This is a genomic window from Blastococcus sp. SYSU DS1021 (genome assembly GCF_054050995.1).
In genome coordinates, this window is record NZ_JBJHAL010000001.1 from 1 (window position 1) to 220,857 (window position 220,857).

Here is a 220,857-nt window from a genome sequence, read left to right on the forward strand (position 1 = left end):
TGAGGGGCCCGGCCGGGCCCCTCAGCCGCTCGGGTCGTCAGCCGGCCGCGGTCGGGTTCCCGGGGGTGAACAGCCACTGGTGGAACAGCTCGTCCAGCTGCTGCCCGGACACCTTCTCCGCGAGCGCGACGAACTCCTCGGTGGTGACCGTGCCGCCGGCCTGGGACGCCACCCACTCCCGGACGATCGCGAAGAACGCCTCGTCGCCCACCTCGGTGCGCAGCGCCTGGAGGGTCATCGCGCCGCGGTAGTAGACGGCGATGTCGAAGAGGTTCTCCGTGGCCGGCCCCGGGTCGCCGATGGTGAGCTCCCAGAACTCCGGCGGGGCGCCCGCGGCGATGGCGTCGAACTCCTGCTGCGGGCTGGACAGCCCTTCGCGCTCGAGCCAGAGCCACTCGGCGTACGTGGCGAACCCCTCGTTGAGCCAGATGTGCCGCCACTCGTCGATGCGCAGGAGGTCGCCGGTCCACTGGTGGGCCAGCTCGTGCACCACCACGAGGTCGCCGCTCACGGCGTCGGAGAAGAACGCCGACGCGTAGATCGGACGGGTCTGCGTCTCCAGCGCGAACTGGAACTCCGGGTGGTCGTCGACGATGCCGCCGGAAGCACGGAACGGGTACGGCCCGAAGACGCCGGAGAGGAAGTCGGTGATCTCCGGCTGCCGGGCCAGCGACCCCTCGGCCACCTCACCGACGGAGGCGCCCCCGGACCCCGGGTCGAGCTCCATGGTGAACAGGTCGGGGTCCAGCGCGTCCCAGTACCGGATGCCGTCGGCCCGGTACTCGCGCAGGTCGAACTCGCCGATCGCCAGCGTGACCAGGTAGGTGGCCATCGGCTCCTGCGCGCGCCAGTCCCAGGTGGTCCACCCGTGCGCGGTGCGGGTGCCGCGGAGGACGCCGTTGGAGACGGCCTCCAGGCCCTCCGGGACCGTGGCGCGGACGGTGACCGAGGCGGCGTCCCGGGGGTGGTCGTTCGCCGGGAACCAGGTGGCCGCGACGTCGGGCTGGCCGGCCACGATCGCGCCGTCGTCGGTGTGCATGAAGCCGGAGGTGCCGAACGCGTCGGTGATGGTCTGCGGAACGCCGTCGTAGGTCACCGTGGTGGCGAACCTCTGCCCCGCGCGGGGCGCCTTGGCGGGGGTGACGGTGAGCTCGCCGCCCTCGCGCGCCCAGGCCGCGTCGCTGGAGCCCACCCGCACGGACCGGACCTCCATGCCCTCGAGGTCGAGGTTGAAGCTGGAGAGGTCCTGCAGCGCCCGGGCGGTGATCGTCGCGACCCCGTGGAGCACGTCGGTCGCCGGGTCGTACCGGACGTCCAGGTCGTAGTGGACGACGTCGTACCCGCCGTTCCCGTCGAGCGGGAAGTAGGGATCCCCGAGGCCGGGGGCGCCGGGGAACCCCGTGCGGGGCGGGTCGTCGCCGGCGGACGCGGTCCCGGCACCGAGGCCGAGCGCCACCACCGTCGTCATGGTCAGGATCGAGAGTTTCCGGGACATGCCTGCTCCTCCGAGCCGTCGCGGGTCTCCTGTGCGCGGAGACGGCGACGGTAACGGCTCGGTGCGGGCGCGATTCTCCGCGCCGACCCGCCGTGGCACCCCCGCCGCGTGGGACCACCGGGCGGTCACACGCGGTCGCTCGCTGCTACCGGCGGCCCGGCTCAGCGGTCGTCGGTGCCCGGCCGGCCGGGTAGAAGTGGGGGATGACGACGACCGCACCGCACGCGACCCTGGACCCGGACTCGGGCGTCGGTCGGCGGCACGGCCGGGAGGGCATCCTCAAGTACACCGAGAGCCAGACCGTCGCCGTCCAGCGCGGGCTGCCGGTGGGGCCGGTGCCGGGGCTGCCGCTGGAGCGCTGCGCGACGGTGGTGACCGCCGGGCTCCGGGCGCTCAAGCGGCTGCCGTTCCGCAGGTGAGCCCCTCGCCGCCCGGTGTCAGATCCAGCCGTGCCGGCGGGCCTCGGCGACGGCGGCGTGCCGGTTCGGCGCCCGCAGCTTCGCGGCGGCGGCGGAGAGGTGGTTGCGAACCGTGCCGGGGGAGAGGTGGGCGCGCGCGGCGATCTCCTCCACCGGCGCGCCGCCGGCGGCGAGCTCCAGGATGTCGGCCTCGCGCGGGGTCAGCGGGCTGTCCCCGGCGCTGATCGCCTCGGCGGCGAGCTCGGGGTCGACGTACCGGCCGCCGGAGTGCACCGTGCGGACGACGGTGGTCAGCACCCCGGCGTTCACCGTCTTCGGGAGGAACCCGCGCACCCCCGCCTCGAGCGCGCGCTTGAGGTGGCCCGGTCGGCCGTGCCCGGTGACGATCACCAGGCCGCAGCCGGGAAGGAACGCGGCCAGGTCGGCGGCGAGCGAGATGCCGTCGCGGTCGGGGAGCTGCAGGTCGAGGACGGCGACGTCGGGGGAGTGCGCCCGCGCCATGGCCAGCGCCTCGGCCGCGGAGGCCGCCTCCGCGACGACGTCGAGGTCGTCCTCCAGGGCCAGTAACGCGGCCAGCGCCGAGCGGATCAGGTTCTCGTCGTCGGCGAGCAGCACGCGGATCACCGGCGCACCGCCACCGGCACCGTGGCCTCCAGCGCGAAGCCGCCGTCCGCCGGCCGCGCCCGGAGTCGGCCGCCGAGGGCGGTCAGCCGTTCGGCGAGCCCGGTGAGGCCGTTGCCCCACTCCGTCCCGGGCGCGTCCGCACCGTCGTTGACCACGGTCAGTCCTGCCTCCTGCTCGGTGACGGTCACGGTGATCGTGCACCGCGACGCACGGCTGTGCCGCAGCACGTTGGTCACCGCCTCGCGCACCACCCAGGCGAGCGCGCTCTGCAGGTGCTCGGGCAGCGCCGTCCCCGCGTCCTCGCCCGAGACGCTGCAGGCGACACCGGCCGCGCGGAGCACCGAGCGGGCGCCCGCCAGCTCGCCGCCGAGGTCCGCCGAGCGGTAGCCGCGGACGACCTCCCGCACCTCCCGCAGCGACCCCTCGGCGATGCGGCTGATGTCGTCGAGCTCCTCGGCGGCCCCGGGCTGACCGCGCCGGACGAGCGCGCCGGCCAGCTGGCTCTTCACCGCGATGGTCGAGAGGTCCCGGCCCATGACGTCGTGCAGGTCGCGGGCGAACCGCAGCCGCTCCTCGGCCACCGCCAGCTGCAGCTGGACCTCCCGGCTGCGGGCCATCTCCTGCACGACGTCGAGCACCCAGACGGAGAACCGGAAGGCGAGCACCACCCCGATGACCGCCAGGGTGAGCGCGGTCCCCTGCGCCACCGCCGCGGGGGCCGGCGTCCCGTCGAGGTAGGCGGCGAAGCCGCTGAGCACCCCGATGGTGAGCGTGTGCGGCAGCAGCTGCCGGGTGGTCCAGACCGTCGCGCACGCGGTCAGCACCGTGCCCAGGGGCAGCGCCACCGACCACGGCACGGCGGGCGACGGCTCCCCGGTGCCGAACGCCCAGGCTCCCGCCGCCGCCATCAGCCCCGCGGCGGCGAAGGCGCCGAGGACCGTGCGCCGGGGCAGCGGCTCGCCGCGGCCGTGCGCGGCCAGACCGCGGCGGGTCACCACCACCCCGCCGACCGCCGTGGCGACGGACCCGGCGAAGAACAGGCCGACGGCGAGATCCGGGACCGGCTCGGCGGCCGCGCCGAGCACCGCGACGGCGAAGAGCGGGATCGCGCCGAGGAACGTGTAGAACGACCACCGCGTGTAGAGCTCGATGCGCTCGGGGTCGGAGCGGCTGCCCCACCAGCGGGTCACGGTCGGCACGGCGCCCATGCTGCCCGACCGGCGCGCCGTCGCCGGGCTCACCGCCGTGGCGCCCAGCGGAACCCCCGCCGGGCGAGCACGCCGGCGACGACGAGCCAGCCCGCGAGCACCGCCAGCGGCAGCGTCGCCGCGCTCCACGCGCCGGCCCAGTCCACCGCCTCGCCGCTCCAGGTCTGCCCCGCCAGACCGAGCTGGCTCAGCTCGACGGCCGGGGTGAGCGGCAGGAACCGGGCCGCGGTGGCGAGCGGGTCGGGCAGCACGGACAGCGGGAAGAACAGCCCGGACAGCGTGGTGGAGACCAGCAGCAGCGGGAGCGCGGTGATCTGCGCGCTCTCGGGCGTGCGGGTGAACGCGGTGCTCGCGGCCGCCAGCAGCAGCATCAGCGCGCCGCCGCCGATCAGTGCCACCAGCGGCAGGACGACGTCCACCGGCATCGCCCACTCGCCGAGGACGGCGATCCCGGCGCCGACGAGGACCACCTGGCCCACCGTGATCAGCAGGGTCGGTGTGGCGGTCCCGAGGATCACCTCCGCGCCGGTGAGCTCGCCGGTGCGCATCCGCTGCAGGACCAGGTCCTCCCGGCGGGCGACGAACGTGGTGAGCAGGTTGGTGTAGGTCAGGAAGACCAGCATCACGCCGATCGCGCTGACCAGCAGCCGGGGGCCGACCGGGACCGCGCCGTCACCGAAGCCGAGCAGCGGGACGGCAGCGACCAGCAGCAGCGGCAGCACCGCCGAGTTCACCACGGCGGTGCGGTTGCGCAGGTAGAGCCGGGTCTCGGCGCCGGCGAGGGCGAGGGTGCGCCGGAGCCGGCTCGGCCCGGCGGGCGACGTCGTGGACGGGGCGGTGGACGTGGGGGCGGGCATCAGGCGCTCCTGCTCTCGGGGGCGGATCGGTCGGTGATCGGGGAGGCGCCGTCGGCGACGGCCAGGAAGGCCTGCTCCAGGGAGGCCGACCGCGCCTGCAGGCCCGCCAGCTGGACGTCGTGGTCGGCGGCCCAGGCCAGCAGCGTGGTCAGCGCCGCCTGGAGGTCGCGGGTGTGCAGCTCGACCCGGGGAGCGGGGGCGACGAGCCGGGTACCGGGCAGCGGCGGCAGCGGGGGAACGTCCCGGTCGAGGGTGAAGCGGACGGTGGCCGGCTGGGCCGCGGTGATCTCGACCGGGGTGCCTTCCAGCTCGATCCGGCCGGCGCGCAGGATGGCGATCCGGTCGGCCAGCTCCTCGGCCTCCTCGAGGTGGTGGGTGGTGAGCACGACCGCCGTCCCGCCCCGCACCATCTCCTGCACCAGCGACCACACCGTCCGCCGGCTCTCCGGGTCCAGGCCGGTGGTGGGCTCGTCGAGCACCAGGACGCGCGGCCGGCCCAGGAGGGCGAGGGCGAGGTCCAGGCGGCGGCGCTCGCCGCCGGAGAGGCTGCGCACGCGGACGTCCGTCCGGCCGGTCATGCCGACCTGCGCGAGCGCCTCGTCCACCGGGCGCGGGGACGTCAGGGTCCGCGCCCAGGTGGACACCGTCTCGCCGACGGTGAGGTCGCCGGGCAGGCCGCTGCTCTGCAGCAGCACCCCCAGGTGCGGGCGGACGGCGGCGGGCTCGCGGTGGGGATCGGCGCCCAGGATCCGCACGGTGCCCCCGTCGGGCCGGGCCAGCCCCTCCAGCACCTCCAGCGCGGACGTCTTGCCGGCGCCGTTGACGCCGAGCAGCGCGAACACCTCGCCGGGGTGCACCTCGAAGGAGATGCCCCGGACGGCTTCGAAGTCGCCGTAGCGCCGGCACAGGTCCACGACCTCGACCGCCGGTGGCGCGTCCGGCCGCGGTCCTGGCCGGGCGCGGGGGGAGTGGTCGACGGTGGTCATGCAGAACCTCCTCGGCGCGCCCCGCCGGCCGCCGTCGGGCCGGTTCTCCGGGTCGCACCCCCCACGTTGCCGCCCGGTCGGGCGCTGCACAGGTGCCGTCGTTCACGACCTGCGCCGCCGTCCGCACGCCCGACCCGTGACGCGTGTCATGGTCTGGCACGACGGCGGGCCGTCGTGCACGGTGACGGTCGGGGTGCCGGGCGGCGGTCGCAGCCGCCGTGACCGGCGAGGGCCGAGGAGGCGATGTGGAGGATCTGGCCGCCAGGGCCCTGGCGGGGCTCATGATCGGGTCGGGTGCCGGCCGCACCGTCGTCCCCGGGTACTTCCGGGGGCTCGTGCCGCCGTGGGTGCCGGCGCCGAGTGCGGCGGTCGCGGTCAGCGGCGCCGCCGACGTGCTCGCGGGGGTGCTGCTCACCCGTCCCGCCACCCGCCGGGCGGGAGCCTGGCTGGCCGCCGCCCTCGTCACCGCGTACCTGCCGGCCCACCTCGACCCGTTGCGCCGCGCGTCGACGGCGACCCGGCTGTTCGACCGGCGGCCGGGCATCGCCGCGCGGCTGCTGGTGAACGTCAGCTACATCGGCTGGGCGGTGGCTGTCGCCCGCGGTGCGGAAGGCCGCAGTCGAGGCCGCGGCGCGCCTCGGTCAGCACCGCGGGGCTGAGCACCGGCGCCCAGGCTTCGGCGAGGCGGTGGAAGTACGCGCCGTGCTGCTCGACGAACCCGGGGGCGTGCTCGGCGACGTCGAGCTCGTTGACCAGGCTGAGGTCGGCGAAGGCGCGCAGCTGCGCGCCGTCCAGCCGCTCGACGTCGCGGGTCCGGCGATCGTGCAGGAGACCGGTCGACGCCAGGTCCTCCCACGTCCGGTCGCGGTCGCAGCTGCCGTACCGATGGACCAATGCCTCCGCGGCCGCACCGATGATCGCCGCCAGCAGCGGCCGCTCGTCGTCGGCGAGCAGCCGGACGTCGAACCCGTCGGTGCCGTACACCGCGTGCGCCCGGCCGGCGAGCTGCACGTCGGGGGTGGCGCCCAGCCGGGCGAGCGTTCGCTGCACCCGCTCCAGGTGCGCGGCCAGCGTGCCGCCGGGATGGCCGATCTCCTCCGCGCCGCGTGCGCGGAGCAGCGCAGCCAGGCGCTCGTCGGGAATGGTCATCACCGGACCGTAGCCACGCCGCCGATGACCGGCGATGAGCACGATCACGTGTGGGGGCGGGACCGCTCCGGGTAGGGCCGCGCCAACGCGCCGCCCGGTCCCCGGTCCCGGTGTCGACGATCGGAGGAGCACCGTGGAGGACCAGGAGCAGGACCGGAAGCGCGCGGAGCTGGGCGAGACCGACGTCCCCGCCGAGGACGAGGTCGCCGAGGCGTTCGAGAAGATCGTCAGCGAGGGTGCGCAGCGCCTGCACCGCCGGTGGCGGGAGGTGCTGGCAACGGGGCTGGCCGGCGGGCTGGAGATCGCCGTCGGCGTGCTCGCCCTGCTGGCGGTCCTGGAGGCCACGGGCAGCGAGCTGCTCGCCGGCCTGGCGTTCAGCATCGGCCTGATCGCGCTGATGCTCGGGCGCAGCGAGCTGTTCACCGAGGGCTTCCTGGTCCCGGTCACCGCGGTGTTCGCCGGGCGGGCGAGCACCGCCCAGCTGGCGAAGCTGTGGGCCGGGACGCTGGTCGCCAACCTCGTCGGCGGCTGGCTGGTCATGTGGGTGGTCGTCCTCGCCTTCCCCGAGCTGGCGGACACCGCCGTCGAGTCGGCGGCGCACTTCGTCGAGGCGCCGCTGGACGTCCAGGCGGTCTCCCTGGCCTTCCTGGCCGGCAGCGTGATCACGCTGATGACGCGCATGCAGCACGGCGCGCACTCCGAGACGGGGAAGATCGTCGCCTCGGTGATCGGCGGCTTCCTGCTCGCCGGGCTGGTGCTGTTCCACTCGATCCTGGACTCGCTGCTGATCTTCGGCGCGCTGCACGCCGGCGCCCCGTTCGGCTACATCGACTGGCTGGGCTGGTTCTGGTACACCGTGCTGCTCAACATGGCGGGGGGGCTGTTCGTGGTCACCCTGATTCGCCTGGTGCGGAGCAAGGAGCTGATCGAGCGGGAGCGCGCGGCCGTCGCCTCCGGCCACTGAGCAGCGCGCCTCCGGCCGGTCGCGGCGGGCTCCCGCCATCCTGGCGGCGTGATCGAGCTCGACGGTCTGACCAAGCGCTACCGCGCCCGGGTCGCCGTCGACCGGCTGACGGTCACGGTGCAGCCCGGCCGGGTCACCGGCTTCCTCGGGCCCAACGGCTCGGGCAAGACGACGACGATGCGCTGCGTGCTGGACCTGGCCCGGCCCACGGCAGGGACGGCGACGGTGCTGGGCCGGCCGTACCGCGAGCTGGCTCACCCGGTGCGGGAGGTCGGTGCGCTGATCGACCCGCGCGCCCGCCACCCGGGGCGCACCGCCCACGCCCACCTGCTCGCGCTGGCGCGGAGCAACGCGCTGCCGCGGCGCCGGGTGGACGACGTGATCGGGCTGGTCGGGCTGGAGCCGGTCGCCCACGAGCGGGTGCGGGGCTTCTCCCTTGGCATGGCGCAACGACTCGGCATCGCCGCCGCCCTGCTCGGTGACCCGCAGGTCCTGCTGCTCGACGAGCCGGTCAACGGGCTCGATCCGGAGGGGATCCGGTGGGTGCGCGAGCTGCTGCGCGATCTCGCCCACGAAGGGCGGACCGTGCTGGTCTCGAGCCACCTGATGAGCGAGATGCAGGACACCGCCGACCACCTCGTCGTCCTCGGCCGTGGCCGGCTGCTCGCCGACGTCCCGATGGGCGAGCTGCTCGGCGCGCACGTCGCCGTCCGGGTGCGCAGCCCGCAGGCCCCGCTCCTGGCGTCGGCGGTGCAGCGCGCCGGCGGCTCGGTCGAGCTGGAGATCGACGGGTCCCTGCGGGTCGACGGGCTGGCGGCCGCCGAGGTCGGGGACCTCGCGCACGACCTCGGCGTGCGGCTGCACGAGCTCAGCCCGGTCGCCACCTCCCTCGAGGAGGCGTACCTGGAGCTGACCGGCGACGACGTCGAGTACCGGGCGGTCACCCCGTGAGCCGCGGCGTGCCGTTCTCCGCGGTCGTGGGCAGCGAGTGGACCAAGCTGCGGTCGACGCGCTCCACCTGGTGGTGCTCGGCGCTGTTCGTGCTGCTGGCCGGCGGCGCGGGCTGGCTCGCCGCGGCCACCACGCAGGCGGCTCCGCGCGCGGACCTCGCGGTGAGCTCGGCGCTCACCGGGTTCGGCTTCGGCCCCGTGCCGCTGGTGGTCCTCGGCGTGCTGGTGGTCAGCAGCGAGTTCCGCACCGGGCTGGCGCTGGCCACCTTCACCGCGGTGCCGCGCCGAGGTCGGCTGCTGCTCGCAAAGACCGTCGTCGTCGTCGCCTGGAGCGTGCTCCTCACCGCGGTCGTGGCCGCCTTCTGCCTGCTGGCCGCCACCCGGCTCACCGCCGTCCCCGGCGGCATCCCGCCCACCGATGCCGATGTGCTGCGCCAGCTGTGGCTGCAGGTCGCCGGGGCGGCGCTCACCGGGGTGCTCGCCGTCGGCCTGGGGGCGGTCCTGCGCTCGAGCGCCGGCGCCCTCGGCGCCGCGCTCGCCCTGGTGCTGGTGCTCCCGCCGGTGCTCGCGATCGCCGGCACGGAGCTCAGCGTGCGGGTCTCGCGCTGGCTGCCGGCGTTCCGGGTGGGGGAGGACGCCTTCCTCGCGGCGGCGACCTCGTGGCAGACCGGCCTGCTCGTGGCCGGCGCCTGGGCGGCGGCGGCCTGGCTGCTGGGTGCGGCGCTGCTGGTGCGCCGCGACGTCTAGCTCCGCACGGCCCGGCGGATCGCCGACACGTACCGGGCGGTGGCCACCCGCTGGAGCGCCAGGCTCAGCGGACCCGCCAGCCGGGCGGCGGGCGAGGCCAGGCGGAAGAAGACCCGGATCGTGTAGACGACGTCCCCGTCGTCGGTGAGCCGGACGGTGAACCGCTCCTCGCCGCTCTCCGGGTGGCCGGGCAGCGTGCCGTAGGCGAAGCCCCGCTCGTTCCCCTCGGTGGCGGCCCACACGACGCGGCAGGGGATGTCGTACCCCAGCCGCGGCAGCCCCGCGGTCAGTACCACGACGGTGCCCGGTACGCCGGCCGGCCCCGAGGCGCGGATCCGCAGGCCGGCACCGCGCTGCGCCCGCCAGCCGAGCACCGCGGCGGCCGCCCGCTCGAAGGCCGCCGGCCCGGTGCCCACGACCGCGGAGTGCTCCGCGTGGTGGTAGCCGGCCGGCAGCGCCTCGCCCCCCGTGGCGCCCACCTCGGCGTAGGTGAACGGCGCCTCGGCGAGCAGTGCCGGATCGGTCGCGCGCAGGAGGCCCACGTCCCCAGTGTCCCGTCCACCCGCTCCCGCTGCCGGGTGCGGTCAAGGGGCCCGCGGTGCCGCGAGCGCCGCTGCGGCTCGGCGACGCGGACGGGTACCTCCGCGTCGGGCACGACGCGGGCAGCCGCACCGGGCGTAGGTTGACCCCACTGTGCTGCCTGCTGTCACCGCCACCCGCTACGTCACCCCGCTGCGCGAGGGTGGGTCGCTGCCCGGGCTCATGGAGGCCGACGACCTGGGCACCTACGTGGTGAAGTGGCGCGCGGCGGGGCAGGGCGTGAAGGTGCTGGTCGCCGAGGTCGTCTGCGCCGAGCTCGCCCGGGCGCTGGGGCTGCCGGTGCCGGCGCTGGTCACCGTCGACGTCGTCCCCGAGCTGGCCGTGGGCGAGCCCGACCACGAGGTGCAGGAGCTGCTGCAGCGGTCGGCCGGTCGCAACCTCGGGCTGGACTACCTCCCCGGCGCGCTGGACTTCGAGGCCGGCGCCGACGGGGTCGACCCGGAGCTCGCCGGCCGGGTGCTGTGGTTCGACGCGCTGATCGGCAACGTCGACCGCTCCTGGCGGAACCCGAACATGCTGTTCTGGCACGGTCGGCTGCAGCTGATCGACCACGGAGCCGCGCTCACCTTCCACCACCACTGGCCGGGGGCGGCAGCGGCAGTGGCCCGGCCCTACGACGCGTCCGCGCACGCCCTGGTCGAGTGCGCCCCCGACGTGCCCGCGGCCGACACGGCGCTGGCCCGCCGGGTCACCCGGGAGCTGCTGGACCGCGTGCTGGCGCAGGTGCCCGACGAGTGGCTCGACGACCCGCAGGCCGGTGCCGCGCCCGACGCCGTACGGTCCCGGTACGTCGAGCAGCTGCTCGCCCGGCTGGACGCCCGCGCGGCCTGGCTGCCCGGGGTGGTCGCCGCGGCCGCCGCCGGGGGAGCGGGCCGCCGGCGGGCGCCGCGCGGGGAGAACCGGCCCGCGTGGCTGGGGCCGCCGCCGCCGGAGGGGATCAGCCAGCGATGAAGGACACCTTCGAGTACGCGGTGCTGCGGGTGGTCCCGCGCGTCGAGCGGGGGGAGTTCCTCAACGCCGGCGTTCTCGTCTACTGCCGGCAGCGCGACTACCTGGGCTCGCGGCTGCACCTCGACGTCGACCGGTTGCGCGCGCTGGACCCCACCGCCGACCCGGTGGCCATCGGCCGGGCGCTCCAGGCGGCCGCGGACGTCTGCTCGGCCGATCCGGGCGTCGGTGCGGCCGGTCGGGAGGCGCTCGGGGCCCGGTTCCGCTGGCTCACCGCGCCCCGCAGCACCGTCGTCCAGCCGGGACCGGTGCACACCGGCTTGACGGCCGACCCCGACGCCGAGGCCGAGCGGTTGCTGCGCCTGCTGGTGCTCCCGGTCGAGGGCTGACCTCCGACCTCAGCGGCCGTCGGGCCGTCGCAGCACGACGAGCACCGGCACGGTGAGCCAGGTCAGGGCGCCGAGCAGCTTCGCCCCGTCCTCGAGCAGGTGCCGGCCCTCCGCGAACTGGTCCAGGGCGACCGAGGCGCCCAGCAGCGCCGCGCCGAGGACGAAGACGGCGCAGACGAGGTCGCGTGGTGGCCGCAGGAAGGCGATGAGCAGCACGGCGGTCAGCGCGGCGTAGCCGGCGAGGATCAGCTCCTGGGGCACCCCGAGCAACGGGCCGATCGTCTCGTGCAGCAGCAGGGCGTCGTCGGCGGCCAGCACCAGGACCAGGGTGCCCAGCCCCACCAGCCGGCCGCGCTGCGCGGGCGCGAGCCAGGCCGCGAGGAACGACAGCCCGGCGGTCGTCGCCCACACCATGCCGTTGAGGATGCTGACGGCGCCGACGTACCAGGCGGCGTCGGCGGTGACCTGCCAGTCGCGGGTGAAGGTGGAGATCGGCTGGTCGACCACGTCGGCCAGCACCGTGGTGAGGGCAAGCACCGCCGCACCCGCGGCCAGCGCGGCCACCGGCAGCCACCGGCCGGGATGGCGGCGCGGCTCCCCGGCCGCGGCGGTGGGAGCGGCGGCGTCCCGTGTCTCCATGACGACGACCCTAGGCGGTTCCGGTTCCACCGTCGCGGCCCTGCCGGCGAGCCGGGCGACGGGGCCGTGAGCGGCCATCCACCGCGCGCGACGAGAACGGTGGCCAGGAGGTCAGCGCTCGTTCACTGCTCGGTCACGTCGTGGTGGCCGGAGCCGGTTTGGCTTCGCGCGCCCGACTTCCTCTCGACCCAGAGGGTTCTGATGACCGACATCCTCGAGCCGCGCAAGCGCGCGCTGCTGCCCCTGTTCTCCGGCATCCGGCACGGCAGCCGCAGCCACACGACCTGCTTCTACAAGTGCGGCAACGCCTGCGACAGCGCCATCCCCAACCCGACGGACAACCCGACCTTCGCGGCTGTGGTCCAGCAGTCGTTCAGCCGGCGCAACCTGCTGAAGGCGGCCGGCGTCAGCGCCCTGGTCGTCGCGGCCGGACCGGCTCTCCCGGCCGCGGCCCAGACCTCGTCGTCCCGCCGCGGTGGTGCCGCCGACGGGGCCCTGACGTTCCAGCCGGTCCAGCAGAACTTCCTCGACGAGCTGGTCGTCCCCACCGGGTACGCCTCCAGCGTGGTCATGCGCTGGGGTGACCCGGTGCTGCCCGGGGCGCCGCCGTTCCGCATCGACCGGCAGACGCCCGAGGCCCAGGCCAAGCAGTTCGGCTACAACTGCGACTTCATCGGGTGGCTGCCCCTGGACGACCGCAACGCGCTGCTGGTGGTGAACCACGAGTACACCGACGAGCAGCTGATGTTCGCCGGTGTCGCCGACGAGGAGGGCGCGGGCGACATCCCCGACGAGTACAAGCGCGTCGCGATGATGGCGCACGGGATCTCGGTGGTGAAGGTCCGCCGGGAGGGTCCGGCCGGTCAGTGGCGGGCCACGCGGGAGCGCGACCGCAACCGCCGGATCACGACGGACACCCCCTTCCAGCTGACCGGGCCGGCCGCGGGGTCCGAGTACCTGCGGACCAGCGCCGACCCCGAGGGGCGCACCGTCCTGGGCACCCTGAACAACTGCGCGGGGGGCGTGACCCCGTGGGGCACGACGCTGCACGGCGAGGAGAACTTCAACCAGTACTTCGGGACGACGGCGCCGATCAGCGAGGCCACCCAGATGGCGGCGCTGCGCCGGTACGGCGTCAGCGCCGAGGACGTCCCGACCCGCAAGTGGCACACCGTCGACCCGCGGTTCGACCTCAGCCAGGAGCCCAACGAGGTCAACCGCTTCGGCTGGGTGGTCGAGCTCGACCCGTACGACCCCACCTCGACGCCCAAGAAGCACACCGCCCTGGGGCGCTTCAAGCACGAGGGTGCCGATGTGCGGATCGCCGAGGACGGCCGGGTGGTCGCGTACTCGGGCGACGACGAGCGCTTCGACTACATCTACAAGTTCGTGTCGAAGAAGAAGTACCGGGAGGGCACCGACCGGGCGACGCGGCAGCACAACATGACCCTGCTGGAGGAGGGCGACCTCTACGTCGCCCGCTTCACCGGCGACTCGCCGGCCGCCGAGATCGACGGCAGCGGGCAGCTGCCCGCCGACGGGGAGTTCGACGGGGTCGGGCACTGGATCCCGCTGGTCAAGGACGGCCGGTCGATGATCCCGGGCAAGGACGTCGCGTGGGTCCTGGTCTTCACCCGCCAGGCCGCCGACCGGCTGGGCAAGCTGCTCGACGAGAACGGTGACTTCCCGGACCCGGACAACGTCCAGGTCATCGATCCCTCGAAGGTGCCGACCAAGATGGACCGGCCCGAGGACATCCAGACCAACCCGGTCAACGGCCGGGTGTACGCGGCGCTGACCAACAACTCGAACCGGACCGGTCAGAACGGCCGGCCGGGGGCGGACGAGGCGAATCCGCTCACCCGCTCCTGGGCGTTCGTGCCCGCCGACGACGAGGCCGGCACGCCGGCGAGGTTCGAGGAGCGGCCGGGCAACCGCAACGGGCACGTCATCGAGTGGGAAGAGGTCGGGTCGGCCACCGGGGAGACCTTCAACTGGCGGATCTTCCTCCTCTGCGGCGACCCGGAGTACCCCGGCACGTACTTCGCCGGGTACGACAAGTCGCAGGTCAGCGCCATCTCGTGCCCGGACAACCTGGAGTTCGACCCGGCCGGCAACCTGTGGATCTCCACCGACGGGAACGTGCTCTCCACGCGGAACCAGGAGGCGGGCACCATCGGGGGCACGAACGACGGGCTCTTCGCCGTTCCCACCCAGGGCCCGGAGCGCGGCCACCTCAAGGCGTTCCTCACCGTGCCCATCGGCGCCGAGTGCAGCGGGCCGATGATCCCGTCGGACGGCCGGTCGGTGTTCGTCTCCGTGCAGCACCCCGGTGAGACGACCGGCTCCACGGTGGAGAACCCGTCGAGCCGGTGGCCCGACATGCAGGCGTACCGGCCGTTCCCGCGGCCGAGCGTCGCCGTCGTCTACCGCCCGGACGGTGGCCGCATCGGCAGCTGAGAGGAGCGCGAGCCCCGCACCGGTCCGGTGCGGGGCTCGCGTCGTCTCAGGGCAGGAGGGCGTCGATGCGGCGGGCCAGCTCCAGGTCCAGCTCGCTCACCCCGCCGGCGGAGTGGCTGACCAGCGTCAGGTGCAGGCGCCGGAACCGCAGGTCGACGTCCGGGTGGTGGTCCAGCTCCTCCGCGACGTCCGCGATCGCGACGATCGCGGCGACGGCGGCGCGGAAGCTCGGCAGCTCGACGGTGCGGCGGATGCCGTCGACGTCCCCCGACCACAGCGGGAGGGCGCGGAGCGCGGCGGCGAGCTCGTCAGGGGAGAGGCGGGGTGGGCGCGGCATCCGCCCATGGTGACGTGAGGGAACGGCGGCGACGTACTGGAACGGCCTCGTCCCCGGGGCCCGCGGCGCGGGGAGGGACGAGGCCCTTCCAGGGGTGGTTCCTCAGAGGTGCAGGCCGCACTCGGTCTTGGTGGAGCCGGCCCAGCGCCCGGCCCGCGGGTCCTCGCCCGGCGCGACCGGCCGGGTGCAGGGCGCGCAGCCGATCGAGCCGTAGCCGATCTCGAACAGCGGGTTCACCGGGACCTGGTGCTCGGTCGTGTAGGCGTCGACGACGTCCTGGGTCCAGGCCGCCATCGGGTTGACCTTCACCATGCCGCGCTTGGCGTCCCAGTCGACGAGCCGGGTGCCGGCGCGCGTCGGCGACTCGTCGCGCCGCACGCCCGAGCCCCAGGCCGTGAACCCGGCCAGCGCCTGCGCCAGCGGCTTCACCTTGCGCAGCTCGCAGCAGAGGTCCGGATCCCGGTCGTGCAGCTTCGGCCCGAAGGCGAGGTCCTGCTCCGCCACTGTCTGCGGCGGGGTGACGTTGTGCAGCGTGATCGGCAGCACGCTGCTGACCCAGTCGCGGGTCCCGATCGTCTCGGCGAAGTGGTAGCCGGTGTCGAGGAAGACCACGTTGACGCCGGGGATCACCCGGGAGGCCAGGTGCGACAGCAGCCCGTCGGCCATGGACGACGTGATCGCGAACTGGTCGCCGAAGGTCTCCCCGGCCCAGCGCAGCACGGCCAGCGCCTGCTCCACCGGGTCGGCGATGCCCTCGAAGCGGGCATCGGCGTCGGCGGCGAGTTCCGGTGTCGGTGCGATCGCAGTGGTCATTCCGGCACCCCCGTGGCGAGCAGTCGGACGGTGAACGCACGGAGGCAGGCGCCGCAGCGCCAGCCACCGGCCGACTCCCCGTCGTAGGGGGTCAGCTCCTCGTCCCCGCAGTACGGGCAGTGGAACACCGGCAGCTGCCGGGTCCTTCCCGGCTCCGGCTCCTCGGTCACAGCAGCCAGGCCTCCTCGGCGCGGGAGACGTAGTGGGCGAAGGACTCGCCCGGCGTCCGGCGGTCGAGGAAGCCGCGCAGCACGCGCTCGCAATAGTCGGCGGTCTCCGCCTTCGTCACCTTGTGCCCGCGGAACTTGCGACCGAAGGTGGCCTCCACCCCGAGGTGGCCGCCGAGGTGGACCTGGAAGCCCTCGACCATCTCGCCGGTGTCGTCGCGCACCATCGAGCCCTTGAAGCCGATGTCGGCGGTCTGGAAGCGGGCGCAGCTGTTCGGGCACCCGTTGACGTTGATGCCGATCGGCACGTCGAAGTCCGGCAGCCGCCGCTCCAGCTCGGCGTAGAGCTCCTGCGCGTGCTGCTTGGTCTCCACGATCGCCAGCTTGCAGAACTCCAGGCCGGTGCAGGCCATCGTGCCGCGGCGGAACGCGCTCGGGCGCACCTGCAGGTCGTGCTCGGCCAGGGCCTCGACCAGCGCCTCCACCCGCTCGTCGGGGACGTCGAGGATGACGAGCTTCTGCTGCGTCGTCGTCCGGATGCGCCCCTGCCCGTACTCGTCGGCGAGGTTCGCGATCGTGGTGAGCAGCGAGCCGGTGATCCGGCCGGTGCGCAGCGCGAAGCCGACGGCGTTGTTGCCGTCCTTCTGCTTGGCGACGCCGACGTGGTCGCGCTGGTCGTGCTTCGCGGGGGCGGGCGCCGGGCCGTCGGGCAGCGCCTCCTCCAGGTACTCGTCCTGCAGCACCTGGCGGAACTTCTCCGGGCCCCAGTCGGCCATGAGGAACTTGATCCGGGCCCGGTTGCGCTGCCGGCGGTAGCCGTAGTCGCGGAAGACCGACGTGCAGGCGGCCCAGACGTCGGTGACCTGGTCGGGCCGGACGAAGACGCCGATCCGCTGGGCGAACATCGGGTTGGTGGACAGCCCGCCACCGACCCACAGGTCGTAGCCGGCCTCGCCCGCCTCGTTCACGACGCCGACGAACGAGACGTCGTCGATCTCGGGCTCGGTGCAGTGGTCGACGCAGCCGGACATCGACGTCTTCCACTTGCGGGGCAGGTTGCTGAACTCGGGGCTGCCCACGTACTTGGCGACGGTCTCGGCGATGACGTCGGTGGCGTCGATGACCTCGTCCTCGAGGATCCCGGCCAGCGGGCAGCCGAGCATCACCCGCGGCACGTCGCCGCAGGCCTCCATCGTGGAGAGGCCCACCGACTCCAGCCGCCGCCAGATCTCGGGCACGTCCTCGATGCGGATCCAGTGGTACTGCACGTTCTGCCGGTCGGTGACGTCGGCGACGTCGCGGCCGAACTCGGTGCTGATGCCGCCGAGGACGCGCAGCGCGTCGCTGGTCAGCTGCCCGCCGTCGATGCGCGCGCGCATCATGAAGTAGGAGTCCTCGAGCTCCTCGGGCTCCAGCACGGCGGTCTTGCCGCCGGGGATGCCCTGGGCGCGCTGGGTGTAGAGGCCCATCCAGCGCATGCGACCCCGCAGGTCCCCGGGGTCGATGCCGTCGAAGCCGGTCTTCGAGTAGATGTCGAGGATCCGCTGGCGCACCTCGAGGCCGTCGGAGTCCTTCTTCATCCGCTCGTTGGGGTTGAGCGGTTCGCGGTAGCCCAGCGCCCACTGGCCCTGACCGCGTTGCGGCCGGTTGCTGCTCCGGGTGGGGGTGCTCACGTGGCGTACTTCTTCCTGCGCTCGCCGACCGCCCGGCAGCCGGCCGGGGTGGGAGGCGCTGCTGGTTCGGGACGCAGCGGGACAGCTGCGCGAGGGACCTGGGTCAGCGCGCGGCGCGACAGGCGGCGCTGGAGACGAGCGCCAGGTCGATGTGCAGACGCGCGACGAGGAGACTGCCGCGGTCGGTCATGTCGCGATCCTCCCACATTCCGGGCGGCCCGGTGCAGGGCTCACCCGACGGGGCGGGGAGGCCGCGCCCCGTCGGCCGGTGCGTCGTGGCCGCCCTCGGTCGGCACGGGCTCGCTGAAGGACCGCCACGCGGCGTCGAGCGCGACCAGCTCGGCTGCGTGCGGGGGGAGCTGCCCGGCGACGACGTCGGCCACGGTCACCCCCTCGAGCACCCGGCGGTAGGCCTCGCGGGCGGCGACCCACACCTCGGCCAGGCCGGTGGCGGCGCCGGGGTAGCTGACGTCCTCCGGCCGCTGGCCGTGCACCTCGGCGAGGAAACCCTGCTCCACCCGCATCACGCGGGCGATCGAGATCTCCGACGCGGGCAGGGCCAGCCGGTACCCGCCGTCCCGGCCGCGCTGGCTGGTGACCAGGCGGGCGTGCTGCAGGTCGGCGAGGATGGCCTGCAGGAAGCGGTTGGGGATGTCCTGGGCGGTCGCGATCCGATCGCAGGTCAGCGCCTCGGGGGCCGCCGCGGCGAGCTCCACGACGGCTCGGACGGCGTAGTCGACCCGGGCGTTGATGCGCACGCTGCCCATACTGCCGTGATCTGGGAGAGTGCCCGGGTGTTCCAGCTGCGTTTCACCACCTCGGTGGAGGCGCCGCTGACCGTGGCGTTCGACGTCGCCCGTGTCCTGGGCCGGCCCTGGCCGTTCCCGCTGGCGGAGGTCGTCGCGGTGCGGCCGGAGCGGGACGTGTTCACCGCTGCGGTCGGGTCGGGCGGCTGGGTCACCCACTCGCGCTGCTTCTCCGCCACCGGCGCCGGCACGCTGGTCGAGGAGCAGGTCGCCTGGGAGACCGGGCTGCCCGGCGCGGTGGGAGCCGTCGTCGACCGGGTCGTGCTGCGGCGCCGGGTCGCCCGTGCCATGCGGGCGCACCTGGACGCGTACGCCGCGGCGGCCGCGCTGCGGGCGCGCGAGGTCGTGCAGGTCGTCGGTGCCGCGCTGGTCGAGGGGGACCGGGTGCTGGTGGCGCAGCGCTCGGGCGGGCCCTTCGACGGCTGCTGGGAGTTCCCCGGCGGCAAGGTCGACCCGGGGGAGAGCGACCTCGGGGCGCTGGTCCGCGAGTGCGCCGAGGAGCTCGGGGTGGCGGTCGTGCCCGAGTCCTTCCTGGGGGAGGTGCTCCTGGACGGTGTGGTCGGCGGCGGTGCGCCCGGGGCCTCGACGATGCGGGTGTGGGAGGCGCGGATCGCCTCCGGCCGGCCGGAGGCGCGGGAGCACACCGAACTGCGCTGGGTCGGCGCCGCCGACCTCGACGCGCTCGACTGGATCCCCGCCGACCGCCCCCTGCTCCCCGCCGTCCGGGCACTGCTCGCCCGCCGCTGAGCGCCGGCGGGGCCGTGGAGCCGTCTCGCCACCGTCGGAACGGGAACGGGCGCCGCTCCCGGTGGGAGCGGCGCCCGTCGTCGCCGTAGCCCCTGTGCGAGGGGTGCGGAGGCCTTACTTGAAGGCGTCCTTCACCTTCTCGCCGGCCTGCTTGAGGCTGCCCTTGGACTCTTCCTTCTTGCCCTCGGCCTGGAGGTCGCGGTCGTCGGTGGCGTTCCCGAGCGCCTGCTTCCCCTTGCCGGACAGCTCCTCGATCTTGCTCGTCGTCTTGTCCGTGCCGCTCATCGCAGTACCTCCGGTCGTCGGTTGCTCGGAGCGGTCGTACCCGCCCCGACGTTGCCCGACACGCGCACCGGAAAGCCTCCGGTCCACCTGCGCCCGTGGCGGGAGGACCGCCCGCCGGATGCCCGACGAGGCGTGGAAGTTACGGTCAGCGCGCGGATCGTGAGCCCAGGTCACAACTCGATGACGTCCGTGGACACCCTCTCCGGGGCGTGCCTAGGGTCCACCCGTCGCAGTCCCGGTCCTCCCCGGTCCGGCTGCGTCCGGCTCGAGACCATCCAGTCGCCCGCGGGTCGTGGGTCGACCTGTCCGTTCCCCCCGCTCGCGCGGGTCGAGGGAGGCATTGCACGTGAAGTTGAGCAAGCGCAGAGGTGGGCTCGTCGCGGCCGGCGTCGCCGCCGCGATGATGCTGTCCGCCTGTGGTGGCAGCGACGACAACGGCGGCGGCGGCGGCACCTCCGCCGACGGCGGCGGCACCTACAGCATCTACGTCGGCGAGCCGGAGAACGCCCTCATCCCGGGTAACACCACCGAGAGCGAGGGCCACCAGATCATCTCCGGTCTGTGGACCGGCCTGGTGGAGTACGCCACGGACGGCGAGGTGCAGTACACCGGCGTCGCGGAGTCGATCGAGTCCGAGGACAACACCACCTGGACCGTCGAGCTCAAGGAGGGCTGGACCTTCCACGACGGCACCCCGGTGACCGCGCAGTCGTTCGTCGACGCGTGGAACTACACGGCCTACAGCCCGAACGCGCAGGGTGCCTCGTACTTCTTCTCGAACATCCTGGGCTACGACGACCTGCAGGCCCCCACCGACGACGAGGGCAACGTCACCGGTGACCCGGCCGCCGAGGAGATGAGCGGCCTCGAGGTCATCGACGAGAACACCTTCGAGGTGACCCTCGCGACCCCGTTCGCCCAGTTCCCGGTGACCGTCGGCTACAACGCCTTCTGGCCCATGCCCGAGGCGTTCTTCGAGGACCCGGAGGGCTTCGGCAGCCAGCCGATCGGCAACGGCCCGTTCGAGGCGACCGAGGAGTTCGTCCCCGGCCAGGGCTTCACCGTGACCCGGTACGAGGACTACGCCGGCGAGGAGGAGGCCCAGGCCGAGCAGGTGGAGTTCCGGGTCTACGCCGACCTGAACACCGGCTACAACGACCTGCAGGCCGGCAACCTCGACGTCCTGCCGGACCTGCCGCCGGACGCCATCGCCTCGGCGGAGGACGTGCTCGGCGACCGGTACCTGGAGGCCCCGTCCTCCGGGTTCACCTACCTCGGCTACCCGACCTACGACGAGCGCTTCTCCGACCCGCAGGTGCGGCAGGCGCTGTCGATGGCCGTCGACCGGCAGGCGATCTCCGACGCCATCTTCGCCGGCAGCCGCGAGCCCGCCGACGCCTACGTCGCGCCCGTCGTCGACGGCTACCGCGAGGGTGCCTGCGAGTACTGCGAGCTGGACGTCGACCAGGCCAACGCGCTGCTCGACGAGGCCGGCTTCGACCGCAGCCAGCCGATCGAGCTGTGGTTCAACGCGGGCGCCGGCCACGACGCGTGGGTGCAGGCCGTGGGCAACCAGCTGCGCGAGAACGTCGGTGTCGACTACGTCCTGCGGGGCGAGCTCGACTTCGCCGAGTACCTCCCGCTGCTGGACGAGCAGGGTGTGACCGGTCCCTTCCGCCTCGGCTGGAGCATGGACTACCCGAGCCCGCAGAACTACCTGGAGCCGCTGTACTCCACCGCGGCCCTGCCGCCGGCGGGTTCCAACGCCACGTTCTACTCGAACCCGGAGTTCGACGCGCTGATCCAGCAGGGCAACAGCGCCGAGAGCAACGAGGAGGCCATCGAGTACTACAACCAGGCCGAGGACATCCTGCTCCAGGACATGCCGATCATCCCGATGTTCTTCGACGTGGAGCAGGCCGCCCACTCGGAGAACGTCAGCGACGTGGTCATCGACGTGTTCGGCGACATCGACCTCACGCGGGTCACGCCGCAGGGCTGAGCTAGCCGCACCGCACGGCCGCCGCCGGGGACCCCCGCCCAGACCGGGTCGGGCTCCCCGGCGGTCGGCCGCTCGGGCTCGTCCCGCATCATGGACGACGCCTCCGCGCCCGCGACATGGGCGTGGCGCGTCTTGACCGAGGAGCGACATGGGCCGCTATATCGCGCGCCGCTTTCTACTCACGATCCCCGTCCTGGTCGGGGCCTCGTTCCTGATCTTCGCGTTGGTCTACGCACTGCCGGGCGACCCGATCCGGGCCCTGGGCGGCGATCGCCCGCTCGCCCCCGCCGTGGTCGCCCAGTTGACCGCGGAGTTCAACCTCAACGACCCGCTGTGGCTGCAGTACGTCAAGTACGTCGGCGACCTGCTGCAGGGCGACTTCGGCACCGACTTCCGCGGCCGCGAGGTGCTGGACACGATCTCCCAGCGGATGCCGGTCACGGTGAAGCTGGCGCTGGTCGCCATCGCCTTCGAGATCGTCATCGGCATCGTCGCCGGCGTGCTGGCCGGCATCCGCAAGAACGGCTTCTTCGACAACGTGGTCCTGGTGAGCACCACGCTGATCGTCTCGATCCCGATCCTGGTGCTCGCGTTCGTCGCGCAGTTCACCTTCGGGCTCCAGCTGGGCCTGTTCCCGATCGCCGGCATCAACGAGGGCTGGTACAGCTACCTGCTGCCCGGCCTCGTCCTCGCCGCCGGGTCGCTGGCCTACGTCGCCCGCCTCACGCGGACCAGCATCGCCGAGAACATGCGCGCCGACTACGTGCGCACCGCGCGCGCCAAGGGCCTGCCGCGCCGCGACGTCATCGTCCGGCACACGCTGCGCAACAGCCTGATCCCCGTCGTCACCTTCATCGGCGCCGACATCGGCACCCTCATGGGCGGTGCGATCGTCACCGAGACGGTGTTCAACCTGCCGGGCATCGGCCGAGCCGTCTTCGACGCCGTGCGGGCCCAGGAGGGCGCCGTCGTGGTCGGCATCGTGACGCTCCTGGTCTTCGTCTTCATCTTCTTCAACCTGGTCGTCGACGTGCTCTACGCCGTCCTCGACCCGAGGATCCGCTATGAGTGACCCGAAGTTGACGGCCGTCGGTCACGACGAGGCCGGGGCCGGTGCCGTGACCGGCGCGCACGACGAGGAGGCGCAGGCCCGGCAGAACAGCCTCTGGAGCGACGCCTGGCGGCAGCTGAGGCGCAACTTCCTCTTCTGGATCGGCGCCGTGCTCGGCCTGCTGTTCGTCGGCATGGCGCTGCTGCCGACGGTCTTCGCCCGTGGGGTCGACCCGCGGTCGTGCAACCTGTCCAACTCCAACGCCGAGCCGTCGGCGGAGCACTGGTTCGGCTTCGACCAGCAGGGCTGCGACTACCTGGCCAACGTCGTCTACGGCGCCCGGAACTCGCTGATCATCGGCCTGCTGGCGGTCGTGGTGATCCTGGTGCTCGGGGTCCTGGTCGGCGCCATCTCCGGCTTCTACGGCGGCGTCACCGACAGCATCCTGAGCCGGATCGCCGACATCTTCTACGCGCTGCCGCTGATCCTGGGCGCGCTGGTGGTCCTGCGCAGCGGCATCCTCGGCCGGGGCGTGATCGCGGTGGCGATCGCGCTGGCGCTCTTCGGCTGGATGACCGCGATGCGGCTGGTCCGCTCGCAGGTGATCGCGATCAAGAGCTCGGACTACGTCGCCGCCGCCCGGGCGATGGGGGCCTCGGACATCCGGATCCTGATGCGGCACATCCTGCCCAACGCCGTCGCCCCGGTGCTCGTCTACGCCACCATCACGATCGGCATCCTCATCGCCGCGGAGGCGACGCTGACCTTCCTCGGGGTCGGGCTCCAGCCGCCGGCGATCTCGTGGGGTCTGCAGATCAACACCGGGCAGAGCCTGCTGCGCACCGCGCCGCACGCCGTCCTCTTCCCGAGCCTCATCCTCACCCTGACGGTGATGGCCTTCGTCCTCATGGGTGACGCCCTGCGCGACGCCCTCGACCCGAAGCAGCGTTCATGAGCACCGCGTCCACGTCCGTTTCCCCCGGCCCCGCCCGCGGCGCCGGGACACCCGTCCTCGAGGTCGACGACCTGCGGGTCGAGTTCCGCACCGAGTCCGGGGTGGTCAACGCCGTCAACGGCGTGAGCTACACCGTCTCGGAGGGCGAGACCCTCGCCATCCTGGGTGAGTCCGGCTCCGGCAAGTCCGTCTCCGCGCAGGCGATCATGGGGATCCTCGACTCCCCGCCGGCGGAGGTCACCAGCGGCCGGATCGTCTTCCAGGGGCGTGACCTGCTCACGCTGCCGGAGGAGGAGCAGCGCAAGGTCCGCGGGCCGGGGATCTCGATGATCTTCCAGGACGCGCTCTCCTCGCTGAACCCCGTGTACAGCGTCGGCTTCCAGATCGGCGAGATGTTCCGGGCGCACCGGGGCACCTCGCGCAAGGAGGCCAAGGAGCACGCGGTCGAGCTGATGGAGCGCGTCCGGATCCCGGCCGCCAGGCAGCGGGTGAACGACTACCCCCACCAGTTCTCCGGCGGTATGCGGCAGCGCGTCATGATCGCCATGGCGCTCGCGCTGGACCCGCGCATCCTCATCGCCGACGAGCCGACCACCGCGCTCGACGTCACGGTGCAGGCACAGGTGATGGACCTGCTCAAGGACCTGCAGCGGGACACCGGGATGGGGCTGATCCTCATCACCCACGACCTCGGCGTGGTCAACGAGGTCGCCGACAACGTGGCCGTGATGTACGCCGGCCGCATCGTCGAGCGGGGCACCGTCGACGAGGTGTTCGGCAACCCGGCCCACCCGTACACCGACGGGCTGATGCGCTCCATCCCGCAGGTGGAGGTCAAGGGCGGCCGGCTCCAGCCCATCGGCGGGCAGCCGCCCAACCTGGCCGCCATCCCGTCGGGCTGCCCGTTCCACCCGCGCTGCCCGAAGCGCCGCACCGGTGCGGAGGCCGCCGCGGGTCGCGACTGCGTCGCCGACGCCCCGCCGCTGCGGCTGGTCGTCCCGGGCCGTGAGGCCGCCTGCCACTACAGCGAGGAGGTCCTCGGTGTCTGACGCCAGCTCCGGGAGCAGCGCAGCGGACCTGTCCGCGGAGGCCGACCGGCAGAGGCTGTCCGACGCGGCCGACGCGGCGGCGACCCGCCCGGCGCACCGGCCCGGTGAGGTGCTTCTCGAGGTCAAGGACCTCAAGAAGCACTTCCCGCTCACCCAGGGCATCGTCCTCAGGCGCACGGTCGGCCACGTCCGCGCCGTCGACGGGGTCAACCTGCAACTGCGCCGCGGGGAGACGGTCGGCCTGGTGGGCGAGTCCGGCTGCGGCAAGTCGACGGTCACCAAGATGCTCGTGTCCCTCGAGAAGCCGACCGACGGGCAGATCCTCTACAAGGGTGACGACGTCACGAAGATGAGCGGCCGCGCGCTCAAGCAGTACCGGCGCGAGGTCCAGATCATCTTCCAGGACCCCTACGCCTCGCTGAACCCGCGGATGACCGTCGGGGACATCGTGGCCGAGGGCTGGTCGGTGCACGCCGACGTCGCGCCGAAGAAGGGGCGGCTGCAGCGCACCCAGGAGCTGATGGAGCGGGTCGGGCTCAACCCCGACTTCGTCAACCGCTACCCGCACCAGTTCTCCGGTGGGCAGCGGCAGCGCATCGGCATCGCCCGGGCCCTCGCCCTGCAGCCCGAGGTCATCGTCTGCGACGAGCCGGTGAGCGCCCTGGACGTCTCGGTCCAGGCGCAGGTCGTCAACCTGCTGGAGGACCTGCAGAACGACTTCGGGCTCTCCTACCTGTTCATCGCCCACGACCTCTCCGTGGTGCGGCACATCTCCGACCGGGTCGCGGTGATGTACCTGGGCAGCATCGTGGAGGAGGGCACCGACGCCCAGGTCTACGGCTCGCCCGCCCACCCGTACACGCAGGCGCTGCTCTCCTCCGTCCCGGTGCACGAGCCGCACCTGCGCGGGCTCAAGGAGCGGATCCTGCTGCAGGGCGACGTGCCGAGCCCGGCCAACCCCCCGTCGGGCTGCCGGTTCCGGACCCGCTGCTGGAAGGCCCAGGACATCTGCGCCACCGAGCCGCCGGCCCTGGTCGACCGGGGGCAGGGCCACCCGTCGGCGTGCCACTTCGCCGAGGCGCGCGCGGTCGTCCCCACGGAGGGCTGAGCACCTCGCGCTGGGATCAGGTGACCTGATCCCAGCGCGTCCCCCCTCGCGGTGCACGGTGGGGGAGGACGCCGCACGGTGGGGGAGGACGGCGCTGCGGCCCCCGGCCCCCTCGATGCGGCGACGGCCTCAGGGAGAATGGCCGACCGTGACCGCTGACCGACGACTGCTCCTCGTGCATGCGCATCCCGACGACGAGACGATCAACAACGGCGCCACGATGGCCCGCTACGTCGCCGAGGGCGCCGGCGTCACCCTGCTCACCTGCACGCTGGGGGAGGAGGGGGAGGTCCTCGTGCCGGAGCTGGCCCAACTCGCCGCGGACCAGGCCGACCAGCTCGGCGGGTACCGCATCTGGGAGCTGCGCGGGGCGATGGCGGCGCTCGGGGTCGTGGACGTCCGCTTCCTTGGCGGACCGGGGCGGTACCGCGACTCGGGGATGATGGGCACGCCGGCCAACGACCACCCGCGCGCGTTCTGGAACGCAGACCTCGACGAGGCGGTGGCGCACGCCGTCGCCGTCGTCCGCGAGGTCCGGCCGCAGGTCCTGGTCACCTACGACGAGTTCGGTGGCTACGGCCACCCGGACCACATCCAGGCCCATCGGGTGGCGATGCGGGCGGTCGAGGCCGCGGCCGACCCCGGCTACCGCCCCGATCTCGGCCCGGTCTGGGACGTGGCGAAGGTGTACTGGTCGGCCATGCCGCGCTCGGTGGTGCGGGAGGGCATCGAGGCCCTCGCCGCGCTCGGTGAGGCCTCGCCCTTCGAGGGGCTGGGGGACGTCGACGACGTGCCCTTCGTGGTCCCCGACGAGGTGGTCGACTGCGCCGTCGACGCCCGTGCGTACGCCGACCGCAAGGACGCCGCCATGCGCGCCCACCCGACCCAGATCACCGTCGACGGGCCGTTCTTCGCCCTGTCGAACAACCTCGGCCAGGAGGTGCTCGGCGTCGAGTACTACCGGCTGGTCAAGGGCGAGCGCGGGCCCGGCGCCGGGCCGGACGGCCGGGAGGACGACCTCTTCGCCGGTCTGCCCGGGTGAGCCGACGAGGGCCGGTCGCGCGCGCCGGTCTGGGGGTCGCGGCGGTCGTGGTCGCGGCGTGGCTGGCGATCGTGGAGGTGTTCTGGCTGCCGCTGCGGGTCGGTGGCGTGCTGGTGCCCGTGTCGGTGGTCGCGGCGGTGGTGGGCAACCTGCTGCTGGTCCGCGCGGCGCTGTGGCTGAGCGGGTCGAAGGTCGTCGCCGCGCTCCCCGCGGTCACCTGGCTGGTCGTCGCGCTGGCGGCGATGCAGCGCCGCCCGGAGGGCGACCTGCTGCTGGTCTCCGGGGGTGCGCTGGGCGCGGCGAGCAGCGCGTTCCTGCTGCTGGGTGTGCTGGCCGCGGCCCTCGCCGTCGGCCTGGCCCTCGGCACGCCGGTCCGGCGGACCACGCCCGCGGGACCCGGTCGACGGGTCACGTCCGCGGAGCCCACCGGTGGTGCTCGGTGAATCCCGGCCGCGTGTAGCGGGCCGGCGCCGGGCGCAGCGCCTCAGTCCCGCCGAGGAGGCGTCACCGCACCGTGCGCGGCCGGCAGCGGGCGGGCGTTCAGCCAGCCCAGCACCCGCTCGGCCGGCATGGGCCGGGAGATGTGGTAGCCCTGGGCGACGTCGCAGCCCCACTCGCGCAGGGCGGCGAGCGCATCGGCGTCCTCGACGCCCTCGACCACCATGCTCATCCCGAGGTCGCGGCTCAGCTGCAGCGTGCTGCGCACGATCGCCGCCGCCCGCGGGTCGGAGGTCAGGTGCGTGACGAAGCTGCGGTCGAGCTTGAGCTCGTCCACCGGCAGCGCCCGCAGGTAGGACAGCGACGAGTACCCGGTGCCGTAGTCGTCCACCGAGAGCCGCACGCCGAGCCGCCGCAGCCCCGCCATGACCTGCTGGCTGCGGGCGGCGTCGGCCATGAGCACGTCCTCGGTGATCTCCAGGACCAGGGCGCCGGCGGGCACCGAGCAGGCGTCCAGCAGCATCGCCACCTGCTCGGGCAGGGCGACGTCCTGCAGGTTGGACACCGACAGGTTCACCGCGACCGACAGGTCGTGGCCGTGGGTCCGCCAGGTGTGCAGGTCCCGCAGCGAGCGCTCCAGCACGCGCAGCGCCAGCCGGCGCATCAGACCGGCCTGCTCGGCCAGCGGCAGGAAGACGTCGGGGTAGAGCAGGCCGCGCTCCGGGTGGTTCCAGCGGACCAGCGCCTCCACCCCGACGACGCTGCCGGTCCGCAGGTCCAGCTGGGGCTGGTAGTGGTTGTCCAGCTGCTCGCCGTCGAGGGCGGACCGCAGCTGCTCCAGGGTCTCCAGCCGGTCGCGGGAGGCCGGGGTGCCGTCGGGTGCCCACACCTCGTAGCCGTGGCGCCCGCGCTTGGCCGCGTACATGGCGGTGTCGGCCCGGGCCAGGAGCAGCGAACGGTTTCGGCCGTGGTCCGGGCACAGGGCGATGCCGATGCTGGCGTCCACGTGCAGGGACGTCCCGTCGAGGACGAAGGCGTCGCGCAGCGCGGCGCCCAGGTCCTCGGCCACCTCGCGGGCCCGTGCGGCATCGGCGTCGGGCAGCAGGACGGCGAACTCGTCACCGCCCATGCGGGCCAGCAGGTCCGCGGGGCCCAGGGTCCGCTCCAGGCGGGGACCCACCAGGCACAGCAGGTCGTCGCCGACGCTGTGCCCGAAGCTGTCGTTGATCTCCTTGAACCGGTCGAGATCGATCATGAGCAGGGCGCAGCGCCGGTCGCGGTCGCCGTAGACGGTGGTCTCGACCGTCTCGATGAACTTGCGGCGGTTGGCCAGCCCGGTGAGCGGGTCGTGGTGCGCCTCGGTGGCCAGCTGCGCCAGGCGTTCCTGCTCGGCGGCGCGCAGCTCGGCGTTCTCCACCACCAGCGCCCCCTCGAGGGTGACCTGCCGGACGGCGTCGCGTACCGACGAGCTCCAGGTGCGGGTGGCACCGACCGATCCGGTGACCACCAGGCCCAGGAGCCGGTCGCCGGACATCAGCGGCACGCTGATGTAGGAGTTGACCTCCAGCGCCCGCACGAGCTCCGGATCGAGCAGGTCGGTGGCGGCGGCGTCCTCGACGAAGACGGCCGACTTCTCCTCGCTCGTGAGCCGCCACAGGGGGACGCCGCTCGCCGGGCGGCCGACCAGGCGGGTCTGCACCACGTGCTTGTGCTCCTCCGGCCAGTCGACGTGCCGGACCTCGCTGATCCGCCCGTCGCCGTCGACCAGGTAGGCCGCGCTCCGGTCGGTGCCGGCCAGCCGCTGGACGGCGCGGGCCAGCACCTCGGCGGCCGCGGCAGCCCCGGTCACCGCCGAGCCGTCCACCAGGAGCTGCCGGACGACGCGGGCGGTCGTGAGCGACGCCGCACGGGCCTGGCTGGTGCGGGCCTGCTCGATGACGCCGCCGAGGTGCGCACCGGCGGCGGCGGCCAGCCGGCGGACGTCCTCGGAGAAGGGGCGGACCTGCGTGCTGTCCAGCGTGAGGACGCCGGCCAGGTCGGGGCCCCGGCCGAGCGGGACCGCCAGCGCGGAGGCGATGTGGAACGAGTCGGCCCACCACCCCGAGATCGACCCCGACTCGCGGTCGGCGGTCATGGGTGTGCCGGTGCGCAGCACGGTCTCGGCCAGCTCGGGGGCGACGGGCGCGTTGCGGAACTGCCGCCAGGTGGCGAGGTCCTGCCGGCCGTCGGCGTAGGCGGCCATGCGGGGGACGAGCCGGCCGTCCTCCAGCAGGAAGACGCAGGCGCGCTCGACCTCGCCGAGCTCGGCGAGCTGGCGGCAGGCCGAGCCGAGCAGGTGGTCCATCGACTGGGCCTGCGCGGCCGACTCGATCAGCTCCAGGAGTACGGCGGCCTGGGCCAGCCGGCGCTGCTGGGTGCGCCGTCTCCACGCCTCGGCCAGCGCCGCGGCGATCCGCGGGGCCACCTGGCGCAGCAGGTGGGGGGCTGCGGCCGCGGCGGGCTCCACGGTCAGGACGCCGACGACCTCGCCGTCGAGCACCAGCGGCTCGCCGTGCGCCGATCGGATGCCGACCTCGGCCAGGTGGCGGTCCTCGACGCGCCGCCCGTCGGCGTGGGCGACGATGCCCCGGCGACCGGTGACGACGGCGGAGAGGAAGGGGGAGTCGGCCAGCACGGCGGGGGTGCGCAGAGCCGGGTGCAGGGGGAGCGCGTCCCGGGTGGCGCAGCCGGACTGCCGGTACGGGACGACGAGGCCGGTCGAGGCCTCGTGCACCCACACCGACACCCGTGTCGCGCCGGAGGAGGCGCGCAGCCGGGAGAGCAGGTGCACCAGGGCGGCGTGCGCGTCGAAGGGGGACGCCGACGGCTCGGGCCGCGACGTCCCCTCCTCCTGCGTCGTCCGGGACACGTGATCGAGATCGGCGCCCCGGCCGGCTGCTTGAGCGGGGGCCGGTGACCCACCCCGATGGGGGGAGACCGCCCGGAGCTGCCTCTCCCGTGCCCCGGCCGGGGGACGCGGCGGGTGGCCCGTGGCACGTCGACCGGCGCGGGAGGTGATACTAGGGGTGCATCTGACGCGACCGGCCCCGGCCGGCGCGCCGCCCGAGAGTCCCCGGGAGGGAACCCCGTGACCTACGTCATCACCCAGGCCTGCGTCGACGTTCTCGACAAGGCGTGCATCGACGAGTGTCCGGTGGACTGCATCTACGAGGGCGACCGGATGCTGTACATCCACCCCGACGAGTGCGTCGACTGCGGGGCGTGCGAGCCGGTCTGCCCGGTGGAGGCCATCTACTACGAGGACGACGTCCCGGACAAGTGGAAGGACTTCTACAACGCCAACGTGGAGTTCTTCTCCGACCTGGGCAGCCCCGGTGGCGCCGCCAAGACCGGGAAGATCGGCAAGGACCACCCGCTGGTGGCCGCGCTCCCGCCCCAGGGCGAAGGCCACTGACCGCTCCGGTCCCCGGCGCGCCCCGGGCGCTTCCGGACTTCCCCTGGGACTCCCTGGCGGGTGCACGGGCGCGGGCCGCCCAGCATCCGGGCGGTGTGGTCGACCTGTCGATCGGCACGCCCGTCGACAGCACACCCGCGGTGCTGCGCGAGGCGCTCGCCGGGGCGGCCGACGCTCCCGGCTACCCGACCGCGCTGGGCACCGCGCAGCTGCGCACGGCCGCCGCGGACTGGCTCCGCCGGCGGCTGGGTGTGCACGTGGGCGACCCGCTGGGCGCCGAGCCCTCGCTCATCCCGACGGTCGGCTCCAAGGAGCTCGTCGCGCTGCTCCCCACCCTGCTGGGGCTGTCCGGCGCCGCCGGCACCGTGGTCGTCCCGGAGGTCGCCTACCCGACCTACGAGGTCGGCGCCGTGCTCGCCGGCCTGGCCGTGCACCGGAGCGACACCCCGCCGGCCGACGCGGTGACGCCCGCCCACCCACCCGTCTCGCTGGTCTGGCTCAACTCGCCGGGCAACCCCCACGGGCGGGTGCTGACCGACGACGAGCTGCGGCGATGGGTCGCCTGGGGGCGAGCGCACGGGGTGCCCGTCGTTGCCGACGAGTGCTACATCACGCTGGGCTGGGACGTGGCGCCCCGGTCGATCCTGCACCCGGAGATCGCCGGCGCGGACCACACCGGCCTGCTGGCCGTGCACTCGCTGTCCAAGCAGTCGACGGCCGCCGGTTACCGGGGCGGCCTGCTCTCGGGTGACCCGGCGCTGGTGCGCCGTGCCTGGGAGGTGCGCCGCCACCTCGGCCTGCTGGTGCCGGGGCCGGTGCAGGCCGCCATGGCCGCCGCCCTGGACGACGACGCGCACGTCGACGCGCAGCGCGAGCGGTACCGCCGGCGGCGGGACCGGCTGGCCGCGGCGGTGCGCGCGGCCGGGATGCGGATCGACCACTCCGAGGCGGGCCTCTACCTCTGGGCCACCCGGGACGAGGACTGCTGGCTCACCATCGACCGGCTGGCCAGCCTCGGGATCGTCGCCGCCCCGGGCAGCTTCTACGGCCCGGCCGGGGCGCGGCACGTCCGGCTGGCGCTGACCGCGACCGACGAGCGGATCGACGCCGCGGCGGAGCGCCTGGCCGCCTGACGAGGTCAGCCGGCCGTGGCCAAATGCGGGGCCGGGACGGGGTCCGTCTCCGGAACCGTGGACGACCGCGCATGTGAAGCGGCGTCGCGGCAATGGACCGTCTCGTCCGGCGTCGCCCGTACTCGGGTCATGACATCGGAGGCCATCCTCGTGACCGGTGGTACCCGGACCACCGGGAGTTCCGTGGTGGGCGGCCGCCGCTCCCGGGTGGAGCCCGCCGGGGAGCACGTGGCGGCGCACGTGCGACCGGCAGTGCTCCGGTGACCGGGGTGCTGGTGCACGCCGGCGCGCTGGGTGCCGGCCTCGTCTCCGGGGCCTTCAGCGTCTTCAGCCTGGTGGTGATGCCCGCCCTGGTGGCCGTCCCCTCCCCGGTGGGGGTGGCGGCGATGCAGTCGGTGAACCGGACGGCGATCCGCCCGGTCTTCCTCACCCTGCTGTTCGGCACGGCGGTGCTGTGCCTGGCCGCCGGGGGCGCGGAGCTGGCCGGCGCCCGCCGTCCGGGCGTCCTCGCCGCGGGACCGCTCTACCTGGTCGGCGTCGTGGGCGTCACGGTCGCGGCCAACGTCCCGCTCAACGACGCGCTCGCCCGGTGGCGGCCGGACGCCGCGGCTCCGGGGGACTGGACCCGCTGGGTCCGCCGGTGGACCTGGTGGAACGGCGTCCGGGCGCTGGCCGCCGCCCTCGCCGCCGTCCTCCTCGTCGGCCCGGCGTGACCCCCCGGGCCGGTCAGACGGGCTCGCGGTACTGGATCACGGTGCCGGGGCCGACACGCCGCGCGGCGGTGAGGCTCAGCGTGGCGCGGCGGAAGATCTCGCCGGCCCGGCTGGCGGCGTCCACCGGCGCGATGCCCGCCGCCGCGGACACCCCCGGGATGCCCAGCGCGAGCACCGCCGAGACCAGCCGGGTGGCGGCGGTCTGCGCGGCCGGCACCGGACCGGCGAGCACGATGCCGAAGTCCGCGGGCCCGCAGGAGGCCACCCAGTCGTCCCCGCGGATGGAGCGGGCCAGGAGCGTGGTGACCTGCGCCAGCGTGTCCGGCGGGGTGGGCCACCCGTCGTCACGGCGCAGCAGGCCGAGCGCGATGAGGCTGGTGGGCTGCTGGCCGGCTGCCGGCAGCTCGTCGGCCAGTCGCTGGAGCAGCGCCTCCCGGGAGGGCAGGAGGGCGGTCACGTCGGTGGGTGCGGAGGGGACCGCGCGGGGGAGGTCGTCGGACGCGATCGTCATGGCGAGGACGTCGGTGCCGCCGAGGTGTTCGTTGAGCGTCGCGCCCGCCACGTCCCCCTGCCGGGGGACCCCCGAGCGCCGGGACCGGGCGCCCGGCCGTCGTCAGGCGCAGTCGAGCGTCTCCGCGGCCAGGGCGGCCGTGAGCTGCTGCGCCATGCCCTCCCACTGCTGGTACAGCTCCGGGTACCCCGAGCGCTGCACGGCCTGGGCCATCTCGGTCAGCCGGCCCGCCTCCCACCCGGGGATGGTCACCAGCCCGTCGTAGAACTTGCCGGCGGCGTACACCGGGTCGCGCACCTGCTCGGGCGTGCCCCACCCCTGGGAGGGCCGCTGCTGGAACAGCCCCAGGGAGTCGCGGTCGCCGTAGTCGAGGTTGCGCAGCCGCGACTCCTGCTGGGCGGTGGCCAGCGCGATGACGACGGCCCGGTCGGGCAGCCCGCGTTCCCGGCCGACCCGGGCGATGGTGGCCGCGTTGGCGGCCTGCTCGGCGGTGACCGTGACCGAGCCGTCGGGCACGGTGCAGGTGCCGGTCGCGGGGGGCTGCCAGTGCCGCTCGGCACCCCAGCCCGCGCCGGCGAGGAGGGCGGCGGTCACCAGCAGCGCCGGCCACCACCGGACCAGCCCGGTGGCGCCCCCGGACCGGCCGGACCGCTGGGCCGCCGGGCGGCGGGCCGGAGGGCGCCGGCGGGGGCGGCGCGCGGTGCCGCGGCGTGCGCCGCCGTGCCCGGCGGCACGGCGGCGGGCGGCCGGCCGGGCACGGGTGGTGCTGCGCGCCCGGGCTGCGGCGTGGTGCGTCGCGGTGCGGGGGCTGGTCATCGTCCACCGACTGTAAGCGCCGTTCCCGGCCGTTCCTCGGACGCGGCCACGGTGCAGGGGCGCGAGGCGCGCCGGAGGTGGGACGCGCGGGCGAGCCCTCCGGGAGGGGCTGTTCCCAGCCGGACGGCGCCGATAGCGTGTGCCCGCCGTCGAGGAGGAGCCATGGTTGACGTCCTGCTGCCCGGGATCACCGCCACGCGGGTGCCCACCCCGCGACTGACCCAGAACGTCGTGCACCCGGCCGCCGTGGAGCCGGCGGAGCTCGGCGCCGCCGGCGGCGAGGTCGTGCTCTTCGTGCACGGCAACGTCAGCTCCGCGCTCTTCTGGCAGCAACCGCTGCTGGCCCTGGCCGAGGTGACGCGCGTGCGGCCGGTCGCGGTCGACCTGCGCGGCTACGGCGACACCGATCCGCTCCCGGTGGACGCGCGCCGGGGCGTGCGCGACTGGGCCGACGACGTCGCGGCGCTGGTGGAGACCCTCGGCGTCGAGCGGGTGCACCTGGTCGGCTGGAGCATGGGCGCGGGCGTCGTCCTGCAGTACCTGCTCGACGCGCCCGCGCGGGTCGCCTCGGTGACGCTGGTGGCCCCGGTATCGCCGTACGGCTTCGGCGGCACGGCTGGGCCGGAGGGGCGCCGCCTCGCCGAGGACGGCGCGGGCTCCGGAGGCGGTGCGGCCAACCCCGAGTTCGTCGCCGCGCTCGCTGCCGGCGACACGAGCGCCGACAGCCCGACCAGTCCGCGGTCGATCCTGCGGGCGTTCTACGTGGCTCCGGGGTCCCTGCCGCTGGACCCCGCGATGGAGGACGTCTTCGTCGCCTCGATGCTGTCCACCCGCACCGGTGCCGACCACTACCCGGGCGACTCCGTGCCCAGCCCGACGTGGCCGGGAGCGGCCCCCGGGGAGCGCGGCGTGCTGAACACGATGGCGCCGACGGTCATGGACGTGTCGGGTGTCGCCGAGCTGGCCGGCAAGCCCCCGGTGCTGTGGATCCGGGGGGATGCCGACGCGATCGTGTCGGACACCTCGATGTTCGACCTGGCCCACCTGGGACAGCTGGGTGCGGTGCCGGGCTGGCCGGGTGAAGCGGTCTGCCCGCCGCAGCCGATGGTCGCCCAGACCCGCGCCGTGCTGGAGCGGTACGCCGCGGCCGGGGGCACCTACCGCGAGGTGGTCCTGCCCGGGGTCGGGCACTCCCCGCACGTCGAGCGGCCCCAGGAGTTCGTGGTGGACCTGCTGGAGCACCTCGACGTCCCCGCGGAAACGTCGGCCTGAGCCCCGCCGACATGGGCTCGTCGCACCGAGTGGCACCCGGAGGGTTCCGCGCAGGCACGACCCGATGGCCCCCTGCAGGGTCCCGCCGCGAGCGTGCGAGCGGTGGGGGGCAGGGCGTCCTTCTCCTATGTGTTCGCGTGCAGGTCGGCGTTGAGCGCGCCCCAGTTGCCGTCGCGCGGGAGCGCCTCGAGCGCGCCGCTGACGCTGTTGCGCCGGAAGAGCAGGCCGCTGCGCCCGGAGAGCTCCTTGGCCTTCACCTGGGAGCCGTCGGGCAGCGTGACCCGTGACCCGGCGGTGACGTAGCACCCGGCCTCGACGACGCAGCCGTCCCCGAGCGAGATGCCGATCCCCGCGTTGGCGCCGAGCAGGCAGCCGCTGCCGATCGAGATGACCTGGGTGCCGCCGCCCGACAGGGTGCCCATGATCGAGGCGCCGCCGCCGATGTCGCTGTCGGCGCCGACGACCACACCGGCGCTGATCCGGCCCTCCACCATCGAGGGGCCCAGCGTGCCGGCGTTGAAGTTGACGAAGCCCTCGTGCATGACCGTGGTGCCCTCGGCCAGGTGGGCGCCGAGGCGGACCCGGTCGGCGTCGGCGATGCGCACGCCGGACGGGATGACGTAGTCGACCATCCGCGGGAACTTGTCGACGCCGAAGACGGTCACGTGGCCGAGGGCCGCACGCAGCCGGTGGGCGTTGAACGTCGCCGCCTCCACCGGCCCGGCGCTGGTCCAGGCCACGTTCGTGAGGAGGCCGAACACGCCGGTCATGTTCGCCTGGTGCGGCGTGATCAGCCGGGTGGACAGCAGGTGCAGCCGGAGCCACACGTCGTGGGTGTCCACCGGCGGCTGGGAGAGGTCGGCGATCACCGTGCGGACGGCGATGACCTCCACCCCGCGCGCCTCGTCGCGGCGCACCAGGCCGCCGTAGTCGGGCCCCAGCTCACCGGAGAGCTCGAGCGCGCCCAGGCGGGTGGTCCCCGTGGCCGCGCCCGCGGGGGCCTCGAGCCGCGGCTCGGGGTACCAGGTGTCCAGCACGGTGCCCGACGGCGTGACCGTGGCCAGGCCGGCGGCGGATGCGGAGACGGGGGCGGACGCTGCGTCAGTCACGACGACGACGCTACCCAGCGCCTCCCCGTGCCGCCGCGGCCGGTGGTGAGGGGCAGGAGCGGCCTGGCTGCAGGGACCCGGGGCGAGCGTCAGCGAGTCCTGGGGGGCAGTCAGGTCCTTTCACTAGGCTTCCTCGTCGTGAGCACACCGCCGCCGCTCGACCTGTCCGCCGACGTCCTCGCGCTCACCCGCGCCCTGGTCGACGCCCCGTCGGTGTCGGGCAGCGAGGCGGCCCTGGCCGACGCGGTCGAGGCGGCGCTGCGGGCGCTGGGCGGGCTGGAGGTCGAGCGCATCGGCGACGCCGTGCTCGCCCGCACCAACCTCGGGCGGCCGACCCGGGTGGTCCTGGCCGGGCACCTGGACACGGTGCCGATCGCCGACAACGTGCCCAGCCGGCTGGACGAGGCCACCGGCCGCCTCTACGGCTGCGGCACCAGCGACATGAAGGCCGGTGACGCGGTGATGCTGCGGCTGGCCGCCGTCTTCGGCGTCCCCGGGGCGGAGCCGGCCCACGACCTCACGTTCGTCTTCTACGACAACGAGGAGGTCGAGGCGGTGAAGAACGGCCTGGGTCGGGTGGCGCGCGAGCGGCGCGGCTGGCTCTACGGCGACCTGGCGATCCTGCTGGAGCCGACCGACGGCGAGATCGAGGCCGGCTGCCAGGGCACCCTGCGGGCCGTGCTGGCGACCAAGGGCCGCCGGGCGCACACCGCGCGCAGCTGGCTGGGGGAGAACGCCATCCACGGGTTGGCCGGCGCGCTCGCCGTGCTGGCCGCCTACCGGCCGCGCGAGGTGGAGATCGACGGCTGCACCTACCGCGAGGGGCTCAACGCGGTGGGCATCGCCGGTGGGGTCGCCGGCAACGTGGTCCCCGACGCGGCGTCCCTCACCGTGAACTTCCGCTACGCCCCCGACCGCGACGAGGACGCCGCCGAGGCGCACGTGCGCGAGGTCTTCGCCGACGCGATCGCCGCGGGCGCGACGCTGACCGTCGTCGACAACGCCGGTGGGGCGCTGCCCGGCCTCGCGGAGCCGGCCGCCGCCGCGTTCGTGGCCGCCGTGGGCCGCCCGGCGCGCGCCAAGCTGGGCTGGACCGACGTCGCCCGGTTCGCCGCCTTCGGCATCCCCGCGATCAACTACGGGCCGGGCGACCCCCAGCTCGCCCACACGCGCGAGGAGCACGTCCTGGTCGACCGGCTGCAGCCGACCGTCGACGCCCTCACCGCCTACCTCTCCGGGAGCACCGCATGACCGCCACACCGCCGTCCGACGGCCGACGGCCGCGGCCCACCCGCCACCGCGGCCCGATCATGCTGCGCGGCGGCGAGCCCGACCCGCAGCGGCAGGGGTCGACCACCGACCAGCGGTTGCTCGACAAGCGGGGCCCCAGCGACTGGGTGCACACGGACCCGTGGCGGGTGCTGCGGATCCAGAGCGAGTTCGTCGAGGGCTTCGGGCTGCTGGCCGAGTTGCCGCGCGCGGTCAGCGTGTTCGGCAGCGCCCGGACGCCGCGGGACCACCCGCACTACGCCACCGGCGTCGAGCTCGGGGCCGCGCTGTCCCGGGCCGGGTACGCCGTCATCACCGGGGGCGGCCCCGGGGCCATGGAGGCGGCCAACAAGGGCGCCTCCGAGGCCGGGGGCATGTCGGTCGGGCTGGGCATCGAGCTGCCGTTCGAGCAGGAGCTCAACGAGTGGGTCGACGTCGGCATCTCGTTCCGCTACTTCTTCGTCCGCAAGACGATGTTCGTGAAGTACGCGCAGGCCTTCGTGATCCTGCCCGGGGGCTTCGGCACGCTCGACGAGCTGTTCGAGGCGCTCACCCTGGTGCAGACCCGCAAGGTCACCCGCTTCCCGGTCGTGCTCATGGGCAGCGAGTACTGGTCAGGCCTGATCGACTGGATCCGCGACACGATGATCGCCGAGGGCACGATCAGCCCCGGCGATCTCGACCTGGTCACCGTGACCGACGACGTCGCCGAGGCGGTGGCGGTCATCCAGGCGGCCGAGGCGGCGCGCCAGGCAGGGGACAGCGGCGGGGGGATGCGGGCGCCCGTCGACACCCGCCCGTCCGACGCCTGACGTGCTCTCCTTCGTCCTCTTCGTGCTCGCCGTCCTGCTGGTCGGTGGCGCACTCTTCCTCGTGGCCTCGCTGCTCATGGGGCGGGGCGAGAGCCAGCCGCCGGCGGACCCGGGACGGTCGCCGGTCGAGCTGCCCGACGACCGGCGCGTGGTGGCCGACGACGTCCGGGCGCTGCGGATCGCGGTCACCGCCCGCGGCTACCGGATGGTCGAGGTCGACTGGCTGCTCGACCAGCTGGCGCAGACCCTGGACGAGCGGGACGCGGAGATCGCGGCGCTCCGCGCCGAGCTGGCCGCACACGGCCGGCAGGAGGCGCCGACCGATCCCGGCGTCGAGCGGACCGACCGGGAGGGGACGCGGGATGCCTGAGCTGGTGGAGCGGGTGGCGGTCGAGGCGCCTGCGGAACGGGTGTGGGCCGCGCTGACCGACTGGTCGCGGCAGGGCGAGTGGATGCTCGCGACCGACGTGCGGACCGTCGACGGGCCCGCGCAGGGCGTCGGCGGCCGGCTGGCCGCGCGTACCGGGCTGCCGGCGCCCGGCGGGTTCCGGTTCGGGTTCCTCGACACCATGGTGATCACGGCGTGGGACCCGCCGCGCCGGGTCGAGGTGCAGCACACCGGCCGGCTGGTGCGAGGGCCGGGCATCTTCGAGATCGAGCCGCGGGGCGAGCAGAGCACCTTCGTCTGGACCGAGCGGCTCGACCTGCCCTACGGGGTGCTCGGCCGGGTCGGCTGGGTGCTGGTCAGGCCGTTCGCCCTCCTGGGGATCCGCTGGTCGCTGCGGCGCTTCGCCGCCTTCGCCCGCACGTACTGACCTGCCGCGGGGTGGGACCGGCGATCGGTGAGGATGTGCCGGTGCGCGACGGGACGACGGAGGCGGGTTCGTGAGCCGGCGGGGCTGGGCCCTGTTCCTCACCATGTCGGTGATCTGGGGCGTGCCCTACCTGTTGATCAAGGTGGCCGTCGAGGAGGTGTCGCCGGTCGTGGTGGTCTTCGCCCGCTGCGCGATCGGAGCGGCCCTGCTGCTGCCCTGGACGGTCGCCCGCGGCCAGCTGCGCCCGGCGCTGCGGCACTGGAAGCCCCTGCTGCTGTTCACGGTGCTGGAGATGACCGGGCCGTGGCTGCTGCTCGCCTACGCCGAGCAGACCCTGTCCAGCTCGCTCACCGGTCTGCTGGTGGCCGCGGTGCCGTTCGTGGCGGCCCTGGCCGCCCGGCTCGCCGGGGAGGAGGAGCGGCTCACCCCGGTGCGGGTGCTGGGCATGGGCATCGGCGTGGTCGGGATCGCGGTCCTGCTCGGCCTGGACATCGACGGCGCGCAACTGCTGCCCCTCGTCGCCGTCGGGCTGGTGGTCGTGGGGTACGCCACGGCGCCGCTGGTGGTCAGCCGGGCCCTGCCCGAGGTGCCCGGCGTGGCCGCGAGCTCCCTCGCGCTGCTCGTGACCGCGGTGGTCTACGCGCCGTTCGCCGTCCCGCGGCTCGGCCAGGTGGCCGACGCGTCCGGGGAGGCGCAGCTGTCGCTGCTCGCCCTCGGCCTGCTCTGCACCGCGGTGGCCCTGGCCCTGTTCTTCGCGCTGATCCGCGAGGTGGGGCCGCAGCGGGCGCTGGTCATCACGTTCGTCAACCCGGCCGTGGCGGTGCTGTTCGGGGTGCTGCTGCTCGGCGAGCCGTTCACCCTCGGTCTCGCCATGGGGCTGCCGCTGGTGCTGGTCGGCTGCGTCCTGGCGACCCGACGCGGGAAGCAGGGCCCCGAGCCGAGCGTCGAGGCGGTGGACGCCGCGGCCCGCTGAGCGGTGCGGAGCCCGCTGCCCGGCGGAGGGTCGTCGGTGGGCGGCGCTAGCGTCCGGGACGTGCAGCGCTGCGCCTGGGCCACGAGCGCCCCCGAGTACATCGCCTACCACGACGAGGAGTGGGGGGTCCCGCTCCACGGTGACGACGCGCTGTTCGAGCGGTTGTGCCTGGAGGCGTTCCAGTCGGGGCTCTCCTGGATCACCATCCTGCGCAAGCGGCCCGCGTTCCGCGCTGCGTTCGCCGGCTTCGCGATCGACGCGGTGGCCGCCTTCACCGACGAGGACCGGGCGCGGCTGATGGCCGACGCGGGCATCGTCCGGAACCGCGCCAAGATCGCGGCGGCCGTCACGAACGCCCGGGCGGCGCAGCAGCTGCCCGAAGGGCTGTCCGAGCTGCTGTGGTCGTTCGCCCCCGACGGGCCGCGTCCTCGCCCCGCCACCCTCGCCGACGTGCCGGCGACGAGCCCGGGGTCGGTGGCCATGGCCAAGGAGCTCAAGCGACGCGGCTTCGTCTTCGTCGGCCCGACCACGGCCTACGCGCTCATGCAGGCGACCGGGATGGTCGACGACCACGTCGCCGACTGCTTCCGGGCACACCCGGCCGAGGGTGCGGGGGCGGGCTGAGGTCACTCTGACGGACCTCCTGTTGGACGGAGCGCCCCCATACGGGATCATTGTCCCGGAGCTCACAGCATCGGACGCCTCGCTCCTGCCAGCAGGCAGGCGCGTGGCCGGCGAAGGAGGCACGCATGGCGGCCATGAAGCCGCGCACGGGTGAAGGTCCCCTCGAGGTCACCAAGGAAGGGCGCGGCCTGGTCATGCGGGTACCGCTGGAAGGCGGTGGGCGCCTGGTCGTCGAGCTGTCGCCCGACGAGGCGGCCGCTCTCTCGGAGGCCCTGAAGGGCGCGACCAGCTGATCTCTGCGCGGCTCCACCCCCGGGTGGCGGTGCGCAGGACACGACCCGGCCCGGGCCGGGGCCGGCGCAGGGGTGCTGCTGAGCTGGCCGCGTGCCAGGAGCCGGGAGAAGCTGGACGGGTGGAGGAAGGCGCATGAGCGAGGACCAGGGGGTCGTGTTCCCGGCCGGGTCCGACGGACGCCGGAGCACGGCGGCGCTGGGCCGGGCCGTCGTCGCGGATGCACTGCGCCCCGCCGACGCCGCCGGCGCGCTGGCCGCCGAGCGGGAGACCAACTGGCGGGCGGGCTACCTGACGCACTTCCGCCGGCTGGTGGAGGCCGGGCTGCCCTCGCCGGAGGCGGCGCAGGCCATCGCCGCTGCCGGGCTGGCGTCCCTGCACTCGCGGATGCGGGTGGCCGGGCCCGAGGGGGAGGCCGACCTCGCCGGGCTGACCACCGCGCCCGCCGGCCGGGTGCTGCACACGGTCGAGGTGACCGGCACCGCCGAGCCGGAGCGGGAGCTGTCGCTGCCGTTCCGCGGCGGGCGGCTGCGGGGTGACGCCCTGCTGCGCCGGCTCGACGACTGGGTGGCCGCGGGGGTCGTGGAGCCGTCGTGCGCGGAGGCGGTGCGCACCGTGGCGGCGCACCCCGAGTGGCTGTCGCTGCCGGACACCACCGTGGTGGTGCTCGGGGCGGGCGCCGAGATGGGACCGCTCACCGCACTGCTGCGCTGGGGCGCCCGCGTGGCCGGGGTGGACCTGCCCCGCGCGCCGCTGTGGGAGCGGGTGCTCGACATCGCCCGGTCCGGCGCCGGCACCCTCCTGGTGCCCGTGGCGGAGCCCGGGTCGGAGCCCGACCCGGCGCGCGCGGGAGCCGATCTGATCGCCGAGGTCCCCGCGGTGGCCGACTGGGTCGCGGGGCTGTCGGGGTCCCCGGTCCTGGGCAACTACGTCTACGCCGACGGTGCCACGAACGTGCGCGTCTCGGCGGCCGTCGACGCGCTCACCGTGCGGCTCGCGGGTGCGCGGCCGGAGCTCGCGCTGGCGTTCCTGGCCACCCCGACCGACGTCTTCGCCGTCCCCGCCGAGGCGGTGGCGCAGTCGGTGGAGGCGTACGCGCGCCGCAGCCGCACGGCGAAGCTGCTCGGCCGCCCGCTGCGGACGGTGTCGGGCGGCCGGCTCCTGCAGCGCGCCTACGTGCCCGGCACCGACCCGGGCATCGCCGACAGCCTGGTGGCGCAGCAGGGCCCCAACTACGCGCTGGCCAAGCGGCTGCAGCGGTGGCGGGCGACCGCCGCACGCGCGGCGGGCAGCACGGTGTCGATGAACGTCGCCCCGCCGACGCGGACCCGCTCGGTGGTGAAGAACCGGGCCCTGGCCGCGGCCTACGCCGGCGCCCACCGGTTCGGCGTGGAGATCTTCGAGCCGTCGACGTCGAACGTGCTCATGGCCGCGCTGCTCGTGCACGACCTGCACACCGGCGGCGGACCGGCGCACGAGCACCCGTGGCAGGACGAGGCGCACGAGGCCGCGCACGGCGGGTTGTGGCGCGCGGCGTACCAGCCACGCAGCGCGCTCGGGCTGGCCGCGCTGCTGGGCTACGGCGCGGCCCGCGGCTGACCGGACCGCGTCGCCGGTACTGGTGCGACGGGTCCGGGCGGACCACAGTGGGCTCCCCGAACGGTGGGAGCGCCAGATGGCCGGGTTGTTCAGCGCACGCACCCTGCTCACCGTCCTGCGGACCGGGAACGCCCGGGCCCGGTTGCGGGCCACCCGTGACGGGCAGGCCGCGGTCCGGCTGAACCTGGGCGCCGCGGCGCTGCACACCGGCGTCCTGGACGCGCTCGGCGACCGTGCGGTGGCGACCCCGGAGCTCGCCCGCCGGCTGGCGGTGGCCCGCGACGACCTGCTCGCAGCCTTCCTGCGGGTGCTCGCGCCGCCGGCCTCGTCCGGGAGGACGCCGCCGGCTGGTCCCTGACCAGCGCCGGGCGCGCCCTGCGGGACGACGACCTGGTGCGGGCCTCCTACGAGGCGTTCGCCGGGTTCCACACCGGGCTCTACCGCCACCTCGGTGACCTGCTGGCCGGTGGCCCACCGCGGCGGGACGTCGCCGAGCAGGGGGCGGTCATCGCCCGGGTGTCGGCCGCCTTCGAGCCGTTCGTCGACGACGTCCTCCGGGAGACGGTGGCGGACGTGTCCCCGCGGCGGGTGGTCGACGTCGGGTGCGGCGCGGGGCTGCAGCTGGCCGCGGTGCTGGCGGCGGCTCCGCAGGCCGAGGGCGTCGGGGTGGACGCCGACGCCGACGCCGCCGCCCTCGCCGAGCGCACCCTCGAACGGCGCGGGCTGGCGGGACGGGCGCGCATCGTGCGGGCCGACGTCCGGGAGCTGCCCGACGAGGGCGGGTTCGACCTCGCGCTGCTGGCCAACGTCGTCTACTACGTCCCGGTGGCGGAGCGCGTCGCCCTGTTCGCCGACGTGGCGGGGCTGCTCGCGCCGGGGGGCACCCTCCTGGTCGTCACCACCGTGGCGACGCCGCAGCTGTTCAGCCGGCACTTCGACCTGCTGCTGCGGGCGCAGGAGGGCGGCATGTCGCTGCCGGGGGCCGCGGACCTGGTCGCGGGGCTGCGCGCGGCCGGGCTGCGACCGGGAGAGACCCGGCGGATCGCCCCGGGCGCCCCGCTCGTGGCCGTCGCGGCCGTCCGGCCGCGGTGACCGGACCGGTCAGGCCGGGCCGACGAGCCCCGCCACGATCTCCGCCGAGAGGCCCACCAGCGGCAGCCCCCCGCCGGGGTGCGCCGAGCCGCCGACCAGGAACAGCCCGGGGATGCGCGAGGCGTTGCCCGGGCGCAGGAACGCCGCCCGGGAGCCGTTGCTGGAGCTGCCGTAGATCGACCCGCCGACGCTGCCGGTGCCCCGCGCCAGGTCGGCCGGCGTCCGGATCTCCCGCCAGCGGAGGCGGTCCCGGACGTCGAGCCCGCGGCGGGCCATGACCGCCAGCACCCGGTCGGCGTACCGCTCGGCGAGCCCCGGGGCGTCCCAGTCCACCCCGTGCACCGGATCGTGCCGCGGCGCGTTCACCAGGACGAACCACGACTCGCTGTCGCCGTCGGGCACCAGCGCCGGGTCGTCGGGCGCGCTGACGTAGACGGTGGGATCGGGCACCGGGCACGGTCGGCCCGCGTACCGGCCGGTGCCGAAGACGGCGTCGAACTCCGCGTCGTAGTCGTCGGGGAAGAGCACCGTGTGGTGCTCCAGCCCCGGGGTCCGGCCGCGCAGCGCCAGCAGCAGCACGAACCCCGACAGCGACGGTGTGGCACGGGCCAGGTCCCGCCGGACGCCGCGGGTGCGCCGGTCGGTGGGCAGCAGGTCGGCGTGCAGCGCGGCGGCGTCGACGCCGGAGACGACGACGTCGGCGCGCAGCCGCTCGCCGTCGGCGAGCTCCACGCCCGCAGCCCGGCCGCCCGCCACCAGCACCCTGCGCACCGCGCAGCCGGTGCGGACCGCGGTGCCGCCCGCGACGGCCCGGTCCCGCACCGCCGTCCCGAGCCGGTGCAACCCACCCCGCACGTACCAGGAGCCGAAGGCCTGCTCGGCGTAGGGGACGGTGGCCAGCACCGCCGGCGCCCGGCGCGGGTCCGAGCCGGAGTAGGTGGCGTAGCGGTCCAGCACGGTGCGCAGGTGCGGGTGGCGCAGGCGGCGGTGACCGAGGCCGCGCAGCGACCGCCACGGCGCGATCGCGGCGACGTCGGCCGGGCGCCGGGCCAGCCGCGCCAGCGTCGTCGCCCCGGCCAGGGGGGTGCGCAGGAACGGCTCCTCGCTGATCCGCCACATCGCCGCGGCCCGCTCCATCAGGGCGGCCCACTGGGCTCCGGCGCCGGCCCCCAGCGCGTCGTCGAGCGCGGCGGGGACGGCCTCTGCGCGGCCGGGCACGGTCAGCCGGGTGCCGTCGGCGAACCGGTAGCCGACCGCCGGGTCCAGCCGGACCAGGTCGAGGGTGTCCTCGAGCCGGCTGCCGGTCGCGGCGAACAGGTCGCGGTACACCTGCGGCAGGGTGACCAGGCTCGGCCCGGTGTCGAAGGCGTGCCCGTCGCGGGTGAACCAGCCGAGCTTCCCGCCGACGTCGGGCGCCTGTTCCACGACGGTCACCGCGTGTCCGAGGGCCGCCAGCCGCGCGGCGGCCGCCAGCCCGCCGAGCCCGGCGCCCACGACCACCACCCGCGCCACCGACCCACCGTAGCCAGCCGGCCCGGAGCGCGTCGGCGGGACGGGGCCCTCAGCGCGGGACGGCGAGCGCCAGCACGGCGAGGTCGTCGGGCTCGTAGCGGGAGCCGGCCAGCTGGGCCTCGACCGCGGCCGAGATCGCGCCGACGGCCGCTTCCGGATCGGCGACCGGCGCGCCGGCGACGACCCGCAGCAGCGCGTCCTCGCCGAACTGCCGCCCGGCGTCGTCCCGCGCCTCCGTGACGCCGTCGGTGTAGAGCACCAGGGTCGACCCGGGAGGCAGGTCCAGCGTGGTCTCGGTGAGCTCGACGTCGGCATCGATCCCGAGGGGCGGGCCGGCGGTCCCGACCGGACGGGCGTCGGAGTCCGCATCGGAGACGACGGGGAGCGGGTGCCCGGCGACGGCGAGACGGACCCGGTGGCCCGGCCCCGCCGGTTCCAGCACCAGGCAGCAGGCGGTGACGAACCGCAGCGGCCCCGTCCCCTGTTCGTGCAGCAGCGCGGTGTTGACCGCCCGCAGGATCTCCGCCGGGCTCCCCGTGGCCGCGGCGCGGGCGGTGTGCCGGGTGACCGCCGTGACCGCCGCCGCCTCGGCTCCGGTGCCGCAGACGTCGGCGATCAGCACCATCCAGCGGCCGTCGGGCAGGGGGGTGACGTCGTAGGTGTCGCCGCCCACGAGGGCGGAGTCCCCGCCCGCGCGGTAGCGGGCCGCCAGCTCCACCCCGGGGATCGTGGGCAGGTGGGAGGGGAGCAGGCTGCGCTGCAGGGTGTCGGCCAGGTCGCGGATCACCGACTCCGCGCGCAGCCGGGCGAGGAACTGGCCGATCTGCCGGCCGGCGTGCCCGAGCACCTCCAGCAGCTCGGGGGGCACGGGCCGGGACTGCGTCGAGAACAGCTCGCAGACGGCGAGCAGCGTGTCGCCGCTCAGGACCGGGAACGCGACGCCGGTGCCGAGCCCGTCGGCCCGGACGACGTCGCGGCGGACCACCCGGGGGTCGGCGGCGAGGTCCTCGGCCACGACCGGGACCCGGTGCAGCCAGGCGCCCCCCGGCAGGCCCTCACCACGGCGGAAGACCCGGCGGGGGGCGTCGGCGGCCAGCGCCGGCACGTCCGCGCCGGGAGCGGCCCAGGTGCCCGCGTGCACGAGCCGGCCGTGCTCGGTGTCGGCCTGCCACAGCAGGGCGGCGTCCCAGTCCAGCTCCGTGCACAGCGTCGGGAGCAGCTGCTGGAAGGCGACGTCGGCGTCGCGCGCCTCGGTCAGCGCCGCCGTCACCCGCAGCGTGGCGGCCAGGTAGCGGCTGACGGCGAACTGCCGTTCGAGGAGGATCGTGGTGCTGGCGTCGCGGAGCACGGCGACCACGAGCGCCTCGTCCGGCGACGCGCCGTCCGCCGGGGTCAGGCGCGACAGGGTGAGGTCGACCGGCACCTCGTGACCGGCTGCGTGGAGCGCCGGCAGCTGCGTGGTCGCGCCGACGAGCTTCCCCTCGCCGGTGGCCCGGTACCGGGAGAAGCCCTCGTTGTGGCCGTGCCGGAGCCGCTCGGGCATGAGCAGCTGCAGCGGCCGGCCGATCAGCGCCGCCGGGTCGTGACCCAGCAACGTCTCGACGGCCGGGCTCACGTACGCGATGCGCCCGTCGCCGTCGGCCACGATCACGGTGTCGGGCAGCGCGGCCAGCAGCGTCGCCGCCGGTACGCCAGAGGTGGACCCGGGCACTCTTCCCCCTGCGTGACGTTCCCCGACGGAACGTAACGGCTCCGTCACGATGAGCCTCTCACAGGTCGGGTGGGGGTGCCGACGCGAGATGTCGACATGTGGTCATGCCGACATTTCGCCATGTCGGCCCCGGGCGGCAGCGGCTCAGAACGCGTAGCGGATGCGCAGCCAGGGGGCGTGCCGGGTGACCAGCTCGCGCAGTCGCGCGACCGCCGCCCGCTTGATCCCGGCGCGGTAGCGCACGTTGTCCTGCCCGTTGGAGCTGCGCTTGGGCTCCTGCAGGTCGGGGCGCCAGAGCAGCTGCTCGGCCGTCGGGTGCCACCCGAGGTTCACCTCGTGCAGGGCCTCGTTGTGGGTCAGCATGATCACCTCGGCGGCGGCCTGCGCCTTGGCCGCCGCGCCGAGCTCGTCGTCCAGCCGCGCCAGGAGCCGTCCCCAGGCCTCCTCCCAGCCGGCGTGCAGGACCACGGGCGAGAGGTTCAGGTGCACCTCGTAGCCCGCGGCCACGAAGTCGTCGACGGCGGCGATGCGGTCGGCCACCCGGCTGGTGCGCACGTCGAGGACCCGTGCGTCGTCCTCGGGCATCACCGAGAAGCGCACCCGGGTGCGACCGGCCGGGTCGAGGTCGAGCAGCTGCCGGTTCACGTACTTGGTCGCGAAGGACGCCTTCGCCGTCGGCAGGCCGCGGAAGGTGCGCACCAGGTCGGCGACGTTGTCGCTGACCAGCGCGTCCACCGAGCAGTCGCTGTTCTCGCCGATGTCGTAGACCCAGCTCTCCGGGTCGCACTGGTCGGGCTCGGTCTTCGGTCCCTGCCGGGCGACGTGCCGCCGCAGGTGCCCGGCGATCTGGTCGATGTTGGTGAAGACGGTGATCGGGTTGGCGAAGCCCTTGCGCCGGGGCACGTAGCAGTAGGCGCAGGCCATGGCGCAGCCGTTGGCCGTGCCGGGGGCGATGAAGTTCGCGGAGCGGCCGTTGGGCCGGGTGACCAGCCCCTTGCGGACGCCGAGCACCAGCGTCTCGGTCTTCACCCGCACCCAGCGGTCGACGTTCCCGGCGTTGCCGTGCAGCTCGGGGATCTGCCAGTGCGAGGGCACCTCGACCACCTCGGCGTCGGGGAACCGGCCGAGCACCTGGCGGCCACGCGGGGACTCCGTCGCCGCCGGTTCGGCGTAGATGCGGCGGACCTGCAGGAGGTGGTTGGGCGGCATCGGCGCCGGCGGCGGCCCGACCTCGAAGAGCGTGAGCGGCTCGGCGGCTCCCATACCGGGTGCAGCACCCGCGGGGCGGCCGCCATTCCGGTGCGAGACTGCGCGGGTGAGCGCACCGGGCGGCCCCCGCATCGATCTCAACGCCGACCTGGGGGAGGGCTTCGGCGTGTGGCGGCTGGGCGACGACGACGCGTTGCTGGAGGTCGTCAGCAGCGCCAACGTGGCCTGCGGGTTCCACGCCGGGGACCCGGTCACGATGCGTCGCGTGTGCGGTGCCGCCGTGGCCGGGGGCGTGGCCATCGGCGCCCAGGTCTCCTACCGCGACCTGGCCGGGTTCGGCCGGCGCTTCGTCGACGTCGCCGCGGACGAGCTCGCCGCCGACGTCCTCTACCAGCTCGCCGCGCTGGACGGCGTGGCCCGGACGGCCGGGGGACGGGTCTCCTACGTCAAGCCGCACGGGGCCCTCTACAACGCCGTCGTGCACCACGCGGCGCAGGCCCGCGCCGTCGTCGAGGCGGTCGCCGCCTACGACGCCGGGCTGACCGTGCTGGGGCTGCCGGGCTCGGCGCTGCTGCGCACCGCCGCGGCGGCCGGGCTGCCCACCGTGGCGGAGGGGTTCGCCGACCGCGGCTACGCCCCCGACGGCAGCCTCGTGCCCCGCGGGTCGGTGGGAGCGCTGGTGCACGAGCCGGAGGTGGTCGCCGAGCGCGCGGTCCGCATGGCCGCCGAGGGCAGCGTGGTCGCGGTGGACGGCAGCGTGGTCCCGGTCGAGGTGGGGTCGGTGTGCGTGCACGGGGACACGCCGGGCGCGGTGGAGCTCGCGCGGTCGGTGCGGGCAGCGCTGGAGGCGGCCGGGCTCGCGGTCGCCCCGTTCACCGGGTGAGCGGTCAGTCGCCGGGGCGCAGGTCCTCCATCGAGCGGCGCCCGGAGAGCAGGGCGGCGGCGACCTCGTCCACGGACCGCCCCGACGTGTAGGCCTCGGTCCGGAGCAGGGCCAGCGCCTCCTCCGGATCGATGTCTCGGGCGACGCCCAGCTTGCCCACCGCCTCCCACACCGCCGCCCGCTGCCGCGGTGCCGCGCCGCGCAGCCAGTCCGGTCCCTCCGCCGGTGTCCAGGTCGACCAGACCGCGGCGTCGCTGAGCGCGGAGCTGACCAGCTCGCCCACCGCGCCCGCCGCGAAGACGTCGAGCTCCACGACGGCGGCCGACCGCCTGAAGTACAGGTCGAGGGCCCCTTCCCCGGCGGGGCCCGTGTGCAGGGGGAGGGCGACGACCGCGCGGAAGGGGGTGCCGCGCAGCAGCAGGTCGGCGAAGACCGGCCACCGGCGTCGCAGGTCGTCCTCGACGGCGAACACCGGCTGGCCGGTGGCCTGGGCCGTCGCGCACGGCCCCTCGCCGACGGTGAACTGCATCCGTTCGGCGCTCGCGGCCGCCGGGTCGCTGGCGCCCAGCGGGAGCCGCCGGGCGGTGCCGTCCACCAGGACCAGGCCGGCACCGTCGACCCGGAGCAGTTCGGCGCACACGCGGCTGAGCCGCAGCGGCAGGGCCTCGGGCCCGGCGAGCGCGGGATCGGACTGCCGCGCCAGAGCGGCGTCGAAGCGCCCCCCGATGGTCATGCCCGATTGTCCGTCGGTGTGGCGGTGCGCACATCCTGGCCGGTGTGCGGCCCCGCCCGGATCGGCCGATCCCGGCGGCGTCACAGGGCGATCTGGTCCTCGCGGCCGGTCCGCCACTCGACGAGCACGATGGTGGCGTCGTCCTGCAGCCGGCCCGCCTGGTGGTCCAGCACGCTGCGCATCAGCCGGCGGAGCGTCTCCGGCGGGGGGTCGCCGGCCGTCTCCGCGCGGACGACGAAGTCCGCGAGGCGCTCCTCGCCGAAGAAGTCGCCCGCCGGCGATCGCGCCTCGGTGACGCCATCGGTGTGCAGCAGCACCCGGTCGCCCGGGCGCAGCTGCACCTCGCACGTCCGGGCGGGCCCCCGCTGGAGCCCGAGCGGCAGGTCCGGGCGGCAGCTGTGGGCGGGCAGGAGGACGCCGTCGCGCACGATCAGCGGGGAGCCGTGCCCCGCGTTGACCCAGGTGAGCCGGCCGGACTCCAGGTCGAGCCGGGCCAGCAGCGCGGTGGCGAACCGGCTGCCGGGGAACTGCCCGGCGATCGCGGCGTCCATCGCCGCCGACGTCGCGGGAAGGGAGAGCTCGTGCCGGCGGGCCGAGCGATAGGCGCCGACGGCGACCGTGGTCAGCAGCGCGGCGGGCAGACCGTGGCCCACCGCGTCGAGAACCATGAGGTCGGCGACGGGGCCGTTCACGGCGTAGTCGAAGGTGTCCCCGCCGATCTCGTACGTGGGCTCCAGCGCCGCGGAGATGACGATCCGCTCGGTGCCGAAGGTCAGCGGTGGGACCAGGTCCCACTGGATCTCCGCGGCCAGGCTCAGCGGCCGGGTGCGCCGCAGCCGGGCGAACACGTCGCTGTAGGCGTCCCGGGTGACGCAGAGCTCGGCCACCAGTGCGGCGAAGGCGCGGCGTTCCTCGTCCTGCTCCGCCGGAGGCACGGTGTCGAACAGCAGCTCCAGGACGCCGACCCGCTCGGCGCCGTCGAGCAGGGGGAGCCAGAGGCGCACGGCGGCGTCGTCGCCGGGGCTCGGGGAACGGGTCTCCTCGACCCGGCGGAAGGCGAGGCCGCCGATCGAGCCGTCGACGGACAGCCCGGTGCGCGGCGGAACGTCCTCGCCGTCCACGGGGACCAGGGAGGACTGCTCGTAGTCGGCCAGGTAGACGACGGCCGCTCGGGCGCCGAGGAGCCTCGCGTGCCGGGAGACGACCGAGCCGAGCTCGTCGGCCGTCAGGTGGTGCGACGACCGGAGCAGCGACCGCAGCGGGTCCTGCCCGGAGGCCGTCGTCGAGGTCACGGCGGTCCAGCATTCCACCGGCGTGCGGACCGGGCGAACCGAGCTGCGCGGCGGAGGGGCAGTCACGGGCCCGGGGGGATGCCCGATCATGGGCGGGTGGGCGACGGTGGGGGAGCGGTGCGTGCACTGCCCTACGGCGATCGCGCAGTACTGCTCGAGGTGGCGGACGTCGCCGCGATCCCTGGGCTGCGGGCCGCGCTGCTCGACGCCCCGCTGGCCGGGCAGGTGGACCTGGTGCCGGCCGCCCGCACCCTGCTCGTCCTGCTCGATCGGCCGGTCACCGACCTCGACGTGACCACCCTGTGCCGGCTGGCCCCCGCCGCGCCCGCGGCCGGACCGGCGCGCGCGGCCGTGGTGCTGCCGGTGGTCTTCGACGGACCGGACCTCGCCGAGGTCGCCCGGCTCACCGGGCGGACGGCGGACGCCGTCGTCGCCGCGCTGACCGGCACCGCGCTCACCGTCGCCTTCGGCGGCTTCGCCCCGGGCTTCGGGTACCTGACCGGGCTGCCGGAGGAGCTGCACGTGCCGCGCCGGGCCACCCCGCGCACCCGGGTACCGGCCGGCTCGGTGGCGCTGGCCGGCCCGTACGCGGGCGTCTACCCGCGTGCCTCGCCAGGGGGCTGGCAGCTGGTCGGGCGCACCGACGCGGTCCTCTTCGACGTCGGGCGCGACCCGCCGGCGCTGCTCGCCCCGGGCACGACGGTCCGCTTCCGGGCGGTGGCCTGAGTGCTCACCGTGCTGACCCCGGGGCCGTTCGCGACCGTGCAGGACGCCGGGCGGGCCGGCTGGGCGTCCGTCGGGGTGCCCCGGTCCGGCGCCGCGGACCGGCCGGCGGCGGCGCTGGCCAACCGGCTGGTGGGCAACGCGCCGGCGGCCGCGGTCGTCGAGGCGACGGGCGGGGGGCTGCGGGTCCGCGCCGAGCGCACCCTCCTGGTGGCGGTGACGGGTGCCCCGGTGCCGGTCGTCGTGGACGGGCGCCCGGCGCCGTTCGCCGCGCCCACCACGCTGCGCCCCGGCGCCGTGCTGGGGCTGGGCCCCCCGCGCGCCGGCCTGCGCAGCTACCTGGCGGTGCGGGGCGGCGTCGACGTCCCGCCGGTGCTGGGGTCGCGCAGCACCGACACCCTGTCCGGCCTCGGGCCGGCCGTCCTGACCGCGGGCACGCGGCTGCCGGTCGGCGGGCTGGCGGGGGAGGAGCCGGTCGTCGACATCGCGCCGGTGGGCGCGCCGTCGGACCGGCCGGTGCTGCGGGTGCTGCCCGGGCCGCGGCGGGACTGGCTCGACGACGCCGCGTGGCCGGCCCTGCTGCGGGCCGGCTGGGCGGTCGGTGCCGACAGCGACCGGGTGGGGTTGCGGCTGGCCGGTCCCCGGCTCGGTCGCGGCCGCGACGGGGAGCTGCCCAGCGAGGGGCTGGTGACCGGGGCGCTGCAGGTGCCGCCCGACGGCGCCCCGGTGCTGTTCCTCGCCGATCACCCGGTCACCGGTGGCTATCCGGTGCTCGCCGTCGTCGTCACCGCGGACCTGCCCGCCGCCGCCCAGCTGCGGCCCGGGGACGTGGTCCGCTTCCGCGCGGCGCGCTGACCGGCATCAGCTCCCGCGCACCGGCAGCACCGCGGGCCCGTGCGGGCCCGGCACGATGCGGGCGCGGGCGCCGTAGTGCTCCGCCAGCACGGCGGCGGTGAGCACCTCCGCCGGGCTGCCCTCGGCGGCCACCCGCCCCGCGGCGAGGAGGGTAAGCCGGTCGGCGTACTGCCCGGCGAGGGTGAGGTCGTGCAGCGTGCTCACGACGGTGAGCCCGTCCTGCCGCCGCAGCCGGTCGAGCAGGTCGAGCACCTGCTGCGCGTGGCCGAGGTCCAGGGCGGCGGTGGGCTCGTCGAGCAGCAGCACCCGCGGTCGCTGGGCCAGCGCCCGCGCGAGGACGGCGCGCTGCTGCTCCCCACCGGAGAGGGCGACGACCGCCCGGTCGGCCAGCTCGTCGAGCTCCAGCCGGTCCATCACCTCGGCGACGACCTCGCGATCGACCCGCCGGGGTGCGGCCAGCAGCGGACGGTGCGGGGTGCGGCCGAGCAGGACGTAGTCCCGCGTGCTGACCCCCTCGGGCAGCACCGGCAGCTGCGGCGCGTAGGCCAGCAGGCGGGCCCGGTCGCGGCGCGGCATCCCGGTGAGCGGGACGCCGTCGATGCGCACCTGGCCCTCGTGCGGGTGCAGCCCCAGCACCGAGCGCAGCAGCGTGGACTTGCCCGACCCGTTGGGGCCGATGATGCCCAGCCAGCCGCCGGCCGCCACGGAGAACCGGACGGCGGCGAGCACCGGGCGCCGTCCGTAGCCGGCGTCGAGACCCACGACCTCCACGCGCGCGCCGCCGGCACCGCGCGGGCCGGGTGGTCCTCCGCTCACCGTCGCCGCGCCCCCGCCCACAGCAGACCCGCGAAGAACGGCGCGCCGACGAAGGCGGTGACCACGCCCAGCGGCAGCTCCGCGGGGGCGAGCACGGTGCGGGCGAGCAGGTCGGCGAGCACCAGGAACGCGCCACCGGCCAGCAGGGACACCGGGAGCACCCGGGCGTTGGCGCCGCCGACCAGCCGGCGGACGATGTGCGGCACGACCAGCCCGACGAAGCCGATCAGCCCGCTGACCGCCACGGCCGACGCGGTGGCCAGCGACGCGGCGACCACGACCAGCAGCCGCAGCCGGCCGGGGTGCACGCCGAGCGAGCGGGCCTCGTCGTCGCCGACCGCCAGCACGTCCAGGGGGCGGGCGCACAGCAGCAGGGCGACCACCGCCACCCCCAGGTAGGGGAGGACCAGGCCCACGTCGGACCACTGCGCGCCGCCCAGGTGCCCGAGCAGCCAGCCGTAGATCTCCCGCAGGTCGTCCGTGTTCTGCTGCTGCACCAGCGTCTGCGCCGCCGCGAGAAAGGCGGCGACCGCGATGCCCGCCAGCAGCAGCGGCGCGCTCTGCGAGCCGCCGGCCGCGTGACCGACGGCCAGCGCGCACCCCACACCGACGAGCGCGCCGACGAAGGCGGCCAGCGGGACCACCCCGACCGGGCCGACCTGCTGGCCGGGTGCGTAGGCGAGGACCAGGGTGGCGCCCAGCCCGGCCCCGGCCGCCGCGCCCAGGAGGTAGGGATCGGCGAGCGGGTTGCGGAACACCCCCTGGTACGCGGCGCCGGAGACGGCCAGCCCGGCGCCGACCAGCACCGCGAGCACGACGCGGGGCAGGCGGAGCTCCAGCAGCACCGCTGCGCGGGTCCCCTCCAGGGTGCCGGGGACGTCGAGGCCCACGGGCGCCAGCGCGCGGTCGAGCAGCGTGGCGACGACCGCGCCGGGCGGCAGCGGCACCGCGCCCACCCAGACCCCGGCGAGCGCCGCGGCCACGAGGGCGGCGGTGACGCCGGCTCCGGAGAGGAGTGCGGAGCGCGGTGACCGCACGGCACCCGGCCCCGCCGCGGTGCGGCCGGGCCGGGTGCCGTGGGTGGTGCTCATGCCGCCGGGCTCACTCCTGCAGCGCCCCGGCGACCGCCTCGGCGAAGTCGGCCACGCGCGGACCCCACCGGGAGGCGATGTCGTCGTCGACGGCGAGGACCCGCCCCTCGGTCACCGCGGGCACCGAGCCGAACGCCGGCCGCTGGGCCACCGTCTCGGCGCTCTCGCCGCAGCACTCGGTGTCGGCCAGCACGATCAGCTCGGGCGCCTGGTCGACGACGTACTCGGCCGACAGCTGGGGGTAGCCCCCGGCCTCGGGGGCACCGTCGGCGATGTTCTCCAGGCCGAAGAGGGAGTAGATCCCGCCGATGAACGTCTCGCTCGTCGCGGAGTAGAACGACGGGTCGAGCTCGTGGTAGACGCGCATCCCGGCGACGGCGTCGGGCACGGACGCGACGGCGGCGTCGATCCGGTCCTGCACGTCGGCGACCACCTCGGCCGCCTCGTCGTCGTGCCCGGTCGCCGTCCCGAGGGTCTCCAACTGCGCGTAGGTGTCGTCGAGGTCCTCGGCGGCCTCGAGCAGCAGGACCGGGACGTCGAGCGTCTCGAGCGCGTCGACGATGCCGTTGATGTCGTTGCTGAGCACCACCAGGTCGGGGTCGTACCCGGCGACGGCCTCGGCGTTGGGCGTGAACGCCGACAGCTCCGTGGTCGGCGCCTCGGCCGGGTGGTCGGAGTTGTCGTCGACGGCCTCCACCTGCTCCCCGGCGCCGATGGCGAAGAGCATCTCGGTGGCCGTCGGCGACAGGGAGACGATGGCCTCCGGCCGCTCGTCGAGGGTCAGCTCGCCGTTGTCGCCGGTGACCGTCACGGGGAAGTCGCCGGCGGCCGTGGTGGGGGCCGCGTCGTCACCGCCGGCCGAGGCCCCACCGCAGGCGGGCAGCGCCAGGACGGGGGCCGCCAGGAGGGCGAGGACGGCGCGCACGGGTCGCCGCGGGGCGCGCGAGGTGCGCGCCGCCCGGGAGGAGGTGCCGAGCAAGGAAGAGCCTCCAGAGGAGGCGGCGGGCGTCGCCCCCGAGCTGACCCGACGCCCGATGCGCGACCCCTGCCGCGGGGGTCGGTTGCACGGCGCAGGGCAGGCGATCTGGCTCGGGCCCGCACGGGGCCATCACAGTTGCGGGACAGCGCCGGGTTCGCACCGGGCTTCGCTGCGGCTGCACCGCCGGCAGACGCCGGCGGGCTGAAAGGTACCAGCGGGCGGGACGCGGACGGCCGGAACCGCGGCGGTCGGCTCACCCGCGGGCGGCGAGCACCTCCGCGTAGACGTCCACGGTCTGCCGGGCGATCGCGGCCCAGCCGAACTCGGCGACGACCCGCTCGCGGCCGGCGGCGCCCATCGCGGCGGCGCGCTGCGGATCGGCGAGCAGCTCGCCGGTGCGCGCGGCCAGGCCGGCGGCGAACCCGGTCGGGTCCGCCTCGTCGTAGGGCACCAGGAGACCGGTGCGGCCGTCGTCGACGACCTCCGGGATGCCGCCCACGGCGCTGGCGACGACGGCGGTGCCGCACGCCGCCGCCTCCAGGTTGACGATGCCCAGCGGCTCGTACACCGACGGGCACACGAAGACCGTGGCACCGGTGATCAGCGGCACCAGCTGCTCGCGCGGCAGCATCGCCTCGATCCACACCACGCCGTCGCGGCGGGACTGCAGCTCGGCGACGGCGTCGGCGACCTGCTGCCGCTCGGCCGGGGTGTCGGCGGCCCCGGCGCACAGCACGAGACCGGCGTCGGCCGGCAGCTGGTCGGCCGCGGCCAGCAGGTGGGCCAGCCCCTTCTGCCGGGTGATCCGGCCGACGAACAGCGCGTACGGCCGGTCGGGGTCCACCCCGAGCCCGCGGACCACCTCCGGGGCGTGCACCGGGCGGTAGGCCTCCGCGTCGACGCCGTTGTGGACGACGTGCACCCGGGCCGGGTCCAGCTCGGGGTAGACGGCGAGCACGTCCTCCCGCATGCCCGCGCTCACCGCGACCACCGCGTCGGCGGCCAGGTAGGCGGTGCGCTCGGCCCAGGAGGACAGCCGGTAGCCGCCGCCCAGCTGCTCGGCCTTCCACGGCCGGCGCGGTTCCAGCGAGTGGGCGGTGACGACGTGCGGCACGCCGTGCACCAGCGCGGCGAGCAGCCCGGCCGTGTTGGCGTACCAGGTGTGGCTGTGCACGAGGTCGGCTCCGGCGAGCGCGGCGGCGATCTCGACGTCGACCCCCAGCGCCTGCAGGGCCCCGTTGGCGTCGGACAACCCGGCGGGCACGGCGTGGGCGGTCGCGTCCGCCCGTGCGCCGCCGAAGCAGTGGACGTCGAGCTGCGGCCCGTCGGGCAGGGCACGCAGCGCCGACACCAGGTGCTCGACGTGCACCCCCGCGCCGCCGTAGACGTCCGGCGGCCACTCTCGCGTGACGATCCCGATGCGCACGCCGTCACCCTAGAAGGACCACCTTTCCCCCCGCGCCTCGCAGGCTCGGCGCGGGCCCCTGAAAGGTGGCCGTTCCAGCGCGTCACCGGGCTCGGCGCGGGCCCCTGAAAGGTGGCCGTTCCAGCGCGTCACCGGGCTCGGCGCGGGACCCAGACGGGTGGCCTCCGTGCGGTTCGTGCTGTGCCCGCGTCGGCCAACGGATACGTTTCTGGCATGCGCGGCGGTCCACGGGTGCTCGGCATCGTCCTGGCGGGCGGTGAGGGGAAGCGGCTGTCTCCGCTGACCCAGGACCGCGCGAAGCCGGCCGTCCCCTTCGGGGGCAACTACCGGCTCATCGACTTCGTCCTCTCCAACCTGGTCAACGGCGACATCCGGCACATCGCCGTCCTCACCCAGTACAAGAGCCACAGCCTGGACCGCCACATCACCCAGACCTGGCGGATGTCCAGCCTGCTCGGCAACTACGTGACACCGGTGCCGGCGCAGCAGCGCCTCGGCCCCCGCTGGTACACCGGCAGCGCCGACGCGATCTTCCAGAGCCTGAACCTCATCTACGACGAGCGCCCGGAGATCGTCGTCGTCTTCGGCGCCGACCACGTCTACCGCATGGACCCGGCGCAGATGATCGACCAGCACCTGCAGACCGGTGCAGGCGTCACCATCGCCGGGCTGCGGGTGCCGCGGCGGGAGGCGACCGAGTTCGGCGTCATCGACTCCGACGCGGCGGGCAAGGTGCGGGGGTTCCTGGAGAAGCCCGCAGAGCCGCCCGGCCTGCCGGACTCGCCCGAGGAGAGCTTCGCCTCCATGGGCAACTACGTCTTCACCACCGACGCCCTGCTCGAGGCGCTGCGCACCGACGCGGAGGACCAGGACTCGGTGCACGACATGGGCGGCTCGATCATGCCCATGCTGGCCGACGCAGGAGAGGCGTGGGTCTACGACTTCTCCACCAACGTGGTGCCCGGCGCGACCGAGCGGGACCAGGGGTACTGGCGCGACGTCGGGACGATCGACTCCTACTACGACGCGCACATGGACCTGGTGTCGGTCTCGCCGGTGTTCAACCTCTACAACGAGCGGTGGCCGATCTACACGCTGCCGCCGCAGCGCCCGCCGGCGAAGTTCGTGCTGGGTGGCCGCGCCGAGGAGTCCATGGTCAGCGCCGGCGCGATCATCGGCGGCGGCTCGGTGCACAACTCCGTGATCTCGCCGGGGGTGCGCGTCGAGCGGGGCGCCCGGGTCGAGGACAGCGTCGTCATGGACGGCGCCTACATCGGGGAGGGCGCGCAGGTCCGGCGGGCGATCCTGGACAAGAACGCCGTCGTGCCCGCGGGTGCGCGGATCGGTTTCGACCACGACCTGGACCTGGAGCGCTACCACGTCAGCGCGGGTGGGATCACCGTGCTCGGCAAGGGCGCCCGCGCCTACCTGTAGGCCCCGTCCGGAGGCTCGCCGCGAGCTCGCGAGTGGTCGGGAGACCTCGGTGCAGGGTCCCGCCGCGAGCCTGCGAGTGGTGGGGGGAACCGAGGTCCTTCTGGGGGTCCTTCCTCGCGTTACCCGCGCTTGGTGGCGACGAGCAGGCCGGTGCCGATCGGCAGGACGGCGGGCAGCAGGGTCTCGTCGTCCCGGATCGTGCGGGCGATCTCCCGCCAGGCCACCGACTGGGGGTCGCGGGCGGTGCGGTCGGCGACCCGGCCGCCCTCGAGCAGCCCGTGGCAGGTCAGCGTGCCGCCGACCCGGACCAGGGCGAGCAGTGCGGCGAGGTGCTCGGCGTACTCCCGGGGCGGGCCGGCGCAGCACACCATGTCGTAGCCGCCGGGCGAGAGCCGGGGGAGGACCTCCCCGGGGGTGCCGAAGATCAGCCGTGCCCGGCTGGCCGGCACGCGGGCCTCGGCGAGGGCGGCACGTGCCGCGCGCAGCTGCTCGGGATCGCCGTCCAGCGCGGTCAGCACCCCGTCGGACCGCATCCCGCGCAGTAGCCACAGCGCGGCCAGCCCCCCGCCGCTGCCGATCGAGACCACCGAGCGGGCAGCGCTCGTGGCGGCGAGGACGGCCAGGGTGGCGCCCACCGGGGGCTCCACCGGGCCCGTCCCGGGTAGGAACTGCGCGCGGCGCCGGGCGGCCACCATCTCGGGGGACTCGGCGGCGAAGCGGTCGGCGTAGGCGGCGCCCGGGTCGGTGCCGCCTCCGGGCGGCGGCTGATCGGCGCTCATCACCGGCCGAGGGTAGTTGCCCGCACCGCCGCCGCCGCGTGCGCGGGCGCACCTGTGCGTCTGCTGGGAGTCCCGGTGCGCGGGAACACGGGTGTGCCGATCGACCGTTGACCAGGACGTGCGATTCACGCGTGCCGCGTCCGGTCCCGCCGACGCCGGGGAGGTCGCGGGCGGCCCCGTCTGCGATCCTGGTGGCGTGCCCGAGGCCACCGCCCCGCAGTCCGCCGCTCCCGCGGAGCAGCCGGGCTGGGTGGCGCCGTCCTGGGAGCAGGTCGTCCGCGACCACTCCGCCCGGGTGTACCGGCTGGCCTACCGCCTGTCGGGCAACCCCCAGGACGCCGAGGACCTGACGCAGGAGACCTTCGTCCGGGTGTTCCGCTCGCTGGCCGACTACTCGCCGGGCACCTTCGAGGGCTGGCTGCACCGGATCACCACGAACCTGTTCCTCGACATGGTCCGGCGTCGGCAGCGGATCCGCTTCGACGCGCTGCCCGACGACACCGAGCGCCTGCCCGGCCGCGCGCCGAGCCCGGAGCAGGTGTACGCCGACACCCACCTCGACCCCCAGGTGCAGGCGGCGCTCGACGCCCTGTCCCCGGAGTTCCGGGTGGCCGTCGTGCTGTGCGACATCGAGGGGCTGACCTACGAGGAGATCGCCGCCACGCTGGGCATCAAGCTCGGCACCGTGCGCAGCCGCATCCACCGGGGGCGGGTGCAGCTGCGCGAGGCGCTGGCGCACCTGGCCCCGCGCCGGGCGGGCGTCCCGGGGGAGGTGGGGGCATGAGCATCCCGGAGAGCCACCTGGCGCAGGAGGCGATCGCCGCACTGGTCGACGGCGAGCTCTCCGCCGGGCCCGCCGGTCGGGCGGCCCGCCACCTCACCGCCTGCGCCTCCTGCCGGATGGCCGTGGCCGCGCAGCGCGAGGCCAAGGAGGCCCTCCACGGCTCCGCCGACGTGGCCATGCCCGGTGATCTGCTGTCCCGGCTCCGCGCCATCCCCTTCACCGCCGAGGTACCGGGGGCCGGTGCCGGCACCGGGGGGCTGAGCGCCTCGGCCGGGGAGCTGACGGTCACGGGCAGCACCGGCGCCTTCTCCGTCGACCTCACCGAAGGGGCGCACCGGCGCACGTCGTCCGACCACCGCTGGTTCCGCCGCGGCGTCGCCGGGACGATCGTCGGCCTGGGCGCCGGGGTGACGGCGCTGGCGCTCACCCTGCCGCCCGACGGCGGCCGCGCGCCCGCGGCCGATCCGGTGCGGCCCGAGCAGCACACCGAGGTCGCGCCGCCGGTGCTGCGGACGGTGACCATCGGCACCGTCGGCGGCCTCGGCTCCCCGGGCGGGACCCCCTGAGCAGCACGCGGCGCGACGCCCCGGAGGACGGCGACGCCGCCGCCTACGCGCGGCCCGAGGGCCAGGCCGGCGCCTTCGACGAGACGACGGCCCCCCGGGTGGCGCCCGGCCCGGTCCGCGCCCCCCAGCCCAGCCCCGCGCAGGCCACGGCCTTCGGACGCCCGGAGCGGGTGACGGGCAGCTTCGCCGGCGACCGCCCGACCCTCCCGCCGCGCCCGGTGCCGCCCCCACCGCCCGAGGCGCTGCTGCGCGCCTTCGGCCCACCCGCTCCGGGGCGGGGCGGCCTGCAGGAGCCGCCGGATGGCCGCCCCGGACGGCGGCGCACCGCCACCGGCCCGTGGTGGAAGGCCGACGCGCTTGAGGACCCCTGGCGCGACCCGTCGTCCCCCGCCGCGCTGGGCGCTCCCGCCGTGTACGACGAGGACCGCCAGCCCGGCCCCGTCGTCGTGGACGCCCGCGGCCGCCGCAAGGTGCGGCTGCGGGACCTCTCGATCCGCCTGACCACGCTCGCCGTGCTCGGCCTGCTGGTCGTCGGCCTCGTCGGCGGCGGCGTCGGCTGGTACCTCACCCGCACCGCGGACGAGACGCCCCTCCACACCCCGGGCACCACCCTCACCCAGGTCGATCCGGGCGGGCCCCGCGAGCAGGGGTCGGTGTCGGGCATCGCCGAGGCGGTGATCCCGGCGGTCGTCTCGATCGAGGTGCGCGTCGGCCAGGCCGGTGCCACCGGTTCCGGGGTCGTGATCGACGGCGAGAACGGCTACATCGTCACGAACAACCACGTCATCTCCGGCGCCGACGACGTCGAGGGCGCCGAGATCCGGGCGGTCTTCTCCGACGGCAGCGGATCCGCCGCGCGCATCGTGGGCCGCGACCCGGCCAGCGACCTCGCCGTCGTCAAGGTGGAGAAGCCCGGTCTGGTGACGGCCGCGCTGGGCCGGTCCGGCGACGTCGTGGTCGGCGACCCGGTGGTGGCGATCGGCTCGCCGCTGGGGCTGGCGGGCACCGTCACCAGCGGGATCGTCAGCGCGCTGGACCGCCCGGTCCGGCTCTCCGGCGAGGGCACCGACACCAATGCGGTGATCAGCGCGGTGCAGACCGACGCCCCGATCAACCCGGGCAACTCCGGTGGGGCGCTGGTCGACGGGAGCGGGGCGCTCGTCGGCATCAACACCGCGATCGCCTCGACCGGCGCCGGTGGGTCGATCGGCCTCGGTTTCGCGATCCCGGTGGACACGGTGAAGCGGATCACCGAGCAGCTCATCGCCACCGGCTCGGCCGTGCACGCCACGCTCGGCGTCAACGCCCGGTCGGTCACCGACGGCACGCGCGACGGCGCCCTGGTCGTCAACGTCGAGCCGGGCAGCCCCGCGGCCGAGGCCGGCATCCGCGAGCAGGACGTCATCATCGCCGTCGGGGACACGCCGGTCGGCAGCTCCGAGGAGCTGGCCGTCGCCGTCGACGCCCGGCAGCCGGGGGACGTCGTGACCGTCGAGCTCGTGCGCGGCGGGAGCTCGCGCACGGTCGAGGTGACGCTCGCCGCCGCATAGGCCCGGCGGCGGCTACGCTGACCCCCGGTAGCGCTGGCGGCCGGAGGAACAGGGAGCACGGTGTTCGACTCGATCGGCTGGGGCGAGATCTTCGTGCTGGCGCTCGCCGCCCTGTTCATCTTCGGGCCCGAGCGGCTGCCCGACCTGGCGCGCGAGGCCGCCGCCGGGCTCAAGCGGTTGCGCAGTGCGGTCACCGGCATGCGCACCCAGGTCAACGACTCCCTCGGCGACGACTTCGCGGAGCTGCGCGACCTCGACCTGCGCAAGTACCACCCGCGGACGTTCATCCGCGAGCAGCTGCTGGGTGACGATGACGACGCCCGGGTACCCGCCGCCACGGCGAACGGGGCGACCGCCGCCACGGTGGTCGCCGCGCAGCTGCGCGACCGCAGCGTCCCGCCGCCGTTCGACATCGACGCGACCTGACCCCCTGAGCCGGGCGGCGCAGGACGACCCCTGCCACGACTCTGGGGGTGCTCCTCCCGCTGGTGGAGTCCTGAAGGACGCCGACAGCGGGAGGAACACCCCCAGAGCGGGTAGGTCAGCTCAGTGCTTGACGGGGGTGAGCCCGAGGCTCATCCCGGAGAGCCCGCGCTGGCGGACGGCGAGCCCGTCGGCGATCTTCTCCAGCGCCTTGGCGGCCGGGGTCTCGGGGTCGGCGAGGACGATCGGCGCACCGGCGTCGCCGGCCTCCCGGAGCCGGGTGTCCAGCGGGATCTGACCCAGCAGCGGGACGCGCGCACCGAGGGTGCGGGTGAGCGCGTCGCTGACCGTCTGCCCTCCGCCGGAGCCGAAGACCTCGACGCGCGAGCCGTCGGGGAGCTCCATCCAGCTCATGTTCTCGATGACGCCGACGACCTGCTGGTGGGTCTGCGTGGCGATCGCACCGGCGCGCTCGGCCACCTCGGCCGCGGCCAGCTGCGGGGTGGTGACGACGAGGATCTCGGCGTTGGGCAGGAGCTGCGCGATGGAGATCGCGACGTCACCGGTGCCCGGGGGGAGGTCCAGCAGCAGGACGTCGAGGTCGCCCCACCACACGTCGGCGAGGAACTGCTGCAGCGCGCGGTGCAGCATCGGCCCGCGCCACACGACCGGGGTGTTGCCCGGGGTGAACATGCCGATCGAGATGACCTTCACGCCCATCGACTGCGGCGGCATGATCATGTTGTCGACCTGGGTGGGCTTGTCGTCGACCCCGAGCATGCGCGGCACGGAGTGGCCGTAGATGTCGGCGTCCACGACGCCGACCGACAGCCCGCGCTTGGCCAGGGCCGCGGCGAGGTTCACGGTGACGCTGGACTTGCCGACGCCGCCCTTGCCCGAGGCGACGGCGTAGACGCGGGTGAGCGAGCCGGGCTGGGCGAAGGGGATCACCGGGTCCGCGGCGTCGGTGCCGCGCACGGTCTTGCGCAGCTCGGCGCGCTGCTCGTCGCTCATCACGTCGAGGGCGACCTGCACCGAGGTCACGCCGGGGACGGCGCCGACGGCGGCGGTGACCCGGTTGGTGATCGTCTCCCGCATCGGGCAGCCGGCGACGGTCAGGTACACCTCGACGTCGACCGAGCCGTCGGGCCCGATCCGCACGTCCTTGACCATGCCGAGCTCGGTGAGCGGGCGGTTGATCTCCGGGTCCTGGACGGTGGCCAGAGCGGCGTTGACGGCGTCGAGCGCCGGGGTGCCGGTCAGCTGGTCGGACATGGTGTTCGTCTGTCTCCTTCGACGGGGGACCGGCGTCCGGCGGTCTGCGGCCAGAAGCGGCGACCTGCGCGATCGGTCGCCTGCCACTGTACGGCGGGTGGCGGCCCGGCCTGCCCGGCGGAGGGTGATCTACCGCGCAGCCGGCCGCGTCCTAGGGTCGGGGTCGTGCCGGCCGACCGCTCCCAGACCCTGCGCGACGCCGTGGGGCTGGGCCTGGCGGTCGGGCTGTACGGCATCGCCTTCGGAGCCGCCGCCGACGCGGCCGGGCTGGACGTCTGGCAGGCGATGACCCTCTCGGCGCTGATGTTCACCGGCGCGTCGCAGTTCGCGCTCGTCGGCGTCCTAGGGGCCGGCGGGAGTGCGGCGGCGGCCGCGGGCAGCGCGCTGCTGCTCGGCACGCGCAACACCGTCTACGGCGTCCGCATGGCCCCGCTGCTGGCGCCCCGGGGACCGGCCCGGCGGGCCGGTGCGGCGCACTGGGTGATCGACGAGACGACGGCGATGGCCGTGGCCGCGCCCGACCGCGAGCTGGGCCGGCTGGCGTTCTGGGCCACCGGCGCCACCATCTACCTCGGCTGGAACGTCACGACGCTGATCGGCGTGCTCGGCGCCTCCGAGCTCGGCGGGGCGGCGGAGGCGGCGCTGGACGCCGTCGTCCCCGCGGCCTTCCTCGCGCTGCTGTGGCCCCGGCTGCGCGCGGGCTTCCCGGAGGCGCAGGTCCAGCGCCGCGTCGCCCTCGGGGGAGCGGTGGTGGCGCTGGCCCTGACGCCGTTCGTGCCCGCCGGCGTGCAGGTCGTCGCCGCGGTGGTGGCGGTCGCGCTCGCCGGCCGGCCGCGGTCGGAGGTCCGCCCGGCATGAGCGCTACCGCGGTGTGGACGGCGGTCCTGGTGGCCTCGGCCGGCTGCTACCTGCTGAAGCTGGCCGGCCTGTCGGTGCCGGCGGCGTGGGTGGAGCAGCCGTGGGTCGCGCGGGTCGTCGACTTCGTGCCCGCCGCCCTCCTGGCCGCCCTCGTGGTGGTGCAGGCCCTCACCAGCGGCGACCGGCTCGTGCTCGACGGGCGGCTGGCCGGGCTGGCCGTCGCTGCCCTGGCCCTGGCGCTGCGGGCGCCGTTCATCGTGGTGCTGGTGCTCGCGGGGGCGGCCGGGGCGCTCGTGCACGTCGTCACCGGCTGACCGGTACCGCGGCGCGCCGGAACCGCAGCTCACCCGCCCCTCGGCCAGGATCGCGGGGTGACAGAGCTGACCGAGGCTGCGACGCCGGGGCGGGCGGCCGCCCGGCGGGAGGCGTTCCTGCGGCTCGCCGGTCTCGCCGTCCTGGGCGGGGTCGCCGGCGTGGCGGCCAAGCTCGGCGACGAGTCGGGGTGGCGGTGGGCCGCCGATCTCGGCACCTACCCGGCGGCCTGGGTGCTCGTGGTGGCGCTGATCGGGCGGTTCGCGCCCGGCGTCGCGTCGGCCGCGGTCCGTGCGGCCGTCTTCTTCGCCGCGATGACCGCCGCCTACTACGGCTGGGCGGTCCTCGTGCTCGGCTTCGGCTACGACCCCGGGCTGATCGCCGCCTGGCTGCTGCTCGCGGCCACCGCGGTGGCGGTGTTCGCGGCGGTCTGCTGGTGGGCCTCCCGCCGGCCGGGTCCGCTGGCCGGGGCGCTGCTCGCGCTGGCCGCGGGGACGGCCCTGGCGAACGGCGCGCTCCGCGGCTTCTGGCTGGATCGGACGGGCAGCGACGTGGTGCTGCACCCGGTGCAGGCGGTCGTGGAGGTCGTCGTCGTCCTGGTCGTCGTCCTGCTGCTGCCCCGCCGGCGCAGCACCCGGCTGTGGGCGCTGGGACTGCTGCTCCCCATGGCCTGGCTGGCGCAGGAGCTGCTCGACCGCCTGTACGGGACCGGCCTCGTCCGCTGACCGGCGGCACGGGGTCGCCCGGGGATTGGGGGGCCGATCGGGGGGCACGGCAGCGGGTGCCCGACCCCGACGATCGGAGGGACCCCGTGCAGTACCGCGAGATCACCACCCCGGGAACGAGTGCGGAACGCGAGCGCACCTACGTCGTGATCCTCGACGAGGGGGACGAGGCGGTGGCGGCGCTGACCTCGTTCGCCCGGGAGGAGCAGCTCTCCGCCGCCCAGGTCACCGCCGTCGGCGCGTTCCGGCGCGCGGTGGTCGGCTGGTTCGACCGGCAGACCAGCGACTACCGGCGGGTCACCGTCGGCCAGCAGTGCGAGGTGCTCTCGCTGATCGGCGACGTCGCCCTGGGCACCGACGGGAACCCGGCGCTGCACCTGCACGCCGTCCTCGGCCTGCCCGACGCCACCACGCGCGGCGGCCACCTGCTCGAGGGCGAGGTGTGGCCCACGCTGGAGGTGGTGGTCCGGGAGAGCCCGGCGCAGCTGCGCAAGACCATGCGCCCGGAGATCGGGCTGGCGCTGATCGACCTGGACCGCGCCGAGCACTGAGCGGGCTCAGGCGACCGGGTCGCGCTTCCGCTTGCCCTTCTTGTCGCGCCGCTCCCGGTCCTCGCCCTCGTCCGGCACCAGCCGGTTGAGCTCGCCGCGGATGAAGTCCCGGGTGGCCAGCTCGCCGACGGCCACGCGGAGCGCGGCCAGCTCGCGGGCCAGGTACTCGGTGTCGGCGCGGTTCTGCGCCGCCCGGGCGCGGTCCTCCTCGGCCTGCACGCGATCGCGGTCGGCCTGCCGGTTCTGCGCCAGCAGGATGAGCGGGGCGGCGTACGCGGCCTGGGTCGAGAACGCCAGGTTGAGCAGGATGAACGGGTACGGGTCCCAGCGCAGCTGGACGGCGAAGACGTTCAGCGAGATCCAGACGACGACGAGGATCGTCTGGACGGCCAGGAACCGCCCCGTCCCCAGGAAGCGCGCGATGCCCTCGGCGAACTGCCCGACCGCGTCGGGGTTGAGCCGCAGGAAGCTGCCGAACCGGCGGGCGCCGCCGCGCGGGACGTCCAGCCGGGGCGTGTCAGCCACGGCGCGCCCGCTCCCGCCAGTCATCGGGAAGCAGGTGGTCGAGGACGTCGTCGACGCTCACCGCGCCGACCAGCCGGCCCTGCGCGTCGACCACCGGCGCGGCGACCAGGTTGTAGGTGGCGAAGTAGCGGGTGACCTCGGCGAGCGGCGCCTCCGGCCTGAGCGGCTCCAGGTCGTCGAGCACGCCGCTCACCAGGGTCGAGGGTGGCTCGCGCAGCAGCCGCTGGATGTGCGCGAGCCCCAGGTACCGCCCGGTCGGCGTGGCCGACGGCGGGCGGCAGACGTACACCTGGCTGGCCAGCGAGGGGGTGATCTCCTCCTGCCGCACCCGGGCCAGCGCCTCGGCGACGGTGGCGTCGGGGGAGAGGATGACCGGCTCGCTGGTCATGATGCCGCCGGCGGTGTCCTCCGAGTACTTGAGCAGCTGGCGCACCGACTCGGCCTCGTCGGGCTCCATCAGCTCGAGCAGCCGGTCGCGGTCGACGTGGTGCAGCTCGGAGAGCAGGTCCGCGGCGTCGTCGGGGTCCATCTCCTCCAGGACGTCGGCCGCGCGGCCCTCCTCCAGCGTGCCGAGGATGGTGATCTGCTCGGCCTCGGGGAGCTCGCCCAGGACGTCGGCCAGCCGCACGTCGTCCATGGCCTCGGCGACCTCGTGCCGGCGTTTGATCGGGAGCTCCTGGAGCGCGTGCGCCATGTCCGCTGCGTTCAGCTCCCGGTAGGTGGCGATCAGCGTCTCGGCGCCCTGCCCGGCCGGCGAGAGCGCCAGCCCGGTGACCTCGCCCCACTCGAGCTGGTGCAGTTGCCCGCGCCGGCCGATGCGACCGGGCTCCTGGACGGCGACCCGGGACAGCAGCCAGTCGCCGGTGCGGGTCTGCTCCATGCCGGCGTCGACGACCGTGGCCGGGCGGCCGGACTCGTTGATCGTCACCTGCCGGTCGAGCAGCTCGCCGAGCACGAGGGTCTCGCCGCCCCGCTGCTCGAACCGCTTGAGGTTGAGGGTGCCCGACGCGAGCATCACCGCTCCCGGGTCCAGCGCCGTCACCCGGCCCATCGGCACGAAGATCCGCCGCCGGGCGACCACCTCGACCACGAGGCCGAGGACGCGGGGGCAGGCGGTGCCCACCCGGAGCCCGACGACGACGTCGCGGACCTTCCCGACCCGGTCGCCGTTGGGGTCGAAGACGGTCAGCCCGGCAAGCCGGGAGACGTACGCCCTGGTCGCCGTCGTCACGGATCGGAAGGCTACCGTCGGCGCCGTGACTGCCCCGGTTGCGCTGGAGTACGAGGTCGTCGACGTGTTCGCCCCGCGGGCGTTCGCCGGGAACCCGCTGGCGGTGGTCTTCGCCGCCGACGAGCTCACGACGCAGCAGTGCCAGGCCCTGGCGAACGAGTTCCAGCTCTCGGAGACGTCGTTCCTGTGCGCCCCCACGGAGCCCGGCGCCGACTACCGGGTGCGGATCTTCACGCCCTACGCCGAGCTGCCCTTCGCCGGCCATCCGAGCGTCGGCGCGGCGCACACCCTGGTCCGCACCGGGCGGCTGCCGGCGGGGACGCTGCGCCAGGAGTGCGGTGCCGGGGTGCTCGACGTGGTGGTCGACGACGGCGGCGCAACCCTCTCCGGTGGCCGGCCGACGCTCCAGGACGGACCCGCGCCGGCTGTGCTGGCCGCTGCGCTCGGGCTCGACGAGGCCGACGTCACCGGGGTTCCCTCGGACGTCGCCGGCTGCGGCCTGCCCTTCGGCTACCTGTCCGTGTGCCCCGACGCCGTCGACCGGGCCGACCCCGACCGGGCCGCGCTCGCCGGGCTCGACGTCGGTGAGGGCGTGTCGGTGCTCTCCTGGGACGGTGCGACCGCGACCGCCCGCGCGCGCGTCTTCGCCCGCGACCTGAACTGGGGCGAGGACCCGGCCACCGGCTCCGCCGCGCTGGGCGCGGGGGTGTGGCTGGTCGAGAGCGGTCTGGTGGCCGGGGAGGGGACGACGTCGTTCACCGTGCGGCAGGGCGAGCGGATGGGGCGCCCCTCGGTCCTCGGGTGCACCGTCACCGCGGCCGGCGGGCGGGCGGTCGCGACCACCGTGCGCGGTGCCGTCGTCCCGGTGGCGAGCGGTCGGATCCGGGTGCCGTCCTGGTGAAGGGCACTCCTGCCCCCCGCCACTCGCCCGCTCGCGGCGGGGCCCTGCAGGAGGGCCACGCGTCCTCCGCCTGGGCGCTGCACCGACCCGGGAGCCGGGACGTGGGCCTGCTCTCCCTCGCGGTCGTGGGGGTCTCGCTGTCGGCGCCGCTGACCGCGATGGTCACCGCGCCGATGCTGGCGCTGGCGTTCTGGCGCAACGCAGCGGGCGCGGCCGCGCTCGTGCCCGTGCTGCTCACCCGCGAGCGGGCCACGCTGGCCGGCCTGCGGGCGCGGGACCTGCGCAGCTCGGTGGTCGCGGGGCTCTTCCTCGCGGCGCACTTCGCCGCGTGGCTGCCGAGCCTGTCGATGACGACGGTGGCCGCCTCGGTCGCGCTGGTCACCACCACGCCGATCTGGACGGCGCTCGCGGCCCGGATCTCGGGGGTGCGGCTGCCGGCCGCGGTCTGGTGGGGCCTGCTCCTCGCGTTCGCCGGCGTCGTGCTGATCGTGGGCGTGGACGTCACGGTGAGCGCCGAGGCGCTCGCGGGCGATGCGCTGGCCCTGCTCGGGGCGATCTGCGCCGGCGGGTACGTCCTGGCCGGGGCGCGCGCCCGGCGGCGGCTGGCGACCTCGGCCTACGCCGTCGTCTGCTACTCCGTGTGCGCCGTGGTGATCGCGGTGGCGGCGCTGCTCGTCGACGCGCCGCTGGGCGGGTTCGAGGCCCGGGACTGGTGGCTGATCGCGGGCATCACCGTCTCCGCGCAGCTGTTCGGGCACACGCTGCTCAACCTGGTGCTCTCGTCGGTGGGCCCGACCGTGGTGAGCCTCGCCGTCCTGCTCGAGGTGCCCGGCGCGCTGCTGTTCGCGCTCGTCCTCCTCGGCCAGGTGCCGCCGCTGCTGGCGCTGCCCGGGGTCGTACTGGTGGTGGCCGGGGTGGCGCTGGTGGTGCGGGCCGGACGTCCGGCGACCCTGGTCGAGCCCGCCACCTGAGCAAGGACCCCCAGAAGGACCTCGGTCCCCCTGCCACTCGCAGGCTCGCGGCTGGACCCGGCACCGAGGCCTCCCGACCACTCGCAGGCTCGTGGCGGGCCCCTGCGACGGGGCCGACGGCCGATGATCAACGCGGCAGCGCGGGCGTGCGACGCCGTCGCTACCCTCCGGTAGCCGAACTTTCCGACCCACACGCGGAGGCACCGTGGCCGAGCTCCGATCCCGTCGTTCCAACCTGGCCGTCCCGGGCAGCAACCCCCGGTTCCTGGAGAAGGCCAAGGGCCTCCCCGCCGACCAGGTGTTCCTCGACCTGGAGGACGCGTGCGCGCCGCTGGCCAAGCCCGGCGCCCGCAAGAACATCGTCGCGGCGCTGAACGAGGGCGGCTGGGGCGACAAGATCCGCACCGTCCGGGTCAACGACTGGACGACGGAGTGGACCTACCGCGACGTCATCGAGGTCGTCGAGGGCGCCGGCGCCAACCTCGACTGCATCATGCTGCCGAAGGTCGTCGACGCCGCCCAGGTGCGCGCGCTGGACATCCTGCTCACCCAGATCGAGAAGACCAACGGGCTGCCCGTCGGGCGCATCGGCATCGAGGCGCAGATCGAGACGGCGCAGGGCCTGATCAACGTCAACGACATCGCGTTCGCCAGCGAGCGCATCGAGACGATCATCTTCGGCCCGGCCGACTTCATGGCCAGCATCAACATGAAGTCGCTGGTGGTCGGCGCCCTGCACCCGGACTACCCGGGTGACCCCTTCCACTACATCCTCATGCAGATCCTCATGGCCGCCCGCGCCCGTGGCGTGCAGGCCATCGACGGCCCGTTCCTGCAGGTGCGCGACGTGCCGGCGTTCGAGGAGGTCGCGAAGCGGTCGGCCGTCCTCGGCTTCGACGGCAAGTGGGTGCTGCACCCCGGCCAGATCGACGCCGCCAACGAGATCTACGCGCCGTCGCAGGAGGACTACGACCACGCCGAGCTGATCCTCGACGCCTACGACTGGTACACGTCGGAGGCCGGCGGCAAGAAGGGCTCGGCGATGCTCGGCGACGAGATGATCGACGAGGCCAGCCGCAAGATGGCGCTGGTCATCGCCGGCAAGGGCCGCGCCGCGGGCATGTCCCGGACGTCGTCCTTCACGCCCCCCGAGGACTGAGACGCCACGACGCGGCGGCTCCGGAGCGGTCCGGGGCCGCCGTTCGTCGTTCCCGCTACCTCCGCCAGAACAGGTGGTGGGTCACGCCGCTCGGGCTCGGCACGACGTCGCGGTGGAAGCGGTCGAGCAGCTCGTCCGGCGACTCCCACAGCCGGACGCCGGAGCCGAGCTGCACCGGCGAGACGGCCACGTGCAGGGTGTCGACGAGGTCGGCGGCGAGGAACTCCCGGATGACGGTGGCGCCGCCACCGAGCCGCACGTCCTTGCCCTGGGCGGCCGCACGCGCCTGCGCGAGCACCGTCCCGGGGTCGGCGTCCACGAAGTGGAACGTGGTGTCCGAGAGCGTGAACGAGGGACGGACGTGGTGGGTCATCACGAACACGGGCGTGTGGAACGGCGGTTCGGCGCCCCACCAGCCCTGCCAGTCGAGGTCGCGCCACGGCCCGCGGTGCGGGCTGAACTTGTTGCGGCCCATGATCTCCGCGCCGATGCCGTGGGCGAAGTCGCGGGTGAAGTAGTCGTCGAGCCCGCGGCTGCCCCCGGGTTCGGAGCGGTTCGGGAAGCTCGCCGTGGCGAGGGCCCAGGCCATCAGCTCGCCGGGGTCGGCGTGGCCGAACGGCCGCTCGAGGCTCTGTCCCTCGCCGGCGCCGAAGCCGTCGCTGGAGACCGTGAAGTTCTGCACCCTGAGCAGTTGAGCCACCGTTGCCCCTCTCGTCGTCGGTGGAGGGGGGACCGCTGGAGCGCCCGGAACTCATCGCCGCCAACGGCGAGCGGCGATCAGGGGCCGAAGCCGGTGCTGGTCAGCGCCGCGAACGCGACGATCCAGAGCACGATCATGAGCACGAAGAAGCCGGTGACCAGGCCGCCGACGATGATCCCGGCCAGCGCCAGGCCGGCCCCCTCCTCGCCGGTCTCGCGGATCTGCCGGCGGGCGATGATGCCGAGCACCAGCCCGACGGGCGCGAAGACGAACGCCATGACCAGGGCGAGGATCGCCAGGGTGTTCGTCGGCCGGCCCCACTGCGGCGGGCCGTACCCGGGCGGGGGGCCGTAGCCGGGCGGACCGTAGGGCTGCCCGTAGCCGGGGGGCGGGCCGTATCCCGGCGGTGGGCCGTAGCCGTCCTGCGGCGGGTCGTCACGGTAGGTCACCGCCGCACGCTAGCCCGCCTCGGTCTCCTCCGGCTCGACCACCGCGCCCTCGCCCGGCACCCCCCGCTCCCGGCTCCGCGGTGCTCCGCCGCGCGGCCACTCCCGGAAGCGGGTGAACGCGACCGGGAGCCCGCGGGCGACGGTCAGGTCGGCGCTGTCCATGGCCTGCAGGTGCAGGTGCGGCTGGGTCGAGTTGCCGGAGTTGCCGCACCCGGCCAGGTGCTGTCCGGGGTGGACCGCATCACCCACCGAGACGCGGAGCGAACCGGATCGCAGGTGGGCCAGCGCGACGAACCGGCCGGACGCCGGCAGCTCGATGACGACGTGGTTGCCCGCCACGGCGGGAACCCCCTGGCGCAGTCGCCCGGCCTGGCCCAGCGCGTAGCCGAGCAGGGCGAGCTGGGAGCGGCGCGCCCCGTGGTCGGGCTCGCCGTCGTGCACGTGGACGACGACGCCACCGGCCGGGGCGAGGACCGGCCGGTCGAAACCCACGAAGCGCTCCGGCGGTTCGACGGCCAGGAGCGTGCGCCAGTCGCGGGTAGCGGCCGTCCGGTGCCGGTCGTCGACGGGGACGAAGTCGACGGCGTACCGCTCGCCGAGCACGTCCACGCCGTGGGACGGCACCCGCCGCGCCGGGCTGTTCTGCGTCAGCCAGCGGCCGCGGAACGGCAGGGCGAGCTCCACCTCGGGCGGTCCGCCCACCGGCGCCGATGCCTCGCGCATGCCGCCGAGCCTAGGGGCCGGGGCGGGTCGCGCGCGCCGGTCCGCCGCGCGCGGGAGTGACCGAGCGCACGCAGAGCCCGGGGACCGGGTGCCCCATACTCACCGGTAACCCGGACACCGGAGTCCCCGAGGAGCGAACCTGTGACCCGCTTGGCCCAGACCGCTGATCTGACCGACATCCAGCGCGAGATCCTGTCGACGGTCAGGAGCTTCGTCGACCGCGAGATCATCCCGAACGCGCAGGAGCTCGAGCACGGCGACGTCTACCCGCAGGAGATCGTCGACGGGCTCAAGGAGCTGGGCATCTTCGGGCTGATGATCCCCGAGGAGTACGGCGGCCTCGGCGAGTCGCTGCTCACCTACGCGCTGGTGGTCGAGGAGATCGCCCGCGGCTGGATGAGCGTCTCCGGCGTCATCAACACCCACTTCATCGTGGCGTACATGCTCAAGCAGCACGGCACGCAGGAGCAGAAGGAGTACTACCTGCCCCGCATGGCCACCGGCGAGGTGCGCGGCGCCTTCTCGATGTCCGAGCCGGGGCTGGGCTCCGACGTCGCCGGCATCCGCACCAAGGCCGTGAAGCAGGCCGACGGCGGCTACGTCATCGACGGCCAGAAGATGTGGCTGACCAACGGCGGCAGCTCCACCCTGGTCGCGGCGCTGGTGCGCACCGACGAGGGCGCCGAGAAGGCCCACCAGAACCTGACGACGTTCCTGGTCGAGAAGCCGGCCGGGTTCGGCGAGGTCAAGCCCGGGCTCACCATCCCCGGCAAGATCGACAAGATGGGCTACAAGGGTGTCGACACCACCGAGCTGGTGTTCGACGGCTACCGGGCGGAGGCCACCGACATCCTCGGCGGCGAGCCGGGCCGTGGCTTCGCCCAGATGATGGACGGCGTCGAGGTCGGCCGGGTCAACGTCGCCGCCCGCGCCTGCGGCATCTCGATCCGGGCCTTCGAGCTCGCCGTCGCCTACGCCCAGCAGCGGGAGACCTTCGGCAAGCCGATCGCGCAGCACCAGGCGATCGCCTTCCAGCTGGCCGAGATGGCCACCAAGGTCGAGGCCGCGCACCTGATGATGGTCAACGCCGCCCGCCTCAAGGACGCCGGCAAGCGCAACGACGTCGAGGCCGGCATGGCCAAGCTGATCGCCAGCGAGTACTGCGCCGAGGTCACCACGCAGTCCTTCCGCATCCACGGCGGCTACGGCTACTCCAAGGAGTACGAGATCGAGCGCCTCATGCGGGAGGCGCCGTTCCTGCTCATCGGCGAGGGCACCAGCGAGATCCAGAAGACGATCATCAGCCGCGGTCTGCTCAAGGAGTACAAGCTCAAGGGCTGAGAACCCGTTGAACGCCTGAGGCCCAGAACCACTTCGGTTCTGGGCCTCTCGCGTTCACTCCTGCGTGCGCGTGTATGCAGGAGCCATGCGTGCAGCGGGAGTGACCGAGTTCGGCGGGCCGGAGGTCCTGCACATCGTCGAGGTGGAGCCGGAGCCCCTGGGTCCGGGCCAGGTGCGGCTGCGGGTCGAGGCGGCCGCGGTGAGCCCGACCGACACCCACGCCCGCAGCGGCGCCTACGCCGGGCGCGACCCGGTGAAGAACCCGCCGTGGGTGCCGGGGATGGACGTCGCCGGCGTCGTCACCGAACTCGGCGAGGGCGTCGACCACCTGTCCGTGGGTGACCTGGCGATGGGGATCGTCGTGCCCTTCGGGCCCTACGGCGCCTACCGCGAGGACAAGGTGCTGCCGGGCGGCTCCGTCGTCCGCGCGCCGGCCGGGGCGACCGCCGTGGAGGCGTCGACCCTGCCCATGAACGGGCTCACCGCCCGGCTCGCCCTGGACCTCATGGCGCTGCAGCCGGGTCAGGTGCTCGCGGTGACCGGCGCGGCGGGCGCCTTCGGCGGCTACGTGGTGCAGCTGGCGAAGGCCGACGGGCTGACCGTGGTGGCCGACGCCTCCGAGGCCGACGAGGAGCTGGTACGGGGGCTGGGCGCCGACGTCGTCGTCCGGCGCGGGGACGACGTCGCCGACCGGATCCGCGAACACTTCCCCGAGGGCGTCGACGGGCTGGCCGACGGATCGGTGCAGGACGAGCAGGTGTTGCCCGCCGTCCGCGACGGGGGGGCGGTGGCCACGGTGCGCGGCTACCGCGGCAACGGCGAGCGCGGCCTGCGCTTCTTCCCGACCATGGTGCGGAAGGTCGCCGAGGACCGGGCGGCGCTGGACCGGCTCCGCCAGCAGGTCGAGGAGGGTGCGGTGACCCTTCGGGTGGCCCGCACGTTCCCCGCCGAGCAGGCGGCCGAGGCGCACCGGGTGCTGGAGGCGGGGGGCGTGCGCGGACGGCTCGTGCTCACCTTCTGAGGCGGCGGGCCCGGTTGAGCGCCGGCCGGGGCGGGCACCTGCGGCGGGACGACCGACGACGGACGGAGATCCCCGCATGACCTTCTCGATCGTGGCCCGCTGCCCGCACACCGGTGAGTTGGGAGTCGGTGCCCTGACCGCGCTCATGGGTGTCGGCAAGCTCGTGGGGCACGCATCGCCGGGCGTCGGCGCCGCCGCGTCGCAGGCGTCGATGAACCCCTACCTCGCCATCGACGGGCTGCGGCTGATGGCCGAGGGGCTGGAGGCGCCGGCCGCGCTGGACGAGGTGCTCCGCCGGGATCCCGGTCGCGACGTGCGGCAGTGCGGCTTCGTCGACCGCAATGGCTGCACGGCCGCGTGGACCGGTGGGCGCGCCCTCGGCTGGTCAGGGCACATCGAGGACGACGCGGTCGTGGTGTCGGGCAACCGGCTGGTCGGCCGGCAGACGCTCGAGGCGGCCCTCGAGGCGTTCCACGCCCACCGGGACCGCGAGCTCGCCGAGCGGCTGGTGCTGGCCGTGGAGGCCGGCGAGGCGACCGGCGCCGACACGGAGGGCTCCCGCTCCGGGCACGTGCTGGTGCTGGGGTCGGAGGCCTACCCCCTCTGGGACATCCGCGTCGACTCGGACAAGGACCCCGCGCTGCGGCTGCGCGAGCTGTTCGAGGAGTACCGCACCGACTTCCTGCCCGAGGTGCAGCGGCTGCCCACCCGCCGCGACCCCGTGGGCGCGGCCACCCGCGAACTGCTGGAGGCCTGACCGGGGAGCGCCGCCCGGGCGGGGAGCCTGCGGGAGGGGGTTTTCCACAGCCGGCGTTGGACCGGTTCGGCGCCGTCCGCCTACGGTCCCGGCGTGCGCGTCCAGGTCAGCGTCGGGCAGACCGACGGCACGCTGCTCGACGTCGCCGTCGACGTGGACGACGACCTGCCGGTCGGCCGGCTGGTCGCGGAGCTGGGCCGGGTCGCCGGCCTGCCCGCCGCGGGGCTGTGGCTCGCCGGCGGCCGGCTCGACGACGAGCAGCCGGTGGGGGAGAGCGACCTCGTCGACGGCGCCGTCGTCCACCTGACCGCGCCCGCGGCCGCGCCGGCCGGCCCGCGTGGCTGGCAGCTGCGGGTACGCAGCGGCCCGTGCAGCGGGCTGGCCGCCGCGCTGCCGATGGGCGAGCACGAGCTCGGCCGCAGCGGTCCGTTCGGCTTCACCGACCGCGCGATGTCCCGCCGGCATGCGGTGCTGCGGATCGGCGCGGACGGCGCGACGCTGCGCGACCTCGGCTCGGCCAACGGCACCACGATCGAGGGCGCGCCGGTGCCCGAGGACGACGACGTGGCGCTGGCCCCCGGTCAGCTCGTGCAGCTCGGTGACACCCAGCTGGTCGTCGAGCCGGCCCCCGTCGCCGACGCCGCCGTCGAGCCGGCCGGCCCGGGGGCGCGTGCCTTCGTCCGTGCCCCCCGGCTGCTCCCCTCGGCACCCGAGGTGCGCATCCAGCTGCCGCAGGAGCCGGCGACGCGGGAGCCCCGCCGGTTCCCGCTGGTGATGGTCCTCGTGCCGCTGCTCGTCGGCGTCGTGCTGGCGGTCGTCCTGCGCTCGCCGCTGTACCTGGTGTTCGCCGTCGCCGGCCCGGTGGTGATGATCGGCAACACCGTGGCCGACCGCCGGCAGGGCGCCCGTGAGGAGCGCCGGGCGCACGAGGAGCACGCCCGGGAGCTCGCCCGCGCCCGGGCGCGGATCGACCGCGCCGTGGCCGAGGAGACCGCCCGCCGGCGCGACGCGCACCCGGACCCGGCGACCGCGCTGCTCACCGCCGTCCTGCCCGACCGCCGGCTGTGGGAGCGGCGCCGCACCGACCCCGACGCCCTCGACCTGCGGCTGGGCGCGGCCGACCTGCCCGCCCGCGTGGTGGTCACCGACCGGTCGGGGCGCGACGAGCCGCCGCAGCAGCGCACCGTGCACGCCGCGCCCGTCGTGGTGCCGCTCCGCGAGGCCGGTGTCGTCGGCCTGGCCGGCCCGGCCGCCCCGCTGGCCGGCCTGCTGCGGTGGGTGGTGCTGCAGCTGGCGGTCACCCACCCGCCGCGCGACCTGGCGCTCACGCTGCTCACCGCGCGCAGCCAGGCGGACTGGAGCTGGGTGCGCTGGCTGCCGCACGCCCGGCCGGCCGACGGCGAGGGCCCGGTTGCGTTCGTCGGGAACGACACCGAGACGGTGGCCGCCCGGGTCGCGGAGCTGGCGGCGCTCGTCCGCACGCGCCGCTCGGCGACGGCCGGCGGCGGGCGCGTGATCCCGGAGTTCTTCCCGGCACACGTGCTCGTCGTCCACGGGTTCCGGTCGCTGCGTGCCACCCCCGGGCTGGCCCAGCTGCTGCAGGACGGCCCCGCGGTCGGGGTGTACGCCGTCTGCGCCGACGAGGAGGAGCGCTTCCTGCCGGAGGCGGCCACGGCGACCGCCGTCCTCGACCCGGGCGAGGAGGCGCGGTTGGTCGTCCGGCGCAGCGGCCGCGACCCGGTGCCGGGCGTGCTCGCCGAGCCGGTGCCCGCGGAGCTGGCCGAACGCGCGGCCCGGGCGCTTGCCCCGTTGCGCGACGTGAGCCCGGAGGAGGACGACGCCGTCCTGCCCGACAGCGTGCGGCTGCTCGACCTGCTCGGGCTCGAGCCGCCCACCGTCGACGGCGTGCGTGCCCGCTGGCAGCTGGCGGGCCGGAGCACGCGGGTGGTGGCCGGCGCGGGTCTGCACGGGCCGTTCACCCTCGACCTGCGCACCGACGGCCCTCACGGGCTGGTCGCCGGGACCACCGGCGCGGGGAAGTCGGAGCTGCTGCAGACGATGATCGCGTCCCTGGCGGTGGCCAACCGCCCGGACACGCTCAACCTCGTGCTGGTCGACTACAAGGGCGGCAGCGCGTTCAAGGACTGCGTGCACCTGCCGCACACCGTCGGCATGGTCACCGACCTCGACGCCCACCTCGTCGAACGGGCGCTCACCTCGCTCGGCGCGGAGCTCAGGTACCGCGAGCACCGGCTGGCTGCGGCCGGCGTCAAGGACATCGAGGACTACGTCGAACTGCAGGCCCGCGACCCCGGCTCGCCGCCGCTGCCCCGGCTGCTCATCGTCATCGACGAGTTCGCCTCGCTGGCGCGGGAGCTGCCCGACTTCGTGGCGGGGCTGGTGAGCATCGCCCAGCGCGGGCGGTCGCTGGGCATCCACCTGCTGCTGGCCACCCAGCGGCCCAGCGGCGTCGTCTCGCCGGAGATCCGGGCGAACACCGACCTGCGCATCTCGCTGCGCGTCACCGACGCGGCCGACAGCAGCGACGTGCTCGAGGCCCCCGACGCCGCGCGCATCGCCCGGTCCGCGCCCGGCCGCGGGTTCGCGCGGCTCGGGCACGGCGCGCTGGTGCCCTTCCAGGCGGGCCGCATCGGGGGCCGGCGTCCCGGCCAGGGCGCCGTGGCCGCGGCGGCGCCGTTCGCCGTCCCCCTCGGCTGGCACCAGCTGGGGTACGCGCCACCGCGGCGGCCGGCGACGGCGAGCCGGGCCTCCGACGCCGAGGTCACCGACCTGTCGGTGCTCGTCGACGCCGTCCGCGGCGCGGCGCAGGCCGAGGGCGTGCCCGCGCAGCGCAGCCCGTGGCTGCCGGCGCTGCCCGCACGGGTGCTGGTCGCCGACCTGGCGGACCCGGTGGACGGCCGGGCGACCTGGCTGCCCTACGGGCTGCAGGACCTCCCCGCGACCCAGGAGCGGCGGGTGGCCGCCTTCGACCCCGCGGTCGACGGGCACCTGCTGGTGGTCGGCTCGCCGAAGAGCGGCCGGTCGCAGCTGCTGCGCACCCTGGCCGGGGCCGCCGGCGCGCGCTGCTCGACCGCCGACGTGCACCTGTACGCCCTCGACTGCGGCAACGGGGCGCTGCTGCCGCTGGCCGACCTGCCGCACTGCGGCGCGGTGGTGACCCGCACCCAGACCGAGCGCGCCACCCGGCTGCTCGACCGGCTCGCCCGCGAGCTGGAGCGCCGCCAGCAGGTGCTGGCCGAGGGCGGCTTCGCCGACGTGAGCGAGCAGCGCCGATCGGTGCCGCCGGGGGAGCGGCTGTCGCACGTCCTGCTCCTGCTCGACCGCTGGGAGGGGTTCACGCCGACGCTCGGCGAGGTCGACGGCGGCCGGCTCTCCGACGTGCTGACGACCCTCCTCCGGGAGGGGGCCTCCGCCGGGATCTCGGTGGTGGTCACCGGCGACCGGTCGCTGGGCACCGGCCGGCTGTCGTCGCTCACCGACAGCCGGCTGGTGCTGCGGCTCGCGGACCGGGGCGACTACCCGCTGGTCGGCGTGCCCGGCCGGCAGGTGCCCGGGGAGCTGCCGCCCGGGCGGGCGGTCACCGTCGAGGGGGCGATCGAGACGCAGGTCGCGCTGCTCGCCCCCGACGAGTCGGGGCAGGGGCAGGCGGCGGCGCTCGCCGAGATCGCGAAGGCGGCGCACGTGCGCGACGCGATGGTGCCGCGGGCGGCCCGCCCCTTCCGGGTCGACGCGCTGCCCGCGCGCCTGGGCTTCGCGGCCGCCTGGGAGCTGCGCCCGGCCGGCGCCGGCGCGGGGTTCGCCCTGGTCGGCGTCGGTGGCGACGAGCTGGCCGCCGCCGGCCCCGACCTGGTCCAGCGGGGGCCCGCGTTCGTCGTCGCCGGGCCGGCGCGCTCGGGCCGGAGCACGGTGCTGGCCGTCATGGCCGAGTCGCTGCTGCGGCAGGGCACGTCGGTCGTCGTGTGCGCGCCGAAGGTCTCACCGCTGCGGGCCCTGGCCGGCCGGCCCGGCGTGCTGGACGTCGTGCTGGACCCGGCGGCCCCGGCGGAGCGCTGGCAGGAACTGCTCCGCTCCGTACCCGGCCGGCCGCTGGTCCTGCTGCTGGACGACGGCGAGGTGCTGCGGGACTGCCCGGCGGGGGAGGTGTTCCGCGAGGTCGTGCGCGGCGCCGTCCCCGGCTGCGGCCTGGTGCTGGCCGGGAACGCCGACGGCATCTGCACCGGCCTGTCGGGCTGGCAGGTGGAGGCGCGGAAGGCGAGGCGGGGCGTGCTGCTGTCGCCGCAGGGGAGCACGGACGGCGACCTGATCGGCGTGCGCCTCCCGCGCGGTGCCGTGGGCGGGCCGCTCCGGCCGGGTCGCGCGCTGCTCCACCTGGGCGACGGCGAGCTGCGGACCGTCGCCGTCCCGGCTCCTCCGGGCGCGCCCTGACCCGACCGGCGACGGCGGCCCGGGACGACGACGGCCGCCTCGCGCGGGGCGGGGCGGCCGTCGTCGTGCGGTGGGCTGATCAGCGGCCGAGCGCACCGGCCAGCTGGGCGTCGGCGTCGCGGAAGGTGGCGGCGGCCTGGGTCAGGTACTGGGCCATGCCGTCGAGGCCCGCGACCATGTTCCGGGCGCCGGTGGTGAACTCGTCGTAGGAGGCGGAGAAGCTGCGGCTGGAGGCGTCGGTGACGTAGCCCTCGGCTACGAGCTGGTCGACGAGGGCCTTGAGCTGACCGAGCATGCCGTCGATCTCGACCCGCCCGTTGGTGAGCCGGCCGGCCGCGTCTTCCATCTGCTGGTAGGTGACGTTGACGTTCGCCATGGTGAGTCCAATCGGGAGGTCCGGGTGCTCCGGGCACCGGAGGATGCGGATACGCGGCGGAACGTAACAACGGATGCCGGTCGACCGGGCCGCTCCGCGGGAACCTGTGGACAACCCGCGCGGGGAGCCTGCCGGACTCGCGCCGGAGGCCGATGCCCTGTTTGCTGGCGGGCGTCGGACCTGCGGAGGGAGCTCGGAAATGGTGCACAGGCTCGTGGTCAGCTACGGACAGCCGGAGGACCCGGCCGCCTTCGACGCGTACTACCGGGAGACGCACACGCCCCTGGCGCTGCGGCAGCCCGGCCTGGTGCGGCTGACCTACGGCAAGCCGGTGTCGCTGGACCCGGCGCAGCCCGCGCCCTACCTGATCGCCGAGCTCGACTTCGACTCCGAGGAGGCGATGGGGCAGGCCATGGCCTCGCCCGAGGGGCGGGCGGCCGGCAAGGACCTCGCCAACTTCGCCACCGGCGGCGCCACCTTCGTGCACTTCGACGTGCAGCAGGCGAGCTGAGCCGGTGAACGGTGCACAGGCGCTCATCCGGACGCTGGTGAGCGCGGGCGTCGACGTCTGCTTCGCCAACCCCGGGACGTCGGAGATGCACTTCGTCGCCGCGCTGGACGACGTGCCGGAGATGCGCGGTGTGCTGACCCTCTTCGAGGGCGTGGCCACCGGCGCGGCCGACGGCTGGGCGCGGATGACCGGCCGGCCCGCCGCGACGCTGCTGCACCTCGGGCCGGGCATGGGCAACGGGCTGGCCAACCTGCACAACGCCCGCCGGGGCACGGCGCCGATGCTCAACGTCGTCGGCGACCACGCCCGCTCGCACAAGCGCCTCGACGCCCCGCTGGAGTCGGACATCGACGCCGTCGCCGGGACCTTCTCGACCTGGCTGCGCCGGTCGCTGTCACCCGCCGACGTCGCCGCCGACGCCGCCGAGGCGGTGGCCGCCGTCGCCACCGGTGGCATCGCGACGCTCATCCTCCCGGCCGACGTCTCCTGGGAGGAGGGCGCCGACGTCGCGGAGCCGCTCCGGGTGCGGCCGCGGCCGCACGTCGCCCCGTCCGTGGTCGAGGACGTGGCCTCGGTCGTGCGGTCCGCCGAGCCGGTGGTGCTCCTGCTCGGTGGCGACGTCATGACCGAGGAGGGCCAGCTGGCCGCCGCCCAGGTCGCCGCGGGCACCGGGGTCCGGCTGATGGCCGAGACGTTCCCGGCCCGGTCGGCGCGCGGCGCCGGCCTGCCCGACCTGCACCGGCTGCCCTACCCGCCGGAGATGGCGATGGCCGCCCTCGCCGGCACCCGGCACCTGGTGCTCGCCGGCACCACCGCGCCGGTGCACTTCTTCGGCTACCCCGGGGTGCCCGGCCACCCGGTGCCCGAGGACTGCGCGGTGCACGTGCTCAGCGCCCCGGGCGAGGACGGCGTCGCCGCGCTGCGGGCGCTGGCCGACGTCGTCGCGCCGGACGCGAAGCCGGAGGTCGCGGAGTTCGAGCGGCCCGAGCTGCCCACCGGCGAGCTGACCCCGCGCAGCATGGCCGCGGTAGTGGGCGCGCTGCTGCCCGAGGACGCCGTCGTCGTCGACGAGGCGCTCACCTCCGGCGCGGGGCTCACCGAGATGACCTCGGCCGGCCCGCGCCACGACTGGCTCTCGCTCACCGGCGGCGCGATCGGCGACGGGCTTCCGATGGCGCTGGGCGCGGCGGTGGCCTGCCCCGACCGGCCGGTGATCGGCATCCAGGCCGACGGCAGCGCGATGTACACGATCTCGGCGCTGTGGAGCTACGCCCGCGAGCAGGCCGACATCACGACGATCGTCTGCGACAACGGCTCGTACGCGATCCTCGAGCACGAGCTCAAGCGGGTGGGCGCGGCCAACGACGGCGAGCGGGCGCGGCAGCTGCTCGACCTGGGCGGCCCCCGGCTGGACTTCGTGGCGATCGCGCAGGGGATGGGCGTGCCGGCGAGCCGTGCGACGACCGCCGACGAGCTGGCCGACCAACTGCGGCGGGCGCTGGCCGAGCCCGGCCCGCACCTCATCCAGGCCGTCCTGCGCTGAGGTCGTCCGGGGGGTGGGGTACCGGTCCGTCACCCGGATGGAGTACACAGAGGCGCTCCGCTGTGACGAGCAGCACAGTGTCGACGAAGGAGTCGTCTCGTGTCCCTGCACCGCAACCGGTTGGCCCCCCTCGCTGTCGCGGCAGGCGTGGGTCTTGGTGTGTTCACCGTCGGGGGCCCCGCCCTCGCCGTCCCCCCGTCCTCCGACGAACAGGTGTCGAACCCGGACTGGCAGCCGGTTCAGCAGTCGCCGAAGGAGCGGGTCTACAACCTGCGCTGGACGGTCGCCGACCCGCGCTACGACTACGCCGGTGAGACCGCCGGCCAGGAGTTCGTGCCCCTGACCGACGAGGCCGGCAACCCGATCAGCAAGGTGCTCTACGGCACCGACCGCGGCTCCGCGTACCGCATCGAGGTGCCGCTGGACTGGAACGGCGACGTCGTCTTCTGGGAGCACGGCTACCGGGGCACCGGCACCACCGTCTACGTCAGCGACCCCAGCTACGACCTGCGGCGCACCTACATCGAGAACGGCTTCGCCTGGGCGGCCTCCTCCTACGGCGAGAACCGGTACGACATCGAGGCCGGTGCGCTCGCCACCGAGCGGCTGGCGCGGATCTTCGACGCGCGGGTCGGGCGGGCCGAACAGCGGTACCTGCAGGGCGTCTCGATGGGCGGGCACGTCATCGGCACGCTCCTGGAGCGCGACCGCGGCGTCGAGTGGGACGGCGCGGCGCCGATGTGCGGCGTCATGGGCGACTTCGAGCTCTACGACTTCTTCCTCGACTACAACCTGCTCGCGCAGACGCTCGCCGGGGTGGACGCCTACCCGTTCCCCTCCCAGTCGGAGTACTTCGCCGAGGTCGTGCCGCAGATCAAGGCCGCGCTCGGCACCCCGACCACGCCGACCCCGGTGTACGAGGGGCTGACCGAGGAGGGCGAGGTCTTCCGCGCCAACATCACGGCGATCACCGGCGGCGAGCGCCCCGGTGACGACGAGGCCTTCGGCTACTGGGAGGGGCAGAACTTCGTCTACGGCGTCGTGACCAACGAGCCCAGTGGCCTCGCGGGCGTGCTGCCGGGTGCGGTCTGGACCAACGCCGACCAGGACTACCCGGTGGACCACACCTTCGAGGACGGCTCCACGCTCGACCAGCGCGTGGAGCGGGTGGCGCCGGCGCCCGGGACCCGGAGCACCCGCCTGGCGGTCCCCGTCCCGGCGCTCACCGGTGACATCGACGTCCCGGTGCTCTCCTCGCACACCCTCGGTGACTACTACGTGCCGTTCTCCATGGAGCAGCACTACGCCGCCGACGTCGCCGCGCAGGGCAACGCGGACCTGCTGGTCCAGCGGGCGATCCGGGCCGCCGGGCACTGCGAGTACACGCCCGAGGAGGCGGCCGACCAGTTCCTCGACCTGGTCGACTGGGTGGAGAACGGCGTGACGCCTGCGGGCGCCTCGGTGCTCGACCCCGAGGTCGTCGCCGACCCGAACTACGGGTGCGAGTTCACCACGCCGGTGCGCACCGGCACGCGGTCCTTCTACGAGGAGTGCCCGGCGCCGGGCGCCGGGGGCTGATCCGCGGCACGGCTGACCACCGAGGGCCCTCCTCCCCGCACCGGGGAGGGGGGCCCTCCGCCGTCCGCGTGCGTCGGTGGGCCCGGCGTGGCCACCCCCGGGTGGCCGGCGTCCGGCGGCGCTGCCTAGATTGCCGGGCAGTGGACGGCGGAGCGGAACCGGAGCCGGAACCCGCCGCACCCCGGCCGTCCCGCCGGCTGGTCACCGACCCCGTGTTCGGGCCCTACTGGGCCGGCAAGCTGCTCGCCAACGTCGGCATCTGGATCCAGAACATCGCGAGCGCGGCGCTGGTCTGGCAGCTGACCGCGTCGGCGTTCCTGGTCGGGATGGTCAGCTTCGCCCAGTTCGTGCCGCAGCTGGTGCTGACCCCGGTGAGCGGCGCGATGGCCGACCGGGGCAGCCCGCGCCGGCAGATCCTGCTCGGCCGCGCGCTGTGTGCGCTCGGGGCCGCGGTGCTGGCCGGCTGGGTCCTGCTCACCCCCGACGTGGCCGACGTGCCGCCGTGGGTCGTGATGGTCTGCGCGCTCGTCGTCGGCATCGGGTTCTCCGTCGGCGGGCCGGCGATGCACTCGCTGCTCCCGTCGCTGGTGCGCCCGGGTGAGCTGCCCCGCGCCGTCGCCCTGGACAACCTGACGCTCTCGGTGGGCCGTGCGGTCGGGCCGGCCGTGGGCGGGATCGTGGCCGCCACCGCCGGGTACGGCGTCGCGTTCGGCCTCGCCGCGGTCGGCCACGTCGTCTTCCTGCTGGCGGTGTTCCGGCTCCGGACGCCGGGTGCGGCCACCGCGCCGGGCCCGCGCCTGTCGGTCGCCGCGGGGATCCGCTACCTGCGCACCGACCCGGTGGTGGGCGTCCTGCTGTTCGGCATCACCGCGGTCGGGATCGGCGCCGACCCCGCCGTCACGCTGGGCCCGGCGCTGTCCGACCGGCTCGGCGGCGGCCCGGAGCTGGTCGGCCTGCTGGCCTCCGCCTTCGGCGTCGGCGCGCTCCTGGGCTTCGTCGTCCACGCCGCCCTGCTGCGCTTCCTCGACCACGCGCGGCTGGCGACCACCGGTTTGGTGCTGCTGGCACTGTCGGCGGTCGGGCTGGCGCTGGCCGGGAGCGAGGCCGCCGCGGTGGCGGCCTTCACGGTGGGTGGCGTGGGGATGACGCTGGCCATGAACGGCGTCACCACGTTGCTCTACGACCGCGTCCCGCGCGAGTACATCGGCCGCATCATGGCGCTCTGGCTGGTCGGCTTCGTCGGTTCGCGGCCGCTGGCCGCGGCGCTCAACGGGGCGCTCACCGACCTGGTGTCGGTCGTCGCCGCCCTGCTCGCGACGGCGGTGTTCGTGCTGGGCGTGGCGGCCGTGTGCCGACCGTCGGTGCTGCGCCGCCCCGCCCCGGGGCGGTGAGGGCGGGCATCATCGGGCGGGTGGTCCGGTCGGTACTGGTGAGCGTTGGTGCGGTGGTGCTGCTGCTCGTGGTCGTGGTCGGCCTGCTGTGGGTGTTCCAGCGCAACCTGGTCTACCTGCCCGACGGCGGGCCGGCGCGGCCGGTCGAGGCCGCCCTGCCTGGTGGCCGGGAGGTCGTCCTGACCACCGGGGACGGGCTGGAGCTCGCCGGCTGGCACCTGCCGGCCGAGGGGGACGGCGCGCCGACGGTCCTGGTGGCCAACGGCAACGGCGGCTCCCGGGACCTGCGCGCCCCCCTCGCGCAGGCGCTCGGCGAGGCCGGGCTGGGGGTGCTGCTGTTCGACTACCGGGGCTACGCCGGCAACCCGGGGAGCCCCACCGAGGAGGGGCTGGCGTCCGACGTCCGCGCCGCGCGGGACTTCCTCCTCGATGAGGGCGTCGCGCCCGACCGGCTCCTCTACTTCGGTGAGAGCCTGGGCGCCGCCGTCGTCACCGAGCTGGCCACCGAGCACCCACCCGCCGGCCTGGTCCTGCGCTCGCCGTTCGTCGACCTGCCGGCGGTGGCCGCGGAGCACTACCCCGTCCTGCCGGTGCGGGCGCTGCTGCGCGACCGCTTCCCGGTGGCCGAGCGGATCGCGCGGGTCGAGGTGCCCACCACGGTCGTGCTGGGCACCGAGGACTCGATCGTGCCGCCGGAGCAGAGCCGCGCCGTCGCCGAGGCGGCGGCCCGGCTGCACAGCCTGGTGGAGGTGCCCGGCGCGGACCACAACGACCGGGTGCTGCTCGACGGGGACGCGCTGGTCGACGCCGTCGTCGAGCTGGCCGAGCACACCACCGGCTGGTCCCGCCCCTGACCGGGGCGGCGGCTGACCGGTTCCCGTCGCCGGGAGCTCGCCGGGCGGCGGCGCGAGCACTCCTCCGGTCGCGCACGCGGCGAGGACGGACGCAGGTGGCCGTCCCCGCCGCATGCAGCGGTCAGGCCGGAACCGGTTGCTCCACCGGACGGCGTCCGCGCTGCAGGGCCAGCACGCCGGCGACGGCGACGACCACACCCACCACCGGTGGGATGAACCACCCGGCCTCGCTGCTCCACCACGCGGCGAACGCGGCGACCGCGTAGACGGCCAGGTTGCGCCACTCGACGTCCGGGAGGGCCGCGTCGGCCGGCATGCCGCGCCGCCAGCGCGCCAGGAAGTCGCCGATCACCACGCCGCCCAGCGGCGGGATCAGGATGCCCAGCCACACCAGGTACTCGATCAGGTTCTCGTAGATGCCGGTGATGGCCAGCAGCGTCCCGATGACCACGCCGCCGATGACGAACGGCTTCTTCGACCGCGAGTTCGCGATCTCCGCGCCGGCGACGCCGAAGTTGTAGGCGGTGTTGTCGTTGGTGGTCCAGAGATTGGCGACGAGGAAGACCAGCCCCCAGCCGACCAGCCCCAGCTGGTACAGCACCAGGACGAAGTCGCCCTCCCCGAAGCTGATCGCCCCGATCGCGCCGAAGCCCAGCATCAGCAGCTCGCCGATCAGGAACGCGACGAGGCAGGCCCAGAAGCCGCTCAGCGGCGTGCGGGCGAACCGGGTCCAGTTGGGCGCCTGCGTGCCGCCCGAGGCGAAGGTTCCGACGACGATGGTGATCGCGGTGGCCAGCGGCATCGTGGTGGCCGGCTCGACACCGGTGAGACCGCTCCAGCCGCCGATCTCGTCCAGGGAGCGCCAGGTGACCCAGCCGGCCAGCACCAGCATGAGCGGCACGGACACCACGGACAGGGCGTACATGCCCTTGTAGCCGAAGTACGCCGTGACGCCCATGAGCGCCCCGCCGGCCAGCATGAGCAGGACCTCGGCGGCCCGGCCCTGCCACTCCAGCGCGCTGGCGGTGAGCCCGGCCAGGGTGGCGACGGTGACCCCGTACCAGCCGACCTGCGTGCCGCCCAGCAGCAGGGAGGCGAGCTTGGCGCCGCGCCGACCGAGGGCGTACCGGCACATCATCACGGTGGTCAGCCCGGTGCGGGCACCGATGCCGCCGATCAGGGCGACGTACACGCCGAGGACGGCGCTGCCCAGCAGCAGCACCCAGATCAGCGAGCCGACGTCGAACGCGGCGCCGATCTGCGCGCCGGCCAGCATGGTGGGCGTGAAGAACGTGAAGCCGAGCAGGACGATCGCCAGGGAGAACAGCGACCTCCGGGCGTGCGCCGGCACCGGGTCGATCGGGTAGTCGGGATCGACGACGGCCGGGGCGTCCTCGGGGCGGACGGTGCTCATCGGGACTGCCCCGTCTCCGCGGACGGCTCGTCCTCGCCGATGTCCTCGTTCCAGAGCGCGGGGTTCGCGGCGATGAAGTCGGTCATCAATCGCGTGCACTCCGGGTCGTCGAGCACCAGCACCTCGACTCCGTGTTCGGCCAGCCACTCGTGGCCGCCCGAGAAGGTGGTCGCCTCACCGACGACGAGCCGGGTGATGCCGAACTGGCGCACCAGGCCGCTGCAGTACCAGCAGGGCGAGAGCGTGGTGACCATCGTCGTACCCCGGTAGGAGGCCTGCCGGCCGGCGCGGCGGAAGGCGTCGGTCTCCCCGTGCACCGACGGGTCGTCGTCCTGCACGCGGCGGTTGTGGCCCCGGCCCAGCACGTCGCCGTCGCGGCCGATGAGCGCGGCCCCGATCGGGATACCGCCCTCGGCGAGCCCGGCGCGCGCCTCCTCGATCGCCACGGCCAGCCACCGTCGGGCGGTCGCTTCCTCCAGTGGGACGGTCATCGCGTCATGTCTCCCGTTCCGGTCGGCGTGGTGCCGAACCCTGGCAGGGACGCTGCCCGCCGTCCATGACCTCTTCATTCCCGTCAGGTCACGAATGGGCATCGGTCGGTGAGCTCCGCGCGTTCACCCGACCGGGTGCTCTGCCATTTCCTGGTCCTCGTCCTTGTCCACAGATCGACTGACGTCACCCCCGCGGACTGGCCCGTTTCCTTACAGTCCGCACCGATTCGACGACTGCTCGACGGGGGATGGGCGTGCCGACTGCTCTGGACGTCGTGGACGGCGAGGTCCGCGAGCTGATCCGCCGGCGTGGGCTGGACCCGTTCACCGATCCGGGCCCGGTGCGGCTGCTGGTGCGCGACGTGGTCGCGGACTACTCGGAGCGGTCGCTGACCTCGGCGCTGCCGCCGATCGGTGATCCGGAGTCGGTGGTCCGCGACGTGCTGGACCGGGTGGCCGGGTTCGGGCCGTTGCAGCGCTACCTGGACGACCCCGAGGTGGAGGAGGTCTGGGTCAACGAGCCGGGCCGAGTGTTCGTCGCCCGCCGCGGCCGCAGCGAGCTGACCACGACGATCCTGGCGCCGGGCGAGCTGGCCGACCTGGTGGAGCGGATGTTGCGCACCTCGGGTCGACGGATCGACATGTCGACCCCATTCGTCGACGCGATGCTGCCCGACGGCTCCCGGCTGCACGTGGTCATCCCCGACATCACCCGCCGCCACATGGCGGTCAACATCCGCAAGTTCGTGCTGCAGGCCCACTCGCTCGACGAGCTGGTCGCGCTGGGCACGCTCACCGCCCAGGCCGCCCGCTTCCTCGAGGCCGCGGTCGCCGCCGGGCTGAACATCCTGGTCTCCGGCGGCACCCAGGCCGGCAAGACGACGCTGCTCAACTGCCTGTGCGCCGCCGTTCCCGCGCGGGAGCGGGTGATCACCTGCGAGGAGGTCTTCGAGCTGCGGGTGCCGCTGCCCGACGTCGTCTCGATGCAGACCCGCCAGCCCAACCTGGAGGGGGCCGGGGAGATCCCGCTTCGCCGGCTGGTGAAGGAGGCGCTGCGGATGCGGCCCTCCCGCATCGTCGTCGGCGAGGTGCGGCAGGAGGAGTGCCTGGACCTGCTCATCGCGCTGAACTCGGGCCTGCCCGGCATGTGCACGCTGCACGCCAACAGCGCCCGCGAAGCGGTCGTGAAGATGTGCACGCTGCCGCTGCTGGCCGGGGAGAACATCGGGACGTCGTTCGTCGTCCCCACCGTCGCGTCCAGCGTGGACCTGGTGGTGCACGCGGGCACGGACGCCGACGGCCGGCGGCGGGTGCGCGAGATCGTCGCGCTGCCCGGCCGGTCCGAGGACGGGGTCGTCGAGATTGCCGACGTGTTCACCAGCCGGGACGGCCGGTTGGTGCGGGCCGACGGCTATCCGCCGCACCCCGAGCGGTTCGCCGCCGCCGGGTTCGACCTCGCCGGGCTGCTGGCGTGACGGAGTCCGGTGCTCTGCTCGGCCTCCTGCTCGGGGTCGGGCTGCTGCTGATCTGGCGCAGCGGGTCCCGCGCGCCGGCGCCGCGCACCGATCCGCGCCGTCCCGGGCGACGGCAGCAGCTGCTGGCCGCCGCGGGGCTCACGGGTATCAACGGCGCGCAGCTGCTCGCCCTGCAGATGGGGCTGGGGTTGCTGGTCACCGTCGTCGTCCTGCTGACGACGAGCACGGTGACCGTCAGCCTTGTCTTCGGCCTCTTCGGCTTCCTGCTGCCGCACGCGCAGGTGCGCCGCCTGGCCGGCAAGCGCCGGGCCGACCTGCGCGAGGTGTGGCCCGAGGTCGTGGACAACCTGGCCTCGGCCGTGCGCGCCGGTCTGTCGCTGCCCGAGGCGCTGGCGGCGCTGTCGACCCGCGGGCCGGAGGTGCTGCGGCCGCCGTTCGCCCGGTTCGCCGCCGAGTACCGCTCCAGCGGCCGGTTCGGGCCGTGCCTGGACCGGCTGAAGGACGACCTCGCCGATCCGGTCGGTGACCGGATCGTGGAGACGCTGCGGGTGGCTCGGGAGGTCGGCGGCAGCGATCTGGGGCGCGTACTGCGCACGCTGTCGACGTTCCTGCGCGAGGACGCCCGAGCGCGCGCCGAGCTGGAGACCCGGCAGGGTTGGGTGGTGCAGGCGGCCCGGCTGGCGGTGGCCGCGCCGTGGGTCGTGCTGCTGCTGCTGGCCACGCAGTCGACCACGCTGGCCGCCTACGACTCGGCGCTGGGCACCGCGATCCTGCTCGGCGGCGGGGCGGTGTGCCTGGTCGCCTACCGGCTGATGCTGCGGATCGGGCGGCTGCCCGAGGACGTGCGGGTGCTCCAGTGAGCGGGGTGGTCCGGTGAGCGCCGGCGTCCTGGGCATGCTGCTCGGCCTGCTGGCCGCGACCGGGCTGGTGCTGGTGTTGACGTACGCGCCGCCGTTCCGTTCGGTGCGGCTGGTCGACCGGCTCGCGCCGTACGTGCACGACACCCCGCCGCCGTCACGGCTGCTGGGCACCGCGACCGAGCCGGGCTTGCTGACGGCGGTGCGCCGGATCGCCGGTCCGTCGATCAGCAACGGCGCCCGCGTGGTCGACCGGTTCGTCGGCGGGCGGGCCGCGGTGCGCCGGCGGCTCGACGCCCTCGGTGGTGAGCTGACGGTGGAGGACTTCCGCATCGAGCAGGTCGTCTGGGGCGGGCTCGGGCTGCTCGGGGCGGCCCTGGTCGCGGCGGTCGGGTCGCTGGCGGCCGGCGACCTCAACGTGCTGTCGGCCGGGCTGCTCTGCGTGGCCGGCCTGGTCGGCGGGGTGCTCGGCCGCGACTGGTGGCTCACCCAGCAGGTGCAGCGGCGGGAGGAGCTGCTGCTCGCCGAGTTCCCGGTGGTCGCCGAGCTGCTCGCGCTCGCGGTGACCGCGGGGGAGAGCCCCACGGCCGCGATCGCCCGGGTCACCCGGCTCTCCGGCGGCGAGCTGGCCCGCGAGCTGGGTGCCGCGCTCGGCCGTGCGCGGGCCGGTGTTCCGCTGGTCGACGCGCTGCAGCAGGTGGCCGACCGCACGTCCCTGGACCCGCTGGCCCGGTTCATCGACGGCCTGCTCGTGGCCATCGAGCGCGGCACGCCGCTGGCCGAGGTGCTGCGCGCCCAGGCCGCCGACGTGCGCGAGGCCGGCAAGCGGCGGCTGCTCGAGGCCGGTGGCCGCAAGGAGATCGCCATGATGGTGCCGGTCGTCTTCCTGGTGCTGCCGGTCACCGTCCTCTTCGCCCTGTTCCCGGGGTTGATCAGCATCGTCTCGCTGGCGCAGTGAGCCCGCGGACAACCGGAAAGGAAGCCCTCATGCGTCCCTACGCCCTCATCTCCGCGACCCTCGTCGCCCTGGTCGAGCGGTTGCGCGGCGAGGATCCCGAGCGGGGCGACGTGCCCGGCTGGGTGATGATCACCGTGATGACCGCCGCGCTGGTGCTGGCGATCCTGATCCCGTTCCGCGCGGCGATCGTCGAGGCGGTGACGAACGCGCTGACGTCGGTCACGAGTGCCGGCTGAAGAAGAACCTCGCCGCCCCCCGCAGCTCGCAGGCTCGCCGCGGGACCCTCCGGCGAGGCCGTTCCATCAGCTCACCTCCCCACGGCTCGCGAGCCCGGCGCGGGCCCCTGCAGAGAGGCCGGACGGTCATCGGGAGCGGGGCAGCGCCGTCGTCGATTTCGTGCTGGTCTCGCTGTTGATCGTGGCGCTGCTGCTGGCGGTGCTGCAGGTGGCGGTCTACGTGCACGTGCGCAACGTGGTGACCGCGAGCGCGCAGGAGGGTGCGCGGTACGCGGCGGCCGCCGACGTCGACTCCGGCTACGGGGCCGCGCGCACGGTGGAGGTGGTGGCGCGGGCGACGTCGGAGCAGACCGCGCGCGGGCTGGCCTGCACGTCGGGGGAGGAGGCCGATCCCTCCGGGGCGACGCTGGTGGTGGTGCGCTGCTCGGGGTCGGTGCCCTCGCTGCTGGCGGCGTTGGGGAACCTGCTGCCGCTGGAGGTCACCGGCCGGGCGATGAAGGAGGCCGGGTGAGGTGGCTGCGCGCCCGCCTCGGGCAGCTGGAGGGTGAGCGCGGGTCGGCGCTGGTGGAGTTCGTGTTCATCGCCCTGGTGGTGTTCGTGCCGCTGGTCTACGTGGTGGCGGGGTTCTCGGCGGTGCAGCGCGGGGTGTTCGCCTCGCAGGCCGCCGCGCGGGAGGCGGGGCGGGCGATGGGCACCGCGCCGGATCCGGTGACAGGGCAGGAGCGGGCGCTGCGGGCGGCGCAGCTGGCGGTGGCCGACCAATCGATCGAGGCCACCGACCTGCAGCTCGCGTACGCACCGGCCGGCGCCGGGTGCGAGGCGGCGGGCAGCTACGCCCCGACGCTGGCGCCGGGGGAGGAGTTCTCCGTGTGCGTGACGGTGACGGTGCGGATCCCGCTGCTGCCGGAGTTCGTCGACGCCAACACCGCCACCGGCCAGTTCGTCGTCGAGCGCGACCGCTACGCCGACGGCTGACCCGGGTACTCCGGAACGGGCACCAGCAGGGCGTCCAGCGGCAGCCGCTCCCGCGCTGCCCGCTCGCGTGCGGCCAGCGCATCGGGCAGCTCCGCCTCGGCATCGCGGCGGCCGAGCGCCAGGACGACGAGCGGAACGACGGCGGTCGGCAGGTCGAGCAACGCGGCGACCCGTTCCCGGTCGAAACCGCCGAGCTGGTGCACCGCCAGGCCCTCGTGCTCGGCCTGCACGGTGAGGTGCGCGACCGCCTGCCCGGTGTCGTAGACGGCCCACGGGCGTGGGGCGCCGTCCGGGCCGGCGGTCTCGGCCGCGACGACGACGAGCGCGGACGACGCATGCGCCCACACCCGGTTCCCCGACGCGAGTGCGTCCTGGACAGCCGCGAACTCGGCTGTTCCGCGGCGGGCCACCGCGAACCGCCACGGCTGGCTGTTGTTCGCGCTCGGCGCCCATCGGGCGGCCTCCAGGAGCGCGGTCAGCTGCGCGTCGGTCAGCTCGTGCGCCGCGTCCAGGGCCCGGGAGCTCCACCGCCCGGCCAGCAGGGGGTGCAGGGGCACGGCGGTGACGGCGGTCTTGCAGGCGCTCATGCCATCGACAGCCCGAGTCGAGGGTTCGATCTTCCGTGCGGTCGGTCACCCGGCCGACGGGCTCAGCGGCGGACCGCGTCCAGGTAGCGCAGCACCGCGGTGACCCGCCGGTCGGCGGCGTCGGTCGGTGGCAGGTCGAGCTTGGCGAAGATGCTGCGGATGTGCTTGTGCACCGCTCCGTCGGTGACGACCAGCCGGGCGGCGATCGCGGCGTTGCCCAGCCCCTCGGCCATGAGCGCGAGCACCTCCCGCTCGCGGGCGCTGAGCCGGTCCAGCCCGGCGTCCGGGCGCGACCGGGTGAGCAGCTGGGCCACCACCGCCGGGTCGATCGCCGTCCCGCCCTCCGCGACCCGGTGCAGCGCGTCGAGGAACTGCTCCACCCGCCCCACCCGCTCCTTGAGCAGGTAGCCCAGCCGCCGCGCCCCACCGGCCAGCAGCTCGGTGGCGAACGCCTGCTCCACGTAGGCAGACAGCACCAGCACCGCCAGCTCCGGCTGCCGGCGCCGGGCCTCGACCGCGGCCCGCACCCCCTCGTCGGTGTGCGTCGGCGGCATCCGGACGTCGACGATCGCCACGTCCGGGCGGTGCTCGTCGACGGCGGCCAGGAACCCCTCCGGCCCGTCCGCGGTCGCCACGACCTCCAGCGACTCGGCGCGCAGCAGCAGCGCCAGCCCTTCCCGCAGCAGCGCGTCGTCCTCGGCGATCACGATCCGCACGGCAGCGCGACCTCCAGCGTCGTCGGCCCACCCGGCGGGCTGGTCAGGGTGAACTCCCCGTCGTGCGCCTCCACCCGCCGGCGCACCCCGGTCAGCCCGGAGCCGCCGCCCTCGAGCGCCCCGCCGCGCCCGTCGTCGGTCACCGCCAGGTGCAACCGGCCCCCCTGCAGGCGCACCGTCACCCGCGCCGCGGTGGCGCCGCTGTGCCGCGCCACGTTGGTCAGCGCCTCGGCGGCCACGAACCAGGCGGTCGCCTCCACCGACGCCGGGCACCGCACCGGGACGTCGACGTCCACGGTGCACGGCACCGGGCTGGCCGCCGCCAGCCCGCTCAGCGCGCCGGACAGCCCGCGGTCGACCAGCACCGGCGGCAGGATCCCGCGGGCGACCGACCGCAGCTCGGCCAGCGCCTGCTCGGCGGCGTCCTGGGCCCGCTCCAGCAGCTCCTCGGTGGCCGCGGGATCCCGCCCCAGCGAGCGGCGGGCCGCACCGAGCAGCACGGTCGTCGTCACCAGCCGGTTCTGCGTGCCGTCGTGCAGCGACCGCTCGATGCGCCGCAGCTCGGCCACGTGCGCGTCCAGCGCCGCCGCCCGCGTGGCGGTCAGCTCGGCCACCCGCAGCGACAGGTCGGTGCCCGGCGGTGCGGACAGCAGCCGCCGCGCCGCCCGCGCGTGCAGCCGGGCCATCCCCGGGGTCGCCCCGACGGTCAGCGCCGCCCAGCCGAGCCCGAGCAGCGCCACGGCGGCCGCGCCGGTCCAGGTGTCGACCGACCACCACCACGGCCGGCTCGCCTCGCCCGGCGGCAGCAGCGGCCACCACAGCGGGAAGGTCAGGTCGCGCACCGCGTAGACGGGCAGCCCGACCCCGACCAGCGTCCACACCAGCCCGACCGTCGCCGCCCCGGCCAGCCAGGCCAGCTCCCGCCGGGCCGCCGGGTCGAACGGCGACCGGGGCGCCGCGGCGGGGCCGAGGACGTCGGGGCCCCAGCGGGCGAGGCGGGCGCGCTCCCGGTCGGCCAGCGCGTGCACCAGCCGCAGCGCCCCCGGGACCAGCAGCACGCCGATGCCGACCAGGCAGGTCAGGGCGACGACGAGCACCCAGAGCAGCACGGCCAGTGCCAGCAGCGAGGTGCCGAGCCCGCCGCCGAGCTGCTCGAGCGCGGTCAGGGTGTCCCGGCCGGCCCGGACCGCCGCCGGGCGCAGACCGCGCGCGGCCGCGGGAGCCGGTGCGACGGGCGGGGGAACGGAAGGCACCCCCGAACGCTAGGAGCACCGGGGCCTCGCCGTCAGCACCCGAACCGCAGGAGTACAGCCTGCTGTACCTCGAACGGGCAGGTCAGGGGATCGGCAGGCCGCCGCGCCGTCCCGAGGATCGATCACGTACCGATCCCGCGACCTCCAGGAGCCCGTCGTGCCCGACCCCTACCGCCTCGACGACACCGCGCCGTCCCCCACTCCCGACGGCCACCCCATCCCGCCCCGGTACGGCACCCCGCCGTACCGGCCCGCCGGGGACGGCGGGCGCCTGCGGACCGCGCTGTGGCTGCTGCTGGCCCTCAGCGTCGCCGTCAACGCGCTCGCGTCGTTCGGCGTGCTGCCCCTGGTGGCCAGCATCGTCTCCGGAGTGGTCACCGCCGGCTGCGTCGCCGCGCTGATCACCCTGCACGTCCGCCGGCGATGACCGCCGCCCTGCGCCGGCCGGGCACCGACCCGGCCGCGCCCCAGGAGCCCGCCGTGGCGCTGCACGGGGTCACCAAGGTGCACCCCAACGGCGTCCGGGCCCTCGACGACGTCACGCTCGCCGTGCCGCGCGGCTCCTTCCTCGCGGTGATGGGCCCCTCCGGCTCGGGCAAGAGCACCCTGCTGCACTGCGCGGCGGGCCTGGACACCCCCACCGCCGGCGACGTGCTGCTCGACGGCACGGAGATCGGCCGGCTCGACGAGACCCGCCGGACGGAGCTGCGCCGCGACCGGATCGGCTTCGTGTTCCAGGCCTACAACCTGGTACCGGCGCTGACCGTCGCCGACAACATCACCCTGCCGCTGCGGCTGGCCGGGCAGCGCCTGGACCACGAGTGGGTCCGCTCGCTGGTGGACCGGGTGGGGCTGACCGGCCGGCTCGGCCACCGCCCGACCGAGCTCTCCGGCGGGCAGCAGCAGCGCGCAGCGATCGCCCGGGCGCTCGTGGCCCGGCCCGCCGTCGTCTTCGCCGACGAGCCCACCGGCGCGCTGGATCTGCGCAGCGCCGGCAAGGTGCTCGGGCTGCTGCGCGACCTGGTCGACGAGCTGGGCCAGACCGTCGTCATGGTCACCCACGACCCGGCCGCCGCCGCCCGCGCCCACCGCGCGCTGGTGATGGCCGACGGCCGGGTCGTCGAGACGCACGAGGCTCCGGCCGCCGCCGAGCTGGCCGCCCGCCTCGCCGAGCTGGGGCGGTGAGCCCGGTGTTCGCGATCGCCCTCCGGATGACCCGCCGCCGGCTGGCCGCGCTCGTCGCGGTGGTCTGCGCGGTGCTCGGCGGGGCCGCCATCGTCACCGGCACCGGGGTGCTGGCCGAGTCCGGCCTGCGCTCGGAGCTGCCGGTCGACCGGCTGGCCGCCGCCGACGTGCTCGTCGCCGCCGACCAGACGGTGCGGTCGTCGGGGGAGCTGCCGGTCGCGCTGCCCGAGCGGGCCGGCGTGCCCGCAGACCTGGCCGGCCGCCTCGCCGGTCTGCCCGGCGTCACCGCCGCCGCCGGCGACCTCGCGTTCCCGGCCGCCGTGCTGACCGCCGACGGCGACGTGGTCGGCGGCGACGCCCCCGCCGCCGTGGGCCACGGCTGGAGCTCGCTGCAGCTGCTGCCCGACCGGCAGGTGCGGGGCAGCCCGCCGGTCGGCCCGGACGAGGTCGCCGTCGACCCGGCCGTCGCCGCGGCCGCCGGCCTCGAACCGGGCGATCCGGTCCGCGTCGTCGCCGCGGGGCGGACGGCGGAGTACCGGGTGACGGCGGTGGCCGGGCCGGCCGGCGCGGGCGTGCTGTTCGCCGACGACGTCGCCGCACGGCTGGCCGGGCGCACCGGCACCGTCGACCTCGTCGGCCTGCGGGTCGAGCCGGGCGCCACGGACCGGGTCGCCGACGCCGTGCGCGCGCAGGTCGCCGACGCCGGCCTGGAGGTGGCGACCGGGGGCGACCGGGGGGAGCTGGTGCTGCCCGAGGCAGCCGCCGCCCGCAGCCTCCTCGTCGCGCTGGCCTCCTCGCTGGCCGGGGTGCCGCTGCTCGTCGTCGGGTTCGTCATCGCCGGCGCGCTGTCGGTGTCGATCGCCGGTCAGCGGCGCGAGCTGGCGCTGCTGCGCGCGGTCGGCACCACCCCGCGGCAGGTGCGCAGGCTGGTCGCGACCCAGGCCGGCCTGGCCGCCGCCGTCGCGCTGGTCCCCGGGATCGCGCTGGGCTACCTGCTCGCCGACCGGTTCCGTCGGCTCCTGGTCGGCACGGGCCTGATCCCCGAGCAGCTGCCGCTCACGTGGAGCCCGCTGCCGGCGCTGGCCGCCACGCTGCTGCTGCTCCTGGTCGTCCAGATCGCGGCCCGCGGCGCGGCGTGGCGGGTCTCGCGGGCGCCGGTCACCGCCGCCCTCGGGGAGAGCCGCACCGGGCCGGCGGTGCCGTCGGCGGTGCGCACCCGGATCGGCCTGGGGCTCCTGGTGGCCGCCCTTCCGCTCGCGGTGCTGCCGCTGCTGCTGCGCTCGCAGCTCGGTGCGGCGGGCACGTCGCTGGCCGGCATCGTCGGCGCCATCGGTCTGGCGCTGGCCGGCCCGGTGCTGCTGCGCCGGGTCACCGGCGGGCTGGCCCGCCGGCTCCCGGCGAGCACCTCCGCGCCGACCTGGCTCGCGGTGGCCAACCTGCACGGGTACGCACTGCGTTCGGCCGGCGCGGTCACCACGCTGGCGATGGCCGTGGTGCTCGCGCTGACCTACACCTCCTCGCACACCACGGTGGCCGCCGCCGTCACCGGGGAGGCCGAGGAGGCCACGCTGGCCACCGCGCAGGTCGTCGCCCCGGCGCTCGGCGGCATCCCCGAGGACGCGCTGACCGCCGTGCGGGCCACCCCCGGCGTCGAGGCCGCCGCCCCCGTGCGCACCACCGCGGTGCTGTGGTCGCAGCGCCTGCTCGGCGAGGTCACCGTCGAGCCGCAGGGTGCGCTGGTGCTCACCCCCGCCGCGCCCGAGGTGCTCGACCTCGACGTCCGGGCCGGCAGCCTGGCCGGGCTGACCGGCGACACCGTCGCGCTGGGCACCGAGGCGGCGCGCGCCCGCGACGCCGGTGTCGGCAGCCGGGTGCGGCTCACCCTCGGTGACGGTGCCGAGGTGACGGCACGGGTGGTCGCCGTCTACGAGCGCACTCTCGGCCTCGGCGCCGTCGTCCTCTCCTCGGACCTGGCCGCCGGGCACACCACCAGCGATCTCGCCGACCAGCTCCTGGTCCGCACCGACGGCAGCGCCGCCGCCGACCGGGCCCTGGCCGCGGCGGTCGCGGCCCGACCGGGCCTGGTGCTGGCCGATGCCGCCGCCGGACCGGCGCGAGCGGTGCCGCCGGAGACGTGGGTCAACCTCGCGGTGGTCGGCGTGCTGCTGGGCTACGTGCTGCTCGGCGTCGCCAACTCGCTGGTCGCCGCCACCGCCCAGCGCCGCGAGGAGCTGGCCACCCTGCGGCTCAGCGGCACCACGCCGGCCCAGCTGCGAGCCATGGTGCGGTGGGAGGCCGGGTTCATCTCGGCCGCCGCCGTCCTCGCCGGGGTCCTGGTCTCGGCCGTGCCGCTGGCGCTGCTGGGCCTTGGGTTCCTCGACCGGCCCTGGCCGGCCGGGCCCTGGTGGCTGCTGCCCGCAGCGGCCGTCGTCGTCACCGCGATCGCGGTCGCCGGCATCGGGCTGCCGGCCCGCTCGGCGCTGCGCACGCCACCGACGGCGGCCCTGACCGGCGCGGGATAGCCGTACCGCCCTGGAGACGTCGGTCGGTCCCCGGGGCCCTCGTCGGCAGGGACCTCCGGCCCGGCGGTCGGGACCCTCGGCCCTCTCGCGGGACCACCCCCCGCGACCAGCATGGAAGCGGGTCCGGGAGAGCACCCGGTCCGGGCGCCGCCGGCGCCCGACCACCGAGCAGAGGGAGTGGTCATGAGCGTCGACGTGCAGCAGCGTCCGCGCACGGCGGAGCGGCCCGCGGTCGGGCAGCGTCCGGCCGTGGGCCGCGCCCAGGTGCGGTCGGCCCCGCCCGCGGAGAAGCGCGGCCCGGAGTACCACGGCTGGTTGTGCGCCCTCGGCGTCGTCGTCGCGGCGACGATCGTCCTCACCGCCATGATCGTGCTCACGATGCTGGCCGGAGGCGACGGCCACCTGCAGTGATCTGTCGGGGGCCGGGCGACCAGGTCGAGCACGCCCGTGACTCCGCCCGCGGGTGGCGGGAGCAGCACGGGCGTGGCGGCGGCCGCCGAGGCGGCTGACCGACCCGACCGGTCGGGTCGGTCAGCCGTGGCGCCCCCGGGTCAGCCGCCCCGCTCGACCTCGGCCTGCACGACGCCCCGCACCGCGCGCAGCAGCGACTCGTCGGAGGTGTCGCCGTTCGAGAGGGCGGTACGCGCCTGGTCGTCCAGCAGGCTGCCGTCCACCGACTCGAGCCAGGTGACCTCTCCCTCGGCGCGGCGGCCGACCCGCAGGCCCTCGCCCTCCGGCGTCACCACGTACTCCTGGCCATCCACCTGGATCGTCATCTCGTCGCTCATGCACGGCCCCCTACCCCCGAGACCCCCGGTTCCACGCAGGGCGACCTGCGCCCGGGGAGGATGCGCGCATGGACGAGGAGTTCTGCGAGGTCGTGGTCACCGCCGCGGACGCCGACTGGCTGGCCGGCTACACCCGCACGCTGGTCGACGAGCGGCTGGCCGCCTGCGGGCACCACGTGACGCCGATCCGGTCGGTGTACCGCTGGGAGGGGGCGGTGCAGGACGAGAGCGAGGCCCGGGTGGCCCTGCACACCCGCCGGGCGCTGGTGCCCCGGATCGTCGCGCGCACCCGGGAGCTGCACCCGTACGACGTCCCGTGCGTCATCGCCCTCCCGCTGGTCGGCGGCAACCCCGACTACCTGCGGTGGATCGCAGCGGAGACCGACTCCCCGTCCTGATTGGCTCCCCCCCTTTCCGGGGAGAACAGAGGAAGCTGGCTGCGGTAGGGATCACAGCTGCCGATGGAGGGGACGAGCGGCGCGCCAGCGGGCGCCCCGGGACCGGCGGAGGAGACGTGGCGCGAGGCGTGAGCCAGGGCGGGCTGCCGCTCGACGGCCGGGAGGGTGCCGCGTCCCGTGCCTCGGACGCCGCGCTCGTCGGCGCCGTGGTCGACGCCTTGCCGTCCCCGACCGTGCTGCTCGACCCGGACGGCGTGATCGTGATGGTCAACTCGGCCTGGGTCGCCGCCGGGCTCGAGCACGGGCAGTCGATCCGGCCAGGTGCGGACTACTACGCCGAGGCGGTCGGGCTTGCCGACGATCCGGACGGCCGGGAGCTCATCACCGAGCTGCGCGAGCTGATCGCCGGCGCGCGCACGCAGGTGGCGATCGACCGTTCGCTGCCCAGCCCGGCCGGCGGCGGGCGGCTCTGGTTCCACGTGCAGGCCACCCGGGTGGGCGACCAGGGGCACGTCGTCGTCACCCACACCGACGTCACCGCGCGGGTGCGCGCCGAGCTGGCCTCGTCCTGGCAGGCCCGCCACGACCACCTCACCGAGCTGCCCAACCGCGCGTACCTGCACGAGCTCATCGACCGGGAGCTGGAGCACCCCGAACGCCCGGCCCTCGCGGTGCTGTTCCTCGACGTCGACGGCTTCAAGGAGGTCAACGACTCCCTCGGCCACGAGGTCGGCGACGAACTGCTGCGCCGGCTGTCGACCCGGCTGCTCGAGGCCACCCGCAGCCAGGACACGGTGGGCCGGCTGGGTGGCGACGAGTTCGTGATCGTGTGCCGGGACTGCGGGAGCGACGGGGCCGATGCCCTCGCCGCCCGCTGCCAGGCCGCCCTCGCCGAGCCGTTCGTGCTGGCGGGGCGCACGCTCACCCTGGGCGCCAGCATCGGCATCGCCGCCGTCGGACGCGATGACCGCCGGGGAGTCCGCTCGACCGATCTGGTCCGGGACGCGGACCTGGCCATGTACGCGGCCAAGGCGGCCGGACGCGGTGGGGTCCGGATGTTCACCCCCGACCTGCGGAGCGCCGCGCAGGACCGGCTCCAGCTGGCCGGTGAGCTGCGCGGGGCCATCGAGCAGGGGCAGCTGGTGCTGCACTACCAGCCGGTGATGCACCTGGCGACGGGCGACTGCTCGGCGGTCGAGGCGCTGGTGCGCTGGCAGCACCCGGACCGCGGGCTGCTCGGGCCCGGGGAGTTCCTGCCGCTGGCCGTCCAGCACGGCCTGATGGTCCCGCTGACCCGCTGGGTCCTGCGCACCGCCGTCCGGCAGGCCGCCGTCTGGGACGCGGCGGGGCTACCGCTGGTCATGGGCGTCAACATCGGGGCCGAGCACTTCGCCACCGGCACGCTGGGCTCCGACGTCGCCACGGCTCTCACCGAGGCGGGGCTGCCGCCCGAGCGGCTGGTGGTGGAACTCACCGAGACCAGCGTGGCCGCCGACTTCGACTCGGCGGCCGCCCAGCTGGCCGCGCTGCGGGTCACCGGCGTGGAGGTCGCCATCGACGACTTCGGTCGCGGGTTCTCCTCGCTGGGCCAGCTCGTCTCGCTCCCGGCCGGCGTCCTCAAGATCGACCGGAGCCTCGTCGTGGGGGTGGCCGGCCGGGCCCGGGAGTCCGCCGCCGCCATCGCCGCCGTCGTCGGGCTGGCGCAGGCGGTCGGCATGCGGACCCTCGCCGAGGGCGTCGAGACCGCCGGGCAGCTGGCCCTGGCGACCGAGCTGGGCTGCACCTTCGCCCAGGGCTTCCACATCGCGCGGCCGATGCCGGCGGAGGAGATCCCCGGCTGGATGGCCGACCACTGCGCGGGGCCGCCGCCGGCGCCCCTGCTCACCGGGGCCGGGGCGCTGTCCCGCGGCCTCGGGTCCCCGACCTCCGGCTGACCGCCGTCAGCCCGGCTCGCCGCGCGCCTTGCGCCGCACGATCACCACGATGTCCACCACGGCGACGGCCGCGGCGATGAACAGCAGCACGGCCGGCCAGGTGGGCAGGTCGTCGACCATCAGCCAACCCAGACCGGCGAGCACGCAGAACACGAGGCCGAAGATCGCCAGGGCCAGCCGCAGGGTGAGCGCCGACCGGGCCGGGCGCGCCCCGGCGAACCCGGCCGTGGGGTCGTGGTGGTCGGGCAGGCCGCGTGCGTAGTCCTCACGCGAGCGAGGTCGGTTCGGATCGGTCATGGCATCCCTGCCTACCCGGGGCGGGGGCGCACTACCCTGGGTCGACGTGGCCTCCGCTGACTTCTCCGTCGTCCTGGACGAGCTCGACACGACCCTGAAGTCGATCGAGGCCGTCCTCGACGTCGACCGCATGCGCCGGGAGGTGGCCGAGCTCGAGCAGCAGGCCGCCGCGCCCGACCTCTGGGACGACGTCGAGGCCGCCCAGGCGCTCACCTCGAAGCTCTCCTACATGCAGGGTGACCTGCGCCGGGTGGAGGAGCTGCGTGGACGCCTGGAGGACGTCGGGCTGCTGCACGAGATGGCCGCCGAGGAGGGCGACGAGGCCACCACGGCCGAGGCGGAGCAGGAGCTGGCGAACCTGCGCAAGGCGATCGACGAGCTCGAGGTGCGCACCCTGCTCTCCGGCGAGTACGACTCCCGCGAGGCGCTGGTGACCATCCGGTCGGAGGCCGGGGGCGTCGACGCCGCCGACTTCGCCGAGATGCTCATGCGCATGTACCTGCGCTGGGCCGAGCGCCACAAGTACCCGACCGAGGTGCTCGACATCAGCTACGCCGAGGAGGCCGGCATCAAGTCGGCCACCTTCTCGGTCAAGGTGCCCTACGCCTACGGCACCCTCTCGGTCGAGCAGGGCACCCACCGGCTGGTGCGGATCTCCCCGTTCGACAACCAGGGCCGCCGGCAGACCTCGTTCGCGGGTGTCGAGGTGCTGCCCGTCGTCGAGCAGACCGACCACGTCGAGATCCCGGAGAACGAGATCCGGGTGGACGTCTTCCGCTCCTCGGGGCCGGGTGGGCAGAGCGTCAACACCACCGACTCCGCGGTCCGGATGACCCACATCCCGACCGGCATCGTCGTCTCCTGCCAGAACGAGAAGTCCCAGATCCAGAACCGGGCCGCGGCGCTGCGGGTGCTGCAGGCCCGGCTGCTCGTCGTCCGCCAGCAGGAGCAGAAGGCGGAGATGGACGCGCTCAAGGGGGAGGGCAGCAGCTGGGGCAACCAGATGCGCTCCTACGTCCTGCACCCGTACCAGATGGTGAAGGACCTCCGCACCGAGCACGAGACCGGCAACACCGCCTCCGTCCTCGACGGGGACATCGACGCCTTCATCGAGGCCGGCATCCGGTGGCGGCGCCAGCAGGAGGCCGTCGACGCCGCCTGAAGAAGGACCGCCCTTCCCCCACGCGCCTCGCACGCTCGGCGCGGGCCCCTGGAGGACGGCCGTTCCGGCGCGGTCGGCGAGGTCACATTCCGGGGCGATCCGGAGCCGGACGCAACCGTCCGTGACCGGGTGACCCGGCGGTTACCGCGCGACGGTGACACACCGCGAGAACGAGTCCGGAGCGTTCCGTGGCGAACGGACCGGATACCCGGCCAGGACTAGTACCGTGGCGCCTCGTGATCGAATTGCAACACGTCACCAAGCTGTACCCGGCCGGCGGCCGGCCTGCGCTCGACGACGTGTCCACGGAGATCGACAAGGGCGAGTTCGTCTTCCTCATCGGGTCCTCCGGTTCGGGCAAGTCGACCTTCCTCCGGCTGCTGCTGAAGGAGGAGGACCCGACGTCGGGCACGATCGTGGTGAACGGCCAGACGCTCAACACCATGAGCAAGTGGAAGGTGCCCAAGCTCCGCCGCACCATGGGCTGCGTCTTCCAGGACTTCCGCCTGCTGCGCAACCGCACGGTGGCGCAGAACGTCGCCTTCGCCCTCGAGGTGATCAACAAGCCGCACCGCACCATCAAGCGGGTCGTCCCCGAGGTGCTGGAGATGGTCGGGCTGGAGGGGAAGGCCAACCGGCTCCCCGGCGAGCTCTCCGGTGGTGAGCAGCAGCGGGTCGCGATCGCCCGCGCGTTCGTCAACCGGCCGCTGGTGCTGCTGGCCGACGAGCCGACCGGAAACCTCGACCCGGAGACGAGCGAGGGCATCATGCTGCTGCTCGAGCGGATCAACCGGACCGGCACCACGGTGGTCATGGCGACGCACGACTACCACATCGTCGACTCGATGCGCCGCCGCGTCATCGAGCTCAACGGGGGAGTCCTCACCCGCGACCAGTCGCGCGGTGTGTACGGCGTGGGCCGCTAGCAGCGCCCGCCGCGAGTCGTCCAACCAGGTGCCGACGACGTCGAGGCACCTGTCTCGCCTCGTGCACGAATCCAGATAGGGAATCCATTGCGCGTCAACTTCGTGCTCTCCGAGGTGGCCACCGGGCTCCGTCGCAACCTGACCATGACGGTCGCGATGATCCTGACCACGGCCATCTCGCTCGGGCTCATGGGCACCGGCCTGCTCATCGCCGGGATGATCTCCGAGATGAAGGAGATCTACTACGACAAGGTTCAGGTCTCCATCTTCCTGGCCGACGACGTCACCGACGAGCAGCGTCAGGCGATCCAGAGCGAGCTGGAGTCCTCCGACGAGGTCCGGAGCTTCATCTACGAGTCGCGCGAGGAGGCCTACGAGCGCTTCCAGCAGCAGTTCAGCCAGCAGCCGGAGCTGGTGGCGAACACCCCGCCGGACGCGCTGCCGGAGAGCTTCCGCGTCGAGCTGGTGAACCCCGAGCGCTACGAGGTGATCGCCGCCCAGTTCCCCAACGGGGAGGCCGGCGTCGACCAGGTGCGGGACGAGGGCGAGTTCCTCGACCGGCTGTTCAGCCTGCTCAACGGCGCCCGCAACGCGACGATCGCCGTCGCGGTCGTGCAGGCGCTGGCGGCGCTGCTGCTGATCTCCAACACCATCCAGCTCGCGGCGTTCAACCGGCGCAACGAGACCAACATCATGCGGCTGGTCGGCGCCTCCCGCTGGTACACCCAGCTGCCGTTCATCCTCGAGGCGGCGATCGCCGGCCTCATCGGTGGGCTCCTCGCCGCCGGCGGGCTGATCGTGACCAAGGTGCTCTTCATCGACCGGACCCTCTCCGGTCCGATCCGGGCCGGCATCATCCCCCAGGTCGAGTGGAGCGCGATCATCACCAACAGCGTGGTCGTCACCGGCGTCGGCGTCGCGCTGGCCGCCATCGCCGCCTTCGTCACCCTGCGGCTGTACGTCCGGATGTAGCCGGCGCTGCCCTCTCGTCGAGATCCCGCGATCTCGCCCGTCCCCGGGCCCGGGGCGGAGGAGATCGCGGGATCTCGGCGTCTCCGGGGCACGATCGGCGGCGGCGGTAACCTGGTCCCATGCCGCGTGAGACCGGGCGCAAGCTGATCGCCCAGAACAAGAAGGCGCGGCACGACTACTCGATCCTCGACACCTACGAGGTGGGCCTGGTGCTCACCGGCACCGAGGTGAAGAGCCTGCGGGCCGGCCGTGCCTCGCTCGTCGACGGATTCGCCTCGATCGACGACGGCGAGGTGTGGCTGCAGCACGTGCACATCCCCGAGTACGTGCAGGGCACCTGGACCAACCACGCCCCGCGCCGCAAGCGCAAGGTGCTCATGCACCGCGAGGAGATCGACAAGCTGATGGGCAAGACCCGCGAGGGCGGCCTGACGCTGGTGCCGCTGGACCTGTACTTCAAGGACGGCAAGGTCAAGGCCACCCTCGCGCTCGCCAAGGGCAAGAAGTCCTACGACAAGCGGCACGACCTCGCCGAGCGCGACTCGCGCCGGGAGATCCAGAAGGCGTTCGGCCGCTACGTGAAGGGCCGTCGCTGACGAACGGGCGTCGCCGGAAAACCGGTTGAGCGGCCCGGAACACTCGGGCCGTGCGGATGACCTTCCAGCGGATGGCAGACCGTCGGCCGGTCGAGACCCTGGTCGAGCGGGACGACGGCGTCGTGTTCGCCATGCGGGGTGCCGGGGGCGGAGCCGACCTGCCGCACGACCTGGTGCACGCCGTCGTCGAGACGGCGCTGCCGCTGCACGACGGCGTCTGGGGCTGCGTCGCCGACGGCGTGGTGTGGGGCAGCATGCGGCACGTGTCCGGCCGCCGGCCGCCGCATTCCGCCGAGCGGTCCGACCGGCTGAAGCGGGAGCGGACCGAGGCCGTGCAGCGTGCGGAGACCGTCGCGGACGTCATCGGCCGGCTGGCCCGGGGCGAGGAGGTGCTGCCTGCCCACGTCGCGGCCGCGGGTCTCCCGCGTGACCGGGTCGAGGCCGCCGTCCGGGCAGTGCGGGAGGCGGCCCGCCGGTGGGCCGCGCTGCCGGTCGGGGAGCAGTGGGTGGTCGAGTGGCCGGCCGGTGGACGGCGTCCCGGGACGGGCGGGCGGCGACGCTGACAGGGCGCGCATACGGTGAGCGCATGAGAGGCATCGCGTACGACCGGTTCGGGGGCGTGGACGTCCTGCAGCTGCGGGACGACCTCCCCGAGCCGCCGGTCGGCCCGGACACGGTGCTGGTGCGCAGCCGGGCCGCGGGCGTCAACCCGGTCGACATCGGCATCCGCGAAGGCGGCCTGTCCGCCTTCTTCCCGCACAACTTCCCGATCGTCCCGGGCTGGGACCTCGCCGGGGTCGTCGAGGCCGTCGGCCCCGCGATCGTCGACTTCAAGCCCGGTGACGAGGTGTTCGGCTACCTGCGGCGCGACGACGTCCAGTGGGGGACGGCGGCCGAGCTCGTCCCCGCACCGCAGCGCTGCCTGGCGCACAAGCCCGAGTCCCTGTCGTTCACCGAGGCCGGCGGCGTGCCGCTGGCCGGCCTGACCGCCTACCAGGCGCTCACCGAGGCGCTCCGCGTCGGCGAGGGCGACCGCGTGCTGGTGCACCGGGCCGCCGGTGGGGTCGGCTTCTTCGCCGTGCAGATCGCCGTCGCGCTCGGCGCGCACGTCATCGGCACCGCGAGCCCCCGCAACCACGGCTTCCTCCGCGAGGCCGGCGCCGCCGAGGTGCTCGACTACTCGGCGGGCCCGATCAGCGAGCAGCTCACCGACAAGGTGGACGCCGTGCTCGACCTCAACGGCGGGGACACGCTGGCCGACGCGCCGCAGCAGGTGCGCGACGTCGCCCGCATCGCCAGCGTCGTGGACCCCTCGGTCAACGACATGGGTGGGCGCTACGTCTTCGTCCGCCCGGAGCGGCACGACCTGGAGGAGCTGGCCCGCATGGCCGACGCCGGTCAGCTGCGGGTGGCGGTCGCGAAGGCGTTCCCGCTGGAGCAGACGGCCCAGGCCCACGAGCTCGTCGCCGGCGGGCACGTGCGCGGCAAGGTCGTCGTCACGGTCCCGTGAGCACCGTCCAGCCCCCGGCGGACGACGCCGACGTCCCGCGGTACTGGCGAGAGCTGGGTCTGCCCGGGCTGGTCGACGTGCACGTGCACGTCCTGCCCGAGCGGGTGCAGGCGAAGGTGTGGCAGTACTTCGAGGCCGCAGGCACCCACTACGGGGCCGATTGGCCGGTGGCCTACCGGCTGCCCGAGGAGGAGCGGCTCGCCGTCCTGGCGCGGCTCGGGGTGCGCGCCTTCCCGACGCTGCCGTACCCGCACAAGCCCGGCATGGCCGCCTGGCTCAACGAGTGGTCGGCCGAGTTCGCCGCGGAACGCCCGCAGGTGCTGCAGTCGGCGACGTTCTTCCCCGAGGCGGGCGTCGACGGCTACGTCGCCACCGCCCTCGACCGCGGCGCGCGGATCTTCAAGGTGCACGTGCAGGTCGGCGCCTTCGACCCGCGGGACCGGCTGCTCGACGACGTCTGGGCGCGGCTGGAGGAGACCGGCACCCCGGTGGTCATCCACTGCGGCTCGGGCCCGCTGGCCGGCGAGCACACCGGCCCGGTGCCGATGCAGGGGTTGCTCGAGCGGTTCCCGCGGCTCCAGCTGGTGATCGCCCACCTGGGCATGCCGGAGTACCGGGAGTTCCTCGACCTGGCCGAGCGCTACGAGCGGGTCCACCTGGACACCACGATGTTCGCCACGGACTTCACCCAGCGGCTGATGCCCTTCGACCTGGCGGACCTCCCGCGGCTGGCCGCGCTGCGGGACAAGGTGCTCCTCGGCAGCGACTTCCCGTCCATCCCGTATCCCTACGCCCACCAGCTGGCTGCGCTGCACCGGCTGGACCTGGGGGAGGAGTGGCTGCGCGCCGTCCTGTGGCACAACGGGGCCCGGCTGTTCAGGATCGAGGCGTGACCCCGAGCATCCGCCTGACGGCGACCGTCCTCGGCACCCCGGACCCGCAGGGGCTGGCCCACTTCTACCAGCGCCTGCTCGGCTGGCCGATCCGCGACGACGATCCGCAGTGGGCCACGCTGCGGCCCGAGGACGGCGGCCCGGGGCTGTCCTTCCAGCGGGAGGACGACCACGTACCGCCCGTGTGGCCACCGCAGCCGGGCGCCCAGCAGATGCAGCAGCACCTGGACTTCCAGGTCGACGACCTCGACGCCTTCACCGCGGTGGCGGAGCAGGCCGGTGCGCGCCGGGTCGGCGGGCACACCGACGCGGAGGAGGACGTCCGCGTCTTCACCGATCCGGCCGGCCACCCTTTCTGCCTGTTCGTGCGGCTCCGGTAAATCGGCTCGCGCCGCGCCGGGGCGACTGCCTAGCCTCGGCCCTCGTGCCCGCGCTCCCCGCCGTCCCCGACGGCTGCACCGCCCGCCCCCTGCGCACCGACGACGCCGCGGCGGTCGCCGAGCTGCTCGTCGCCGCCGAACCGCTCGACGACTCCGGCGAGTTCCCCGACGCCGACGACATCGGTGACGAGTGGACCGGCTGGGGCGTCGACCCCGGGCGGGACGGGATCGCCGTCTGCGACGCCGGCGGCGCGCTCGCCGGCGTCGCGGTCGTCTCCGCCAGCCCCACCTTCCGGGACGCCTTCCGGATCGTCCTCGACGGCCGGGTGCGCCCCGACCAGCGGGGCCGCGGGATCGGCGCCGCCCTGCTGGACTGGCAGCTCGCCCGCGGGGCGGAGGTGCACGCCGAGCGGCACCCCGAGGCGCCGGCGCGGCTGGTGGTGGGCGTGCTCGGCAGCCAGCCGGCCCTGGAGCGCCTGGTGCAGGGGCGCGGGCTGACCGCGGAGCGCTGGTACCGCACCATGGAGCGGCCGCTCACCGACCTCCCCGAGGCGCGGGAGGTCCCGGGTGTCGAGCTCCTCCCGTTCCAGTGGGACCGCGACGACGAGGTGCGCCGGGCGCACAACGCGGCGTTCACCGAGCACCACGGCTCCAGCGAGCGCGACGAGGCATCGTGGCAGCGCCTGTTCACCGGCGCGCGGGCCTTCCGGCCCGATCTGTCGGTGCTCGCCGTCGAGGACGGCGCGGTGCAGGGCTACGTGCTCGGCTACGTCTACGAGGCCGACACCCGGGCGAAGGGGCACCGCGAGGTGGTCCTCGGCCAGATCGGCGTGCTGCCCGCCGCCCGGGGGCGGGGCGTGGCGGCGGCGATGATCGGCCGCAGCCTGGCGGCAGCCGCCGCACACGACTGCCAGGCCGCCGTCCTCGACGTCGACAGCGACAACGTCACCGGCGCGCTGCGGCTCTACGAGAGCCTCGGTTTCCGCACGGTCCGGACCCGGGTGACGTGGTCCCTGTCACTGCCGGCGGTGGTGGCTGGCTAGGGTGCGCCCATGGTCAGCGCCGAGCAGTCCGCGCCCGTCTTCGATCCCGCCCTCGTCGGCCGCGCCCACCGCGCGATCGACCCGCTGCACTCGCAGCTGTACTTCGCCCCGGAGCAGGACGAGCACCTCGGTGCGGTCGGCCTGCGGCCGGGCCGGATGGTCTACTTCGCCGGGCGGGCCGCGGCCATGGGCGCCGTCGGCGCGGGGGTCGTGACGGCGACCTTCTACAACTTCGCGCCCTCGCTGGTGGCGCACATGATCCCGCGCGCGTGGTCGCTGGCGACGCCCGAGCAGGTGCTCGCCGCCCGCCTGGACGCCGCCCGCGCCTCCCTCACCCGCCTGCTCGGCGAGGAGACCGCCGGGAGCCCCGAGGTGGCCGAGCTGGCCGGGCTGCTCCGCGAGGCCTGCGCCGGGCTCAGCGCGGAAGGCCGGCCGCTGTACGCCGGGCACGCCGACCTGCCGTGGCCGGAGGAGCCGCTGCTGGCGCTGTGGCACGGCGCCACGCTGCTGCGCGAGCACCGCGGGGACGGGCACGTCGCCGTCCTGGTGCACGCCGGGCTGTCCGGGCTGGAGGCCCTGATCACGCACTGCGCCACCGGCCGGGGGTTCACCGTGCCCGCGGCCAAGGCGACCCGCGGGTGGAGCGACGAGCAGTGGGCGGCCGGGTGCGCGGCGCTGGCCGACCGCGGGCTCCTCGACGACGCCGGCCTGACCGAGGAGGGCGCCGAGCTGCGCGCCCGCATCGAGGTGCAGACCGACGCCCTCGCCGCCGATCCGTGGCTGTCGCTGGGCGCGGAGAAGACCGCCCGCGTGGTCGAGCTGGGCAAGGGGCTGTCGCGCGTGATCACCGCCAACGGAGCGTTCGGCCAGGGCATCTTCGGCCGCGGCTGAGCCGGCGCCGCCCCTGCTGCGTCACCGTTCAGGGACCGGTGCGTTCTCCAGGTCGCTGAGCGGTGGTCGCGGCCCTAAGGTCATGCCGCCGGAGCCGGCCTGAGGGGGGCGTCATGACGTCGACCGAGCGATCGCAGGGCGCGGTCCAGGCGGCCGCCCACGGCCGGGGGGCGGCGCAGCGCACCGACGTCGACGCCGCCTTCCGCGGCAGCGCCACGTACCGCAGCCTGGGGGAGCAGCAGCTCAGCCCGGCCGAGGAACGGTTCGAGAAGGGCCGGCGCACCGTCGGTCTGTTCCTCGCGCCGCTGGTCACCCTGGTCTTCGCGCTGGTCCCGCTCGACCTGCCGCGCGACCAGCACCTGCTCGCCGCGATCCTGCTCGGGGTCATCGTCCTGTGGATCACCGAGCCGGTGCCCATCCCCATCGGCGGCCTCATCGGCGTCGCCGCGATCGCCGTGCTCGGGGTGGTGCCGGCCGACGACGCGCTGGCGCCGTTCGGCTCGACGACGGTGTTCACCTTCATCGGCGCGTTCATCCTCGCCGCGGCCATGCTCAAGCACGGGGTGGCCCGGCGCTTCGCGATGTTCATCCTGTCGCTGACGTGGGTCGGTGCCTCGACCGCCCGGGTCGTGATCGCCTTCGGGTTCATCACCGCGGTGCTGTCGGCGTTCGTGTCCAACACCGCCACCGTCGCGATGCTGCTGCCCACGGCGATCGGCATCCTGTCGGTGATCGCCAAGCTGCTGCAGGACAAGGAGCTGGTGAAGCCGGACTTCGACCCGCTCCGGCTGCGCGTCGGCGTCGCCCTGATGCTGATGCTGGCCTACGGCGCGGGCGTCGGGGGCCTGCTCACCCCGGTCGGCAGCCCGCCCAACCTGATCGGCCGCGGGCTGATCGAGGAGGCGACCGGGGAGCGGATCGGCTTCCTCGACTGGATGCTCATGGCGCTGCCGATCTGCGCGCTGATGTTCGTCGCGCTCACGGTCGTGCTGCTGCTGATCAACAAGCCGGAGATCAAGCGGATCGAGGGCGTGCACGAGTACGTCCAGAAGGAGCGGGCCGAGCTCGGCCCCTTCTCCGGCGCCGAGCGCAACACCCTGATCGCCTTCGGCGTCACCGTGGCGCTGTGGATCTTCCCCGGCGTCATCGCGCTGACCGCGGGCACCGAGTCGGAGCTGTACGCGACGCTCGGCGACCGGCTCGACGAGGGCATCGTCGCCGTCCTCGGGGCCTCGCTCCTGTTCCTGCTGCCCACCGACTGGAAGCGCCGGGAGTTCACCCTCAACTGGAGCGACGCGGCCACCATCGACTGGGGCACGATCCTGCTGTTCGGCACCGGGATCATCTTCGGCTCGCTGCTGGCCGACACCGGCCTGGCGGAGACGATCGGCCAGGCGTCGGCCGACGGGCTCGGCCTGACCAGCACGCTGGCGATCACCGTGTTCGCGGTGATCCTGGCGATCATCATCAGCGAGACGACGTCGAACACGGCGTCGGCCGCCGTCGTCGTCCCGATCATCATCCCGGTGGCCGTGGCCGCGGGGATCAACCCGTTCGTCCCGGCGCTGGCGGCGACCTTCGCGGCCTCCTTCGGCTTCATGCTCCCGGTCTCCACGCCGCAGAACGCGATCGTGTACGGCTCCGGCGTCGTGCCGATCACCAAGATGATCCGGTCGGGCATCTCCTTCGACGTCCTCGGCGCGATCCTCATCGTGCTGCTGCTCCCGCTGCTGGTCGACCTGGTCCTGGGCGCCGTCGGCTGACCGGCGCGGCCACCCGGTTCACCCGTGTGGGCGAGGACACGGTCCGCGCTCCCGTGCCCGCGTGGGAGGATGGACGACGGCCGAGATCAGGGGCGCAAGCAGCCCGGAGCCGGGAGGGGGACGCCGTGCGAAGTGAGCCTCCCAGTACCGGTCCCCAGGTCCTCCCCGCCCGCTGAGGCGCCCCTCCCCGCTGGGAGGTCGCGAGGACCGCACCGGTGCCCACCGCCGTCCCCTCGCCCCGGGAGTCCGTCATGGCCGAGCGTCGCCGTGCGCCGCTGACCGCACTGTCCACCCTCGCCCGCCGTCCGCGGCTCGAGCTCTTCCCGCCCGTCCGGCAGCCGGCCCCGCCGGCTACGGGGGCGACGTCGGTGTCGGCCCTGGTGTCCGAACCGTCGCGGATCGTCGACAACGCCGTCTACTCCGACGGCCGGCGCGTGGCCACGCCCGACTCACCTGCCGAGAGCCGGGAGGAGCTCGCGCTCGGCGAGGACCGGCTGGCCTGGCTGGGGCTCTACCGGCCGGAGCCCGGGGAGCTCGGCGCGCTGGCCGAGCTGTTCGACCTGCCCGAGCTCGCCGTCGAGGACGCGATCAAGGCCCACCAGCGGCCGAAGTTCGAGCGCTACGGCAGCACGCTGTTCGTCGTGCTCAAGGCGGCGCGGTACGTCGACGCGCTGGAGGAGGTGGAGTTCGGGGAGCTGCACCTGTTCCTCGGGCCCGACTTCGCGATCACGGTGCGGCACAGCGAGTCCCCCGACCTGGCCCGGGTGCGCCGCCGGCTGGAGAGCGATCCCGCGCTGCTGGCCAAGGGCAGCGAGGCGGTGCTGTACGCGGCCCTCGACGCGGTCGTCGACGGGTACGGGCCGGTGGTCGAGGGCCTGGCCAACGACATCGACGAGATCGAGACCCAGGTGTTCGGCGGCGACCCCGGGGTCTCGCGGCGCATCTACGAGCTGTCGCAGGAGGTGCTGGAGTTCCAGCGCGCGGCGCAGCCCCTGACCGGCATCATCGCCGCGATCACCGCCGGTTTCGACAAGTACGGCGTGGACGAGGAGCTGCGCAGCTACCTGCGCGACGTCGCCGACCACGTGGTGCAGGTGAACGAGCGGGTGGAGGGCTTCCGCCTGCAGCTGCGCGACATCCTCACCGTGAACGCCACCCTGGTGGCGCAGCGGCAGAACGAGGAGATCCGCGAGCTCACCGAGACGAGCATCGCGCAGGGCGAGGAGGTCAAGAAGATCTCCGCCTGGGCGGCCATCCTGTTCGCCCCGAGTCTGGTGGGCGGCGTCTACGGCATGAACTTCGACCACATGCCCGAGCTCGACGAGGTGTGGGGCTACCCGTTCGCGCTGCTGCTGATGTTCGGGGTCAGCCTCACGCTGTACCTGGTGTTCAAGCGGCGCGACTGGATCTGAAAGAGGACCCCGTCCTCCTCGTCCCTCGCGAGCTCGCGACGAGCCTCTGGACGGGGCCGCGGTGTGGGGGGAACAACCGGCTGGACCGGGCCGTTACCCTGACTGCACAACTACACAGGGGGTGATTGGTCTCGACTTCGGTCGGGTGTCCAGGGGAAGCGAGCCGAGGAAGGCAACGATGAGCTCGTTAACCATGCGTTGCAAAACACACAAGCGCCGACTCCAGTCAGCGCGACTTCGCTCTCGCTGCCTAAGCAGCAGGAGTGAGTCTGTCAGCCCGGGTTCGTCATCGGCCCGGATCCTGGCATCAGCTAGATGACTCACCATGAGCGCCGGTCGCGGGCGTTCATGGGACACCTCACAGCGACTGGGCCCGTCACATCGACTTGTTCGCGAGATCGATGGGGTCAAGCAGAGGCAGTAGCGAACTGCGCTCGGAGAAGCCCTGGATATGCGTCGAAGGACGCGGGTTCGATTCCCGCCACCTCCACCCCTGAAGCTCCACCACGTTGGGCCCGGTCATCCGACCGGGCCCAACGTGTGTATGCGTGGCGGGGCAGCGGCGACCACCAGGTCACCAGGAGCCGCCGCCACCTCCACCGGCGCCGCCCCCGACGCTCCCGCCGACGTTCCCGCCGGAGGTGGACGACGACGGCGCGGTGCCGGCCGTGCTGCAGCCGGCGAGGAGGACCGGCCCGAAGGCCGCGTAGTGCAGGTACCGGGCGTCCTGGCCCGAGCGGGCCGGGACGTCGACGGACGAGGCGAGCTGCGACCACCGCTCCGCCTCACCCAGCGAGACGGCCCAGGCGGTGTAGCGGCCGAGCTGACCGGAGGCGATCGCCTCGTCGAGCGCCGTCGGCGGGGACGCGGCGAGGAACCGCCGCAGCGACTCGACCTGCAGCCACGCCGCGGAGCCGGCCGGCGTGAGCACCCGCAACTCCCACCCGGCGACCGCGGTGGCCGCGCCCGCCCCGGCCAGTGCGCCACCGATTGCCGCCAGCGCGAGCGGCAGCCCGACGTCCTGGATCGACAGGTAGCCGGCGAACAGGGCCCCGGCGACGCCGACGACGGCGCCCAGGCCGCCGAGCAGCCGAAGCCGGCCGGCGCGGCGGTCGGCGTCGCCGTCCCACAGGCCGCTGGTGCTCTGCCACGTGTCGAGATGCGTGCCGAGCTCCGCCCAGCCCGCGGCGAAGCCCTCGTCGTACTCGCCGAGCGGGAGCCGGTCCCGGTCGCGGAACAGCAGGTCCAGCAGCCGGCGGACCTCCCCGTCGCCCGGCTGCCGCCGCACCAGGACGACCTCCTCGGGCTGCCCGTCCGGTGACTCCAGGTCGATGGTGCCGGCCACGGCCTGGTCGATGAGCCAGGCCGTCTTGTGTGCCGGGGTGACGGAGCCGGCCAGCAGCACGCCGCCGTGCGCGGGGGGCAGGCTGCCGGGCAGGGAGGGCGAGGGGACGGCGTGGTCGGCGAGCGTGGCCAGGTCGATCCGCGCGTCCTCACCGGGCGCGGAGGTCACCGGGATGCCGACCGCCGGCACCCGCTCCCGGCCGGCGCGCCTGATCACGGCCAGCGCGCCAGCGGCCGCGAGCAGCATGGCGAGGCCGGCGACGGCTCCGGGCAGCAGCGGACCCGTGCCACCCGCCGGAGGCGCGGTCGCCGGTGGCGCGGGTAGCGCCGGGGCGCCGTCGAGGGCGGCGCCCGTCGTGGCGGAGACCGTGACGCCCTCCCCGGCGTCCAGGGAGTCCAACCGGGCCGAGAGCAGGCCGGGCCCGGCCGGCTCGACGTCGCAGGGATCGGTGGATCCACCCTCGCCCGCGGAGCAGCGGCTCCCCGCCAGCTCGGCCGGTGCGCTCACGTGCACCTGGACCTCGTCGATGGGGACGTCCCAGCCGGTGCCCACGGCATCCCAGGCCAGCCGGTCGCCGGAGACGACGCCGTCCAGCGTGTACCCGAGGACGTACCGGTGCCGTCCGGTCACCGTCCGGTCGGGGTCGCCGACGCGGATCTCGCCGTCCGCGCTGACGGTCACGTCGCCGGGGGCGTCCGGCGACGTCGCCTCGACCGGCTCAGCGGGGTCCAGGCCCGGGACCTGGCGGAGGATCCCGCGCCGTTCCTCCCCGCCGAAGTCGTAGTCGATCACCTCGGTGATCCGGGCGCTGCCGTCCTCCGCGACCGTCGCCGCGACCCACAGCAGGCGCACCCGCTCGCCACCGCCGGCGAGGGCGACGACGCTCGTCAGCACGCCCACCGCGACGGCCAGGAGCACGCAGACCAGCAGGTCGATCCGCCGTCTCCGGCGGACACGGTCGGTCCGTCGAGGGCTCGGCACGGTCTCCTCCTCATGCGTGGTCCCGGAGGGCGTCCCCGGCGTCGGGGTGATGATGCCTGTCCGCGCGGGTCCGACACAGGACCGCGCCCGCGCTCGGGGGTTCACCCGGCGCAGGAGTGGGCGCTGGTCAGCACGACGCCGTAGTCACGATCGGGTGGCCGACCGTGCCGGCGGCCTCCGACGACGAGCCGATCAGCTGGGCGCGGCGGTCACAGGTGGGCTGCGCGGCCGGGTCGTGCCGAGTGGGCCCCGGAGGGGTCCGCGTAGGGACGGCGGACTCGCTCGTCGTAGCCGGGGAACGGCAATTGGTCGCGGTGTCGTCCGGAGGACGGCGAAGAGTTACTGCGTCGGCGGACGCATGGCCCTCCCCGGGTCGTGCGCCTTCACGACGACGAGCACGTCCTCCGGCTGCAGCGTGCCGATCAGCGGGTCGTCGAAGCGCAGCGTGCGGCCGCCGCGGGTCACCGAGAGCACGATGTCGCGCAGCTGGCGTGGCCCCAGCCCCACCTCGTCGGTGGTGACCGTCCGCTGGTGCAGGTCCAGGCCCTGGCCCCCGGTGACGAGGTCCTCGACCACCGCGACCACCCGGGGGGCGTCGGTGGAGAGACCCAGCAGCCGGCCGGACGTCGCCGACGTGGTGATGACCGTGTCGGCACCGGACTGCCGCAGGAGGTTGGCGTTCTCCTCCTCGCGGACACTGGTGGTGATCGGCACGCTCGGGTTGAGCTGGCGGACGGTCAGGGTGATGAGCACCGACGCGTCGTCCCGGTTCGCCGCCACGATCACCGACCGGGCGCGTTCGACGGCCGCCCGGCGGAGCACCTCGGTGCGGCCGGCGTCGCCGACGATGCCGGTGAGCCCCACCGCGTTGGCCTCGTCGATCGCCCGGGGCTCGGGGTCGACCACGACGATCTTCTCCAGCGGTGTGCCGCTGGCCTGCAGGGAGCGGATGGCGCTGCGGCCCTTGGTGCCGTAGCCGCACACGATGACGTGCTGGCGCACGCGGGACCTCCAGCGGTGGATGCGGAACTCCTCCCGGGAGCGCGCGGTCAGCGCCTCGAGGGTCGTTCCGATGAGGACGATCAGGAACATGATCCGCAGCGGCGTGATCAGCAGGACGTTGATCAGGCGCGCCTCGTCGGTGACCGGCGTGATGTCGCCGTAGCCGGTGGTGGAGAGGCTGACCGTCGCGTAGTAGAACGCGTCGAGCACCGAGATCTCGTCGCCGCGGCTGTCGGCGTAGCCGTCCCGGTCGATGTAGACGATGAGGACGACGACGAGCAGCACGGCGGCCGCGATGAGCACCCGGCGCCCGACCTGCCGGACGGGGGACTGCTCGACGTGCGCGATGCGCACACCGGTGTGCTCGGTCTCCAGACCGTTCCGCTGCTCGTCCACGCCGCGGACGATAGTGAGCGCGGACCGCGGATGCGCGCCGCCGCACCCGTTCGGGGTGCGGCGGCGCGCGTCGGCTCAGCCGCCGACGGCCTCGCGCTCGCGAGCGGCGAGCTCCCGCTTGAGCACCTTGCCGGCCGCCGAGACCGGGATCGCGTCGATGAAGCGCACGTCGCGCAGCCGCTTGTACGGGGTCACCTTGTCGTTGACGGCGGCCATGACCGACTCGGCGGTCAGCGCGGCGCCGTCCGCGTCGTCCTTGCGCACCACGTAGGCCACCGGCAGCTCCCCGACCTCGTCGTCGGGGCGGCCGACCACCGCCGCGCCGGCCACGCCGGGCACCCCGAACAGGATCTCCTCCAGCTCGCGGGGGAACACGTTGTAGCCCTTGTAGAGCAGCATGTCCTTGGTGCGGTCGACGATCGAGAGGTAGCCGTCCTCGTCGAGGATGCCGACGTCCCCGGAGTGGAACCAGCCGTCGGCGTCGATCGCGTCGGCCGTCGCCTCGGGGCGGTGCGCGTACCCGCGCATCACCTGCGGGCCGCGGATGCAGACCTCGCCCCGCTCACCGGGGGGCAGCGGGTCGCCGCCACCGATCGGGCGGATGGTGATCTCGGTGTCGAAGATCGGCACCCCGACCGTGCCCGGCTTGCGGGTGCCGGAGCGGAACGTCGGGTTGCCGGTGGCCATCATCGTGACCTCGGTGAGGCCGTAGCCCTCGCCGATCGTGGCGTTGGGCATCAGCGCCTGCATCCGTTCGATGAGCGAGACGGGCAGCGGCGCGGCGCCGCTGCTGATGCCGCGGACGTGCGACAGGTCCGCCTCGGTGAAGCCGGGCACCTGGAGCAGGGCCACGAAGACCGGCGGCGCGCCGCCGATCGTGGTGACCTCGTACCTGATCATGTCCTCGACGTACTTGACCGGGTCGAAGCGCATGTGGATGACGGTCATCGTGCCGCCCATGACCATGCCGTTGAGGTAGCCGATCGCACCCATGGCGTGGAACCACGGCGTGAGGTTGATGATCCGCGCCTCGCCCAGGCGGGTGGGGTACTCGTCGGGGCCGAGCACCTGCTCCAGCGTCACGTCGCCCTGCTCGTCGAGCAGGGGAACGGCGCCGGAGGTCCAGCAGCTGGACTGCAGCACGTTGGTGACGACGTTGCGGTGCGGCAGCTCCACGCCCTTGCTGACGCCCGTCGTCCCGCCGGTGTAGGCCAGGTGGGCGAGGTCGGTCGCGACGTCGAGGTCGGCGTCCAGGTGCCGGTCGGTGGGGTCGCCGGCCAGCAGGTCGGCGAGGTCGACGTCGCTGTCCTCGAGGCCGTCCAGCCGTGCGGCGAAGTCGAGGACGTGGGCCTCGCCGGTGACGACGACGGTCTGCACCGGGGTCTGGGCGAGCGCGCCGCGGACGAAGGGCAGCACCTGGTCCCAGGTCACGAGCACGGTCGCGCCGGCGTCGCTGAGCTGGGCGGCGAGGTCGGCGGCCGGGAGCAGCGGGTTGGTGGGGGAGAAGGTCGCGCCGGACAGCAGGATCCCGTAGTAGAGCGACGGGTACTGCCGGCAGTTGGGGATGTGGACGGCGACGACGTCACCCCGGCCGATCCCGTGGTCGGCCAGCCAGCCGGCGACCGCGTGCGCGCGAGCTCCCAACTCGGTGAAGGTCAGCGGCACGTCGTGGTCGACGAACGCGGTCCGGTCACCCCACCGGCGTACCGCGGCCCGCAGGATGGACCCCACCGGCACCGCCGGGTAGTCCAGGGACCGGGGCAGCCCGGGCGGCCAGCTGGCCGCGGTGGGTGTCGGGGCGGGCTGCACGGTCGTCATGCGTTTCCTCTCGTCGGGATGATCAGAGCCACAGGGTGGCCCAGCTCACAGCGCATGTCGAGGGGTCTGTGAGGATGAGTCGCATGAGCGACCAGCGCACCGCCCTCGTTCTCGGCGGCGGGGGCATCACCGGCATCGCCTGGGAGATCGGCGTGCTCGCCGGGCTGGCCGAGGCAGGGATCGACCTCACCGGCGCCGATCTCGTCGTCGGCACCTCGGCGGGCTCCGTCGTCGGCGCCCAGATCACCAGCGGGGCTCCGCTGGAGGAGATGTACGCCCGGCAGCTGGAGCCCCCGGTGCAGGAGAGGGTGGCCCGGATGACCCGCGGCAACCTGCTCCGCTACGGCTGGGCGATGGTCGCCAGCCGCGGCCGCGACGTGGAGTTCCGCCGCCGGATCGGCACCCTGGCGCTCGCGGCGGAGGCCGCCGGGGCGACGCCGACCGAGCAGGAGCGGCTGGACGTCATCGGTTCGCGGCTGGTCTCCCGCGACTGGCCGGACCGCGAGCTCGTCGTCACCGCGGTGGACGCCGCCACCGGCGAGTTCCGCACCTTCGACCGGAAGTCCGGCGTCCCGCTGGTGCAGGCCGTGGCCGCGAGCTGCGCGGTGCCCGGCGTCTACCCGCCGGTGACCATCGGCGACCGCCGGTACGTCGACGGCGGCATGCGCTCGGCCGCCAATGCCGACCTGGTGCAGGGATACGACCGGCTGGTCGTGCTCGCCCCCATCCCGCGCGGCGTCGGCCCGATGGCCAGCGTCGACGCGCAGGTCACCGGCATGGTGGCGCGGGTCGCTGTCGTCTCGCCGGACGAGGCCGCCCGCGCGGCGATCGGCCGCAACGTCCTCGACCCCGCCGCGCGGGAGCCCGCGGCGCGGGCCGGCCGGGCGCAGGCCGCGACCGTCGTGGCGCGCGTCGGCGAGGTCTGGGCCGGCTGAGCCGGCGACACGGGCACGCCACCAGCTCGTCACCCGGAGTTGTGGCGGGGGACCGCCTCCGGGCACCTGGCCTCGCTGGGATCACCTCGCGGAGCCGACGGCGACGGTCGCCGTCCGAGCCCGCGGGAGCCCCGATGTCCCGAGTACGCCGCCTGCGTGCCACGGTCGCCGCCGTCGCGGTCGCCGTCCCCCTGTCCCTCGCCGTCCCGGCGGCCGTCCCCGCGACCGCCGCGCCGAAGCCGCCGGCCCCCGAGCCCGCCACCGCCCTCGCCGACGACCTGCTCGTCGTGGGTCACCGCGGCGCCTCGGGCTACCGGCCGGAGCACACCCTCGCGGCCTACGAGCTCGCCGCCCGCATGGGTGCCGACTACATCGAGCCCGACGTGGTGAGCACCAAGGACGGTGTCCTCGTCGCCCGCCACGAGAACGAGATCTCCGGGACCACGGACGTCGCGAGCCGGCCGGAGTTCGCCGACCGCCGCACGACCAAGGTCATCGACGGGGTGGAGCTCACCGGCTGGTTCACCGAGGACTTCACCCTCGCCGAGCTGCGCACCCTCCGGGCTGTCGAGCGGCTGCCCGAGGTGCGTGAGGAGAACACCCTCTACGACGGCCTCTACCAGGTGCCGACCCTCGACGAGGTGCTCGAGCTGCGGGCGCGGCTCACGAAGGAATTGCGCCGCGAGATCGGCGTCTACGTCGAGACCAAGCACCCCACCTACTTCGACTCCATCGGCCTCTCCCTCGAGGAGCCGCTGATGGCCGACCTGCGCGAGGCGCGGGTGCACAAGCACCACTCGCCGGTGTTCATCCAGTCCTTCGAGACGACGAACCTGCGCGAGCTGGAGGAGCAGGGGGTGCGGGTGCCGCTGGTGCAGCTGCTGTCGGGTTCCGGGCAGCCCTACGACCTCACCGTCGCCGGTGACCCGCGCACCTACGCCGACCTCACGACCGCCGAGGGGCTGCAGGAGATCGCCGAGTACGCCGAGGGCGTGGGCCCGGACAAGAACCTGGTCATCCCGCGCAACCCCGACGGCACGCTCGGCACCCCGACCGCGCTGGTCGACGACGCGCACCAGGCCGGCCTGCTGGTGCACCCGTACACGTTCCGCAACGAGAACGTCTTCCTGCCCCCGGCGCTGCGCGACGGCGTCGCGCCGGACGACTACGGCCGGGCGCTGGAAGAGCAGACCGCCTTCTGGGAGGCCGGCATCGACGGGATGTTCACCGACAACCCGGACACCGGCGTCGTCTCCCGCGAGCTGTTCGTGACCGGCGAGGCCCCCGCGGCCTGAGCCGGACCGTCGTGCCGCGAACCGGCCTCAGTGCCGGCGCCAGAGCCACACGCCGACGCCCGCGAACCAGAAGGCCATCAGGTAGGTGACCGCCCAGCCCACCGGGGGCAGCAGAAGACCCGCGGCGAAGACGGCGCTGACGATCGTCAGCGCACGGGAGGTGCCGCGGGCGGCCACCGCCACGGCGATGAGGAACCCTGCTCCCACCCAGGCGGCCATCGGGTGGACGACGTTCATCACGATCAGCCCTGTCTCCGCGCCCGTCGGGGTCACCCCTCCGCCCAGCACCCGGGTGCCCACGACCACTGCCGCCGCCAGCGAGGTGAAGGTCGCGGCCAGCAGCAGTACGTGGCCGGCGCCGAGAACCGGCAGCAGCCGCACGGCCGCGGTTTCGCCGGAGCGCCCCAGCCGCCGGGCCAGTGCGCCGGCCACCGCGGTGGCGAGGAGCGCGTAACCGCCGAGCAGGGTCGCGGCGAGCGTGACCGGTGCGTTGCCGAGCGCCGCCGCGGCCTCCTGGGCGTTCCCGGCCCCCGCCAGCGGGTCGCCGAGGACGACGGCGGCCGCGGCGAAGGCGCCCAGCGCGCCGATGCCGGCCACGGCCGGGACGGGTGAGCCGTGCCGCACCCCGGCCGGGTCGCTGGTGGCCGTGGCGGTGGGGGTGGACGTGGTCATGGCGGTTCCTCCTGGTGGTGGGCGCGCGGTCCGCGCCGTCGGGCCCACGCTGGCGGCCGCGGCCCGGCACGCCGTCCCTCTCCGGGCCGATCCCGGGGTCGGGGCGTCGCCGGGGCATCCCCCGCGAGGCAGACCCCGCATCGGTCGTCGGAGGGACCCGCCGGGCGCCGGAACGGTCCTACGCTGCCCGCCATGCGAGGCGTGCTGAGCAGGTGGCGGGCCCTCCCGGTGCCGGTGCGCGACGGCGTGCTCGCCGTCGGGCTAACGGTCGCCGGTCAGGTCGAGCTGCTCGCGGCCGACGAGCTCGGCGGTCCGCGCGGCCTGCAGCACGTGGCCTTCGCCGTCATGACGGCGAGCCTGGTGGCGCGGCGTGCCAGGCCGGTGGGTGCCGCCGTCGTCGGCGCAGCGGGGCTCGCCTTCCAGACGGTCCTGGGGGAGGCGCCCGCCGTCGCCGGTTTCGTGGCCGTCCTCGTCCTGACCTACTCGGTGGCCCAGTACGCCGACCGCCGCCGGGACGCCGTCCTCGGGCTGCTCGCCGTCCTGGCCGCCGTGCAGGTCTACCCGTTCGTCGCCGACCGACCGGTGAACGCCGCGGACGAGGTGGCCAACATGGCGATCCCGGTCGTCGTCTGGGTGTTCGCCCGGCTGGCCCGCGAACGGCTGGACCGGGCGGTCGCGGCCGAGCGCGAGGCCGTCGCGGCGCGGGAACGCGAGCGCCGGCAGGAGGCCGAGCGGGCGGGTGCTCTGGCCGCCGAGCGCCGCCGGATCGCCCGCGAGATGCACGACGTCGTCGGGCACGGGGTCACGCTGATGCTCCTGCACGCCGAGGCCGCGCAGGCCAGCCTGGGCGCTCGGGAGCCGGCCACGGCCCGGGCGCTGGACGTCGTGCTCGCGTCCGGCCGCACGGCCCTCGACGACCTGCACCGGATGCTGCGCGTGCTGCGGGAGCACCCGGAGGAAGGGCCCGCGGACCCGTTGCCCGGCTCGATCGCCGCCATCGAAGAGCTCGTCGTGGCGGCGCGAGCGGCCGGCCGGGACGTCGAGATGACGGCGGACGGCGCCGTGCCCCCGCTGCCGGCCGCCGTGGAGGCGACCGCCTACCGGATCGTGCAGGAGTCGTTGACCAACGCGCTCCGCCACGCCCCCGGCGCGCCGATCAGCGTGGTGCTGGAGTTCGCCGCCGAGGCGCTGACGGTCGAGGTGTCCGACGACGGCCCGGGAGGCGGCGATCCCGGGCGGGCGGGGCACGGCCTGCTGGGTCTCCGGGAGCGCGTGGCCCTCTTCGACGGCTGCCTGACCGCCGGGCCGCGGGCCGACGGGACCGGCTGGACCATCCGCGCGGTGCTGCCGGTCCCGGTGCCGGAGCATGCGGCGGTATGAGCGTCCGGGTGCTGCTGGCCGACGACGAGGCCCTCGTGCGGGCCGGGCTGCGGATGATCCTGGAGGCCGAGGCCGGGCTGGAGGTCGTCGGGGAGGCCGGTGACGGGGTCGACGCCGTGGGCCTGTGCCGGCAGCTGCGCCCCGACGTCGCGCTGGTCGACGTCCGGATGCCCCGCCTGGACGGCATCCAGGCCGCCCGCCGCATCTGCGCCGACCCCGCGGTGGCGACGGCGGTGGTCATGCTGACGACGTTCGACGCCGACGAGCACCTGGTGGAGGCCCTGCGCGCCGGGGCGGCCGGGTTCCTGCTCAAGTCGATGCCGCGCGAGCAGCTGGTCGCCGCCGTCCGCTCGGCCGGTACCGGTGACGTGCTGCTCGCGCCCAGCCTGCTCCGCCGCCTGCTCGACGACCACGTGCGGCGGGTCGGTCCGACCCTGGCACGGGCACCCGGCCTCGACCGGCTGACCGCGCGCGAGGAGGAGGTCCTGCGGCTGGTCGCCCGGGGCCTGTCCAACGCCGAGATCGCCGACCGCCTCGTGCTGGGCGAGGGCACGGTGAAGACCCACGTGGCGCGCGTGCTCGCCAAGCTGGGGGTCCGGGACCGGGTGCAGGCGGTGGTGGTCGCCTACGAGTCGGGGCTGGTGCGTCCCGGGCAGGCCGACTGACTAGACGACCGGTTCGGCGACCAGGGAGCCCGCCGAGTGCTCCTGGCGCAGGGCGGTCTTGAGCACCTTGCCGCTCGGGTTGCGCGGCAGCGCCCCGACCACCGAGTACTCCCGCGGGTTCTTGTAGCGGGCCAGCCGCTCACGGCACCAGGCGCCGAGCTCCTCGGAGGTGGGCGGGTCGGCCACGTCGCGCGGGGCGACGACGGCCAGCGGCGCCTCGCCGTACCGGCTGTCGGGGACGCCGATCAGCGCGACCTCCGCGACCTTCGGGTGGGCGGCCAGGACGTTCTCCACCTCGGCGCAGTAGATGTTCTCCCCGCCGGAGATGATCATGTCCTTCTTGCGGTCGACGACGTAGAAGTAGCCGTCCTCGTCCTGGCGCACCAGGTCGCCGGAGTGGAACCAGCCGCCGGCGAAGGCCTCGGCGGTCGCCTCCGGCTTGTTCCAGTACTCCTTCATCACCATCGGGCTGCGGTAGACGATCTCGCCGACCTCGCCCAGCGGGACGTCCTCCATCGCCTCGTCGACCACCCGGACCTCGACGTTGAGGATCGGCGTGCCGACCGAGCCGATCTTGCGCACCGAGTCCTCCCCGCGCAGCAGGCAGGTGACGGGGCTGCACTCGGTCTGGCCGAACGCGGTGACCACCTCCGCCTGCGGGAAGGCGTCGATCAGCGCGCGGAGCAGCGTCGTGGAGGCGGGGGCCGCGCCCCAGGAGACCCGCCGCAGCGACGAGAGGTCGCGGGAGGCGAGGTCGGGGACGGCGAGCACGGCGGCCCACATCGCGGGCACGAGGAAGATGCTGGAGACCTTCTCCCGCTCCATCATGTCCAGCGTCGCGGCCGGGTCGAAGGCGCCCGACTTGATGATCACGTGGACGCCGCCGAGGAGCAGCGGGGGCAGCCCGCCGGCCAGGCCCGCGATGTGGAACAGCGGCGCGCCGGGCACGCCCACCCGGTCGTCGGGGTCCCAGCCCAGCGTCGTGATCTGGCTGAACGCGTGCAGGAGCAGGTTCCGGTGGGTGAGCACCGCGCCCTTGGGGCGGCCGGTCGTGCCCGACGTGTACATGATGAACGCCGGCTCGTCCTCGTCGACCACGACGTCGAGCGGGTCGGTGCCGGCGGCGGCGAGCGCCGTCTCGTAGTCCTCGCTGCCCGGGCCGGCGTCCCCGCCGCCGACCACCAGGGCGGCGGCGACGTCCGGCGCCTGCTCGCGCGCCTTGGCGGCGACCTCCGCCAGCGGCGCGTCCACGACCAGCGCGACGGCGCCGGAGTCGGTGAGCACGTAGGCGACCTCGTCGGCCACCAGCCGGAAGTTCACCGGGACGACGATCGCGCCCAGCCGGACGCCGGCGAGGTAGGACTCCCACCCCTCCATGCCGTTGAGGGTCAGGACGGCGACGCGGTCACCGGTGCCGACCCCGCGCTGCCGCAGCGCCCGGGCCAGTCGGGTGACGCGTTCGTCCAGCTCCGCGTAGCTGCGCCCCGTCCCCTCGAAGCGCAGCGCCGTCGAGTCCGGTGTCGCGCGGGCCCAGCGGGCCAGCTGGTCGCTCAGGGTCATGCCCCGGCCCTGCAGGGGAGGGATCTCGACGGTCACGGGTTGCTCCTCGACGTCCGACGCGGGTGTGATCTGCGTCATGGTGGCGACCGAGGGCGGAGCGGTCAACCCTGACTGTCGAGGGCGAGCAGCCGCGCGGCGAGGCGCTTCCAGAGGGCCAGGTGCGGGTCGGTGGCGGCAGGCCGGTCCTCGAACGCGTAGACGAGCGCCACGCCCCGCATGCTCGTGAAGAGCAGCTCGCACAGGTCGGCGTAGGTGGCGGCGCCGGCGATCTCCGGCCCCCAGATGCCGTCGGCCACCGCGGCGATGGACGCCCGCAGCCGCCGCTCCTCCCCGCGCAGGGCCGCGCGCAGCTCGGGGTCGGTGCGCGCCGCCGTCCAGAGCTCCATCGCCGCCCAGAACGGGGGCTCCTGGAACGTCGCCCACATTAGGTCGATCGCCCGCTCCACCCGCTCCCGCCCGGTCGGCTCGTCCTCCATCAGCGCGGCGGCCCGGCGACGGACCTCGTCCAGTTGGGTCGTGGACAGGTGCTCGGCGGCGGCGACGAGCAGCTCGGCGCGGGAGGGGAAGTGGTGCAGCAGCCGGCCGCGCGAGACCCCGGCCCGGGCCTGGACGGCGAGCGTCGAGGCGCCCGCGAACCCGTCCTCCACCAGGCAGGCCACGGCCGCGTCGAGGATCAGCAGGCGGCTGTCGGCGGTCCGCTCCGAGCGCGAGCGGGGCCCGGCAGCGGCGCGGCCGGCGACGGGCTCGGCGCTCATCCGCGGAACAGTAGGCCGTGTGCGGGGCCCGGAACAGTCACCGTTGACCGTTCCGGGTGACGACTGTCACGCTGCGGCCGACCCACTCACCGACGAGAGGCGTGCCCGTGGACTTCGACGACAGCCCCGACGAGGCCGAGTACCGGGCGCGGGTGCGCGCCCTGCTCGAGGAGCACGCCGGCGAGCTGCTGCACCTCGCGCCGGGGCAGGAGGGGATCGACGCCCGCACCCACGAGGCCGAGATGCGCCGCACCCAGCGGGTGCTCGCCGAGGCCGGCCTGGTCGGCGTCACCTGGCCCCGGGAGTACGGCGGGCAGGGCGGCACGCTCGTGCAGCAGGCGATCGTCGGCCAGGAGCTCGCCCGGGCCCGGGTGCCGGGGCTGATCAACCACATCGGCATCGGCATGTGCGGGCCCACCGTCATCGCTCACGGCAGCCAGGAGCAGCGCGAGCGCTACCTCGCCCCGCTGCTGCGCGCCGACGAGGTGTGGTGCCAGCTGTTCAGCGAGCCGGCGTCGGGCTCGGACCTCGCCGCGCTGCGCACCACCGCCGTCCGCGACGGCGATGACTGGGTCGTCAACGGGCAGAAGGTGTGGACGACGCTGGCGCACGTCGCCGACTTCGGCATCCTGCTCACCCGCACCGAACCGGAGAAGCCCAAGCACGCCGGACTGACCATGTTCGTCGTCGACATGCACGCCCCGGGCGTGACGGTGCGCCCGCTGCGCCAGATGGGCGGCCAGGCGGACTTCAACGAGGTCTTCTTCGACGACGTCCGCATCCCCGACTCGGAGCGGCTCGGCGAGCCCGGCGAGGGGTGGCGGGTCGCGCTCACCACGCTGATGAACGAGCGGGTGGCCATCGGCGGGGCCGGTGGCGCCATCGGGGCGCCGGTGGAGGAGTTCGCCCAGCACGCGCGGGAGCGGCTGCCGCGGCTGGACCCCGAGCGGCAGGTGCTGGCCCGCCAGGCGGTCGGGCGGGCGGTGGTCGCGGCGCTCGCCGCCCGCTACACCGGGTACCGGCGGCTGACCGTGCTCAGCCAGGGCGGCATCCCGGGGCCCGAGGCCAGTGCCGGGAAGCTCGCCGGCACCGAGGCCGGTCTGCTGATGGCCGACGCCGGGGTGCGGCTGCTGGGCGACGAGGCCGTGTACGCCGCCACCGCCGACGGCGACGACCGCTGGCAGCGGACCCAGTCGTGGCTGCCCGGCATCAGCATCGCCGGGGGCACCGACCAGGTGCTGCGCAACATCCTCGGCGAGCGGGTGCTGGGCCTGCCGCCGGAGCCGCGCAGCGACAAGGCCGGGCCTTTCTCGGGAGGGACGCGATGAACTTCGACCTCGACGCCGACCAGCGCGACATCGCCGACGGCGCCCGGGACTTCTACCGGGGCAACGCCTCGCCGGCCGCCGCGCGCGCCGGGCTGGAGGGCGGCGGGCTGGAACCCGGCCGCAAGGCGCTGGCCGACATCGGTTTCCTCGGCATCACGGTCCCGGAGTCCGCCGGGGGCTCCGGGCGCCCGCTGCTGGATCTCGCCGTCGTGGCCGAGCAGGGCGGCGCGGTCCTGGCCGCGCCCTCGCTGGTCACCGCCGCCCGCGCCGCGGTGCTGCTCGGCGACGCGCCCGACCTGGCCGCGCAGCTGGCCGACGGGTCGACGGGGTTCGCCGTGCTGGACGGGGCCGTCGACGGCTCCGCGCCGTCGGTCGACGCCGCGGACGCCACCCTGTTCCTGGGGCTGGACGGTGCGGACCTGGTCGTCGGCGAGGGCGAGGTCGTGCCCGGCCGCCCGCTGGACGCCACCCGCGGGCTGGCCTCCGTCCGGCTGACCTCCCGCCGCGTGCTGACCCCGGACGCCGGCGAGCTGTGGGCCCGCGCCCGGCAGGTGGGCGCGGTCGTCATGGCCGCGGAGGACCTGGGCGGCGCCGAGCGGTGCGTGCAGCTCGGCGTGGCCTACGCCCAGGAGCGGGAGGCGTTCGGCCGCCGGATCGGCTCCTACCAGGCGATCAAGCACATGCTGGTCGACGCCTGGGTCGGCGTGGAGCAGCTGCGCTCCCTGGTCTGGTGGGCGGCGTGGGCGGCCGACTGCAACCCCGCGGAGCTGCCGCTCGCGGCGGCGGCGGCCAAGGCATGCGCGGCGGCGACCTTCGAGCGCGCCGCCAGCACCCTGATCCAGGTGCACGGCGGCATCGGGTTCACCTGGGAGCACGACGCGCACTTGTACTGGCGGCGGGCGAAGGTGGACCGGCTGCTGCTCGGGGACGAGGCCGAGCACCTCGACGCCGTCGCCCGGCTCGCCGTCACCGGAGCCCTGGGCGCGGGGCGATGACCGGCGACCTCACCGAGCTGCGGTACGAGGTGGCCGACGGCGTCGCGACGGTGACGCTGCACCGGCCGGACCGGCTCAACGCGTTCACCCTCACGATGGCCGACGAGCTCGCCCGCGTGGCGGCGGCCGCCGACGCCGACGACGACGTCCGCGTGGTGGTCGTGACCGGGTCGGGGCGGGCGTTCTGCGCCGGGGCCGACCTCGGCGGCGGAAAGGACACCTTCTCCGACCGGCGCACCCGGGAGCGGCCGCCGGGTCCGCTCAGCGAGGACATCGGTGGCTTCCCCCGGGACGCCGGGGGAGTGGCCTCGCTGCCCTTCGCCGCGCTGCGCAAGCCGGTGATCGCTGCGGTCAACGGCCCGGCCGTGGGCATCGGCGCGACGCTCACCCTGCCCATGGACGTCCGGATCGCCGCGAAGTCGGCGCGCTTCGGGTTCGTGTTCGGTCGCGTCGGCATCGTGCCCGAGGCGGCGTCCTCCTGGTTCCTGCCCCGGGTGGTGGGCATCAGCCAGGCCATGGAGTGGGTCGCGACCGGGCGGGTGTTCGACGCCGCGGAGGCGCTGCGCGGCCGGCTGGTGTCCCGCGTGGTGCCCGACGACGAGCTGCTGCCGACCGCCTACGGGCTGGCCCAGGAGATCGTGGCGAACACCAGCGGGGTCGCCGTCGGCGCGGCCCGGCAGCTGCTCTGGTCGATGCTCGGTGCGTCCTCGCCCTGGGACGCCCACCGCGCGGAGTCCCGGGCGCTGGTCGAGTTGGGGGAGGGGCCGGACCCGGCCGAGGGGGTGGCCGCCTTCCTGGAGAAGCGGCCGCCGCGCTTCCCCGGCCGCGTGCCCGACGGCGCCGTCGCGGGCGTGCCGCGCTGGCCGCTGCCCCCGGACGACGTCGGGCGCGCCTAGCAGGCCCGCCCACCTCGGTCGCTACTCGGTGGGCAGGGCCAGGTTCGGCCCGGCGATCTCCCAACCGGGTCGGAGCTCGCCGTCGAAGTCGTCCGGCAACAGCGTCGCGGCGCCGCGCTCGACGTCCGCGCCGCCCACCTCGACCCAGACTCCTCGCTCGGCGAAGGTGTCGTCGTCCGTGCAGGACGAGCCGGTCACCCAGTTCTCGCCTTCGACGGAGCCCACGAGCACCACGACGCACCAGGGGTGGTCGGCCGCGCCCCGGCCGGCGTAGACCTGAGCGCCGTCCGCCTCGGCGACGTGACGCAGGTCGTCGACCCCCTCCGGCACCTCGACGCCGTCCGGGACGGCGTCCTCGGCCGTCGCCGACCGGTCGAGCACGGCGAGCTCGGGTGCTGCCGGGCCGCCGCATCCGGTGAGCAGCAGCACGGTGCCGGCGACGAGGGCGGTCCTCCTGCTGCGCGGTTCCATGAGGAGACCCTAGGGGCGTCGTGGGGTCGGCCGGTGCGACGAGGCCGGGCGCCTCAGGGCATCCGCATCGGGTCCAGGTGGCGCAGCAGCGTCTCGCCGAGGTCGCGCATGGCGACCACCTGCGCGGGGGAGAGCTGGTCGAACAGCTCGCGCCGGACGCCCTCGACGTGCACCGGCGCCGCACCCTCCAGGGCGGCGAACCCTTCGTCGGTGAGGACGGCGAGCTGGCCGCGCCCGTCCTCGGCGCACACCTGCCGGCGCACCCAGCCGCGTTCCTCCAGCCGCGAGACGGCGTGCGACAGCCGGCTCCGGGAGGAGAGGCACCGGTCGGCCAGCTCGCTCATCCGCATCATGCGCTCGGGCGCCTCGGAGAGGGCGACGAGGATCTCGTAGTAGGCGTGCGAGATGCCGGTGCGGTGGCTGAGTTCGCGGTCGAGCCGGTCGAGCAGGAGCTGGGCGCTGTAGAGCCAGGCGCGCCACGCCTTCTGCTCCTCGGGATCGAGCCAGCGCGGCTCACCCGTGGGGAGGGACTCCGACGACACCGACATGGTCATGGGCACAGAATACTGGCGGAATAGTCAAGCGCTCAACTACGCTGACGCCAGACATCGCACCGCCACGCAGGACCACCAGGGAGGCACCATGACCAGCAGCACCAGCGTCCAGATCCCCGGCTACATCGCCGGCACCTGGGACATCGACGCCAGCCACTCCACCGTCGGCTTCTCCGTCCGCCACATGATGGTGAGCAAGGTCCGCGGCTACTTCCGCGAGTTCTCCGGCGAGATCGTCACCGCCGAGGACCCGACGCAGTCCAGCGTCACCGCCACGGTGGACATGGACTCGATCGACACCCGGCAGGAGCAGCGGGACGCGCACATCAAGTCCGCCGACTTCTTCGACGTCGGCAACCACACCGTGATGACCTTCCGCTCCACCGCTGTGAAGACCGACGGTGCCGACTGGACCGTCGAGGGCGACCTCACCATCAAGGGCATCACCAAGCCGGTCGTCCTGGCGCTCGAGCTGAACGGCTTCGGCCCGGACGCCTACGGCGGCACCCGCGCCGGCTTCAGCGCCAAGACCGAGATCTCCCGCAAGGAGTACGGCGTCGACATCGACATGCCGATGGACGGCGGCGGCGTCGTCGTCGGCGACAAGATCAACGTCGAGCTCGAGATCGAGGCCGTGCTCCGCACCGCGTAAGGACCCCTCTGCCCCCGCGCAGGGGGCCGCTCCAGCACGTCGCGAGGGCCCCGGACGGTTCGCCGTCCGGGGCCCTCTGCGTCGGTCGGGGGGCTACGCCATCGCAGGGTTCAGCACCTGGAACAGGACGTGGTCCTGCCAGCGCCCGGCGATCCGGAGGTAGTGCGGTGCCACCCCGTACCGCTCGAACCCGTTGCGCCGGAGCACCCGCTGGGACGCCGCGTTGTGCAGCAGCGTGCCGGCCTCCACGCGGTGGAGGGCGAGGTCGGTGAACGCCCGCCGCAGCATCTCGGCGACGGCGCGGGTGGCCAGCCCGCGGCCGTTGGCGGCCGAGGCGACCCAGTAGCCGAGGCTGCCGGACTGGAAGGCCCCGCGGACGACGTTGTTCAGCGTGATCCGCCCGACCACCGCGCCGGAGTCGTCCAGGATGACGCAGGGGAGCGCGAGCCCGGCGTCGTGGCGCTCCAGGGCCGCCCGGACGTCGGTCCGCTGGCCCGCCTCGGTGTACCACCGCTCGTCGCGGGCCGGTTCCCAGGGCGCCTGGAACTCCCGGTCCGCGCGGACGAGGTGGGTGAGGACCGGGGCGTCGTCGAGGGCCAGGAGGCGGGTCCGTGCGTACACCCCCGCGACCATGCCAGGCGGCCGGGCGCCGCCGCGGTCGACTCCTCGACAGGGACACTGGGGGACATGTCGACCTCCGCCCTCGCCCGGATCCCCGCCTCGCTCCTGGTCGCCGTCGGCCTCGCCGCCGGCTTCGGCATCGCCCAGGGCACCGGCGTCCGGGCGCTCGGCGGCGCGGTGTTCGCCGCATGTGGGATCGGTGCCGCCTGGATCGCCGCCCGACGGCGGGGCCCCGCCGTCACCGCGGGGCTCGCCGCCCTCTACGTCGGCGCCTTCGTGCTCGCGCACGTGCTCGCCCTGGGCGCCGGTCTCCCCGCCTGGTTCGCGGTGAGTCTGGTCACTGTCGCCGCGGCCGGGGCCACCTACGGGGTGGTCGACAAGCAGCGAGAGGCGGTGTCCGCGCGCTGAGCACCTAGAGTGTAGGGAAGGTCGGGGCCTCGAAGGCTGTTGACCTGATGCCCGCGCGCGTCCGCGCGGCGCGCCCCCGAGCTCCCGAGGTGCCCTTCCGCATGCCCACCCGCAACGACCTGCGCAACGTGGCGATCGTCGCCCACGTCGACCACGGCAAGACGACCCTGGTCGACGCCCTCCTCCGCCAGGCCGGCGCGCTCGGCCGCGCCAAGGGCGAGGGGACGGACAACGACTCCACGCAGGACCGCGTGATGGACTCGATGGACCTCGAGCGCGAGCGCGGCATCACCATCCTCGCGAAGAACACCGCGATCCGCCTGGCGGACGAGGACGGCAACCCCGTCGTCGTCAACATCGTCGACACCCCCGGCCACGCCGACTTCGGTGGCGAGGTCGAGCGCGGCCTCTCCATGGTCGACGGAGTCGTGCTGCTGGTCGACGCCTCCGAGGGCCCGCTCCCGCAGACCCGCTTCGTGCTGCGCAAGGCGCTCGGCAAGGGGATGCCGGTCATCCTCGCGGTCAACAAGACCGACCGCTCCGACGCCCGCATCGAAGAGGTCGTCGACGAGTGCTACGAGCTGTTCATGGAGCTCATGGAGGACGCCGGCATGGACGCCGACGCCCTCGAGTTCCCGATCGTCTACTGCAACGGCCGCACCGGGCAGGCGTCGCTGACCAAGCCCGAGAACGGCACCGTCCCCGACAGCCCGGACCTCGGCCCGCTGGTGAAGACGCTGCTGGACACGATCCCGGCGCCGGAGTACGACGCCGAGGAGCCGCTGCGCGCGCAGGTCACCAACCTCGACGCCTCGCCGTTCCTGGGTCGCCTGGCGCTGCTGCGCATCCACTCCGGTGAGATGAAGCGCGGCCAGCAGGTCGCCTGGTGCAAGGTCGACGGCACGATCAAGAACGTCAAGATCACCGAGCTGCTGGTCACCGAGGGTCTGACCCGGACGCCGGCCGAGAGCGCCGGCCCCGGCGACCTGGTCGCCATCGCCGGCATCGAGGACATCATGATCGGCGACACCCTCGCCGACCCGAACGACCCGCGGCCGCTGCCCCCGCTGACCGTCGACGAGCCCTCGATCTCGATCACCATCGGGATCAACACCTCGCCGCTGTCGGGCAAGTCGGGCAAGAAGCTCACCGCCCGCCTGATCAAGAACCGCCTCGACCAGGAGCTGGTCGGCAACGTCAGCGTGCGGATGCTGCCCACCGACCGCCCCGACACCTGGGAGATGCAGGGCCGTGGCGAGCTGGCGCTGGCCATCCTCGTCGAGCAGCTGCGCCGCGAGGAGTTCGAGCTCACCGTCGGCCGGCCCACCGTCGTCACCAAGGAGATCGACGGCAAGCTGCACGAGCCCGTCGAGCGGGTCACCATCGACACCCCCGGCGAGTACGTCGGCACCCTGACCCAGGCTCTCGCGGTGCGCCGCGGCCGGCTGGAGAACCTGGTGCACCACGACACCGGCTGGGCGCGGATGGAGTACGTCGTCCCCTCCCGCGGCCTCATCGGGTTCCGCACCGAGTTCCTGACCGAGACCCGCGGCACCGGCGTGCTGAACAGCAACCTCGAGGGCTACGAGCCGTGGCTGGGCGACATGCGCGCCCGGCCGACCGGCTCGCTGGTCGCCGACCGCCAGGGCGTGGCGACGACCTACTCGATGTTCTCGCTGCAGGAGCGTGGCCAGCTCATGGTCCAGCCGGGCACCGAGGTCTACGAGGGCATGATCGTGGGTGAGAACTCCCGTCCGGACGACATGGACGTGAACATCACCAAGGAGAAGAAGCTCACCAACATGCGCAAGTCCACCTCCGAGGAGCTGGAGCGGCTGATCCCGCCGAGGATCCTCAACCTGGAGCAGGCGCTGGAGTTCTGTGCCGAGGACGAGTGCGTGGAGGTCACGCCGGCCGGCGTCCGCATCCGCAAGGTGGTGCTCGACCAGACCGAGCGCGGCAAGGCCAAGAACCGCAAGCCCAAGCCCAGCTGATCCGCCCATGACGCAGCGAGCCCCTGCCCGGTGATCCGGGCAGGGGCTCGCTGCGTCATGGGGCCGTTACGGCGCCGGCACGAAGGCCACGTGCGGGTGGTCCATGTGGTTGGCGGTGGGGGAGCCGCGGTCCTCCATGGGCTGCCAGGCCCAGCCCGTCCACGTCCCGGCGATCTGCTGCTGCCAGATCACGTACTCGACGCCGAGGCGCGCCGCGTTGTCGATGACGTACTGGCTGAGCGCGTCGCCCGTGGCCCGGTCGTCGTAGACCATGAAGTCGGCGGCGCGGCCCTCCGACGGGCTGTGGCCGGGGCGGGTGAGCACCGTCGGGATGCCGAACTCCGCGGCGACCTCCGCGACGGCGGGGCGCACGTGCGGTTCCCACGCGCCGTAGGCGGCGGTGTCGAGGGCCGGCCGGTCCGCGGCGCGGCTGGCACGCTCCGGGGCCGCCGACGGGCCGCCGACGAGGGTGAGTCGCTGCCCGACGCGCAGCACGTTCGGGTCCGCGCCGATGACCTCGAGGTTGAGGGCGTGCACGTCCTGCCAGGTGGTGCCGTGGCGGGCGGCGATGCCGCCCAGCGTGTCGCCCGGCTGCACCACGTACTCGCCGCCGGCGGGGGCGGGGGCGGCAGGGGCGGCGCCCGATCCGCCGATGACGAGGACCTGCCCGACGCGCAGGACGTTCGGGTCGGCGCCGATGGTGGCGAGGTTGTCGGCGTGGATGGTCTGCCACGAGGTGCCGTGGGCGGCCGCGAGCCCGCCCAGCGTGTCACCGGGGACGACCGTGTGCTCCCCGGGGTGGGCCTGTGCCGGACCGGCGATCGCGAGGGAGGCGGCCGCGGCGGCCGCGAGGACCACGGCCGGACGTGCCATGGCCGCCGCCGCCGCGGAGGTGCGGGTGGAGCGACCGGGTCGTGCCGTGCGGTGCTTGAGCATGGGGAAGCCTCTCGCCGCCTGCGGGGTTAGCTGTCGGGTTCGGGCGAGAGCTGCCCGGCCGCGTGCTGCGGCTTCACCCCGAGGCCGAGGGCCAGGATCTCGTGGGTTCCCCGCGCCTGCCCGTCGTGTGCACGGGTCCGGTGGCGGTGGGCAGGTTCGGCGGTCCGCCATCCGGGCCCACCCGTTGGTGGACGCAGCACGGTAGGCAGACCGCCGTCCCCGACGGCAAGGCCGCGGAGCCTCCATCGCGGGCGGCCCCGCGCGGACTGACTCGCCGTGGCCCGCCCCCGACTGCCCGTGTGCGGTGCTCGTACCGGCGGCGCACGGTCCGCGGCGCGGGCTCCGTGCTCGTCAGGTCACGAATCGTGATGACTGGCCGAAGCGGTCCGACGCGCCCGCCACGCCGTCGAGGAGTCTCGCCTCGCACCCGTCCTACGTTGACCTCGGAGCCGTCTCCCCGGCTCCCTGGGAAGAGGAAGGCGGCCGAACGCTCATGGCGACGATCACCCGTACGGTTCCGGCGATCGAGGGCTTCCGGGGTGGCATCGACGTCCGGGTGAGCCTGCGCGCCGACGCCGGATCGGGCGGTTCGGCGTTCGACGGTGCGTGGTTCCCGCGGAGCCGGGACCTCGCCGTGGAGCTGCCGGAGCTGATCGCGGCGCTGGAGCGGCGTGGTGTGCGGGTGGAGCGGTTCACCTACGCCCTCGACGCCTGGGAGCCGGCCCCCCGCAAGCTGGAGGTGCTGGGCCGCACGGTCCGCGCCGGCGGCTTCCGGAGCATGGACCCGCAGGTCGTCTGCCTCACCTGGGCCGGGGGGAACCGCCGGGCCGACCTGCTGGTCGTCCCGCCGGAGACCGACGTCCTCACCGGCGCCCGGGCGCTGCGGCTGTGCACCCGGCGGGGCCTGCCGTCCTCGCCCCAGATGGTGCTCGCCGCGGCCCGTTCCACGCCCCTTCCGCAGGTGCCCACGCTGCCGGTGTCCCGCGCGGTGTAGCGCTCGTCCGCCGACGGCGGATCCGCTGCCGGCGAACTCCCTGGACGCGCGGGCGCCGACCGGGCTGGAGTGCTCGGCATGAGACTCCTCGTCCTCGGCGGCACCCACTTCCTCGGCCGGCACGTGGTGGAGGCCGCGCTCGCTCGCAGGCACGACGTCGCCACCTTCACCCGGGGCCTGACGGGTCCGCCGCCGGAGGGCGCGCGGGCGCTGCACGGCGACCGCGACGACCCCGGCGCGCTGCCGCGCGCGCTGGGGGAGTGGGAGCCCGAGCTCGTCGTCGACACCTCCTGCCAGACCCGGGCCGCCGCCCGCAACGCCGCTGCGGCGCTGGGCGGGGTCCGCTCCTACGTCTTCGTGAGCAGCCTCAACGCGTACCGCAACTGGCCGCCGGGGCCGCTCGGCCCGGAGGACGGCGAGCCGACCTGGGACACCGAGGACGACGAGTACGGGCCCATCAAGGCCTTCGGCGAGCGGGAGCTCGCCGCCGCCGTCGGTGGCCGCTTCCTCGCCGCCCGTGCCGGCCTGATCGTCGGCCCCTCCGACCCGATCCACCGCCTCGGCTGGTGGCTGGAGCGCATCGCGAGCGGCGGTCGGGTGGTCGTCCCGGCCGAGGGCGTCGCCCAGCCGATCGCGCTGGTCGACGCCCGTGACCTGGCCGCCTGGCTCGTGGACATGGCCGGGCAGGGCCGCACCGGTGCGGTCAACGCCACGGGGCCGGCGGGCATGACGACCCTGGGCGGCCTGCTCGAGCTCTGCCGGGTCGTCACCGGGAGCGCGGCGGAGTGGGTACCGGTGCCCGAGGCCGACCTTCTCGCCGCCGGCGTCCAGGAGTGGCTGCACCTGCCGCTGTGGCTGCGCCACGAGGTCGCCCGCACCGCCTGGGACGTCGACACCACCCGGGCCGCCGAGCTCGGGCTGGCCACGCGGGCGCTGGAGGCGACCGTCGCCGACACCTGGGCGTGGCTGCGCACGCACGAGCGGCCGGCGCCGCCGGCGCACCGCCCCGCCGACCAGCCCGGACCCGGCCTCCCGGCCGAGCTGGAGGCCTTCCTGCTGGCCGGCCGCTAGGAGCAGCCGGCGGGTGCCGTGCGGCGTCCTGTCAGTCGCGGGGGGCGCTGGGCCGGCCCGCGCCGACCGGGACCTCGCGGGAGTCGGTGGCGTCGGCGGCCACGTTCTGCTCGGCCACCTCGGCGAGGGCGTCGGCCGACTCCAGCCGCGTGTCCCGCCGGTACTGGCGGTAGGAGTGGACGACGGCCAGCACCCAGACGACCGCGAGCACTGCGTAGACCAGGGCGCTGACGGCGTCGCCGGCGTCCACCCAGTCGCTGCGCAGCAGCGTGCGGGTGTTGGTGATCACGATCATCCCGCCGACCAGGGAGCCCAGCATGCGCGGCGGGATGTGCCGCACCAGCCACGCGGCGATCGGCGCGGCGACGAGGCCGCCGGCGAGCAGCCCGGCGACCCACAGGGGGTCGATGCCCGCCGAGCCCAGCGCCATCAGGAAGCCGAGGCTCGCTGCCAGCGCGACGAGGAACTCGGAGGTGTCGATCGAGCCGATGACCTTGCGCGGCTCCATGCGGCCGCTGGCCAGCAGCGCCGGCGTGCCGACCGGTCCCCAGCCGCCGCCCCCGGTGGCGTCGACGAAGCCGGCCACCAGCCCCAGGGGGGTGAGGAAGCGCCGGCGGATGGGCTTGCCGACGTTCCGCCGGTCGATGCCGCGCAGCGTGAAGCGCACCAGGATGTAGACGCCCAGCGAGACCAGGATCAGCGACATGACCGGCGCCGCGACCGACGTCGAGAGGCTGGACAGGAAGTGGGCGCCGGCGAACGCCCCGACCGCACCGGGCACCCCGACCTTGGCGACGACCTTCCAGTCGACGTTGCCGAACTTCCAGTGCGAGAGCCCCGAGGCGAGCGTGGTGCCGATCTCGGCGAGGTGGATGGTCGCCGACGCCGCGGCCGGGTTGGTGCCGATGGCCAGCAGCAGGGTCGTCGAGGTGACGCCGTAGGCCATGCCGAGGCTGCCGTCGACGAGCTGGGCACCGAACCCGGCGAGGGCGAGCAGGATCAGGGTCTTCACGGGCACTGGCTCCGGGGTCTCAGGACGCGGGCGCGCAGCGGCGACCGTGTGAGGCGAGGGCGAGACGTGGTGGCGCCGGGGAGGCGCGGGGGCTCAGCAGCCCGGACAGGCGGCGGTGCAGACGCGCAGCAGGTCGACGTGCCGGCGGCTCACCAGGAGCAGCATCGTCGTCCGCGTCACGGCGCAATGTCTACCAGATCGATGCACTTAGGCGCAGATCCGGTCCCGACGCGTGGGACGGCGGTGGCGGGTGCGCGCGATGGGCCCGTTGTGGCACGGCGAGGTGCGGGTGCCGGCGCCGCGCGCTCAGCTGTGCGCGGTCTCGCCCGGGCCGGCGTCCTCGCGCACCGCAGCGAGGGACTCCACGAGGTCGTCCCGGGCCCGCGCCACCCGGGAGCGGATGGTGCCGACGGGGCACCCGGCGACCTCCGCGGCCTCGGCGTAGGGCAGTCCCAGCAGCTGCGTCAGCACGAACGCCTCGCGCCGGTCGGGGGCCAGCCGGGCCAGCAGGTCGGCGACCGCGGCGCCCTCGCCGACGGCGTCCGCGGCGCCCGGCGGGGCCAGCAGTTCCAGGTCGGCGGACTCCCGGACCAGGGTCAGCCGGCGCCGGCGGCGGGACTTCAGCGCGTCGGCGCAGACCCGGCGGGCGATGGCCAGCAGCCAGGTGCGGACCGAGGACCGGCCCTCGAAGCGGTGCAGGGAGCCGAACGCCCGCAGGTAGGTCTCCTGCGTCAGGTCGTCGGCGGAGGCCCGGTCGCCGAGCGCGGCGCAGAGCCGCCAGACGTCGGACTGCGTCTCCCGCACGAGGGTGGCCGCAGCCAGCGGGTCGCCGTCGGCGGCGTCCGCGGCCAGGCGTGCCAGGTCGTCCATGTCCTCGTCAGCGTGTCGCAGGTCACCCGGGAGGCCCGGAACCGGGCGATGCCCGGCGGCGACTAATCAACCATGTCCTGCCACACCTGCCGCGAGGCGCTCTCCGCGCGGCTCGACGGCGAGCCGCTCGGGATGCCCGCCGACGAGCTCGACGCGCACCTCGCCACGTGCCGCGGGTGCGCGGCCTGGGCCGCCGCCGCCGAGCGCGTGACCCGCCGAGCGCGGCTGGCGCCGGCCCCGTCGGTGCCCGACCTCACTGCGAGCGTCCTCTCGGCGCTGCCGCGCGAGCTCCCGGGTGCGCGGGCGGCCGCGCGCGCCCGGCTGGCGGACACGGCGGTGCGGCTGGCGCTGCTCGCCGTCGGGGTGGCGCAGGCGACGCTGGCCTGGCCGGTGCTCGCCTCCGGCGCCGGCGCGATGAGCGCCCCGGTGCACATGGCCCGGGAGAGCGGCGCCTGGAACCTGGCGCTGGCCGCGGCGTTCCTGGCCGTCGCGGCCGGTCCGCGGCTGGCGGCCGGCGGGCTGCCCTTCCTGGGTTCCTTCGTGGCCCTGCTGCTCCCGGTGACGGTTGCCGACCTGCACGCCGGGCACGTGCACGCCGACCGGGCGCTGGCCCACCTGCTGCTCGTGGCCGGCACGGCGCTGGTGGCGACCGTCGCGTGGCGGGGCCGCCGGCACCGTTCCGTCCCCGCGGTCGCCGACCGGCGGGTGACCGCGTGAGGCGCACCGCCCTCCTGCTCGCGCTGCTGGTTCTCGGCTGGTTCGGTGCGGGCATCGCCACGGCCGGTCCTGCGGCTGCGCACGCCACGCTGGTCTCCACGACCCCGGGGGAGGGGGCGCGGCTCGACGCCGCGCCCGACGAGGTGACCCTGCGGTTCTCCGAGGGCGTCTCGCTGGGCGCCGGGTACGCCCGGGTCCTCGGCGCCGACCAGCAGCGGGTGGACGCCGGGAACGCCTCCGTCGACGGCGACGTCGTCACCGTCCCGTTGCGCGGGGACCTGCCCGACGGCGGCTACCTCGTCACCTACCGGGTGGTCTCGGCCGACTCGCACCCGGTCTCCGGTGCCTTCTCCTTCGTCGTCGGCGACGGGGAGCTGCTGGGCGCCGACGCGGCGGACGCGGCGCCGGCGACCGACCCGGTCGTCGGACTGCTGCTGCCCGTGGCGCGCTGGGTGGGCTACGCCGGGCTGGCGCTGGCGCTCGGGGTGCCCGTGCTGGTCGCCACCTGCTGGCCGACCGGGCGGGGCACCGCGCGGCTGCGGCGCATGGCCCTCGGCGGGGCCGCCGCGGTCGCCTTCTCCGCGGTCACCGGGTTCCTGCTGCAGGGCCCCTATGCCGCGGGCGCGGGGCTCGGCGCGATCGCCGACCCCGCGCTGCTCGGTGCCACGGCGCGGACGGGCGCGGGCTGGTCCGCCCTCGCGCGCGCCGCCCTGGCCGTCGCCCTGCTGCTGGCGCTGCGTCGTGCCTGGCGGGCTGCCGCACCACCGGGGCGGGGGACCGCCGTCGGGGTGGCGGCCCTGGGCGGCGGACTGGTCCTGGCGACCGCGGCGGTCGGCCACCCGGTCGCCGGGCCGTGGCCGGTCCTGGCCGTGCTGGTCGCGGCGGTGCACGCGGGGGCGATGGCGGTCTGGTTGGGCGGGCTCGCCGGCCTGCTCGCCGCCGCGGTGCGGCCGGGCGCCGCACCGGGCGACGTGGCCGCCGCCCTCCCACGGTTCTCCCGGCTGGCGTTCGGCGCGGTCGTGGCGCTCGTCGTGTCCGGGATCGTGCAGTCGGTGCGGGAGGTCGCGTCCCCCACCGCGCTGGTGGAGACGACGTACGGCCGTCTGCTCGCGGTCAAGCTGCTGCTCGTGGTGGTCGTCCTCGCCGCGGCCGGGATCTCCCGGGTGTGGGTGCAGCAGCGGCTGGGTGTCCGCCGTCCCCCACGACGCCGGACGACGACCGTGCACGCGTTCGCCGCCACGGGCCGGGCCGAGCCCGCCCCTGCGGCGGTGGCGGCCGCGGGGGAGCGGGAACAGGCCCAGGCGGAGGCCGCGGTCGAGCACCTGCCGGCGTTGCGGCGCTCACTCCTCGTGGAGGCGGTGCTGGCCGCCGTCGTCCTCGCGCTGTCGGCGGTGCTGGTCGCGACGCCGCCGGCCCGGACGGCGCTGGCCCAGCCGGTGGAGGTCGTGCTCCCCCTGCAGAGCGGCTCCGGCGCCACCTCGGGCAGCGTGCAGATGACGGTCGAGCCCGCGCGCCCCGGCCCGAACACGCTGCACCTCTACCTCTTCGACGACGACGGCCGGCTCACGCAGCCCGCCGAGATCCGGGTGACCCTCACCGAGCGGAGCCAGGAGATCGGTCCGCTGGAGATCGCCCTGCAGCCCGCCGGCCCCGGTCACTTCGTCGGCGACGGCATGTCGATCCCGGGCGCCGGCACCTGGACGCTCACCGCCACCGTCCGGCTCGACGAGTTCACCGCCCTCACCGCGGCCACGGACTTCCCCGTGCGCTGACCTCCCGACCCCCCGTCCGACCGCGTTCCTCCCCTTCCTTCCCGAGGAGTCCTGTGTCCCTGCCCCGTCCGCTCGCCCGGCTCGCCGTCCTGCTGCTGGCCACCCTGACCGCCCTGGTGGCGGCCGTGGGCCTCGCGACCATCGCGTCCGCCCACGTCACCGTCTCCTCCGCCGACGCGGAGCCCGGCGGGTACGGCAAGCTCACCTTCCGCGTGCCGAACGAGAGCGACACCGCCAGCACCGTCGCCCTGCGGATCCAGATTCCCGAGGAGGCCGCGATGGGCTCCCTCCGGGCGCAGCCGGTGCCGGGCTGGACGGTGACGATGACGACCGCCGAGCTGGCCGAGCCGGTCGAGGTGCACGGCCGGCAGATCAGCTCGTACGTCTCGGTGGTGGAGTACCGCGCCACCGACGGCGCCGGCATCGCGCCCGGCCAGTTCCAGGAGTTCGCCCTCTCCGGCGGACCGTTCCCGGAGGCCGAGCAGCTCAGCTTCCCGGCGGTGCAGAGTTACAGCGACGGTAGCGAATCGGCGTGGATCGAGCCCACGGTCGACGGGCAGGACGAGCCCGAGCGCCCTGCCCCGGTGCTGTCGCTGGCCGCCGAGGGCGAGCAGACGGGGCACGGCGCCGGCGACGAGGCCGCGGGGCACACCGGCGACGAGGCCGCGGGGCACACCGGCGGCGACCCGGGCGCGATCGCGCTCTTCGTGTCGATCCTCGCGCTGCTCGTTGCGCTCGCCGGTGTCGTCCTCGGCGTGCGGGCCTCCCGACGTACCGTGTCCTCGTGACATCCGCCGTTCGACGTCCCCGCCGGGTCGCGCCGGCGCTGCTGCTCACCACGGGCCTCCTGCTGGCCGGCTGCGGGGGCTCGGCGGACGACGCCGCCGAGGAGCACGACCACTCCGCGGGTGCGCCGGCCGTGGTGGAGGCCCCCGACGACCGGTACGCCGGGCTGGACCTGAACGAGGCGTACCGCCGCCCGTCCTTCACCCTCACGGACACGACCGGCGCCCCGTACGACTTCAAGGCGGCCACGTCGGGCCGGCCGACGTTGCTGTTCTTCGGCTTCACCAACTGCCCCGACGTCTGCCCCACGACCATGGCCGACGTCGCGGTGGCGCTGCGCGGGCTGGACCCGCAGCTGGCCGAGCAGGTCCAGGTGGTCTTCGTGACCACCGACCCGGCGACCGACACCCCCGAGGTGCTCGGGGAGTACCTGGGCCGGTTCGACGCCGACCTGCCCACCCCGTTCATCGGCCTCACCGGCGACCAGGACAGCATCGACCAGGCCCAGCTGGCGGCCGGGGTGCCGCAGGCCGAGGACAACGGACGGCTGCACTCGACGCTGCTGCTGCTGTACGGCGCCGACGACGAGGCGCACGTCGCCTTCGACGCGGGCAACACCCCGCAGGACATCGCCGCGGACCTCCAGGCGGTGGCGGGCGCGTGAGCCGGGGGCCCGGCCGGCTGCTGACCGTCCTGGCCGCGGTGCTGGCGTTGCTGGCCCTGGCCGGGCCGGCGTCGGCGCACGTCGGGGGCGGTGCGGCGGGGAGCGACTTCGACGCCCGCGTGCTGTCGGTGACCCCTCAGCTGCCGGGGGTGAGCGTGCGGTCGCTGCAGTTCGGTGACGAACTGGAGCTGGTGAACACCTCGGACGTCGAGGTGCTGGTTCCCGGGTACTCGGACGAGCCCTACCTGCGGATCGGCCCCGACGGGGTGTGGCGCAACGCGCACAGCCCGGCGACCTACATCAACCTCGACCGGTACGGGCGGACCGCGCTGCCGGCCTCCGCCGACGCCGACGCCGCGCCCGCATGGGAGCAGATCTCGACCGAACCGCACTACGTCTGGCACGACCACCGCACGCACTGGATGAGCGAGGGCGTCCTCCCGCCGCAGGTCGCGGCCGACCCCACCCGCGAGCACGTGGTCTCGGAGTGGGTCGTGCCCGTCCGGCACGGCGCCACCGAGGCGGAGATCGCCGGCGTGCTGACCTGGAGCCCGCCGCCGTCGCCGTGGGTCGTGTGGCCGCTCGTGGCCGCGCTGCTGCTCACCGCGGTGGCCGCCGGGCTGCTGGCGCGCACCCCCCTCCCGCTGGGCGCCCTGCTCGCCCTGGGCGCCCTGGCGTCGCTGTGGCACGCGGCGGCCACCCCCGAGCCCCCGGTGACCGCGGGCTCGCACACGGGCGCCGTCATCTCGGCGCTGCTGCCCGCCTCGGCCACTCTGCTGTGCGCCGTCCTCGGGCTGCGGGCCGCGCGGCGGGGCCGGGGTGCGCTGACCGGGCTGCTGGCGGTCGTCACCGGCTGGCTGCTGCTGGTGCAGGGTCTGCCCGACGTCGACGTGCTGTGGTCGGCGAACGTGCTCTCCGCCGGGCCGGAGCCGCTGGCGCGGCTGGCGGTGGGGGTGCTGGCCACCCTCGGTGCGGGGCTGCTCGTCGGTGGCATCGCGGCGGTGCGCCGCTTCCGGGAGACCCCGGCCCCGCCCGCGGGAACCGCCGCCGGCCTTCCGTTGCCGGCGGCCTGACGGCGGTTCCCGCGCGGATCAGGCGATGTCGGCGACGATGTTCGGCGCACCGCCGCCGAACAGGGTGTTCGCCCGCTGCAGGTCGCCCTCGAAGTCCACCTCGACCGCGGCGTACTGCGAGATGTCGACCGGCCGCACGCGCATGCCGCGCTCGGCGATCGCCGTCTCGATGCCCCGCTCGAAGTAGTCCTCGTGCGAGCAGCTCTCGAGGTGCTCGATGAGCGTGGCCTTGTCGGTCGAGGAGACGTAGTTGATCCCCACCGCCTCGCCGAGGCCGCCGCGGACGATCTTGGAGAGCTCGCGGATGCAGCCGTCGTCGTCGAGGGTGTACTTGACCTCCTCCTCGGCGACGGTGCTGGTGTCGACGCAGACGAAGCTCTCGTCCGCCGCGATGCTCGGCAGGGTCGCCTCGAGCACGGCCGGGTCGAAGACGACGTCCCCGTTGAGCCACAGCACGCCGCCCTCGCGGGTCGTGCGCAGCCCGCGCAACAGGCTCTTCGACGTGTTGGTCACCGCGAAGTCGGGGTTGTACGTGAACAGCAGGTCCGGGGCAGCCTTCATGATCCGCTTGCTGCGGTAGCCGACCACCGCGGTGATCGACACGTCGGCGCCGAGGACGGCACGCAGGCCGTCGAGCTGGCGCTGCATGATGCTGCGCCCGTCGTCGAGCCGGGTCAGCGGCTTGGGGTCCTGCCGCCCGAGCCGGGTGCCCATGCCCGCGGCCAGGATGACGACCTGCACCGACGACGTCAGCGGGCGCCGGCCCGCGGTGCGGGTGGCGGAGGGGGAGCTGCCCCGACGGACAGCGTTGAGGACGTGGTCACCGGTCCGCACGGACATCATCTCCCTCAGGGGTGGTGCTGGTGGTGTGCCCGGACGCGGGTGCGCCCGGGAGGAGCAGGTCGAGGACGCGCTGCGCGGCCGCGCCGTCCTCGAGGTGGCAGAACATCTCCTGGAAACGGGCGTAGCGCTCGGCGTAGTCCGATTTGATGCCGTCGACGTCGGCGATCGCCGAGACCAGCTCGCGGCTGTCGCGCACCAGCGGGCCCGGGGCGACGTCCTCCAGGTCGAAGTAGAAGCCGCGCAGCTGGTCGCGGTAGTTCTCCAGGTCGTAGGTGTAGAACAGCAGCGGCCGGCCGGTGATCGCGAAGTCGAACATCGTCGACGAGTAGTCGGTCACCATCAGGTCCGCCGCCAGGTACAGGTCACGGATGTCGGGGTGGTTGCACACGTCCCGCACCGCGGACCCGTCGACGATCTCCAGCCGGTCCATGACCATGTTGTGCAGCCGCAGCAGCAGCACGTGGTCCTCGCCGAGGCGCGCGGAGAAGTCCTCCAGGTCGATGGCGAACTCGAAATCCTTCGACGCCGCCTTCTCGAACACCAGGTCGTCGCGCCAGGTCGGCGTGTAGAGCACCGCCGTCTGGCCCGGCTCGATGCCGAGGTCGGCGCGCACCTGCGTGCGCAGCTCCTCGCGCCGTGGGCTGCAGAGCAGGTCGTTGCGCGGCAGGCCCGTCTCGTGGATCGGACCGGTGAAGCCGAAGGCCTTGCGCAGCCGCTCGGTGGTGACCGCGTTCGGTGACAGCAGCAGGTCCCAGCGGGCGATGTCCTGGTCCAGGTAGGCCAGGCGGCCCTCCGGCGCCCACAGCACGTCGTTGTGGATGCGCTTGAGCATCGTGCCGTGCCAGGTCTGGAGGTACGTCGTGCCCGGCCGCTTCTGCCAGTCCAGCGGGATGTGGTCGTTGGAGATGACCAGGTCGGCCCCCTCCAGCGAGGCGATCGACTCGGGGCTGCCGAACGTCAGCGTCTCGACGTCGGCCGGGAAGGTGGCCTGGGTGTGCGGTGCCGACAGCCACGTGTGGGTGGCCTCGACCCCCCGCTCGAGGAGGGCCTCGTAGAGGGCGCGCGGACTGTCGGAGAAGTGCCCCCGGAAGGCGACGTAGACGATGTTCACCGGGCCGCTCCCGTCAGCGCGTCGCCGGTCGTCGGTCCGCCGGCCAGCACCGGGAGGACGAGGTCGGCCAGCTCCTGCCAGGACTCGACGACGGTCAGCGCGCCGGCCGCCAGCAGGGCCTCGGCGCGCGCCGCGCGCTCGTGGGGGAGCACGAAGAGCAGGTTGCCGACCGTGGGGCAGCCGGCACCCACGGCCGACCGGACCCCGGCGACGGCGTCCTCCACCGCGAGCCCCTGCTCGGGAGCGATGCCCAGGGCCGCGCAGGCATGGCGGTAGACGGCCGGGTCGGGCTTGCTGGTCGGGACGGGGAGCGAGTCCTCGGCGCTGTACCGGCGCGCGGGCGGGATCAGCTCGTCCAGCCCGGTGGCGGTGAAGCACGCGGCCAGCCGGGACAGCGCGCTGGAGCTGACCGCGGCGAGCTCCAGCCGGCCGGCCAGCGCCCTCAGCGCCGCCAGGGTCGGCTCGTGCGGTCGCAGCGTGGCACCGAGGTGCTCGGTCACCGCCCGCCGCTCCTCGGCGACCCAGGGCTCGACGTCGACGTCCGTGACGCCCGCCCCGGCGGCGAGCGCCAGCGCGGTCGACCGGAAGTTCATGCCGGTGGCCGCGTGGCGCAGCTCGTCGGCGCCGTACCGGCGGTCGACGCCGACGGAGGCGAGGAAGGCGTTGGTGACCTCGGCGGAGGCCTCGAACGCCGGCTCCTCGGAGGGGAAGAGGTTGCCGTCGGCGTCGCAGAGCAGGTACTGCACCCGCTCGATCAGCGTCGGCGGAACGGTCGGCACCAGCTGGGCTCCCTTCGGGGACGGGGTGGAGGAGGAGGCGCCGGTCACCGCGGCAGACCCGCGGGGCCGGGTGTCCGGGCGGCCACGGTGGCCCGGACCCCGTCGCGGTCGAGGGCGGTCAGTACCTCCCGCAGCTCGGCCACCAACGCGGAGTCCTCCCCGAGGTCCCCGAACAGCGCGGTCTCGCCCAGGAGCGGCCGCGGGTCGTCGCCCCCGGCGCGGGCCAGCGACTGCAGGCGCTCGGCGAGCGCGTCCTCGACGGTGAGCGGCCGGCCGGCCTCGTCGGTGCCCCGCAGGAACCGGAACCAGCCGGCGACGGCGAGGGTGAGCAGGCCGTGCGGCCGCCCTTCCGCGAGCGCCTGGCGCAGGGACGGCAGCAGGTGGTGCGGCATCTTGGTCGAGCCGCGGCGGCACAGCCGGGGGAGGCCGTCGGCGATCGCCGGGTTGGCGAAGCGCTGGAGCAGCGTGCGCTTGTACTCGGCGAGGTCGATGCCGTCGGGCGGCGGCAGCAGGGGAGTGACCTCGTCGTCCATGAGCCGGGTCACGTAGCCGGCGAACACCGGGTCGGCCATCACCTCGTCCAGGCTCGCGTGCCCGGCGAGCGAGCCCAGGTAGCCCAGGGCGCAGTGGCTGGCGTTGAGCAGCCGGGTCTTCATCAGCTCGTAGCGGCCCACGTCGGGGACGAACCGCACGCCGACGGCGTCCAGCGGAGGCCGACCGGCGGAGAAGTTGTCCTCGATCACCCACTGCGAGAACGGCTCGGTGATGACCGGCCACCGGTCGTCCACGCCGTAGCGCTGCGCCACCGCGGCCCGTTCCTCGGGGCTGGTGTGCGGTGTGATCCGGTCGACCATGCTGCTGGGGAAGGCCACGCGGTCGGCGATCCAGCGGGCCAGCACCTCGTCGCGCAACTGGGCGAACCCGACCACGGCCGCCCGGGCGGCGTCGCCGTTGCGGTGCATGTTGTCGCAGGAGACCACGGAGAACGGCTCGAGACCGGCCCGCCGGCGGCGGTCGAGCGCCTCCACGAGGTAGCCGAAGACCGTGCGGGGGGAGGTGGGCCGACGCACGTCCCACCGGATGTCGGGATCGTCGGCGTCGAAGAGCCCGGTCCGGGGGTCGAGCCGGTAGCCGCTGTCGGTGATGGTGAGCGACACCATGCGCGTGCGCTCGTCGGTGAGCAGGTCCAGCACGGCGACGGGGTCGTCGGGTGCGAAGTGGTAGCCGACCATGACGCCGACGACGCGGGCGCGCTCGCCGTCGGGGCTGCGCTCGACGACCGTGTAGAGGTGGTCCTGCGGGGCCAGGGCGTCCTTCATCGTGCGGCTGTGCAGCCCGACACCGACGACGCCCCAGTCGTCGCTGATCCGCCGCTCGGCGAGCTCGTCGAAGTAGAGCAGCTGGTGGGCGCGGTGGAAGCCGCCGACGCTGAAGTGGACGACCGCCGGGGTGAGCGCCGACCGGTCGTAGGTCGGCACGCTGAGCTGGGCCTCGTGGAGCGGCAGGGTGGCGTCGGTCAGCGGGTGGATGTCGGCTGCCGCCACCACGTTCGGGGCGCCGGGATCGGGCACGAGGGCGGGCGCTGGATGCCCGGCCGCCGCCGTCCCGGCGGTCGTCTGCAGGTGCAGGAGCTCGGCCTGTGACATCGCGTCCCTCCTTCTCGGTCCGTAGCGCGGCGGATGCGACCCGCCCCGGTTCCGGGGGCGGGTGGATCAGCAGTACACGGGTGAAACTCGGTGCCGCGCAAGGCCGGGCGCCGCGTAGCGGGAGCGGTGCGCACCGGGGCGGCGCGGATGCTTCACGCCAGAAGGAGGCAATGCCCGTTTCCGGCGCGGCGCAAACTGCTGGCAGTGTGCCGTGGGCGTCCATGATCGCCGATCACTGATCCGTCCTCGCGCCCGGGGTCGAATCACACGGTTGTCACTCGAAAACGGGGCTGCTGTGGCGCCCGGGGCGTGTGGTGCGGCTCGTCGCGGCGTGTCGCGGACGACGCGCCGAACGCCTGGTCACGGATGCGTCACGGAGTGTTTCGATGGAGGTGCCCGATCGGGGGCGCGCACATCCAGGAACGCGAGACGGACAGGGTGCATGGACGCTGGTATCGGCCCGGAGGCCCGCACGGAGCTGCTGGCGGCGGTGCGGCCTCGAGCCGATGGAGCGGCCGGCGGCCGTGGCCGCCGGCGCGCACCCCGCGCGCAGGCTCGGCGCAGCCCGGCGCTGCTGCTGGGGTCGCTCCTCCTCGGCGGCGTCGTCGCGGCCGGGGTGAGCCTGCAGGGCGCCCCCGCGGCCGAAGCCACCTCCGTGCTCGCCGCCCAGACCTCGCTGCTGACGGCCGAGGAGGGTGTCGAGGTGCTGCCGCAGGCCTCGATCACCGTCGCCGAGGCGCAGGCGCGTCTCGAGGAGGTCGCCGCCTCGCGCGCCGAGCGGCAGGCGGCCGAGGAGGCCGCAGCGGCCGCAGCGGCCGCCGCTGCGGAGGCCGCGCGACCCAAGGCTGTCCTGCCGGTCGCCGGCGCCCGGCTGACCAGCGGCTACGGCAGCCGGTGGGGGACCTTCCACTACGGCATCGACCTCGCGGCCCCCATGCGCACTCCCGAGTACGCCGCCGTCGACGGTGTGGTGCTGCGCGCAGGATCGGCCAGCGGCTTCGGCCTGGCGGTCTACATCCTCCACGAGAACGGCGACGTCACCGTCTACGGCCACATGGACAAGATCCTCGTGGAGCCGGGCCAGTACGTGGAGGCGGGGGAGACCATCGCGCTGCTGGGCAACCGCGGGCAGTCGACGGGGCCGCACCTGCACTTCGAGGTGCACAAGGGTGGCCTGGAGGGCAAGCGGGTGGATCCGATCGCGTGGCTGGCCGCGCGCGGTGTCCACGTCTGAACCACGGGCGGCCGTGGTCTGATCGCGGCGTGGCCGACGCCGTCGAGGACACCAACCGGCGGCTGCTGCGCGCGCGGGACGCCATGGACCGCGACTACGCCGAGCCACTGGACGTCCCGACGCTGGCCCGCCTGGCCCACGTCTCGCCGGCCCACTTCATCCGCACCTTTCGGGCGGCGTTCGGGGAGACCCCGCACCGCTACCTGCAGCGGCGACGGGTGGAGCGGGCGATGTTCCTGCTGCGCGCCACCGACCGCAGCGTGACCGAGATCTGCATGGACGTCGGGTTCTCGAGCCTGGGCACCTTCAGCCGCGTCTTCCGCGACATCGTGGGGGAGTCTCCGAGCGCCCATCGCCGGCGCGGGCCGCTCCCGCCGGTGCCCACCTGCTTCGCGATGGCGTGGGCCCGGCCGGCGACGGATCGAGCATTTTCGGAGAAGCGGTCGCCGGTGCCGGCTCCCTAGCGTCCAGCCCATGCTGACGACCATCTCCATCACCCAGATCTACGTCCCCGACCAGGACGCCGCCCTCGACTTCTACGTCGGGAAGCTCGGGTTCGAGGTACAGACCGACATGCACTTCGGGCCCATGCGTTTCCTCACCGTCGCGCTGCCCGGCGATCCCGGGCGGGCGGTGCTGCTGGAGAAGCCCGGGCCCCCGGCGATGAGCGAGGAGACGGCCGCGCAGGTGCGCGAGCTGGTGAGCAAGGGGGCGGCCGGCGGTCACCTCTTCTTCGCCTGCGACGACGCGTGGAAGACCCACGCCGAGCTGAAGGAGCGCGGCGTCGAGATCACCGAGGACCCGGTCGAGCAGCCGTACGGCATCGACTTCGGCCTCCGTGACCCGTTCGGCAACCACATCCGCGTCGCCCAGATGACGCAGGGCTGAACGCGGCCCGCCACGCGGTACACCGCGCCGACCCCCTCCGTCGGCCGCGCCGACCGGCCCTGTACAGTCGTTCCCGGCCCGGAGGAAGTTGCCGGGCCGGGATCGGGGCTGTGGCGCAGCTGGTAGCGCACCACACTGGCAGTGTGGGGGTCAGGGGTTCGAGTCCCCTCAGCTCCACCCCGATGACCAGGCCGTTCTCCTTCGGGGGAGCGGCCTGAGTCGTCTCTGGTTGCAGTTGTGGTTGCAGTTTGCCCGCCCTTACCTGGCAGCAGCAGGGCGCTCATCCGGTCGGCGGCTTCGCGGGCCAGTGCCGGCATGACGTGGCTGTAGATGTCCATGGTCGTGCGCATCTGGCTGTGGCCGAGGAGCTCCATGACCACCCGCGGGTGCACGTTCTCAGTGAGCAGCAAGGTGGCGGCGGTGTGCCGGCCGTCGTGCAGCCGGACGTGTCGCACGCCGGCGGCCTGGAGCAGCCGAGTCCAGTCGTCGTAGTCGGTCTTCTTGTCGATCGGCCGACCGTTCACCTGAGCGAAGACGAGGTCCTCCTCGTGCCACTCGGAGCCGGCCAGCATCTGCTCACCGAGCTGGACCGCCTTGTGCCGGTGCAGCTCGTCGACGAGAGGCATCGGCAGGGCGAGCGTGCGCTGGCTGCGCCGGGTCTTGGGCTCCTCGTAGATCAGCCCGCCGCCGCGGACGCGGTGGATGCTCCGCCGGACCGTGAGCGTGCCCGTGAGGAGGTCGATGTCCTTCCATTGCAGCGCCAGGGCCTCGGACTGCCGTAGGCCGAGGGCGAGCGCGACGGTCCAACGGGCGGAGTTGCGCACATGAGCCGCGGCTTCGAGGACGGCGCGGGCCTCGCCGAGGTCGAGGGGGGTGGCGACGTCGCTGGGGCGCTGCGCCGGCGGGTCGACGAGTGCGGCGACGTTGCGGGGGACGTGGCCGCGCTGGACGGCGACGGTGAGCGCCCGGGACAGGATGCGGTGGTGCCGGAGCACGGTGGCGGGGGAGTAGCCGGCATCGAGCAGGGCGGTGTAGAGCTGGTCGAGATGCTCGGGCCGCAGCCGGTCCATTCGGTGGCGGCCAATGCCGGGGATCAGGTGCCGGCGGACGGCGGACTCGTAGCTCTCCAGGGTCCGCTGCCGCACCCGGCGCGGGGTGATGGTGGTGAGCCAGTGCTCCAGCCAGTCGGCGACGGTCGGGGTGGAGACGGCGCTGAGCGTGCCGGCGTCGCGCTTGCGCTCCAGGTCGCGAACCTTCGCGACCACCACGGCCCGGGTCTTGCCCGTGACGTGCCGGCGGTCGAGCTTGCCGTCGAGCTTGAAACCGACGGTGACGTAGCCGTGCCACCGGCCGTCGGCGCCCTTGTAGATCGTCGACTCGCCGTTCGATGCGCGTCCCGCCATCCGCTACCCCTCGGCGCTCTGTCGGATGCTGAGTGTCCCGGAGCGCGTGGATAGGGGGCAGGCGCGCTGTGGATTCACGCGGCGTCCGGCGAAGGCTGTGGACCAGTCTGGACCGCCTGGAGCCGGCGCACGTACGCCTCGACCTCTGCCTGGGATATCCGGCAGCTGCGGCCGATGTGCACGGGACGCAGCTCTCCACTCTTGATGAGCGCGTACACCGTCGTGCGACCGATGCGGAGGACCTTCGCGGCCTCTTCGGGAGTGAGGAGGAGCCGATCGGAGGCCATGACGTCCCGGAGCGGCTTGGGATCATCCATGTCGACCTCTCTCGGATCAGTCGCGCGTTTGCTGCGTGACGGCTGCCGTACAACCGTGGGATAGCCGGCTTCAGAACATCTCCAGTAGCTCCTCAGTCGTAGACATCCGCGGGTCGACTGGAGGGTGGAGCGGCTCCTCCGGTTACCCAGAAGTCCCGGAGGCTCAGCTTCAGTGCAGGTAGCGAGCGCCGGTGAGGTGCGCCCGTCGCCGGTACGCCGCCAGTACGGGCTCGAGGGCGCGTGCCAGGGAGGGCAGGTCCCGGTCGTAGACCCGCCCGTCGTTCAGCTGGCCGACGAGCTCGACGAGCAGCCTGGGCCAGTCGCGGCGGTTCGGTAGGAGAGGCACCTGGACTTCGACGCGCCGCTCGACGAGCTCCACCGCGGACAGACCGGAGGCAGCGGCCCTGGCCTGCTCCCAAGCTCGGCGCCGGCAGGTGGCGGAGCACCACTTCGGGATAGGCCCCCGTCTTCCCGGCGTGATGGGTCCACCGCACCACCCGCAGGCCGTCGCTGCGGTTCTCCGTTCGGGACCGTGCACCTTCGCTGCGGCCGGGTCCCAGCGGGCCTGCGGGGTCGTCCGATGGGCTTGCTGACGCCGTTGCCGCTTGCACTCCTGCCGTGGGGCTCGGTATTCGGGGGTGCCGCTGGTTCCCATGCCGGCGAGGCTCCGGACGAGTCTCCAGAAACCCATCATCACGAGGCCACACACCCCAGGTGCATGAGGTGTGATGCCCCGTGATCTTGGAGTCCCCAGTGCTGCTCGTCCCCTTGATGGTTCTCCGCGTGGGCGGGTCGCGAGCGATGCCTTGCCGGCGGGCCAGCAAGGCTTGAGCTTCCCGGCGTCCCTGAAGGCGGCCATTGGGACAGCGTGTAGGACGATTCGCTGCGGGGAGGTGGAGCGGGTGGCGCTCAACATCGACGTGCACGAAGGACTGCGCCGACCGGCTGATCTTGTCAAGTTGGCCGAGGCGGTGGTCGCCGGCAAGGACGAGGACGAGGCTGACTGGGTCGAGTGGAAGTCGACGCTCGACCTGACCACGCCCGAGGGCGCCTTCAGCCTTGCCCGTCAGATCCTCGGCTCTGCGAACCGTCACCCCGACCACGCCGCCCGTTATATGGCAGGCCTCGGCTACGTCCTCGTTGGCGTTGAACCCGGATCGGTCGAGGGAGTGACTCCGATTGACCTCGCCAAATTGGACGCCGCTTTGGAGAAGTACCTTGGCAATCCCGGCCCGGTGTGGGCAGGCATCTTCGTGGAAGTCCAGGGCAAGGACGTCCTCGTTGTCACCGTGGAGGCCCCCCGCTGGGGTGACCGCTTCTACCCGCTGGCCAAGACTTTCCAGGGCGAGAAGGGCAAACCCGGGGCCGACGCAGGCACCGTCTTTGTGCGCAGGCAAGCCCGGACGCTGCCCGCCGGTCCCGGCGAGATACAAATGCTGCAGGACCGGTTGCTGCGGGGCCAGCAGCCTGAGCAGAGTCTGGACCTGGACGTCGAGTGGCCCGTCGACCCGGCTGTCCTCACCACGCTGAATGTGAGCAGCGACGCGCTCAAGGAGTGGATCTCTCAGCGGCGGGAGGCCGTCCTGGCCATGGAGCCGCCCCCGGAGGAGCCGCTCCCACAGGGCACCGCCAGGATGCAGGCCGCCATGGCAAGAGCCATACGGGCGGACCCTCGGAGCCGTGAGAAGTACGAGCAGGAGGTCGAAGATCACCTTCAGAAGTGCTGGAAGGCCGTCCATCAGGCAGTCTTGCGCGAGGTCCTGGCCCAGCAACTGAATCTGATCGAGCTGCGGGTGACCAACCCGACCGTTCGAAATTTGCCCGATGTTGAACTAACCGTCCGGATCGAGGGGCGGGTCCTCGCCTACGACGAAGACGAGGACACCAAGTGGTCACTCCCGCGGCCACCCAAGGCATACGGCACCCCGGACATGAGCGGGCTGTTCGGCGGCCTCTCGCCCGATGCCCCGGGGCTTTCGTTGCCCCTGTCGCGCCTGATCGCGTCGTCACCTGCGGTGAGCCTCAAGAGCCTTCATATAGACATTGACAACGGCCCGCCGGTCACGACCATCACGCTGCAGTTGGGAGACATCCGGCCCCACGGAGTCGCCAACGCGACGCCGTTCATGCTGGTGGTGGCGGAGGAGCCAGGCTCCATGGTCACGCTCAAGTGGAGCGCCACCTCGACGCGCGTGGACGCCCGGCAAGAGGGCGAACTGGTTGTTCCCGTCGCCGATCATGCCCGGACGCCGCTCGACCTCATCCCCTACGAGATTGATTGACGCCTCTTCATAGCTGACGCGCTCGTTTCGCGGCCAGCGGAGTGGTTCGACCTGACTACGACGCCAGCTCGCTCTGCACAGGTCGCGCCTGCGCCAACGCGACACGAGGGATGAGGCGGCTATCGCTTAGTGGGCCGCTCAAGGACTGTTGAACGACTCGTTCCCAGCCGGTAGCGCGACAACTGCCGATCTGTCACAACGAGTCTCGACACCGGGAATGCAAGACGTGTGTGGCACTTGATCTTGATCGTTCTCCAGTAGCGACGAGGAGCAGGATGGCCCGGTGGAGCAGAAGACGAGGATCGACGTCGAGGCCCCGGTCGAGCGGCTCTGGGAGGTGCCGCGCGACGTGGAGCGATGGCCGGAGTGAGCGCCGACGGTGACCTCGGTTCGACGCGTGGACGGCTCGCTCGCCGTCGGGTCCCGGGTCCGGTTGAAGCAGCCACGGATTCCCCCAACCGAGTACGTGGTGACCGAGCTCGAGCCGGACCACTCGTTCCCCTGGGTGGCCACCAGCCCGGGCGTCCGCACCACCGCGCGGCACCTTTTCGAGGCACTCGGCACTGGCAGTACGCGTCTGACGCTGACCGTGGAGCAGGCCGGTCCCGTGGGCGTGGTGATGGGACGGTTCTACCGCCGCCTCACTGATCGCTACCTGACCGCCGAGGCCGAGGGGATCAAGGCCAGGAGCGAATGAGAGGCGTGACGTCCGGACGTGTGCCACAGCTGCGGTGGCCGCGGACCCTCCCCGAAGGCGGCTCCAGGGACATTGGCGCGGGTGCTCGGGGTGCAGCGGAGTCCGTCAGCTCACAAGCAAGGAGTTGACCGACCCGGGGGCAGACCCACCCTCCTGGCTCAGCGACGGTGGCTGGAGTGGACGGTCCGACACCAGGCGCGTGTAAGGCTGTTTCGGTGCCCGACTGGTTGCCTGACCTCACCGCCTGGACTCCCGACGATTGGTCCGCCCTCGGGACCAACCTCACCGCCGGCATCGCGTTAGCGGCCGGCGTTGTGGCGCTAGGCCAATTTCGAGAGGCGCGACGGCTGCGACTGGAGCAGGCGCAGCCTTACGTCGCCTGCTTCGTTGAGCGAACGCAGGGGCACGACCAAGCCCTCGACATCGTAATCCGCAACTTCGGCACAACCATCGCCCGGGACATCCGAATCGAGGTGGCGCCACCAATCATGCGGGCAGGGCCCCCAGGACAGAAGCCTGAGCCGGTCTTCATCCCCGGGCAGTTGCCCGCGCTCGTTCCGGGTCAGGAGTGGAGAACCTGGTGGGACTATGGCCCCGCGCGAAGCGAAAAAGACTTGATTAGTCGGCATGACGCTGTGGTCAGCTACCGCGATAGTCAGGGATCGGAGCTTCCCCCTATCCCTTCAGTCCTCGATTGGGCCGAATACGAGGATGTCGGCATCATCGTGACCAAGGGGATGCATGAGGCAGCCGCTGCTCTTGAGGATGTGAATCGGACGCTCAAGAGCTTCAAGTACAGGGCCAGCGGCGGGCTCGAGGTTTTTGCGAGAGACGCGGACGCGAGGGATGAGCGTCTGCGGGCCGAATTCGAACGTCGCAAGGCGGCGCACGCGGAGTTGACAGAACGGGTCATGCCTGGCTCGCCAGCGAGCGACAAACTCCCTGCCACAGGTCCACTCAAGCGCATGGGTCGCCAATTGCGGCGTTTCCTGCGCGGACGCTTGCACCAATAGGCCACCCGGTCCGGGCGAGTGCGTCCAGACCTCCACGAATCAAAGGCTGTCCCTAAGTTGGCCGCTCCCAGATACCTCCTGCGCATAGGCGCCAGGCGACTTGCTCTCTGCCCAGGACGGAGGCCCTCCTGCGATCTCTGGGTGGGGAGGTGGACCCACTCGCGCCGAAGCGCCGGCCAAGCGAGAGGAGTACGCGACCGGGGTCCCGAAGCGCCGAGTCCATGGACTCAGGGCCCTGGACTCCCTCGCCCGGACGTGGATAGCTCCGTCCATCGACGCCGGCGAAAGTCCGGAGGGTTCGGCTGTTAGGCGCTGCCTGCATGTCCGCCCAGTAAGACCTCCACGTCAAAATGGGACAGATCCCACGGGGTCGGCTCGGCCAGGTCTTCGTCGCCGTTGATCCTGCGCTTCTCGGGGGCCCAAGCCAGGAATGGCTCGCCCCTAGGAATGACCATCGTTACCTGGTCCATCGGCGGATCGCTATCAGGTAGTCGCGTGATCGACTCGGGAACCATAAGCGGATGACGGATCAACGTGGTGGGCGCGGGGAACTCGGTGCCCCCGATCGTCAGGGTGGTCGCTGCCATGACGATCACTTGCGGAATCACCCCCGCCGGTGCGGTCGTCGTCAGGGGACTCAGCCGGAACGGAACAACCTCCCCCTCCCAGAGCAGACGCGTTCGACGTAGCAAAGCCCGATCAGAGCCGCTGTACATACCGCTCAACGGCTTTAGCGCCTGACGCGTGATATTCTCGATTACGACGAGGTCATAAAGACTATCGACGGCAACATCGATGGATGCTGCATCTTCGGCCCCGAAGCTGGAGACGTTGAGAGTAAAAAACGTCTGGTCGCCGACAAGGAAGGCGACTTCCTTACTGACTGTCAACTCCTGCTCGAATACCGCTTCGGCGAGCTTCATCCGATTCGTGGTGCCGTGCCATGTGACGCCCTCAAATCGAGCATCCGCCACCCGATCATTCACAGCGCCGAACGACACCTTGAACGTCACACTGCCCGCGACAAGAGCCTCCCAGTACAGGCGACCTTCCTCCTCTCCGCGCTGAGACACCGCAGCCTCGTATTCACAGACGCTCGCGCCGTCCGCCGCGCGGCACTCCACCCGGACCCGGTTCTCCGGCGACTGTCGCAAGAGTTGCGTGACGGTGAGCGCCTGGAATTCTTCGGGAAGTTCCGCGAACGCCATGTCAAGATCTGGCATCGGTGAATCAACCGGACCCACGTAAGCCGCACCCCGCTCGATCAACTCGTCGACGCCGACGACGACCGCGCGCTCGACGGAAGCGGGATCAAGAACGATTACGCCGAGCTTGTGCAATGCCAACACCAGGTCCAGCGTCACCAGGCAAAGCGTCGCTGCGTGAGCAAAGTACGTCACCGCAGCCGAATAGCGCTCCTTTATCGGGAATAGGAGTCCGTCGCTTTTACTGCCACGCGTATCCACGTGGACCAAGTCTCCGTATAGCCATGCGGCAGCCAACTGAGTGTCAGACACCTGCGGTGTGACGTCCGAGCCGTCGGTCCTAGACGACTGCACGGCAAACCGCAGAACGTTGGTGCCATCAAGGTCGAACTGCGACCACTCTCGCTTCAGATTCGTGAACTGTATTAGCAGGTCCGCAGGAACGTCGACTGCAGATGCATCGATTGCAGCCTGGATCGCCTCCAGAACTTTTGCTTGGAAGACCGACTCACTTTTCACCAGCACAGGACGCACCCGCGCAGCCAGCGACTCAAACGCCTCCTCGTCTGGCAGCGCCCGACGCATCTCCATCGTCCCGTCCAACTGGAGTCGACCGGCCAACGAGAAGTCACGCAACGCCGACAGAGACTCACGGTCGCGCGCCAGCGAGTGCGCCTCGATACGACGGGCGCGCAAGACAAACCGGTTGAGCGTTCGTGCGAGGTCAGCCACTCCCCGAGCCTGCCAGCAGCCACCGACACTTCTTGGGGTCGACTGCTTGCACTTGACTGTCCGACGTCGGGGGTTCGGCCCACAAGCGTCGGCGGGCAGACCGTCGAACGCGATGGGCTGGGACGATCCCTATGCCGACCCTCCGCAGCAGAGGTGCTCGAAGTGCAAGCAGCGCCAGCTCGGACGGATCTCGTAATCAGCCCCACGTAGCCGGATGCGCTAGTTAGCACGTGCCGGCCGTGCAGCCTGGCGCTGGCCGCAGGACGCTGGGCGCGACTGCTCAACCAGCTGATCGACGAGGTTGACTGCGACGTCGTTTGGCGCCGCGACGGCGGCGCCGCCGCATATGCGGACTGCCGGCCGATCTGCCCGCTGGGGCCTCACCACATCCATGCCCTAGTCATCGGGGGTCCGCACTCCTACGCGGACACCGCTGTGTCGCATCCGGGCTGCAACCGCTCCAAGGGTGCAAGGCCGTGTGTTCCGCCCGCCGCGCCGCCGAACCCCTAGTAGGGCAGAGACGCGATCCTGTCTCTAGGCCTTCAGGGACACGCGGGACTCTCCTACGAGCGGAAGGGGTGCGCCGTCAAGATCGGCCGCAACCATTCGGAGGCGGCCCTCGTGGCGGCAGTTCTGGTTGCAGTTGCGGTGAATCCGTGGCCGTCCATCGATGTCCGCTCGCGTCTTGGACCAGCGCAAATGTGCTGGTCAGAGGCCTCGTGTGGACCTTGGCGGACGGTCGCGAACGCGATCATGACGGCCTGGCAGTGTGGGGGTCAGGGGTTCGAGTCCCCTCAGCTCCACCCGATCGAGCAGGCCGCCCCTCCACGGAGGGCGGCCTGCTGCGTTGTCGGGGGCGGGGTGCGCACGGATACCTGTGTGACGCGCGTAACCCCTGGTGAGGTCGCGCGTTGTTCCGCGCACACACCCCTCCCACCCGATCTGGAGGAGACGTGCGCCGTCTCGTTACCTGCATCACCGCCGCCGTCGCGGTCCTCGCCGGCGTCCTCGTCGCGCCCACGGCGCAGGCCGCGCCGGCCCCGCTGAGGTACGTCGCCCTCGGCGACTCCTACAGCGCGGCCTCCGGCGTCCTGCCGCCGGACCTCACCGCGCCACCGCAGTGCCTGCGCTCGACCCGCAACTACCCGCACGTCATCGCCGGCGCGATCGGTGCCCGGCTCACCGACGTCACCTGCGGCGGCGCGGACACCGGCGACTTCTTCGCCGGGCAGTACCCGGGGGTCGCGCCGCAGCTCGAGGCGCTGAGCCGGGACACCCAGCTGGTCACCATGACCATCGGCGGCAACGACAGCGGGGTCTTCATCAACTCGATCATCGCCTGCAGCACGGCTGGCCTGTCCACGCTCGGCAAGGGCAGCCCGTGCAAGGACCGGTACGGCAGCTCGTTCGCCGACACCGTGCGCACCACGACGTTCCCGGCGCTCGTGGAGACGCTGCGTGCCGTCCGGCAGGCGGCGCCGGGCGCCCGGGTCGCCATCCTCGGGTATCCCTGGATCGTGCCGGCCAGCGGCAGCTGCTTCGACCGGATGACCCTCGCCGAGGGCGACATCCCCTACCTCCGCGAGCTCCAGGCCACCCTCAACGACGCGGTGAAGCGCGCGGCATCGATGTCCGGCGTCACCTACGTCGACCTGAGCCGGGTCTCCGACGGGCACGACGCCTGCCAGCCGATCGGCGTCCGCTGGGTCGAGCCGGTGCTGCAGGGGACCAATGCGGTCATCGTGCACCCGAACGCGCGGGGCGAGGCGGCGATGGCCGCGCGCACCATGGAGGTGCTGCGGCTCGACCGCCGCTGAGCCCGGCGTCCGGCGGCCCGGGCGGGAGCGGTCCCGGCCGGGCCGCCGGCGTCAGCTCGGGAGGGCGCCCAGCTCCGGCTCGGGCGCCCGGCCGGTGCCGTGCCGGCGGGCGAGCCGCGCGGCCGTCGGCATGGCGGCGTAGCCGTTGGTCAGCCGCGCCCGGGCGACCAGCGTGCCGGCCCGGTGCTCGGCGATGCTGCGCAGCACCTCGTCGAACTCCGTCGTCACCACGTAGTGGGTGCCGTCGACCAGGTGCACCACCGTGTCGGCGTGGTGCTCGATCCGCTCGATGTGGTCGGGGTCGACGGCGAAGTGCTCACCGTTGTGGCAGGTCACAGTGATCACGAGGTGGTCCTTTCGCACCCGTCGGCCCGGGGACCGGTGGGCCGGCCCGGAAGTCGGTCCGGCACCGAGACCATCGGCACACCGGGGGCGCTCCTGGAGCGCGGGCCGCGTGGTACGTCCCAACGGGTGATGCCGTAACCGGTCAGAACCCGAAGAGCAGACCGAGCCCGCCGAGGGTGACCAGCACCATGACGAACACGAGGGAGAGCTGGACACCGGCCGGTGACACGGTGTCGGACCGGAGAGCTCAGTCGGAGCCGCGGCCCTCGCGCCAGTACCCCATGAAGGCCACCGACCGGCGGTCGACACCGACCTCCTGGACGAGGTGCCGCCGCAGCCCCTTCACCACCCCGGCCTCTCCGGCGAGCCAGGCGTAGACGCCGGAGGAGCCCGGCGCCGCGGTGTCCTCGGCCGGGACCTCCCACAGGATCCCGGCGTCGACGTCGACGTCGGCCAGCTCGGGAGCCGGGGCGGGGGAGAGCAGGTCGCCCAGCTCGCGCACCGCGTCCAGGACGGCTCCGGTGAGCAGCTGCCCCCGCGGCGCGGCGGGGGCGCCGTCGGCGGGCCAGCGGGGGAGCCAGGTGATCTCCACGCCGGCCGGCGCGACGACGTTCAGGGCGTCACCGGCCGTCGGCACCTCCAGCAGGACCTTGGCGCGCCGGCCCGCGGGCAGGCTCTCCACGATCGCGCAGATGGCCGGCACCGCGGTCTCGTCGCCGGCGATCAGCAGGCAGGAGGCGTCGGCCGGCGGGTGCCACTCGAAGCCGCCGGTCTCGCCGGGGAACCGGGCGTTCGGCGCGACCAGGACGACCTCGTCGCCGGCGGTGGCCTGCTCGGCCCAGGCCGACGCCGGGCCGGTGGCGCCGTGCAGCACGAAGTCGACGTCGACCTCGCCGCTCTCGCTGCGCAGCGCCCGGATCGTGTACGTGCGGATCGGCATCTGCCGCTCCGGCGGCAACGCCCGCCAGGCGCCGTACCAGTCGTCACCGGCCGGGCAGTCGAGGATGCCCCGGCCCGGCAGCGGCAGCATGACCTTGATCCGCTGGTCGAAGCCGTTGGACGCGAAGGCGGCCATCTCTGGACCCGTGAAGGTGACCCGGAGGAAGCTCGGGCTCAGCCGCTGCACCCGCGCCACGCGCACCGGGAAGGTGCGGTAGGCGGGGATCTGCGCGGTCTCGACGGTCACGGCGTCTCCCGGGCTGGGCAGGTAGGGGCGTCTTTCGACTTAGGCTAGCCTCACCTGGCTTCCGGCAGTCTCGCACACGAGCGCCGGTCGATCCAGACGCGCGTCCACCCGGGCGTGCGCGGCAGTTCGAAGGAGAACGATGACGACTCGAGTCCTGCGGGCCACCGCCCTCACCGTGGCGGCGGCCCTGACCCTCGCCGCCTGCGGGAACGACTCCGAGCCCGAGGCCGGCTCGACCGGGCAGGCCGCGGCCGGCGACGCCGCGTTCCCGCGCACCGTCGAGCACGCCATGGGCAGCACCGAGATCCCCGAGGAGCCCGAGCGGGTCGTCGTCCTCGACACCGGCGAGCTCGACTCGGTGCTGTCGCTCGGCGTGACACCGGTCGGCGCGGTCACCACGGCCGTGGACACCGACTTCCTCAGCTACCTGGCCGAGGACGCCGAGGGGGTGGAGGTCGTCGGCACGATCGCCGAGCCCGACCTGGAGGCGATCGCCGCCCTGGAGCCCGACCTCATCCTCTCCAACCAGGTGCGCCACGAGGACATCTACGACCAGCTGAGGCAGATCGCACCCACGGTCTTCGCCGCGGACCTCGGCGACACGTGGAAGGAGAACCTCCTCCTGGACGCGGAGGCGCTCGGCAAGGAGGAGGAGGCCGAGCAGCTGCTGGCGGACTACGAGGAGCAGGCCGCGCAGCTCGGCGAGGACATCGGTGACGCGGCCGGGACGACGGTCAGCCCGATCCGGTTCGTCGGTGGCACGATCCGCGCCTACCGGCCGGACTCGTTCATCGGCACGGTGCTGGCCGACATCGGCCTCGACCACGTCGACCTGCCGGAGGGCGACAACCCCACGTTCGCCGAGCTGAGCGCCGAGCAGATCACGCAGGCCGACGCCGACGTCGTCCTGTACTCGTCCTACGGCGCCGCCGACGAGTCCGGCGAGGCGGCGGTCGTCGGCGGTCCGCTGTGGCCCCGGCTGAGCGCGGTGCAGAACGGGCAGGCCCACCAGGTCGAGGACGACGTCTTCTACACCGGCATCGGGCTGCGCGCGGCGACCCTCCAGCTGGAGGAGCTGCGCGAGTTGCTCGCCGGCTGACGCACCGAGGGCCGCTCCCCGGTGATCGGGAGGCGGCCCTCGGTGTTCGGCCCCTCTGCAGGGTCCCGCGCCGAGCCTGCGAGGCGTGGGGGGGCAGAGGGGTCCTTCGTCAGGGGGTCTCGGTGACGAGCTGCGCGGCCAGGTACTGCGGCGCACCCACCCGCTCGATGGCCGCGATCTGCGCCTCGAACCAGTCGGCGTGCTTCTCCTCGTCCAGGACCATCTCCTCGAACACCGACGCGGTGCCGTGGTCACCGAGGTCGTGGCACTCCTTCGCGGAGGCGTTGAACTGGGCGACGGCGGCCTTCTCGCTGTCGAGGGCCAGCACCAGCATCTCCTCGGCGCTCTCGCCGACCCGGATGGCGCCGAGGCGCTGCAGGTTGGGGTGGCCGTCGAAGAGCAGGACGCGCTGGATGAGGGCGTCGGCGTCGCGCATCTCGTCGATGGAGAGGTCGTAGAAGACCTTGCCCAGCTTGGGCAGACCCCAGGCGTCGAGCATGCGCGCGTTGAGGAAGTACGTGTTGGTGACCGTGAGTTCGAAGGTCAGCGCGTCGTTCAGCAGTTCGACCACGCGGGGGCTAACGGGCTGCACCGGATACTCCCAGCTCTCGCTCGGCCGGGCGCTCGGTGGTGCGCTCGGCTCGCACCGGGCAATGCTGACACACGAGGTCGCGGAGCGAGTCGACGCAGTTGCCGCAGGTCCGTCCCGCACCGGTGGCCCGGGCGACGTCGGCGATGCAGGTCGCGCCGTTGGCGATCGCCTCGAGGATGTCGCGGTCGGTCACCACGTTGCAGTGGCACACGTACATGCAGCGGTCGCCTAACGGGAGACGGCGGGCGGGCGGGCCCCGGTGCGGACACCAGGGCGTCGTGTGGAGGTTAGCCTCTCCTAACCGCTGCGCGCCAGACCGCTGGTCAAGAACAGCGGGTGACCCCTAGGTTGCCGTCATGCCCGACCCGGCGTCCCGCGCCCGCGCGCTCCTGCGGCTCCAGACCGGGCCCCGGATCCTCGTCCTGGCCAACGTCTGGGACGTGACCTCGGCCAGGGTCGTCGCCGCGACGGCCGGGACCGGCGCCCTGGCCACCGCCAGCCACTCCATCGCCGCGTCCCTGGGGTTCGAGGACGGCGAGCGCATCCCGCTGGACCTGCACCTGGACGTGGTGCGGCGGATCACCGCGGCCGTGGATCTCCCGGTGTCCATGGACATGGAGGCCGGCTACGGCGACCCGGGGGAGACCACCCGGCGCGCGATCGCGGCCGGCGCGGTGGGCGGCAACCTCGAGGACGGGCAGCGCCCCCTGGACGAGGCCGTGGCCGCGGTGGGGGAGGTGGTCGCCGCCGGCCGCGCCGCGGGCGTCGACTTCGTGCTCAACGCGCGGACCGACGTCGTCCTGCTCGCGCCGGCCGGGGCCGACCGGGCGGCGCTGCTGGCGGAGGCGGCCGACCGGGGCCGGGCCTACCTGGCGGCCGGGGCCGCCGCGGTCTTCGTGCCGGGCGTGGTGGCGGCGGACGAGATCGCCGCGCTGGCCGGGGCGCTGGGGCGCGGCCGGCTCAGCGTGCTCGCCGTGCCGGGTGCCACGCCGCCGGTCGCCGAGCTGGAGCGGCTGGGCGTCGCGCGGGTCTCCACCGGCCCGAACGCGCAGCGGGTGGCACTCACGGCGCTGCAGGACGCGACGGCGGCGCTGCTCGCGGGCGGGGTGCTCCCGCCCGGCACCCGGATGCTGAGCTGAGCTCCCGTGGCGGCGTCCGAGCGGCTGTCCTGGGCGGCCGGGCTGGTGGACCCCGCACCCGGGGAGCGGGTGCTCGAAGTGGGGTGCGGCCACGGCGTGCTGGCCGACCTGCTCGCCCGACGGCCGGGGGTCGGCCACGTGACCGCCGTCGACCGCTCGGCGACCATGGTGGCCGCGGCGACCCGGCGGAACCGCGTCGCGGTCGAGGACGGGCGGGTGACCCTGCAGACCGCGCCGCTGGTCGGGGCCGAGCTGCCGGAGCGCTGGTTCGACGCCGTCGTGTCGTTCGACGTCCGCGCCTTCTGGACCCCGCCGGCACCGGAGTGGGACGTCGTCCGGCGGGTGCTGGCACCCGGCGGGCGGGTCGTCGTCGCCTTCTCGGTCATGGCCCCCGGCGCCGACGACCGGATCCGGACGGCGGTGCTCCGGTCCGCCGGGGAGCGCGGCCTGGTCGAGCACGCCGTCCACCGGGCCGCCACGGCGCCGGTCCCGTCGGCGGCCGTCGAGTTGCGGTCGGGGCAGGACGGGTAGGAGGCGGGACGCCACCGACGAGAGGACATCCGCATGACCGACGACCTGGTACCCGGTGACCTGTACGCCTACGAGTCGCTGCTGTCGGCGGAGGAGCGGGAAGAGCTCGCCGGCATCCGCACCTTCCTGCAGGAGGAGGTCCGGCCGCTGGTGAACGACTCCTGGGAGGCGGCCACCTTCCCGATGGAGCTGATCCCGCGCTTCGCCGAGGCGGGGCTGGTCGGCCGCAGCTACGACACCGAGGGGTCACCGCGCGCCTCGCGGCTGTTCACCGGCTTCATCGCCCTGGAGATCGCCCGCGTCGACCCGTCGATGGCCACCTTCCTCGGGGTGCACAACGGCCTGGCGATGGGGTCGATCGTCAACCTCGGCTCCGAGGAGCAGAAGCGCCGCTGGCTGCCGGGCATGCTGGCCCTGGAGAAGATCGGCTGCTTCGCGCTCACCGAGCCGCACGGTGGCTCCGACGTCGCGCTCGGCCTGGAGACCACGGCCCGGCAGGACGGCGACGAGTGGGTGATCGACGGCGCCAAGCGGTGGATCGGCAACGGCACCTTCGCCGACCTCGTCGTCGTGTTCGCCCGCGACGTCGCCGACGACTCGGTGAAGACGTTCGTCGTGGAGAAGGGCACCCCCGGGTTCACCGCGACCAAGATGGAGGGCAAGTACGCGCTGCGCACGGTGCAGAACGCCGACATCACGTTCGAGGGGTGCCGGATCCCGGCCGAGAACAAGCTCGAGGGCGGCAACACCTTCAAGGACGTCAACCGGGTGCTGAAGCTGACCCGCGGCGGGGTCGCCTGGAGCGCCGTCGGCTGCCAGATGGGTGCCTTCGAGGCCGCGCTGGCCTACGCCAAGGAGCGGGAGCAGTTCGGCCGCCCGATCGCCGGGTTCCAGCTCATCCAGGACCTGCTGGCCCGCATGGCCGGAAACGTCACCGCGAGCCTCGGCATGGCGGTCCGGGTGGCGCAGCTGCAGGAGGAGGGCGTGTTCCGCGACGACCACGCCGCGCTGGCCAAGAGCTACGTGACCAGCCGGGCGCGGGAGACGGTCGGCTGGGCCCGGGAGCTGCTCGGGGGCAACGGCATCCTGCTCGAGCGCGACGTCGTCCGGTTCTTCAACGACGCGGAGGCCCTCTACTCCTACGAGGGGACCCGGGAGATCAACCAGCTCATCGTCGGGCGGGCGCTGACCGGGATCAGCGCCTTCGTCTGAGCCCGGCCGAGCGCTGCGACCCGGCCGCCCCGGGGTCAGGGGGACGGCCGGGCCGCAGATCTCAGGCGCCGAGGACGGCGGTGCGCACCAGGTACAGCAGGACCACGACGGAGACCGCGACGGCGAGCCCCATCCACAGCCGGCGTTCGCGCACCCGGTCGGCCTCGGTCTCGTCGGCCAGGGCCACCGGATCGGCCCACACCGGGGTGCGGCCGCCGCAGCGGGCGAGCACCTCCTCGGTGAGCACCACCGGGGGGCTCACCCGGAACGGCTGCCCGGCTCCGACCAGCTGGTGGAGGTTGCTCATACCGTGACCCTCCCGGTCTTCTCGGTCTTGTCCCAGGTCATGGCCGCCCCGCGGAACTCCTTGACGTAGGCGTCCACGGTGATCGCGCACATCAGCGGCCCGAAGCCGACCAGGTAGAGCGCCAGCGGCACGAGCGGCCGGCCCCAGCGGGTGCCCTCGAGCTTCCGGACCCCGTAGGCCAGCGGGATGCAGAGCACCAGCCAGCTGTAGACGAACAGCGTCCAGAACGTCTCCACGCCGTCGGACATGGGGATCACCCCGGGGAACGCGGCCGACAGCAGGACGACGAAGGAGATGGCGCCCGGGAACAGCAGTGCCTCCCGCCAGACCTTGAGACCGGTGCGCGGATCGACCGACATGGTCAGCGTGATCATGAAGACGAAGGTCGCGATCGGCACGAACACCGCCGCCCCGAACACCTCCGAGGCCAGCTCGCTGTCGAGCAGGTAGAGCCCGATCAGGCCGATCGAGGTCAGCAGCATCGCCACCGGCAGCAGCAGGATCGCGAACCAGAAGACGCCGAAGAAGAAGCCGCCCAGCCCCGGGTGCACCGACCTGCGGAACCACAGGTGCCGGTACATCGAGGTGATCTGCACGTTGCCGCGGGCCCAGCGCAGCCGCTGCTTCCACAGCGCGTCCACGCCGGCCGGCTCCTCGGCCAGCACGCGGGCGTGCGGCTCGAAGACGACCCGGCGCCCGGCGAGCTGGGTGCGGAAGGTCGTGACCGTGTCCTCGGCCAGCGAGGAGGTGTCGATCTGCCCGCCGATCGCCACGAGGTTCTCCCGCGAGTGCAGCTGCGCGCCACCGGCGAGGCAGGCCATCGCACCGGCGACGTTCTGCGCCCGGCGGGAGGCGGCCTGCGCGGCCAGGTAGTCGAACCCGATGAACCGGGTGATCCCCTCCGGGTCGCCGCTGCCCTCGCGGATGTAGGCGGTCACCGCGCCGACCGTGGGATCGGCCAGGTGGCGGGTCATCTTGCGCAGCGACGCCGGCTCGTAGATGACGTCGGCGTCCATGATCAGGAGCGCCTCCATCCAGTCGTCGGCGAGGACCTCGCGCAGCCCGTGGTTGAGGGTGTGCGCCTTGCCCTCGCCGCCCTTCTCGCGGCGCAGGTGCACGACCCGGCCGGGGAAGCGCTCGGCGCAGGCGGCCAGCACGGCGGGGGTGTCGTCGGTGCTGGCGTCGTCCACGACGTAGACGCGCAGCCGGTCCGGCGGGTAGTCCAGCCCCATCAGCCGCTCGATCGAGCTGGTGAGGACGGCGGCCTCGTTCCACGCCGGGACGAGGACCGCGACGTTGGGCAGGTACGGGCCCGTCTCGCGGTAGTGGTTGCGGACCGCGTGGAACGGGATCACGAGGAACTGCGCCAGCCCGGCGACGACCGGGATCGCGCCGGTGGCCACCAGGGCCAGCAGGAACCAGGTCAGCACGGTCTCGCCGATGCCGGCCACGTCGGTGCCGACGGCGAGGAGGGTCACCGGGCACCCACCAGCCGGGTCGCCGACGCCGCGTCGGCCACCCAGGAGTAGCGGCCCACGGTGGCGGCCTCGTGGCTGTCGGTGGAGCCGACGAGGGTCACGCCGGCGGCCGCGAGGGCCAGCACGACGCGGGGCCCGGGGCAGCGCCACTTCTCGTTGACCTCGACCGTCGTGCCGGTCCGGAGGGCGGCGTCGGCGATCGCGGCGACGTGCTCGTCGAGCAGCTCGCTCTCGTGCATGCCGACCTTGGGCAGCAGCGAGAACAGGTGGGCCAGCTGGCCCCGCCCGGCGCGCTCCATCGCCCGCACGGTCGCGTCGACGAGGATCGACAGCGCGTCTTGGGTGGACAGCCCGCCCGCGATCTCCTCCAGGGTGCGGCGCGGGCTCCACGGGCCGTCCGGCCCGGGGAACTGGTGGTCGGCGATGAGGATGCGGTCGACCCCGCCCGGCCCGACCACGAGGTCCTCGGGCACGTCGAGGCGGCCGGAGGCGTCCAGGATCTTCGCCTCGACGCCGGTGAGCACCTCCAGCCCCTCGATCCGGGGGAGGGCGGCCACCTCGGCGAGGAAGCCCGGTACCCAGGTCGTCGTCGTCCGGACGTGGTCGACCATGCGGATGCTGGCCAGCCCCGTGTCGCGGGCGGCGACGAGGTTCTCCATCGGCGCGCTCACGGCGTCGTCGGACCAGGTGGAGTGCACGTGGTGGTCGGTGAGCAGCAGGTCGAGCTCACCCAGGGCGGCGGTCATCGGGCGGCCTCCTCGGCGACGACGTCGGACGGGGCGAGGAAGACGTCCTCGAGGTAGCGCACCACCGCGAGCTCCCGGAAGGGCACCTCGGCCGGTAGCGGGCGGCCCAGCGCCAGGTCCAGGGCGAGGGAGGGCATGTCGACGCCGGCCGCGACGGTCAGCGGCATCGCGCCGGGGAAGCGCGGGTTGACCTCCAGCAGGGCCGGGCGGCCCTCGGCGTCGCGGCGCAGCTGCACGTTGGCCACCCCGACCAGCCCGATGGCGCGGGCCACCCGGCGGGCGGTCTCCACCAGCTCCGGGTCGGCCACCGTGGCGCCGGCGACCGAGACCCCGGAGTCGACCCGCAGCCGGGACCGCGGCACGGCGGCGACCACGTGCCCGTCGGCGTCGGCGAGCGTGTCGACGGAGTACTCGTCGCCGGGCAGGTGGGCCTGCACGAGGGTGTCCTCGTCGCTGCCCAGGGCGGTCAGCGCGGCGGCGTCCTCGACCAGGTGCACGCCGCGGGAGCCGGCCCCCCGCCGCGGCTTGACGATCACCGGGTAGTCCCAGCTGCCCGGGTCGGTCTCGCCGAGCAGCGCGGTGCGGGGGGTCGGCAGGACCTCGGTGCAGCGCTGCGCGAGGGCGTACTTGTCCAGGCAGACCTCGAGGGTCTCGAGGCTCGGTGCGGCCAGCGTGGTGCCGACGGCGTCCAGGCGCTTGCGCTCGGCGGCCAGCCGCGGCAGCTCGACGTCGACGGTGGAGAACAGCACGTCCACGCGCTCCCGCTCGCACAGGGCGACGAGGGAGTCGACGAACTCCTCGCTGAGGCCGGGGCGGACCAGGTGCCGCGCACCGGCGTCCACCAGGTACAGGCCGCTGGCGTAGCGATCCATGTCCGCAGCCAGCAGTTCGACGTCGTCGCGGCGGGCCAGCGAGCGCAGCACGGCGATGCCGGCCGGGCCGCCGGCCCCGGTCACCAGGACGCGGGTGGGGGAAGAGTCAGACACCGAAGCGCTCCGGGGTGGTCGAGGTGGCGGGGGAGGACTGCTGGAAGGCCGAGTCGCTGGTGGCGCCCACGACGCCACCGGCGTCCCGGACGATCTCCAGCGGTTCGCAGTACTGGCCGCCGCTGCCGTAGCGCGACCAGTAGCGGGCGGTCGCCAGCACGAAGTCGTCCTGCAGGTAGCTGCGGATGCCGGCCTGCGAGCGGAAGCTGGCGAGCAGGTCGAGCTTGGTGCGGGTGAACCCGTCGATGGAGACGAAGCGGGACGGCCGGAAGTCGATGGTGGCCGAGGGGCTCTGGAAGCAGGCGACGGTCGGCACGGTGCGGGTCGCGACGCTCGCGGCCTGGTGCACGGCCCGGTGGTCCTGGTGCCGGTCGTTGGCCGAGTGGGTGTAGACGATGGTCGGACGGACCTCCTGCACGACCCGCTCGATGATCGACATGGTCGGGTCCATCGGGCTGATCCGGGTGTCCTCGAGGTCCTCGAGGAACAGCCGGGCGCCGATCAGCTCGGCCGCGGCCAGCGACTCGTCCTGCCGGTCGCCCGCCTCGCCGCCGCGTGCGCCGCGGGAGAGGGTCAGGATCACCACCTGGTCACCGGCGGAGCGGTGCGCGGCGAGCGTGCCGCCGACCCCGATCTCCACGTCGTCGGGGTGGGCGCCGACGGCCAGGACGGTCTGGCGCTGCGGAGCGGCGGCCCGCTTGGCCTGCGCGGCCTCCGCCAGCCGGCGGATCGTGGCGGCCAGGGTGTCCTTGGGCACCGGCTTGACGAGGAACTCGTCGGCCTGGCGGCGCAGCGCGTCCACGGCGTAGTCGACCGACGCGTGCGCGGTCATCACGGTGACCGGCAGGTCGGCGCGCAGCTGACGCAGGCGGTCGAGGAACTCCAGCCCGGTCATGCCCGGCATCTCGATGTCGGTGATAGCGGCGTCGAACTCGACGCGCGAGGCCAGCGCCAGGGCCTCGAGCGGGTCGGCGCACGTGGTCACGGTCATGCCGCCCCGCTGCAGCACCGTGCGCACGAAGAGTGCGGTGTCGGGGTCGTCGTCGACGACCAGGACGTGCAGAGCACCGTCCACGGTTCCGGCTCCCGTCGGTGGATTCCCCCGGCTGCCCGGGAGGGGGACGGGTGTCCCCGCGGGAGTTGACGGCCGTTTCCGCTGGTCGCATGAGCCGGGCGCCCCGTGTCTCACCCCTCCGGGTGGGCCCGCCCGACCGGGCGACCGGTGCACCGCTCAAGCCGCGCCGCCGCCGTGCCGATCACCCGGTCAGGTGACCGGAGGACCACCCTCCGCACCCTCAGCGAGCAGTGAGGAGGAGGCGTCGTGGCGGATCAGTCCGTGCTCGTGGTCGAGGACACCCAGGAGATCCGCGAGCTGGTGACCACGGTGCTCGAGCGGGCCGGGTTCGCCGTGCGCGCCGTGGGCACCGGTGCCGAGGCCATCGCGGAGGTGCGGCGGGAGCCGCCGGACCTCATCGTCCTCGATCTCGGGCTCCCGGACGCCGACGGCACCGAGGTGTGCCGGCAGATCCGTGCCGAGACGCCCTGCTACGTCCTCATGCTGACCGCCCGCGCCGAGGAGGTCGACCTGCTCATCGGGCTGGCCGTCGGCGCCGACGGGTACATGGCCAAGCCGTTCTCCCCGCGTGAGCTCGTGGCGCGTGTGCAGGCGATGCTCCGCTTCCCGCGGACCGCGCCGCAGCCGGCCGCCGAGCCGGCCCCCGCGGCGGAGTCGGTGCGCCGGCTCGCCGAGCTGGAGGTAGACGAGGACAGCCGGGAGGTCCGGGTCGACGGCGACGTCGTCGACCTGACCCGCACCGAGTTCGACCTGCTCGCCGCGCTGGCGTCGCGCCCGGGCCGGGTGCTGCAGCGGGAGACGCTGCTGCGCGAGGTCTGGCACACCGACTGGGAGGGCAACCTGCGCCTGGTCGAGGCGCACATGTCGAACCTGCGCCGCAAACTCGTGGCCGCCGGCCTGAACTCGCCGGAGATCAAGACCGTCCGCGGCGTCGGCTACCGCCTCGTCGCCGCATAGCCGTCGTCTCGAGGCATAGGAAGCTATCCACCCGTATCGGGGGCGCGAACCACCGGTAGAGCTTCCTATGCCTGGCCGGGCCGGACTAGACGCCGGCGAGCTCCTGGAGCCGGGCGACCCGGGAGTGGGCGAGCACGCCACGGCGGGCGTCGGCGGCGATCTCCCGGCAGAGGGAGGCGACCTCCGGGTGTCCCAGCTGGCCGCTCGTGCCGGCCAGGGTGTGCGCGGCGAACGCGACCGCGGTGGCGTCACCGGCGCGGGTGTGCAGGTCGATGGCCGACAGCCGGGTGGGCAGCGCATCGGCGTACATGCCCTGGAGCCGGGTCATCAGCTCGGTGTCCACCAGCTCGGCATCGCTGGGACCGCCCGTGTCCCCGGCCTGCGCCGCGACCGTGGTCCGGCCGCGGAGGAAGTCCAGGAGCGACCGCGCCGTCACCGGCTGGGCGAGGGTGACCAGTGCGCCGGCGGTGGCCGCCTCCGCGCGGTCCTCGGCGGTCGGGTCCGCGGTGACGACCACGAAGCGGGCGCGGGACCCGTTGCGCCGGATCCGGCGGAGCATCGCGGCACCCGAGCCGCCCGGCATCGCCAGGTCGGTCACGACCAGGTCGACGTCGGTGACCAGGGCGTGCCGGACGGCGTCCTCGGGGCCGGCGGCGTGCTGGACGTGCCAGCCACCGAGGCAGAGCAGGTCCGCGACCTGGTCGCGGACGGCGGCGTCGGCGTGGACGACGAGGGCGGTCAGCACGTCAGCACCGCCGAGCGGGGCGTCTCCGCGGTCCAGCCGTAGCTGGTGAGGGTGATGACCGAGATACGGGGCTGGTAGTCCAGGTAGCCGCGGTCCACCCGGGCGCTCACGGTCCGATTCGCCGCGCTCGTCTCGGCCATGACGAGCGACTGGCCGTTGTTCAGGTGGGCCATGACGCGGTAGCCGACGACCCCGCTGGGCGTCGTGCTCGCCGGCCAGCTGATCGTGGCCTCGTACCAGTAGCTGTAGGTGGGGACCCACATCCCGTACCGGGTCCAGGAGCCTCCGCTGACGGTGCGGGTGCACCGGTCGTCGATGGTGACGGTGGCCGGCGCGGTCACGGTGGTGGTCGAGACCGTCGTCGAGACGGTGGCGCTGTCGGCATAGGTGGCCGAGGCGGGGATCGCGGCTCCCACGGCGAGGGCGAGGGCGAGGCCGGTGACGGCCAGGGTGCGGCGGACGGCGTTCATGCCCGGTCCTCCTCGATCGCGGGGGTGGGGCGCCAGATGGCCAGGAGCAGCCAGCCGGCGAGCAGCGCGGGAGCCCCGTAGAGCAGCACCTGGCTGATCACCGGAGTGCGCAGCAGCTGGACCACGTGACCGAACTCCGGGATCACGGCGCGCACCTGGTAGACGGTGTCGCCGGTGAGACCGGCCGTCCACGGGTCGATCGCCTCGTTGGCGTCGCCCTTGGTCTGCACGATGACGCCGCCGTCGGCGGCCCGGTCGACCGAGACGACGCGGTGGGTGACGAGGCTGTGGTCGCCCACCGGCATGTGGTACGTGATCACCATGCCCTCGGTGAGGTCCGTGACGTCGATCGGGGTGGCGATGGTGATGTCGCCCGGCTCGATCTCCGGCGCCATGCTCGCGGTCAGCATGGTCATCGTGCGGTAGCCGAGCACGTGCGGTCCGACGGCCAGGACGGCGAAGGCCAGGACGGCGACCCCCATGACTCCGCGGACCAGCCACGGGGCCGTGCGGCCCACGATGCGGCGGGCCCGGGCGGCCGGGTGGCCGGCCGTGGAGCGCTCGTCCTCGCTCGGGGGCAGCTGGGGAGCTGCCCCCGCGGCGCGGACGGGGAGGACGGTGGTCATGGCGTGATCTCCGGGAGGTCGTCGGACGGGGCTCAGCGGGCGGTGCCGGTGCGCTGCGTGCCGGTGAAGGTCAGCGTCAGGGCGGCGGTCTTGCCCTGGAACGTGTTGTCGGCGGCGGTCGGCAGGCCGATGGAGAAGGCGAGGAAGTCCGAGCCGCCGACGTTCAGCGAGTTCACCGCGCCGAGGTCGATGGGGGCGAGCACGGCACCCGAGCCGAGGATCTTCTCGCCGCTGGCGCAGGTGTAGGTCGGCGCCGCGGGGGTGCCCCCCTCGGTCCAGGCCACGGCGCAGGACCGCAGGGACAGCTGCAGCCCCCGGGTGGCGTCGCTGGTGAGGACGCTCGACGCGGCGGCGGTGGCGCTCAGGTTGACCGCGGCCAGGCCGGTGTCCCCGTCGTTGACCAGCGTCACCGGGCGGGTGAGCGTGTCGCCGGGGACGAAGCCGGCGGTGGTCACCGGGATGGTGACGGGCTTGGCGAGATCGATGGAGACGCTGCCCGAGCTGATGGTCGTGTCGACCGAGGTGGAGTCGGTGAAGCTGCCGAACGTCCCCAGGCCGGCCACGGCGGCGGCCGCGCCGATCACGCCGAGCGAGCCGACGACCTTGCGGGCGGTGGAGCCGGTGGCGGTGGTGGCGGTCTTGGTGCTCATGTCCCTGCTTCTCCTGTGTCCGTGTGACCGCCGGCGTTCCGGCGACAACCAGGACTCTGGACGGCGAACCGCAGGCCACCCGCCAGCGATCCGCAAGGAAGCCGCAAGAAGCGACGGGCACTCCTGCCTGCCTCTCGGCGGCCGCGGACGGGGCAGGCCGTACGCACCGCGCCCCCCGTCCCGGGCAGGAACGGGGGGCGCGGTGGGGCAGGCTCCGTCAGCCCGCGGGAGTCGCCGGCAGGGTCATGGTGAAGGTGGTGCCGACGCCCTCGGTGCTCACCAGGTCCAGCGTGCCGCCGTGCGCGGTGGTGATGGCCTTGGTGATCGTGAGCCCCAGCCCCACCCCGGGAACGGCGTTGCGCTGGGCGGTCGAGGAGCGGAAGAACCGGGTGAACAGCTGGCCCTGCTCACCGGCGGGGATCCCCATGCCGGTGTCGCTGACCGACAGCTGCGCGACCGGCTCCGCGCCGGGCGCCGGATGTGCACGGACCTCGCCGTCGGCAGAGCGCCACATCGACCGGAGGACGAGCCGCACCTCACCGCCGGCTGGCGTGAACTTCACGGCGTTGGAGACCAGGTTGTCGCACGCCTGCCCGAGCCGGACGGCGTCACCGGAGACCACCATCCCCTCCCCGGGGACGTCGACGACGATCCGCACGCCGGCGTTGCCGGCGGCGACCCGGGCCGTCTCCTCGGCGGCCCGGACAACGCCGGCCAGGTCGACGTCGGCGGGCTGCAGGGTGAACCGGCCGCTCTCCACCTGCGCGGTGAAGAGCAGGTCCCCGACCAGTCGCAGCAGCCGCTGGGCGTTGCGCTCCACGGTGGACAGGTACTGCCGCTGCTCGTCGGTGAGGGGTGAGTCCTCGTCGTCCATGACGAGCTCGAGGTAGCCGAGGATCGAGCTCAGCGGCGTGCGGAGCTCGTGGCTGATCAGGCTGACGAACTGGTCCTTCATCCGCTCGGTGGCGCGCGCCTCGGTCATGTCGGTGCCGACGAAGTTCCAGCCGGCGTGCACCCCGCGGTCGTCCGAGCGCGGGGTGATGGCGACCGACACGGTGCGGTGGCTGCCGTCGGCGGCGACGTAGGTCCAGTCGCGGACGTCGCTGCCGTGCTCCCGGGCGACGCGCACCAGGGCCTCGAGCCCGGTGCCGCAGCCGCCGTCCGCCGCTGCGGCGTCGAGCTCCTCCGGCAGGTGGAAGTCGAGGATCGACCGGGTGCGGACCACGTCGGGGCGCGGCACGCCGAGCATCTTCTCGGCGCCGGGATTCCACACGCGGATGGTGCCGTCGCGGTCCGTGCCGATGATCGACTGCTCGGTGACCGCGTCGATCACGCTGGTCATCGTCTGGGCACGGGCGGCGAGGATGCGCGAGGCGGTGTCGAGTTCGTCCGCGCGGCTGCGCACCTGCGTCAGCAGCACCGCCTGCTCCTGCTGCAGCCGTGCGATGTGCCGCGCCTGGGCGGCCGCGCGGCGGGTGCTCTCGTTGACCGCGAGGCTGCCGACGGCGACCGCCAGCGGGCCGACCAACAGCGCGCCGGGCAGGTCGTCGGCGCCGCCGAGCGGGCCCACGAGCGAGGGCCCGGCCAGCACGGCCGTGGTCCCGGCCACCGCGAGCAGCACTCCCCGGCGGTCGGCGTGCGTGGCGAGCGCCCAGAGCGGGCCGAGCAGGAGGACGAGGGTCGTGGCCGACGCGGTGCCGGCGTACAGGAGGCCCGCGGCGGCCAGCTGCGCGACCGGTACGGCGAACGAGCCGGGCAGGGAACGCGACCGGGAGAACCAGGCGACGCCCGTGGCGGCGACGGCGACGGCGAGGCCGGCGTGCACGAGGGCCTGGTGGACGACCGGGACGTCACCGGTCAGCAGCAGCAGGGCGACCGCGGTGAGCAGGACGGTGCACGGCAGCGGCCCGCGGACGGCGGCCTGCCAGGCGGATGCCTGGGTGAGCCGGCGGGTCCACGGCGGGGGGTTGTCCCGTGGCCGGTCGAGGACGGCGAGGGTCATGCCACCGGCTCCCGCGTGGTCAGCGCCCGCACCTGGTGCACGAGACCGGCCACGCTGAACGGCTTCGCCAGGTACGCGTCCGCCCCGGCGGCCAGGCCACGGGCCACCTCGTCCGGGGAGGCGCCGGCGGACAGCAGCAGGATCCGGGTGCCGGCGGTGGCGGGGTCGGCGCGCAGCGCCGCGCAGATCTCCAGACCGGTCACGCCCGGCATGGAGACGTCCAGGACGGCCAGGTCGGGCAGCTCGGCCCGTGCTGCGGCGAGGGCGACCGCGCCGTCGGGCGCCGAGACGACCACCTGGCAGCCGGCCTTGCGCACGGCCAGGCACACCAGGCCGCGGATGTCGTCCTCGTCGTCGGCCACGAGCACCCGGACGGTGCCGCCCGGGGCCGGCCCGGCGGGGCCGCCGCCGGGGGAGTGCAGGGCCGGGTCCACGGGAGCTCCCGTCGGTCGTGGTCCCGCCCCGCGGGTGCGGTGGGACCGGTGGCGTCGTCCTGAGGAGGAACGGCGCCCCGACGGAAGGCCTGCAGCGCGGGCACCGGCGGCTCACCCCTTGGGGTGGCGGTCCGGACAGCACTGCGCCCCGCCGGGAGGACCCGGCGGGGCGCAGGCGAACGGAGCGGGCCGGTGGGCCCGCGAGGTGTCAGGAGCCGGACTGGCTCTGCACCGACTGCTTGGACTGCTGGGCCTGGCCCTGCACCGACTGCTTGGACTGCTCGGCCTGGCCCTGCACCGACTGCTTGGACTGCTGGGCCTGCCCCTGCACGTCCTGAGCTGCCGACTGGCCCTCCTGCTTGACGGTCCCGGCCGCGTCCTGGGCGGTGGACTTGACCTCCTCCATCGCGTGCTGGGCGGCCGGCTTGAGCTGCTCGCCCATCTCCTGCGCGGCATCCTTCGCCGGCTGGAGCAGCGCGTCCTTGTTCTCGCGCAGCGTGGACTCGGCCTGCTGGGCCAGCTGCTGCTCCTTCTGCGAGGCAGGGAGCAGGCTGGAGATCAGCCAGCCGGTACCGAAGGCGATGAGCCCGGCGGCGAGCGGGTTGCCCTGTGCCTGGCGCGAAATCGTGTCCGGTGCCTGCTGGACGGCGCCGACCGCGGACGAGGCCGCGTTCTGCACGCTGTCGGCCGCGTTCGAGGCCGCGCCCTGGACCGAGCCCGCCGCGTTGTGCGCCGCGCCCTGCACGGAGCCCGCCGCGTCGGAGGCCCGGTGCTGGGCCGCCGAGGTGGTGTCCTGGGCGGAACCCATGACCTTCTCCTTGAGGGTGGTCATGCGGCCCTTGGCCGCGGTCACCCGCCGGTCCATGACGCGGGACGGGTTGACCTTCTCGTTGAGGGCGTCGACGTCGTAGCTGAGCTCGCGCCGGGTGTCCTCGATCTGCCGCCGGATGACGTCCGGGTCACTGCTGGTCATTGGTATCGGCTCCTGCCGTTCAAGAGACCTCAGCGGTCTGGTGGTCAGTTGGGCTTGAGGGCACCGGGCACCTGCTGCAGGGTGTCCACGGTCCGTTCGGGCTTCGGGTGGACCTGCTCGAACTTCTTGCGGCCCATCACGTACGCGACGGCCCCGACGGCGCCCCAGAGGACGGCCACGATGAGGGCGGCCAGCCCGGCGTCCATCACGTTCTCCAACGCCCACCACAGGGCGAAGGACAGGAACATCAGCACCATGTAGCCGGCGAAGCCGGCGGCGCCGAACATGCCGGCACCCTGCCCGGCCTTCTTGGCCTCGCTCTTCAGCTCGACCTTGGCCAGCTCGAGCTCCTGGCGCATCAGGGTGGAGAGGTCCTTGGTGACCTCCCCGATGAGCGCGCCGACCGAGACGCCTTCGACGTCGGGGTGACCGGAGTCGGTGGTGGGGGTGCCCATGGCGCCGCTGTGCTGCTGGCCCTGGGAGTAGTCCGCCGCGTAGTTCTGCGGCGTCGGCTCCGCATAGCCCTGCGACCCGGCCGGGGTGGCCCCGGAGTAGGGGGTGCTCATGTCAGCGCACCTCACCGGGCCGGCGGGACGGGTCGTCCCAGCCAGCGGGCGTCGCCGGGGGCACCATGCTGCCGGCGGGCGGCACCGTGCCGTACGGCGGCGGCGGGAGCGGGGCGCCGGTGCCGGTCCCCGCGCCGGTGGTGGCGCTGGAGTAGTCCGAGTACGTCGGCGCAGGGTCGACGTAGTTCGTCGGCGTGCTGCGGTGACCGTTGCCCGACCCGGAGTCGCTGTGCGCGGCCTTGGCCCCGCTGGTCAGCCGACCGGCGACGATCCCGGCGGCCGCGGCGCCGAGCAGGAACAGGCCCGGCTTGCGGCGGGCGAAGCTGCGCACCTCGTCGAGGAGCTGCGCCGGCTCGCGGTTCTGCAGCTTGTCGGCGAAGCCCTCGACGACGCCGGAGGCCTGGTGCAGCAGGTCGCGCGCCGGGCCGGGGGCGCCGTCGCTCGTGCCGTCGGCGAGGCCCCGCAGCTCCTGCGCGAGGGACGACAGGCCGGTCGCGGCCTTCTGCTGCTGGCTGATGGCCTGTTCCTTGAGCTGGGTGCGCCCCTGCTCGATGAGGTCCATGGCCTGGCGCTGGGTCTCGTTCGCCACGTTCATGGCCTGGTCGGCGGCGGTCGAGGCGACCTGGCTGCCGGCCTGGGCCGCGGTCTGCCCGACGTTGCGGGCCTCGTCCTTGGCGACGTCCTTGGTCTGCTGGGCCTCGTGCTTGGCGACGTTCTTGGCGTTCTGCGCCTCGTGCTTGGCTGCGTCCTTGGTCGACGAGCTCTCGGTCGTGGTGCCCGTCGTGGTGCCCGTCGTCGCGCCGCTCGTCGGCGGAACCGGTGGCGGGAACGGGGCATCGATGGAGTGAGTCATCGGTCCTCCTCGGCATGCTTGCTGGTCGGTGGGAGCGCTACCCCGACGCCGTTGCGGCACACATCCGGGCGCTGCACGGGCCCGGGGTGCCGCGACGACGTCGGCTCGGCGCCCTGGTGGGGCGGGAAGAGCTGACCGAAGTCCACCCGGCGCATCCGTGCGTCTCGGGGCGGGATCGGGGGTGGCAGGGGCTGGCCAGCGTCGTCGCTGCGCCATCCGCCTGCCGCTCGTGAAGAGCGCCGTTCCGCGCAACGGGTGGGGTACCCCTGGTGAGGGGTGGGTGAAACCGCCGGACGCCCCCGGCGTCAGCCGGACCAGGGGAAGCGCGGGGCGCGGCGCTCCGCGAAGGCCCGTACGCCCTCGGCCAGCTCCCCGGCGGCGATCGTCTCCCGGTACCGCGCCGCGGCGAGCGCCTCGCCGTCCCCGCCGTCGGCCAGCGCGGCCACGGTCTCCTTGGTGGCGCGCTGGGTGAGCGCGGAGCGGGACGCCAGCACCCCGGCGAACCGGTGCGCCTCGGCAGCCAGGTCCTCGGCGTCGACGAGCCGGTCGACCAGCCCGGTGCGCAGGGCGGTGGGGGCGTCGATCAGCTCGCCGCTGTACAGCAGGTACTTCGTCGTCGCCGGCCCCACCAGATCCACCAGGGCCTTGGTGGAGGAGGGCGTGTAGACGATGCCGACCTTGGCGGGGGTGACCCCGAAGACCGCCGTCGGGTCGGCGAAGCGGAGATCGCAGCCGGTGGCGAGCTCCACCCCGCCCCCGATGCAGTGCCCGCGCACGACCGCGACGGTGGGTTTGGGGAAGGTGCGCAGCGCCGCCTGCGCGGCGAGGTTGTGCCGCCGGACGTCGGCCATCGGGTCCGCGGGGTCGTCGCCGCCGAGCAGATCGGAGATGTCGGCGCCCGCGCAGAAGCTGGGGCCCGCGCCGGTGACCAGCAGCACCCGGACCCCGGGGTCGTCGGCGAGCGGGGCCAGCACGGCGGGCAGCGCCGCCCACATCCCCACGGTCATCGCGTTGCGCTTCTGCGGCCGGTCGATGGTGAGGACGGCGACGGAGCCGTCCCGGGTCACGCGGAGGTGGTCGGTCATTCCTCAGCCCAGGTCGTCGGTGGCGAAGGTGTCGCAGCGGCTGGGGTCACCGGTCTCGTACCCGGTGCGGAACCAGCGCTGCCGCTGGCCGACGACACGGTGCCATCGGGGCCCGGGCACCCGCGACCCGGGTCGGCGGGCAGCCGCGCCGCGGCGCCCCTAGATTCGGGAGCATGCCGCTGGAGGGTGAGTACGAACCGAGTCCGCAGCAGTGGGTGCGCGAGCAGGTCGAGCGCTACGAGGCGACCGGGGGGCGGGAGGCGAACACGCTCCTGGACACCGGGCTGCCGGTGGTCATCTTCAGCACCCGCGGCGCGAAGAGCGGCAAGGTGCGCAAGCAGCCGCTGATGCGCGTGGAGCACGACGGGGTGTACGCGATGGTGGGCTCGCAGGGCGGGGCGCCGACCGATCCCGCGTGGGTCGCCAACCTGCGGGCGCACCCCGACCAGGTCACCGTGCAGGACGGCCCCGAGCCTTGGGACGGCGTCGCCCGGGAGATCTCCGGTGCGGAGCGGGACGAGTGGTGGGAGCGGGCCGTGGCGGCCTACCCGCCCTACGCCGAGTACCAGCAGAAGACCGACCGGCAGATCCCCGTGTTCCTCGTCGAGCGCCGCTGAGGAGCAGTGGGGCGGCGCCCGTCAGGGCCAGGCGTCCGCGAGCCGGGTGACGGCTGCCTGGACGTCGGCGTCCCAGGCGGTGAACGGCTCGGCCTCGACGGTGCGCGCGGTGCCCCGGCCGGTGAGCCGCCAGGTGCCGGCGATCCGGCCGTCGACGACCACGGTCGGGCGGAAGACGCCGTTGCGCCCGGGCACGATGCGCTGGGCGTCGGCCGGGTCCAGGACGGCGCCGCGGTCGGCGTAGCCGAGCACGAACTCGTCGAAGCCGGGCAGCAGCAGCGGTGCCCGGGCGGCCTCCCGGTGCGCCGCGCAGCGGTCGGGGGTGTCCGGGTCGAGGAAGTGCTCGGTCCCGTCCACCTCGATGCGCGCCAGCCGGTCGCGGACCGCGTCGAGTCCGGTGCGGACGTCACGCACCGTCGTCCCCGCCCAGCGGACCAGGTCGTGCACCGTGGCCGGGCCGTGGCCGAGGAAGTACCGCAGCACCAGCTCCGCGAGCGCCTCGGCGCGGGCGGGCCGACGCGGTGCGCGCACCCACTCGTCCAGCAGCACGAACGCCTGCTCGCCGTCCTCGGTCGGCCCCAGGCAGAGAGTGCCGGTCTGGGCGAGGAACCACAGCAGGTGGTAGCCGCGCTGGCCGGTGGTGGGCACGCCGCCCTCGTCCAGCACCCCCAGCAGGGCGCGGCGGGAGAGCCGCCGGCCACCCGAGAGGGCCGCCCGAGCGAGGTCCCGGGCGCGCTCGGCATCGGCATCGGTCAGGCCCAGGGCCGCCCGCCGGCCGGCCAGCCCGGCCAGCGCCCGGGGGCCGAGCAGCTCGAGCAGCCACGGCAGGTCCTCCCCGGGCACCAGGTGCAGCGTGCCGCGCATCGGCCAGGACCGGACGACGGCCCCGCTGTCGAGCGCCCGCAGCACGTCGTCCCGGCTCCGGCTGCGGGTGCGCAGGGCCACCGACGTCACCGCGCCCGGGAAGTCCTGCCCCTGCACCGCCACCAGCCGGCGGACGGCCGCGGCGGCGTCCTCCGCCGGCGGCCCGGCGAGCCGCTGCGCGACCAGCCGCAGCAGGGCCACGTCGTGCGGGGTCGTCATGGGCACACCCTCGCAGAGGGGTACGACGGCTCCCGGGCTCAGCGCCGGCGCTCGACGACCTCGACCGGAGGCGTCGCGGCGTGCCAGGCGCGGGACCGCTCGCTGGCCTGGTCGCCCTCGTCGCCGTGCAGCCGGTCGGTGATGTCGTCGAGGATCGCCTGCCGCCCGTAGAGCACCACGACGTCGCCCGTGCGCAGCCGGAGGTCCTCCCTGGGCGCGCCCATCCACGTGCCGTCGTCCCGCTCGACGCCGAGCACGGCGACCCCTTCCTCGGGCAGGCGGAGCCGGCCCAGCGGCCGGGAGGAGATCCAGTCGTCGTCCTTGACCGGCAGCGAGACGACCCGCCACTGGCCCCGCAGGTGCAGCAGCGCGGCGTAGTCGCGGAGGTCGAGGTCGGCGACCCGCCGCAGCACCCGCTCGATCACCCGCCGCAGCACGCGGTCGACGCGCTCGTTGCGCGAGAGCCACAGCAGCGCGGTCATCGAGCCGACGATGGCGACCGTCCGGCGCACCCCGCCCACGGTGGAGTCCACGCCCGCGTACGTGAGGATCAGCGTGCCCAGCACCGACACGGCGCCGGCGCCGCTGACCAGCATCAGCACCATCACGATCCGCCGGCGCACCGGGTGGGAGACCACGGCCTCGGCCTCCGACGTCGTGAAGCCCGTCCCGGTGAAGGCGGAGCGGGCCTGGAAGCGGGCGTGCTGCAACGACATGCCGGTCATGGTCAGCGCGACCGTGGCGACCCGGGTGACGAGCAGGCCCAGCGTGACGATGACGACCAGGGAGACGACGGCGGCCACGCACCACCTCTACCCCGTCCGGGCGCGGGCAGCGACTCCGGCTGCGAGACTGCCGGCGTGCGGGCGGAGGACTGGGACCGGCGCTACGCCGAGCACGCCCAGTGGTCGGCCGAGCCGAACTCGCTGGTGGCGGAGCTGCTCGGTGACCTACCACCCGGTCCCGCGGTCGACCTCGCCGCCGGGGAGGGGCGGCACGCCCTCTGGCTGGCCGCCCGGGGGTGGGCGGTGACCGCGGTCGACTTCTCCGCCGTCGGCCTCGCCCGCGGCCGGGGAAGCCCCGGCGCCGAGCGGGTCCGCTGGGTCACCGCCGACGTCCTGACCTGGTCGGCGCCGCCGGGATCGCTGGACCTGGTGCTGGTCGCCTACCTCCACCTGCCCGAGGAGGAGATGACCGCGCTGCTCACCCGGGCCGTCGGCTGGCTGCGGCCCGGTGGCCGGCTGCTGCTCCTCGGGCACGACGTGGAGAACCTCACCGCGGGTGTCGGCGGGCCGCAGGAGCCGGCGATCCTGCACAGCATCGACCGCCTCGCGCCGGTCGCGCGCCTCCTCGACGTCGACCGGCTGGAGCAGGTCCGCCGGGCCACCCCGCACGGCACCGCCCTCGACACCCTGCTGTGGGGACGGCGACCGGTTCGGTCTCCCGACGGCCGGTAGCGTCGGCCGGTGTGATGGGGATGGGTGGCGCCGGCGGGCGTGACGCGGAGCGGCGCCGGCGACTGGTCGCCGCGCTGGTGGTCCTGGCGATGCTGCTCGCCGCCGGTGCGACGGTGCTCTCGATCGTGGTGGGCTGACCACGGGTCCTTGGACCCTGGTGCCGGCCACCGCGGAACGGAACCGTATGGAACCGCCGCGTCCGCTCCGGCCCGGCACCGCCCCGGAACGAAGGACCGCCGATGACCCAGGTCGTCCCGCCGAGCTCCTCCGGCCCCGCCGCCGACGAACCCACCGGTGCGGGAGGGCTGCCCACCGGCGGTGAAGCGTTCCCCCGGGACGCCGGCGCCCTCCCGGGCGACGAGGCCGTCAGCGCGGCGGTCAGCCGGCTCAGCGGGGAGTTCTCCGGCCGGGTCGGGCGACGGGTGGTCGTGCGGATCGTCCGGGACTGCCGCCGCGAGCTCGGCGGGTCACCGGTGGGCGCGCTGCCCGAGCTGGTCGAGCGGCTGGCGCGCTACCGCCTGGACCGGCACATCGGCTGACCCCCGGGAACCCGGTTGCCCGGCGGGGCAGGATGACGGCGTGGGCTACGTCGACGTGACCGGGATCCGGCACACCCTCTCCGACGGGCGGGTGCTGCTGGACGACGTCTCCTTCCGCGTCGGCGAGGGTGCGCGCGCGGCGCTCGTGGGGGAGAACGGTGCGGGGAAGACGACGCTGCTGCGGATCATCGCCGGGGACCTGACGCCGGAGGCGGGCTCGGTCGCCCGCACCGGCGGACTCGGGGTGATGCGCCAGTTCATCGGGGCGGTGCGGGACGGCACGACCGTCCAGCGGTTCCTCGTGGATCTGTCGCCCCCCGCGGTGCGGGCCGCCTGGGACGCGGTGGAGGCCGCCGAGCTGACGCTCATGGAGACCGACGACGAGCGGTCGCAGATGGCCTACGCCGACGCGCTGGCGCAGTGGGGCGATGCCGGCGGCTACGACGCCGAGGTCACCTGGGACACGGTGACCGTCGCGGCGCTGGGTGTGCCCTACGAACGCTGCAAGTACCGCGAACTGGCCTCGCTGTCGGGCGGGGAGCAGAAGCGGCTGGCGTTGGAGGCGCTGCTGCGCGGGCCCGACCAGGTGCTGCTGCTCGACGAGCCGGACAACTACCTCGACGTCCCGGGCAAGCGGTGGCTGGAGCAACGCCTGCTCGAGACCCGCAAGACCGTGCTCTTCGTCAGCCACGACCGGGAGCTGCTGGCCCGCGTCGCCGACCGGGTGGTGACCGTCGAGGGCGGGACGGCCTGGGTGCACGGTGGTGGCTTCGCCTCCTACCCGGAGGCGCGCACCGCCCGCCACGAGCGGCTGGCCGAGGTGCGGCGGCGGTGGGACGAGGAGCACCAGCGGCTGATCGACCTGGTGCGCACGCTCCAGCAGCAGGCCGCCAACTCACCCGACATGGCCAACCGGTACCACGCGATGCAGACCCGGCTGGCGAAGTTCGAGGCGGCCGGGCCGCCGCCGGACCGCCCGCCGGAGCAGAAGGTGGCCATGCGCCTGCGCGGTGGCCGGACCGGGGTGCGCGCGGTCGTCGCCGAGCAGCTGGAGCTGACCGGCCTGATGCAGCCGTTCGACCTCGAGGTCTGGTACGGCGACCGGGTCGGCGTCCTCGGTGCCAACGGTGCGGGCAAGTCGCACTTCCTGCGGCTGCTCGCCGGCCAGGAGGTCGCGCACACCGGGGAGTGGCGGCTCGGGGCGCGCGTCGTCCCCGGCTTCTTCGCCCAGACCCACGCGCACCCGGAGTGGCAGGACCGGACCCCGGTCGACCTGCTCTGGCACGGCGAGCCGGGCCGGCCGGGCGTCGACCGCGGTCGGGCGATGGCCGTGCTGCGGCGCTACGGGCTCACCGACGCCGCCGACCGGCCCTTCCGCACCATGTCGGGCGGTCAGCAGGCGCGCTTTCAGATCCTCGTGCTGGAGCTGTCCGGTGCGACCCTGCTGCTGCTCGACGAGCCGACGGACAACCTCGACGTGCTCTCCGCGGAGGCGCTGGAGGAGGCGCTCGCGGCCTTCGACGGCACGGTGCTCGCCGTCACCCACGACCGCTGGTTCGCCCGCTCCTTCGACCGCTTCCTGGTCTTCGGCGCCGACGGCCGGGTCTACGAGTCCGCCGAGCCGGTCTTCGACGAGACGCGGGTCGCCCGCGCTCGCTGATCAGCCGAAGGCCTTGCCCTCGCCGCGGTAGGTGGGCAGCGCGTCGACGACGGTGTCGCCCGCGACCGCGTGCAGGGCGCCGACGTGCTCGCAGACCTCTCCGGCCTTGGCGTGGCGGAACCACACCCGGTCACCGATGCGCAGACCCGCGGTGCCCGGTCCGCGCAGCGGCGTCTGCACCTCGCCGGCCCCCTCGCCGGGCAACCGGCGCAGCCCGGCCGGGAAGGTCGGCACCGGCAGCCGGTCGGCCCCCGGCGGCCCCGAGGCGATCCAGCCGCCACCGGCCACGGTCACCACACCGGGCGCCGGGACGCGCGTCACGGGGACGGCGAAGAAGGCGGCCGGGTGCCCCGTGAATGCGCGGTAGCCGTCGAACAGGGTGGGGGAGTAGAGGCCCGAGCCCGCAGCCACCTCGGTCACGGCCGGTTCGGCGGCGGTCCGCTCCAGGCTCCCGGTGCCGCCGCCGTTGACGAACCGCAGGGGCGCGACCGGGGAGACGGCGGCCACGACCGCGGCGCGCCGGGCGGCGAGCTCCCGGGCGGAGAGCGCCTGCAGCCCGCGTACCGCGAGCCCACGCAGGGGTCGGCCGGCGGGCGCGTCCTGCAGGCCGGCGATCTGCGCCTCGTACGCCATGAGGCCCACCAGCTCGACGCCGCGCCGGGCGAGCACCGCGCGCGCCAGGGCGACGGCGTCCTGGGGGGTGTGCACCGGTGACCGCCGGACGCCCACGTGCACCCGGCCACCGGCGGCGCGCAGCGAGGCGTCGACGTCGAGGCAGACCCGCAGCACCGGCCCTCCTGGCGGGGCCACCGCGTCGATGAGCTCCAGGTGCTCGACGGAGTCGACCATCAGCGTCACCCGGCCGGCCGCCTGCTCGTCCCCGGCGAGCTGCCGGAGCGCGACGGAGTCGACCGACGGGTAGCCGACGACGACGTCGGTGCTGACCGGCTCCTCGCCACCGGCCAGCCAGAGCGCCTCGCGCAGCGTGTAGGCGAGAACGCCGGAGAAACCCGGCCGGGCCAGCACCCGGCGCAGCACGCCGCGGCAGCGCACGGACTTGCTGGCCACGCGGATCGGCTTGCCGGCGGCGCGGGCGACCAGGTCCGCCGCGTTCGCGTCCAGCGCGGCGAGGTCCAGCACGGCGAACGGCGGGTCGAGCCCCGCGGTGGCGCGGTCGAGGGCCGCGTGCCGGGCGGCGGGTGGGTCCGCGGTCATGACGCCGCAGCGTGCCCCGCGCGGTCGGCCGGGGCAAGAGCCCCGGAGCGGTTGACCGGCCGGTGCCGCACCCGCCAGAGTCCCCGCTCGACGGAGGGAGACCAGGTGAGCGAGCCGCTGGACCGGCCGCACGACCGCACCCGCTGGCGCAACTGGGCGGGCAACCAGCGTGCCCAGGTGACCGCGGTGCACCCGGGCTCCGCGGACGAGGTCGCGCAGCTGCTGACGACGGCGGCCGCCGCCGGCCGACGTGTCCGTCCGATCGGCAGCGGCCACTCCTTCTCCGGCATCGGGCTGCCCGAGGACGTCCAGCTCGTGTGCGACCGGCTGACCGGCGTCCGCGCCGTCACCGCGGACGGCCTGGTCACCGTGGGCGCCGGGACGACGCTGCACCGGCTGGGCGTCGAGCTGCTGCGCCGGGGGTGGGCGCTCACCAACCTCGGCGACGTCGACCGGCAGACGGTCGCGGGCGCCCTGGCCACCGGGACGCACGGCACCGGGGCCCGGTTCGGCGGGCTCGCCACGCAGGTCCGCGCGCTCGAGCTCGTGCTGCCCTCCGGCGAGGTGCTCGTCTGCGACGCGCAGCGGAACCCGGAGGTGTTCTCCGCTGCCCGCGTGGGCCTGGGCGCGCTGGGGGTGGTGACGGCGGTGACGCTGCAGGCGGAGCCGGCGTTCGCGCTCCGGGCGGTGGAGGGACCGGGCACCCTCACCGCTGCCCTGGAGGGCTTCGACGAGCTGATGACCGCCACCGACCACGTCGAGTTCTACTGGTTCCCGCACACCGACGCGACACTGGTGAAGCGCCACACCCGCGTCCCGCTGGCCGACGGCCTGGCGCCGCTCCCGCGCTGGCGGGCGGTCTGGGACGACGAGGTGATCGCCAACGCGGCGTTCGCCGGGGTGGTGGCGGCGGGTCGCCGGGTGCCGTCGCTGGTGCCCTCGCTGGCGCGGGTGTCGGCGCGGGCCCTGGGCCCGCGCGCGTGGACCGACCACTCCCACCGCGTCTTCGTCAGCCGCCGGCGGGTGCGTTTCCTGGAGATGGAGTACGCCGTCCCCCGGGCCGACGCACCGGCGGTGCTGGCCGAGCTGCGGCGGGTGCACGAGGCCGGCGACTGGCGCGCGGCCTTCCCCGTCGAGGTGCGGCTGGCCGCGGCCGACGACGTCCCCCTGTCGACGGCGTCCGGCCGCGACACGGCCTACATCGCCGCGCACGTCCCCGCGGGCAGCGAGCCGGGCTGCTGGTTCGCCGCGCTCGAGCGGATCGCCGGTGAGGTGGGCGGTCGGCCGCACTGGGGCAAGCTGCACGGCCTGGACGCGGCGACGCTGAGCCGGCGCTACCCCCGGTTCGCCGACTTCGTCGCGGTGCGCGACCGGGTGGACCCGGCGGGCGTGCTGTCGAACGGGTACCTGGACCGGGTGCTGGGGCCGGTGGCTCGCGGCTGAGGCGCACCACCGGCCACCGGTCAGTCGGCCGGGTCGGGGTCGCCGGTGCCGCCGATCCGGTCGAGCTCGGCGAGCTCCTCCGGGCCGAGCACCCGGGCGGCCGCCTGCAGGTTCTCCTCGAGGTGGGCCACCGACGAGGTGCCGGGGATGAGCAGCAGGTTGGGGGAGCGGGCGAGCAGCCAGGCGAGCGCCACCTGCATGGGCGTCGTCTCCAGCCTGCGGGCGACCGTCTCGAGGGCTGCGGACTGCAGCGGGCTGAACCCGCCCAGGGGGAAGAAGGGCGTGTAGGCGATGCCCTCGCGGGCGAGGGCATCGATCAGCGGGTCGTCGGCGCGGTGCACCAGGTTGTAGTGGTTCTGCACGCACACGACGGGGGCGATGGCCCGGGCCTCGGCGAACATCTGCGGCGTCACGTTGCTCACGCCGAGGTGCCGGATCAGGCCCTCCTGCTGCATGGCCGCCAGCGCCTCGAAGGGCTCGGCGAGCGAGCGCTGCACCGGCTCGGCGAAGCCGGGCATGCGGAGGTTCACCACGTCGAGCGCCTCGACCCCGAGGTGGTCGATGTTCTCCTGCACCGCCCGGCGGAGGTCGTCGGGGTCCAGGGCCTCCGGCCAGCCGCCGTCGGCGTCGCGGCGGGCGCCGACCTTGGTGACGATGACCAGCTCGTCGGGGTAGGGGTGCAGCGCCTCGCGGATGAGCTCGTTGACGACGGTGGGGCCGTAGTAGTCGCTCGTGTCGATGTGGTCGACGCCGAGCTCGACGGCGCGCCGCAGGACGGCGATGGCGGCGTCCCGGTCGGCCGGTGGGCCCATGACGTGGGGGCCGGTCAGCTGCATGGCGCCGTAGCCGAGGCGGCGCACCTCCCGGTCGCCGAGGCGGTAGGTGCCGGACTGCTCTGCGGTGCCGATGGTCATGCGGGCTCCCTACCCGTCGCGGCGGGGGTATGCGCGCCGCTCATGTCGCGACGGCCGGTTCGGCGGCCTCCGCGCCGACGGGCGTCGCGGGGAGCACCGTGGCCGGGTGGCGCCGGGCGTCGGCGCGGATGGCCAGCGCGATCCCCGCGCCGACCAGGGCCAGCCCTGCCCCCACCCACATCGGCGCGGTGAGCCCGAGCCCCTGCGCGATGACGAGCGCGCCGAGGGCGGCGCCGATCGCGTTGGCGATGTTGAACGCGCCCTGGTTGGCCGCCGACACCAGGCTGCCACCGGGCACCTGCGCGGCGTCGATGACGGCGTTCTGGACGACCGGCCCCAGTGCGAAGGACAGGGTTCCGAACAGCACCAGCAGCGCGACGGCGGCCACGGTGGACCGGGCGAGGAAGGAGAACGCGACCAGGATGCCGGCCATCGCCACCAGCCCGACCGCGACGAAGGAGAAGCCGTAGCGGTCGCCCAGCCGTCCGCCGGCGAGCGTGCCGACCGTCGTCCCGACGCCGAACAGCGCGAGGACCGGTGTGACCCACTCCGTCGGGATGCCGCCGAGCTCGGTGAGGATCGGGCTGACGTAGCTGTAGACGGCGAACAGCGCCGAGAAGCCGATCATGGTGAGCGCGAGGACGAGCCAGACCTGTCGACGCCGGAACGCGTGCAGCTCCGCGCGCAGATCGGTGGGCTCGCCGGCGTCGGCGGGCATCCACGCCAGCAGGCCGCCGATCGTCGCGACGCCGATCAGCGCGATCGCCGCCAGGACGATCCGCCAGCCGGCGTGCTGGGCGACGAACGTGCCCAGGGGGACGCCGACCACGTTGGCCAGCGTGAGGCCGGTGATCATCAGCGAGATGGCCCGGGTGGCGCGGTCGGGCGGGACCAGCCGGCGGGCGGCGACCGCCCCGACCCCGAAGAAGGAGCCGTGCGCCAGCGCGGTGAACACCCGGGCGGCGACGAGCAGTCCGTAGCTCGGGGCCACCGCGGACAGGGTGTTGCCGACCACGAACACGACCATCAGCGCGACGAGGGTCTGCCGCGGGGTGAACCGCAGCCCGAGCGCGGTGAGCGTCGGTGCGCCGACGACGACGCCGATCGCGTAGGCCGAGATGAGCAGGCCGACCGCGGACACCGAGACGTCGAGGCCGGCGGCGATCTCGGGCAGCATGCCCATCACGACGAACTCGGTGGTGCCGATGCCGAAGGCGCCGATGGCGAGGGCGAGCAGTCCACGAGGCACGCGAAGAACTCCGGGGGACACGGTGGGGAGCCGGCGGGCCGGGTGATCCCGGTGTGCCGATCAGCGGGGTGCTTGCGTGGTGCAGCGCGGGACCGCTGAGGTTGATGCCGGACCGGGGCGGTGGGACTGCTCACAGCGGGCGGGCGCGAGTGCGCCCGCCCGACTGCGGTCAGGGCTGGAGCAGCACCTTCACGGCGCCGTCCTTCTTCTGCCGGAAGTTCGCGTAGGCCTCCGGCGCCTGCTCGAGCGGCACCCGGTGGGTGGCGAACTCGTCCACGCCCAGCGGGTCGCCCTCCAGGAGCAGCGGCAGGATGTCGGGCACCCAGCGCCACACGTTGGCCTGCCCCATGCGCAGCTGGATCTGCTTGTCGAACATGCGCATGAGCGGGAGCGGGTCGGTGGCGCCGCCGTAGACACCCGACAGCGAGATGGTGCCGCCACGGCGGACCGCCTCGATCGCGGTGTTCAGGGCCGCCAGCCGGTCGATGCCGGCCACGGTCATGACCTTCTCCATGATCGCGTCGGGGACCAGGGCGCTGGCCTTCTGCGCCATCGTCGCCAGCGGCGAGCCGTGCGCCTCCATGCCGACGGCGTCGATCACCGAGTCCGGTCCGCGGCCGTCGGTCAGGTCGCGGACGCGGGCGACGACCTCGGCCTGCTCCGTGGAGTCGATGACGGTGATGCCGTTGCGCCGGGCCCGGGCCAGGCGCTCGGGCACGACGTCGGAGGCGATGACCTGTCCCGCGCCGAGGTGCTTGGCGATGCGCGTGGCCATGTCGCCGATCGGGCCGAGGCCCAGCACCAGCACGCTGCCGCCCTGTGGGATGCCGGCGTACTGCACGGCCTGCCAGGCGGTGGGCAGGACGTCGGAGAGGTAGACGAACCGGTCGTCCAGCGGGGCATCGGGCACCTTGATCGGCAGCGTGTTGCCGAAGGGCACCCGCAGGTACTCGGCCTGCCCGCCGGGGACCTGCCCGTAGAGCTTGGTGTATCCGAACAGGGAGGCACCCATGCCCTGCTCGCGGTTCTGCGTGGTCTCGCACTGGGAGTGGAGGCCTTCGGAGCACATCCAGCAGGTGCCGCACGAGATGTTGAACGGCACCACGACGCGGTCACCGGGCTTCACCGCGGTCACCTCGCGTCCGACCTCGCGAACGACCCCCATGGGCTCGTGGCCCATCACGTCACCCACCGACATGAACGGCGCCATGACCTCGATGAGGTGCAGATCGGACCCGCAGATACCGCTGGAGGTGATCTCGACGATGACGTCGGTCTGCTCCTGGATCGTGGGGTCCGGGACGGTCTCCACCCGGACGTCTGCTCGGCCGTGCCAGGTCACTGCGCGCATACGACTTCTCCCTCGATCGGGCTGCGGAAAACGGGCTCCTGCCCGTACGTGAGCCGGATCGCGCCACTCTCAACCATCCACGGCGCGCCCCTTACGTTCCGTAAAGATGCCCTCACGCAACGGCGAGAAAGCGCGCCGCATCGCGGTGATCCGGTTCACAGAACTGCAGGTCAGTACCCCGGTCGTCAGATCACGAACCCATCACGCCGTGTTTACATGGGCCCCGCTCCTCTCCCCGGGAGTCGCTGTGCAATGTCCGCCGACGGAAGTCAGGTGCATGAGTTCGCTCCACCACGACCGCCTCCCCGAGGGGGGTGCGGTGCCGGCCGGAACGGTCGACGCCACGCTCGCCCCGGCCCGCTCCACCAGCGGGACGATCGAGGAGAAGGCCGCGTCCACGGTTCCGCCGCAGCGCCAGGGGAAGGCGCGCAAGGCGGGGGCCGGCCGGACGACCGATCCCACCGCCCGCCGGCGGGCCCGAGCCGCCACCGTCAAGGTCGCCGGCGCGACCGCGGCCACCGCCGCAGCGGCGACCCGGAAGGCGACCACGGCGGCGCGCGCTGCTGCCGCTGCCCGCAAGACCGCGAAGGCGCGCGGCCCGGAGACCCCGGCCCCGGGTGCGTCCGGGCCGCAGGCGGGAACGGTCGACCGGGCCTCGACGCCGGTCACGGACGGGTCCACCACGGTGGAGGCCCAGGGCGTGCAGGCGATCGCCGCGACGGCGGCCGCCGAGACGCCGGTGCGGCGCCGCCCGACCCCCTACAAGCGGTCCGCCGTCGACCTCGCGGCACTGGCGCCGGTCACCGACGTCGCCGCGCTCACCGACGCCCCGGTGGTCGCACCCGACGCCGTCGTCGTCGTGAAGGACGCCCCGGCGCAGCCGGAGCGGTCCGCCCTGGCACCGGTGCCCGCGGAGCCGGTCGTCCGGGTCGTCGGCACCCCGGGTGCCGACGCGGCCGAGGTCCTCGCGGCCGTCGCCACCGGCGGGCGTCGCTGGCTGGACCGCCGCCCGCCCGCGGTGCGGCGCCGCCCGGCGCTCTACCTCGCCGCGGTCCTCGTCGGCGCCCTCGGCCTCAGTGGCGCCTCGGTCGCCGGCCCGACGGAGGTCGCGACGGAGACGGTCAGCCAGTCGGTGAGCGTGGCCGAGCAGCTGGGCATCGACGGTTCCGCCGCGGCGCCGCGCGTCGACGAGGACGACACCTCCCGGCTGCGCGAGGTGGTCGCCAGCCGCAGCGCCCGCGAGACCGAGCGCACCGCCGCCGCGAACGCCCAGGCGGAGGCCGACCGGATCGCCCAGGAGGAGGCCGACCGCGCCGCCGCCGAGGCCGCCCGCCCCGCGGCGGTGCTCCCGGTCGAGGGTGGCCGGTTGACCAGCGGGTTCGGCGCGCGCTGGGGCACGCTGCACGCGGGCATCGACCTGGCCGCACCCATGCGCACGCCCGAGTACGCCGTGATGGACGGCGTCGTGCTCGAGGCCGGCCCGGCCGGCGGCTACGGGCTGGTGGTGTACATCCAGCACGGCAACGGTGACGTCACCGTCTACGGCCACATGGACGAGATCCTGGTGACCCCCGGCCAGGTGGTCCGCGCCGGCGACACCATCGCGCTGCTCGGCAACCGCGGTCAGTCCACCGGCCCGCACCTGCACTTCGAGGTGCACGTCGGCGGCATCGGCGGCGAGCCGATCGACCCGCTGCCCTGGCTCCGGGAGCGCGGCGTCCAGATCTGACCCGCGTCACTCCCGACGACGCCCCCTGCCGGAACTCCCGGCGGGGGGCGTCGTCGCGTGGGGAGGATCTCCGTGCTCCCCTCGGGGGAGCGCGGCGCGCGGTGGGACAGTGGGGTCGCACGACCGGCCGGCAGGAGGAGATCGCGGTGGAGCACGGGCACCACTCGGGCATGTGGGTCCCGGAGGACCCGCCGACCTGGGGGCGGATGTTCCTCCCGCACCTGGACGCCTGGTCGGTGCTCCCGGTGCTCAGCGTCATCGGGCTGGTCGTCTACCTGGCCGCTGTCGTCCGCCTGCGCCGGTCCGGGGTCAGCTGGCCGTGGTGGCGGACCCTCGCCTGGATCGCCGGCACCGCGTCGCTGTTCGCCGTCACCGGCACCTGGCTCAACGGCTACAGCATGGTGATCTTCAGCGTCCACATGACCCAGCACATGGTGCTGTCGCTCATCACGCCGCTGCTCCTGCTGCTCGCCGCCCCCGTGACGCTGGCGCTGCGCACCCTCCCGCGCGGCCGCGGGCCGGCCGGCGCCCCGCGGGCACTGCTCCTGGAGGCGCTGCACAGCCGGTTCGCCCGCGTCGTGGCCCACCCGCTGTTCAGCGTGCCGCTGTTCATCGCCAGCCTCTACGGCGTCTACTTCACCCCGCTGTTCGACTGGCTGATGTCGAGCCCGGTGGGCCACCAGTTCATGCTCGCCCACTTCGTCGTCACGGGGCTGCTCTTCTTCGGCCCGATCGTCGCGCAGGACCCGTGGCCGCGGACGCTCAGCCACCCGGGGCGGATGCTCGAGCTGTTCCTGCCCGTGCCGTTCCACGCCTTCTTCGGCGTGGCGATCATGATGGCCGGCTCGCTCGTCGTCGACACGTTCGCCGACCCGCCGGCGGGGTGGGGCGTGGACCCGCTCACCGACCAGGCGGTGGCCGGCGGCATCGTCTGGGCCTTCGGGGAGCTGCCCACCGTCCTGGTGCTCGCCGTCGTCTTCTTCTCCTGGGCCCGCTCGGACGACCGCCGGGCCCGCACGCTCGACCGCGCGGCCGACCGTGACGGCGACGCGGAGCTCGCGGCGTACAACGCCCGGCTCAAGGCGCTCGCCGAGCACCGGGCCTGACCGGTCCCCGGCGCGCAGCGGCCCGCGCCCGGAGGGGCGCGGGCCGCTGCGAGGGGCCGGGACGAGTTCCTTCTCAGCCGACGTGGACGACGGCATCGCCCTCGGCCGGCAGGTCCTCCTTGGTCGCCTTGATGAGCAACGCCGAGACGACGGCGCCCAGCAGCAGCAGCCCGGCGGCCCACGCGAAGGCCGTGGTGTAGCCCTCCACCTGCGCCGAGAGGCCCACCGACGGGTCTCGCGGGTCCGCACCCGAGGCGAGCACGTCGGCGGTGTAGGTGCTGATGGCGGCCACGGACAGCGAGGCGAGCACGGCGGTGCCGATGGAGGCGCCCACCTGCTGCGTGGCGTTCAGCATCGCGCTGGCCGCCCCGGCGTCGTGGACGCCGGCGCCCACCAGCGCCAGGTTCGACAGCGGCACGAACGTGAAGCCCAGGCCGAGCCCGAGCAGCAGCTGGCCGGGGAACGGCAGCTGCCAGAACCCGGTGTCCAGACCGACGAAGGACAGGGTGGCGAGACCGCCTGCGGCGAGCACGCCACCGAGGACCATGAGCGGCTTCGGCCCCACCCGGGGGACCAGCACGCTGGCCAGCCCCGCCGAGATGAAGACGCCGAGGGTGGTCGGCAGCGACGCCAGGCCCGCCATGGCCGGCTCGTACCCGAGCACCTGCTGGAAGTAGAGGCTCAGGAAGAAGAACGCCCCCAGCAGCCCGGCTCCCACGAGCGTCGAGGTCAGGTAGGCGCCGCCCCGGTTGCGGTCGAGCACGATGCGCATCGGCAGCAGCGGGTTGCGCGTCCGCAGCTCCAGCAGGACGAACAGGGCGATCAGCACCAGGCCGCCGGCGATGAACAGCCACGCGAGACCGTCGGTCCAGCCGCTCTCCGGCGTCACCAGCGTCGGGATGCCCTGCGCCGCAGCCTCGGCGTTGGCGGCGGCAGCCTGGGCCGCGAAGGCCTGCGAGGCCTCGGCCACGCGGGTGAAGCCGTAGACGATCGACGCCAGGCCGAGGGTGACCAGGACGGCGCCGGGGATGTCGTAGCTGGTGTCGCCGGGAGCCTTGCTCTCCGGGACGATCGGGATGGCCAGCACGATGGCGAGGATCGCCACCGGCAGGTTCACCCAGAAGCACCAGCGCCAGTCGGCGTACTCGGTGAGGACACCGCCGAGCAGCAGGCCGATGGCCGAGCCGCCGCCGGCGATCGCGCCGTAGACGCCGAAGGCCTTGGCGCGCTCCTTCGGGTCGGTGAACAGGACGGTGAGCAGCGCGAGGGACGCCGGGGCCAGCAGTGCGCCGAAGACGCCCTGCAGGGCGCGGGCGCCGAAGAGCATCGTCTCGTTCTGCGCGACGCCGCCGAGCGCCGAGGCGACGGCGAAGCCCGCCGCGCCCACCAGGTAGGTGCGCTTGCGGCCCCAGAAGTCGGCGATGCGGCCGCCGAGCAGGAGGAAGCCGCCGAAGGTCAGGGTGTAGGCGGTCACGATCCACTGCTGGCTGGCCGCGCTGATGCCCAGGTCGGCGGTGACCGCGGGCAGCGCGATGTTGACGATCGTGGCGTCGAGGATGACCAGCAGGACGGTCATGGCGATGACGCCGAGCGCCAGCCACCGCTTCTCGTAGGGCTCATCGGCGGAGGTCGTCGCGCCGGTCGCGGCAGGGGAGGGCAGGGGTTCGGTCACGGGAAGTCCTCGGGTCGTGCGGAACGGGCCGGATCGCCGGCCGGGAGAGAAGGTAGCGGCCTGCAACGATGTCGTCGTGCCTGTTTCGCTGGTGTTCACCGCAGATACGCACGTCCCCAAGCGCGCGCGTGAGCTACCTCTCGGCCTGTGGTCGGCGATCGACTCCGCCGACGTGGTGGTGCACGCCGGTGACTGGGTGGACGTCGCCCTCCTCGACGAGCTGGAACGGCGGGCGCACCGCTTGGTCGCCGTCCACGGCAACAACGACCACGGGGCGCTGCGCGAGCGGCTGCCGGAGGTCGCCCGCGCCGAGATCGAGGGCATCCGGTTCGCCGTCGTGCACGAGACGGGGCAGGCCACCGGGCGCGAGGCGCGGTGCGCGGCGCGCTTCCCCGACGTCGACGTCCTGGTGTTCGGGCACAGCCACATCCCCTGGGACACCACGGCGCCCACCGGGCTGCGGCTGGTGAACCCGGGGTCGCCCACGGACCGGCGCCGCCAGCCGCACGGGACGTTCGTCACCGCGGTGGCCGACGCCGGGCGGCTGCGGGACGTGATCTTCCACGCGGTGCCCCCGCGGCGGTGAGCGCCGCACCGCTCGACCCCCGCGCGGTCGCCCTGCTCGCCTGCCCCGTGTGCGCCGCGCCGTTCACCGCGGAGCCGGACGGCTCGGGCCTGCGCTGCGCCGAAGGGCACCGCGTGGACCGCGCGCGCCAGGGGCACCTCACGCTGCTGCCGCCGGGGCGCCGTCCCCCGACCGGCGACTCGGCCGAGATGGTGGCCGACCGGGTGGCGTTCCTCTCCGCCGGCCACTACGACGGCGTGACCGCGGCCCTGGCCGCAGCCGTCCGCCGGCCGGGGGAGCCCGCGACGCTGCTCGACCTGGGCGGTGGCACCGGGCACCACCTGGCCCGCCTGCTCGACGCCCTCCCGTCCGCCACCGGCGTGGTGCTCGACGCCTCGCGCTACGCCGCCCGCCGTGCCGCGAAGGCCCATCCGCGCGCGGTCGCCGTGGTCGGGGACACCTGGGCCCGGCTGCCGGTGCGCGACGCGGCGGTGGACCGGGTGCTGGTCGTCTTCGCCCCGCGCAACGGGCCCGAGATCGCCCGGGTGCTGCGCGCGGAGGGGCGGCTGGTCGTGGTGACGCCCGGCCGCGACCACCTCGCCGAGCTCGTCGGGCCGCTGGGCCTGCTCCGGGTCGACCCCGGAAAGGCCGAGCGGCTCAGCGCGACGCTGGAGCCGCACCTGGCGCGCGAGGACGCGCACCGCCACCGCCAGACCCTGGTGCTGGACCATCCCGCGGTGGCGACGCTGGTGGGCATGGGGCCGCACGCCCGGCACCTCACGGCCGCCGCTCTCGCGGCCTCGCTGGCGCGCTTGCCGGCCGCCGTGCCGGTCACGATCTCGGTCGACGTCGCCACCTACCGGCGGCCCGGATGATCCTCGCGGCGCGCCCTGCCCGCCCGACCTGAGGCGCCGTATCGCACGGTCTAAGCTGCCAGCCGTGACGATTGCACCGGCGCCCATCGTGAGCCGGCCCAGCCCGGCTCACGTGGTCGAAAAGGGCTCGCGGCTCTCGAACCTGCTGCGGACCACCGACCACAAGACCATCGGCCTGATGTACATGGCCACCTCGTTCACGTTCTTCGTGCTGGGTGGCCTGATGGCGCTGCTGATGCGTGGTGAGCTGGGGCGGCCGGGGCTGCAGTTCCTGTCCCCCGAGCAGTACAACCAGCTGGTCACGATGCACGGCACGATCATGCTGCTGATGTTCGCGACGCCGCTGTTCTTCGCGTTCGCGAACCTGATCATGCCGCTGCAGATCGGTGCGCCGGACGTCGCGTTCCCGCGCATGAACGCCTTCTCCTACTGGCTGTTCCTGTTCGGCAGCCTGATCGTGGTGGGGGGCTTCCTCACCCCCGGTGGGGCGGCGGACTTCGGCTGGTACGCCTACGCACCGCTGTCGAACGTCGTGAACTCCCCGGGCGCGGGCGCGAACATGTGGTTCGCCGGCCTGGCGGTCAGCGGCCTGGGCACGATCCTCGGTGGCGTCAACTTCATCGCCACGATCGTCTGCCTGCGGGCCCCGGGCATGACGCTGTTCCGGATGCCGATCTTCACCTGGAACACGCTGGTCACCAGCCTGCTCATCCTGCTGGCGTTCCCGATCCTCACCGCCGCGATCATGGGCATGCTGGCCGACCGCAACCTCGGTGCGCTGATCTACTCGGACGAGAACGGTGGCCCGATGCTGTGGCAGCACCTGTTCTGGTTCTTCGGCCACCCCGAGGTCTACATCATCGCGCTGCCGTTCTTCGGCATCGTCACCGAGGTCATCCCGGTGTTCGCCCGCAAGCCGTTGTTCGGCTACAAGGGCATGGTCTTCGCGACCATCGCGATCGGCGCGCTGTCGCTGGCGGTGTGGGCGCACCACATGTACGCGACCGGTGCGGTGCTCCTGCCGTTCTTCGCGTTCCTGACCTACCTCATCGCCGTGCCGACCGGCATCAAGTTCTTCAACTGGATCGGCACCATGTGGCGGGGGCAGATGACCTTCGAGACGCCGATGCTGTTCTCGATCGGCTTCATGATCACCTTCCTCCTGGGTGGTCTGACCGGTGTGCTGCTGGCCAGCCCGCCGCTGGACTGGCACGTCAACGACAGCTACTTCGTCGTCGCCCACTTCCACTACGTGGTCTTCGGCACCGTGGTGTTCGCGGCCTACGCCGGCATCTACTTCTGGTTCCCGAAGATGTGCGGCCGGATGATGGACGAGCGGCTGGGCAAGCTGCAGTTCTGGCTGACCTTCATCGGCTTTCACGCCACGTTCCTGGTGCAGCACTGGCTGGGCAACGAGGGCATGCCGCGCCGGTACGTGGACTACCTGGAGACCGACGCGTTCACCGTGCTCAACACGGTCTCGACGATCGGCTCCTTCATCCTCGGCGCCTCGGTGCTCCCGTTCATCTACAACGTGGTCAAGTCCTGGAAGTACGGCGAGCTCGCGCTGCGCGACGACCCGTGGGGCCATGGCAACAGCCTGGAGTGGGCCACCTCCTCCCCGCCGCCGCGGCACAACTTCGTCGAGATCCCCCGGATCCGCTCGGAGCGGCCCGCGTTCGAGGCCCACTACCCGCACCTCGTCGAGCGGCTGCAGGCCGAGGCCCACGTCGGCAAGCGGCACGAGCCCTACGCCGGTGTCAGCGAGCTGGGTGGTACCGGCGGTGCGCGCCAGGGCCCGAAGGACCCCGACCCGACCTGACCTGACGAAGGACCACCCTTCCCCCCGCGCCTCGCAGGCTCGGCGCGGGTCCCTGAAGGGTGGCCGTTCCAGAACGTCACGGACGCCCCGCCGGCCACTGGCCGGCGGGGCGTCCGTCGTCCACGGGTGGAAGACCCGGGCGGCGGGCGGTCCCGCATCGCGGCGACCGGCGGGTCAGGGGTCCGGGCGGTCCCCGGGCGGACGTGCGGCACGATGACCGCGTGCCGCTCGACCTGACGCCCCGCCAGCTGCCCGAGCCCGACCCCACCGCGGCGCGGGCGCTGCTCACGGTCACCGGGGCGGACCGGCCGGGGGTGACCGCCCACCTCTTCGCCGCACTGGCCTCGGACGGGGACGGGCGCCCGGAGGTGGAGGTCCTCGACGTCGAGCAGGTCGTCGTGCACGGCCACCTGGTGCTCGGCGTCGTGGTCGGTGCCCTCGCCGGCGATCGGCGACCGGCGGTGGGCGAGGCGGAGCTGCTCGGCCACCTCCGGCGGGTGGCGGGTGAGGTCGAGACCGCCGTGGGCGTGCACGTGGCGGTGGAGTCGGCCAGCGGGCCCGACGCGCCCCTCGTGCAGGGGCGCCCGCACCACGTCATCGTGCTCGGGCGGCCGGTGCCACCCGAGGCCGTGGCCGGCGCCGCGCGGGCCGTCGCGGGCATCGGCGGGAACATCGACGCGATCCGCCGGCTCTCCGACCACCCGGTCACCAGCTTCGAGCTCACCGTCTCCGGGGCGGAGGCCACGGCGCTGCGTACCGCGCTCGCCTCGGTGGCGGCGTCGACAGGTGCCGACATCGCCGTCGAGCAGGTCGGGATCGCCCGGCGCAGCAAGCGGCTGATCGTGCTGGACGTCGACTCGACCCTGGTGCGCGGCGAGGTGATCGACGAGCTGGCGGCGCGCGCCGGGCGGGCGGCGGAGGTCGCCCGCATCACCGCCGCGGCCATGAACGGCGAGCTGGACTTCGCCGAGTCGCTGCGGGCGCGGGTCGCCGTGCTGGCCGGCCTGCCCGAGGAGGTGCTCGACGAGGTGCGCGAGCACCTGGTGCTCACACCCGGCGCGCGCACCCTCATCCGCACGCTCCAGCGTCTCGGCTTCCGCTGCGGCATCGTCAGCGGCGGGTTCACGCAGATCACCGACCCGTTGGCGGAGAGCCTCGGGCTCGACTTCGCCGCCGCCAACACCCTGGAGGTCCGCGACGGCCGCCTCACCGGTGGGCTGGTCGGGGACATCGTCGACCGGCCGGGGAAGGCCCGGGCCCTGATCCGCTTCGCCGAGGAGTACGGCATCCCGCTGGACCAGACGGTCGCGGTCGGCGACGGCGCGAACGACCTGGACATGCTCAACACCGCGGGCCTGGGCATCGCCTTCAACGCGAAGCCCTTCGTGCGCGAGCAGGCGCACACGGCGCTCAACCAGCCCTACCTCGACGCGGTGCTGCAGGTGCTCGGCTTCACCCGCGACGAGGTCCTCGACGCGGCGCCCTGATGATCAGGTGACCTGATCGTCAGGGGTCCTGGCTCAGCGTCGGTCGTGAGCCAGGACCCCATACGGTGAGCCAGGACGCGGTACGGCGAGCCAGGACGCCGTACTGCGGGACGACGCGGGCGTCAGCCCGGCCGAGCGTCGGGGCGCCCGGCATCATGACCCGGTGGACGAGCAGCTTCCCGTCGGGTCCCTGGTGCGCATCCGGGAACCGGAGGACGCGCCGGACCAGCCGATCGGCACTGTGGTGATCTCCCGGGACGCGATGGGACAGGTGCACGTCCGGCGCGACGGGGTGGGCGTGGAGGTCTACGCGCCCGACGAGGTGGTCGCGGTCAGCACGGACGGTGAGGGCGCCTGACCTCGCTCACGCGTTGGGTCCGAGCTCTCCGGCCAGCTCGACGCCGGCCGTGCGCAGCTGGTCCAGCGCAGCGTCGGTCGTCGCCTCGGAGACGCCGGCGGTGAGCGGCAGCAGCACGCGGGTGGCGAACCCGGCCGCCACGGCGTCGAGCGCGGTGGCGCGGACGCAGTGGTCGGTGGCGATGCCGACGACGTCGACGGCGTCGACCCCTCGCTCGCGGAGCCAGTCGGCCATCCCGACGCCGTCGGCCGCGCCCTCGAAGCCGGAGTAGGCGGCGGCGTACTCGCCCTTGTCGAAGACCGCTTCGAGCGGCTGGCGGTCCAGCGCCGGGTGCAGCTCGACACCGTCGGTGCCGACCACGCAGTGCGGCGGCCAGCTCTCGAGGAAGTCCGGGTGCTCGGCGAAGTGGTCGCCGGGGTCGATGTGGTGGTCGCGGGTGGCGACGACGTGGGCGTACCCGGCGCCCGCCGTCCGCAGGTGCTCGGTGACGCCGGCCGCCACGGCGGCGCCACCGGCGACCGCGAGGCTGCCGCCCTCGCAGAAGTCGTTCTGCACGTCGACCACGATCAGCGCGCGGGTCATGGGCTGCTCCTCCCGGGTCAAGCGGGAACTGTCTCCAGGACCGGTTCCCCGCGTGAGAGCGCCCATGCCTCGGCGGGCAGCGCCTCCCGCACGCGCGCGTGGTGCTCGCGGGCGAGCCGCAGCGCCTCGGCGGGGGAGACGTCGGCGCAGAGCGCGCCGCCACGCACCAGCGGGACCACGAGGTCGCGGTCGCCGTCGCGCGGCCCGACCGGTGTGCTGCTGACCACCTCGGCGACCGCGGTGCCGTCGGCGTCGTGCCGCCGGACGGCGTGCTTGCGCCCGCCGATCGAGTTCTTGCCCTCCGACCGCTTCGCGACCGGGATGCCGTCGCGCTCGACGAGCTTGTAGACCATGCCGGCCGTCGGCGCCCCCGAGCCGGTCACCAGCGAGGTCCCGACCCCGTAGCCGTCGACGGGTGCGGCCATCAGCCCCGCGATCGCGTACTCGTCGAGATCGCTGGTGACGATCACCCGGGTGCGGGTCGCGCCGAGCTCGTCGAGCAGCTGGCGGGCGCGGGTGGCGAGCGTGGGCAGGTCGCCGGAGTCCAGCCGGATGGCGCCCAGCTCCGGGCCGGCCACCTCGATCGCCGTCCGGATGCCCTGCTCGACGTCGTAGGTGTCGACGAGCAGCGTCGTGCCCACCCCCAGCGTCTCCACCTGGGCACGGAAGGCCGCCCGCTCGTCGTCGTGCAGCAGCGTGAACGCGTGGGCGCTGGTGCCGGTGGTGGGGACGCCGTAGCGCCGGCCGGCCTCCAGGTTCGAGCTGGACGCGAAGCCGACCAGGTGGGCCGCGCGCGCCGCGGCCACCGCGGCTCGCTCGTGGGTACGGCGCGAGCCCATCTCGATGCAGGGTCGCTCGCACGCCGCCGCCACCATGCGGGCGGCCGCCGAGGCGATCGCCGAGTCGTGGTTGAGGATGGACAGCGCCAGGGTCTCCAGCAGGACGCCTTCGCCGAACGGTGCGCGCACGGTGAGCACCGGCGACCCGGGGAAGAACAGCTCTCCCTCCGCGTAGCCGTCGATGTCCCCGCGGAACCGGAAGTCGGCCAGCCAGTCCAGCAGCCGCTGGTCGGTCAGCCCCTGGGCACGCAGGGTCGCGAGCTCCTCGTCGCCGAACCGGAAACCGGGCAGCGCCTCGAGCAGCCGGCCGGTGCCCGCGAGCACCCCGTAGCGACGGCCGTGGGGCAGCCGGCGGGCGAACACCTCGAACACGCAGTCCCGCTCGGCGGTGCCGTCGGCGAGCGCCGCGGCCAGCATCGTCAGCTCGTAGCGGTCGGTGAGCAGCGCGGGGGCCGTCGGCATGGCTCCGCAGCGTAGGCGGCGCCGGGTCCGCGGGGCCGGGCGACGTCCTAAGCTGGATGCGTGGCCGCACCGCTCGCCCCGACTCGGACGCCCGAGACGACCGACGAGGAACGCGGCGACCTCGACCGGCCGTGGGTCACCATCGTCTGGAACGACCCGGTGAACCTGATGACCTACGTGACCTTCGTGCTGCAGGAGCTCTTCGGCTACGACGAGCCGACGGCGACCTCGCTGATGCTGCAGGTGCACCACGAGGGGAAGGCGATCGTCAGCTCCGGCCCGCGCGAGCGGATGGAGCACGACACCAGCCGGCTGCACGCCTACGGGCTGTGGGCCAGCTACCAGAGGGACTCGTGAAGCCGTTCCGTGCCCGGGGCGGGTGGCTGGTCGCCCGGCTCGACCGGGCCGAGGCCGGCATCGTCGGGCTGCTGCTCGACCAGCTCGAGCAGCTCCTGGCCGCCGATCGGGCCGACAGCAGCGGCGATCCGGTGATGGCCCGGCTGTTCCCCGCCGGGCACCGCACCGACCCCGCGCTGGCCGAGGACTACCGGGGGCTCACCGAGCAGGCGCTGCGCGGCGGCAAGGCCGACGACCTGGCCACCGTGCGCGCCACCCTGCCGGCCGACGGGGGAGAGGTGCGCCTGGACGCCGACCAGGCCGGTGCCTGGCTGCGCACGAGCAACGACCTCCGGCTGGCGCTCGGCACCCGGATCGACGTCGGTGAGGACACCGAGCCGCCGGACGAGATCGTGGACGAGGCCGACCACCAGCTCGCCGTCTACTACTGGCTCACCGCGCTGCAGGGGTCGCTCGTGGACGCGCTCGTCGCCGATCGCGCCGGCCGAAGGTGAGCAGCACCAGGGCGGCGAGCAGCAGGTCGAGCACGAAGAGCACGTAGACCATGCGGTGCAGCTCGACGTCGGCGAGCATCGCGCCGATCGTGGACACCAGGACCAGGGCCGAGGCGGCGAGCAGCAGCAGCAGGAGCACGGCGCGCACGACGACGATCACCACCACGGGAGCCCGGTCGCCCGGATGGACCGCGCTGTAGCCACGGTGCCGGAACAGCCCCCGTAGCCCCAGGAGGAGCGCCGGAAGGGCCAGCAGCACGACGCCGGCGGTCAGGAGCGACGGGACCCACACGACGCCGACCGTATCGGTCCGGGAGCGTCTCCCGACGGCCGCCCGTCCGTGCGACCGGGGGCGATGGGGGAGCGGCGCGGCGGCCCCGCCTAGACTGGCCCCGTGCTGCGCATCGACCGCGCGACCTACGACGCCATCGTGGCCCACGCCCGGAAGGACCATCCGGACGAGGCCTGCGGTGTCGTCGCCGGTCCGGAGGGGACCGAGCGCCCCGAGCGCTTCGTGCCCATGCTCAACGCCGCACGGTCGCCGACGTTCTACGAGTTCGACAGCGCCGACCTGCTCGCGCTGTACCGCGACCTGGACGACCGCGACGAGTGGCCGGTCGTCGTCTACCACTCGCACACCGCCACCGAGGCCTACCCCTCGCGCACCGACATCGGGTACGCCTCCGGTCCCGCCGCCGATCCGCGCACCCACTACGTGCTGGTGTCCACGCGCCACCACGGGCCGCAGACCGGCCTGGCCGGTGACGAGGTCGAGTTCCGCAGCTACCGCATCGTCGACGGGGAGGTGTCGGAGGAGGAGGTCGAGATCGTCGAGTCCTACCTGTTCGGGCACTCGCCGACGACCGTCGTCTACGACTGAAGAAACACCCCGTTCCCCCCGCGCCTCGCAGGCTCGGCGCGGGTCCCTGAACGGGGCCGGAATCCCGCGCGGCGGCCGGGCGTTGACCCGCCAGACGCACGACCGCTGCCCTGTGCAGCGCCCCCACGCATCGACGTCCCCGAGGAGAAGCACGCCATGGCCATCGAGGTCCGTATCCCGACCATCCTGCGCACCCACACCGGCGGCAACAAGACCGTCGAGGGCAGCGGGGACACCCTCGGCGCGCTGATCGACGACCTCGACAGCAAGCACTCGGGCCTGAAGAACCGCCTCGTCACCGAGGAGGGCAAGCTGCACCGTTTCGTCAACGTCTACGTCAACGACGAGGACGTGCGCTTCACCGGCGCCCTGGACACCCAGGTGAAAGACGGCGACTCGGTGACGATCCTCCCGGCGGTCGCGGGCGGCTGCTGAGCGGTCCCCGCTCCGCCCCCGCCCGTCTCCCCGGAAGAGCATCCCGATGGCCCGCTTCGCCTCCCTCGTCGACTCCCTCGGCGGCACCCCGCTGGTGGGGCTGCCGAACCTCTCGCCGACGCCCGACGTCCGGTTGTGGGCCAAGCTCGAGGACCACAACCCCACGGGCTCCATCAAGGACCGCGCGGCGATCAAGATGATCGAGGCGGCCGAGAAGGACGGGCTGCTGAAGCCCGGTTCGACCATCCTGGAGCCCACGAGCGGCAACACCGGGATCTCGCTGGCCATGGTGGCCCGGCAGCGCGGCTACAAGCTGATCTGCGTGATGCCGGAGAACACCTCGGTGGAGCGCCGGCAGCTGCTGGAGATGTACGGGGCGCAGATCATCTCCTCGCCCGCGGCCGGTGGCTCGAACCAGGCCGTCGCCGTCGCCAAGGAGCTGGCCGCCCAGCACGACGACTGGGTGATGCTCTACCAGTACGGCAACCCCGCGAACGCACACGCGCACTACGAGGGCACCGCCCCGGAGATCCTGGCCGACCTGCCGTCGATCACCCACTTCGTCGCCGGCCTGGGGACGACCGGCACGCTCATGGGCTGCTCCCGGTACTTCCGCGAGCACAAGCCCGGGGTGCAGGTGATCGCCGCCGAGCCCCGCTACGGCGAGCTGGTCTACGGCCTGCGCAACATCGACGAGGGCTTCATCCCCGAGCTCTACGACGCCTCGCTGCTGGACTCACGGTTCTCCGTGGGCCCCGACGACGCGATCCACCGCACCCGCCAGCTGGTGGAGCGCGAGGGCATCTTCGCCGGGATCTCGACCGGCGCGATCCTGCACGCGGCGCTGGGCATCGCCGACAAGGAGGTCGCGGCGGGCCGCCGGGCCGACATCGTGTTCGTCGTCTGCGACGGCGGCTGGAAGTACCTCTCCACCGGCGCCTACGCCGGCACGCTCGAGGAGGCGGCCTCCGCGCTGGAGGGCCAGCTCTGGGCCTGAGGCGGTCCCGCTCGGCCCGCTGGTCGCTGACGGGTGGCCGTTCCCGCGCGTGACCTCGGTCGGTGGTGTCTGGCAGGGTGCGGCGCGTGCTCCTCCAGGCCTGCCTCAACGGGTCCCGCCGGCCCGGGGAGCACCCTGCGCTGCCGGTGACACCGGCGGCCGTGGCCCGGGACGCCGCGCTCGTCGTGGCGTCCGGCGCCGGCGCCGTCCACGTCCACCCCAAGGACGACGCCGGCGCGGACTCGCTCCGACCGGGCGACGTGGCCGCCGTCGTCGACGCGGTGCGGGCGGCCGCCCCGGGCATCCCCGTGGGGGTCACCACGGGGGCCTGGGCGGCGCCCGACCCCGCCGACTGGATCGCGGCGATCCGCGGCTGGGCGGTGGTGCCGGACTTCGCTTCCCTGAATTGGCACGAGGACGGCGCGGACGGCGTCGCGGCGGCGCTGCTCGACCGTGGCATCGGGGTGGAGGCCGGGCTCTGGCACCTCGCCGGTGCGGCCGCGTGGGCCGCCTCGCCGCACCGCGACCGCTGCCTGCGCGTGCTGTTGGAGCTGCCTGACGGGCTGGACGAGGCGGGCACCGGGACGGCGGCCGGGCGCCTGCTGACGGCCGTCGGCGACCGGGCGCCGGTGCTGCTGCACGGGGAGGGGAGCAGCGCCTGGCCGGCGCTGCGGCTGGCGGCCCGCCGCGGGCTGGACACCCGCATCGGTCTGGAAGACGTGCTCGAGCTGCCCGACGGCTCGCCGGCCCCGGGCAACGCCGAGCTGATCCGCGCTGCGACCACCGTCACCGCCGCCGTCGGGGCGAGCGGCGAGGCGGGCGGCTAGCCTGACCGGCGACATGGGGACGCAGCCAGCAGCCGACGCGCCGATCGGCATCTTCGACTCGGGGGTCGGTGGGCTCACCGTCGCCCGGGCGGTGCTCGACCAGCTGCCGAACGAGGCGGTCCGCTACATCGGGGACACCGCGAACGGGCCCTACGGCCCGCTCCCGATCGCCGAGGTGCGCCGGCACTCCCTGGCGGTCATGGACGAACTCGTCGACAGCGGCGTCAAGATGCTCGTCGTCGCCTGCAACTCCGCCAGCGCCGCGTCGCTGCGGGACGCCCGGGAGCGCTACGACGTCCCGGTGGTCGAGGTGGTCCTCCCCGCGGTCCGCCGGGCGATCGCCGCCACCCGCAACGGCCGCATCGGCGTCATCGGCACCCAGGCCACCGTCACCAGCGGCGCCTACGACGACGCGTTCGCCGCCGCCCCGCACGTGTCGGTCACCTCTGCGGCCTGCCCCAGCTTCGTCGACTTCGTCGAGCGCGGGATCACCAGCGGCCGGCAGCTGCTCGGGCTCGCGCAGTCCTACCTGGATCCGCTCATGGCGGCCGGCGTGGACACCGTCGTCCTCGGGTGCACCCACTACCCGCTGCTCACCGGCGTGCTCTCGGTCGTGCTCGGCGACGGGGTCACGCTGGTCTCCAGTGCCGAGGAGACCGCCAAGGACGTCTACCGGGTGCTCACCCGAACCGATCTGCTGCGCGACCCCGACGCGCCCGCGCCGGAGCACGCCTTCCTGGCCACGGGCGACCCCGAGCCGTTCGCCCGGCTCGGCCGCCGCTTCCTCGGGCCGGAGATCGGGGCCGTGCTCGGCGCCGGACGGGCGGGGGTCGCGTGAAGCTGACCGTCGTGGGGTGCTGCGGCAGCGGCCCCGGTCCCGACTCGCCCGCGTCCTGCTACCTCGTGGAGCACGACGGCTTCCAGCTCGTGCTCGATCTCGGCAACGGCGCGTTCGGCGCGCTGCAACGGGTCGTGGACCCGGGCGCCGTGGACGCGGTCTTCCTGTCGCACCTGCACGCCGACCACTGCCTGGACGTCGCCCCGTTCGTCGTCTGGCACCGCTACTCCGGCCGGTCCCGGGGAGCGCTCGTACCGCTGTACGCGCCGGTGGGTGCCGAGCGCCGGCTGGCGCTGGCCTACGACGGCGACGGCGACGGGTTGACCGACGTCTTCGACTTCGTCCCCGTGGGCCCGGGCGCCCTCCGCATCGGGCCCTTCGAGGTGGAGCTGGCCCGCACGGCCCACCCGGTCGAGACCTACGCCATCCGGCTGACCGCGGGTGGCCGGTCGATGGTCTACACCGGCGACACCGGCCCCAGCGACCGGCTGGTGGAGCTCGCCCGCGGGGCCGACGTCCTGCTCGCCGAGGCGGCGCACCCGGACAACGCCCCCGACCAGCCGCCCGGTCTGCACCTCACCGGGCGGCAGGCAGCCCAGCACGCGGCGGCCGCGGGGGTGGGCCGGCTGCTGCTCACCCACGTGCCCGCCTGGGTCGACCACATCGGCCAGCTGTTCGCGGCCAGCTCGGTGTTCTCCGAGACCGAGCTGGTCAGCCCCGGCGCCACCTACGAGATCTGAGGAACCGGCCCTCCTGCCCCCACCGCTCGCAGGCTCGCGGCGGGCCCCCGCACGAGGGCCGGTTGCCGGATGGCCGCGATCGCGGAACGGTGACCCCATGGACGAGCGGGACGGCGTGCCGCTGAGCAGCCTCGACTCGCCGCTCGGTGACGGGCTGGGGGTCTCGAAGCGCGCGCTGGTCGACCACCTCGACGCCGTCGCCGACCGGCTGGTCCCGCTGCTGGCCGGCCGGCCGCTCTCGGTGGTGCGGGTGCGGCCGGGCCAGGCGCCGTTCATGCAGCGGAACGTGAGCAAGGGCGCCCCCGCGTGGGTGCGCACCGTGCCCGTCTGGGCCGAGTCGGCGCACCGCGAGGTGCACCAGGTGCTCTGCGAGGACCGGCGCACCCTGATGTGGCTGGCCAACCAGCGCGCGGTCGAGTTCCACGTCCCGTTCCTGCGGGCCGGGTCGCGCGAGCCCACCGGCCTCGTGCTGGACCTGGACCCGCCCGACGGGGTGGAGTTCTCCACCGTCGTGGCGGTCGCCCGGCTGGCCCGGCGGGCGCTCGAGGAGGCCGGCCTGGCCGGCGCGGTGAAGACCAGCGGCGCCACCGGCCTGCACGTCGTGGTGCCCGTGCGCGGCGCTCCGGTCGAGGACGTCGCCGCGGCGACCCGGGCGCTCGCGCAGCGCACGGCGCAGCTAGACCCGGGGATCGCCACGACGGCGTTCCTCAAGGATGAGCGGCAGGGGCGGGTCTTCGTGGACTCCACCCGCTCGGGCACGGGCACGGTCGCCGCCGCCTACAGCCCGCGGGTGCGGCCGGGTCTGCCGGTGTCCGCCCCGGTCGACTGGAACGACCTGGGGTCCGTCCGCCCGGGGGAGCCCACCGTCGCCTCCGGGGCGGCGGGGCTCCCCGACTGGGCGGCCCTGCTGCCCGATCCCCAGCGGCTGCCGGCCGACCTGGTCGCCGAGGGGCACACCATCCCGGTCGCCCGTGTGCAGGCGATGCACGAGGGCAAGCGACGGGCCCGCCTCCGGCGGGAAGCCGGGGACGACGGGTGACGGGCGCCGGGCGGCTCCGGCCCGTGCGGCGGCAGGCTCCGCAACAAGGCGAGGATTTGTTGCAGCAACCGTTGTCGAGCGGTCCTCCGTCGGGCTAGCTTGCAGGGGACGCCATGTGATCGGCGTCATGGTTCTGGGCCTGGAACTCGTTCGCTCCCCATCTGACCGCTGCTCCTCGAGGGTGCCCGTCGGGGTGCCCAGGGGCAGCAGAAGGAGTTCCCTTGCCCGTTCCCACGCCCCTGAGCGCCCGGGCCGGCGGCACCACCGTCGCCCTGGGTGTGGCCCTGGCACTGCTGGCCCCGGCCCTCCCGGCCGGAGCTGCGGACGACGTCCGTGTGCCGATCCGCGACGCCGAGGTCACCGGGCCGCTGCCCAGCGATCTCGGTGGCAGCCCGCTCTCCGACGACCTGGCGGAGACCTACCCGTTCTTCGCGACGTACCAGGACCTCGCCGGCGTCGGGTACGTCGAGGAGGAGTTCCTCGTCTCCGGCCTCGCCGATGCCTACGCCAGCCCCCGCACCCCGGACATCGCCCCGGGCACGCTGCTGGAGGAGGACGTCCCCTACACCACGCGGATCGTCGTCCGCCGGCCGGCGAACCCCCGGCACTTCAGCGGCACCGCCCTGGTCGAGTGGCAGAACGTCACGGCGGGCTACGACCTCGACGCGCTGTGGAACTTCGAGGACGTGACCCGCGACGGTGACGCCTGGATCGGGGTCTCCGCCCAGCAGGTCGGCGTCGACCAGCTGCGGGAGTGGAGCCCGACCCGGTACGGCTCGCTGGACGTCACGGCGGGGGGTGAGTACGCCCTCGACCAGCTGGCGATGGACATCTACGCGCAGGCGGCCAAGGCGCTCGTCGCCCCGACCGGTGTCGACCCGATGGGTGGCCTGGACATCGAGACGCTGCTCTCCATCGGTGCATCGCAGTCCACCCGGTACCAGAGCGCCTACTACGACCACGTCCTGCCGAAGGTCGAGCCGGTGTTCGACGGTTACGCGATCATCGTCGGGACGGCACCGAGCCGGGCCGGGGACGAGCCGGTGTTCCAGGTGCAGTCCGAGACCGACGTGACGGCCGCCGCGGCGGCGGCCCGGCGTCCCGACGACGAGGTGTTCCGGCGCTGGGAAGTCGCGGGCGCGGCCCACTCGGGCTGGCAGGGGCAGGAGTACCGCGCCCCGCTCTCCGAGCGCGACCTCGGTGGCGCACCGCAGTACGACTGCGACCTCCCGCCGTTCAGCCGGGTGCCGATGCACCACGTGACGGCGGCCGCCTACGCGCACCTCGCGCGCTGGGCCGAGAAGGGGATCGCACCTCCGTCGGCGCCGTACCTGGAGTTCGACGACGAGGGCAACAAGGTGCGCAACGAGCTGGGGCTGGCGCAGGGCGGCATCCAGCTCTCCCAGGTGGCGGTGCCCACCGCCCTGAACGCGGGCTACAACAGCGGCGCGAGCTTCTGCCGCCTGTTCGGCACCCACCAGCCGTTCACGCTCGAGCAGCTCACGGCGCTGTACCCGCGCAAGGGTGAGTACATCAACGGCGTGCTGGCGGTCGACCACGCCAACCTGCGGGCCGGCTACATCGAGAAGGCCGACGCGAAGGAGAACTACCAGGAGGCGCTGGTCGTCGAGCGCCAACTGCGGCAGCAGCTGCGGGACGACCGCGGCTGAGCACCTGGCACGTCGGACGGCCGGCCCCTCCGGGGGCCGGCCGTTCGCGTGTCCGGGTCGAGGGCAGGCCGGAGGGCCGGGAGGGGGCGGATCGGCCGGTCCCGGCCCCGGACGCCTGCCGGAGGGAGGCGTGGGCGGCCCCCACGCAGGCGGCCGACGGGCCCTGGACCAGGCAGTTCTGAAACACTTGCCGAAAGTGTTGCGCACCTGCAGAGCGTGACGCTACCTTGACGCCACGTCGGCGGTGATGTGCATCACAACCGGGCCCGGTGCGCCGGCGTACGTCCTCCTCGGTCGTCGCGACCGTCGGTCGCGACACTCCTTCCGAAAGGTCCACCGTGCCCATTCCACGCCTGTTGGCGCGCGCCTCCGCGGCGCTCGCCCTCACGCTGGCGACGGTCGTCGCCACGTCGGTCCCCGCCTCCGCCGACCCCGCCTGGTGGCGGGGCCCCGCCCCCACCCAGGCCAGCATCACCGCCGAGCGCGGTCCGTTCGCCGTCTCGACGACGTCGGTGTCGGACTGGTCGACCCCGGGCTTCGGCTCGGCGACCATCTACTACCCGACGACGACGTCGGCGGGCACGTTCGGCGGGGTGGCGATCTCGCCCGGGTACACCGCGTCGGAGTCGACGATCGCCTGGCTGGGCCCGCGGATCGCCTCGCAGGGCTTCGTCGTCATCACGTTCAACACCAACTCCCGCTACGACCAGCCGGCCTCCCGCGGTGACCAGTTGCTGGCCGCGCTGGACTACCTCACCGGTTCCAGCGCCGTCCGGTCGCGGGTCGACGCCTCCCGGCTGGCGGTGATGGGGCACTCCATGGGTGGTGGCGGCTCGCTCGAGGCGGCCAAGGACCGGCCCGCGCTGCGCGCGGCGATCCCGCTGACCGGCTGGAACGTCGACAAGACCTGGCCCGAGGTCCGCACGCCCACCCTGGTCATCGGCGCGGAGAACGACAGCGTCGCGCCCGTCAGCAACCACTCGATCCCGTTCTACAACAGCCTGACCAACGCCTCCGAGCGGGCCTACCTGGAGCTGAACAACGCGAGCCACTTCGCGCCGAACAGCCCCAACGCCGACATCGCGTCCAGCTCGATCGCCTGGCTGAAGCGGTACGTCGACGCCGACACCCGGTACACCCAGTTCCTGTGCCCCGGCCCGACGGTGTCGATCTTCGGCAGCATCTCGGACTACCGGTCCACCTGCCCGATGTGAGCACCCCCTAGGCCGGCGGGGCGGGTTCCGACGACGTCGGGGCCCGCCCCTCCTGGCCTAGGCTCACTGCTGTGAGCGGCGTCCCCGAGGAGATCGTCCGCCACGCGGCGCGGACGCTGATGAGCGGCCGCCGGCTGGACACCGGCGCCCTCGCCGTGGAGCTGGGCATCTCCCGCGCGACGCTGTTCCGCCGGGCCGGCAACCGGGACGCGATCCTCGGTGAGGCCCTGGCCTTCCTCGGCCTGCGGACCCTGCGGGCGATCGAGCGCGAGCACGACGCCCGCCCGGCTCCCTCCGGGGCGCCCACCCGGCTGCGCTCGCTGGCCGTCAGCGAGGACTTCCGCTACGCCCTCAGCACCGCCCTCCCGATCCGCCGCCTCCTCGACGAGGAGCCGGCGACGGCGATCCGGGTGCTCACCGATCCGCAGGGCCGGGTCCAGCCGCGGGTGGTCGAGGCCTACACCGAACTGTTCCAGCACGACGTCGACGAGCACGGGCTCGAGCCGCAGATCGCCGTTCCGCTGCTCGCGCTCGCCGTGGTCCGGCTCGGGGAGTCCTTCCTCTACTCCGACGTGCTGGCGGCGCGCGCGCCCGACCTCAAGGCGGCGACGACGGTGCTCGACGCGCTGATCACGAGCGTCTTCGGCCTCGACGACCGCTGAGCGGCGGTCGTCCCCAGGCGCGCCGCCCGTCCACAGCCCGAGCCGGCCGCGCCCTGGTTGTCGGTGGTGAGCCGCACTCTCTGTCGCATGACGACCGATCCGCAGACGCTGGCCTGGCTCGACCAGGAGGACAGCCGGATGGCGCAGACGATCCGGGCCCACCGCGTCGCCGTGCAATACGTCATGCGCGGCGAGGAGTCCGACGAACCGCCGTTCGGCTACACCGTCGGCCTGTTCGGGGTGGGCCATCCCGAACTCGTCGTCGTGGGGGTGGGCCACGGGACCGCCTGCGCCATGCTGAACACCGTGGCCGGCCTGGTCCTCGCCGGGCGGGACCTGGTGCCGGGCGAGCTCCTCGTCCTCGACCGGGAGCGCCGGCTCGCCGTCGAGACGCTGCCCAACCCGGCCGACGTGCTGTTCTCGGCCAATCGCTTCTACCAGCGGCCGGACGAGTTCTCGGTGCCCGCCCACCAGCTCACCTGGGCCCACGAGGGGGGCGTCTTCCCCTGGGATCCCGGCTATCCCTGCCCGCCCGAGTGCCAGCCCCGGCCGGGGACGTGGCGCGCGTAGAGCGACGTCCCGGGCACGGCCGCCCCGCAGGGCCCCGCCGCCGGCCTGCGAGTGGCGGGTTGGTCGTCGTTCAGTCGAGGCCGAGGTCGCGGCGCAGCTTGGCGACGTGCCCGGTGGCCTTGACGTTGTAGGACGCGCGCTCGATCCGGCCCTCGGCGTCGATCACGAACGTCGAGCGGATCACGCCGACGACCTCCTTGCCGTACAGCTTCTTGGTGCCGTAGGCGCCGTAGGCCTGCATCACCTGCTTGTCCGGGTCGGACACCAGCGTGATGTCCAGGTCCTCCTTCTCGCGGAAGCGGGCGAGCTTCTCCACCGGGTCGGGCGAGATCCCGATGATCTCGAGCCCGGCCTCGGCGAGGTCGCCGGCGGCGGCGGTGAAGTCGACGGCCTGGGTGGTGCAGCCGGGGGTCAGCGCCGCCGGGTAGCAGTACACGATCACGCGCCGGCCGCGGTAGGAGGAGAGCGACACCGGGTTCCCGTCGGCGTCGGGCAACGTGAAGTCCGGCGCCGGGTCGCCGGGGGTGAGGCGGACGGGGGCGGCGTCGGTCTCGCTCATGCCGCGCATCCTGCCGTGTCCCGGGGGCGGCCCTGCAAGGGGGCGGCGGGGCTCACCCGGGCAGGAAGGAGAAGCGCACCTGCCGCTGGGGGTTGTCGGTGTTGGTGTCCACCAGGCAGATCCGCTGCCAGGTGCCCAGCATCAACCGCCCCTCGAGGACCGGCACGCTGGCGTGCGGCGGGACGAACGCCGGCAGCACGTGGTCGCGCCCGTGCCCCGGGCTGCCGTGCCGGTGGCGCCAGCGGTCGTCGCGGGGGAGCAGCTCCTCCAGCTGGGCCAGCAGGTCGTCGTCACTGCCCGAGCCGGTCTCCAGGATCGCCAGGCCGGCGGTGGCGTGCGGGACGAAGACGTGCAGCAGGCCGTCGTCCTCGGACCGCACGAAGTCGGCGCAGTCGTCGGTGAGGTCGACGACGACGGGGGCGCCCCCGGTCCGGACGGCACGCAACTCCGATCTCATGGCGACGATCCTGCCCGGTCCGCCGGCCCGGTGTGCGGTGGACGGGTACCGCGGCTCCCCGGGGCGGCGTCGGATCCGTCGCCGCGGGGATCCGCCGACAGGAGCGACCGCAGCCGGGCGACCTCCTCGGTGAGCGCCTGCAGGTCGCGTCGCGTCACCGCTTCGGACTCCTCGCCCACCTGCTGCACGCGCTCGACCAGCCAGGACGCGAACGTCGCGGTGATCACCCCGAGCAGGGCGATACCGGTGAGCATGAGACCGGCGGCGACCACCCGCCCCTCGGCGGTCACGGGGTAGCGGTCGCCGTACCCGACCGTGGTCACGGTCGCGAAGGCCCACCACAGCGCCTCGCCGAAGCCGTCGATGTTCGCCTCCGGGTGGTTCCGCTCGGCGTCGAGCACGGCCAGGGCGGCGACGAACATGAGCAGGGCCGTGGCGCCCACGACGAACACCGCGACGCGGCCGCGCAGCGAGTGCCCGGCGTGCCGGTTCAGCGCGTGGAGCAGGGTGACCAGGCGGAGCAACCGCAGCGGCCGCAGCAGCGGGAGGACGATGACGGCGAGGTCGAACAGGTGGGTCCGGACGAACCGCCGGCGGTGCTCCGACAGGGCGAGGCGGATCCCGTAGTCGACGGCGAACCACAGCCAGCTCAGCCAGGTGACCCAGCGGCAGACGGTGGGCCACGGCGGCGCGAGGTCGGGTTCGAGGACCGGCCAGGCGTAGGCGGCCAGGAACAGCAGCGCGGCCGCGGTGAGGATCCAGTCGGTGGAGCGCTCCCAGCGCTCCCGCCGCGGATCGGTCAGGGAGGTCGCCGCCATGCCCGCCGACGCTAACGGGACACCGCTCCGGGCATGCGCCGTGGTGGTCCTGCACGGGGCACTACTGTCGGTGGCCGTGACCCGCCCCGACGGCCGTACGGCCGAGCAGCTCCGCCCGGTGACGATCACCCGCAACTGGCTGGATCACGCCGAGGGCTCTGTCCTCGTCGAGTTCGGCCGCACCCGCGTCCTCTGCGCGGCCAGCGTCACCGAGGGCGTTCCGCGGTGGCGCAAGGGCTCGGGACTGGGGTGGGTGACCGCCGAGTACTCGATGCTGCCGCGCGCCACGCACACCCGCAGCGACCGCGAGTCGGTGAAGGGGAAGATCGGTGGTCGCACCCACGAGATCAGCCGGCTGATCGGCCGTTCGCTGCGCGCCGCCGTCGACCTCGGCGCGCTGGGGGAGAACAGCATCGCCATCGACTGCGACGTCCTGCAGGCCGACGGCGGCACCCGCACCGCGGCCATCACCGGCGCCTACGTCGCGCTGGCCGACGCCGTCTCCTGGCTCGGCGCGCGGAAGCGGCTGGCCCGGCCGACGGCGATCGTCCAGTCGGTCGCCGCGGTCAGCGTCGGGATCATCGACGGCGAGCCCCGGCTGGACCTCGCCTACGAGGAGGACGTGCGGGCCGGCACCGACATGAACGTGGTCTGCACCGGCGACGGCGGGTTCGTCGAGGTGCAGGGGACGGCGGAGGGCGCGGTCTTCGACCGTGCGGCGCTGGACGCGCTGCTCGACCTGGCGGTCGCCGGCTGCGCCGAGCTCACCCGCCTGCAGGCCACGGCGCTGTCGCTGGAGCCGGTGGTCCGATGAGCACCCGGCTGCTGCTGGCCACCCGCAACGCCGGCAAGCTCGCCGAGCTGCAGCGGCTGCTCGCGAGCGCGGTGCCCGGCGTCGAGGTGGTCGGGCTGCGCGACGTCCAGGAGTACCCCGAAGCACCCGAGACCGGGGCGACCTTCGCCGAGAACGCCCTGCTCAAGGCGCGCGAGGCGGTCCGCTACACCGGTCTGCCGGCGGTGGCCGACGACTCCGGGCTCGCGGTGGACGCGCTGAACGGCATGCCCGGCGTGCTGTCGGCGCGCTGGTCGGGCCAGCACGGTGACGACGACGCCAACACTGCGCTGCTGCTCGGGCAGCTCGCCGACGTGCCGGACGAGCGGCGGGGAGCGGCGTTCGTCTGCGCGGCGGCGCTGGTCACCCCCGACGGCGCCGAGCGGGTGCTGGAGCGGGAGTGGCGCGGGCGGGTGATCCGCGAGAAGCGGGGGAGCAACGGCTTCGGCTACGACCCGGTGTTCGTCCCGGAAGGCCTGGAGCTCACCTCGGCCGAGCTGGAGCCCGCCGAGAAGGACGCCCGCAGCCACCGGGGGCAGGCGTTCGTGGCGCTCGTGCCCGTGCTGACCGAGGTGCTCGCCGGGCGCTGAGCCCCCGGTCGGGTCAGTCCCGGCGCAGCGCGAAGCCGAGCCAGGCGAGTGAGTCCTCCTCCTCGGGCTCGGCGTGCCGGCCCGGGCGGAGCAGCTGCTCCTCGTCGGGCACCCGCGCCGGGGCCTCGAACTCCGGGGCGCGGTGCCGGCCACGGGCAGGTGCGGCGGCGGGGGAGTGGACGACGGCGGCGCGCACCATGGCGGCCGGCAGCCAGGTCGTGGTCGGGGTGGCGCCGGAGGTCATGCCCTCCCATCGGCCGGTGCCCCGCCGGGCGAGAGGGGCACCGGGGCGACGCCACCCGGCTGGGTGAACGGCCCGACCAGGTTCTGTGACGGGGTGCACTCCCGCCGCCTCAGTAGCCTCCGGGGCATGGAGCTCGTCCGTCTTCTCCTCGTCGTCGTCCACATCCTCGGCCTCTCCCTGATCATCGGGCCGTTCCTGTTCCAGGTGAGCCGCAAGGCCGGGTTCGACACGACGCTGATGACGATCGGTGCGCTCACCCAGCTGGTGAGCGGCCTGGCGCTGGTCGGCATCCGCGAGGCCGACGACCTCCCCGTCGACCACGCCAAGATCGGTGTCAAGCTCGTCGTCACGGTGCTGGCCGTGGTCACGGTGTTCCTGGCCGCGCGCAAGCAGCAGGCCGCCGACGCCGGCCGGGCCGCTCCGAAGTCGCCGCTGCCGTTCTTCCACTCCACCGGGGCGCTGGCGATCCTGAACGTCTTCATCGCCGTCCTCTGGACCTGACCGGAGCGGAACCCGGCTGACAGCTCCGGGGGCGGGGCGCTAGCGTCCGGCCCCGTGCACCCGCCTCCGCGTGTCCGACCGCCCGGGGCCGCGGACGAGCGGGCTCAGCTCGGGGGCTGGCTGGACCTGCAGCGTTCGCTGGTGCACCACAAGTGCGAGGGCCTGGGCGAGGACGACGCCCACCGCGCCCTCCTGCCGACCTCGCCGCTGATGACGGTGGCCGGCCTGGTCTCCCACCTGCGCTGGGTCGAACACTGCTGGTTCGAGGTGCTGTTCCTCGATCGGCCCGCCGCACCCAACCCCCAGTTCGGCCAGGAAGGGGACGCCGACTTCCGCGTCGAGGGGGTGCCGCTGGCGCGGCTGCTGGACGAGTACGCCCGCCAGTGCGCGGTGTCGGACGGGATCGTGGCGGCGGCGTCGCTGGATGACCGCGGCCGGAACGGGCAGTACGGAGCCGACGCGCTGTCCCTGCGCTGGATCCTCGGGCACATGGTCGAGGAGGTGGCCCGGCACGTGGGGCACCTCGACCTGCTCCGGGAGATGCTCGACGGGGGGACCGGCTACTACTGAGCGGGCGCGTGACCCGCCGTCACCCGGGGCACACCCCAGCGATGCAGGTCTTCGTGGACGCCGCCCGGACGCTGAGCTTCGCCGACGGCACCCCGGTGACCGCGGCCTCGGGCGTGGCCCCGCTCGGGGACGGCTGGCTCGTGGTGCAGGACGACTCGACGATCGCCGCCTGGCGCCGTCCCGGCGAGGTGCTGGCGGTGCCGGTGCTCCCACCCGTCGAGGGGCTGCGCAGCTTCCGCGAGTCCGACGGCACCAAGCACCTCAAGCCCGACCTGGAGGTCGCCTGCCTCGCGGAGGTGGACGGGGAGCCCGCCGTGCTCCTGCTGGGCTCGGGGTCCACGCCCCGGCGGATGCACGCGGTCCTCGTGCGGCTCGAGGACGGGCAGCCGGTGGTGCGCTCCGCCGAGCTGACCCCGGTGTACCAGCGCATGGCCGAGCGCCTGGGGCTGCCGATGGACCACGTGAACCTCGAAGGCGCGAGCCGGCACGGGGACGTGGTCCGGTGGTTCAACCGGGGCAACCTCTTCGCCGGCGTCCGCTCGGCGAGCGTCGACGTGCCGCTGCACGACCTGGTCGCCGCCGTCCTGCGCCGGGCCGAGCCCGCCGCCGTCCCGGTGGACCGGCCCCGCGAGTACGAGCTGGGCGAGGTGGAGGGCGTGGGCCTCGCGGTCACCGACGCGGTCGCGCTGCCCGACGGCCGGGTGCTGCTGAGCGCCGCCGCCGAGGACACCCCGAACGCGGTCGACGACGGGCCGGTGGTGGCCACCGCGATCGCGCTGCTGGACGGCGACACCGTGCAGGAGGTCGTGCCCATCCCCGAGGTGGACGGCCATGTGCAGAAGGTCGAGGGCCTGGCGCTGCGCGGCATCGAGGACGGCGTGGTGCGTCTGCTGGCCGTCGTGGACGACGACGACCCGGACACCCCGTCGGCCGAGCTGGACCTGCGCGTCGACCTGCGCTGAGCCGCCGCCCACGCCCGGGAGCGCGCCACCGGCCGGCACGGGCGGGAGCGGCGGGCCGGGGCGGTTGGCGTCATCCCATGGACTTCGTCGTCTGCCCGCACGACGCCGCCCACCTGAAGGTCGTGGAGCGGCGCTGCGGCCACCCTGACGGACCTCTCCTGACCTGCCCGCACTGTCGACGACGGTTCGTGATGCCCGGTCGCGAGGTGAAGGAGGTGCCACCACCGTCGCCCTGAACGGTCGCTCCGGGCGGAGTCCCAACGCCGTCCAGCGGGTGGGCTACGGGCGAGGGCCGGCGGAGGCGCGGTAGGCCGCCCGCGCCGCTCTGATCATCTCGTACGACGGGTGGGCCTTGTTGTCCCGCTGGTTGAGCGGCGGGGCCGACTCGGCGATGACGGCCGCCTCCACCGCCTTCGGTTCCGGGTGCACCGCCCACGTCACCTGCAGGTGTGTGCGCATCCACTCGGACAGCCGCGACTCGTCAGCGTCGACCGGGACGACGCGGTCCGTCGTCCACCGGGTGGTGTAACTCTCGGACGGCATCAGCAGCGCGACCAGGACACGGCGCAGGGTGGAGGAACCGGTCGGGCCTCGGAAGTGGTTGCCGACCACTCTGGCACGCAGGTCCCGAGCCAAGCCGATGTACAGCAGCTCCAGCCCTTCGACGCCCGGATGAGCCGGGCCGGACACCCCGGGCAGCGTCGCCGCCCGAGCCCACCAGGCGTAGAGACCGGAGCGACGCGGGATCTGTCCGCCCGCTCGCTCCGCATCGGCCGGTGGCCCGCACAACTCGTTCGCGACGGCGAGTGCATCGGTCACTTCCGCAGCCTCCCACTGCTCTCCGGCGGGCCGTGGCGTCGTGCGGGGGAGACCCGGGCGTCGTCCGGCGTGGGGCCCGGGCCTGCGGGGTTGCTCCAGTGCGGGAGAGGGGAGTCGAACCCCTAC

Annotated in this window: 234 protein-coding genes, 2 tRNA genes, 1 other RNA gene, 1 pseudogene and 1 riboswitch (1 of these 239 only partly in view); of the genes and pseudogenes, 140 read left to right on the forward strand and 98 right to left on the reverse strand. The window is 74.3% G+C overall.

Annotated elements, in window-relative coordinates; translation table 11 throughout:
- Positions 1-37: 37 nt before the first annotated feature.
- The gene (locus ACI8AP_RS00005) at positions 38-1,495 is read right to left on the reverse strand and encodes a M1 family metallopeptidase (RefSeq protein ID WP_456587268.1); all 1,458 of its coding nucleotides are present in this window, start codon (positions 1,493-1,495) and stop codon (positions 38-40) included.
- Positions 1,496-1,698: 203 nt separating this feature from the next.
- On the opposite strand from ACI8AP_RS00005, the gene ACI8AP_RS00010 reads away from it, so the two are divergent.
- On the forward strand, positions 1,699-1,914 hold the full coding sequence (locus ACI8AP_RS00010; RefSeq protein WP_456587269.1) for a hypothetical protein: 216 nt from the start codon (positions 1,699-1,701) through the stop codon (positions 1,912-1,914).
- Between the two features lie 18 nt (positions 1,915-1,932).
- Here the strand turns inward: ACI8AP_RS00010 and ACI8AP_RS00015 are convergent, their stop codons facing one another.
- From ACI8AP_RS00015 to ACI8AP_RS00030, 4 genes are read right to left on the reverse strand one after another with little or no spacing between them, the layout of a single operon-like run.
- Positions 1,933-2,538 (reverse strand): response regulator, encoded by a 606-nt coding sequence (locus tag ACI8AP_RS00015; RefSeq protein ID WP_456587270.1) that lies wholly within the window; start codon positions 2,536-2,538, stop codon positions 1,933-1,935.
- Positions 2,535-3,737, reverse strand: a complete 1,203-nt coding sequence (locus tag ACI8AP_RS00020) for a sensor histidine kinase (RefSeq protein WP_456587271.1) — start codon at positions 3,735-3,737, stop codon at positions 2,535-2,537. The genes ACI8AP_RS00015 and ACI8AP_RS00020 overlap by 4 nt, the downstream gene beginning before the upstream one ends.
- Positions 3,738-3,775: 38 nt before the next feature.
- Positions 3,776-4,603 carry an ABC transporter permease gene (locus ACI8AP_RS00025; protein WP_456587272.1) on the reverse strand — a complete coding sequence of 276 codons (828 nt, stop codon included), beginning with the start codon at positions 4,601-4,603 and terminating at the stop codon, positions 3,776-3,778.
- Complete coding sequence (locus ACI8AP_RS00030) at positions 4,603-5,589, reverse strand: ABC transporter ATP-binding protein (protein WP_456587273.1); 987 nt, start codon at positions 5,587-5,589, stop codon at positions 4,603-4,605. Before ACI8AP_RS00030 ends, ACI8AP_RS00025 begins: the two co-directional genes overlap by 1 nt.
- 245 nt (positions 5,590-5,834) lie before the next feature.
- Between ACI8AP_RS00030 and ACI8AP_RS00035 the strand changes: the two genes are divergently transcribed.
- Complete coding sequence (locus ACI8AP_RS00035) at positions 5,835-6,248, forward strand: DoxX family protein (protein ID WP_456587274.1); 414 nt, start codon at positions 5,835-5,837, stop codon at positions 6,246-6,248.
- On the opposite strand, the gene ACI8AP_RS00040 is transcribed toward ACI8AP_RS00035, so the two are convergent.
- Positions 6,157-6,738, reverse strand: a complete 582-nt coding sequence (locus ACI8AP_RS00040; protein WP_456587275.1) for a DUF6817 domain-containing protein — start codon at positions 6,736-6,738, stop codon at positions 6,157-6,159. The two genes, ACI8AP_RS00035 and ACI8AP_RS00040, sit on opposite strands and share 92 nt — an antisense overlap.
- Before the next feature lie 133 nt (positions 6,739-6,871).
- On the opposite strand from ACI8AP_RS00040, the gene ACI8AP_RS00045 reads away from it, so the two are divergent.
- Genes ACI8AP_RS00045 through ACI8AP_RS00055 form a run of 3 tightly spaced genes read left to right on the forward strand, consistent with a single transcriptional unit; the run spans position 6,872 to position 9,399 of the window.
- Positions 6,872-7,702 (forward strand): formate/nitrite transporter family protein, encoded by an 831-nt coding sequence (locus ACI8AP_RS00045; protein ID WP_456587276.1) that lies wholly within the window; start codon positions 6,872-6,874, stop codon positions 7,700-7,702.
- 48 nt (positions 7,703-7,750) lie between these two features.
- A complete protein-coding gene (locus tag ACI8AP_RS00050) occupies positions 7,751-8,653 on the forward strand; it encodes an ABC transporter ATP-binding protein (RefSeq protein WP_456587277.1) in 903 nt (300 codons plus the stop codon).
- The gene (locus ACI8AP_RS00055) at positions 8,650-9,399 is read left to right on the forward strand and encodes an ABC transporter permease (protein ID WP_456587278.1); all 750 of its coding nucleotides are present in this window, start codon (positions 8,650-8,652) and stop codon (positions 9,397-9,399) included. The genes ACI8AP_RS00050 and ACI8AP_RS00055 overlap by 4 nt, the downstream gene beginning before the upstream one ends.
- Here the strand turns inward: ACI8AP_RS00055 and ACI8AP_RS00060 are convergent.
- Positions 9,396-9,941: a DUF1990 family protein gene (locus ACI8AP_RS00060; protein ID WP_456587279.1), complete on the reverse strand. Its 546-nt coding sequence runs from the start codon at positions 9,939-9,941 to the stop codon at positions 9,396-9,398. The two genes, ACI8AP_RS00055 and ACI8AP_RS00060, sit on opposite strands and share 4 nt — an antisense overlap.
- Before the next feature lie 151 nt (positions 9,942-10,092).
- On the opposite strand from ACI8AP_RS00060, the gene ACI8AP_RS00065 reads away from it, so the two are divergent.
- Both ACI8AP_RS00065 and ACI8AP_RS00070 read left to right on the forward strand, forming a co-directional pair.
- Complete coding sequence (locus tag ACI8AP_RS00065; RefSeq protein WP_456587280.1) at positions 10,093-10,950, forward strand: HipA family kinase; 858 nt, start codon at positions 10,093-10,095, stop codon at positions 10,948-10,950.
- Positions 10,947-11,336 (forward strand): DUF3037 domain-containing protein, encoded by a 390-nt coding sequence (locus ACI8AP_RS00070; RefSeq protein WP_456587281.1) that lies wholly within the window; start codon positions 10,947-10,949, stop codon positions 11,334-11,336. Before ACI8AP_RS00065 ends, ACI8AP_RS00070 begins: the two co-directional genes overlap by 4 nt.
- Positions 11,337-11,345: 9 nt before the next feature.
- Here ACI8AP_RS00070 and ACI8AP_RS00075 read toward each other — a convergent pair whose 3' ends face one another.
- Entirely contained in the window at positions 11,346-11,975 is a 630-nt protein-coding gene (locus tag ACI8AP_RS00075) for a hypothetical protein (RefSeq protein WP_456587282.1), read from the reverse strand.
- 201 nt (positions 11,976-12,176) lie between these two features.
- Between ACI8AP_RS00075 and ACI8AP_RS00080 the strand changes: the two genes are divergently transcribed.
- Positions 12,177-14,435: a PhoX family protein gene (locus ACI8AP_RS00080; RefSeq protein ID WP_456587283.1), complete on the forward strand. Its 2,259-nt coding sequence runs from the start codon at positions 12,177-12,179 to the stop codon at positions 14,433-14,435.
- Between the two features lie 46 nt (positions 14,436-14,481).
- Here the strand turns inward: ACI8AP_RS00080 and ACI8AP_RS00085 are convergent, their stop codons facing one another.
- The 5 genes from ACI8AP_RS00085 to ACI8AP_RS00105 all read right to left on the reverse strand — a co-directional run bounded on the left by ACI8AP_RS00085 (position 14,482) and on the right by ACI8AP_RS00105 (position 18,192).
- A complete protein-coding gene (locus ACI8AP_RS00085) occupies positions 14,482-14,772 on the reverse strand; it encodes a 4a-hydroxytetrahydrobiopterin dehydratase (protein ID WP_456587284.1) in 291 nt (96 codons plus the stop codon).
- A 102-nt stretch (positions 14,773-14,874) separates the two neighbouring features.
- Positions 14,875-15,585 (reverse strand): phosphoadenylyl-sulfate reductase, encoded by a 711-nt coding sequence (locus ACI8AP_RS00090; protein WP_456587285.1) that lies wholly within the window; start codon positions 15,583-15,585, stop codon positions 14,875-14,877.
- On the reverse strand, positions 15,582-15,755 hold the full coding sequence (locus ACI8AP_RS00095; RefSeq protein ID WP_456587286.1) for a hypothetical protein: 174 nt from the start codon (positions 15,753-15,755) through the stop codon (positions 15,582-15,584). The genes ACI8AP_RS00090 and ACI8AP_RS00095 overlap by 4 nt, the downstream gene beginning before the upstream one ends.
- Positions 15,752-17,425, reverse strand: a complete 1,674-nt coding sequence (locus ACI8AP_RS00100) for a nitrite/sulfite reductase (protein ID WP_456587287.1) — start codon at positions 17,423-17,425, stop codon at positions 15,752-15,754. Before ACI8AP_RS00100 ends, ACI8AP_RS00095 begins: the two co-directional genes overlap by 4 nt.
- A 230-nt stretch (positions 17,426-17,655) precedes the next feature.
- The gene (locus tag ACI8AP_RS00105) at positions 17,656-18,192 is read right to left on the reverse strand and encodes an RrF2 family transcriptional regulator (protein WP_456587288.1); all 537 of its coding nucleotides are present in this window, start codon (positions 18,190-18,192) and stop codon (positions 17,656-17,658) included.
- Between the two features lie 27 nt (positions 18,193-18,219).
- On the opposite strand from ACI8AP_RS00105, the gene ACI8AP_RS00110 reads away from it, so the two are divergent.
- Complete coding sequence (locus tag ACI8AP_RS00110; RefSeq protein WP_456587289.1) at positions 18,220-18,978, forward strand: (deoxy)nucleoside triphosphate pyrophosphohydrolase; 759 nt, start codon at positions 18,220-18,222, stop codon at positions 18,976-18,978.
- A gap of 114 nt (positions 18,979-19,092) precedes the next feature.
- On the opposite strand, the gene ACI8AP_RS00115 is transcribed toward ACI8AP_RS00110, so the two are convergent.
- Entirely contained in the window at positions 19,093-19,263 is a 171-nt protein-coding gene (locus ACI8AP_RS00115) for a CsbD family protein (protein ID WP_456587290.1), read from the reverse strand.
- Between the two features lie 346 nt (positions 19,264-19,609).
- Here ACI8AP_RS00115 and ACI8AP_RS00120 point away from each other — a divergent pair, with 346 nt between their 5' ends.
- From ACI8AP_RS00120 to ACI8AP_RS00150, 7 genes are all read left to right on the forward strand, one after another.
- Positions 19,610-21,265 carry a peptide ABC transporter substrate-binding protein gene (locus tag ACI8AP_RS00120; RefSeq protein WP_456587291.1) on the forward strand — a complete coding sequence of 552 codons (1,656 nt, stop codon included), beginning with the start codon at positions 19,610-19,612 and terminating at the stop codon, positions 21,263-21,265.
- 148 nt (positions 21,266-21,413) lie between these two features.
- Positions 21,414-22,337, forward strand: a complete 924-nt coding sequence (locus ACI8AP_RS00125) for an ABC transporter permease (RefSeq protein WP_456587292.1) — start codon at positions 21,414-21,416, stop codon at positions 22,335-22,337.
- The gene (locus ACI8AP_RS00130) at positions 22,330-23,271 is read left to right on the forward strand and encodes an ABC transporter permease (RefSeq protein ID WP_456587293.1); all 942 of its coding nucleotides are present in this window, start codon (positions 22,330-22,332) and stop codon (positions 23,269-23,271) included. The genes ACI8AP_RS00125 and ACI8AP_RS00130 overlap by 8 nt, the downstream gene beginning before the upstream one ends.
- Positions 23,268-24,320 carry an ABC transporter ATP-binding protein gene (locus ACI8AP_RS00135; protein ID WP_456587294.1) on the forward strand — a complete coding sequence of 351 codons (1,053 nt, stop codon included), beginning with the start codon at positions 23,268-23,270 and terminating at the stop codon, positions 24,318-24,320. Before ACI8AP_RS00130 ends, ACI8AP_RS00135 begins: the two co-directional genes overlap by 4 nt.
- Complete coding sequence (locus tag ACI8AP_RS00140) at positions 24,313-25,428, forward strand: ABC transporter ATP-binding protein (RefSeq protein ID WP_456587295.1); 1,116 nt, start codon at positions 24,313-24,315, stop codon at positions 25,426-25,428. The genes ACI8AP_RS00135 and ACI8AP_RS00140 overlap by 8 nt, the downstream gene beginning before the upstream one ends.
- Positions 25,429-25,576: 148 nt before the next feature.
- Positions 25,577-26,470 (forward strand): N-acetyl-1-D-myo-inositol-2-amino-2-deoxy-alpha-D-glucopyranoside deacetylase, encoded by an 894-nt coding sequence (gene mshB / locus ACI8AP_RS00145; RefSeq protein ID WP_456587296.1) that lies wholly within the window; start codon positions 25,577-25,579, stop codon positions 26,468-26,470.
- The gene (locus ACI8AP_RS00150; protein WP_456587297.1) at positions 26,467-26,913 is read left to right on the forward strand and encodes a hypothetical protein; all 447 of its coding nucleotides are present in this window, start codon (positions 26,467-26,469) and stop codon (positions 26,911-26,913) included. Before mshB ends, ACI8AP_RS00150 begins: the two co-directional genes overlap by 4 nt.
- 41 nt (positions 26,914-26,954) lie before the next feature.
- Here the strand turns inward: ACI8AP_RS00150 and ACI8AP_RS00155 are convergent, their stop codons facing one another.
- Positions 26,955-29,816: a bifunctional diguanylate cyclase/phosphodiesterase gene (locus ACI8AP_RS00155; RefSeq protein ID WP_456587298.1), complete on the reverse strand. Its 2,862-nt coding sequence runs from the start codon at positions 29,814-29,816 to the stop codon at positions 26,955-26,957.
- A gap of 219 nt (positions 29,817-30,035) precedes the next feature.
- Between ACI8AP_RS00155 and fdxA the strand changes: the two genes are divergently transcribed.
- From fdxA to ACI8AP_RS00170, 3 genes are all read left to right on the forward strand, one after another.
- The gene (gene fdxA, locus ACI8AP_RS00160) at positions 30,036-30,362 is read left to right on the forward strand and encodes a ferredoxin (RefSeq protein WP_012947287.1); all 327 of its coding nucleotides are present in this window, start codon (positions 30,036-30,038) and stop codon (positions 30,360-30,362) included.
- Complete coding sequence (dapC, locus tag ACI8AP_RS00165) at positions 30,359-31,495, forward strand: succinyldiaminopimelate transaminase (RefSeq protein WP_456587564.1); 1,137 nt, start codon at positions 30,359-30,361, stop codon at positions 31,493-31,495. The genes fdxA and dapC overlap by 4 nt, the downstream gene beginning before the upstream one ends.
- Positions 31,496-31,755: 260 nt before the next feature.
- Positions 31,756-32,208 (forward strand): anthrone oxygenase family protein, encoded by a 453-nt coding sequence (locus ACI8AP_RS00170; RefSeq protein ID WP_456587299.1) that lies wholly within the window; start codon positions 31,756-31,758, stop codon positions 32,206-32,208.
- A gap of 13 nt (positions 32,209-32,221) precedes the next feature.
- Here the strand turns inward: ACI8AP_RS00170 and ACI8AP_RS00175 are convergent, their stop codons facing one another.
- Positions 32,222-32,770 (reverse strand): hypothetical protein, encoded by a 549-nt coding sequence (locus ACI8AP_RS00175; RefSeq protein WP_456587300.1) that lies wholly within the window; start codon positions 32,768-32,770, stop codon positions 32,222-32,224.
- A 51-nt stretch (positions 32,771-32,821) separates the two neighbouring features.
- Positions 32,822-33,535 (reverse strand): hypothetical protein, encoded by a 714-nt coding sequence (locus tag ACI8AP_RS00180; RefSeq protein WP_456587301.1) that lies wholly within the window; start codon positions 33,533-33,535, stop codon positions 32,822-32,824.
- 162 nt (positions 33,536-33,697) lie between these two features.
- Here ACI8AP_RS00180 and ACI8AP_RS00185 point away from each other — a divergent pair, with 162 nt between their 5' ends.
- Positions 33,698-34,807, forward strand: a complete 1,110-nt coding sequence (locus tag ACI8AP_RS00185) for an alpha/beta fold hydrolase (protein ID WP_456587302.1) — start codon at positions 33,698-33,700, stop codon at positions 34,805-34,807.
- Positions 34,808-34,932: 125 nt separating this feature from the next.
- On the opposite strand, the gene dapD is transcribed toward ACI8AP_RS00185, so the two are convergent.
- Positions 34,933-35,916 (reverse strand): 2,3,4,5-tetrahydropyridine-2,6-dicarboxylate N-succinyltransferase, encoded by a 984-nt coding sequence (dapD, locus tag ACI8AP_RS00190; protein WP_456587303.1) that lies wholly within the window; start codon positions 35,914-35,916, stop codon positions 34,933-34,935.
- A 138-nt stretch (positions 35,917-36,054) separates the two neighbouring features.
- Here dapD and dapE point away from each other — a divergent pair, with 138 nt between their 5' ends.
- From dapE to ACI8AP_RS00240, 10 genes are all read left to right on the forward strand, one after another.
- On the forward strand, positions 36,055-37,167 hold the full coding sequence (gene dapE, locus ACI8AP_RS00195; protein WP_456587304.1) for a succinyl-diaminopimelate desuccinylase: 1,113 nt from the start codon (positions 36,055-36,057) through the stop codon (positions 37,165-37,167).
- Complete coding sequence (locus tag ACI8AP_RS00200; RefSeq protein ID WP_456587305.1) at positions 37,164-37,997, forward strand: LOG family protein; 834 nt, start codon at positions 37,164-37,166, stop codon at positions 37,995-37,997. Before dapE ends, ACI8AP_RS00200 begins: the two co-directional genes overlap by 4 nt.
- 1 nt (position 37,998) lies before the next feature.
- Positions 37,999-38,367 carry a DivIVA domain-containing protein gene (locus ACI8AP_RS00205; protein ID WP_456587306.1) on the forward strand — a complete coding sequence of 123 codons (369 nt, stop codon included), beginning with the start codon at positions 37,999-38,001 and terminating at the stop codon, positions 38,365-38,367.
- On the forward strand, positions 38,360-38,812 hold the full coding sequence (locus tag ACI8AP_RS00210; RefSeq protein WP_456587307.1) for an SRPBCC family protein: 453 nt from the start codon (positions 38,360-38,362) through the stop codon (positions 38,810-38,812). The genes ACI8AP_RS00205 and ACI8AP_RS00210 overlap by 8 nt, the downstream gene beginning before the upstream one ends.
- 70 nt (positions 38,813-38,882) lie before the next feature.
- On the forward strand, positions 38,883-39,785 hold the full coding sequence (locus ACI8AP_RS00215; protein ID WP_456587308.1) for a DMT family transporter: 903 nt from the start codon (positions 38,883-38,885) through the stop codon (positions 39,783-39,785).
- A 60-nt stretch (positions 39,786-39,845) separates the two neighbouring features.
- Positions 39,846-40,409: a DNA-3-methyladenine glycosylase I gene (locus tag ACI8AP_RS00220; RefSeq protein WP_456587309.1), complete on the forward strand. Its 564-nt coding sequence runs from the start codon at positions 39,846-39,848 to the stop codon at positions 40,407-40,409.
- A 125-nt stretch (positions 40,410-40,534) separates the two neighbouring features.
- Complete coding sequence (locus ACI8AP_RS00225) at positions 40,535-40,702, forward strand: DUF3117 domain-containing protein (protein WP_012947303.1); 168 nt, start codon at positions 40,535-40,537, stop codon at positions 40,700-40,702.
- A gap of 133 nt (positions 40,703-40,835) precedes the next feature.
- On the forward strand, positions 40,836-42,299 hold the full coding sequence (locus ACI8AP_RS00230; protein WP_456587310.1) for a hypothetical protein: 1,464 nt from the start codon (positions 40,836-40,838) through the stop codon (positions 42,297-42,299).
- A gap of 76 nt (positions 42,300-42,375) precedes the next feature.
- Entirely contained in the window at positions 42,376-42,657 is a 282-nt protein-coding gene (locus ACI8AP_RS00235; RefSeq protein ID WP_456587567.1) for a hypothetical protein, read from the forward strand.
- A 35-nt stretch (positions 42,658-42,692) separates the two neighbouring features.
- A complete protein-coding gene (locus tag ACI8AP_RS00240; protein ID WP_456587311.1) occupies positions 42,693-43,391 on the forward strand; it encodes an SAM-dependent methyltransferase in 699 nt (232 codons plus the stop codon).
- A 9-nt stretch (positions 43,392-43,400) separates the two neighbouring features.
- Here ACI8AP_RS00240 and ACI8AP_RS00245 read toward each other — a convergent pair whose 3' ends face one another.
- The 3 genes from ACI8AP_RS00245 to ACI8AP_RS00255 form a co-directional block, all read right to left on the reverse strand.
- Positions 43,401-44,903 (reverse strand): phytoene desaturase family protein, encoded by a 1,503-nt coding sequence (locus ACI8AP_RS00245; RefSeq protein ID WP_456587312.1) that lies wholly within the window; start codon positions 44,901-44,903, stop codon positions 43,401-43,403.
- A gap of 49 nt (positions 44,904-44,952) precedes the next feature.
- Positions 44,953-46,614, reverse strand: coding sequence for a SpoIIE family protein phosphatase (locus tag ACI8AP_RS00250; RefSeq protein ID WP_456587313.1), 1,662 nt, complete (start codon positions 46,612-46,614; stop codon positions 44,953-44,955).
- A gap of 144 nt (positions 46,615-46,758) precedes the next feature.
- Positions 46,759-47,877: a spore photoproduct lyase family protein gene (locus tag ACI8AP_RS00255; protein ID WP_456587314.1), complete on the reverse strand. Its 1,119-nt coding sequence runs from the start codon at positions 47,875-47,877 to the stop codon at positions 46,759-46,761.
- A gap of 52 nt (positions 47,878-47,929) precedes the next feature.
- Between ACI8AP_RS00255 and ACI8AP_RS00260 the strand changes: the two genes are divergently transcribed.
- Positions 47,930-48,706, forward strand: a complete 777-nt coding sequence (locus tag ACI8AP_RS00260) for a LamB/YcsF family protein (protein ID WP_456587315.1) — start codon at positions 47,930-47,932, stop codon at positions 48,704-48,706.
- A gap of 4 nt (positions 48,707-48,710) precedes the next feature.
- On the opposite strand, the gene ACI8AP_RS00265 is transcribed toward ACI8AP_RS00260, so the two are convergent.
- Together ACI8AP_RS00265 and ACI8AP_RS00270 are read right to left on the reverse strand one after the other, a co-directional pair.
- Positions 48,711-49,439, reverse strand: a complete 729-nt coding sequence (locus tag ACI8AP_RS00265; protein WP_456587316.1) for a GAF and ANTAR domain-containing protein — start codon at positions 49,437-49,439, stop codon at positions 48,711-48,713.
- An 80-nt stretch (positions 49,440-49,519) separates the two neighbouring features.
- Complete coding sequence (locus ACI8AP_RS00270) at positions 49,520-50,731, reverse strand: PP2C family protein-serine/threonine phosphatase (protein WP_456587317.1); 1,212 nt, start codon at positions 50,729-50,731, stop codon at positions 49,520-49,522.
- Positions 50,732-50,848: 117 nt separating this feature from the next.
- On the opposite strand from ACI8AP_RS00270, the gene ACI8AP_RS00275 reads away from it, so the two are divergent.
- Positions 50,849-51,457 carry a 5-oxoprolinase subunit B family protein gene (locus ACI8AP_RS00275; RefSeq protein WP_456587318.1) on the forward strand — a complete coding sequence of 203 codons (609 nt, stop codon included), beginning with the start codon at positions 50,849-50,851 and terminating at the stop codon, positions 51,455-51,457.
- Entirely contained in the window at positions 51,458-52,309 is an 852-nt protein-coding gene (locus ACI8AP_RS00280; protein WP_456587319.1) for a 5-oxoprolinase subunit C family protein, read from the forward strand.
- Between the two features lie 6 nt (positions 52,310-52,315).
- On the opposite strand, the gene ACI8AP_RS00285 is transcribed toward ACI8AP_RS00280, so the two are convergent.
- The 4 genes from ACI8AP_RS00285 to glgA form a co-directional block, all read right to left on the reverse strand.
- Positions 52,316-53,080, reverse strand: coding sequence for an ABC transporter ATP-binding protein (locus tag ACI8AP_RS00285; protein ID WP_456587320.1), 765 nt, complete (start codon positions 53,078-53,080; stop codon positions 52,316-52,318).
- Positions 53,081-53,121: 41 nt separating this feature from the next.
- On the reverse strand, positions 53,122-54,216 hold the full coding sequence (locus ACI8AP_RS00290) for a FecCD family ABC transporter permease (protein ID WP_456587321.1): 1,095 nt from the start codon (positions 54,214-54,216) through the stop codon (positions 53,122-53,124).
- 10 nt (positions 54,217-54,226) lie between these two features.
- Positions 54,227-55,195 (reverse strand): ABC transporter substrate-binding protein, encoded by a 969-nt coding sequence (locus tag ACI8AP_RS00295; protein ID WP_456587322.1) that lies wholly within the window; start codon positions 55,193-55,195, stop codon positions 54,227-54,229.
- 253 nt (positions 55,196-55,448) lie between these two features.
- Positions 55,449-56,621 (reverse strand): glycogen synthase, encoded by a 1,173-nt coding sequence (gene glgA, locus ACI8AP_RS00300; RefSeq protein ID WP_456587323.1) that lies wholly within the window; start codon positions 56,619-56,621, stop codon positions 55,449-55,451.
- A 213-nt stretch (positions 56,622-56,834) separates the two neighbouring features.
- Between glgA and glgC the strand changes: the two genes are divergently transcribed.
- On the forward strand, positions 56,835-58,055 hold the full coding sequence (gene glgC / locus ACI8AP_RS00305) for a glucose-1-phosphate adenylyltransferase (RefSeq protein ID WP_456587324.1): 1,221 nt from the start codon (positions 56,835-56,837) through the stop codon (positions 58,053-58,055).
- Between the two features lie 119 nt (positions 58,056-58,174).
- Here the strand turns inward: glgC and ACI8AP_RS00310 are convergent, their stop codons facing one another.
- Positions 58,175-58,834: an O-methyltransferase gene (locus ACI8AP_RS00310; protein WP_456587325.1), complete on the reverse strand. Its 660-nt coding sequence runs from the start codon at positions 58,832-58,834 to the stop codon at positions 58,175-58,177.
- A gap of 196 nt (positions 58,835-59,030) precedes the next feature.
- On the opposite strand from ACI8AP_RS00310, the gene sigE reads away from it, so the two are divergent.
- From sigE to ACI8AP_RS00330, 4 genes are all read left to right on the forward strand, one after another.
- Complete coding sequence (gene sigE / locus ACI8AP_RS00315) at positions 59,031-59,618, forward strand: RNA polymerase sigma factor SigE (protein ID WP_456587326.1); 588 nt, start codon at positions 59,031-59,033, stop codon at positions 59,616-59,618.
- Entirely contained in the window at positions 59,615-60,184 is a 570-nt protein-coding gene (locus ACI8AP_RS00320) for an anti-sigma factor family protein (protein ID WP_456587327.1), read from the forward strand. The genes sigE and ACI8AP_RS00320 overlap by 4 nt, the downstream gene beginning before the upstream one ends.
- Positions 60,185-60,354: 170 nt before the next feature.
- Positions 60,355-61,734: a S1C family serine protease gene (locus tag ACI8AP_RS00325; protein ID WP_456587328.1), complete on the forward strand. Its 1,380-nt coding sequence runs from the start codon at positions 60,355-60,357 to the stop codon at positions 61,732-61,734.
- A 60-nt stretch (positions 61,735-61,794) separates the two neighbouring features.
- Entirely contained in the window at positions 61,795-62,160 is a 366-nt protein-coding gene (locus tag ACI8AP_RS00330) for a twin-arginine translocase TatA/TatE family subunit (protein ID WP_456587329.1), read from the forward strand.
- Positions 62,161-62,280: 120 nt separating this feature from the next.
- On the opposite strand, the gene ACI8AP_RS00335 is transcribed toward ACI8AP_RS00330, so the two are convergent.
- Positions 62,281-63,432 carry an Mrp/NBP35 family ATP-binding protein gene (locus ACI8AP_RS00335; RefSeq protein WP_456587330.1) on the reverse strand — a complete coding sequence of 384 codons (1,152 nt, stop codon included), beginning with the start codon at positions 63,430-63,432 and terminating at the stop codon, positions 62,281-62,283.
- 165 nt (positions 63,433-63,597) lie between these two features.
- Between ACI8AP_RS00335 and ACI8AP_RS00340 the strand changes: the two genes are divergently transcribed.
- The 4 genes from ACI8AP_RS00340 to ACI8AP_RS00355 all read left to right on the forward strand — a co-directional run bounded on the left by ACI8AP_RS00340 (position 63,598) and on the right by ACI8AP_RS00355 (position 65,878).
- A complete protein-coding gene (locus tag ACI8AP_RS00340; RefSeq protein WP_456587331.1) occupies positions 63,598-64,290 on the forward strand; it encodes an AzlC family ABC transporter permease in 693 nt (230 codons plus the stop codon).
- On the forward strand, positions 64,287-64,604 hold the full coding sequence (locus tag ACI8AP_RS00345) for an AzlD domain-containing protein (protein WP_456587332.1): 318 nt from the start codon (positions 64,287-64,289) through the stop codon (positions 64,602-64,604). Before ACI8AP_RS00340 ends, ACI8AP_RS00345 begins: the two co-directional genes overlap by 4 nt.
- Positions 64,605-64,661: 57 nt before the next feature.
- The gene (locus ACI8AP_RS00350; protein ID WP_456587333.1) at positions 64,662-65,327 is read left to right on the forward strand and encodes a DUF6518 family protein; all 666 of its coding nucleotides are present in this window, start codon (positions 64,662-64,664) and stop codon (positions 65,325-65,327) included.
- Between the two features lie 86 nt (positions 65,328-65,413).
- A complete protein-coding gene (locus ACI8AP_RS00355; RefSeq protein ID WP_456587334.1) occupies positions 65,414-65,878 on the forward strand; it encodes a PPC domain-containing DNA-binding protein in 465 nt (154 codons plus the stop codon).
- Positions 65,879-65,884: 6 nt separating this feature from the next.
- Here the strand turns inward: ACI8AP_RS00355 and ACI8AP_RS00360 are convergent, their stop codons facing one another.
- Together ACI8AP_RS00360 and ACI8AP_RS00365 are read right to left on the reverse strand one after the other, a co-directional pair.
- Positions 65,885-66,403, reverse strand: coding sequence for a DUF1003 domain-containing protein (locus ACI8AP_RS00360; protein ID WP_456587335.1), 519 nt, complete (start codon positions 66,401-66,403; stop codon positions 65,885-65,887).
- Positions 66,396-67,634 carry a magnesium transporter MgtE N-terminal domain-containing protein gene (locus ACI8AP_RS00365; RefSeq protein WP_456587336.1) on the reverse strand — a complete coding sequence of 413 codons (1,239 nt, stop codon included), beginning with the start codon at positions 67,632-67,634 and terminating at the stop codon, positions 66,396-66,398. The genes ACI8AP_RS00360 and ACI8AP_RS00365 overlap by 8 nt, the downstream gene beginning before the upstream one ends.
- Positions 67,635-67,659: 25 nt before the next feature.
- Here ACI8AP_RS00365 and ACI8AP_RS00370 point away from each other — a divergent pair, with 25 nt between their 5' ends.
- From ACI8AP_RS00370 to ACI8AP_RS00380, 3 genes are all read left to right on the forward strand, one after another.
- On the forward strand, positions 67,660-68,535 hold the full coding sequence (locus tag ACI8AP_RS00370; RefSeq protein ID WP_456587337.1) for a PhzF family phenazine biosynthesis protein: 876 nt from the start codon (positions 67,660-67,662) through the stop codon (positions 68,533-68,535).
- A 101-nt stretch (positions 68,536-68,636) separates the two neighbouring features.
- Positions 68,637-69,506, forward strand: a complete 870-nt coding sequence (locus ACI8AP_RS00375) for a DMT family transporter (RefSeq protein ID WP_456587338.1) — start codon at positions 68,637-68,639, stop codon at positions 69,504-69,506.
- Between the two features lie 205 nt (positions 69,507-69,711).
- Complete coding sequence (locus tag ACI8AP_RS00380; protein ID WP_456587339.1) at positions 69,712-70,665, forward strand: HpcH/HpaI aldolase/citrate lyase family protein; 954 nt, start codon at positions 69,712-69,714, stop codon at positions 70,663-70,665.
- 55 nt (positions 70,666-70,720) lie between these two features.
- Here the strand turns inward: ACI8AP_RS00380 and ACI8AP_RS00385 are convergent, their stop codons facing one another.
- From ACI8AP_RS00385 to ACI8AP_RS00395, 3 genes are all read right to left on the reverse strand, one after another.
- Complete coding sequence (locus ACI8AP_RS00385; RefSeq protein WP_456587340.1) at positions 70,721-71,365, reverse strand: dihydrofolate reductase family protein; 645 nt, start codon at positions 71,363-71,365, stop codon at positions 70,721-70,723.
- A gap of 77 nt (positions 71,366-71,442) precedes the next feature.
- Positions 71,443-71,814: a DUF4190 domain-containing protein gene (locus ACI8AP_RS00390; RefSeq protein ID WP_456587341.1), complete on the reverse strand. Its 372-nt coding sequence runs from the start codon at positions 71,812-71,814 to the stop codon at positions 71,443-71,445.
- Between the two features lie 9 nt (positions 71,815-71,823).
- Positions 71,824-72,537 carry a M23 family metallopeptidase gene (locus tag ACI8AP_RS00395; RefSeq protein ID WP_456587342.1) on the reverse strand — a complete coding sequence of 238 codons (714 nt, stop codon included), beginning with the start codon at positions 72,535-72,537 and terminating at the stop codon, positions 71,824-71,826.
- A gap of 141 nt (positions 72,538-72,678) precedes the next feature.
- On the opposite strand from ACI8AP_RS00395, the gene ACI8AP_RS00400 reads away from it, so the two are divergent.
- The 4 genes from ACI8AP_RS00400 (at position 72,679) to ACI8AP_RS00415 (ending at position 80,102) form a co-directional block, all read left to right on the forward strand.
- Positions 72,679-73,878, forward strand: a complete 1,200-nt coding sequence (locus ACI8AP_RS00400) for an acyl-CoA dehydrogenase family protein (protein ID WP_456587343.1) — start codon at positions 72,679-72,681, stop codon at positions 73,876-73,878.
- Between the two features lie 85 nt (positions 73,879-73,963).
- Positions 73,964-74,899: a quinone oxidoreductase family protein gene (locus ACI8AP_RS00405; protein ID WP_456587344.1), complete on the forward strand. Its 936-nt coding sequence runs from the start codon at positions 73,964-73,966 to the stop codon at positions 74,897-74,899.
- Positions 74,900-74,975: 76 nt separating this feature from the next.
- On the forward strand, positions 74,976-75,656 hold the full coding sequence (locus ACI8AP_RS00410) for a DUF1028 domain-containing protein (protein ID WP_456587345.1): 681 nt from the start codon (positions 74,976-74,978) through the stop codon (positions 75,654-75,656).
- A gap of 93 nt (positions 75,657-75,749) precedes the next feature.
- Complete coding sequence (locus ACI8AP_RS00415) at positions 75,750-80,102, forward strand: FtsK/SpoIIIE domain-containing protein (protein ID WP_456587346.1); 4,353 nt, start codon at positions 75,750-75,752, stop codon at positions 80,100-80,102.
- 79 nt (positions 80,103-80,181) lie between these two features.
- Here ACI8AP_RS00415 and ACI8AP_RS00420 read toward each other — a convergent pair whose 3' ends face one another.
- Positions 80,182-80,478 carry a WXG100 family type VII secretion target gene (locus ACI8AP_RS00420; RefSeq protein WP_456587347.1) on the reverse strand — a complete coding sequence of 99 codons (297 nt, stop codon included), beginning with the start codon at positions 80,476-80,478 and terminating at the stop codon, positions 80,182-80,184.
- Positions 80,479-80,677: 199 nt separating this feature from the next.
- On the opposite strand from ACI8AP_RS00420, the gene ACI8AP_RS00425 reads away from it, so the two are divergent.
- The 5 genes from ACI8AP_RS00425 (at position 80,678) to ACI8AP_RS00445 (ending at position 86,355) form a co-directional block, all read left to right on the forward strand.
- Complete coding sequence (locus ACI8AP_RS00425; RefSeq protein WP_456587348.1) at positions 80,678-80,989, forward strand: EthD family reductase; 312 nt, start codon at positions 80,678-80,680, stop codon at positions 80,987-80,989.
- Between the two features lie 4 nt (positions 80,990-80,993).
- Complete coding sequence (locus ACI8AP_RS00430) at positions 80,994-82,532, forward strand: acetolactate synthase large subunit (protein WP_456587349.1); 1,539 nt, start codon at positions 80,994-80,996, stop codon at positions 82,530-82,532.
- 99 nt (positions 82,533-82,631) lie between these two features.
- On the forward strand, positions 82,632-84,110 hold the full coding sequence (locus ACI8AP_RS00435) for an esterase (RefSeq protein ID WP_456587350.1): 1,479 nt from the start codon (positions 82,632-82,634) through the stop codon (positions 84,108-84,110).
- Between the two features lie 140 nt (positions 84,111-84,250).
- A complete protein-coding gene (locus tag ACI8AP_RS00440) occupies positions 84,251-85,501 on the forward strand; it encodes an MFS transporter (protein ID WP_456587351.1) in 1,251 nt (416 codons plus the stop codon).
- A gap of 38 nt (positions 85,502-85,539) precedes the next feature.
- Complete coding sequence (locus ACI8AP_RS00445) at positions 85,540-86,355, forward strand: alpha/beta hydrolase (RefSeq protein ID WP_456587352.1); 816 nt, start codon at positions 85,540-85,542, stop codon at positions 86,353-86,355.
- A gap of 121 nt (positions 86,356-86,476) precedes the next feature.
- On the opposite strand, the gene codB is transcribed toward ACI8AP_RS00445, so the two are convergent.
- Entirely contained in the window at positions 86,477-87,769 is a 1,293-nt protein-coding gene (gene codB, locus ACI8AP_RS00450; RefSeq protein ID WP_456587353.1) for a cytosine permease, read from the reverse strand.
- Complete coding sequence (locus ACI8AP_RS00455) at positions 87,766-88,260, reverse strand: nucleoside deaminase (protein ID WP_456587354.1); 495 nt, start codon at positions 88,258-88,260, stop codon at positions 87,766-87,768. The genes codB and ACI8AP_RS00455 overlap by 4 nt, the downstream gene beginning before the upstream one ends.
- Before the next feature lie 254 nt (positions 88,261-88,514).
- Between ACI8AP_RS00455 and ACI8AP_RS00460 the strand changes: the two genes are divergently transcribed.
- The 6 genes from ACI8AP_RS00460 to ACI8AP_RS00485 are packed head-to-tail and all read left to right on the forward strand — an operon-like array spanning position 88,515 to position 92,761.
- Positions 88,515-89,735, forward strand: a complete 1,221-nt coding sequence (locus ACI8AP_RS00460; RefSeq protein WP_456587355.1) for a CpaF family protein — start codon at positions 88,515-88,517, stop codon at positions 89,733-89,735.
- Entirely contained in the window at positions 89,732-90,595 is an 864-nt protein-coding gene (locus ACI8AP_RS00465) for a type II secretion system F family protein (RefSeq protein WP_456587356.1), read from the forward strand. The genes ACI8AP_RS00460 and ACI8AP_RS00465 overlap by 4 nt, the downstream gene beginning before the upstream one ends.
- Before the next feature lie 13 nt (positions 90,596-90,608).
- Positions 90,609-91,550, forward strand: a complete 942-nt coding sequence (locus tag ACI8AP_RS00470; protein WP_456587357.1) for a type II secretion system F family protein — start codon at positions 90,609-90,611, stop codon at positions 91,548-91,550.
- Between the two features lie 29 nt (positions 91,551-91,579).
- A complete protein-coding gene (locus ACI8AP_RS00475; RefSeq protein WP_456587358.1) occupies positions 91,580-91,786 on the forward strand; it encodes a hypothetical protein in 207 nt (68 codons plus the stop codon).
- Positions 91,776-92,297 (forward strand): TadE/TadG family type IV pilus assembly protein, encoded by a 522-nt coding sequence (locus ACI8AP_RS00480; RefSeq protein ID WP_456587359.1) that lies wholly within the window; start codon positions 91,776-91,778, stop codon positions 92,295-92,297. The genes ACI8AP_RS00475 and ACI8AP_RS00480 overlap by 11 nt, the downstream gene beginning before the upstream one ends.
- A complete protein-coding gene (locus tag ACI8AP_RS00485) occupies positions 92,294-92,761 on the forward strand; it encodes a hypothetical protein (RefSeq protein ID WP_456587360.1) in 468 nt (155 codons plus the stop codon). The genes ACI8AP_RS00480 and ACI8AP_RS00485 overlap by 4 nt, the downstream gene beginning before the upstream one ends.
- Here the strand turns inward: ACI8AP_RS00485 and ACI8AP_RS00490 are convergent.
- From ACI8AP_RS00490 to ACI8AP_RS00500, 3 genes are all read right to left on the reverse strand, one after another.
- Entirely contained in the window at positions 92,746-93,348 is a 603-nt protein-coding gene (locus tag ACI8AP_RS00490; protein ID WP_456587361.1) for a nitroreductase family protein, read from the reverse strand. The genes ACI8AP_RS00485 and ACI8AP_RS00490 overlap by 16 nt on opposite strands.
- A gap of 62 nt (positions 93,349-93,410) precedes the next feature.
- Positions 93,411-94,064, reverse strand: a complete 654-nt coding sequence (locus ACI8AP_RS00495; RefSeq protein WP_456587362.1) for a response regulator — start codon at positions 94,062-94,064, stop codon at positions 93,411-93,413.
- Positions 94,052-95,317: a sensor histidine kinase gene (locus ACI8AP_RS00500; RefSeq protein ID WP_456587363.1), complete on the reverse strand. Its 1,266-nt coding sequence runs from the start codon at positions 95,315-95,317 to the stop codon at positions 94,052-94,054. The genes ACI8AP_RS00495 and ACI8AP_RS00500 overlap by 13 nt, the downstream gene beginning before the upstream one ends.
- Positions 95,318-95,474: 157 nt before the next feature.
- Between ACI8AP_RS00500 and ACI8AP_RS00505 the strand changes: the two genes are divergently transcribed.
- From ACI8AP_RS00505 to ACI8AP_RS00520, 4 genes are all read left to right on the forward strand, one after another.
- Positions 95,475-95,744 (forward strand): hypothetical protein, encoded by a 270-nt coding sequence (locus tag ACI8AP_RS00505; RefSeq protein WP_456587364.1) that lies wholly within the window; start codon positions 95,475-95,477, stop codon positions 95,742-95,744.
- The gene (locus tag ACI8AP_RS00510) at positions 95,741-96,502 is read left to right on the forward strand and encodes an ABC transporter ATP-binding protein (RefSeq protein ID WP_456587365.1); all 762 of its coding nucleotides are present in this window, start codon (positions 95,741-95,743) and stop codon (positions 96,500-96,502) included. Before ACI8AP_RS00505 ends, ACI8AP_RS00510 begins: the two co-directional genes overlap by 4 nt.
- Positions 96,499-99,024: an FtsX-like permease family protein gene (locus ACI8AP_RS00515; RefSeq protein ID WP_456587366.1), complete on the forward strand. Its 2,526-nt coding sequence runs from the start codon at positions 96,499-96,501 to the stop codon at positions 99,022-99,024. The genes ACI8AP_RS00510 and ACI8AP_RS00515 overlap by 4 nt, the downstream gene beginning before the upstream one ends.
- A gap of 183 nt (positions 99,025-99,207) precedes the next feature.
- Positions 99,208-99,435, forward strand: a complete 228-nt coding sequence (locus tag ACI8AP_RS00520) for a hypothetical protein (RefSeq protein WP_456587367.1) — start codon at positions 99,208-99,210, stop codon at positions 99,433-99,435.
- A gap of 140 nt (positions 99,436-99,575) precedes the next feature.
- On the opposite strand, the gene ACI8AP_RS00525 is transcribed toward ACI8AP_RS00520, so the two are convergent.
- Entirely contained in the window at positions 99,576-99,812 is a 237-nt protein-coding gene (locus ACI8AP_RS00525) for a hypothetical protein (protein ID WP_456587368.1), read from the reverse strand.
- A 68-nt stretch (positions 99,813-99,880) separates the two neighbouring features.
- Between ACI8AP_RS00525 and cutA the strand changes: the two genes are divergently transcribed.
- Together cutA and ACI8AP_RS00535 are read left to right on the forward strand one after the other, a co-directional pair.
- Positions 99,881-100,210, forward strand: a complete 330-nt coding sequence (gene cutA, locus ACI8AP_RS00530; protein WP_456587369.1) for a divalent-cation tolerance protein CutA — start codon at positions 99,881-99,883, stop codon at positions 100,208-100,210.
- A gap of 116 nt (positions 100,211-100,326) precedes the next feature.
- Positions 100,327-102,144 (forward strand): putative bifunctional diguanylate cyclase/phosphodiesterase, encoded by a 1,818-nt coding sequence (locus tag ACI8AP_RS00535; protein WP_456587370.1) that lies wholly within the window; start codon positions 100,327-100,329, stop codon positions 102,142-102,144.
- A 6-nt stretch (positions 102,145-102,150) separates the two neighbouring features.
- Here the strand turns inward: ACI8AP_RS00535 and ACI8AP_RS00540 are convergent, their stop codons facing one another.
- Positions 102,151-102,441 carry a DUF6343 family protein gene (locus tag ACI8AP_RS00540; RefSeq protein WP_456587371.1) on the reverse strand — a complete coding sequence of 97 codons (291 nt, stop codon included), beginning with the start codon at positions 102,439-102,441 and terminating at the stop codon, positions 102,151-102,153.
- 46 nt (positions 102,442-102,487) lie between these two features.
- On the opposite strand from ACI8AP_RS00540, the gene prfB reads away from it, so the two are divergent.
- From prfB to ssrA, 13 genes are all read left to right on the forward strand, one after another.
- Positions 102,488-103,603 (forward strand): peptide chain release factor 2, encoded by a 1,116-nt coding sequence (prfB, locus tag ACI8AP_RS00545; RefSeq protein WP_456587372.1) that lies wholly within the window; start codon positions 102,488-102,490, stop codon positions 103,601-103,603.
- Between the two features lie 236 nt (positions 103,604-103,839).
- Positions 103,840-104,529, forward strand: a complete 690-nt coding sequence (ftsE, locus tag ACI8AP_RS00550; RefSeq protein ID WP_456587373.1) for a cell division ATP-binding protein FtsE — start codon at positions 103,840-103,842, stop codon at positions 104,527-104,529.
- A gap of 87 nt (positions 104,530-104,616) precedes the next feature.
- Positions 104,617-105,501, forward strand: a complete 885-nt coding sequence (gene ftsX / locus ACI8AP_RS00555; RefSeq protein ID WP_456587374.1) for a permease-like cell division protein FtsX — start codon at positions 104,617-104,619, stop codon at positions 105,499-105,501.
- A gap of 119 nt (positions 105,502-105,620) precedes the next feature.
- On the forward strand, positions 105,621-106,097 hold the full coding sequence (smpB, locus tag ACI8AP_RS00560; RefSeq protein WP_456587375.1) for an SsrA-binding protein SmpB: 477 nt from the start codon (positions 105,621-105,623) through the stop codon (positions 106,095-106,097).
- 71 nt (positions 106,098-106,168) lie between these two features.
- Positions 106,169-106,660: a hypothetical protein gene (locus ACI8AP_RS00565; protein ID WP_456587376.1), complete on the forward strand. Its 492-nt coding sequence runs from the start codon at positions 106,169-106,171 to the stop codon at positions 106,658-106,660.
- 23 nt (positions 106,661-106,683) lie between these two features.
- Positions 106,684-107,607 carry an NADP-dependent oxidoreductase gene (locus ACI8AP_RS00570; RefSeq protein ID WP_456587377.1) on the forward strand — a complete coding sequence of 308 codons (924 nt, stop codon included), beginning with the start codon at positions 106,684-106,686 and terminating at the stop codon, positions 107,605-107,607.
- On the forward strand, positions 107,604-108,500 hold the full coding sequence (locus ACI8AP_RS00575) for an amidohydrolase family protein (protein WP_456587378.1): 897 nt from the start codon (positions 107,604-107,606) through the stop codon (positions 108,498-108,500). Before ACI8AP_RS00570 ends, ACI8AP_RS00575 begins: the two co-directional genes overlap by 4 nt.
- The gene (locus ACI8AP_RS00580; RefSeq protein ID WP_456587379.1) at positions 108,497-108,880 is read left to right on the forward strand and encodes a VOC family protein; all 384 of its coding nucleotides are present in this window, start codon (positions 108,497-108,499) and stop codon (positions 108,878-108,880) included. The genes ACI8AP_RS00575 and ACI8AP_RS00580 overlap by 4 nt, the downstream gene beginning before the upstream one ends.
- 44 nt (positions 108,881-108,924) lie before the next feature.
- Positions 108,925-109,923 carry a GNAT family N-acetyltransferase gene (locus tag ACI8AP_RS00585; protein ID WP_456587380.1) on the forward strand — a complete coding sequence of 333 codons (999 nt, stop codon included), beginning with the start codon at positions 108,925-108,927 and terminating at the stop codon, positions 109,921-109,923.
- Positions 109,924-109,932: 9 nt separating this feature from the next.
- Positions 109,933-110,814, forward strand: coding sequence for an SCO6745 family protein (locus tag ACI8AP_RS00590; RefSeq protein WP_456587381.1), 882 nt, complete (start codon positions 109,933-109,935; stop codon positions 110,812-110,814).
- A 113-nt stretch (positions 110,815-110,927) separates the two neighbouring features.
- Positions 110,928-112,577, forward strand: a complete 1,650-nt coding sequence (locus tag ACI8AP_RS00595) for an SLC13 family permease (protein WP_456587382.1) — start codon at positions 110,928-110,930, stop codon at positions 112,575-112,577.
- Positions 112,578-112,792: 215 nt separating this feature from the next.
- Complete coding sequence (locus ACI8AP_RS00600) at positions 112,793-113,989, forward strand: CorA family divalent cation transporter (RefSeq protein WP_456587383.1); 1,197 nt, start codon at positions 112,793-112,795, stop codon at positions 113,987-113,989.
- Between the two features lie 117 nt (positions 113,990-114,106).
- Positions 114,107-114,482: a transfer-messenger RNA gene (gene ssrA, locus ACI8AP_RS00605) on the forward strand.
- 81 nt (positions 114,483-114,563) lie between these two features.
- Here ssrA and ACI8AP_RS00610 read toward each other — a convergent pair.
- The 3 genes from ACI8AP_RS00610 to ACI8AP_RS00620 form a co-directional block, all read right to left on the reverse strand.
- Entirely contained in the window at positions 114,564-116,315 is a 1,752-nt protein-coding gene (locus ACI8AP_RS00610) for a DUF2207 domain-containing protein (RefSeq protein WP_456587384.1), read from the reverse strand.
- A 339-nt stretch (positions 116,316-116,654) separates the two neighbouring features.
- Positions 116,655-117,713, reverse strand: a complete 1,059-nt coding sequence (locus ACI8AP_RS00615; RefSeq protein ID WP_456587385.1) for a potassium channel family protein — start codon at positions 117,711-117,713, stop codon at positions 116,655-116,657.
- 75 nt (positions 117,714-117,788) lie between these two features.
- Complete coding sequence (locus ACI8AP_RS00620; protein WP_456587386.1) at positions 117,789-119,531, reverse strand: class I adenylate-forming enzyme family protein; 1,743 nt, start codon at positions 119,529-119,531, stop codon at positions 117,789-117,791.
- Positions 119,532-119,614: 83 nt separating this feature from the next.
- On the opposite strand from ACI8AP_RS00620, the gene ACI8AP_RS00625 reads away from it, so the two are divergent.
- Both ACI8AP_RS00625 and ACI8AP_RS00630 read left to right on the forward strand, forming a co-directional pair.
- A complete protein-coding gene (locus ACI8AP_RS00625) occupies positions 119,615-120,466 on the forward strand; it encodes a patatin-like phospholipase family protein (RefSeq protein ID WP_456587387.1) in 852 nt (283 codons plus the stop codon).
- A 134-nt stretch (positions 120,467-120,600) separates the two neighbouring features.
- Positions 120,601-121,761: a glycerophosphodiester phosphodiesterase gene (locus ACI8AP_RS00630; protein WP_456587388.1), complete on the forward strand. Its 1,161-nt coding sequence runs from the start codon at positions 120,601-120,603 to the stop codon at positions 121,759-121,761.
- Positions 121,762-121,788: 27 nt separating this feature from the next.
- On the opposite strand, the gene ACI8AP_RS00635 is transcribed toward ACI8AP_RS00630, so the two are convergent.
- Positions 121,789-122,433: a hypothetical protein gene (locus tag ACI8AP_RS00635; RefSeq protein WP_456587389.1), complete on the reverse strand. Its 645-nt coding sequence runs from the start codon at positions 122,431-122,433 to the stop codon at positions 121,789-121,791.
- 192 nt (positions 122,434-122,625) lie between these two features.
- On the opposite strand from ACI8AP_RS00635, the gene ACI8AP_RS00640 reads away from it, so the two are divergent.
- Both ACI8AP_RS00640 and ACI8AP_RS00645 read left to right on the forward strand, forming a co-directional pair.
- Entirely contained in the window at positions 122,626-123,813 is a 1,188-nt protein-coding gene (locus tag ACI8AP_RS00640; protein WP_456587390.1) for a sensor histidine kinase, read from the forward strand.
- A complete protein-coding gene (locus ACI8AP_RS00645; protein ID WP_456587391.1) occupies positions 123,810-124,478 on the forward strand; it encodes a response regulator in 669 nt (222 codons plus the stop codon). The genes ACI8AP_RS00640 and ACI8AP_RS00645 overlap by 4 nt, the downstream gene beginning before the upstream one ends.
- Here the strand turns inward: ACI8AP_RS00645 and ACI8AP_RS00650 are convergent, their stop codons facing one another.
- Together ACI8AP_RS00650 and ACI8AP_RS00655 are read right to left on the reverse strand one after the other, a co-directional pair.
- Complete coding sequence (locus ACI8AP_RS00650; protein ID WP_456587392.1) at positions 124,479-126,074, reverse strand: long-chain-fatty-acid--CoA ligase; 1,596 nt, start codon at positions 126,072-126,074, stop codon at positions 124,479-124,481. It lies immediately after the preceding gene.
- Between the two features lie 65 nt (positions 126,075-126,139).
- The gene (locus ACI8AP_RS00655) at positions 126,140-126,793 is read right to left on the reverse strand and encodes a TetR/AcrR family transcriptional regulator (protein ID WP_456587393.1); all 654 of its coding nucleotides are present in this window, start codon (positions 126,791-126,793) and stop codon (positions 126,140-126,142) included.
- 101 nt (positions 126,794-126,894) lie between these two features.
- Here ACI8AP_RS00655 and ACI8AP_RS00660 point away from each other — a divergent pair, with 101 nt between their 5' ends.
- From ACI8AP_RS00660 to ACI8AP_RS00670, 3 genes are read left to right on the forward strand one after another with little or no spacing between them, the layout of a single operon-like run.
- A complete protein-coding gene (locus tag ACI8AP_RS00660; protein ID WP_456587394.1) occupies positions 126,895-128,121 on the forward strand; it encodes an acyl-CoA dehydrogenase family protein in 1,227 nt (408 codons plus the stop codon).
- On the forward strand, positions 128,118-129,116 hold the full coding sequence (locus tag ACI8AP_RS00665; protein ID WP_456587395.1) for an acyl-CoA dehydrogenase family protein: 999 nt from the start codon (positions 128,118-128,120) through the stop codon (positions 129,114-129,116). The genes ACI8AP_RS00660 and ACI8AP_RS00665 overlap by 4 nt, the downstream gene beginning before the upstream one ends.
- Positions 129,113-130,012, forward strand: coding sequence for an enoyl-CoA hydratase-related protein (locus ACI8AP_RS00670; RefSeq protein ID WP_456587396.1), 900 nt, complete (start codon positions 129,113-129,115; stop codon positions 130,010-130,012). The genes ACI8AP_RS00665 and ACI8AP_RS00670 overlap by 4 nt, the downstream gene beginning before the upstream one ends.
- 21 nt (positions 130,013-130,033) lie before the next feature.
- On the opposite strand, the gene ACI8AP_RS00675 is transcribed toward ACI8AP_RS00670, so the two are convergent.
- Entirely contained in the window at positions 130,034-130,483 is a 450-nt protein-coding gene (locus ACI8AP_RS00675) for a hypothetical protein (protein ID WP_456587397.1), read from the reverse strand.
- A gap of 53 nt (positions 130,484-130,536) precedes the next feature.
- Entirely contained in the window at positions 130,537-131,037 is a 501-nt protein-coding gene (locus ACI8AP_RS00680) for a MarR family winged helix-turn-helix transcriptional regulator (protein ID WP_456587398.1), read from the reverse strand.
- 88 nt (positions 131,038-131,125) lie between these two features.
- Here ACI8AP_RS00680 and ACI8AP_RS00685 point away from each other — a divergent pair, with 88 nt between their 5' ends.
- Positions 131,126-131,689, forward strand: a complete 564-nt coding sequence (locus ACI8AP_RS00685; RefSeq protein ID WP_456587399.1) for a YceI family protein — start codon at positions 131,126-131,128, stop codon at positions 131,687-131,689.
- A 93-nt stretch (positions 131,690-131,782) separates the two neighbouring features.
- On the opposite strand, the gene ACI8AP_RS00690 is transcribed toward ACI8AP_RS00685, so the two are convergent.
- On the reverse strand, positions 131,783-132,310 hold the full coding sequence (locus ACI8AP_RS00690) for a GNAT family N-acetyltransferase (RefSeq protein ID WP_456587400.1): 528 nt from the start codon (positions 132,308-132,310) through the stop codon (positions 131,783-131,785).
- Positions 132,311-132,376: 66 nt separating this feature from the next.
- Here ACI8AP_RS00690 and ACI8AP_RS00695 point away from each other — a divergent pair, with 66 nt between their 5' ends.
- Both ACI8AP_RS00695 and typA read left to right on the forward strand, forming a co-directional pair.
- On the forward strand, positions 132,377-132,718 hold the full coding sequence (locus tag ACI8AP_RS00695) for a hypothetical protein (protein ID WP_456587401.1): 342 nt from the start codon (positions 132,377-132,379) through the stop codon (positions 132,716-132,718).
- A 101-nt stretch (positions 132,719-132,819) separates the two neighbouring features.
- A complete protein-coding gene (typA, locus tag ACI8AP_RS00700) occupies positions 132,820-134,712 on the forward strand; it encodes a translational GTPase TypA (protein WP_456587402.1) in 1,893 nt (630 codons plus the stop codon).
- A gap of 66 nt (positions 134,713-134,778) precedes the next feature.
- Here typA and ACI8AP_RS00705 read toward each other — a convergent pair whose 3' ends face one another.
- On the reverse strand, positions 134,779-135,648 hold the full coding sequence (locus ACI8AP_RS00705) for a LysM peptidoglycan-binding domain-containing protein (protein ID WP_456587403.1): 870 nt from the start codon (positions 135,646-135,648) through the stop codon (positions 134,779-134,781).
- A gap of 20 nt (positions 135,649-135,668) precedes the next feature.
- A riboswitch (cyclic di-AMP (ydaO/yuaA leader) is annotated at positions 135,669-135,762 on the reverse strand.
- A gap of 379 nt (positions 135,763-136,141) precedes the next feature.
- On the opposite strand from ACI8AP_RS00705, the gene ACI8AP_RS00710 reads away from it, so the two are divergent.
- Both ACI8AP_RS00710 and ACI8AP_RS00715 read left to right on the forward strand, forming a co-directional pair.
- Positions 136,142-136,642, forward strand: a complete 501-nt coding sequence (locus tag ACI8AP_RS00710; RefSeq protein WP_456587404.1) for a DUF5994 family protein — start codon at positions 136,142-136,144, stop codon at positions 136,640-136,642.
- A gap of 78 nt (positions 136,643-136,720) precedes the next feature.
- Positions 136,721-137,713 carry an NAD-dependent epimerase/dehydratase family protein gene (locus tag ACI8AP_RS00715; RefSeq protein WP_456587405.1) on the forward strand — a complete coding sequence of 331 codons (993 nt, stop codon included), beginning with the start codon at positions 136,721-136,723 and terminating at the stop codon, positions 137,711-137,713.
- Positions 137,714-137,744: 31 nt separating this feature from the next.
- On the opposite strand, the gene ACI8AP_RS00720 is transcribed toward ACI8AP_RS00715, so the two are convergent.
- Complete coding sequence (locus tag ACI8AP_RS00720; protein ID WP_456587406.1) at positions 137,745-138,725, reverse strand: sulfite exporter TauE/SafE family protein; 981 nt, start codon at positions 138,723-138,725, stop codon at positions 137,745-137,747.
- 306 nt (positions 138,726-139,031) lie between these two features.
- Positions 139,032-139,595 carry a sigma-70 family RNA polymerase sigma factor gene (locus ACI8AP_RS00725; protein ID WP_456587407.1) on the reverse strand — a complete coding sequence of 188 codons (564 nt, stop codon included), beginning with the start codon at positions 139,593-139,595 and terminating at the stop codon, positions 139,032-139,034.
- 72 nt (positions 139,596-139,667) lie between these two features.
- On the opposite strand from ACI8AP_RS00725, the gene ACI8AP_RS00730 reads away from it, so the two are divergent.
- From ACI8AP_RS00730 to ACI8AP_RS00750, 5 genes are read left to right on the forward strand one after another with little or no spacing between them, the layout of a single operon-like run.
- The gene (locus ACI8AP_RS00730; protein ID WP_456587408.1) at positions 139,668-140,312 is read left to right on the forward strand and encodes a zf-HC2 domain-containing protein; all 645 of its coding nucleotides are present in this window, start codon (positions 139,668-139,670) and stop codon (positions 140,310-140,312) included.
- A complete protein-coding gene (locus ACI8AP_RS00735; RefSeq protein WP_456587409.1) occupies positions 140,309-142,084 on the forward strand; it encodes a copper resistance CopC/CopD family protein in 1,776 nt (591 codons plus the stop codon). The genes ACI8AP_RS00730 and ACI8AP_RS00735 overlap by 4 nt, the downstream gene beginning before the upstream one ends.
- Positions 142,085-142,137: 53 nt before the next feature.
- Positions 142,138-142,872 (forward strand): YcnI family copper-binding membrane protein, encoded by a 735-nt coding sequence (locus ACI8AP_RS00740; RefSeq protein WP_456587410.1) that lies wholly within the window; start codon positions 142,138-142,140, stop codon positions 142,870-142,872.
- Positions 142,869-143,534: an SCO family protein gene (locus ACI8AP_RS00745; RefSeq protein WP_456587411.1), complete on the forward strand. Its 666-nt coding sequence runs from the start codon at positions 142,869-142,871 to the stop codon at positions 143,532-143,534. The genes ACI8AP_RS00740 and ACI8AP_RS00745 overlap by 4 nt, the downstream gene beginning before the upstream one ends.
- Positions 143,531-144,607, forward strand: coding sequence for a hypothetical protein (locus tag ACI8AP_RS00750; RefSeq protein WP_456587412.1), 1,077 nt, complete (start codon positions 143,531-143,533; stop codon positions 144,605-144,607). Before ACI8AP_RS00745 ends, ACI8AP_RS00750 begins: the two co-directional genes overlap by 4 nt.
- 18 nt (positions 144,608-144,625) lie before the next feature.
- Here ACI8AP_RS00750 and ACI8AP_RS00755 read toward each other — a convergent pair whose 3' ends face one another.
- Genes ACI8AP_RS00755 through ACI8AP_RS00770 form a run of 4 tightly spaced genes read right to left on the reverse strand, consistent with a single transcriptional unit; the run spans position 144,626 to position 148,986 of the window.
- Entirely contained in the window at positions 144,626-145,441 is an 816-nt protein-coding gene (locus tag ACI8AP_RS00755; protein ID WP_456587413.1) for a phosphocholine cytidylyltransferase family protein, read from the reverse strand.
- Positions 145,428-146,561, reverse strand: a complete 1,134-nt coding sequence (locus tag ACI8AP_RS00760; RefSeq protein WP_456587414.1) for a CDP-glycerol glycerophosphotransferase family protein — start codon at positions 146,559-146,561, stop codon at positions 145,428-145,430. Before ACI8AP_RS00760 ends, ACI8AP_RS00755 begins: the two co-directional genes overlap by 14 nt.
- Entirely contained in the window at positions 146,558-147,340 is a 783-nt protein-coding gene (locus ACI8AP_RS00765; RefSeq protein WP_456587415.1) for an HAD family hydrolase, read from the reverse strand. Before ACI8AP_RS00765 ends, ACI8AP_RS00760 begins: the two co-directional genes overlap by 4 nt.
- Positions 147,341-147,384: 44 nt before the next feature.
- Entirely contained in the window at positions 147,385-148,986 is a 1,602-nt protein-coding gene (locus ACI8AP_RS00770; protein ID WP_456587416.1) for a mannitol dehydrogenase family protein, read from the reverse strand.
- Between the two features lie 442 nt (positions 148,987-149,428).
- Between ACI8AP_RS00770 and ACI8AP_RS00775 the strand changes: the two genes are divergently transcribed.
- The 4 genes from ACI8AP_RS00775 (at position 149,429) to ACI8AP_RS00790 (ending at position 151,285) form a co-directional block, all read left to right on the forward strand.
- Positions 149,429-150,220, forward strand: a complete 792-nt coding sequence (locus tag ACI8AP_RS00775) for a M23 family metallopeptidase (protein WP_456587417.1) — start codon at positions 149,429-149,431, stop codon at positions 150,218-150,220.
- Between the two features lie 29 nt (positions 150,221-150,249).
- Positions 150,250-150,684: a helix-turn-helix domain-containing protein gene (locus ACI8AP_RS00780; protein ID WP_456587418.1), complete on the forward strand. Its 435-nt coding sequence runs from the start codon at positions 150,250-150,252 to the stop codon at positions 150,682-150,684.
- A gap of 10 nt (positions 150,685-150,694) precedes the next feature.
- Positions 150,695-151,108 carry a VOC family protein gene (locus ACI8AP_RS00785; protein ID WP_456587419.1) on the forward strand — a complete coding sequence of 138 codons (414 nt, stop codon included), beginning with the start codon at positions 150,695-150,697 and terminating at the stop codon, positions 151,106-151,108.
- Positions 151,109-151,212: 104 nt separating this feature from the next.
- Positions 151,213-151,285, forward strand: a tRNA-Ala gene (locus ACI8AP_RS00790).
- Positions 151,286-151,485: 200 nt separating this feature from the next.
- Here ACI8AP_RS00790 and ACI8AP_RS00795 read toward each other — a convergent pair.
- From ACI8AP_RS00795 to ACI8AP_RS00805, 3 genes and pseudogenes are all read right to left on the reverse strand, one after another.
- Positions 151,486-152,511: pseudogene (locus tag ACI8AP_RS00795) on the reverse strand (tyrosine-type recombinase/integrase); the annotation flags it as partial.
- Between the two features lie 74 nt (positions 152,512-152,585).
- On the reverse strand, positions 152,586-152,828 hold the full coding sequence (locus ACI8AP_RS00800; protein WP_456587420.1) for a helix-turn-helix domain-containing protein: 243 nt from the start codon (positions 152,826-152,828) through the stop codon (positions 152,586-152,588).
- Between the two features lie 169 nt (positions 152,829-152,997).
- Positions 152,998-153,174 (reverse strand): hypothetical protein, encoded by a 177-nt coding sequence (locus tag ACI8AP_RS00805; protein WP_456587421.1) that lies wholly within the window; start codon positions 153,172-153,174, stop codon positions 152,998-153,000.
- A gap of 556 nt (positions 153,175-153,730) precedes the next feature.
- Here ACI8AP_RS00805 and ACI8AP_RS00810 point away from each other — a divergent pair.
- From ACI8AP_RS00810 to ACI8AP_RS00820, 3 genes are all read left to right on the forward strand, one after another.
- Positions 153,731-155,110, forward strand: coding sequence for an AlbA family DNA-binding domain-containing protein (locus tag ACI8AP_RS00810; RefSeq protein ID WP_456587422.1), 1,380 nt, complete (start codon positions 153,731-153,733; stop codon positions 155,108-155,110).
- Between the two features lie 379 nt (positions 155,111-155,489).
- Complete coding sequence (locus ACI8AP_RS00815) at positions 155,490-155,807, forward strand: SRPBCC family protein (protein ID WP_456587423.1); 318 nt, start codon at positions 155,490-155,492, stop codon at positions 155,805-155,807.
- Positions 155,808-156,022: 215 nt separating this feature from the next.
- Complete coding sequence (locus tag ACI8AP_RS00820) at positions 156,023-156,820, forward strand: hypothetical protein (protein ID WP_456587424.1); 798 nt, start codon at positions 156,023-156,025, stop codon at positions 156,818-156,820.
- A 305-nt stretch (positions 156,821-157,125) separates the two neighbouring features.
- On the opposite strand, the gene ACI8AP_RS00825 is transcribed toward ACI8AP_RS00820, so the two are convergent.
- Complete coding sequence (locus ACI8AP_RS00825) at positions 157,126-158,757, reverse strand: hypothetical protein (RefSeq protein ID WP_456587425.1); 1,632 nt, start codon at positions 158,755-158,757, stop codon at positions 157,126-157,128.
- A 953-nt stretch (positions 158,758-159,710) separates the two neighbouring features.
- Between ACI8AP_RS00825 and ACI8AP_RS00830 the strand changes: the two genes are divergently transcribed.
- The gene (locus ACI8AP_RS00830; protein WP_456587426.1) at positions 159,711-160,574 is read left to right on the forward strand and encodes an SGNH/GDSL hydrolase family protein; all 864 of its coding nucleotides are present in this window, start codon (positions 159,711-159,713) and stop codon (positions 160,572-160,574) included.
- 51 nt (positions 160,575-160,625) lie between these two features.
- On the opposite strand, the gene ACI8AP_RS00835 is transcribed toward ACI8AP_RS00830, so the two are convergent.
- Positions 160,626-160,919, reverse strand: coding sequence for a flagellar FlbD family protein (locus ACI8AP_RS00835; protein ID WP_456587427.1), 294 nt, complete (start codon positions 160,917-160,919; stop codon positions 160,626-160,628).
- Between the two features lie 247 nt (positions 160,920-161,166).
- A complete protein-coding gene (locus ACI8AP_RS00840) occupies positions 161,167-162,105 on the reverse strand; it encodes a siderophore-interacting protein (RefSeq protein WP_456587428.1) in 939 nt (312 codons plus the stop codon).
- A gap of 139 nt (positions 162,106-162,244) precedes the next feature.
- Here ACI8AP_RS00840 and ACI8AP_RS00845 point away from each other — a divergent pair, with 139 nt between their 5' ends.
- Positions 162,245-163,204, forward strand: a complete 960-nt coding sequence (locus tag ACI8AP_RS00845; protein ID WP_456587429.1) for an ABC transporter substrate-binding protein — start codon at positions 162,245-162,247, stop codon at positions 163,202-163,204.
- 109 nt (positions 163,205-163,313) lie between these two features.
- Here the strand turns inward: ACI8AP_RS00845 and bfr are convergent, their stop codons facing one another.
- A complete protein-coding gene (gene bfr, locus ACI8AP_RS00850) occupies positions 163,314-163,775 on the reverse strand; it encodes a bacterioferritin (protein WP_456587430.1) in 462 nt (153 codons plus the stop codon).
- A gap of 7 nt (positions 163,776-163,782) precedes the next feature.
- Positions 163,783-164,013 carry a (2Fe-2S)-binding protein gene (locus tag ACI8AP_RS00855; RefSeq protein WP_442864507.1) on the reverse strand — a complete coding sequence of 77 codons (231 nt, stop codon included), beginning with the start codon at positions 164,011-164,013 and terminating at the stop codon, positions 163,783-163,785.
- 139 nt (positions 164,014-164,152) lie between these two features.
- On the opposite strand from ACI8AP_RS00855, the gene ACI8AP_RS00860 reads away from it, so the two are divergent.
- Genes ACI8AP_RS00860 through ACI8AP_RS00870 form a run of 3 tightly spaced genes read left to right on the forward strand, consistent with a single transcriptional unit; the run spans position 164,153 to position 166,678 of the window.
- Positions 164,153-164,935, forward strand: coding sequence for an isocitrate lyase/PEP mutase family protein (locus ACI8AP_RS00860; RefSeq protein WP_456587431.1), 783 nt, complete (start codon positions 164,153-164,155; stop codon positions 164,933-164,935).
- A gap of 6 nt (positions 164,936-164,941) precedes the next feature.
- Positions 164,942-165,466 (forward strand): SAM-dependent methyltransferase, encoded by a 525-nt coding sequence (locus ACI8AP_RS00865; RefSeq protein WP_456587432.1) that lies wholly within the window; start codon positions 164,942-164,944, stop codon positions 165,464-165,466.
- A gap of 33 nt (positions 165,467-165,499) precedes the next feature.
- Positions 165,500-166,678 carry an acyl-CoA dehydrogenase family protein gene (locus ACI8AP_RS00870; RefSeq protein ID WP_456587433.1) on the forward strand — a complete coding sequence of 393 codons (1,179 nt, stop codon included), beginning with the start codon at positions 165,500-165,502 and terminating at the stop codon, positions 166,676-166,678.
- 61 nt (positions 166,679-166,739) lie between these two features.
- Here ACI8AP_RS00870 and ACI8AP_RS00875 read toward each other — a convergent pair whose 3' ends face one another.
- The 5 genes from ACI8AP_RS00875 to ACI8AP_RS00895 are packed head-to-tail and all read right to left on the reverse strand — an operon-like array spanning position 166,740 to position 171,270.
- Entirely contained in the window at positions 166,740-166,985 is a 246-nt protein-coding gene (locus ACI8AP_RS00875) for a hypothetical protein (RefSeq protein WP_456587434.1), read from the reverse strand.
- Positions 166,982-168,463, reverse strand: coding sequence for a glycosyltransferase (locus ACI8AP_RS00880; RefSeq protein WP_456587435.1), 1,482 nt, complete (start codon positions 168,461-168,463; stop codon positions 166,982-166,984). Before ACI8AP_RS00880 ends, ACI8AP_RS00875 begins: the two co-directional genes overlap by 4 nt.
- The gene (locus ACI8AP_RS00885; protein ID WP_456587436.1) at positions 168,460-169,209 is read right to left on the reverse strand and encodes a histidinol-phosphatase; all 750 of its coding nucleotides are present in this window, start codon (positions 169,207-169,209) and stop codon (positions 168,460-168,462) included. The genes ACI8AP_RS00880 and ACI8AP_RS00885 overlap by 4 nt, the downstream gene beginning before the upstream one ends.
- Positions 169,206-170,195, reverse strand: a complete 990-nt coding sequence (locus tag ACI8AP_RS00890) for an ATP-grasp domain-containing protein (RefSeq protein ID WP_456587437.1) — start codon at positions 170,193-170,195, stop codon at positions 169,206-169,208. Before ACI8AP_RS00890 ends, ACI8AP_RS00885 begins: the two co-directional genes overlap by 4 nt.
- Positions 170,188-171,270, reverse strand: coding sequence for a response regulator (locus tag ACI8AP_RS00895; protein ID WP_456587438.1), 1,083 nt, complete (start codon positions 171,268-171,270; stop codon positions 170,188-170,190). Before ACI8AP_RS00895 ends, ACI8AP_RS00890 begins: the two co-directional genes overlap by 8 nt.
- Positions 171,271-171,516: 246 nt before the next feature.
- Between ACI8AP_RS00895 and ACI8AP_RS00900 the strand changes: the two genes are divergently transcribed.
- Complete coding sequence (locus ACI8AP_RS00900) at positions 171,517-172,227, forward strand: response regulator (RefSeq protein ID WP_456587439.1); 711 nt, start codon at positions 171,517-171,519, stop codon at positions 172,225-172,227.
- 85 nt (positions 172,228-172,312) lie between these two features.
- Here the strand turns inward: ACI8AP_RS00900 and ACI8AP_RS00905 are convergent, their stop codons facing one another.
- The 11 genes from ACI8AP_RS00905 to ACI8AP_RS00955 form a co-directional block, all read right to left on the reverse strand.
- A complete protein-coding gene (locus tag ACI8AP_RS00905; RefSeq protein ID WP_456587440.1) occupies positions 172,313-172,972 on the reverse strand; it encodes a response regulator in 660 nt (219 codons plus the stop codon).
- Entirely contained in the window at positions 172,966-173,442 is a 477-nt protein-coding gene (locus ACI8AP_RS00910) for a hypothetical protein (protein WP_456587441.1), read from the reverse strand. The genes ACI8AP_RS00905 and ACI8AP_RS00910 overlap by 7 nt, the downstream gene beginning before the upstream one ends.
- Entirely contained in the window at positions 173,439-174,068 is a 630-nt protein-coding gene (locus ACI8AP_RS00915) for a signal peptidase I (protein WP_456587442.1), read from the reverse strand. Before ACI8AP_RS00915 ends, ACI8AP_RS00910 begins: the two co-directional genes overlap by 4 nt.
- Positions 174,069-174,100: 32 nt before the next feature.
- The gene (locus ACI8AP_RS00920; protein ID WP_456587443.1) at positions 174,101-174,718 is read right to left on the reverse strand and encodes a TasA family protein; all 618 of its coding nucleotides are present in this window, start codon (positions 174,716-174,718) and stop codon (positions 174,101-174,103) included.
- Positions 174,719-174,935: 217 nt separating this feature from the next.
- Positions 174,936-176,720, reverse strand: coding sequence for a sensor histidine kinase (locus ACI8AP_RS00925; protein ID WP_456587444.1), 1,785 nt, complete (start codon positions 176,718-176,720; stop codon positions 174,936-174,938).
- A complete protein-coding gene (locus ACI8AP_RS00930) occupies positions 176,717-177,154 on the reverse strand; it encodes a response regulator transcription factor (protein WP_456587445.1) in 438 nt (145 codons plus the stop codon). The genes ACI8AP_RS00925 and ACI8AP_RS00930 overlap by 4 nt, the downstream gene beginning before the upstream one ends.
- 208 nt (positions 177,155-177,362) lie before the next feature.
- Positions 177,363-178,127 (reverse strand): DUF3618 domain-containing protein, encoded by a 765-nt coding sequence (locus ACI8AP_RS00935; protein WP_456587446.1) that lies wholly within the window; start codon positions 178,125-178,127, stop codon positions 177,363-177,365.
- A gap of 44 nt (positions 178,128-178,171) precedes the next feature.
- Positions 178,172-178,693: a phage holin family protein gene (locus ACI8AP_RS00940; protein WP_456587447.1), complete on the reverse strand. Its 522-nt coding sequence runs from the start codon at positions 178,691-178,693 to the stop codon at positions 178,172-178,174.
- Between the two features lies 1 nt (position 178,694).
- Complete coding sequence (locus ACI8AP_RS00945; protein WP_456587448.1) at positions 178,695-179,546, reverse strand: hypothetical protein; 852 nt, start codon at positions 179,544-179,546, stop codon at positions 178,695-178,697.
- A 305-nt stretch (positions 179,547-179,851) separates the two neighbouring features.
- Positions 179,852-180,631 (reverse strand): enoyl-CoA hydratase/isomerase family protein, encoded by a 780-nt coding sequence (locus ACI8AP_RS00950; protein ID WP_456587449.1) that lies wholly within the window; start codon positions 180,629-180,631, stop codon positions 179,852-179,854.
- A gap of 3 nt (positions 180,632-180,634) precedes the next feature.
- On the reverse strand, positions 180,635-180,751 hold the full coding sequence (locus tag ACI8AP_RS00955) for a neutral zinc metallopeptidase (protein ID WP_456587450.1): 117 nt from the start codon (positions 180,749-180,751) through the stop codon (positions 180,635-180,637).
- Positions 180,752-180,804: 53 nt separating this feature from the next.
- Between ACI8AP_RS00955 and ACI8AP_RS00960 the strand changes: the two genes are divergently transcribed.
- The gene (locus tag ACI8AP_RS00960; protein ID WP_456587451.1) at positions 180,805-181,248 is read left to right on the forward strand and encodes a nitroreductase family deazaflavin-dependent oxidoreductase; all 444 of its coding nucleotides are present in this window, start codon (positions 180,805-180,807) and stop codon (positions 181,246-181,248) included.
- A 21-nt stretch (positions 181,249-181,269) separates the two neighbouring features.
- Here the strand turns inward: ACI8AP_RS00960 and ACI8AP_RS00965 are convergent, their stop codons facing one another.
- Positions 181,270-182,331, reverse strand: coding sequence for a winged helix DNA-binding domain-containing protein (locus ACI8AP_RS00965; RefSeq protein WP_456587452.1), 1,062 nt, complete (start codon positions 182,329-182,331; stop codon positions 181,270-181,272).
- Positions 182,332-182,369: 38 nt separating this feature from the next.
- A complete protein-coding gene (locus ACI8AP_RS00970) occupies positions 182,370-183,134 on the reverse strand; it encodes a TrkA C-terminal domain-containing protein (protein ID WP_456587453.1) in 765 nt (254 codons plus the stop codon).
- A gap of 57 nt (positions 183,135-183,191) precedes the next feature.
- Here ACI8AP_RS00970 and ACI8AP_RS00975 point away from each other — a divergent pair, with 57 nt between their 5' ends.
- The 4 genes from ACI8AP_RS00975 to ACI8AP_RS00990 all read left to right on the forward strand — a co-directional run bounded on the left by ACI8AP_RS00975 (position 183,192) and on the right by ACI8AP_RS00990 (position 185,987).
- Positions 183,192-183,788: a class I SAM-dependent methyltransferase gene (locus tag ACI8AP_RS00975; protein WP_456587454.1), complete on the forward strand. Its 597-nt coding sequence runs from the start codon at positions 183,192-183,194 to the stop codon at positions 183,786-183,788.
- An 11-nt stretch (positions 183,789-183,799) separates the two neighbouring features.
- A complete protein-coding gene (locus ACI8AP_RS00980) occupies positions 183,800-183,925 on the forward strand; it encodes a hypothetical protein (RefSeq protein WP_456587455.1) in 126 nt (41 codons plus the stop codon).
- Positions 183,926-184,027: 102 nt separating this feature from the next.
- Positions 184,028-184,327, forward strand: coding sequence for a three-helix bundle dimerization domain-containing protein (locus ACI8AP_RS00985; protein ID WP_456587456.1), 300 nt, complete (start codon positions 184,028-184,030; stop codon positions 184,325-184,327).
- A 40-nt stretch (positions 184,328-184,367) separates the two neighbouring features.
- Positions 184,368-185,987 (forward strand): ABC-F family ATP-binding cassette domain-containing protein, encoded by a 1,620-nt coding sequence (locus ACI8AP_RS00990; RefSeq protein ID WP_456587457.1) that lies wholly within the window; start codon positions 184,368-184,370, stop codon positions 185,985-185,987.
- On the opposite strand, the gene ACI8AP_RS00995 is transcribed toward ACI8AP_RS00990, so the two are convergent.
- Positions 185,988-187,202 (reverse strand): alanine racemase, encoded by a 1,215-nt coding sequence (locus ACI8AP_RS00995; RefSeq protein WP_456587458.1) that lies wholly within the window; start codon positions 187,200-187,202, stop codon positions 185,988-185,990.
- Positions 187,203-187,307: 105 nt separating this feature from the next.
- On the opposite strand from ACI8AP_RS00995, the gene ACI8AP_RS01000 reads away from it, so the two are divergent.
- The gene (locus ACI8AP_RS01000; protein WP_456587459.1) at positions 187,308-188,645 is read left to right on the forward strand and encodes a D-arabinono-1,4-lactone oxidase; all 1,338 of its coding nucleotides are present in this window, start codon (positions 187,308-187,310) and stop codon (positions 188,643-188,645) included.
- 20 nt (positions 188,646-188,665) lie between these two features.
- On the opposite strand, the gene ACI8AP_RS01005 is transcribed toward ACI8AP_RS01000, so the two are convergent.
- The 3 genes from ACI8AP_RS01005 to ACI8AP_RS01015 all read right to left on the reverse strand — a co-directional run bounded on the left by ACI8AP_RS01005 (position 188,666) and on the right by ACI8AP_RS01015 (position 192,159).
- Positions 188,666-189,559, reverse strand: a complete 894-nt coding sequence (locus ACI8AP_RS01005) for an oxidoreductase (protein ID WP_456587460.1) — start codon at positions 189,557-189,559, stop codon at positions 188,666-188,668.
- Positions 189,560-189,599: 40 nt separating this feature from the next.
- Positions 189,600-190,808, reverse strand: coding sequence for an MFS transporter (locus ACI8AP_RS01010; RefSeq protein ID WP_456587461.1), 1,209 nt, complete (start codon positions 190,806-190,808; stop codon positions 189,600-189,602).
- A gap of 169 nt (positions 190,809-190,977) precedes the next feature.
- A complete protein-coding gene (locus ACI8AP_RS01015) occupies positions 190,978-192,159 on the reverse strand; it encodes a zinc-dependent alcohol dehydrogenase (protein WP_456587462.1) in 1,182 nt (393 codons plus the stop codon).
- 277 nt (positions 192,160-192,436) lie between these two features.
- On the opposite strand from ACI8AP_RS01015, the gene ACI8AP_RS01020 reads away from it, so the two are divergent.
- Positions 192,437-193,888 (forward strand): M23 family metallopeptidase, encoded by a 1,452-nt coding sequence (locus ACI8AP_RS01020; protein ID WP_456587463.1) that lies wholly within the window; start codon positions 192,437-192,439, stop codon positions 193,886-193,888.
- A 101-nt stretch (positions 193,889-193,989) separates the two neighbouring features.
- Entirely contained in the window at positions 193,990-194,994 is a 1,005-nt protein-coding gene (locus ACI8AP_RS01025) for a cytochrome c oxidase assembly protein (protein ID WP_456587464.1), read from the forward strand.
- A 73-nt stretch (positions 194,995-195,067) separates the two neighbouring features.
- On the opposite strand, the gene ACI8AP_RS01030 is transcribed toward ACI8AP_RS01025, so the two are convergent.
- On the reverse strand, positions 195,068-196,666 hold the full coding sequence (locus tag ACI8AP_RS01030; RefSeq protein ID WP_456587465.1) for an MFS transporter: 1,599 nt from the start codon (positions 196,664-196,666) through the stop codon (positions 195,068-195,070).
- A gap of 76 nt (positions 196,667-196,742) precedes the next feature.
- On the opposite strand from ACI8AP_RS01030, the gene ACI8AP_RS01035 reads away from it, so the two are divergent.
- From ACI8AP_RS01035 to ACI8AP_RS01055, 5 genes are all read left to right on the forward strand, one after another.
- Positions 196,743-197,252, forward strand: coding sequence for a metallophosphoesterase family protein (locus tag ACI8AP_RS01035; RefSeq protein WP_456587466.1), 510 nt, complete (start codon positions 196,743-196,745; stop codon positions 197,250-197,252).
- Positions 197,249-198,106 carry a putative RNA methyltransferase gene (locus ACI8AP_RS01040; protein ID WP_456587467.1) on the forward strand — a complete coding sequence of 286 codons (858 nt, stop codon included), beginning with the start codon at positions 197,249-197,251 and terminating at the stop codon, positions 198,104-198,106. The genes ACI8AP_RS01035 and ACI8AP_RS01040 overlap by 4 nt, the downstream gene beginning before the upstream one ends.
- A 64-nt stretch (positions 198,107-198,170) precedes the next feature.
- Positions 198,171-199,928: an aa3-type cytochrome oxidase subunit I gene (gene ctaD, locus ACI8AP_RS01045; RefSeq protein ID WP_456587468.1), complete on the forward strand. Its 1,758-nt coding sequence runs from the start codon at positions 198,171-198,173 to the stop codon at positions 199,926-199,928.
- A 221-nt stretch (positions 199,929-200,149) separates the two neighbouring features.
- Positions 200,150-201,415 carry a phosphoserine phosphatase SerB gene (serB, locus tag ACI8AP_RS01050; protein WP_456587469.1) on the forward strand — a complete coding sequence of 422 codons (1,266 nt, stop codon included), beginning with the start codon at positions 200,150-200,152 and terminating at the stop codon, positions 201,413-201,415.
- Between the two features lie 163 nt (positions 201,416-201,578).
- Positions 201,579-201,773, forward strand: coding sequence for a hypothetical protein (locus ACI8AP_RS01055; RefSeq protein WP_456587470.1), 195 nt, complete (start codon positions 201,579-201,581; stop codon positions 201,771-201,773).
- Positions 201,774-201,779: 6 nt separating this feature from the next.
- On the opposite strand, the gene ACI8AP_RS01060 is transcribed toward ACI8AP_RS01055, so the two are convergent.
- Positions 201,780-202,355, reverse strand: a complete 576-nt coding sequence (locus ACI8AP_RS01060) for an isochorismatase family protein (protein WP_456587471.1) — start codon at positions 202,353-202,355, stop codon at positions 201,780-201,782.
- A gap of 17 nt (positions 202,356-202,372) precedes the next feature.
- Complete coding sequence (locus ACI8AP_RS01065; RefSeq protein ID WP_456587472.1) at positions 202,373-203,656, reverse strand: nicotinate phosphoribosyltransferase; 1,284 nt, start codon at positions 203,654-203,656, stop codon at positions 202,373-202,375.
- Between the two features lie 60 nt (positions 203,657-203,716).
- On the opposite strand from ACI8AP_RS01065, the gene clpS reads away from it, so the two are divergent.
- Positions 203,717-204,013, forward strand: a complete 297-nt coding sequence (clpS, locus tag ACI8AP_RS01070; protein WP_456587473.1) for an ATP-dependent Clp protease adapter ClpS — start codon at positions 203,717-203,719, stop codon at positions 204,011-204,013.
- On the forward strand, positions 204,010-204,507 hold the full coding sequence (locus tag ACI8AP_RS01075) for a DUF2017 family protein (RefSeq protein WP_456587474.1): 498 nt from the start codon (positions 204,010-204,012) through the stop codon (positions 204,505-204,507). Before clpS ends, ACI8AP_RS01075 begins: the two co-directional genes overlap by 4 nt.
- Here the strand turns inward: ACI8AP_RS01075 and ACI8AP_RS01080 are convergent.
- A complete protein-coding gene (locus tag ACI8AP_RS01080) occupies positions 204,446-204,799 on the reverse strand; it encodes a hypothetical protein (RefSeq protein WP_456587475.1) in 354 nt (117 codons plus the stop codon). The two genes, ACI8AP_RS01075 and ACI8AP_RS01080, sit on opposite strands and share 62 nt — an antisense overlap.
- Before the next feature lie 102 nt (positions 204,800-204,901).
- Here ACI8AP_RS01080 and ACI8AP_RS01085 point away from each other — a divergent pair, with 102 nt between their 5' ends.
- From ACI8AP_RS01085 to ACI8AP_RS01135, 11 genes are all read left to right on the forward strand, one after another.
- Positions 204,902-205,387 carry a Mov34/MPN/PAD-1 family protein gene (locus tag ACI8AP_RS01085; protein WP_456587476.1) on the forward strand — a complete coding sequence of 162 codons (486 nt, stop codon included), beginning with the start codon at positions 204,902-204,904 and terminating at the stop codon, positions 205,385-205,387.
- A 156-nt stretch (positions 205,388-205,543) separates the two neighbouring features.
- The gene (locus ACI8AP_RS01090; RefSeq protein WP_456587477.1) at positions 205,544-205,822 is read left to right on the forward strand and encodes a MoaD/ThiS family protein; all 279 of its coding nucleotides are present in this window, start codon (positions 205,544-205,546) and stop codon (positions 205,820-205,822) included.
- 46 nt (positions 205,823-205,868) lie between these two features.
- Positions 205,869-206,819 carry a PLP-dependent cysteine synthase family protein gene (locus ACI8AP_RS01095; RefSeq protein ID WP_456587478.1) on the forward strand — a complete coding sequence of 317 codons (951 nt, stop codon included), beginning with the start codon at positions 205,869-205,871 and terminating at the stop codon, positions 206,817-206,819.
- An 86-nt stretch (positions 206,820-206,905) separates the two neighbouring features.
- The gene (locus ACI8AP_RS01100) at positions 206,906-207,646 is read left to right on the forward strand and encodes a 3-keto-5-aminohexanoate cleavage protein (protein ID WP_456587479.1); all 741 of its coding nucleotides are present in this window, start codon (positions 206,906-206,908) and stop codon (positions 207,644-207,646) included.
- 13 nt (positions 207,647-207,659) lie between these two features.
- Complete coding sequence (gene murI, locus ACI8AP_RS01105) at positions 207,660-208,484, forward strand: glutamate racemase (protein ID WP_456587480.1); 825 nt, start codon at positions 207,660-207,662, stop codon at positions 208,482-208,484.
- The gene (locus ACI8AP_RS01110; RefSeq protein ID WP_456587481.1) at positions 208,481-209,224 is read left to right on the forward strand and encodes an MBL fold metallo-hydrolase; all 744 of its coding nucleotides are present in this window, start codon (positions 208,481-208,483) and stop codon (positions 209,222-209,224) included. The genes murI and ACI8AP_RS01110 overlap by 4 nt, the downstream gene beginning before the upstream one ends.
- Before the next feature lie 97 nt (positions 209,225-209,321).
- The gene (locus ACI8AP_RS01115; RefSeq protein ID WP_456587482.1) at positions 209,322-210,263 is read left to right on the forward strand and encodes a DNA polymerase domain-containing protein; all 942 of its coding nucleotides are present in this window, start codon (positions 209,322-209,324) and stop codon (positions 210,261-210,263) included.
- Between the two features lie 221 nt (positions 210,264-210,484).
- Positions 210,485-211,933, forward strand: coding sequence for an alpha/beta hydrolase domain-containing protein (locus ACI8AP_RS01120; protein WP_456587483.1), 1,449 nt, complete (start codon positions 210,485-210,487; stop codon positions 211,931-211,933).
- 338 nt (positions 211,934-212,271) lie between these two features.
- A complete protein-coding gene (locus ACI8AP_RS01125) occupies positions 212,272-213,147 on the forward strand; it encodes a poly(ethylene terephthalate) hydrolase family protein (RefSeq protein ID WP_456587484.1) in 876 nt (291 codons plus the stop codon).
- A gap of 71 nt (positions 213,148-213,218) precedes the next feature.
- Positions 213,219-213,809 carry a QsdR family transcriptional regulator gene (locus ACI8AP_RS01130; protein ID WP_456587485.1) on the forward strand — a complete coding sequence of 197 codons (591 nt, stop codon included), beginning with the start codon at positions 213,219-213,221 and terminating at the stop codon, positions 213,807-213,809.
- Between the two features lie 87 nt (positions 213,810-213,896).
- Positions 213,897-214,379 carry a DUF4262 domain-containing protein gene (locus ACI8AP_RS01135; RefSeq protein WP_456587486.1) on the forward strand — a complete coding sequence of 161 codons (483 nt, stop codon included), beginning with the start codon at positions 213,897-213,899 and terminating at the stop codon, positions 214,377-214,379.
- A gap of 70 nt (positions 214,380-214,449) precedes the next feature.
- On the opposite strand, the gene bcp is transcribed toward ACI8AP_RS01135, so the two are convergent.
- From bcp to ACI8AP_RS01150, 3 genes are read right to left on the reverse strand one after another with little or no spacing between them, the layout of a single operon-like run.
- Complete coding sequence (gene bcp, locus ACI8AP_RS01140) at positions 214,450-214,938, reverse strand: thioredoxin-dependent thiol peroxidase (protein ID WP_456587487.1); 489 nt, start codon at positions 214,936-214,938, stop codon at positions 214,450-214,452.
- A gap of 52 nt (positions 214,939-214,990) precedes the next feature.
- Entirely contained in the window at positions 214,991-215,395 is a 405-nt protein-coding gene (locus ACI8AP_RS01145; protein WP_456587488.1) for a YjbQ family protein, read from the reverse strand.
- Positions 215,392-216,213, reverse strand: coding sequence for a potassium channel family protein (locus ACI8AP_RS01150; RefSeq protein ID WP_456587489.1), 822 nt, complete (start codon positions 216,211-216,213; stop codon positions 215,392-215,394). The genes ACI8AP_RS01145 and ACI8AP_RS01150 overlap by 4 nt, the downstream gene beginning before the upstream one ends.
- Before the next feature lie 76 nt (positions 216,214-216,289).
- Here ACI8AP_RS01150 and rph point away from each other — a divergent pair, with 76 nt between their 5' ends.
- Positions 216,290-217,027 carry a ribonuclease PH gene (gene rph, locus ACI8AP_RS01155; RefSeq protein WP_456587490.1) on the forward strand — a complete coding sequence of 246 codons (738 nt, stop codon included), beginning with the start codon at positions 216,290-216,292 and terminating at the stop codon, positions 217,025-217,027.
- A complete protein-coding gene (gene rdgB / locus ACI8AP_RS01160) occupies positions 217,024-217,635 on the forward strand; it encodes an RdgB/HAM1 family non-canonical purine NTP pyrophosphatase (protein ID WP_456587491.1) in 612 nt (203 codons plus the stop codon). Before rph ends, rdgB begins: the two co-directional genes overlap by 4 nt.
- Positions 217,636-217,648: 13 nt before the next feature.
- Here the strand turns inward: rdgB and ACI8AP_RS01165 are convergent, their stop codons facing one another.
- Positions 217,649-217,879 carry a hypothetical protein gene (locus ACI8AP_RS01165; RefSeq protein ID WP_456587492.1) on the reverse strand — a complete coding sequence of 77 codons (231 nt, stop codon included), beginning with the start codon at positions 217,877-217,879 and terminating at the stop codon, positions 217,649-217,651.
- 126 nt (positions 217,880-218,005) lie between these two features.
- Here ACI8AP_RS01165 and ACI8AP_RS01170 point away from each other — a divergent pair, with 126 nt between their 5' ends.
- Genes ACI8AP_RS01170 through ACI8AP_RS01180 form a run of 3 tightly spaced genes read left to right on the forward strand, consistent with a single transcriptional unit; the run spans position 218,006 to position 219,912 of the window.
- Positions 218,006-218,380, forward strand: coding sequence for a hypothetical protein (locus tag ACI8AP_RS01170; RefSeq protein WP_456587493.1), 375 nt, complete (start codon positions 218,006-218,008; stop codon positions 218,378-218,380).
- A gap of 54 nt (positions 218,381-218,434) precedes the next feature.
- Complete coding sequence (locus tag ACI8AP_RS01175; RefSeq protein ID WP_456587494.1) at positions 218,435-218,950, forward strand: DinB family protein; 516 nt, start codon at positions 218,435-218,437, stop codon at positions 218,948-218,950.
- Positions 218,951-218,991: 41 nt separating this feature from the next.
- Positions 218,992-219,912, forward strand: a complete 921-nt coding sequence (locus ACI8AP_RS01180; RefSeq protein ID WP_456587495.1) for a DUF6910 family protein — start codon at positions 218,992-218,994, stop codon at positions 219,910-219,912.
- Positions 219,913-220,191: 279 nt separating this feature from the next.
- Here ACI8AP_RS01180 and ACI8AP_RS01185 read toward each other — a convergent pair whose 3' ends face one another.
- Positions 220,192-220,731, reverse strand: a complete 540-nt coding sequence (locus ACI8AP_RS01185; RefSeq protein WP_456587496.1) for a GIY-YIG nuclease family protein — start codon at positions 220,729-220,731, stop codon at positions 220,192-220,194.
- 99 nt (positions 220,732-220,830) lie between these two features.
- Positions 220,831-220,857, reverse strand: a tRNA-Leu gene (locus ACI8AP_RS01190) (it continues 54 nt past the right edge of the window).

Bases quoted from the DNA above. Each gene is read 5' to 3' on its own strand.
- ACI8AP_RS00005 (WP_456587268.1), bottom strand. From the start codon at position 1,495: ATGTCCCGGAAACTCTCGATCCTGACCATGACGACGGTGGTGGCGCTC.
- ACI8AP_RS00010 (WP_456587269.1), top strand. From the start codon at position 1,699: ATGACGACGACCGCACCGCACGCGACCCTGGACCCGGACTCGGGCGTC.
- ACI8AP_RS00025 (WP_456587272.1), bottom strand. From the start codon at position 4,603: ATGCCCGCCCCCACGTCCACCGCCCCGTCCACGACGTCGCCCGCCGGG.
- ACI8AP_RS00030 (WP_456587273.1), bottom strand. From the start codon at position 5,589: ATGACCACCGTCGACCACTCCCCCCGCGCCCGGCCAGGACCGCGGCCG.
- ACI8AP_RS00040 (WP_456587275.1), bottom strand. From the start codon at position 6,738: ATGACCATTCCCGACGAGCGCCTGGCTGCGCTGCTCCGCGCACGCGGC.
- ACI8AP_RS00070 (WP_456587281.1), top strand. From the start codon at position 10,947: ATGAAGGACACCTTCGAGTACGCGGTGCTGCGGGTGGTCCCGCGCGTC.
- ACI8AP_RS00075 (WP_456587282.1), bottom strand. From the start codon at position 11,975: ATGGAGACACGGGACGCCGCCGCTCCCACCGCCGCGGCCGGGGAGCCG.
- ACI8AP_RS00080 (WP_456587283.1), top strand. From the start codon at position 12,177: ATGACCGACATCCTCGAGCCGCGCAAGCGCGCGCTGCTGCCCCTGTTC.
- ACI8AP_RS00085 (WP_456587284.1), bottom strand. From the start codon at position 14,772: ATGCCGCGCCCACCCCGCCTCTCCCCTGACGAGCTCGCCGCCGCGCTC.
- ACI8AP_RS00090 (WP_456587285.1), bottom strand. From the start codon at position 15,585: ATGACCACTGCGATCGCACCGACACCGGAACTCGCCGCCGACGCCGAT.
- ACI8AP_RS00105 (WP_456587288.1), bottom strand. From the start codon at position 18,192: ATGGGCAGCGTGCGCATCAACGCCCGGGTCGACTACGCCGTCCGAGCC.
- ACI8AP_RS00115 (WP_456587290.1), bottom strand. From the start codon at position 19,263: ATGAGCGGCACGGACAAGACGACGAGCAAGATCGAGGAGCTGTCCGGC.
- ACI8AP_RS00125 (WP_456587292.1), top strand. From the start codon at position 21,414: ATGGGCCGCTATATCGCGCGCCGCTTTCTACTCACGATCCCCGTCCTG.
- ACI8AP_RS00130 (WP_456587293.1), top strand. From the start codon at position 22,330: ATGAGTGACCCGAAGTTGACGGCCGTCGGTCACGACGAGGCCGGGGCC.
- ACI8AP_RS00135 (WP_456587294.1), top strand. From the start codon at position 23,268: ATGAGCACCGCGTCCACGTCCGTTTCCCCCGGCCCCGCCCGCGGCGCC.
- ACI8AP_RS00180 (WP_456587301.1), bottom strand. From the start codon at position 33,535: ATGACCAGCCCCCGCACCGCGACGCACCACGCCGCAGCCCGGGCGCGC.
- ACI8AP_RS00185 (WP_456587302.1), top strand. From the start codon at position 33,698: ATGGTTGACGTCCTGCTGCCCGGGATCACCGCCACGCGGGTGCCCACC.
- ACI8AP_RS00200 (WP_456587305.1), top strand. From the start codon at position 37,164: ATGACCGCCACACCGCCGTCCGACGGCCGACGGCCGCGGCCCACCCGC.
- ACI8AP_RS00210 (WP_456587307.1), top strand. From the start codon at position 38,360: ATGCCTGAGCTGGTGGAGCGGGTGGCGGTCGAGGCGCCTGCGGAACGG.
- ACI8AP_RS00225 (WP_012947303.1), top strand. From the start codon at position 40,535: ATGGCGGCCATGAAGCCGCGCACGGGTGAAGGTCCCCTCGAGGTCACC.
- ACI8AP_RS00230 (WP_456587310.1), top strand. From the start codon at position 40,836: ATGAGCGAGGACCAGGGGGTCGTGTTCCCGGCCGGGTCCGACGGACGC.
- ACI8AP_RS00235 (WP_456587567.1), top strand. From the start codon at position 42,376: ATGGCCGGGTTGTTCAGCGCACGCACCCTGCTCACCGTCCTGCGGACC.
- ACI8AP_RS00255 (WP_456587314.1), bottom strand. From the start codon at position 47,877: ATGGGAGCCGCCGAGCCGCTCACGCTCTTCGAGGTCGGGCCGCCGCCG.
- ACI8AP_RS00265 (WP_456587316.1), bottom strand. From the start codon at position 49,439: ATGACCATCGGGGGGCGCTTCGACGCCGCTCTGGCGCGGCAGTCCGAT.
- ACI8AP_RS00290 (WP_456587321.1), bottom strand. From the start codon at position 54,216: ATGAGCACCACCCACGGCACCCGGCCCGGCCGCACCGCGGCGGGGCCG.
- glgC (WP_456587324.1), top strand. From the start codon at position 56,835: ATGCGCGGCGGTCCACGGGTGCTCGGCATCGTCCTGGCGGGCGGTGAG.
- ACI8AP_RS00310 (WP_456587325.1), bottom strand. From the start codon at position 58,834: ATGAGCGCCGATCAGCCGCCGCCCGGAGGCGGCACCGACCCGGGCGCC.
- ACI8AP_RS00320 (WP_456587327.1), top strand. From the start codon at position 59,615: ATGAGCATCCCGGAGAGCCACCTGGCGCAGGAGGCGATCGCCGCACTG.
- ACI8AP_RS00335 (WP_456587330.1), bottom strand. From the start codon at position 63,432: ATGTCCGACCAGCTGACCGGCACCCCGGCGCTCGACGCCGTCAACGCC.
- ACI8AP_RS00345 (WP_456587332.1), top strand. From the start codon at position 64,287: ATGAGCGCTACCGCGGTGTGGACGGCGGTCCTGGTGGCCTCGGCCGGC.
- ACI8AP_RS00395 (WP_456587342.1), bottom strand. From the start codon at position 72,537: ATGCGCGAGGCATCGGCGCCGGTGGGCGGACCGCCCGAGGTGGAGCTC.
- ACI8AP_RS00405 (WP_456587344.1), top strand. From the start codon at position 73,964: ATGCGTGCAGCGGGAGTGACCGAGTTCGGCGGGCCGGAGGTCCTGCAC.
- ACI8AP_RS00410 (WP_456587345.1), top strand. From the start codon at position 74,976: ATGACCTTCTCGATCGTGGCCCGCTGCCCGCACACCGGTGAGTTGGGA.
- ACI8AP_RS00420 (WP_456587347.1), bottom strand. From the start codon at position 80,478: ATGGCGAACGTCAACGTCACCTACCAGCAGATGGAAGACGCGGCCGGC.
- ACI8AP_RS00425 (WP_456587348.1), top strand. From the start codon at position 80,678: ATGGTGCACAGGCTCGTGGTCAGCTACGGACAGCCGGAGGACCCGGCC.
- codB (WP_456587353.1), bottom strand. From the start codon at position 87,769: ATGAGCACCGTCCGCCCCGAGGACGCCCCGGCCGTCGTCGATCCCGAC.
- ACI8AP_RS00455 (WP_456587354.1), bottom strand. From the start codon at position 88,260: ATGACCGTCCCACTGGAGGAAGCGACCGCCCGACGGTGGCTGGCCGTG.
- ACI8AP_RS00475 (WP_456587358.1), top strand. From the start codon at position 91,580: ATGCGTCCCTACGCCCTCATCTCCGCGACCCTCGTCGCCCTGGTCGAG.
- ACI8AP_RS00490 (WP_456587361.1), bottom strand. From the start codon at position 93,348: ATGAGCGCCTGCAAGACCGCCGTCACCGCCGTGCCCCTGCACCCCCTG.
- ACI8AP_RS00510 (WP_456587365.1), top strand. From the start codon at position 95,741: ATGACCGCCGCCCTGCGCCGGCCGGGCACCGACCCGGCCGCGCCCCAG.
- ACI8AP_RS00520 (WP_456587367.1), top strand. From the start codon at position 99,208: ATGAGCGTCGACGTGCAGCAGCGTCCGCGCACGGCGGAGCGGCCCGCG.
- ACI8AP_RS00525 (WP_456587368.1), bottom strand. From the start codon at position 99,812: ATGAGCGACGAGATGACGATCCAGGTGGATGGCCAGGAGTACGTGGTG.
- cutA (WP_456587369.1), top strand. From the start codon at position 99,881: ATGGACGAGGAGTTCTGCGAGGTCGTGGTCACCGCCGCGGACGCCGAC.
- ACI8AP_RS00540 (WP_456587371.1), bottom strand. From the start codon at position 102,441: ATGACCGATCCGAACCGACCTCGCTCGCGTGAGGACTACGCACGCGGC.
- smpB (WP_456587375.1), top strand. From the start codon at position 105,621: ATGCCGCGTGAGACCGGGCGCAAGCTGATCGCCCAGAACAAGAAGGCG.
- ACI8AP_RS00565 (WP_456587376.1), top strand. From the start codon at position 106,169: ATGGCAGACCGTCGGCCGGTCGAGACCCTGGTCGAGCGGGACGACGGC.
- ACI8AP_RS00570 (WP_456587377.1), top strand. From the start codon at position 106,684: ATGAGAGGCATCGCGTACGACCGGTTCGGGGGCGTGGACGTCCTGCAG.
- ACI8AP_RS00590 (WP_456587381.1), top strand. From the start codon at position 109,933: ATGGTCAGCGCCGAGCAGTCCGCGCCCGTCTTCGATCCCGCCCTCGTC.
- ACI8AP_RS00595 (WP_456587382.1), top strand. From the start codon at position 110,928: ATGACGTCGACCGAGCGATCGCAGGGCGCGGTCCAGGCGGCCGCCCAC.
- ACI8AP_RS00620 (WP_456587386.1), bottom strand. From the start codon at position 119,531: ATGACGACCGTGCAGCCCGCCCCGACACCCACCGCGGCCAGCTGGCCG.
- ACI8AP_RS00625 (WP_456587387.1), top strand. From the start codon at position 119,615: ATGAGCGACCAGCGCACCGCCCTCGTTCTCGGCGGCGGGGGCATCACC.
- ACI8AP_RS00630 (WP_456587388.1), top strand. From the start codon at position 120,601: ATGTCCCGAGTACGCCGCCTGCGTGCCACGGTCGCCGCCGTCGCGGTC.
- ACI8AP_RS00635 (WP_456587389.1), bottom strand. From the start codon at position 122,433: ATGACCACGTCCACCCCCACCGCCACGGCCACCAGCGACCCGGCCGGG.
- ACI8AP_RS00640 (WP_456587390.1), top strand. From the start codon at position 122,626: ATGCGAGGCGTGCTGAGCAGGTGGCGGGCCCTCCCGGTGCCGGTGCGC.
- ACI8AP_RS00645 (WP_456587391.1), top strand. From the start codon at position 123,810: ATGAGCGTCCGGGTGCTGCTGGCCGACGACGAGGCCCTCGTGCGGGCC.
- ACI8AP_RS00655 (WP_456587393.1), bottom strand. From the start codon at position 126,793: ATGAGCGCCGAGCCCGTCGCCGGCCGCGCCGCTGCCGGGCCCCGCTCG.
- ACI8AP_RS00665 (WP_456587395.1), top strand. From the start codon at position 128,118: ATGAACTTCGACCTCGACGCCGACCAGCGCGACATCGCCGACGGCGCC.
- ACI8AP_RS00670 (WP_456587396.1), top strand. From the start codon at position 129,113: ATGACCGGCGACCTCACCGAGCTGCGGTACGAGGTGGCCGACGGCGTC.
- ACI8AP_RS00675 (WP_456587397.1), bottom strand. From the start codon at position 130,483: ATGGAACCGCGCAGCAGGAGGACCGCCCTCGTCGCCGGCACCGTGCTG.
- ACI8AP_RS00680 (WP_456587398.1), bottom strand. From the start codon at position 131,037: ATGACCATGTCGGTGTCGTCGGAGTCCCTCCCCACGGGTGAGCCGCGC.
- ACI8AP_RS00685 (WP_456587399.1), top strand. From the start codon at position 131,126: ATGACCAGCAGCACCAGCGTCCAGATCCCCGGCTACATCGCCGGCACC.
- ACI8AP_RS00695 (WP_456587401.1), top strand. From the start codon at position 132,377: ATGTCGACCTCCGCCCTCGCCCGGATCCCCGCCTCGCTCCTGGTCGCC.
- typA (WP_456587402.1), top strand. From the start codon at position 132,820: ATGCCCACCCGCAACGACCTGCGCAACGTGGCGATCGTCGCCCACGTC.
- ACI8AP_RS00705 (WP_456587403.1), bottom strand. From the start codon at position 135,648: ATGCTCAAGCACCGCACGGCACGACCCGGTCGCTCCACCCGCACCTCC.
- ACI8AP_RS00710 (WP_456587404.1), top strand. From the start codon at position 136,142: ATGGCGACGATCACCCGTACGGTTCCGGCGATCGAGGGCTTCCGGGGT.
- ACI8AP_RS00715 (WP_456587405.1), top strand. From the start codon at position 136,721: ATGAGACTCCTCGTCCTCGGCGGCACCCACTTCCTCGGCCGGCACGTG.
- ACI8AP_RS00725 (WP_456587407.1), bottom strand. From the start codon at position 139,595: ATGGACGACCTGGCACGCCTGGCCGCGGACGCCGCCGACGGCGACCCG.
- ACI8AP_RS00730 (WP_456587408.1), top strand. From the start codon at position 139,668: ATGTCCTGCCACACCTGCCGCGAGGCGCTCTCCGCGCGGCTCGACGGC.
- ACI8AP_RS00770 (WP_456587416.1), bottom strand. From the start codon at position 148,986: ATGTCACAGGCCGAGCTCCTGCACCTGCAGACGACCGCCGGGACGGCG.
- ACI8AP_RS00775 (WP_456587417.1), top strand. From the start codon at position 149,429: ATGGACGCTGGTATCGGCCCGGAGGCCCGCACGGAGCTGCTGGCGGCG.
- ACI8AP_RS00785 (WP_456587419.1), top strand. From the start codon at position 150,695: ATGCTGACGACCATCTCCATCACCCAGATCTACGTCCCCGACCAGGAC.
- ACI8AP_RS00800 (WP_456587420.1), bottom strand. From the start codon at position 152,828: ATGGATGATCCCAAGCCGCTCCGGGACGTCATGGCCTCCGATCGGCTC.
- ACI8AP_RS00845 (WP_456587429.1), top strand. From the start codon at position 162,245: ATGACGACTCGAGTCCTGCGGGCCACCGCCCTCACCGTGGCGGCGGCC.
- ACI8AP_RS00855 (WP_442864507.1), bottom strand. From the start codon at position 164,013: ATGTACGTGTGCCACTGCAACGTGGTGACCGACCGCGACATCCTCGAG.
- ACI8AP_RS00860 (WP_456587431.1), top strand. From the start codon at position 164,153: ATGCCCGACCCGGCGTCCCGCGCCCGCGCGCTCCTGCGGCTCCAGACC.
- ACI8AP_RS00870 (WP_456587433.1), top strand. From the start codon at position 165,500: ATGACCGACGACCTGGTACCCGGTGACCTGTACGCCTACGAGTCGCTG.
- ACI8AP_RS00875 (WP_456587434.1), bottom strand. From the start codon at position 166,985: ATGAGCAACCTCCACCAGCTGGTCGGAGCCGGGCAGCCGTTCCGGGTG.
- ACI8AP_RS00885 (WP_456587436.1), bottom strand. From the start codon at position 169,209: ATGACCGCCGCCCTGGGTGAGCTCGACCTGCTGCTCACCGACCACCAC.
- ACI8AP_RS00910 (WP_456587441.1), bottom strand. From the start codon at position 173,442: ATGAACGCCGTCCGCCGCACCCTGGCCGTCACCGGCCTCGCCCTCGCC.
- ACI8AP_RS00915 (WP_456587442.1), bottom strand. From the start codon at position 174,068: ATGACCACCGTCCTCCCCGTCCGCGCCGCGGGGGCAGCTCCCCAGCTG.
- ACI8AP_RS00920 (WP_456587443.1), bottom strand. From the start codon at position 174,718: ATGAGCACCAAGACCGCCACCACCGCCACCGGCTCCACCGCCCGCAAG.
- ACI8AP_RS00925 (WP_456587444.1), bottom strand. From the start codon at position 176,720: ATGACCCTCGCCGTCCTCGACCGGCCACGGGACAACCCCCCGCCGTGG.
- ACI8AP_RS00935 (WP_456587446.1), bottom strand. From the start codon at position 178,127: ATGACCAGCAGTGACCCGGACGTCATCCGGCGGCAGATCGAGGACACC.
- ACI8AP_RS00940 (WP_456587447.1), bottom strand. From the start codon at position 178,693: ATGAGCACCCCCTACTCCGGGGCCACCCCGGCCGGGTCGCAGGGCTAT.
- ACI8AP_RS00945 (WP_456587448.1), bottom strand. From the start codon at position 179,546: ATGACTCACTCCATCGATGCCCCGTTCCCGCCACCGGTTCCGCCGACG.
- ACI8AP_RS00950 (WP_456587449.1), bottom strand. From the start codon at position 180,631: ATGACCGACCACCTCCGCGTGACCCGGGACGGCTCCGTCGCCGTCCTC.
- ACI8AP_RS00960 (WP_456587451.1), top strand. From the start codon at position 180,805: ATGCCGCTGGAGGGTGAGTACGAACCGAGTCCGCAGCAGTGGGTGCGC.
- ACI8AP_RS00965 (WP_456587452.1), bottom strand. From the start codon at position 182,331: ATGACGACCCCGCACGACGTGGCCCTGCTGCGGCTGGTCGCGCAGCGG.
- ACI8AP_RS00985 (WP_456587456.1), top strand. From the start codon at position 184,028: ATGACCCAGGTCGTCCCGCCGAGCTCCTCCGGCCCCGCCGCCGACGAA.
- ACI8AP_RS00995 (WP_456587458.1), bottom strand. From the start codon at position 187,202: ATGACCGCGGACCCACCCGCCGCCCGGCACGCGGCCCTCGACCGCGCC.
- ACI8AP_RS01005 (WP_456587460.1), bottom strand. From the start codon at position 189,559: ATGACCATCGGCACCGCAGAGCAGTCCGGCACCTACCGCCTCGGCGAC.
- ACI8AP_RS01015 (WP_456587462.1), bottom strand. From the start codon at position 192,159: ATGCGCGCAGTGACCTGGCACGGCCGAGCAGACGTCCGGGTGGAGACC.
- ACI8AP_RS01020 (WP_456587463.1), top strand. From the start codon at position 192,437: ATGAGTTCGCTCCACCACGACCGCCTCCCCGAGGGGGGTGCGGTGCCG.
- ACI8AP_RS01060 (WP_456587471.1), bottom strand. From the start codon at position 202,355: ATGACCCGCGCGCTGATCGTGGTCGACGTGCAGAACGACTTCTGCGAG.
- ACI8AP_RS01065 (WP_456587472.1), bottom strand. From the start codon at position 203,656: ATGCCGACGGCCCCCGCGCTGCTCACCGACCGCTACGAGCTGACGATG.
- ACI8AP_RS01090 (WP_456587477.1), top strand. From the start codon at position 205,544: ATGGCCATCGAGGTCCGTATCCCGACCATCCTGCGCACCCACACCGGC.
- ACI8AP_RS01095 (WP_456587478.1), top strand. From the start codon at position 205,869: ATGGCCCGCTTCGCCTCCCTCGTCGACTCCCTCGGCGGCACCCCGCTG.
- murI (WP_456587480.1), top strand. From the start codon at position 207,660: ATGGGGACGCAGCCAGCAGCCGACGCGCCGATCGGCATCTTCGACTCG.
- ACI8AP_RS01115 (WP_456587482.1), top strand. From the start codon at position 209,322: ATGGACGAGCGGGACGGCGTGCCGCTGAGCAGCCTCGACTCGCCGCTC.
- ACI8AP_RS01135 (WP_456587486.1), top strand. From the start codon at position 213,897: ATGACGACCGATCCGCAGACGCTGGCCTGGCTCGACCAGGAGGACAGC.
- bcp (WP_456587487.1), bottom strand. From the start codon at position 214,938: ATGAGCGAGACCGACGCCGCCCCCGTCCGCCTCACCCCCGGCGACCCG.
- ACI8AP_RS01145 (WP_456587488.1), bottom strand. From the start codon at position 215,395: ATGAGATCGGAGTTGCGTGCCGTCCGGACCGGGGGCGCCCCCGTCGTC.
- ACI8AP_RS01150 (WP_456587489.1), bottom strand. From the start codon at position 216,213: ATGGCGGCGACCTCCCTGACCGATCCGCGGCGGGAGCGCTGGGAGCGC.
- rdgB (WP_456587491.1), top strand. From the start codon at position 217,024: ATGAGCACCCGGCTGCTGCTGGCCACCCGCAACGCCGGCAAGCTCGCC.
- ACI8AP_RS01165 (WP_456587492.1), bottom strand. From the start codon at position 217,879: ATGACCTCCGGCGCCACCCCGACCACGACCTGGCTGCCGGCCGCCATG.
- ACI8AP_RS01170 (WP_456587493.1), top strand. From the start codon at position 218,006: ATGGAGCTCGTCCGTCTTCTCCTCGTCGTCGTCCACATCCTCGGCCTC.
- ACI8AP_RS01180 (WP_456587495.1), top strand. From the start codon at position 218,992: ATGCAGGTCTTCGTGGACGCCGCCCGGACGCTGAGCTTCGCCGACGGC.